This is a genomic window from Metabacillus schmidteae (assembly GCF_903166545.1).
Lineage (GTDB): Bacteria > Bacillota > Bacilli > Bacillales > Bacillaceae > Metabacillus > Metabacillus schmidteae.
Genome location: NZ_CAESCH010000001.1, coordinates 1,868,164 through 2,098,849, shown reverse-complemented (window position 1 = coordinate 2,098,849; position 230,686 = coordinate 1,868,164). Strand labels below are relative to the sequence as shown.

The window sequence follows — 230,686 nt, the reverse complement described above, 5'->3', positions numbered from 1 at the left end:
AACATATGACACAAGAGAATGGATGGAAAAGATTCCGGAAGTAGACTTCATTATAATTGGTGAAGGTGAACAATCATTTAAGCAATTATTAGATGAATTACATGATGAACACAACTTTGCAAATGTTAGTGGTATTGCTTATCGTGAAGACTCGACAATTCACATTAAGCCGCAGCGTAATAAAATTGATTTAAAAACATTGCCTTCTCCATACCGCTTTAAAGAAGATTTAACACAGCTTCCAAAACGTGTTACGTACATCGAAACGAGTCGTGGTTGTCCTTTTAGCTGTCAATTTTGTCTTTCTTCCATTGAAGTAGGAGTACGATACTTTGATCGTGAAAAAGTGAAGGATGATATTCGGTTTTTAATGGAACATGGTGCAAAGACAATTAAATTTGTTGACCGTACATTTAATATTAGCCGTAGTTATGCGATGGAAATGTTTCAATTTCTTATAGATGAGCACAAGCCCGGTACTGTATTTCAATTTGAAATTACTGCAGACATTATGAGACCAGAGGTTATTCAATTTTTGAATGATAATGCTCCTAAAGGCTTGTTCAGATTTGAAATTGGAGTTCAATCCACGAATGATACAACCAATGAACTTGTGATGAGAAAACAAAACTTTAGCAAATTAACAAGGACTGTCACGATGGTAAAGGAAGGACAGAAAATTGATCAACACCTTGATTTGATTGCTGGATTACCTGAAGAAGATTATCATTCATTTAAAAAGACCTTTAATGATGTTTTTGAACTACGTCCCGAAGAACTTCAGCTTGGATTCTTAAAGATGCTAAGAGGTACCGGTCTTAGACTAAGAGCAGAAGATCATGGTTACGTGTATATGGATCATTCCCCTTATGAAATTCTAAAAAATAATATACTTTCATTCGAAGACATTACGAAAATTAAGCATGTTGAAGATGTTTTAGAAAAATATTGGAATGATCATCGAATGGATGAAACAGTTGAATATTTAGTTTCAAAGGTTTTTCCAACACCGTTTGACTTCTTTCAAGACTTTGGAACATTTTGGGATGAAAAAGGTTGGAGTCGAATTGGCCACCAGTTAGAAGATCTTTATAAACATTTATATGAATTTCTAGAAAGTTCACAACGCAAAGAGGTTCAAATTGTTAGTGGTTTTATGAAATATGATTATTTACGAAATCAAAAATACAAACCTCGTAAACCATGGTGGGATGAAACACTTTCAAAGCAGGGTCGAAGTGAAATTTATCACTCCATTCTAGAAAACCCTCTTCTTTTAGGAGAAGAATTTGCAAGAAAGCAACTAACAGAGAAGGACTTATTCAAACATACAGTCCTTGAAACAATACCATTTAATTTAAATCATTACCTCAAAACGGGAAAAATGGCAAAAGAAGACTCCTATATTCTTGTTCACTATGATGCCATTAATTCAAATACAACTGTTTATACAGTGTTATCACGTGAATTTGAATCTAAAGTAGGGTGATAAAGGAAAAAAGTGAGAAAAAATTTCTCACTTTTTCTTTTTATCTTTTTTATTGCCTGCAAGAGCATTATATAGTTGAGAGGCATTCACATCTCCCATTTCGTGACCAAATTCTTCTTGCAGTAGATCTTTTTTAGTTGGAATTTTATGATTTTGCATATCTTTACTTTTCATGTTTTTATGGGTCATCATTTATTTCCCTTGCTTTCCATGTTTAGAATTTCTATTTGCACCCTTCATCGGGTTTTCATCATCATTGATTTCAGCAAATTCTACATCTGGTAAACTTTCTGTAGGTGTATTATTATGTTTTACAGCTTGATTTCTAAATGCTTTTCTCTTCATTCTTCTCACCTCAATGATAAGATTCGACTTATTCAAGATGCTACTCTTTTACTATCCCCCTATTTTTTGTTTTCTATCATAGGTAGAATAAGGAAAAAAGGATGACTAATTATTGGACATTCTAAGATTAAGAAGTGAGGTGAAATGTGTGAAGAAGGAAAACGAAGATAAATTTTCTCTCGATGAAACATTGCCACATCAAATACATGCGCCATCTTGGAAAGGCACTGGAATAAAAATGAAAGAACCATTCAAAAATGACTACGGCGTGGTGATTGGAGATAGTCACTATAATTCGGAACATTCCCCATTAAATCAATGGAGTGATGATATTGATCCTGCGATTATGGCTGGAGATCAGTGGGTACATCCTACAAATGATATCGGCTGGAACACTCCTGAAAATAAAGAATTACTTGAAGAAAAACAAAAACCGAACGGAGTTCCCTTTACACATCCGGATAAAGATGTTAGCTATAGCAGTGATTAAGAACAAAAGCGCAAGCGCCTCGATCAGCCCCGACAAGCATAAGACGCAAATGAATAGAAGACGTTCTTTGTCTTCAATTCATTTGTGGCTTATGACCTCGAGGGGCTAGGCGCTGGAGCTGGATGTCAAAGCGCCTAGCCATAGTTCAAGAATTTTATAATTTTCTAAACGATAAAAAAAGATGACTCAAAATGAAAACTCCTTTCATTTTGAGTCATCTTTATGTTTTATTCATTCGAGAGATATTGCTTAAATACGTCTTTTACTTTAGGAACAACGAAATGGCTTCCTTGTCTATCTTTTACATCTTCGACCATCATTGCTATGAGAAGTTTAGGATTGTCTGTATTAACTGCTACAAACCATCCATTTTCTTTCCCTGTTTGATCATCTTTTGATTGTTTCAATTCCGCTGTCCCGGTTTTTCCCGCTAATTGTAATCCCTCAACAATTGGCTTATAGGCAGTACCATTTGAATTGTTTACAACCTCTTTTAAGCTTAACAGTAGTAGATCATTATTCTCTTGTGTGGAGAGATTTTCTTTCCAAAGAGTTGTTTTTGTTGCTTCAGTTACCTCTAGATACGGCTTTATCATACTGCCATTATTGACATAGGTGGTATATGCAGTTGCCAAATGAAACGGGCTCATTAATATTTCTCCCTGTCCGTAACCAGAATCTGCAAGTAGTTGTTCATTAGAAAGATTTCCATTTGAAATAGAAGATGTAGAAATAGGGAATGGAAAGTCAATTTCTTCTTCAAACCCAAACTTCTTTAATCCATTAACCATGTCCTCTGCCCCTATATCCAATGCTAATTGGGCAAAATAAATATTATCTGAATAGATTAGGGCATCTTTTAGATTAACATTTGAATCTGCATTTGACACTCTTGTAATACTATAATTTCCCCAACTGCTATCCTTTTTCCACGATAACCCGGTAATTTGTTTTTCAGCTTCAGGATCTAATTTACCAGCTTCTAATCCAATTGATGCAATAATTGGTTTCAAAGAAGATCCCGGAGAAAATGTTTTATTAAAACGGGCCATTAAAGGCTTTTGTGGATTTTCCGATAATGCCGCATATTGAGATGAAGACAGACCATATATAAATTCATTAGGATTATAAGATGGACTGCTCACTAAGGCTAATGTTTCTCCTGTTAAGGGATCCATTGCGACAGCTGTACCAGCTTCTCCCTTGAGTTGATCATATATCTGCTTTTGTAGCTCTCCATCAATTGTTACTTGAATATTCTCGCCATTTACAGGCGGCTTTTCTGCAATAACCTTATCTGTCCCTTCCACGTATATCGTATAGCCTGTTTCTCCTTTTAGTCTCGATTCATATATTTGTTCTAAACCAGCTTTTCCAACTAGAGATTGACTTGAATATCCTTCATCTTTTAAATCCTCAAGTTGCTCAGCTGTAATGCTTCCTATATATCCCGTTAAATGAGCTGCTGCTTCTCCATACGGGTAAAATCTTGCTGGTACATCTTTCTTTAAAACAGATGGAATTGCAATTAAACTCTCAAGTAACTCCTGTTGTTGAGGATCAATCTTTTTAATTGGGACGAAGTCTATAGGTCGAACCCAGCTTTGAGAGAGTTTATCTTCTATTTCTTCAACATCCATTGAGAGTAATTTAGCAATATTTTGGATCGTTTCATCTCGATTTTCCGGAAGATTGCCAGGAACAACACCAATTTCATAGGCTAATCCATTTACAGCAAGACCATTATTTTTTTCATCAAAAATTTGTCCTCGTTCAGGCGGTGTACTTTTTACTCGAACTTCTTCATTACCTTCTAATTGCGGAAAAATCATAGACGGTGACCAGGAAATAAACCAATCTTCCCCATCTTCTGTTTCCTCTTGAACGATTTGTACATCTTGTTCAAAAGAGATCTGACCTGCCAAGGTCTCCATTGATAGCGAGAAAGGATAGTTAACTTCTGTTGCCTGATCATCAACATCTTCTTCTTTTGGTTTATTAAACTCAACCTTTAATTCTTTAGCAGACACACCATCATATATACCCTCATAGCGACTTACGAAGTCTTCTTTTGTAATGGATTCTTTAGAACTTGAGGATAATTTATCGTACATCTCCGAAAACTTTTGATCATTCCATAACTTTATGTATTCAGAAAAACGCTCTGCAGCAGTAGGTGCCTCTGAACACCCACTTAAAATCAGCATTACTACAAAAAAAGCAAATGCCAGTATACCTTTTTTCATCTGTGTCCCTCCTCCTTACATATTGTACCAAAGATTAAGAGGGCATCAATTATTTAAAATTGAATTTTTTAAAAAGGCTTTTAGCAGGTTACTATGCAATAAAAAGTTGTCCAAGGGAAAATAAGGTCAAAATCCTTGTAAGACAAGAGGAAAAGTCCGTTCATATGGGGTTTGAAGAACAATTTAAGTGTGCATCAAAAGTAAAAAGTCCCTCATATGGTATGAAGGACTTTTTCAGTGTTAGACAAAGGCATTGTTAACCAATAATAACTCTTTCCTTTGGATAATGAAAATTATCTTTTTTCTCTTTCGTTCCTAATAGATACAGGAATGTTAATATCCCAATACGACCAATAAACATTAAGACCATGATGATTATTTTTCCTATTGTACTAAGTTCCGGGGTAATTCCAATTGATAATCCCGTTGTTCCGAAGGCAGAGCATACTTCAAATAAAATAGAAACAAATGGGAAAGGTTCTGTTATCGATAAAATGACAACTGAAGTAAAGCATATTAAGAATGCCATCATTGTAACGACAACTGACTTATTAAGGTCTTCCGGATGTAACTCCCGTTTGAATATTTTAATTGCTTTGTGTCCTCTTGCAAAATGGAAAAGGAATAATAAATTTAACGCAAAAGTCGTTGTACGAATTCCTCCTCCAACCGAACTAGGAGATGCTCCGATAAACATTAATGCACATAATATTAAAATAGTTGTTTCAGTAAATAAACTTACATTCATTGTTGCTAACCCGCCACTTCTAGTAGCAGTTGATTGAAATAGTGAATAAAAGAATATTTCATGCCACTCTTTATCCTTAAAGAAGTATGAGTATTCTAATATGGCAATAGCAATTGTCCCAAACAAAATCAATGCAAAAAATGTTATTGTTGTTAGTTTGGTGAATAATGTAAATCGATGTCTTTTATTCTTATTAAATAAAAAATCCTTAACCTCAATTAGAACTGGAAAACCAATTGCCCCTAACACAATTAAAATCATGACAATAAACTGTATAAAATAATCGTGAGCAAACGGAATCATTGATTGCCCTGTTATATCAAAACCTCCATTAGTCGTTGCACTTATTGATGTGAAAAACCCTTGTAAATAAGCTTCTTGCCAAGTTGGGTAATATTTCAGAAAATATGTCCCTAATATTATCCCCCCTAGAAATTCAATTAAAAGGATAAGTACAATAATTTGTCGAATAAGATTCACAATTCCTGATAAGTTAACCTGATTTTGATCAGCCATGATAAGTTGACGTTCTTTAAGGCCAATCTTTTTACCCATAATAAGCCACACAAATGTTCCAAGTGTCATGATTCCAATTCCACCAAATTGCAAAACAAAGGCCAATATAAATATACCCGGCACACTAAATGTATCTGAAGTAGACACAACCGTTAGACCAGTTACACTGACAGCACTAACTGCAGTAAAAAGTCTGTCAATAAAAGAAAAATCAACTCCAGGCTTATGAGCAATTGGTAAGCTAAGCAACAAAACTGAAACTGTCACTGCTAAAAAGTAATACGAAACAATCAATTGTACAGGAGTAAGTGACTGTATTCTTTGCTTTAGTTTGTTCATTTCTTATTCATTCCTATCTTACTTATGAAAATGCAATTTAAAAAAGGCCATGATGGACTCATGTACCCTATCATAACGATTATTTAATGAAAAGAAAAGACTAAATCGCTCGTGAATTGTATAATAACATATGTTTTGTATGTATCAAAGTATTAAAAAGGATGACAATATGCCATCCTTTTTATTTCGCTTCTAATCTGTTTATTCGATCATCTAAATCAGGATGTGTAGAAAATAAAGACAAACCTTTTTTACTGTTAATCTTTAATGTAGATAAAGAGGCTTGATCGTCCCTTACACGTTGTGAATAAAGCTTTAGTGAACGGAGAGCATGAATCATTTTATCCTTTCCGGCTAAATCTGCTCCACCTCTATCAGCATGGAATTCACGATATCTTGAGAATGCAAAAACCACTAAACTGCCAAGAATTGAAAAAACCAATTGGAAGATGATGACAGCTACAAAGTGAACAATTGGTGCTAAATCCTCTCTAACAAATCTTGAAACTAGCCATGCAGCAATTCGAGCTAAAAATACAACAAATGTATTAACAATTCCTTGTAATAGGGTCATCGTTACCATATCACCGTTTGCAATATGAGCTACCTCATGTGCTAAAACACCTTCAATCGCATCATTGTCCATTTCATGTAAAAGTCCTGTCGATACAGCTACCAATGAGCGACGCTTTGACGGACCTGTTGCGAATGCATTAACCTCTGGAGATTGATAAATTCCAACTTGAGGCATTTTTGTAAGGCCAGCTGCTCTTGAAAGTCGATGAACTCTCTCCACTAACTCTCTTTCTGCCGGGGAGAGCGAGCTATCAGGATTTAACACCTTAACACCCATCATCATTTTGGCCATCCAGCGTGACATCGCCAATGACACAAATGAACCTGTAAAACCAACAACAGCGCTAAAGATAAGGAGATTAACTAAATCCAGGCCGCCACCAACTGTTTGATAGGGCGAAATATTCAATAGAGATAGAACAATACCGATCGTAGTGATAACTAAAATATTCGATAAAAGAAAAAGAAAAATTCTTTTCACCATATAGCCCTCCATATTTCAAGTTCAGATGAACTTATATTATAATAAAAATTATAGAAATATTTTTAATAAAAAGCAAGCCAAATTACTTATTATAAATAGATTCATCATATATTGTTAAATAATCAATTACCTAAAGTTCAATACAAGCTTTAGATTCTAAAAATTGAGGTGTCAAAATGTCATTCCAATTAACACGCGTGCAAATGACAAAGCTATTATATGCTTTAAAAGGAGAGTCAACGCAAACTCCATTACATATAGTCGAAGAAGCTTTAAAAAATTCCATTTCTGTTGAACAGAACATTCCGAGTTTCATACTTAAGGCCAGTAAAAAGAAAAGCCAATTAAAATATGGTTTATCTACAAATGAAATTGTATCTTTAGCTAATCTGTGTGAATTAACTTCTCTAAAGTCTACCTCTATTCAAAATTGGATTAAACGTGATGTAAAAGAATTAATTGGCCAACCGGAGCTTGGTAAAAAATATTCAATTGATCAAGCAGCTATGCTATTAATTGTCAAAGATCTAAAAGTAATTTTTGATTTTGAACGAATCCGTAATATTCTAACAGAACTATTTAACACTCTTTCAGATCGTAGTGATGATTTAATAAGCCCTATCTCTTTTTATGAATTATATGGATCAGTTCTGGAGAGCCTAGACTCTTTTTCAGAAAGAGATATAGAACTGGAAGAACGTATAAATCGTCAAATAAAGCTTCCGCGAAAGATTTCCTCAAACCTAACGGAAGAGCAATGTAATTCGATTCGCAGGATTATTGTGACTACAGTATTATCGGTAATAGCTTCACATATCCAGACAAGGGCACAGATTTATTTAAATGAAATCTAAATATAGACAAATGCATCTCTAAACATTTCCAGTATAGAAATTCATCCTCAAAGAAACCTTATGAGTAAGGCTATAGTAGATATTCTTATAGCCTTAAGAAAATACAAAAAAAGAGGTGCATACAAATGGCTAGAAGTAGTAATAAATTACTTGTCCCAGGGATTGAACAGGCTCTGGATCAAATTAAATATGAAATTGCACAAGAATTTGGCGTGCATTTAGGATCAGACACTGTTTCTCGTGCAAATGGATCAGTAGGCGGAGAAATTACAAAACGTCTTGTAGCACAGGCGCAGTCACAGTTAAACGGAAAATAAATTGAATAATATATGGCAAAAAGGCTGATCACGTTTGATCAGCCTTTTTTTATAAAAAAAACTTTTGATAGCACAAATGCCTTTAATCGTCTTCACGATCATTTTTTGCTTGTTTTCTATCTTCTTTGTTATGCCCACCGTTATTATTTTTTCCTCGATTGTATTCCTTACGACCATTTTTATCATTATCCCGATCTTCATTCCAATGATCCTGATCGTTCTCATTATCACGGTCTTTTTTACTATTCCATTCCCTATTTCTTTCGTTGCGATTTTCCTTACGTTCCTCCTGCTTGACCCTTACAGTTTGCTTGTTGTTATTTTGTATATTCTCATTTCTTTTATGTTGATTTTTTTGAGCATTCTCTTTAATCTTTTGCTTTGCTTTATCCAGCTTTTCTTTTGTTTCTGATTTCAATTCCCTTTGCACAGAGTTGTTATTAACAGGTTTAGTGTTCGTCTGTTCCTTTACTTGACTTGATGTGTTTGTGTTTGTTTCTTTCTTTTCTGGAACAATTGGTACAGGTGTAGCATCACTCTGTGTTGAATCATCTTTTTCTTTAGATTCTACTTGCTGCTCAACAAGCTCTAAATATTTACCGGTCGAAACCCCTTGTTTTTGTGCTTTTTCTCTAGTTTCTTTATCTGATTCCATTGTTTTTACGATCATTTCTTCTTCTTCTACCGTTGAACTAATTTTTGTCAGATTTTCTTCCAATTGTTGTTCAATTTTCTTATCAGTCTCATTCATTACCGTAGTGATAACAATTTCTTTTCCGGGATAAACGTATCCATCTGACTTACATTCATTTATAATAACTTGCACAATTTCATTAAGAGGTTTTTCCTGCCAATTAGCAAGGCTATCCATAATATTATTTGCCTCGTCATTAAGCGGTACTAATGAAATAACCTTTAAATGATTATCTAGACTAACTTCAAAGCTGGGATTTATATCAATTGACATGTATGCGTAGACTTTATCATTATTTAAAAAAGGTAGAAAACTAATCATAAAAAATATGATGGCAACTGCTGATAAAGCCCCAATCCTAGCTGTACGAGTACGTAAATGATTAAATAAGATTCTATTGCCTGCCCTTTTTGTTCTTGTTGCAGCTTCTTCACGTTTATCCGCTAAAGGAAAAAAAGAAATTTCTTCACCTAATTCATAATTTCCCTCTTTATTTAACGTTCTTAAAAATTTCCCATCTGGGGTAAGCAATGTAACAAAGTCATCATCGAGCTCTACGACGACCCCTCTTTTCATGAATCCAGCACCCCTTTTATATATTCTTTTAAATAGACGAAATTTCCTGAAAGAATGATAGCCATAGCTATGATGTATTTTCTATTTCTCTCGATTGTTTTACGACTTACTGAAACTTTAGCTTCAAGTTGTTTAACCGGCAGCTGTCTTTTGGTAAAAAGGATATTTCTTAGTTTTTCATCATTTACCAATTCAGTCGCGACTAACATCGCATTTTGTCTGGCATCAAAATGCTTGGGTGATTGTTCAACGATTTCAGCAAAAGTTAATTGAAAGTCATTTAAGCAGTGCTGAAAATAAATAATTTCTTCTTTACGATGTTCCTGTTCAAGTGCTTTTGTATATTCCTCAACTGATAAGTCCGATTCAATTTTACTCTGGGAATATTCACCCTCTTCATGCTCTTGCAGCTCAAGATGGACCGTATATGGATGACGAGCTTCCTTTCGGATATAGTCAATTACTTTCCTTTTAATCACAAGCTCTGCAAAAGCTAATAATGAACTCCCTTTATCAGTCGAATATTTCTCAATAGCATCATTAAACGCAATAAGACCTATACTAAATTCATCATCGTTTTCACTAATATATCGTTTACAAACAGATGAGACTGTTTTAGCAACAAATGGTTTATATTGTTCAATTAGTTCATTTTGTAAGTGTATATCTCCCTTTTGTATTTGGAGAACTGTTTCTTCTAATGTTCGCTTCTTTTTACCTAATTTAAACAAAAGGCTAAGCATTGGGATGTTCACCTCTGTTTCCCCTATATTACTTTGTTAATAATAGCTAATTTAATAGGGGATCGCAAAGGAAGATATATGAAATTATCTTTCTGATTTTCTACAAAACAAAGTCAATTATTACAAAACAAACAACTTTTGACCTATTGATTTAAACCTATACCAAACCTTCAAAAAGAATAGACTTTACTGGTTGGAACAACGTATTAAATTATACAACACGATAACTCAACACGAAAAGAACTGAAAAAATATTAATAAAATTGCGTTTTGTCACATTACCTCCCTCACCTTTTCTTTGAGTCCCTAAATAGTTACGTCATGATAATTTATCTTAAGGGTGTTAAAAAAATATTTTGCAAAAAAAATCTCAGAACATGAGTTTAGACCTAGAAAATGTTACACATTTGACATATTCAGGTGTATATTTCTGCTCTATTACAATTTAAAAAGGAATCCCGAATAGGATTCCTTCGTCAGACAACTTCTATATTAATAATCATTACTTGCTTTGGCTTTATCTAAAGTTTTTTCTTCATTGTCTTCTTCTTTTACTTCTTTGGATAGGAACCACCCACCAATTGCAATTGTTGCAAGTACGATCCAGAAAATTATTTTCCACGTGGCAGATTCAATAAAGTGTTTCGATACCACATCAATTTGAGGATGTGCAAGTGTATATAAAGCTAACTTCACACCTACCCAACCAACAATTAAAAATGCAGCAGTTTCTAGATTCGGTTTTTTCTTTAAAAGTTTAACAAAATACGTTGCAGCAAATCTCATTATCACAATTCCGATAATACCACCAGCTAATATAACGAGGAATTGACCTCCATCAAGACCACCAATTTCAGGTAAATTTGTGGCGGGTAGTGTTACGGCAAGTGCTACTGCAGCCAAGATTGAGTCTACCGCAAAAGCTAAGTCTGCAAGTTCTACCTTTAAGACTGTACCCCAAAATCCTGATTCTTTTTTTGCAACCTTGTGCTCCTCACTTTTCTTAATAACAAATTTCTTGACAATATGATTGATTGAAATGTAAAGAAGATAGATGGCTCCTATTGCCTGGACTTGCCACACATTAACAAGAAATGAGATGAGGAATAGTGCACCAAATCGTAAGACAAATGCACCCGCCAATCCGTAAAATAAAGCTTTCCTTCTTTGATCCTCCGGTAAATGCTTAACCATAACGGCCATAACCAACGCATTATCAGCTGCTAAAATTCCTTCTAAGGCAACCAATACTAATAGCACCCAACCATACTCTAACAGTAAAGTTACATCCATGCTTTTCTCCTCCTAATGCTTAAAGTATTAATCTTCTTAGACCCTTTATTAGCAATAGGACAACAAAAAAAGACCCTTGCCGCTAAAGGCAAAGGTCTTGCTAAGCATGTTAAACCGTACCGATCATGCCAACAAAGCCGATGGAAAAAGATCCATGAAATGACGACTTTGTTTTCAGGTTCCCCTGAACGCTACTCCCCTTTGAAAGAAGAATATTAAGTTACTATTATCATAAGTGCTTTGCTGTTTTGTTGTCAAATGTTTTTTCTAAAATTTATTATATTCCTTTAATAAATTGTTCTATAAAAGCATCTATTTGACATATTCATGAATACAGACAAGCTTTGTTTTTGAGGGGGATGAATATGGATTGGATACAGGCAGTCATACTGGGAATAATTCAAGGACTAACAGAATTTATCCCAATAAGTAGCACAGGACATCTTTATTTAGGCCGAAATTTTTTCGGGTTAGAAGAAGCTGGCTTATTTCTAGATACAATGCTTCACCTAGGAACTCTTATCGCACTTGTTGTTTTTTATAGGGAAATACTTATTAAATTAATAAAAAACCCCTTTAGTCGGATAACAGCACTTTTAGTTGTTGGAACTATTCCGGCTGTTATAACTGGTATATTATTTAGTGATTATTTTGATAGCCTGTCAAAATCAGGAATCTCAATCGGTTGGGAATTTTTAATTACAGGGCTCTTTTTGTGGTTTGCTGATTCAATTAAAAATGGAGCAAAAAAGGTTGAAAACATTTCTTTATTTGATTCCTTTTTTATTGGAAGCTTTCAAGCACTAGCTATTTTTCCTGCCATCTCCCGATCGGGGATGACGATTGTAGGTGCTCTCTTAAGGAAAATGGATAAAGAAGCTGCTGCGTATTTCTCGTTTCTCTTATCTATTCCAGCTATTTGTGGTGGTGTTATTTATCAACTAAAGGATCTGATATCAGGAGCTGTCCCGCAAATTAGCCTTTCATCAATGTTTATCGCCACATTATCTTCTGCTTTTTTCGGCTATATTGCAGTCAGATTCATGATTACGTTTATCAAGTACAGATCTCTAAAAATCTTTGCTGTTTATGTATGGGTTCTAGGAATAATCATTATTCTTCTCCAGCAATTATCTATATTTTAAGTTAATTGGCAGCTATTTCTACTCATGAAATTCTTGCCTGAAGCAGAAATTAAAAACAGGAAACTTACAACATAAGACAGGGGATTTTTATGCATACAATGTGGAAAGGCTCCATTAGTTTCGGTTTAGTGAACATACCCATTAAACTTTATGCAGCAACAGAGGACAAGGATATTAAACTTAGAACTCTTCATAAGAAATGTCATAGCCCTATTCAATATGAAAAAAAATGTCCGAATTGTGATGAAGAAGTTAAAGCAGATGAAATTGTGAAGGGCTATGAGTATGTAAAAGGAAAATATGTTGTCCTAACAGAAGAGGAACTAAAGGAAATAAAAGATGAGCACGAAGATAAAACTGTTGAAATTATTGATTTTGTTAAAATGGAGGATATTGATCCTATCTATTTCAGCCGTTCTTATTTTATTGGTCCTGGAGAAAATGGTGGAAAAGCATATGGACTGCTCAGAGAGGCACTAACAAAATCAGGAAAAATAGGCATTGCTGAAATTACGATCCGTTCAAAGCAGCAGCTTGCAATGGTACGAGTTTATCAAAATTGCATTGTAATGGAGACAGTTCATTATCCGGACGAAGTAAGAAACGTTAAAGAAGTCCCGAGTGTTCCTGAAAATGTAGAGGTCGGAGAAAAAGAACTTGATACAGCTATTATGCTTATTGATCAGTTAACCACAACCTTTGAGCCTGAAAAATATAAAGATGATTATCGATTGGCTTTACAAGAACTTATCGAGAGAAAAGTGAATCAAGATGAAGGTAAAACACCAACTGAAGCAGCACCGCGTCAAAATGTTGTAGATTTAATGAGCGCTCTTCAAGCAAGTATTGAAAAAACAAAAAAACCACAAACAAAAGCAAAACCAAAGGCGAAGCCAGTGAAAGCTGTTGGAGATGACAGTTCATCACCAACACCAACTAGCACTGTCGGAACGACCGGAAAGAAAACAAAAACAGTCCGTAAAAAAGCTTAATTATTGTGGTTCAACAAGACGGGAAACTATCTTACAGAAAGTTTCTCGTTTTTATATTATTTCTGAGTTAGTTATGTTTATATTAATCCTTCTAATTCAATGAACTACTACATTATAGACGTGTTTAATTATATATTGTACTCATTGCTCAGTCGTAATCCAGCTTGCTGCATCGTATAAGGTCGGAAATCGGATATCAGCTAAACCTTCTTCATTACCAATTAGAATGGTTTTCGTTCCTGCCTGTTTCCCCGCTAGAATATCAACATCCCGATCACCCACCATAAAGCTTTCATGTAAAGAAACTTGGTGTTTTTGCGCCAACGTAAGAAGCATTTCTGGTTCTGGCTTTCGACAAGCACACCCTGCATTAGGTTTATGTGGACAATAGATAATGTCATCTATCTTTCCTCCACTCTTTGCTATCTCTTTTTTCATTTTTTCATGCACCTTTTTTAGATTATTTTCCTTCATATAACCTAAACCAACTCCACCTTGATTTGTTACAACAAATACGAGATAGCCTGCATCATTTAGCAGCTTAATCCCTTCTCCAACTCTATCTAATAAATACATTTGTTCCGGTTTGTTAACAAATTTCACCCTACTACTTAATACCTCATTTATGACACCGTCTCGATCTAGAAAAACAGCTTTATTCATCACTTAACATCCCTTTCATGAATTTCTGTGAATTTGATCATAATAATACATATCACTATTGAAGGATGATGCTTTTTGAAACCAATGCTTCCGACTTTACATACCGAAATACCTACAGGGTCAGACTGGGTTTACGAAACAAAATATGATGGATTTCGATCTCTCTTAGTTGTGACGGATTCTTCAATTGATATAATGAGCCGGAATGAAAAATCATTAAATAAACAATTCCCTGAAATCATTTACCAAGTAGAGAGAATCCGAGATGAGTTAAGACCACATCTTCCCTTAATTTTAGATGGTGAAATTGTCTACCTGACATCAACACATTTCTCTGATTTTGAGCAACTTCAAATAAGAGGCAGATTAAAAAATTTAGATAAAATTGAAATTGAATTTAAAAAGCATCCTTGTTGTTTTCTTGCTTTTGACCTTGTCAAATTAAATGGAAAAAGTCTTTCCACTGATTCACTTAAAGAGCGGAAATTAATGCTTCAAAAGTTATTTAAAACACTAAAGTTAGACAATGAGGTGAGCCCTCTCTCCCCCAATCATCTACAGTATGTTCCTTATACAACGAACTATTCTAAGTTATGGGAAGAAATGCGGCTTGAAGATGGAGAAGGTATACTCGCCAAACATTTAAAAAGTAAATGGGAAGAAGGACTGCGTACACAAAAATGGTTAAAAATTAAAAACTACAAATATGCTAACTTTTTTATTACCGGCTACGACAAAGAAAATGGCTATTTTCATGTCGGTGTTTTTCAGAATAGTCATATTGTCCAAGCAGGAGTGTTTTCACATGGTATTTCCGCAAGCGAACGTGAAGCACTTCTTACAATTGTGCGGGAAAATAAAAAAAACGAAACAGCATCTTTTATTGAAATAGGACCGGCTATTGTTGTAGAAATTCAATTTTTATCTCTTTATAAAAACCAATTACGTGAACCATCGTTTTCGACGTTTCGATTTGATGTTGATATCGACGATTGCACTTGGGATATGTTATTAATTAAAACTGCTCCTATTCATGAAGAAATATCAATCACACATCCTGATAAACCCTTATGGGAAAAAGTTGATGTGAAAAAAGAGAAATTTTTAAGTTATCTTTTTCAAATATCACCTTTTATGCTTCCATTTTTAAAAAATCGCTTGTTAACTGTTATTCGATTTCCACATGGTATGTATGGTGAAGCATTTTATCAAAAAAACAGTCCTGATTACGCACCTTCTTTTATCAAAACTAAGCAACATGAAAATATCGATTATATTATTTGTCAAGATCTTTCCACCTTGATGTGGCTTGGAAATCAGCTTGCATTTGAGTACCATATCCCTTTTCAGACAATTGATACACCACATCCAACTGAAATCGTATTTGACCTTGATCCACCTTCCAGAGATTCTTTTTCGTTAGCGATAAAAGCAGCATTTGAAATGAAGAAAATATTTGATCAATTTCAATTAAAAACATTTCCGAAATTATCGGGCAACAAGGGATTACAAATTCATATTCCCATTTCTAAAAATTCACTAACATATGAAGAAACTCGTGTTTTCACTGAGTTTATTGCTAATTATCTAGTGACAAGTTTTCCTGAAGATTTTACAATTGAGCGAATGAAGAAAAATCGTGGCAGTCGACTTTATATTGACTATATTCAACATGCAGAGGGCAAAACTATTATCGCTCCCTATTCTCTCCGTGGAAAAAAAGAAGGAGCATTCATTGCTTCACCACTTTTTTGGGATGAAATCAATGAAGAGTTATCAGTCGAACAATTCACCATGGACAAAGTTCTCAACCGATCAAAAACAATTGGATGCCCTTTTCATAACTATTTTGAATCACCTCAGGATAAAACACTACGGACATTAATTGAACAAATAAATAATGCAAAATAGAGAATTAAATTCAGTTATTTCCTATGAAGGACACTTAAATCGTTTTAACCTTAATGGTGTCCTTTATTCCCTCTATGAAAGACATTCTTGCTCATTTTCATCTTCATTTTGTCTTTCATCTGCTCTATGAAAGACATTCTTTTCCGTTTCTCCATCAATTTTAAACTTCTTTAATATTTCAGTGAGACAATCACTTCGAACTTAAAAAAGAGTGACCAAAATGGCCACCCTTTTTACGGGTAAACGTTTCCAATCTAGATACTTAGCAATCTATCTGAATAGTAAATGCTGGCTATGTACTCCCGCCTTCTTTAAGAGCGCTTTCAACTCTACCTGCTCTTCAGCATTTAAGCCAGAGAATGCACGTGCCATTCGAATTGCATGAATTGGATAGATTTCATCTAAATATGTTTGACCTTTCTCTGTTAACTTTGCATAAATTGAACGTTTATCCTTTGGATCCTGTTCTCGATAGATATAGCCATTTTTTTCAAGCTTATCAATCACATACGTAACATTTCCACTAACTAGCAGAAGCCTTGAACCAATTTGCTGAAGCTTTTGCGGACCTTTCGTGAACAACAATTCCAATACTGCAAATTCTGTTGGATTGAATCCATGCTCCTTACTATCACGGATAGAATGCTCGGATACGCTTTTGAAAGCCCTTGCAAAAACTCGAAACAAATCCAATGCATTCTGTAATTCTTCTTCAGTAAATGATCTCATCCCATCGCCCTCTTGTTAAAAATTAGCAAAGATAAAAGTGTTAGAAAAAACTTTACTTGTCACAGAGTTCTACTGATAAAGCCACATCTATACTATCCTTTATTAACTATAATAGGATAAAATAGCACTCCCTATATATTTTACTATTATTTAACGTAAATTTGAAGGTTTTTCATAAGAAAAGTATATAATTATAATAATAGCACACATAAATGGGGTATCTTTATGAACAATGTAATCAAAAATATTTTAAATGACTTAGAAAAACAAGAGCAAATACAAATTTTATTTGCTTGTGAATCCGGAAGCCGTGCTTGGACCTTACATGAAAAAGATAGTGACTTTGATATAAGATTTATTTATAAGCATGAACAAGATTGGTATTTGCAATTATATGAAGAACGTGATGTTTTAGAAAGAAATAGCTTAGAAACCTATGAAGTTGTTGGGTGGGATATTAAGAAGGCTTTACGTTTACTGAATAAGTCAAATCCTACTCTTCTTGAATGGTTATCTTCCCCTATCACTTACCGAAATGATGTTATGTTTACCGAAGAATTAAAGCAATTTGCCCAACATACTTTCTCACCGTATTCAGTTCTTCACCATTATCTCAGCATGGCTAAAAAAAATTATAAACGTCTTAAACAAGTTAACAATAGTACTGCTAAAATGTATCTTGCTGTCTTAAAGCCTTTGCAAATTTGCAAATGGATTATTGAAAAAGATTCATTTCCAGCCATTGGCTTACATGTTTTCCATAATGGTAACAAAGGATCCATTATGGAAAAGGAATTTCAAGAAGTAATTCTACATAAACAAGCTGGACTATATTTTAGTTCTCACATTCTCCTCGAATATATAGAAACCAGCTTACGAACTTTAGAAGGCCTTGTGAAAGAAAGTCGAAAAAACAATTTTGATCACACTAAGAATTTAACTGATTTCTTTAGAAAGGTCATCAGTTAAGAAAGGACTCCAAAATATGGATGGAGTCTTTTTCTTTTTCATCCTGTTGAAGAGCTCTTTTTCTTTACCTTTGGTATGTTGTGATAAAAATAGTTATATTCATTTTTCAATTCTGTTAGTGTCATTTTATTCATTACCTGGCTATTGTAAACACCAATTGCCAGTAGCTTTTGTGAGTAGTAATTTCTTTGCTCTTCAAGTGCAGTTTGTAACATTTTGCTCATAGCACTCATCTCCATTTATTTTTTTACACTATTAAATTTACCTCAAAATTGTTATGTGGCGATTAAGACAATGTTAAGATTTTTTATTGAGATATTAAGATTGTATAAATTTGGTTAAATTTTCAAAAATTTGTCGACAATAGTTTCAATAACCTATGGAGTTGAAACGAATGAAGATAAAGGTAATTGCTATAAAACAAGATCTTTCTTACACAAAAGTTTTTTATCTCAATTTAGCTGAACCAAAAAACCAGCAATTATATATGGCTATATTCGAAAAAGGTTTTTTAGCTTCATTAACTATTTACAACACACTTACAAATCACTTTGAAGAAGTTACTTCCTTATTCCCGGAATCCTTTTTACAAAAACTTTCAGAGAATATTTACATTCAAATAAATACAAAGTCTTATAGACCTGAAGAAGGTTCTCATCTAAAATCCTTCCTTTAATGAGATCATTAATTCTCGAAGATTTTCTTAATTGTACCCACTCTTTGCTTCTGTTACATTTCAGCTGTAAAAAAACCTCACAACTACTTACACGGAATATATTTTTATGTTAGAATTTCTTACATAACAGAAGCCATCTTTGCCATAACAGGATATACTCTAAGTAAGAATTGTTTAAGGGGTGGAGATATTGAATCATCCAGACCGCTCTTATAAGGATAAAAAGGTGATTTCAATAGGTACAGTCAGCGAACTAACCGGATTAACATTAAGGCAAATTCGTTATTATGAAGAAAGAAAACTAATTGCACCGTATCGAAATGATCGTGGTACGCGAAAATATTCGTTTTCCGATATTGAAACATTGATGGACATTGCTGACAAACGAGAGGACGGTGTACAAACAACAGAGATTTTAAAAGAAATGCGTTTAAAGGAACGTAAGCGGGAAAGTGAAGCAGATGTAAGAAAAAAAATGCTGCAAGGTCAGATAAACGCACAATTCAGATATGGACGTGGAGGACATTGATGAAATTTGGAAAGTTCCCTTTACCACCTAGTTCTCATGGAGAAATCCCTATTTTTTCTTGTTCTATCATCCGTAGATTTCTTTTTATTTCAGAGAGTTGATAAAAGCTACAGCAAAAGAGCCTAAAATGCTGTAGCTTTTTAATGTGCTTCCCCCCTTTAACCAGGACATTTATCACTTTTCTTCAATTAAAAAATCCACAAAGCCTCCCTGCTATTGATTCACTTTATATAATATTTCGACTTTTTTTTTTGAAAATAGGAAAAAAAACACAGTATTCTATTTACTTTCTTTTAAAATATCAGATAATAAAAATACTAGGATCAATTTACCTAGATGTATACTGTGAGGTGTTCATTGTGAAAACATTAGATACCGTAATAGAGGAATATCGTAACAAGATGTTTTTAATTGCCAAAGAAGATGGCCTAAATTCACATCGAACATTAATAGCAAGTCAACACTTAGATGAATTACTGAATATAAAAATGGCTGAGAGCAAAGCTATAAGTAAACCGAAAGAAAATCATTAGAATATTATAAGTAAAATGTATAAATACATCAATGGGAAACCTTGATGTATTTTTCATCGAATCATCTATATAAAAAGGCAGAAACTTTTTCTCCAATTCGTCTTAAGGGAAGTGAATTCTTTGAATCATGAAATTGTTTGGTTAAGTAAAGGAACACCCTCTACTCTTACCTATAAGGGAAAGGAATATAAATCAGGTATAGCTAAAAATCAAGTATCTGAGCTAAATGTCACGTTGAATGGAATTATTGGTGATGATGTTGAAAATCATGAATTCCATGGAGGATCGGAACGTGTAATTTGTGTATATGCTTATGAACATTATGGATTTTGGGGACAACTCTATCAACACATTCTCCCTAAAGCTGCTTTCGGTGAAAATTTAACTCTAAAAGGTATGACCGAATCTGATGTAAATATTGGAGATATTTATCAAATTGGTGAGGCAATTGTTCAGGTTTCACAAGGTAGGTTTCCATGCTCAACAATTAATAAATACACAAACATACCTACCCTTTTAAATAAAATTATTGAACACGGCTACACTGGATATTTTTTTCGAGTGTTAGAAGAAGGTACGATTTATTCTAATTCCTCTATTAAATTACTTGAAAAACATCCAAAAGGATTATCCATAAGCACCATCCATCATACCTTCTTTCATGATAAAGAAAATATTAGACAGATTGAAGCCATTTTATCATTAGATACTCTTTCTAAAGAATGGAAAAATAGATTGAATAAACTACATAATTCTATTACAAAAAATTCCGATAAAAGTTTAAGGTGAAATTTCACCCTAGCAATTTCTTCCTATTTTATTATTACTATCTAACTAGTTCCTATTAAGAAAACGAGGACTTCTACTCATTCAAGAGTGGAGGTCCTCGTTTTTCACGAATATTCAGATAGTAAAAAAGATTCTGTTGACTTACATCTTCAGTGTGATATGATTATTCTTGGAATTTAATTAAATTTCCATTATCTACTAGGGGAGTCCATTAGCTTGGACTGAGAGAAGAACGCGCTCGAAGTTCTTTGACCCTTCGAACCTGATCTGGATGATACCAGCGTAGGGAAGTAGGAATAGTTTATAAAAGGGTCTTCGCACACGCCCCTTTATTTTATTTTTCCTACATCTACCTAACGGGTTCTGTATATCAGAGCCCGTTTTTTATTTCCTTCCGTTGTGATCACATAACTAATATTCTAGGAGGAGATTAGATGAAGATTAATGTTAAACAACCATTCTCTGGCAGCAAAAAAATTTATGTACAAGGTAGTAAACCTGACATTCAAGTACCAATGAGGGAAATCTCACAGGATAAAACGAAAAGTACTTTTGATGAAAAAGAAAATCAACCTATACGTGTTTATGATACAAGCGGGCCTTATACAGATCAAAATGCTGATATTAATATTTCTAAGGGCCTTCGCAAAATAAGAGATAACTGGATTAAGAGCCGACAAGATGTTGAACATTATGCAGGTCGAAAAAGCAAACCTGAAGATAATGGCTATAAAACTCTATTTCCATCTTCGACTGATATATTCCCGTCAGAGTCTACTACACCACTTGTAGCTAAAAAAGGAAAAAGAGTTACTCAGCTACACTATGCAAGACAAGGAATAATTACACCAGAAATGGAATTTATCGCGATTCGTGAGAAAATGGATCCTGAATTTGTTCGGGATGAAGTTGCTTGTGGGCGCGCAATAATTCCGGCAAATATTAATCATCCTGAAAGTGAACCAATGATTATAGGTAAAAATTTTCATGTGAAAATCAATGCAAATATTGGAAATTCTGCCGTTACCTCTTCTATCGAGAATGAAGTTGAAAAAATGACATGGGCAATCCGCTGGGGTGCCGATACGATCATGGATTTATCAACTGGAAAAAACATTCACACAACAAGAGAATGGATCATTCGTAATTCACCTGTTCCAGTTGGGACTGTACCAATTTATCAGGCATTAGAAAAGGTGAATGGAATTGCTGAAGATTTAACATGGGAAGTATATCGTGACACGCTTATTGAACAAGCTGAACAAGGTGTCGATTATTTCACTATTCATGCGGGCGTTCTTCTCAGGTATATTCCGTTAACCGTTAATCGGACAACCGGAATCGTGTCACGAGGGGGTTCCATTCTTGCCCAATGGTGTTTAGCTCATCATAAAGAAAATTTCTTATATACTCACTTTCATGAAATATGTGAGATTTTAGCAGCATACGATATTGCCGTTTCATTAGGCGACGGTTTACGCCCCGGCTCTATTGCTGATGCGAATGATGAAGCACAGTTTGCAGAACTTGAAACATTAGGAGAACTAACGAAAATAGCCTGGGAATATGATGTTCAAGTTATGATTGAAGGACCAGGACACGTTCCAATGCATCTAATTAAAGAAAATGTTGAAAAACAGCAGGATATCTGCCATGAAGCCCCCTTTTATACTTTAGGACCTTTGACAACCGATATCGCTCCTGGCTATGACCATATAACCTCTGCAATTGGAGCAGCCATGATCGGTTGGTTCGGCACAGCCATGTTATGCTATGTGACACCAAAGGAACATCTTGGGCTACCAAATAAAGATGATGTTCGTGAAGGAGTCATCGCTTATAAAATTGCTGCACATGCTGCTGATTTAGCAAAGGGACATCCAAATGCCCAATACCGAGATGATGCCCTATCCAAGGCACGATTTGAGTTTAGGTGGAAAGACCAATTCAATCTCTCTCTAGATCCAGAAAGAGCAATGGAATATCATGATGAAACATTGCCGGCTGAAGGGGCAAAAACAGCCCACTTTTGTTCAATGTGTGGACCAAAGTTTTGCTCAATGAGAATTTCTCATGATATTAAGGAAAATGTCAATAATCAAGGAATTTTTGAAGAATTACGTCAAAAAGGGATGAATGAGAAAGCAAAAGAATTTACTGCACTGGGTTCTCGGATTTACAAATAATACTTCAGGGATTTATCTACCATGATAAATCCCTCTTTTTTTCTTCATTTACAGAATATCAAGGAATGATTAAGAAACGGATCCTCTCCAACTATACCATGTGTTCTTCCAGAAAACGTGTGATCATGCTTTGGACGCTCACCATCCCCATACATCACACCCCCAAACTGTGACAAAACAGCCTCATCATAGTTATAATAAGTACGGGTTTCAAACAAATGATAGTGACCACCATTTTCTAATGGAATAGCAGGACCAGTTTCTCCATAGAAGCGGTGATAATGTTTGTTAGCAGTCATTGTCACACCTCTAATAAAATGCTGATGACGATCAAGGCTATTTCCATTTACTGTTAAAGTGAAGCCCTTAATTAGATGGTAATGATCTTTTGATTCAGATGTTTTTGCGGCAAAAAAATGTGCATGATGGGGCTTTACCATGCCTACATGAATCAACTTTTTCATCTCCTCCTTGCCTCTTATTTCTTCATATGAAAAAGTGAAGAGATAAGAAAGTTGTCCATTCCTATCTTATATTATATATCTATTCTGGATATCCATCCTGATCCTTAATAATGCCAACATTTTTCATTTCCACTTGAGTTGTCACCTTAAAATTAACTGATTTATAGATGGAATTCCATTCATTTATTTTTGTTGATTCATTACCTGTATGTAATCCACGGTATCTAAGTCCAAATCCAACTGGATCAACGTTTTCCTTTTGAAATAATTTCAACAAATTTTTTATGTGATCCGAAACTTCAAGTTCGATGTCCTTTTCATATTCCCTTTTCTTCTCATCCTGCAATACATCAAAAGCCTCTTCAACTACTCCACTGATTTTTATATTCATTAAGATGTTGACTTTAGTGTTCTTTTCCTCAATTCGATAGGTTGTTCGAACTTTATCTGTCGAAAAAACAAAATATGGTGCATTATTTTCTCCTTCAACTTTAACCTCCGTTTTTGAGGAGTTATTTTTGATAATATTAAAATATTTTGTTTGCTCATCATCTAGTGTGAGAGCATGCTTTAAGCTAGAAAATACTGCTAACTGATTTGTTGAATAATCCTGGTCGTCTGCTTCAATAATTGGTAATATAGGATCAATTCCTCTTTCAGACTTGAGAGACATTAATTTATATAAATAAACAGAACTGATATACGGTGTTTCTGTTCCCGCGTTGCCAAAAGTTAAAAATAACGAATTGGAAGGCAGTCTTTCACCCATAGGCTTTGCTTCAAGTATCTTTAATGCGCTTGGACGACCAATTGCTGTCCATGCAATTGCCTGTATATCTCTTCTCCTGCTAAACCAATCTACTATATTTGTTATATCTTCTTTTACTAGCTCATCTCCAAAAATAATCATTTTGGCATGTCCAAAGTCCAGCTCCTTATCTACCTTTGCTTTTATTATCCGAACAGCTTCAGATATCGTTTGCGCTGATTCAGTGAGAATCTCTGATTCATTGCTTCCTGTCTTTATATCGCTACTTGGAACTGCTAATTTTAAGGAAATATCATACATATCATTCCGACCCTTGTCTACACCTATTGAAACAACAAAATATCTCTTGTCAATGTCTTTGTAGCCACAACTTGATAAAAAGAACATAGAACATAACAGGAACAAAAATATACATCTTTTCATTTTTCCAGCTTGTCCCTTCTTTTTAAAATTACTTTTAGCACAACAATACCTATTAATTGGGCGGGTAATAAAATAATCATCCACACCTTCGCTACACTACCAATAATCTCAACATCAAGCAGGTTTAAACTCACCATTCCTAATAAAGAAAAAATGCCTAAAATTATTATTGGCGTTATTTCTTTGTCCTTTCTCTTTATGATAGGAAGAATAGCTTCTAATTGTTTCATCCCTACATGCCAATGCATCGTTACGCTTGCAATCGATACATTGATGTATAATGCTAAGAACAGAAAACTAACACGTTCAATAAAACCAAGTTCAATCCTTAAACCTTCAGTTGTTGCAATCCACGGAAATGTGTAAGACCCTACACCATCAAACCCGTGTACACCGATTGGGATAAAAAAGGTTGTTATTAAGGTGAAAAAACCAAGAAGACCTATAATGATGATCGAAAAAAAGCCAACTTTCACCTCTTTGAAATATCGATTAAAAATAACAAGATTCGCATAGCCAGTATAAACAAAAGTTGCTGTGGAGATTGTCTCAAAACTAGGCATTTCATGATAATATGTTAAGGCTACACGCATAGAGTCCCATATAATTTCTTGGTTTGTATATGATTTAAAAATGACAAAAGCAATAAAGGGGAGGTTTATTAATAAGATTATTTCTATTGAATATAACACCTTTTTTGAATCCCTTGATGCTCCAAAAAAAATAACAACCAAGAATAAAAGAATAGTGACAAGCTCATCCATTTCAGGATTAATATATTGTTTTGATATGTGTGTAAATGCAATGAGCGTAACAAAACCTGCCATAAACCATAAAATCCCCTGAAAAAGCAAATAAAATGTCCTAAACCATTTCGGTGTGAATTTTTCAAGAATTTCTGGTATTCCCTGCCCAGGAAATTCGCTCATATATTTTGTGAAGAAGTAAATAATGAACATTCCAATCAGAAAAGCCAACAAAATCCCTAGCAAAGAACCTTCACTTCGATTTTCGATTAACACCGTCGGCACATATGCCACAATGTTTGTTAACATATTCAAAATTAGCATTGCGTACAATAATCTTTTTGACATTATCAACTTCCTAATCTGTGTCAAATCTTACCCAAATTGAAAGGTTTATTTTTTAGACTGTTCCCCATTAAAAAATGCTAGATAAGGTCTTCCAAAGCTATTTAAACTTACCAAATAATAAATAATCCCTATTAAACCAATTATTACACCTATTAAGCCACTTAAGGTTGCAACAGCCAGAAGCAGATACTTTGTAACTCTCATCGCAAAGCCCATTTCATTAATAGGAATGACGAAGTTAGAAATAGCAACTGCAGACACAATGATAATCATAATATTACTTACCAATCCCGCCTCTGTTGCCGCCTGTCCTAAAATAAGTCCACCAACAGTTGTAGCTGTTGGACCGATTGCTTTAGGTAAACGAATACTAGCTTCTGTTAGTAGTTCCATCATAATGAGCATAAATAACACTTCCATATAGGCTGGATATGGAACAGACATTCTACTCCCTGCAATTGATAAAGCCAGTTGCACTCGGAAAAGTTCTGGATTAAAAGCTGTTATTCCAACATAAATTGCCGGTAAAAGAAGTGCTGTTCCTAACCCCAAATATCGTAGAATAACTAAAAATTTTGCAACCCAGGAAGGTAGGTAAAGATCATCCATTGAACTCATAAAATCATAGAAAACAGACGGTAAAACTAGTGCAAATCGCGTACCTTCCATGATGACAATAACCTTACCTTTCGATAGGTTATCAGATATACGGTCCGGGCGTTCAGTGATAACAATAGTCGGAAACAAAAAAGACTTATGACTTGTTATTAATCTTGATAATTGTGAAACAGATTGAATAACATCTTTATCAATTTCAGACAGTCTTTCATATAGTTCTTTCAAAACTTCACCATCTACTACTTTTGCGTCGTAAAGAAGCTTTAGTCCCGACTGGGATTTATTACCAACTACTCTATCTTCAATAGTGAGAGATGATTGATGATATCTATGCCTAATAATATTTAGATTGGTTTCCAAGTCTTCACTTAAACCTGTTTGCGGCCCTTGTATAGTAGTTTCAATAGATGTGTCCGGTATCGATTTGTTTACAAATCCCTTAACATCAAGCCTTAAAATAAGATTGTTAAAAAAAATTAGGACTGACCCTCTTAATAAAAGTTCCTCAGGCTGGTCCTTTTCCTCCACTTGTCGTATTCCAGCAAGAGATAATAAGTGGTTTTCATACCCCTCTTTATGTCTTAATTCAAAGAAAGGTATATAAAGATCCCTTTGAATTTTTTCACTATCACTAACACTGCTTATATAACATAATTCACATACATTTCCATATGCTTCAAGTTTTTGGTCCACCAAATCAGGAGAACCATGAAATTCATTTTTTATTTGTGCTTTGATTTTTTCTTTAGATCTATTCATAGTTGAAACTCCCCACTTGATCTATCTTAGAATTATCCTTTGTCAAAAATGGAAAAACATACTCATGATTGTAATTCCTTTACAATTATTCCTATTTTATGAATAGATCCGTTCAAGGCTAACACATACTACCATTATCTATAGTTGGAGGGAAATTATATGAAAAAATTTTTGATGGTTTTTATCATCTTTCTTAGTTTTGGATATCAATCAGTAAAAGCCGCACCACCACAACAAGAAGTAAACCAAATTCTCACTGAAATTAATTGGACAGAGCAACAACTGATTGAGTACCTTGACTATTACGAGTTAACCCTTGATGATTTTGAAACTGGTGAAGATTTACGCATGGTCCTTGGGACACCAATTACTCCAGAAAATTTGGCAGGACTTTTACAACAATACGAGATCACTAGACAAGAAATGGATCTTGTATTGGCAGAATTCGGTGAAACACTTGAGGATTATTACTTTATAGAAGATCTGGATGTTGCCTTAAATTTTTACTTAGATCATGAAGGTGAAATGGCTGAAATCGAGGAATTTTTATCTTTAATAGGCCTAACTGAGGAAGAAGTAGATGCTCTGTTTACCCATTTTATGGAGCTAGATGAGAAAAAGATGGAACAACAGATGGAAAATATTATGTCACGCTTAGATCCTTACTTAATGATGGACGATATGGCAGAATTATCAGAAGCACAGCAAGATGAATTGATTAGCATCTTTCAAGAAATCATGGAAGCTTTGAATCTTAAAGCACAATTTACGCTAATAGATAACAACAACGTGGAAACTATAGTAACTTTTAAGCAATTAATAAATATGGACGAATTGTACAATAATAACCTGCTCATCGCTCTCTATAGTCTTCAAGGTGATCTTATTTTAGATATGCGATTATCTGAAGATATGCTTAGTTCAGAATTTTTTATTGAATCAGGGATTGAATTTGCTGAGTTAGGAGATTTAGCAGGGGAATTAACCAATATGCTGCATAATCGACTACCAGATACTGCGTCTTCTACTTGGATAAACTTGTTAATCGGTTTCATTATGCTGGGAATCGGTGTTGTTGGTTTCTTGTATTCAAAAAAAGTCAGACAGGTGAAGTAAATGATCACCCGTTTTATTTCAATCCTATCCTATTTACTTATAACTGTTGGCAGTTTTTTCATTATCTATCAATCCTATTGGTTAGCAAATGTTTCTCTTACTACTGATTTAGAGGTAGAGGTTAATGCACCCTATTCAACACCCAAGACAGGTGAAGCATTACATACCATGACCTCTGTCCCTATTCAAGAAGGAGAAAGAATTGGTATTCTTTCTATTCCTAAACTTGAGAAAACTCTACCAATTTTCGAAGGAGTAGAAGAAGAAACATTAAAAAAAGGAATTGGTCATATTCCTTCCACACCTTTACCCGGTCAACAAAGTAATGCAGTATTAGCTGGTCACCGTGATACTTTTTTTCAAGGACTTGATCGCTTAAATATTGGAGATTCCTTAATCGTAACCCTTAATAATAAAACATTTATTTATAAAATCAAGAAAATCCGAATCGTTGACAAGGATGACAAAACTGTTATTGTCCCAAAACCAACGAGGACATTAACTCTTACAACTTGTTATCCTTTTACCTTTATCGGTCCTGCGCCGCAACGATATATTATAGAGGCACAACTACTAATAAAGCCAAAGATTGAACCACCAGAGAATGAAATTTCAAATGACCTATAAAAATTATTCTAAAGGAGTTCATATGATGACCACTAAGGATCAACTTTCTATATTCGCCTTAGGCGGAGTTAACGAAATCGGAAAAAATATGTATATTGTCCAATATTCAAACGAAATTTTTGTCATAGATTGTGGAGGGAAATTTCCTGATGAGAGTTTATTAGGAATTGATTTGATTATCCCTGATCTCACTTATTTAGAAGAAAATAAGGATAAAATTAAAGCTCTTATTGTAACACATGGTCATGAAGATCATATCGGTGGTATCCCTTACTTTCTAAAAAAACTAAATGTTCCTATATATGGAACACGTTTCACATTAGGGTTAATTGAATTAAAACTGATGGAGCATAACCTTATAAGAGACACAGAACTAATTCAGATTGATTCTGAGTCACTAATTACTTTCGAGAAAATAAATCTAAGTTTTTTCAAAACAAATCACAGTATTCCAGATTGCTTGGGAATAGTGTTTCACACACCTGAAGGAAATGTAGTTCACACTGGTGATTTCAAGTTTGACTTAACGCCTGTGAATAACCAACATTCAGACATTCACAAAATGGCTGAAATTGGTAAACAAGGTGTTCTCGTCCTCTTATCTGAAAGTACAAATGCAGAGCGATCAGGATTAACTCCTTCTGAACAAATGGTTGGTGAACATATGGATGAGGCCTTTATGAAAGCGAGACGTAAGGTTATTGTTTCTACTTTTGCATCAAATGTAAACCGGATTCAGCAAGTTGTTGATACTGCGATCAAAACAAACCGAAAGCTGGCATTATTAGGTAGAAGTATGGTCAATGTCATAGATGTTGCTATGGAGCGCGGATATCTAAATATACCGGAGGGAATGTTAATCCAACCTCAGCAAATTCATGAACTTGAACCTGAGAAAGTGGCGATACTTTGTACAGGAAGTCAAGGTGAGCCCATGGCCGCTCTTGCACGTCTTTCAAGCGCAAATTACCGTGATGCAGAAATACTCGCTGGTGATACTGTCATTTTAGCGGCATCTCCAATTCCAGGAAACGAACGAAATGTATCACGTATAATTGACAATTTATTTTCTTTGGGAGCAATAGTCATATACGGCTCAGGCAGCTCCACAGGTATGCATGTGTCAGGTCATGGATATCAAGAGGACCTAAAACTCATGCTGACATTGATGATGCCGAAATATTTTATTCCTATCCATGGCGAATACCGAATGCTGCATCAACACCAACTATTAGCTGAATCTGTAGGAGTAGAAAAAGGTCACACCTTCATTATTAACTTGGGGGATGTTGTCGACATTGCTGATCAGCAAGCACAACAAACAAGAAAGGTGACAGCAGGTAATACTTATGTTGACGGTATAGGTGTTGGGGATGTGGGTGACATTATTTTACGTGACCGCAAACAACTTTCAGAGGATGGAATGTTGGTGATCGTTGTTACACTTAACAAAACAGATCGAAGTATCATTTCCGGCCCGGACACGATTTCAAGAGGATTTGTTTATGCCAGAGATTCTGAATCATTATTACGGGATGTCAATCGTCAAGTCGAAAAAATTATGAAGGATTTTCAAAAGGAACGTGTGCATCAGTGGAATGTGATGAAACAGAACATAAGAAAAACTCTTGGCCAATACCTCTATAAACACACGAAAAGAAAGCCAATGATTCTCCCAATAATAATTGAAGTATAAAAGAGGCAGTCATTTAGACTTGCTTCTTTTTCATTTTCTCCTTTTATATACCTTGATTTTTTCCAAATTACCCTTTATAATATTTCACTGTTTGTTATTAGCACTTATAGGATTTTTGAATAAAGATAGGATATCTACGGGTATGTGAGAGGAGTGGAGGAAATGTATAAACTGCTTGAAGCCGATCATCGTTCTAACAATCCAGAGGAATTAAAGGAAGAATTAGAGGATCTGGAGTTTCAGGTGTTTCGCTTACAAGATAATTTAAAAGAGATAGCGAAAAAAAGTAGAGTATTAGGTGTTGACCAAGCAAAGGATGAAAAGCTTGTGATTGTATATACACCAGAAGACGATCAATCATGTAAAATTATGTTATGTGATTGTGAAACATCCTACAAAGGAATATGGGATTTTTCGATTCAGGCAACATATGCAGATGAAAGCACCATTCACATTGGTGATATAAAAGGCCCCGCAAATAAAGGCTACGGTTCTATCTGTATGGATTATTTAAAAGATCTGGCAATTGAACAAAACATACCAAAAATCACTGGTGATATCGCTGAAAGAGATTGGGATCATGTCGACAGACTCGCTCATTTTTACAAGAAAAATGATTTCCATGTAAAAGTAAATGTCGAAGACAAATCAGGCGAAATCATATGGGTATCAAATCGTTAAAAAAGAAATGGATCATTTTGAATCAGTTTATGTCTTCTACTGAATCAAAATGATCTATTTTTTTAAGTGGAAGGTCTATTAAAAAAACTTTTCAAAAATGAAACCTTCGTATATCATATTCGTATTACTACTATCACAAAAAAATGATGCTATTACTACTTAGGAGGAAACCATACACATGTTAAAGAAATTATTTTCAAGTTTGTTAGCACTAACTTTACTTCTCACACCTGTTGGCGGCTTTATGTTAGGAGACCATGTTTCAACTGTACAGGCAAAAGGCTATAAATCAGGAAAAAAATCGTTTAATTCAAATACAAATTCGAATAGTCCTTCTTTGTTTAAAAAAGAGGATTCACAACAAAAATCTTCTACAACAAAAAGCACAACAACAAAGTCTAAAACTGGCGGTATCATGAAAGGATTATTTTTAGGTGGTCTAGCTGGTTTATTACTAGGAGGATTATTATCGAATCTTGGAGTTTTAGGTTCCATTATCGGTTTATTCATCAACGTTATTGCTATTTTCGTTGTGATTATGATTATTCGTAAGGCTTTCACTTACTTTATGAAAAAGCGTAAAGATAAGGAAGAAGAAGCATGGGGCAAATAAAAGTTTCTGAACAAGACATTGTTAATGCACTCTGCTTACACATTGCGTACAAGCGGCAAATTAAACCACAAGAGGTTGAAATCGAGTTAATGTATGATGATGAATATGGTTTTTCTGCTGAAGCCTATATTAATGATCGCAAGCAGATTTTAATTACCGCTAATATGATCGAAGCATTAAGATTTTGGCTCGAAAACGAAATGAACATCGACCCATTTTCAGCCGCAATTGAACTTGTTTTAGATGATAATGAGGGAATTATTGCTTATATAAAATAAACAGAGTCTATAAGACTCTGTTCAGACTGTTGACAAACGCTCGCTTTCTTCGTTACTCACCTTGCTGCGGTGCTCATTACCAACCCCGGTAACTCCGCTCCTCACAAGGCTTCGTGCCTCGAAAGCAAGCGTTAGCAATCAGTCTGAAGGGCTAGCGATTTTTACTTTGTCTACAAACTGAACAGAGTCTATAAGACTCTGTTTTATTTTACCTCATTAAGTCGTTTATAATGGTACTACACAAACTTATATTTAAAGGAGCTAATTATGTATGAAATCTCCCAAAGTACTTCTTATCGGTTCAGTTATCACGGATATTATATTAATTCTCTATCTTTTAACATTAATAGATGAGATTGGAATTGGTATTGTTATATTATTATCAGCTCTGCTTTTAGGAGGAACATTCCTTACTTACAAGTTAATGTCCAGAATTTAATCTTATTGTGTAAAATAGGTGTTTCCCCTTACTTATACAGTCATCTCTGATTGTACATAGTAATAAAGAAGTTTTGCCGTATTCTCTAATGAAGAAGTGTGTGTTCTTTCAAAAGCATGAGAGGCATCAATCCCCGGGCCAATCAACCCGTGTACAAGATCATGGCCGGCGCGGATAGCTGCTGAAGCATCTGATCCATAATATGGATATAAATCCACTTTATAGTTAATATCATGTTGTTTTGCAAGCTCTACTAGTTTTTTTCTTAACCCATAGTGATATGGTCCACTTGAGTCTTTTGCACAGATTGATACAGTATATTCGTCTGTAGATTGCCCGTCACCTATCGCCCCCATGTCTACTGCTAAATACTCAACCGTTTCATTAGGAATATTCGAGTTACCTCCATACCCTATTTCCTCATTGTTCGAAATGAGAAAATGTGTCGTATATGGGAGATCTAAAGATTCGGATGAGATTTTTTTGATCAAGTTTAACAATAAAGCAACACTTGCCTTATCATCTAAGTGACGAGATTTAATAAATCCACTTGTGGTAATCTCTGCGCGAGAATTAAAAGAAATAAAATCTCCAACCTCTATCCCCAATTTGCGCACATCTTCCGCATTATGTACAATTTCATCTATTCTAACTTCCATATTTTTTTGATTTCTCTCAAGCTTCCCAGCATCCTTATATACATGGACGGATGTTTGGTGCATTAAAATTGTCCCAGTGAAAACTTGACCATTTGATGTTTCAATCTGACAATATTCACCTTCAATTGAGTTATAATTAAATCCTCCGATAAGGTCGATCATTAACCTTCCGTTTGATTTTATATCCTTCACAATTGCCCCTAAGGTATCAACATGAGCAGTAAGCATCCTGTGATAGTTATTGTTTTTTCCTGGGATCGTGACAATCAATCCACCTTTGTGATTTCTTTTCATTTTCACCTGAAAGTCCTTAAGATACGATTCTACAAAAGAAATAACTTTTTCCGTATTTCCAGAAGGGCTTGGAATTTCCACTAATTGCTTTATTAACTGCAGTGTTTCTTTCATGAACTTATCTCCTTTTTATAATCATCATATTGAATTATATTGTAACTTAGTTCGGGAAAGAAACAAATTATTCTAATACCCTATTTATTTCACAATTAAATCATTAGGATAATTTTCCTAGTTAAGGGAAACATTATGAATAGTTTTTATTACATGTAAAAAGGAGCTATAAATATGGACTTACATCATAATATGGAGTTTAAATTAAGCGGAAATTTCCTACCTAATATTAGTAATTCGGATAGGTTAAAGATTCTTGAAATCTCTGATGAAAGTGTTGTTATCCAAATGAATAACTCAAAAAGAAGAGGTGTTTTTCCAAAGGATAGTTTCCAATACTGGATTAAACGGAAATCATTAATTGCTGTTCACGAGGACGAGAAAAAGACTTCATAATAGAAAAAGGACCTGAGAAATCAGGCCCTTATCTCTCGGTTATCTTATAACCAAGCAGCACCAACGATAATCAATAGAATGAACAATACAACGATTAACGCGAATCCTTTACCATAGCCATATCCACCATATCCATATCCACAATGACCATAACCACCATATCCGTACATAAAAATTCCTCCTTTATGATAATTTACATTAACAGCAAACTAGTATACAACGTAAGCAGAGCCTACAATTATTAGTAGGATGAATAACACAACAATCAAAGCAAAGCCACCACCGTAGCCATAACCTGGAGTTGCACCACTCATTTATAACACCTCCCTTTCGTTGTACTAATACATTATGTATATAGGTACTTGTCTGTAAGGGCGAATGCACAGTTACTAAAAAAAATTCATTTTTTTATCCCGAATCGCAGAATCAACACATTTTGTTTGCTAATTTGTTAGAAATCATTATGAATAAAGAAGTACATTAATGTTAAAATGTAAAGTGTAAAAGTGCTCATCCCTTATTGACCATACTCAAACACTTTTCTTACATACTTATTTTTTATGTGAAGGATGATATGATGAAGAAGTTTTTATTACTTATTTGCATTCTTTGGATGTTTCCACTAATGGTTTCTGCCCACACTACCTTATCAAACTCCAATCCTAAAGAAGGTCAAGTGGTTACAGAAGAATTAACTGAACTAAAAGTTGAATTTGCTGGTGAAATCGAAAAACAAAGTACACTTGTTTTAACTCAAGACGATCAAGAAATCACTATCGATTCCATTACAGTTAATGAAGATGAGATTATCGGTACTGTTTCCACTCCGCTTTCTAATGGAAAATATGTTTTGACTTGGAAGATTGCCGCAAAAGATGGACATGCCATGACAGGAGATATTCCATTTACTGTAGAAATCCAAAAAACTGAAGAAGCACATACTGATACCGATAACAAAGAAGTAACAGAAAGTGAAACACTCGAAAAAGCACCTGAAAATGCAACAGAGCAAGAAGTGAACCAAACTGAAGAACCTCAGGATAGCGAAGAAAGTTTAAACGAAAATTCAAATACATCAACATTCGCTACAGTTTCAGTCATTGTTCTTATCGTCTTTTTAGCTGGCGGAATTTGGGTTATATTTCGTAAAAAGAGGTAACATATGAGTCAATTAATTCCAATAACAGAGTATGCAACATATATGCTTTTTTCTTATTTAGTCGGGCATATTTTCTTACAATTTATACCTCTTTCATACAAACCTGATACCCGAGTCTCAAAACAAAGCTTATTATTAAGTGTTTTAGGTATAATTGTGTTAACTTTTCTTCCGGTTGTTCAGGTAATCTCTTTCTTTTCAGAAGATGGATTATTTAGTTTAACAGCCTATTCAATTTTAACTGAGTTTCAAGTAGGAATCGCCTGGCTTTATGGAAGTTTTTTCGCAGTTTTATTATGGATGACGATTTATGTAGAAGGTCCAAAATATCTCCAGGCATTTCTAATCATAATCATGATCTTGTCAGTTGGTTATGCAAGTCATGCAGCAACACTCGATGCTCTACCTGGCTTACTTTCACATTCCATCCATTTTTTAACAATCACCCTATGGTTTGGTGTACTACTTCATGTTAGCTGGTTAGCGAAAAGAATTGATAATTGGCACTCATTTCTACGATGGTTCACCCCATTATCTATCGGGTTAGTTATCATATTAACAATATCAGGAATTAGTTTAATGTTATTTATAATTGAACCTCGCGATTATGCAAATTCATGGGTTCTATCGTATGGACAAATGCTCTTACTTAAGCATATTAGCATTTTACCTATTCTTGCCTTTGGATTAATCAATGGATTTCTTTCTCGCAAAACCAAGCAAGATGAACAATTTAATCCAGTTAAATGGGTTCAAGCTGAGACATTTATCTTAATGATTGTGTTTTTTATTACCGGAGTTTTAGGGACACTCCCTCCTCCACATCAAGTTAATGCAACACTTCTACAAGAAGGACCGGCATTGTGGATAGAACCTTTAGTAGGACAAAATATTGAGGCACCATTTAGCGTCCAATTTAATTTCGCGTTACAATCAACTTTGTTGTTTATTGTTGCTTTATTGTTCATTTCGATGATGATAGTTAGCTTCTATAAAAAAATCTCACCTATAATTGCATTAAGCTTCGGTATTGCTTTTATCATTTCGACATATCTTGGGTTAATGTTTTCAGTTGTTATTAAGTAACATTATATAAAAAGAAAGCGAACCATTTCTGGTTCGCTTTCTTTTTATGATCCGACAACATTTTTTTGCTCAGCTCTTGCAACTGTAATACCTGTTGTTTCTTCAAAATTGTATAGGCTGGTTGGTAAATCTGTAAAGCGTTCCAACTCATTATACGCAGGAATACCGTGGTAGGACATATCCAGGCCTTCCTCCTCTTCCTCTTCTGTTGCACGTAAACCAACTGTTACTTGTGCAATTTTAGCAATTGCAGCTCCACCAACTAATCCCCAAGCAGCAGCCACAAGTGCTCCTAAGAGTTGGACACTGAATAAGGACGCCTCCCCAGTTGTAAATAGCCCTGCCGATGTATCAAACAATCCAACAGCTATTGTCCCAAATAACCCATTAAATCCATGAACTGCAACCGCACCAACCGGATCATCAATTTTCATATGATCAATTAAAAGGGTTGCATAAATAACAATGACACCGGAAATTCCTCCAATGATTATAGCACTCCACTGGTCAACAAATGCACATCCTGCCGTAATTGCTACTAAGCCTGACAAGACTCCATTAATCGTCATACTCGGATCTGCCTTACCAAACTTTTTCATTGTTAGCAATAATGTGACTGTTCCTCCACTCGCTCCTGCAAGCATTGTGTTTACAGCAATAGATGCCAAGGAAGCATTTGAGGCATCTAAAGTACTACCACTATTAAAGGCAAACCAACCGAACCATAATATAAATGCTCCACTTGATGCTAATGGAATATTACTAGGCGCAAAAACATTCACACTTCCGTCAGAATTAAATCTTCCTTTACGAGCACCAAGCATCTTAGCCATCGCTAAAGCAGCAAAGCCGCCAACAGCATGGATGGCTGCTGATCCGGCAAAGTCCTTCATTCCAAGCTGAGCTAACCAGCCATCTCCATTCCAAATCCAGTGACCTGAAAGAGGGTAAATAATTAATGTAATGAGCGCTGCAGTAAGTATATAGGCTTTAAAGTTCATTCTCTCTGCAACCGCACCAGAAATAATGGAAATACACGCTACAGCAAAGCCCATTTGAAAGAGAACAAAAGCCTCACTTGGCAGTTCAAGACCTAAGTCTATATTTTGCGGACTACCAAAAAGGCTTGTTCCAAAAAAGCCAAAAGCACTATCACCGAACATAATCGCAAAGCCGATTACCCAAAATGCTAAAGCTCCAATCGTTAGATCAACAAAAATTTTCATCGTTACATTTACTGCGTTTTTTGTTCGAACTAATCCTGCTTCTAATAAGCTGAAGCCACCCTCCATAAACAGGACCATAGCTGCAGCAATGACAACCCAAACAGTATTTAAATGGATAAGTTCCATTGTTACATCCCCTCCCTTGACAAACCATCCGGCACAGTTAAATCATCGATAGACATATCAGGTTCACCATTACGAATGTTATAAGCTTCCAGGATAGGATGCACATATATCTTTCCGTCACCATCTTCTCCTGTTTGTGCAGTCTCAATGATCGTTTTTATAGTGGTTTCCACCATATGGTCTGATAAAACGATTTCAAGTTTTATTTTAGGATGAAGTGTTACATTATAGTTTTTTCCTCGATATACCCCCTTCGTATCTCTCTGTTTTCCTCTTCCTACAACCTGTGACACAGTAAAACCTGTAATCCCTATATTTTTCAACCCTTTAATGGTTTTTGCGGGCGAATAATGGCTTCAATCTTTTTCATTTTATACCACCTTGTTTGTTAGGTTTTCTAACATCAATATGATATATAATATTACATATAATTAATCGAGTCAATACTTTAAATAATAAAAGTTTTCAGAAAAATAGAATCTCAAATACAAAACACCTCTTATCAGTGAATAGGAAACCGTAAATTTGCTTATCCTAATAATGAGGGAGGTGTTTTAAAATGGCACAAGATGTATTATGTGAAGTTAGCAGTTGCGTTCATAATATTAACAACGAAAACAAATGTGGAGCTACTCAAATTTATGTCGTGAACCATAAAGAAAAGAACGCTTCTACAAGTAGTGACACAGATTGCAAAACATTTGAACCATCTGATATGTAATGAATTAGTAGAGGCGACCAATCGGGTTGTCTCTTTTTATGAATAGTATTGAAAATAATTATCATTATTATTCATGGTAGAAACAAAAATATAAAAAGCGACTGATTTTTTCTTCAGGCGCTTTTAGTGAATAGATTATTTTCCTTTAATAATCTGGTCTCGGTCATCTGTTTGTGGCGGTTCTTCAAGCCAACTATGACTAATCATAATATTTGCACCATCTTCTGCATATAGTCCAATTTCCGGTACTAAGGATGCATATCTTAGTGCAAGGTCTCTCCTTGGACTACCCGACATAGACGCACCATAATTGCCAATTCCCGCAGCAATCATTGCGGAAACATGAAACATCATAAGTTTGTCTGAAAATATAGAAACCGTTGTATCAGTCAGTGCGGTATCCCATGTCATCGGTGCAGGCAAATCCTCTTTCTTTAAAATATCACTGAAAATATCTATATGTTTTTGAGCAATTCGTTTTCCTCTTAAAAAGTAATTTTTCACTTCTTTTGTTTTAGCTGTTTGTGCAAACCCCATAATTAACGTTTTCCCGATTGCATTTGTTTGGATATTATTAAATAACATGGTAATTTCATGTGCTGTTAATGGCCTTTTATCTCCCATAAACCCAGCTAAAAAATGTTGTTTCCCGACAAAGTCTACTTTATCCGGTACTGAGATATATGGAGGTCTTACGTATGTTCCTTGCTTTAACATTAAGTCTCTCGTTAAATCTTGTAACCCAACTGCTGTTTTAAGCACAGTCTTAAAAAATGCTATGACATCAGTTCTAGTTGAAAAACCAATTGCTCCACTCGTTGCACCCATACCTAAAATGGACATATTTCTCAAATATATAAGAGAAAAGGTATCAGAAAATAAACGTGGAGCATCCTTATTCACATCTTCTTTTGTAAATCCAACCGGTATCGGAAAACGCTCTTTTTGAAAAAAATCTTTTAGAAAAGTAAGATTATTCTTTGATTTAGTAAGTGCAAATTCAAGTATAGGACGAACTTCTTCATCTTCTACTTTTTGAAGGAAATGACTTACGACACACACTGAAGCAGAATCATTTATATATTGCGTCCATAACACTGACATTTCAGCAGCCGTCAATCGAATATTTGTTTTATTCTCCATTATGTACACCTGCTTTTTAAATATGTGTTATAAGTTTTTACCACAATAATAAAAATATGTATTCTAGAGTAAATCCCACAAAAAACAGGACTCTCTCATTAGGTGAGAGTCCTGCTTTTTTTATTATCTAGTTTGGCCATTTCCTGTCATAAGGAATTTAACTGTCGTTAACGCAGGTAATCCCATTGGCCCTCGTGCATGTAATTTTTGTGTAGAGATTCCAATTTCTGCTCCAAATCCAAGCGCACCTCCGTCGGTAAAACGGGTGGAAGCATTATGATACAGTGCAGATGCATCAACTACATTCATAAATGTTTTAGCTGTGTCTCTATTTTCAGTTACAATCGCTTCTGAATGTTTTGTTCCATATGTTTCGATATGCTCTATTGCTTCTTCAACATTATCTACTGTTTTGATAGCGAGATCCAAGCTTAAATATTCATTAGCCCAATCCTCTTCATTTGCTATTAAAGCGGATGGAATGTGAGATAAAACAATTTCATCTCCATGAACTGTAATGTTATGTTCATTCAATGTTTTAATTAACCGGTCTTTGTTTTTTTCAAGCCAATCCTTATGAATAATAGCTGTTTCTAAGGCATTGCATACAGCTGGACGGTCTGTTTTTGCATTAACAAGAATATTTAATGCTTTTTCAACATCTGCTTCAACATCAATATATAAATGGCAGTTCCCAACACCTGTTTCAAGAACAGGAACAGTTGCATTGTTAACAACAGCATTAATGAGAGAACCCCCACCACGCGGAATTAACACATCGATATGCTCCTTCATTGTAAACAGCTGTTGTGTCGCTTCACGATCAGTACTTGCGATAAATTGAACAGCCTCTTTAGGGATATTTGTCTCATCTAACGCCTCATGCATAACCTCTACAATCGCTTTGTTTGATGATAAAGCAGATGATCCGCCTTTTAGAACAATAGAATTTCCTGATTTAAGTGCAAGTCCTGTTGCGTCAACTGTAACATTTGGACGTGCTTCATATATCATACCAATGACACCTAAAGGCACTGTCACCTTTTCAACTAATAAACCATTTTCTAATGTCCAGCTCGATAAAATTTTTCCAGTCGGATCTTCCAATTTTGCTACTTGGCGTAATCCTTCTGCAAAGTCAAAAACTCTCTCCTTTGTCAAAGCAAGACGATCCATATACGCTGTGTCATAACCCTTTTCACGTCCCATCTGTAGGTCCCGCTCATTCGCGTCAAGGATTCGTTGTGTATTTTTCTCCAACGTGTCAGCTAAAATATGCAGTGCTTCATTTTTTTCTTCTGTTGATAATAAACTTAATTTTTTTGCCGCTTTTTTTGCTGCAATTGCTTGTGCTTCAACTGTCGTATGTTCTTCTATGACTGACATCCAATTCCTCCTTTTATACTCCAACAGGCAATGATAATTCAAGCTCACATACCAAATCATCGAAATGAACAACTTCCTGTCTTTGAATATCTCTACCTGTCATGTTCTTCATTTTTTCTAATTCCTCTGTTGAATAATTAACAACTCCGAGGCCAACTCTTTCGCCTTCATGATCTAGAATGCGAATAACTGCCCCTTTTTCAAATTGACCATTCACTTGCTCAATATCAGATGAATAAATGCTATGTTTATGATCAGCGATGGACATTTTTACATTTTGATTAATGACAACCTCTCCCTCAGGACCTGAGTGGAAGGCAATCCATTGTTTCTTCCTATTTAAATTAACTGTCTCATTTGTTACTTCAAAGTATGTTCCCTTCGCTTTACCACTAACTGCTTCAGTTAGAATATTAGCAATACTTGCTTTTCCAAGAAATGTTGAAATACCTGATGCCATTGCGATTTTGACAGCATCAATTTTTGATCTCATTCCACCTGTACCAACATTACTTCCTGAATCACCTGCACCCTCTTCAATTTCAGGGGTAATTTCATATACTTTTTCGAGTAATTTTGCTTGATCATTTTTCCGGGGATCTGAATCATATAACCCCTCGATGTCAGAAAGAATAATAAGTTGATCCGCTTCGATTAATCCCGCTACTTTAGCTGATAAAGTATCATTGTCACCAAATTTCAAACGATCAACTGTAACCGTATCGTTTTCGTTGACAATTGGAATAATCCCTCTTTCCAATAGTACATTTAGTGTATTTCTAACATTGTTATAGCGGGTTTCATCTGAAAAATCACTGCGCGTTATTAAAATTTGGGATGCTACATATCCGTGAGATAAGAAAATTTCCGAGTACGCTTCGATTAATAAACCTTGCCCAATAGAAGCTGCTGCCTGTTTTTCAGGTAAAGAAGTTGGACGATTAATACATCCTAGTTTTCGATATCCTGCTGCTACAGCTCCAGATGATACAAAAACCACTTCATGCCCGTCATCTTTTAATACAGCAATTTCATCTGCTAATTTCTCTAGTTTTCGTCGACTAATTTCACCGTGTCGACTTGTTAAAGAACTGCTTCCTACCTTTATTACAACCCGTTTCTTTTTGTTGTCAAGGGTCGCCATTCTATCACTCCTGAATCATATTTATCTCTATTTACTATTTAGAATTCACTAAAAGACTTTCCTGGATTTGCTCACTAATTTCTTTTGAACGTTTTGCCGCATGTTCAACAGCTTTAGCAATTGCCTTGCCTCCACCATTCTCATCAAGTGCATTGAGTCCCGCAGCAGTTGTTCCGTTTGGTGATGTTACCTTTTCTCTTAAGATTGTCGGTGTTTCATCTTGTTCTTGAACCATTTTTGCAGCACCTTTGATTGTTTGAGCAATGATTTTTCTCGTTGTTCCTACATCAAAGCCAGCCTGCACACCTTGCTGTTCCATATGCTCCATTAAATAATAAAAGTATGCCGGTCCGCTTCCTGCAAGACCAGTAAAAATATCCATATCCTTTTCATCGATTATATAAACTTCACCGATGCAATTTAAAAATGTTTTAGTTAACACGACATTGTTTTCTGATGTTTCATGACCTGGGGATATGGCAGTAGCTGATTCACCGATAGCACTTGATGTGTTCGGCATTACTCGAACTACTTGCTGGCCAATATGAAGGTTTTGTTCAAGATATGTTGTTGTAATTCCAGCTAGTACTGATAATATGAGATGGTTTGGTTTGATATGTTGCTTGATTCCTCTTAAAGCCTGATCTACATCTTTTGGCTTCATAGCCAGAATAATGATATCTATTTGATCAAACTGTAAATCTTCAATTCTACAGCTCTTTATTCCATAATTTGCTTCTAAGGCAGATAATCGTTCTGCATTCGAGCGATTAGTGGCAATGATCTGTTGAATCGGAAATTTATTTGACTTCACTAAACCGGATATCATTGCCTCTGCCATTGAACCTGCACCTAAAAATGCAACTGTTTTATCGTGTAGCATCTCATCTCTCCAATTTCGTTCGTATTTTGTTCGCGTTTTTTCTTACGTTTCAATACTATCACGTTGATTTTCATAATCAAGGTGTTTCAGTGATGTTGTGAGTATATCTTCCAATTAGTTAGTGTAAGCGTTGCCATTTATCAGTATTTTCTTTTAAGCGCGTCTCAGACGTCTCAAACGCTTCTCATCCCCTTATATCAAGATTTGGTTTTTGAAATTTTCATACAATTGTCTAGATGATATATGTGTTTAGAATCATTGTTGAGATAATCGACTCCTGCTGGAAGTGAGGAAAGGGCGAGACCCCGCAGGCGAAGCTGAGGAGGCTCGGCTTCCTCCCCGGCGCATGGAGTGACTGTAGCGAAATGAAACGGACTAATTTTCATTTAACTCCATCAAAAACAACAAATTATGCGAAAACAGCCTATGAAATAATCTGAAAGCCTTTCATTTTTTCGTTAACTATTATACAATTCCAAGTATGTACCTATGTCTCGAAAGTTTCGTAGGATTGAAAGGAGTTTTCCATGTTGAAAAAGTTTTTACTAGCACTTTTTGTCGGAATACTTTCTTTATCACTTGTTGCTTGTAACAATGATGAAGAGAAGACAAAGGAATCGGCAACAGAAAAAGAAACAACTAATGAAGAAACTACCGATAAAGAGGAAGCAGCTGTTGATCCAGAGGAGATGCAGAAAAAGCTAGAGGCACAACAGGTAGAAGAAGATAAGGTTGTTGCAGTTGTTAACGGCAAAGAAATTAAAGGAAATGAATATAATGAGGCTTTAAGCTATTCGCAAATGCAATACACACAAATGGGACAAGACCCTACGACTAAAGAACTAGCATCACAATTAAAAGACGATACACTTGAAAGCCTTGTAGGACAAACTCTCATTATGCAGGAAATTGAGAAAAAGGGCTATAAAGCAAAAGAAGAGGAAATTAATAAACAGCTCGATACTATTAAAGCAGATTTTGAAGATGAAAATGCGTTTGAAGAAGCATTAAAAGGAAATAGCATGACTCTGGATGAACTTAAACTCCAAATTGCTGACAGGGTAAAATACGATCAATATATTAAAAATGACTTAAAAGTTGAAGAAGTAACTGACAAAGAAGTAAAAGAATATTATGACACAATGACAAGTTCTGCTGAAAAAACCGCAGAAACTCCAAAATACGAAGATGTTAAAGACATGCTAAAAACAAACCTTGAGACACAAAAAACACAGGAAAAACTTGCAGCAAAAGTTGAAGAGCTTCGGGAATCTGCAGAGATTGAGCTGAAATTGTAATTAATAGAAACTAAAAACGCTTGTTCAAATGAACAAGCGTTTTTAGTATGAATTTCATTTTATCGTACATACTAATACCAGGACTTGTAGCTCAATGTGCAGAGCGGTCAATAGTTACATCGAGGACTGTTGAACATCTTGTGGGTTCAAATCCCACCAAGTCCTTTTAATCCTCATTTCCAATATTCACATAAATATCATCTACTTTAGGTTCTTTTTCAATTAATCCTGCTTCCTTTAACCATTTAATCGTTTCTTTCCATTGTTGTGGATCCTGACTACCAAATCCTTCATCAGATTTCATGAGCGGTAATAAGATATCCAAACTTTGTACTTCAACATCTTCTACAAGCGGAAAGTTTGATTCATCCTGGTTGTTTAATAAAATCTGTAAAGCTTCATCAGGATTCTCTGCAGTAAATTCATATCCTTTCGTTGCAGCTCTCCAAAAGGCCTTTATTGAATCCTGTTCTTTTTCCCATGTTTGATCACTTGTTACGGCAACTAGCTCATAGTAATTAGGTACTCCATATTCAGTAGGGTTGATATTACGGGTATTATGGCCTTCATGGGCAAGTACAGGTACTTCGTGGTTTATATATGCACCAATAACAGCATCTACCTTTTTACTGACAATTGAAGATCCAAGTTCAAAGCCAACATCAACCATTTCAACATTTTCAGGGTTTCCCCCATCTGCTTTTACCATAGACTTTATGAGTGATTCATTTAGTGGAATTCCAGGGAATCCGACTGTTTTTCCTTCTAAATCTTTAGGAGATTGAATTTTGCTATCTTCCATAAAAATAACCCGGTTTAAAGGTGATCGTACAATCGCACCTACTGATTTTATGTTAACATCTTGATTCGCCCGAGCAATAATTACATCTGGTTGATAGGAAATACCTAAAGTGATTTTTCCTGCAGCAGCCAGATTAATTGGATCTGTAGGATTTGCAGGGAATTGAATATCAACATTAAGTCCTTCTTCTTCAAAATATCCTTTTTCTTTCGCGATGTATAAAAAACTGTGAACAGCATTAGGATACCAATCTAGCATAATGCTAACTTCTTTTAATTCTTTACTCTTTTCCCCACCTGTATTAGTTGTTGTACTGGAACATGCTGATAGAATGACTGAACATAATACTATAAACAATACGAACGCTCTTCTTTTCAATCTGTTTTCCTCCATTTAAGTCTATTTTCTTCAACTATTCTTACGATAAAAAATAATCCAATTCCAACTATTGATAGAATCACGATAGGCGCGAAAACACCTGCTCCATCAAATTGGGTCATCATTCTTCTACTGAAATATCCCAAACCGGACTGTGCACCAATCCATTCTCCTATAGCAGCCCCAATGACACTTAATGTAACAGCGACCTTCAGCCCAGATAAGAAATATGGTGCACTTCCGGGAATTTGAAGCTTAAAGAAAATATCTTTTTTACTAGCCCCCATCGTTTTAAGCAAATCCTTATACTCCTTGCTCGTTGCTTTTAGTCCATCATATGTATTCACCGTTATAGGAAAAAACGTAATGAGAACAGTCACAACAACTTTACTCCATATTGTGTAACCAAACCAAAGAACAAATATAGGGGCAAGTGCGATAATAGGTATGGTCTGAGACGCAATGATCAAGGGATAAAATGTTTTTTCAACCGTTTTACTAATACTCATCCATATCGCGAGGCCTACTCCAAAGAAAATTGATAAGCTCAGCCCGATGACGATAATAAGAAATGTAGCTGGTAAGTGTTCTAAAAATAGCGGTTCCCTCAACAGCCATATCTTAACGATCACATTTGTTGGAGTGGGAAGGATAAAGCCCATATCAAGTATTCTTGCACCTACTTCCCAAACAAGTAGGAGAAATAAAATAAAACTGCATGAAGGTCCATATTTATGTACTAATTTCATAGATTCTGCCTCGATCGCAACACATCTAATAGTTCATCTTTTAGTTGGAGAATATCAGGGTGATTTAAGTCTTTTACATTTCTAGGTCGTTGCAATGGAACCTTCATTTCTTTCAGCTCTGTTGTAGGTGCTTCAGTAAACACATAAATGCGATCTGATAAAAATAATGCCTCATTCACATCATGAGTAATAAATAGAATGGTTTCCTTTCTCTTTTGCCACTGAGCTAATAACCATTCTTGTAATGATAATTTTGTTATCGCATCCAATGCACTAAACGGCTCGTCAAGTAAAAGAATGTTGGATCCACTTAAAATTGTTCTTAAAAAAGAAACACGTTGCCTCATGCCACCTGATAAATCACTTGGAAAACAGTTTTCCACTCCTTTAAGGCCAAACTCTTCTAAAAGCATGATGACTTTTTTATATGCTTCACTTTTTTTCATCCCTTTGATTTCAAGTGGTAGAGATGCGTTTTCAACAATTGTGCGCCAAGGCAATAGTAAGTCTTGTTGAGGCATATAACCCACATGACCTAACCTATTGATGACAAGCTGATCTCGCAAAAATATTTCACCTTCACTAGGTTGTTCCAGTCCTGTAATTAATTTAAATAATGTGCTTTTTCCAGATCCGCTTGGCCCAAGAAAACTGATAAATTCTCCCTCATATACATTCAAATTGAGTTTTTTTAGAATCGGTTTTTGACTGACATTCTTTTCATATTGAAAGCTAATATTATTGAATTTTAAAATTGTATTAGTCATGTACCGGCCACATCATTTCATGGTAAGCCATATCCCAGAACATATATTCAAATCGAGTTGTATTAAGAAAGATCTCTTCTAATTGACTTAACTCTGCTTCTGATTTCCCTTTAGCAAGGTCATTCATTAAATCAATACACCAAGAAGCAAGCTGACCGAATTCATTTGAAGCATACATTGTAATCCATTCACCGTAAAATTCATGCTGACACGCTCCTTCCTTTTTTGATAACTCTTTACCTATCTCCCAGTAGCTCCACATGCAGGGTAAGAGAGCGGCAACTAACTCAGCCAGCGTTCCATTTTGACTAACATGTAACATATAGTGTGTATAGGCAAGTGTTGTCGGAGAAGGCTTCGCATCCTCTAATTCTTGAGTGGTAATGTCAAATCTTTTGGCATATTGCCGGTGAAGCTCCATCTCTTCATTTAATGTCGAATTAAGCAATGCTGCAAATCGCCCCATTGTATTCAGATCCGTTGCTTTTACAGCACCTAAAGCAAATACCTTTGCATATTCAATTAAGTACAGATAATCTTGAACCATATAAAATCGAAACTTTTCTTTTGCAAGTGTTCCATCTCCCATCCCCTGTACAAACGGATGTGCGTGATTTTGTTCCCAAATAGGCTTAACTTTTTCATAAAGTCTTTGACTAAATTTCATTTAGTATCTCCCCCTTTACTTCATTTCCTGTATGACTCCATTCATAGATAAACATTAAGATCGATTTGGTGAACTCAACTAATTCATCGATTGACAATTGTTCATTTACAGAATGAGCATGTTGCAGTTTTCCTGGTCCATAGATAACTGTTGGAATTCCAGCATCAGCCAACCATCCTCCATCTGTTACAGAGGGAGATACATCTAAAATTGGCGGCTTTTGTAGTATTGATTTATGGGTAGCAGCTAATATCTGTACAGCAGGATGGGCAGGATCTACTTCTAATGAAGGAAAAATTTCTCCTCTATCAACAATCATTGATTTACCACCCCATTCAAAGATAGGCGGATGTTCACGGAGCCAAGGATCAGACTTTGCTACATGAATAATGTGCTCTTCAATCTCCTTAACAATCTCTTCATATGATTCGTTCGGATAGTAGTGAACCGTAATCCATAATCGGCACTCATCCGCGATAAATGCAGCATGTCGGCCACCTTCAATAACTGCCGGGTTTATCGTATTTGTTCCAGGTAAAAATCCCGGGTAGCTTTTTGTTACAGCCCAATGACGTTCAAGTTCCTGCAGTCCTTGAATAATTTTGGTCATTTTTTCGATTGCACTTGCTGCAAAAAGGTTCCCTCCAGCATGGATCATTTGTCGCCTTGTTGCATCATGATAAGTTTGTGCGCTTTTCACTGTAATCCAGCCAGTAATGACACCACCTTGACCTTGAATATGTAAATCACTTGTATCTACTACAACAGCAAAATCAGCTTTATATCCTCTATTGCAGCATTCTAAAGTCCCTGCTTCTCCTACTTCTTCTCCAATCACTGATTGAAATATAAGATCACCTGGTAGCTCAATTCCTTCCTCTTGCAATAACTGAATAGCAAACAATGCACCAGCCAAGCCACCTTTCATGTCTGCAGCTCCACGGCCAATAATTACTCCATCTTTTACAAAAGGGGTAAAAGGATCTGTTGCCCATTGTTCATCTTCATGCACCTCAGCTACATCAATATGTCCGTTAATAATCAAGCTTTTATAAGAGGTTCCGTTAGTTCCCTTCTTAACACCAACAACGTTTGGATCATTTGGATATACATCCCACACATCAATAGAAAACCCCTTATCCTTTAAAAAATCCGCAATAAACAACTGTGCTTCCTCTGTGTTTCTAGCCGGTGGTGCAGGTGTTCTAAATTCAATTAGCTTTTGAACTAAAGAAACCAACTCTTCTTTCCTATCAAGAACACTTTCAACTAATTGAGTGATCGTTTTTGCCAAGCGTACTCTCCTCCTTTTTCCAAATAAAAAAACCACTTCTACAAGAGAAGTGGTTTGAATGGCATAAATAATGGCATTAAAATTATAGCAACTAATGCTACAAACTGACCAAATATGTACTCAAACACCTCTTCCCTCCGCTAGTATTATCTAGATCAGGTAATAAGGGTCAAGGCAAACGCCTCTCTCAGCTTTAACAGCTCCCCTAGTGGTGATAATTGAATATTAAATTAATTGAATTCTCATTATTTCTATTTTTACCATAAACTTTTTTCTTTGGCAATGTTTTATTGTTATTGTGTTGCTGAAATTTGATCTTTTACTGAGTGTTTATGATCGAATATGTTGAATAAAAAACCAAATAATGATGCTAATATTTGTTGAAATAACATTCCTAATACAACTGGCACTGCAACAGCAGGTGGAAAATATTGAACAGCAATAACAGCACCTGCACTAATATTACGCATACCACCTGTAAATAACATCACAACTTGAGTTTCTCTGTCTCTTTTTAGCACCATCCCTAATCCCCATGCAATACAGTAACCTATGCAGGCAAGAAAAAAGACAGTTAACCCGATCATCAATAGTTTTACATCAAATTCTTTGATGTATGGGGAGATAACTGCTCCGTTAATCATAATGACTGAGGCAAGAGCAAGCTTTGAAAACGGTGCTAACGTTTTTCCTACCTTTATACTTTTATCGTTCGTCAGATGATTTGTCATCATACCTATAAGTGAAGGAATAACAACCATAAATAATAATCCGGACATAATATCCATTACATTAATTTGTACATTCTGACCCACAAAAAAAGATAACGTAAATGGCACTAAAAATGGTGACAGCATCGTGTCAAATAAGATGATGGATAACGCAAGTGCAATATTCCCTTTATAAATCGTTACCCACATAAAGCTTGTAATACCTGTTGGTATGACAGATGCCAAGACAAATCCGGTAATCGTTAAGTGATCGTTTGGATAAAAGGTATGTCCAACTGTCCATGCAAATAAAGGCATGACCAGATGAAGCAGCAAAATGATCACAAATAAAGGCAGTGGTTTTTTTATAACACCTTTAAGAGATGAAAAACTTGACCCTAGACTACCTGTTAATGTCATAAATGCAAATAACCATGGAATGAGAAATGTTAAGGGTAACAGCTTATCTGCAAGCAACACACCTGTTAACACACTAATTGGTGTAATGACAGGCATCCACTTTTCAAGCTGACGATTCAATTTATATAACATAAAAGCATTCTCCTAATCTGGAAAAATATCTTGATAAATGAAAAACTAAAATCTATGTATATGCAATTGTACCAGAAAGTAGAAGGTTTTTGTGTTTTCAGATTATTATGTCCTATTAATTTAAAAATTCCCCATTCAATTAATACCTTATATTTCCTTATCCTCTATGCTATGATTTACGGAATTTTACGCAAAATAATCGTACCGAACGAAGAGCAATGGAGTTGAAGAAATTGAAGAAAACCATAATCATTTGTTTATTTCTCTTATCTCTAACCTATAAACATACATATGGAACAACAGTGAATAATCCCTCTGTTCATCCGATTAGTTTTGAACCAGAACTCCCCTCATGGGAAGAGGTACAAAACGTGATTCCACGTAAATCTAATTTCACTGTTATTGACGTTGAAACTGGAAAGAAATTTGATGTTCAAAGAAGAGCCGGAAGCGGTCACGCTGATGTACAACCTTTAACCAAAAAAGATACACTAATGATGAAAGCCATCTATAACGGCGATTGGAGCTGGCGTAGACGCGCTGTTCTAATTCAGGTCAAAGACCGACTTATCCCTGCATCAATGCATGGAATGCCACATGGAGCAGGAGCCATCCAAAATGGATTTCCCGGCCATTTTTGTATCCATTTTTCGGAGAGCAGAACACATCGTTCAGGTAAAAAGGATTTATCACATCACATTATGATCTTAAAAGCAGCAGGAAAGTTTGATGAATATGTATCAACCCTATCGGCAAAACAATCCTTGGAGGTTTTTCTCTTAACTGTTAAAAACAGTGATAAATATTTGAGTAAAAAAGTGATTGTATCCAGCAACAATAATTTAAATCGGTCATTTTCATTTTTTGATCAGATCGAAGGTATGCAATGGTCAATAAAAGAACCAATTCAAGATGATTCGATTATCCTTACGAAGAAGATACCTGTTGAAACGAAACTTTATCTAAAAACTATTGGACCAGTAAAAGTGAAACATACCTTTACCTTAGTGAGAACATCTCCGTTTTCATCATGGAAGGTTATGGTGGATCCTTTTTTAAAAAAATTACCGAATCCATAAATCGTTGAAGAAATAGGAGGTGCTTTTCATTTGTTCGTGTTTCTAGCACTTTTCATGCTGATCACACAGCCTGTTGAAACGTCAGATAATCTATCGATCACATATGAAGGGAAGGAATTAAAATCACTACATCGCTCTGAAGTTGCTCTTTCACCATTTCAGTATGATTTTATTGATGAAACCAAATTTAATGAATTAACGAATGTTTTAGAATCAAAAGTATATAAAGGACCAGTCAACGCTTCATTAGATCAACACGGTAGATTAATTAGTGAAGAAACGGGATTAAAATTAGATCGTGATTTGTGGAAGGAGATATTTTATTCCCGTTACTTTTCACAAGGTCCTGCAACAATTGAAATACCGACAGAAACACTTTATCCAAAAGTAGATAGTGAACTTCTTTCCTCGATTAAGGACAAAATGGTAGGTCAATATGTCACTTTTTTTAATAGCCGTAATACAGAAAGGACCCAAAATATTAAATTAGCTTCAGAGGCAATAAATAATCATGTAATCTTTCCTGGAGAAATTTTCTCATTTAATTCTGTTGTTGGAAAAAGAACAATAGAGAAAGGTTATTTACCTGCTCCAGTTATCGTAAGAGGAGAATTGTCTGAAGGAATTGGCGGAGGGATTTGTCAAGTATCATCGACTCTTTTCAATGCCGTTGATAAAGCAGGTGTCAAAATTTTAGAGCGTTACTCACATAGTCGAAAAGTTCCTTATGTACCTCCAAAACGAGACGCAACCGTAAGTTGGTATGGACCTGATTTCACATTTAAAAATGTACATAACCAACCTTTGCTTATTCGTTCAAAAGTAATTGGAGGACAGCTTGTCGTCAATATTTTTTCATCAGATACTTTACAAATTAATGAAAGTTAAACTAATGGATCAGACCCCTTTTGAAAAAAGGATCTGATCCTAATATGTTATTTTCTAAAGTCTCTTAAACCCTCATTTAATGATTTTGTTTGGTTGTAAACGTCCTTATAAAGATTAAATAACTGCTTATATTTTTCAACATTTTCCGGAATCGGATCAAATGTTTTTTCAGGCTGAATAAAGGTATCCGCAATACCTTTTAATGAATCAGCCCAGCCTGCGCCATATGCAGCTAGAATGGCTGCCCCAATACCTGGTCCTTGCTCACTTTTTAACTTAATGATTTTTGCGTTAAAAACATCAGCTTGAATTTGTAACCAAGTATCATTTTTAGCTCCGCCACCTATTGAAATGACACGAGCAATTTCTTTTCCGCTTTCACGAAAGATCTCAATTGACTCGTTAAGAGAAAATGTGATGCCTTCAATAACAGCTCGAGCAAAATCCTTTTTCGTATGAGAACCTTCCATGCCAATAAAGCTTGCACGAATTGCAGGATCTGCATGTGGTGTTCTTTCACCTACTAGGTATGGTGTAAACAGCAGACCATTGGATCCAGGTGGTATAGCTTCAATTCCATCTAACAAAACCTCAAATGGTTCATTTTCAGCGAATACATCCTTAAACCAACTTAAACTATAACCAGCTGCAAGCGTTACTCCCATCGTATAGAAGGCATCTTCTTTTCCGTGATTGAAATAATGTACCTTCCCTGAAAAATCACGATCATTACGTTCTTCATAGGAAAGAACAACACCTGAAGTACCTACACTACAAAGGGTATTACCTTCGGATAAGATACCGGAACCAATTGCACCACATGCATTATCGGCTCCACCGGCGAACACTTTTGTGTCAATTGATAAGCCAGTTTCATGAGCTAATTCTTCTGTAACCTGACCAACGAATTCATGAGATTCAACTAATGGAGGACAGAAATTGATATTTAATTCGAATAAATCACAGATCTCTTTACTCCATGTTTTTTCTCCAACATTTAACAATAACGTTCCTGCGGCATCTGAATATTCGCTATGTATGTTTCCTGTCATTCGATATCGAAGATAATCCTTTGGAAGCATAAATACAACTGCTTTTTCAAATATTTGAGGTTCATGCTCTTTAACCCATAATATTTTTGGTAGTGTAAAGCCTTCTAACGCCGGATTTTTTGTAATGTCTAGTAAGCGCTCTGTACCAACTACATCATAAATTTGTTTACACTGGTTAGTTGTTCTTACATCATTCCAAAGAATTGCATTTCTTAATACTTGTTTATCCTTATCTAATAGAACAAGTCCATGCATTTGCCCTGAAAAACTTATTCCTTCAATATCCTTTATGTTTCCTTGGAATTTTTGAACAAGCTCTGTAAGACCTTCCTTCGTTTTTTCAACCCAAGTTTCAGGATCCTGTTCACTGTATCCTGACTTTTCATGAATCAATGGATAAGATTTTGATACTTCTTGGGCAATTGTTCCTTGTTGATCCATTAATATCACTTTAACTGCGCTTGTTCCTAAATCGATCCCAATTACATATTTCATCTTTTCTCCCCCATTCAAATATATCTTTTTTTAAATGGTATACTCCTCATAAGTAAACCCTTACAATTCAAGTTTTATAAATACTCAGTAGTTACCACCTCAAAGTCTACCTGAATTTTACCATTACAGAACAAGTTTGTCTATCCATTAAACTAAGTTTGTACTATAATAGAAATCAAATTATTATTGAAAATAGGTGAAGCATTTGAAGTCGATTACGTGGAATCAGCAAGTTGTAAAGAAAAATAATACAGCCCTTGTCTTTCAAACCATCACACACCAAGAACCCATTTCAAGAGCAGATATTGCTCAGCAATCCGGTTTAAATAAGGCGACCGTCTCCTCCCTGGTAAATGAGCTGTTAGAAAAAGAGTTAGTGTATGAATCCGGTCCAGGAGAATCAAGTGGTGGACGCAGACCTGTTCTTCTTCACTATCATGCAACGTGTGGATATTCAATTGGTATTGATCTAGGTGTAAATTATATTCTTGGTGTCGCAACAGACCTAAAGGGAAACATTGTACTTGAAGATCATGTAAAAGTGAACAACACTGATTTTCATCGAGTAAATGACCAGATTAAAAAAATGATTTCTTCTTTAATTAATAATCTTCCAAAATCACCATATGGAATTGTTGGGATTGGAATTGGCATACCGGGTATTGTGGATAAACAAGGAAGCATACTCCTTGCACCAAACTTAGGATGGAAACATTGTGAAATGAAATCATTAGTAGAAGAAGAGTTCCAAGTACCAGTTGTTATAGTGAATGAAGCAAATGCAGGAGCTTATGGTGAAAAACAATTCGGTGTTGGATATGACTATCACAATATTATATACGTAAGTGCCGGGATCGGAATTGGTGTCGGTTTAATTCTTAATGATGAACTTTATCAGGGTCTTAATGGCTTTTCGGGTGAGATGGGTCATATGGTCATTGAAATAAATGGCACACCTTGTAGATGCGGCAGTAGAGGGTGCTGGGAAACGTACGCATCTGAACATGCACTTTTAAAGAGAGCAGACTCTGATACTACTTTAGAAGAATTAATCTCTTTAGCACAAAAAAAAGATGAAAAAGCAATCTCACTTTTCAAAGAAATTGGATCTTATATCGGATATGGAATCAATAATATAATCAACACCTTCAATCCTGAGCAAATCATTATTGGAAATCGATTAGCTATGGCAGAGGAATGGATTAAACAACCAATTTTAGATATCGTGTACTCTCGATCACTCTTTTTCCAACAGCTGGATTTACAAATTAATTTTTCGAAACACACTACTCACTCCGCTGCACTGGGTGTTGCAGCCCTTACAACTGAGAATTTTATTCAAAAAGAGTTACAGGAAATTTAAAAAATGCTTGTAGCACAGCTTTTAACGTCAGAGCATTTTTGGTATTTTGACACAAAAAATCCGGTTCCCAATTTGGAGACCGGATTGTTTTTTGTGAAAAGTTTGCCGCGATTGCCGCATCGTAAAATTATAGAGTTTTAAACCACCACTCCTACAAGTGGGTGTTCGCAGAAGATTTCGTATCGTCCTCTACCTATTGGAGGCATGATATTCCGACTTCAATGTAAAACTCCCTATTTCAGCTTAAAGGTTAAAACTTTATAAAGGATGCGTACAGCGCAGCTTGTATTGTTATAATACTAGAAATGATAGATGAATGCAATAGGAATTTTTTGCATTATTCTTTTGTTGAAAGAAATGTATCAACAAGTAAATTCATAAGTTTTTCAGGAGATACCACCATCGCTCCGCCTCCCTGAACGAATGAAGGTCTACCTCCTCCTTTGCCATGAATCGAAGGTAATACTTTTTTTAATAAGATATTCAAATTAAATTCCAGTTCATCTGTTCGGGCACAAACAATTTGAAGTTTATCTTGGAACTCACTAATCATCATTACTACAAGGTTGGATTGGCTTGTTACTAGCTCCTTTGCTAGATTTTGCAAGTCATGAATTGGTCTGTTCTGATAGACCGCTTTGATGAACTGATGTTCTCTTAAAGTCTCTGCTTTTAATATAAGCTCCTTTGCCTCATATTGAATAAGCTTTGTTGTTAGCTCATCAATTTTCCCTTCTAGTTTCTTTGTTGTTTGCAAAAGTCGATCAGCTGCCACATTCAATTGTTCTTGTGGTGCACTTAATTGTGAGCTAAGCTTATGAATAATTTCATGCTTCTCTTTTAGTTGCTTCAGCACTCTATAACCACTAACAAAATGAACACGGACCAGCTTTTTTTGTTTTTCAATATGTAGAATTTTTAAAGCAGTGATTTCTCCTGTAGATTTCGGATGAGTACCACCGCAACCGTTATAATCAACCTCAGGAATGATAACAAGACGGATATTTTCAGAAACCGCCAGTTCTTTCCTAAGTGTATATGTAGCTAATTCTTCCTGATTTTTGATCCATTTCGTTTGAATAGGTAGATTTTCCAGGATAAGTTGATTTGTTAGCTTTTCTGCATTTTGTATCTCTTCATTTGAAAGAGTCTCGGTATCAAGATCAATCGTGGATACTTCCTTCCCCAGATGAAAACTAAGCGTTTTATACCCAAGTTGATCCTCAAACACTGCTGTTAAAAGATGTTGCCCTGCATGCTGCTGCATATGATCGAACCGTCGTTTCCAATCAATTTCCCCATTAATAGTCTCAATTTCTTTAATAGGCTCTTCAAGATAGTGTCGTAATTCTCCTTCTACTATTTCTACATCGATCACTCTTTTATCATTCATTGTTCCGGTATCATGAGGTTGCCCCCCTCCAGTCGGATAAAAGGCTGTTTGTTCTAACACAACATAATTCCGACCAGTATAATCAACATCCTTTTTTACTACATTAGATGTAAAAGAGGTTTGATAAGCATCTTCATAAAATAGTTTTTTTGTCATGTACTTTCACTCGCTTTAATAAAGATTTAATTTAACTATAGCATAGATTAAACCTGTTCTAGAAAAACTATAAACAAAGGGGGTTTTGAGATGGCAAAAAGAAACAGATTACTTGTTCCTGCGGCAAGAGAACAGGTAAATCAATTAAAGGCCAAGGTAGCAAACACTAATACAGCAGATGAAGCAAGATTTGAGACAGCAAAAGAATTAGGTATACCATTACATAAAGGAAATAATGGAGATTTAACATCTAATCAAGCAGGAAAAATTGGCGGAAAGCTTGGGGGTAATATGGTTCGAGAGATGATTAAATTAGCTGAACAGCAGTTGAAACAGAAGTAAAAAGAGAAAGGGATGAAATTTTTAAAAAATTCATCCCTTCCTTTGCAGAAGCTTGTTTCATTACTTATAAACCATGGAGCTATGTCACTCCCAAAATGTTTATTGAATAACCTTTGTTTTTGCTTTGGTCACACTTGCTTGTTTAATTTTCTTTAAATTTTTCATCACATTGTTCTCCCCACGACCGAAATAGTCATATAAACGAGTGTATTCAGCAAATAATTGATCATACACAGCCGAATTTTCTTCTATAGGTTGATAGATATAATCTTTTAGCCTTGCCATTTCATTCGCAGCATCTTTAATGTTATCATAACCTCCACGCTCTTTTCCGGCTGCCACTGCACCAAACATTGCAGAACCTAATGCAGGAGTTTGAGATGATGCAGAAATGCGAATATCCATATTTAATACATCTGAGTAAATTTGCATCATTAATCCATTCTTTTCAGCAATTCCCCCACATGCGTACACTTCATGAATGGATACACCACTATCTCTAAAAGCATCAACAATTTTACGTGTACCATAAGCTGTAGCTTCAATTAATGCCCGATAAATTTCCTCCGGTTTTGTCTGAAGTGTTGCCCCTATTAAAACACCAGTCAGGTCGGTATCAACAAGTGTTGAACGATTTCCATTCCACCAGTCCAATGCGATTAAACCGCTTTCACCAACCTCAAGTTTTTCGACTTTCTGTGTTAATAGTTGATGGATATTCATTCCCTTAGCTTCTGCTTCTTTATAATAGCTTTCAGGAACACAGTTTTTCGTAAACCATTCAAAGTGATCTCCCACGCAGGACTGACCAGCTTCGTAGCCCATTAATCCTGGCATAACACCATCTTCTACAACTCCACATATACCTGGAACAACCTTTTCTTCATCACCTAATAAAATATGACATGTTGATGTCCCCATAATCATTAATAGTTTTCCAGGCTCTGTAATTCCAACAGCAGGTACTGCAACATGAGCATCCACATTTGCAATTGCAATGGCCATACCAGGTTGTAATCCAATTTTCCCTGATGCCTGTTTAGTTAGCTCACCCGCTTTTGTGCCAATTGGAGAGATATAGGCAGATAACTTTTCTTTTACAATATTTTCTAACCTGGGATCTAAAGCTTTAAAAAATTCAGAAGATGGAAATCCTTTTTGTTTATGCCAAAATGCTTTGTAGCCAGCAGCACAACTATTGCGCTTCAACTCACCTGTTAGCTGGTAAATCACCCAGTCTGCTGCTTCAACAAATTGATCTGTTGCATTATAAATTTCAGGTGCCTCATTTAAAACTTGCCAGATTTTTGGTACCAGCCATTCAGAGGAAATTTTTCCACCATAGCGTTTAAGGAATACCTCACCTCTGGCTTCTGCAATTTCGTTCATGCGACTTGCTTCGTCTTGTGCTGCATGATGCTTCCAAAGCTTAACAAAACTATGTGGATGTTGCTTATATTCATCAGTTAAACACAATGGTACTCCATGCTTATTTATAGGTAGAACCGTACAAGCTGTAAAATCAATTCCTAAGCCTATTACGTCTTCTGGTGAAACATTTGCTAGTTTAAGAACTTCAGGGATCGTCGTTTCAAGTACTTCAATATAATCGGTTGGATGTTGCAATGCCCAATCATTTTCTAATTTTGTTACTCCGTCAGGTAAAAACTCATCCATTACACCATGAGTATATGGCTTCACAGCTGTTGCAACTTCTTTTCCTGATCCAATCTCTACAAGGACAGCTCTTCCGGATTTTGTTCCATAATCAAAACCTATTGAATATTTAGCCATTTGTATCACCTCTGTTAACAATTCATGTTCATCATCCGTACAAGTTGAGTATACTTTCAAAAAACAGATACCGCTTACATTATCTGTTTTTGATTCTCTATCAATCTTATACATATAACCTGCTTTTATTTTAGCATTTAATAGGTTTTCACAATACTTTTTTTGTAAAAAACATACAAATTTTCGTTTTTATTACAACAACTTATGCAGACAAGTTTTAAGAATACATCAAAAAACAGATTCCTATACTTGAAATCTGTTTTTCTTTCTCTAGTTTATTTTACTTGTACTAGCTCATTACTATTTGTAACTGTTTCATTAGGAAGATGATGTGTTTGTGGTTCTCTTCTTCGATGATTGAACCAAATACATTTCCAACCTGCCTCTATAGGTGGGACAATATCATTTTCCCATGTATCACCAATATAAAGACACTTACTTGGATGAAGATTTACTCTTAATTGTACATATTCAAACACTCGTTTGTCTGGCTTAGCTATCCCTATACCGTCAGAAATAAAAATTCGTTCCTTAGGTATGAGCTGATCAATCTCTAAGGCTTTTAATTTATTCATCTGATGTTCAACAGGTCCATTTGTAATCACTCCGACTATCTTTCCTTTGTCCTGTAAAGACGTAAGAAGTGAGTGTATTTCAGGGAAAGGTACAATTACTCTTTGTTCATATTCATAGCGATCTTGAATTGCAATTGCTTGTTCTTTTGATATGATGATACCGAAGTCTTTACATGCAATCGTTAGTCGTTCTATACGGAGCTGTTCTAAACTAAGCGCCCCTTTAACATGAACCTTCCATAACACATCACTATAGTGACGCACCCGTTTATAAAACAGCTCTATTTGTGAATCTTCTAGCTCTACTTGCTGATTCTTTAGTGCTTTTCGAAAAGGTAATAGTGAATCATATAAGGTATCATCTAAATCGAAAAAGACAGCATCTGCACTCGTAAAATTATGCATGTTGGCTGGCTCCTATATGTTCATTCCAAAACTTTAACATCGTGTAGCGACTTCTTATATGATGGGCTTTCTTTCGGCTCTCTTGAACAAGTTCATCTTCAATTCCTAAATCCATAGGTTTAACTGCTCCACCTAGCTTTTCTAATTGGTCGGCGATATAAGACGATTCTGGTAAAGAAGCTATAACAGTTAAAATTTCATCTTGATGCTCAATCACTTTCATCATCTTGTCCTTTTGACTAATCGGTAGTGCTTCCAGCTGTTGCTTGTTAGCGACTAGCTCTTTGAAACTCATTTTATATAAGTCTAGAATAACCTGTGAAGATACGCCGACCTTAGCTCCATGCAAAACTTGCGGCTTTTGTTGTTGCAAAAAATTCATTTCCCAAAAATGGGACAAATGATGCTCACCACCTGATGCCGGTGATGAATGTCCGACAATTAGCATTGCATAGCCTGATTGAATCAATGCTTCTATGAGAATCTGGATTCCTTTGCTATCTCCTCGGGCAATTTCATTTACGTGGTTTTCACATTCATTCATTGCCTCTCTCGTTAATCTTGCAGAAAGTGGACAATATGGTTCATCATTTACTAAATGAGAAAACGTCCAATCGGCTAATGATGTATGTTTTCCAATCATATCACCAAATCCAGCTGCAATCATTTCCTTTGGAGCGCCTTGTAAAATGGAAATATCAGCAAACAATGCAATAGGAGTTTGCATTTGGTAGGTGGTCTTCATTCCTTTAATAACAACAGGTGCCCCCATTGAATTAAAGCCGTCCACGGAAGGTGCGGTCGGAACTGAGATAAACGGTTTTCCCATTTTATAGCTTGAAAATCTTGTGATATCATGTATTGTTCCCGCTCCAACGGCAATGACAACTTCTGTTTCTTGAGGGATACCAAGCATAGCCTCAATTAACGAAACCTCATCAGCAACTACATCACCTTGCTCATTCGGTTGAATAACCACAACTTTATGATTAATATTAGCCTCTTTTAATAGGGAGGTAAGCCTCTCACCTGCCACATTAAAAGTCGTTGAATCAGCAACAACTGCTACATGTTGAAAGTTCTTTTCTGATATATATGTGACTGTTTCTGTTAGTGCATGATGACTTATGACCACCTTTTCGATTACCACATCATAATGTTGATTCCCACATTGACAGGCCTTCGATTGTTTCTTTAGCTCGTTTAAAGTAATCACTACATATTCCCCCTTAGTTTTTAGACCAGAAGCTATTTGTAAATCAAACTTGTTGAATTGTTGAGAAAGATTTAGTGGAGTTTCTAATAACTAACTCAGGCTCATACATTTTTTGATTATTTTCAATGCTTTGACTTTCACGATTTTCAACAGCTGCCACAATCCACTTTGCCGCTTCCAACCCCATTTCTATTTTAGGATGTGTAACAGAAGTAATTTTCGTTTCAGAAGCTTCTGCCAGGTACGAATCATCGTAGCCTACAATTGAGATGTGTTCCGGTACCTTTATGTCAAGTTCCCGTAATAAATTCAATACACTTATCGCTATTTCATCATTGTAACAAACAATTCCAGTCGGCCGGTTTTCAGCTGAAATGAGGACATCTCTTAGTTTATTTATTAAAATATTGTCTTTTTCCTCTGTTGTATACGTAATGATCATCTCTGGAAAAAACGAGATATCATTTTCACGAAAGGCCCTTATAAACCCTTGCATTCGATTTAACCCTTGAATGTCATCACTTTTAAATAACCCAATTATTTTTTGATGACCCAGCTTGATCAAATGCTCCGTTGCGATAAATCCACCTTTTTCATCGTTTAGAATAAGATGAGGCGGATTTAATTGTGGATAATACTGATTGATCATTAAATATGGAATTTCATTTTGCTCCATTTGTAAATAATAATGTAGATTAGGATTATAGCTGCTGCTTCTTGTTGGTTCGACGATTAAACCATCAATGTTTCGACTTAACATGGATTCCAGACATTGTCTTTCCTTTTCAGGGTTATTGTCTGTACAAGCAAAAGTTAAGGAATAGCCGTGATCTGATAAGTAAGATTCAATTCCTTTTATAATCGAAGGAAAAATATAGTCTGTAATATAGGTTGTGATTACACCAATGTTTTTACCTGCCGGGGTTGGAGTTTTTTTCATACGTTGCGAAACAAAAGTCCCCGCTCCCTGCTCACGGTATAACCAGCCTTCGTGAACTAGATCACCTACAGCTTGCCTTACAGTGTGTCGACTCACTTCAAACATTTTCACAAGTTCATTTTCTGAATAAATCTTTTCCCCTTGAGAAACCTTTCCCTCTGTAATCCATTCTTTAATTTTTTGTTTCACCATGCTGACTTTCGTTTGTTGCGCCATTCTGCCACCGCTTTCATCTTGTATGTTTCCGCACTAACTTATTCGTACAACTGGTTTCATTATATACTATGAGGATGTCTTTTTAAAATAACTTATTGTATATTTTAGTGAAAAGATGATCAAACAAATTGAAAAGGGATCCGAACCAAATGATCGAATCCCCTCCCTTATTAAGAAGCTTTATTTTTATTATAAATATCAAATGCAACGGCTAATAGTAATACCAACCCTTTAATTCCTTGCTGCCAGTCGATACCAAGACCTAGTAAAGACATTCCGTTGTTCATGATCCCCATGACAAGACCACCAATAATTGCACCAGGAACTGTTCCAATTCCTCCATATGCAGATGCCCCACCAATAAAGCAAGCTGCGATAGCATCTAGTTCAAATAAGTTACCAGCTTTAGGAGTAGCAGCATTTAGACGAGCTGCAAATAATAGTCCTGAAAGAGCAGATAGTACACCCATATTAACGAAAACCCAGAATGTCATGCGTTTTGTTTTTATACCCGATAACTGGGCAGCTTTTTCGTTACCTCCAATTGCATAAACATGACGACCTGCTTTTGTTTTATTCGTAACAAATGTATATAGAATAATTAATATCCCGAGGATAATTAAGATGTTCGGAATTCCCTCGTAGGTTGCTAAAACATAAGTAAAAATGTTTAAAATTGCAACAAGTCCAATAAGTTTTAACACAAACATTCCTGTAGAGGAAACTTCAACATTATACTTCATTTCTGTTCGTCTATTTTTTATTTGGGTAAAGACATAAATGATTGATAAAACAAATCCGATAATGAGAGTTAATACATGGATTGAGCCGCTTCCGATATCAGGGATAAATCCAGAGCTGATTTTTTGGAAAGACTCTGGGAATGGTGCAATGGATTTTCCTTCAAGGACAATCATCGTTGCTCCTCTAAACAATAGCATCCCTGCTAGAGTTACGATAAATGCCGGAATTTTCACATAAGCAATCCAAAAACCTTGCCAAGCCCCGATAATGGCACCTACTAGTAAAGAGATAATAACCGCCAGGAAGGTAGGCATTTCATAGTTGACCATCAAAATAGCTGATATTGCTCCAACAAAGGCAGCAACAGAACCAACCGATAAGTCAATATGACCTGTAATAATAACTAAAACCATTCCAATTGCAAGAACTAATATATAACTATTTTGCAAGATTAGATTTGTGATATTAAGTGGTTTTAATAATAATCCATCTGTTAAAACTTGAAACAAAATCATAATAAAAACTAACGCAATGATCATGCTGTATTGACGCATATTGTTCTGAATCATTGATTTCCAAATTGAGTCATTGTTTAATCCAGGTGTTTTTTGTAGTTGATTTTGCGGTTGCATCATAACTACCTCCTTACCTTACTTTTTGTCATATAAGTCATAAGCTTTTCTTGATTTGCTTCTTCTTTCGTTACTTCACCAGTGATACTTCCCTCATTCATTACATAGATTCGGTCACACATGCCTAATAATTCCGGTAGTTCTGAAGAGATCATAAGGATTCCTTTTCCGGCCATCGCAAGGTCATTGATAATAGAGTAAATCTCATATTTGGCTCCTACATCAATTCCGCGTGTCGGCTCATCTAAAATTAGAATATCCGGTTCAGAAAAGATCCATTTACTTAATACAATCTTTTGTTGATTTCCTCCACTTAAATTTCCTGCCTTTTGGTAAATACTTGGTGTTTTTATACGTAATTTCTTCTTATATTCTTCAGCGACTATAATCTCTTTATTTTTATCTAAGATCGATTGTTTTGAGATTTTATCTAAGCTAGCCAGTGTGATATTTTGTCGAATATCATCCATCAGAATGAGACCATTTCCTTTACGATCCTCTGAAACATATGCCATCCCGTGATTAATCGCTGTTGTAACATCGTTAAATTGGACTTCTTCTCCATCCTTAATTATCTGCCCAGTAATTTTCTTGCCATATGATTTACCAAAGATACTCATTGCAAGCTCTGTACGACCTGCTCCCATAAGTCCGGCAATTCCTACAATTTCTCCTTTTCGAATAGAGATATTAACATCGTCTATAACTTTTCTGTCGGAATGTAAAGGATGTGACACATTCCAGTTTTTCACTTCAAAAAAGACTTCTTTGATCTTCGGAATTCGATCTGGATATCGATTTGTTAAATCCCTACCTACCATTCCTTTGATAATGCGATCTTCTGTTACATTGTCTTTTTTCACATCAAGTGTTTCAATTGTTTGACCATCACGAATGATCGTGATTGAATCTGCCACTCTCTCAATCTCATTTAATTTATGAGAGATAATAATTGCTGACATTCCTTGCTTTTTAAACTCTAATAATAAATTCAAAAGATTTTCACTATCATCTTCATTTAAAGAAGCTGTTGGCTCATCAAGGATAAGGAGCTTCACTTCTTTCGACAACGCTTTCGCAATTTCGACTAATTGCTGCTTTCCGACTCCAATGTCATCTACTTTTGTATTAGGTGATTCTGTTAGCCCTACTTTTTGAAGTAATTCACTTGTTTTCATCGTAGTGATATTCCAATTGATAATACCTTTAGAGGCAATTTCGTTTCCTAGAAAGATATTTTCGGCAATAGAAAGCTCCGGAATTAATGCAAGCTCTTGATGGATGATCACGATACCAAGCTCTTCACTTTGTTTTATATTTTTAAACTCACACACGGAATCTTTAAACAAAATATCTCCCGTATAAGTGCCATGGGGATAAACTCCACTTAATACTTTCATTAAGGTGGACTTACCTGCCCCATTTTCTCCGCATAGGGCATGAATTTCACCCTCTTTTACTTTTAAGTTAACGTTTTCAAGTGCTTTCACACCTGGGAATTCTTTTGTAATATTTCGCATTTCTAGAATGATCTTTGACATTTTATCCACCTACATTCAATGTTTTTCTTTCGAATGATTGATCATTGTCCAAGCTGCTCTTCTGTATAATATCCACTTTCTACTAGTACAGAGTCGTAATTTGTTTTATCAACAGAGACTGGCTTTAAAAGGTAGGCTGGAACAATTTTTTCACCATTGTCATAGGTGTCAGTATCATTAACTTCTGCTTGCTCACCATTTAATAGGGCACTTGCCATTTCTACCGCTTTTTTCGCTAGTTCTCTCGTATCCTTAAACACGGTTTGTGTTTGCCTTTCATTAATAATCGATTTAATTGATGCAAGCTCTGCATCTTGTCCCGTAATAATCGGCATTGGTTGATCTTCACTTCCATACCCAACACCTCTTAGGGATGAAATAACCCCGATGCTAATCCCGTCATATGGGGATAACACAGCATCCACTCGTTCTGATGAATAATAAGCGCTTAATAAATTATCCATTCTTGATTGAGCAAGTGCTCCATCCCATCGCAGTGTTGCTCCCTGTTGGAACTTTGTCTGCCCACTTTGCACTACTAATTTACCTGAATCAATATAAGGTTGGAGAATGGACATCGCTCCGTCAAAGAAGAAGTATGCATTATTATCATCCGGTGAACCGGCAAATATCTCAACATTGAACGGACCTTCTTCTTCTTTTAAATTAAGTTGTTCTTCAATATATGTTCCTTGTAAGACTCCAACCTTAAAGTTGTCGAATGTAGCATAATAATCTACATATTTGCTATGCTGGATGAGGCGATCGTAGGAAATGACTTTAATTCCCCTTTTATGTGCTCTCTCTAATACACTTGATAAACCTGAACGATCATCTATTGGTGCTATAACTAGTACATCCACACCCTTTGTAATCATATTTTCGATTTGTGCAGTTTGATTTTCTATAATATCCTCTGCATACTGTAAATCTGTTTGATAACCAAGCTCTTCAAACATTTGCTTCATATTTTCGCCATCCTTCACCCATCTTTCGGATGATTTAGTTGGCATTGAAATTCCGATAAATCCCTTTGAATCTGCTGTTGTTTGTTCAACTCCACATCCTGCCAGAGAAAAAATCATAACGAATAAAATAATTATTGATAACGTTTTCTTTCCCATGTAGGATTCCCCCCTTCTAACGAAAAGTGCTAGTTCCCTTTTTAAAGGAGAAACACTTCATTGAATTCATTAATTTGATGAATTACTAAAAATATACCACCGCTTACATTTTTGGTCTTTTTAATAAATTAACTATTTTTATAATTATTTAACTTATTTTAAAACGCTTTCATAGTTGTTTTTTCGATAATTGAGAATCGTGGTCATACTGAGCGATGTATAAAACAGTTTCTAATCTTTAGAATTTATTTATTTGTGGGTATGGTGGACTTTTTCGAGTGGATTTTATTTTGGTTTGTCTTTCATTCACATTATGAAGGACTTTTCCAACTGGATTTTAATCTTGGTTTGTCCTTCATTCACTCTCTGAAGGACATTTCCAACTGATTTTGATCATTCTTTGTTCTTTATTGGCACTCTGAAGGACATTTCCAACTAATTCATAGATTAATTTGTCCATTTTAGAATTTAGATGTCAGTTAATTGATTCCCCCTTAAGATCAAAATACAAAAGCAGGTAAACTGGTTACCTGCTTTTACATGCTTTCTAGCCCGATTTGTTTCCTATATTTATTAGGAGAGACACCAATCACTTTCTTAAATGCCGTACTGAAATAATGCTGTGTATCATAGCCAACCTCTTCAGCAATTTCAACAATTGGAAGATTCGTTGAATTTAATAAATGGATTGCCTTTTTAATTCTCATATTTGTAACTAAGCTGACAAAAGAAATGCCTAGCTCTTGTTTTATTGTTCTACTAAGATATACAGGTGAGACTTGCAGTGTATTTGCGACAAAGTCTAATGTAATTGTACGTTCTGTATAGTGTTCTTCAATATAATCTCTTGCCCTTCGGACGATAGGCGAAATGATCGACTCATTTTCTAAAGATTCCATACAGTGCTTATAAGCCTCTGCTACTGAAAATTGATTAAAGCCTACTTCTTCTATTGTAAAATGAATGGTCGTCTTTAGTCTCTCTTTTAGAACTTGTTCAACTGATTCAAATAGTGTTACTGCATTTTCATTCCAAATAAATAATATATACATCCCCATCTCATCACGAATAAATACGTGATCAGAGGGTCCAATTAATTCTTTAACAATATCTTTAAGCGCAATTTCAAATTTCTGTTTCTCTTTTTCACTCATTATTGGTTTGTTTGCAAGATACTCAGAAGCTTGAATAACTGCTAAGTGTGATGGAAATATTGGCGGCAGCTGAAAAAAAGCAAGCTGACTTTTTACTTCTTCATCCGATACATTTCCATGTAGCCACTCCAGGCAAAATTGCTCTCTTAATAGTGATTTATTTCGTTCGATTTGTTGATTGGCTATATCTAAATACTTCTTCTGATGTAAGGTCTCTTCTAGCTCTTGACGGATCTGCTCAAGCACATTTCTTAATTGATTTGGGTCAACAGGCTTTAGAATATAATCAACAACATTTAATCTCACTGCTTCTTGGGCATAGGAAAATTCATCATGTCCCGTAATGATAATGATTTTACAATGAGGCAGCTTTTCACGAACCTGCTTAATTAAAGAGATTCCATTCATGATTGGCATATTTAAGTCTGCTAATAGGATATCAACAGAGTGCTTTACGGCCAATTCCAACGCTTCTTCCCCGTCCTCGGCCTCTGCTTTTACTTCCATTTGGAGCGATGCCCAATCAATTGAGTCGCGTATTCCTTCTCGAATAACTGGTTCGTCATCCGCAATTAGTACGTGTAATAAATGATGATTCACTTTTGTTCCCCCATTTGAAACATTATTTCCTATGAATTGGCAAACGAATAGACACGATTGTTCCTACATCTAACTGACTATTAATTTGTAATCCATACATTTCACCATATGTTAATTTAATTCTTGCTTGAACATTCATCATTCCATAGCCAAAATTCACCTTTTGATCTTGTTGTTTGTAAAGTGTATCGAGCCTATCATTAAGCATCGCCAATTTATCCTCAGGTATTCCCTTTCCATCATCCGAAACCGACAACAATAGAGACCCATTATCTTCTAATGCTTTTATTTCAATATGACCAGGTCCTTTTCGCTCTTTAATTCCATGGTAAATAGCATTTTCAACAATTGGTTGAAGCACTAGCTTGAGAATTTGCACATCTTGAATTTTCTGATCAACATTGATAGAAAAATTTAGTTTATCTCGGTATCTCGCTTTTTGGATACTTAAATAGCTTTCTATATGAGTCATTTCCTCTCTCAAAAATATAATGTCATGTCCTTTATTAAGACCAATTCGAAATAATTTTGATAACGCCGTCACAACATCAGAAACATCATCAGCACCACGCTTACGAGCCATCCAACTAATCGTATCCAATGTGTTATATAAAAAATGAGGCTTAATATGTGCTTGAAGGCTTCGAAGCTCTGCCTCCCGTTTTTGACGTTCCTGTTTTTCGGTTAAAGAAAGTAATTCATTTATTTTCTTTATCATATGATTGAAGCTTTTACCCAACATGCCTATTTCATCTTGCCTCTCGCTCTTATATTGAATAGATAAATTCCCTGACTCCACTTCTTTCATTGACGACATTAGTTGAAAAATAGGCTTTGACATAGAGTTTGATAGATAATATGATGCTGTAATCCCAAATAAACAAACAAAAAACACAAAGCAGATAACATAAAAATGGATCGTTCTGACCTCATATACAGATTCTTCTGAAGAAAAAATTCCAACAGTTGTCCAATTTGTAAACGGAAGTTTTTGATAAATAAATTGAAAACCTTCCCCATTTATTTTTTCAGAAAAGTAACCGGAATCTTCTTCATCTAATAAACGATTTGGAGGATTCACAACAATTGGGTTAGAAGGAGAGTAAATGTTCTCCCCATTATCATCTATCACCATTAAATAACCTGATTTACCTAAGCGAACATTTTTGGTAGCCTCAGCAATAACACGTAGCTTTAAATCAATTAACACTACCCCCATCACTCTTTGGGTTTCAGGCTCTAATATAGCTCTTACTACCGTCACAACTTCATCATTTCCATAATGAATATGACTTGTAATATCCCTGTCCTTTGGGTGACCAATGATTGTAAAAATCCCGTCATTTTCAACTGCCTCTTTATACCATGACTCGTTTGTCAATTTCATTTCACTTTTAGGATAAAGTTCATTACTAATATATTGACCGTTGCTATTTACGACGAGTATCCCGGCGATTTCAGGATACAGTGTTGAAAGCCCTTGCATAAATTGTTTTATCCGATACCGCTCATCCTCTGTTTTAAGTTCTGTCGAAGAAGAAAGGAATTTTTCAATCTCTGGATCCATTGACAGAAGATAACTCACATTTTGCATATTATTCATGTATGATTCTAGTGTTTTATTCACTTGACCAATTAATTGTAAGGTGTGATCAGCTGCCTGTTTTTCTAAAATTCGTTCAACGGTATAACCTGTCAATAATCCTAGTCCTATCGAAGGAACAATACTGATCACTAGTAATAACGCTATAACTTTGTGCTTGATTGATATATTATTTAGCTTATAGAAACGCTGTTTCATCCCTACATCCACTCTTCTTTACTAAAATCAGTTTGCATAATATTCATGGATATTCTCTTTCGTTACGATCGACACACCTGTATCTACGTAATTTGGTAATTGTTGATCCTGCTGTATGTCTGATAAGTCATTGCTTTGCTGAAACATAAATTGAAGTGACCAATACCCCATATTCCAAGTCCCTTGGGCTATTGTTGCTGAAATAGAACCTTCATGTATTTTGTCTAAAGTTGGTTTATCTGTATCAAAGCTAATAACCTTAATATTACGGTTTTCCTTATTAGCTTGAATTGCCTCTGCTATCCCCACTCCACCATTAGCCTCAGTTGCAAAAATTCCTTTTATATCGGGGTCATTCTTTATCAACTCATCTGTCACTTCTTCTGAATATTTCTCATCTCCTTTTCCATCCTTTATTGCTACTACTTCCATATTAGGGTAATCAGATTTAATCGTCTCCACAAACCCTTCTGTTCGTTCCTGGTGATTCAGTTGATTCGGCAAGGTAATAACAGCTACTTTTCCCTTTCCTTCCACAAGCTCTGCCATTTTGTGAGCACTAATTTCTCCAGCAGCATTATTATTCGTACCTATAAACGAAAGCGCTTTACTAGAAGGAGCATCTGAATCAAATAAAACAACAGGAATCCCGGCATCTATTGCTTTGTTTATTGTTGTGTTTAATTTGTAGGGATCAATTGCAGATATGGCAATACCAGCCGGTTTTCTTGCAATCACCTGCTCTAAAACTGTTATTTGTTCATGAACATCATACTGAGTAGCACCACGATACTCAACGGAAACATTGAGCTCTTCTGCAGCATCCTCAAATCCTTTTAAAGCACTCTTCCAATAATCTATCCCCGCTAAAAATGTAACCATTACAAATTTCTCACTTCGATCCCCTTGGAATCGATTCCCATCACCTGTAATTGGACTTGATAAAGAGTCCTTAAAATGGAAATTATATAAGTAGAGAAAAAATAGCAAAAATAGAAAACCATAAACATATAAGAGCTTTTTCACAGTTTTCACCTCTAGATGTATTGAATTTAAATATTCTTTGTGAGTTTATTATACACTTGTACGTACGTACTTGCACCTAAAACCTGGTTAGGTGCTAGTAATTAAGTAACACGATTGTATCCCTAAAACCTATAAAATAGAAAACGAAATTTGCTGAAACTTTTTAATTTGTCATACGTAATAATAATAGGAAACAATAGTACAAAAAGTCGAGGTGGATTCATGAGTTTTTTCAGTAGACTATTTGGCAATAAAAATAAAAGCCAAACCCATGTAGAAGAACGCAATATGTTCAACCTTCAAACAGATGATATTGTCACATATGATTTAGAGGATTATAAAATAGTAGGAAAAATCAGTTATGATGATCATGGCTTTAAGTGGCATGCTTATCAGCTTGAGGGAATTTCTAAAACCATTTGGTTAAGTGTTGAAATGGATGATGAGCTTTATTTGGGAATGTATGAGAAAATAAAATTAAAACTTCAGGACCCTATCCCCAAAAAAATTGAATATGAAGGTACAACTTATTACTTAGATGAATCCGGAACTGCAAGAGTAACAGGAATCGGTCGAAATCAAAACATAAATGGAATGGTGTGCCAATATTATGACTATTGTGATGATGAAGAAGAAAACTTTCTTTCTGTGGAAAAATGGGGCAGTGAAATTGAAGTAAGTCATGGATATGAAATTGAACAATATGAATTAAAAATAATTGCAAGTAACTAGGAGGATGTCAATGTTTAAATTATTTAAAAGGGTAAAAACAGTTGTAGACTCAGAATTAAATGCTTTATTAGATAAAGCAGAAGATCCGGTAAAAATGCTGGATCAATTTATGAGAGATATGGAAACAGATATCCGAGAAGCAGAGTCAGCTATTGCAAAACAAATTGCAAATGAAAAAATGTTACAAAAGAAATTTGAGGATGCAGGAAAAATGGTTCAAAAGCGTGATGAACAAGCGATTAAGGCGATTGAAGCTGGTAACGATGATCTTGCAAGACGTGCTTTAGAAGACAAGAAGATTCATCAGCAAACACTAGATACATTAAAGGAATCGTATGAACGTGCTAAGCTTGATTCAGATACACTAAGAAAGAAATTAGACGAAATGAAAGCTGAATATAATGAAATGAAGCTCAAAAAAGATTCCCTAAAGGCTCGTGCAGAAACTGCAAAAACAAAAACTAAGATCAATCGCACTCTTTCCGGCATTGGCAGTGATGAGTCCAAACGTGGCTTTGAGCGTATGGAAGAGAAAGTCCTTCAATATGAAGCTGAAGCTGAAACAAGTGAAGATATGAGATCTTCTAACAGAAGCTTAGATGATGAGTTCGAAGCATTAGAAAATAATGATATTGATGATGAACTTGCTGCTTTAAAGAAAAAACTTGGCAAAGAATAAGAAATTGAATGTGAAGTTTAAACAAATTGACCTCCAATGCTTTCCGCATTAGAGGTCAACGTGATGCTAATCAATAGATTGACTGGAAAGAAGGTGAGTCAATGAAGAAATCACTTCTTTTTATTTTTCTATCTTGCATTCTCCTCTTATCTGCATGTGGAAATGAAACACAAGGATCAACAGGAGGCTCATTCTTTAAAGATGGAATTGCAGATTTCATTAGTACTACATATATTCTACAAGACGTAGTCTCAAGCCAAGAACGCTCTCAAGAGATTTCTGAAATTTATATTGCTGAGAATAAGTCCATCGATGAAGTGGCTAACGAATTGCAAGATTATGAAAAACCTAGAGAAGTTAGTGAGAAAAAGGATGACAAACAAGTTCTGATTTATCAAGATACTTTTGTAATCTTAACACCTGCCGAGGATAACCCTGCAAATACAATGGTTGAAATCTCTACTTATGACTTCGTACGTAATAATTATAGCCCTGATTTTTTTAATGGATTATTTGTCCTATGGCTATTAGACGATATTCTTGACGTAGATGATTGGGGTAAAAAACAGCGAAACAAGTGTAATTCAAACCAAGATGATTGCTATCAGGGATATGGTTCTTCCGGCGGATCCTTTAAAACAGGAGGAACATCAACTGTTCGAGGTGGATCCTCATCTGTCCGCGGCGGTGGTCCGGGAACTGGAAAATAAAATATGAAGGGAATGAAATAATATGGAGCCTTTTATTTTAACAGCTGTATATTTTATTATAGCGATTGCAATTGTACTTATTGGATTAATTTTATTTGAATTCATGACGAAGAAATATAAAGATTGGGATGAAATTTTAAATGGTAATCATGCCGTATCCCTTTCAATCGGTGGAAAAATTGTTGGAATTTGTATTGTTCTGGCGTTCTCGATTTATCATAGTGCTAGTGTTATAGATACGCTTATTTGGGGTGCTTATGGTGTGTTCCTTCAATTAATTGCGTATTTATTGTTCGAACTTTTTACTCGAAACTTTTCAGTGGAAGAACAGCTTAAAAAAGGAAATATTTCTGTAGGGATTATTAGTATGTGTGTATCAATTGGATTGGCCTTTGTTATCGGGGCATCGATTACGTAAAAGCTTATGAACAAGGAGACAGTTGCGTGTGATTGAACAGAATATCAAACAAAGCAAAGCGATCTATTGGGCTTCAGGGATCGTATCTGTATGTGGAATCATTTTTGAAGTATTATTTGGTGCAGCTGGCTCTTACTTACTTGGTGATGGTGTAAAACAATACACCCTCACCATTTCTCTTTTTTTGACCGGTATGGGCATTGGCGCTTCAATAAGTGAGAAGGTAACAAAGAATTTAATATTGTCATTTGTATGGATTGAATATTTAATCGGTATTATTGGTGGACTTTCAACGTTTTTATTGTTCGGCGTTTCTGCCTTTTTAGAGTCTGGAATGGATGCTTTCTTTCTTTACTCAATTACGTTAATAGTAGGTGCACTAACTGGAGTAGAACTGCCGATCTTAATTAGAAAAGCAAATGAGATTGGTGTCACGTTGCAAAAAAGTACTGCAAAAGTGTTGTTTTCTGATTATGCTGGAGGTCTAATTGGTGGATTACTGTTTGTTTACTTGCTAAGACCGGAATTTGGACTTGTAAAAACAGCTTTTCTTGTAGCCATTATTAATGTTGCCATTGCCTTATGGATTTTACTTTATTTTAAACATGAGATCAAAACGTTTAAACGCCATTTCTCAGCGGGAGTAGTCATTTTCCTTATCCTTATTGCAGGCATTTTTTTTGGTGAAGAAACAGCTTTTACGTTTGAACAAAAACTTTATAGAGATCCGATTATCTATACCGAACAATCCGATTACCAGCAAATCATTTTAACAAAGGAACAAGGAGATTTACGATTATTTCTCGATGGACAGCTTCAATTTAGTTCGAGTGACGAATATCGCTATCACGAAACTCTCGTACACCCTGCAATGGCTACAGCTAACAGGAGAGAAAACGTTCTGGTACTTGGTGGCGGGGATGGTTTAGCTCTAAGAGAGTTACAAAAATATAAAGAAGTAAAATCAATGACTTTGGTTGACCTGGATCCTAAAGTTGTGGAGCTAGGGAAAACAAATCGAGATGTTGTTTCTTTAAACCAAGAGGCATTTGAGGACAAACGTGTTCAAGTTATTAACGAAGATGCTTTCCAGTTTTTAAAACATAAAAAAGGTACCCTATATGATGTCATATTGATTGACTTGCCTGATCCAAATAATGAGTCATTAAACAAGTTATACACTCTTGAGTTCTACCAATTGGTACGAAATCGTTTAGCACCAGGAGGATCAATCATGATACAAGCAACAAGTCCTACCTTCGCAACAGAGGTATACTGGTCCATTAACAAAACGATACAAGCCGCAAATCTTTATACCGATAATTTGCACGTCGATGTTCCAAGCTTCGGTGATTGGGGCTTTGTGTTAGCAAAAAGAGAAGAAGTTGACTTGAAACAAGCTGACATAAAAGCCCAAACGAAATTTTTAACAAATGAAGTATTAGAAGGTTTAACTTCTTTCGGTAAGGACATTGATCAAGAAATACTAGATGAAAAGGGAAATCAAATTCCACTCGATACAAATACCTTGACAAGGCCTACTATTATAGAGAAATACGAAAAAGCTTGGAGAAGTTATTAAGTGTATGTCAATCGTTTCTTATTTCTATCTAAAATATCCAATAAATGAAAAACACAGCCCAGGTACTCCGAACTGTGTTTTTCGCTTTTAGAATTCCGGTAGAGAATCTAAATTATTGTCCCTGTTGCCATCTGGTTCACTTCTTAAAATATCGCGACCGTACTTATGAAATACATCAATATGAGCGAGTTTGCCGCCCTTTGCTTCTGAGAGTGCTTGTACATAATCAAGCTGTCTACCTGACTCTGTCTGAAATGCAATTAAGTCTCCATCTTCATTCTTTCTAACAGCCACGATTTTCTCTTGATTAGGTTTCATATCCTCTGCAATTTCTGCCTGTACTTCATCTTGATTAGACTGATTTTTGTATTGATGAAAAACTTGTTCAAAACGATCCATTTTTATCACCTCATGAATTGTATGTCCAATTGAAGTGATTTTATTCGTAAGATTTAACTGCTTCAACGTCTACTCGACCAGAAAAGAAGGTAGCTCCACCACCCATATCAGCCACACGATCTGGAGTTAGCGTATTTACGAGGTGTTTTTCTCCTGCAACATCTGACCATAATCCTTGGCTAACAACAACTCCAGGTAGCACCAGCTCTCCAACAGATGCTGCCAGTTCACATTCGCCGCGATCATTCCAAATTCGAACGTTATCTCCATCTTTAATTCCCCGTTCAATCGCATCTTTCACATTCATAAATAATTTTGGGGATTTTTCTAACTTAATGTGCTTTTCATTATTCGAGAATGTTGAATTTAAAAAGTTATGGTTCGGTCCTGGAATAAATAAAAATGGATAACGACTTTCTGGTTGAATAGGAATGTAGGTAGGCAAACCTGGATGTCCGTCCTCTTCCATTTGTCTTGAATATAATTCGATCTTCCCGCTGGGTGTTTTTAAGTTTTCAAGTAAATAATTTGTTTGCTTAGCCTTTATAAAATGTGTTTTCTTTAATTCATCATAAGTAACATGTTCTAAGTATTGATTTGAAGTACTGCTTAATGCTTGATTAATTAATACTTCATCAGAATCTTTAAATTCCGGCTCATCAAATTCCATTGCTTCAGCTAATAAACGAAACACTTCTGTATTTGATTTACTCTCTCCATAAGCATTAATTACAGGCTCATGAAGATGAATATATTGATGCCAATAGGACGTGTAAAAATCAACATTTTCAAAAGCAGATGTAGCAGGTAAAACAATGTCTGCATACATAGCTGTTTCCGTTAAAAACAAATCGTGAACAACGGTAAATAAATCATCTCTTGCCAACCCTTCGCGAACTTTGGTTGCCTCTGGTGCCACCACCGCAGGGTTACTTCCATATACAAACAATGACCGAACCGGTCTTTTGATTTCAAGAAGTGCTTGTCCAAGTTGATTCATATTAATAGTACGAGTTTGTTTTTTCAATAAGTCCGGACGTTGAAGTGCGGTTGTATTGTGCGCAAGAAAAGCTGAATTAGACTTTAATGCTCCTCCACCCTTTACTAACCATTGGCCTGTTAATGCAGGTAAACAAGCTATAGTACGGACAATCATTCCACCATTATCATGGTGTTGTATACCATTTCCAATTCTGATCATCGAAGGAGTAATATCTCCATACATACGGGCTAATTCATAAATATGTTCTACAGGTACACCTGTGATTGACGACACCATATCTGGATTATATTGCTTTACATGTTCTTCTAATTCTTTAAATCCAACTGTATATTGTTCTAAAAAATTCTTATTCACTAATTCTTCTTTAAATAGAATATGCATGATTCCTAATGCAAGCAAGCCATCTGTTCCAGGTAAAATAGGAATAAACCAATCTGCCATTCTACCTGTTTGGTTTTTATGTACATCAATCACGACGATCTTTGCTCCATTTTTTCTCGCTTTTTGGGCAATCATCATTTGATGCATATTTGTACTAACAGCATTAATTCCCCATAGAATGAATAACTTTGTTTCTGTCATATCCTCAGGGTCAGTTCCATAGCTTCCTCCCATTGTATATTTATACCCTTTCGAACCAGCTACAGAACAAATTGTTCGATCCAGTTGGCTTGAACCAAGACGATGAAAAAAGCGACGATCCATGCCCTCAGCATTAATATTTCCCATATTCCCATAAAAGCTATAAGGAAGGATCGATTCTGCCCCTTCTTCTGCAATTAGTTTTTTCCATTTCATGGAAATTGTCTCTATTGCTTCCTTCCAGGTGACTGGGACAAATTCTCCTTTACCTTTAGTTCCAATTCTTTTTAAAGGTGTCTTAAGCCTTTTATCGTCATAAATTCGCTCTCCCATATTTCGCACTTTGTTACAAATATTCCCTTTTGTAACAGGGTGATTAGGATCACCTTCAACTTTTACTATTTTCCCATCTTTTTTATGAATAAGTAATCCACACTGATCCGGACAGTCCAAAGAACAAACGGACGGAACAACACCACTTTCAATCTCTTTATATCTTTGCATTGTGATTCCCTTTCATGAAAAAAATTGATTTTTAAATTATATCAAAAAATCTATTACTTCGAAAGTTCTGAAAATATATTGACTTCTGAATATTAACTCTTATATATTAGTTACATTGCGTTTTTAAGAAATGTTTAAAATTTAATATAGATTCTATCAAGAGAGGTGGAGGGACTGGCCCATTGAAACCTCGGCAACAGCATTGTGCCAATTCCAGCAAGCATGGCTTGAAAGATAGAAAGAGTTCACTTATGTCATTGTATAAACGATATAAAGTAATCATCTCTTTCCATCTCTGGAGAGAGATTTTTTTATAGATTACAGTACATTTTTTACATTGTTAGTGTGAAGGAGATGATTAGATGAATGTTTTAGTTACAGCCCCATATAACGAAGTTGGTCTAAATGAGCTGAAGTCACTTTTTGGCAATTATACCTATCGTTGTTGGAAAGATCAGGGAAGGGCCTATCATGAAGATGAATTAATTTCTCTTCTAAAAGAGACAAAGGCTGAAGGATTAATTGCTGAACTTGATAAGGTGACAGAAAAAGTATTTGAAAGTGTACCAGAATTAAAGTTTGTTGGTGTATGCCGTGGAATGCCTTCCAATGTAGATGTTGAAGCTGCTTCCAAACGAGGAATACCTGTGTTTTACACCCCCGCCCGTAATGCACAAGCAGTTGCAGAGCAATTTATTGGCAACCTTATTACTTTTTATAGACATACGATTCCATCAAGTGAGTGGCTGAAACAGGAGAAATGGGACGGTGACTACTTGCAAGCCTATGTAAAATTCAAAGGAAATGAAATTTCCGGAAAAACAATCGGCTTAGTCGGCTTCGGTGCAGTTGGGCGAAAATTAGCTAATATCCTTAAAGCCTTTGACTGTTCCATACAATATTATGATCCTTATGTAGAAAGCGAGGATCCTGCTTATTCCCGCGTTTCTTTGGAAGATGTGTTCTCAACAAGTGATGTTGTTTCTATTCACCTTCCCCGGACAGATGAAACGATCGGGATGGTTAACGAGAATTATCTAGGTCTAATGAAAGAGGATGCAGTGCTCGTGAATACCTCAAGAGCTGTTGTAGTGGAGAGAGACGCACTTGTTGCTGTACTAAAAGAGGGAAAAATTAGAGGAGCTATTTTAGACGTATTTTATCATGAGCCTCCAGATAAAAGTGATTATGAAATCATTCAATTACCAAATGTGTTAGCAACACCTCACCTAGCTGGAGCCAGCTTTGAAGTAGAAGATCACCATGTTTCTATCATGAACCAAGCTCTTGTGAAGTGGTTTAACAAGCAAGCTGTTGAAATCCCAACTTTGTTCAATAGAAAAGACCTGCATGTAAAGTCATAAGAAAGAGGTAATAAATGTGAATAAAGAATCAGGTTATTTAGTATTTGATATTGGAACAGGAAATGTTAGAGTTGCCATTGTTACCACTTCAGGTGAAGTTGTTAGTATTGAACGGGAAGATATTCACTATCTAACAGAAACCTTGTATCCTGACAGCCGTTACTTCTTACCGGATACACTTTGGGAGCAAGTCATTCGTTTAGCAAAGAAAGTGATAAAAAACTCACCAACTGTAACAATCAAAGGTATTACATCCACTAGTCAACGCCAAGGAATTGTTTTACTAGACAAAAGCGGAAATTCGTTTATTGGGTTACCGAACATTGATAATCGCGGGCGAGAATGGGAACAAGATTACTTAGAACGCGATCTTATCTACAAAACAACAGGCAGATTACCGTCTGCTCTCTTCTCGGCACTAAAGCTTGTAGGATTAAAGAAAAGACAACCCGCTCTATGGGATAGAATTGCATCATTTACTAGCATTAGTGATTGGATTACCTATAAGTTAAGTGATGTTCTAGTTTATGAACCCTCACAGGCGACTGAAACCTTACTTTATAATGTACGGGAACAAACTTGGTCTAAGGAAATGTGTGAGCAATTTGACATTCCATTTCATTTTTTACCTGAATTAAAATGGTCAGGTTCAATTCTTGGTCATATTATTCCTTCCTTGGCAGAGGAATTGGAAGTAAATAAAGATGTTTCTATTATTGTAGGTGGCGGAGATTCCCAATTGGCCATTGAAAGTACTTTTGCAAAAACCAATGACATGATTATCATTTCGGGCACAACCACTCCAATTTGCAAGATGATTGACGAATATAAAGGTGATGAAGAAAAAAGAGCTTGGACAAATGCTCATACTCACAAAAACCGCTGGTTGGTTGAGACAAACCCAGGGATAACTGGCTTGAATTATCAGAAATTGAAAAACTTATTTTATCCAAACGAAAGCTATCAGCAAATGGAATATGAAATATCTCAGCTGGACTTAGTAGAATGCGTGGCAGCGTTAGGAATATATCTCTCAGATGAGAAAAATGCCTCCAAAAAAGGTGGGTTTATATTCAACGCTCCCCTTGCTCAAGATTTATCAAGAGCCCACTTTGTTGCAGCTGCGTTATGGGAAATTGCTTGTACAATCCGCCTCCATTTTGACCAAATTTTAGAGGTCACTCCTTTTGACTTGCCGTATGTATGGGGTTGTGGCGGAGGATTTCAAAGTGAACAATTAGCTCAGTTTATTGCTAATTTACTACAAAAAGAGCTGAGAATTCCTAACGGCTTTAGTCAAGCTTCTGTCGTAGGTGCTGCTGTCATCTGTAACCAAGCACTTGGACAAGAAAATTTGATTTCTAAAGATTATAAAACGATTAAACCTGATAAAAATCATCAAGATAACAGGTATTCAGAATGGTTAAGAACACAACATTTCTTTTCTGAAATGAATAGTACGTTAAACTAAAAAATTTATTATAGATATGGAGAGAAAAATATGCTCGACAAGATTGGAATACCTAAACACTTAAGCTGGGGCTTTTTAGGCGTAATGCTCTTTATGATGGGAGATGGACTTGAAGCTGGTTGGCTAAGTCCGTTTTTAATTGACCAAGGGATGACTGTTCAACATACTGCATCCATTTTCACCGTTTACGGAATTTCGCTTGCCCTTTCTTCTTGGTTTTCAGGTGTATGTTTAGAAGCATTTGGCGCAAAACGTACAATGTTTATGGGACTCTTATTTTATATTATTGGAACAGCTGGGTTTATAGCTTTTGGTTTTGAAACTATGAATTATCCAATCATGCTGATCACGTACTTTATTAAAGGACTAGGTTATCCATTATTTGCGTATTCTTTTTTAACATGGGTTATTTACCGTACCCCTAAGAATAGATTGAGTACAGCAGTAGGCTGGTTCTGGATCGCTTACTGTGCAGGGATGATGGTGCTTGGAGCATGGTATTCAAGCTACGCCATAAAATATTTTGGCTATATCAATACATTGTGGACATCCATATTCTGGGCATGTCTTGGTGCATTCTTTGCTTTAATTGTCAATAAAGATAAATTTAAGAAGAAAGAAACTACTAGTGCGAAAGAAACGCTCAATGAGTTATTAAAAGGGATTACTATTGTCAAAAAGAACCCAAGAGTTGCAGCTGGTGGAGTTGTACGTATCATAAATAGTCTTGGAACTTATGGGTTTCCGGTTTTCTTACCTATCCATATGGCTGAGCATGGTATTGAAACAACAGTCTGGTTACAGCTATGGGGTACGATATTCCTTGGAAACATTGTATTTAACCTAGTATTTGGTTTTGTGGGAGATAAATTCGGTTGGAAAAACACCATCATTTGGTTTGGCGGAGTCGGCTGTGCAGTCTTTACTGTCCTTCTTTACTATACTCCGGTTCTAGCAAATGGAAACATCGTCGTCACAAGTATTGTTGGATTTATTTGGGGAGGTTTATTAGCAGGTTACGTTCCTTTAGGAGCCTTAGTACCGACAGTTGCAGGCGAAGACAAAGGTGCTGCCATGTCTATCTTAAATCTTTCAGCAGGTTTATCTTCATTTGTGGCTCCAGCCATCGCTTGGGCGTTTATCGGTTTGGTAGGAGCTCAAGGTGTTGTATGGATTTTCGGACTACTTTATTTAGCAAGTGCGATTATTGTTCACTTTATTCAAGTTCCTGAGGAAGATGAAATGAGAAAAAATACAGCTTCTATTGCGTCTTGATCTATCAGATTGAAGAAAAGATCTCAGCATGATTATGTTGAGATCTTTTCTTTTTATTAAATTTCAGGTTAATTCTTAAAAGTATTTATACAATGGGAAATTGAATTTTTTGAAAGATACTTCTTTTCTTCTGGTAATCCTTTAAAATTTAAAATTGGCTTTTTTATTTCAATGATACCTTCAATATTATTAATAGCAATTTCCTTTACAAAAACAAATTGCTCTTTTATTTGGAATCCATAATCCTTACTGAATATCGTAATTTTATCATTTTCAATTAATAACTCTTCTACTGTAAAAGGCTATATTCTTTTCCTTGATAAATGATTTTATATTGAATTTCATAAATTACATCGATATCCTTAATCTTTACTTCTTTTACAAATTTATCTTTATACCTTTTTCCTTTGTAATCAGCATATATTGACATCATTTCACCTGCTTTAACTGTTTATAACGAAGGTATTAACATTTTCAGGAAAAACTTTGAACGAAAAAGACTATCATCTACACTCTTCATGTAAATGATAGCCGAATAACAAGTTAATTGCTTATATAAATTTTCTTCATTTTTTCTAATTCCTCTAATTCTAAGCTTTCTGTAAAAGGCTTAAAAAGTTCATCAAATTTTTCAAGCTTAATACTAAAATTATATAATACGACTAACGCACTTGATAAAGGTCTTGCTTCTGTAAACACTATTTTTTCTTTTTGATGAGTCAGATAAAAAACATCATATGCTTGATTTCCTTCAATTAAATTAATTGCCCCTTCTTTTTCATGTTTTAGAGAAAAATAAAGTTCATTTATATTTTTATGAAGAATTTCTTTTCCATCAACAATATTTTTTTCTATTGTCCTTAATTCACTTTTAACATGATTATTACCTTTGATTTTCTCAAATTTCCCTTTTACAGTAATATATAATGCTAAAAATGCAATTTCTTTTATAGAAAAATCTTCTAGTTTATAATCTTTATTTCTTTGTATTTCGTATAAGTCCCATATTTGAGAGCCATTAGAGTTTTTTAATTTAATGCCAACATCAAGATTAGTACTACCGTCATTATTTTTTGGATATACATAAATTATTGTATCCCCACCTATTTTTTCAGTTTTAATATTATAATTATCTAATTTGTTTAATAGATCATTATAGTTCATAATTTTATCCACCTTTTTTAACTGATACGAACTCAATTAATTCAAGCTCTTCTAACTCTTCCATTGAATAAGCCTTACCGTTACTATGGTATTTAATATATTGTGTACCACCACCAGGCCTATCAAACCAAGGAGCTATTTTACCACCGGTAACTTCAAAGTCTTCAAGTACTCTATAGATATAGTAATCTGCCTCATCACTATGTAGTGCAAGGGCTCTTTGTTCGTAAGGTATTCCTTCTGGTGAAAAGAAACCACCACCTGGCGCGCCAAATCTGTCAATAAGCATTCCCTTTTTGAGTTCTGTAGGGATTGGTTCCCCATCAAATCCATCATTAGGTGGCCAATTTATATTACCTGTTTCCTGATCATAATATTTAGGATTATCATAAACTTCCTTATACTTTATATATTTCTCTTCTTTTGGCGGATAAGCCCATTTAGATAATTTTTCTCTATCGGCCTGCGTTATTTCAATTATTTTTTCTGTATTCTCTACAGGTACCTCATTAAGTACTCTACTTCCATCCTGCAACCTATTCACATAATAAGCACCACCACCAACAGCCAATAATCCAAGTGCTTGGGCAAGACTATTCTGCTGCTGTTCAACCGTTAACTCATTCCCAAACATATCCTTGCCAGTAAGATACTCACTAAACCCATTCGCAGAAACAAGTCCGTATATCCCCATCTCGGCCATTTCCAGGTTTGAGAAGGTTTTGGATGTGCGGTAGACATCAAGAGCACGATCTGCAGCGTTCATGCCTTTGGCGGTTTTGTAGATGGCACTCCCGCCTTTGAAGATTCTTCCTGCCCAACCGACGACTGGGATGAAGCCGGCTGTGGCCATGGCACCGGCAGCTACTCGTTGCCCTGTTGTTAATTTTTCGCCAGTGACAGGGTCAACTCCTTCTGAGGCACGTAAATAATCATAATACCCTGTGATTTCTCCTGTAAAGGTTTTAACTCCGTCCCATGCTTTTTCATACCATGGTCTGTTTTCCAGTTCTTCTGCTTTTTTCAGCTCTTCTCTGAATTTTTCCTGTTCTTCTTTGAAGGTGAGGTATTCGTCTGCGTACTGTTCGACTTCGTCTGTTAGTTGATAGGCTTCACTTGCTTTGTAGGCTTGTGAGTCGAAATTGATTGGATGGATTGTGTTTCCTTGGGCCGTTGCCTCCAACAGTTGTTGAAAGAGGGCTGCTATATGGTACTCGGCACTTTCTGATACCATATATTCTTCTTTCAATTGCTGATCTAGTGTATCTACGGCTTTAACAGTATCTTCCCGCTTCTTTTTTGCATCAGACATAGCCGTATCAAATTGATCTGTTGAAAAAGCGTCTAGGGAGACAATATCATCAATATCTCTAAAGATTTTCTTGAGGTCCTCCTGCTGACTTTCTACCATTGCGATATGGTTTGATGCCTGGATAGAAAGATCTGTTTCAAGAAAGTTTACGTCCACAATGGTGTCACCTGATAAATTAGATTCATCAATTGAACCTGATACACCATTAAAAAAAGCGATTTGCATGTCGATAAAACGAAGCAAGGCTTCTACCACATCAACTTGTGCTTGGTAAAAGCCTTTAATGGCATCTGCTCCCTTTCCTGTTAGGTTATCATCGAGCTGGACGATATCTGTAAATTCCATTTTAAGCTTATCAAGCTTTTCTCTTAAATCTTTATAGACTGTTGCGCGATCCTCCATTGTCTCAATTAACGTTTTTGATTCAAGTACTTTCACGTTTGCCATCTGCCCTTTCCATTAGTTTCTCGTAATGGCTTCATCCTGTTCCTTCAATGAACGTACATTTGCTTTTGTATCTTCAATGTTTTTCCCGACAATTTGAACATAATCATTGATGAACTGATGAATTCTTTCTTCTCTTTCCAGAAAATAAGTCGTGAAATCCAAGCGATTTCGACCAATGTCACCAGAGGCAGGGACTGTAAGTTTAACGGATGATAGGGCTGAATTTGCCTCATTAAGCTCCTTTGTTACGGCTTCGTAATTTAATTTGATTGTAACCATTAGAATAACCGCCTTTTCAAATCACTTATACGGTCGGAAAGCTCATCAATGGCGTCCTCCCCCATGTGCACTAAATCTCCTGCCTCATGTGCTAATGCACTAGCAGTATTTAAGGCCATTCTTTCCAATTCCAGAACATTGATTTTGCTTTCAATTGTATATTGATAGCTATTGTAGCTGTACTGCCCAATGTTTTTCATAATGTTGTAGGCTTGCTCTCTCTCATCTTCAAATTCCTCAGATCGCTTACCCGTCCAGTCTTTACCTAGGTCAGGCTGTTTAATTTTTTCAATTTCCTGCAATAAAATGGATTGTTCACTACTAATCTCACTTTTGGCTTTTTGGAGTCTTTCAATTTTTTCATTTACATCATTTGATCGAGACGAAATTGTGTTTTGAATTGAGTATAACGTGCTTGATAAACTCATAACGTTCACCTCACTAGTTATTTGTCGTCATTTTTTGCTTTGTTGATTTGTTCCAAAACAAAATGACTGTGATAAGTGATATGATACAGATCACGACGAGCACCCATATTAACAGGGATAAAGGGCTTGTAGAGGAAGTTGGTTCTTCCTCTACTGTTTGCCCCTGGGATACCTTGTCTGTGGAAGAAAATAAATGTAAATTTTCTGCCTTAGTTTTAATTGTATTCAGATTTTTTGAGTTTTCTTTAAACAAAGAAGAAACTACTTCTGTATCATTAGACGTTTTTTCACCTTCAAATGTTAATCCTTTTTGTTCTTCAGGTATATTTGTCCGCTGTTGATTTTGCTGTTTGTCTAATAATAAATCTCTATTTATTTTTACATTTTCCTTTTGATAGTCGTTTGGGACGAGCTCATCAATATTCGTTTCTGCTACTGCAACTTGATGTTGCAATAGCAGATAACTGATGACAAAGAATAAAAACCAAATAAATTTTTTGTTGGATTTAAGCATCATAGGTTTCAGACCCTTTGTCAACTGAAACTATTTCAGATCTTCCAATAAAGTATTGAAGTGCCCCCAGTCCTAAAATAATACAGCACAGTGCAATCATTGCTTGGGTAAACAGTGACTCGGTTCCATATTGGATACTCATGTACACTTTTGACATTGGATCCTGGAAGCTGAAGTTCGGTGTTGTCAGAGCGAGTAATGGTGTGACATAGAAAATAACCATTCCTACTGTAATAAATGTACCGACAAGCTGATGAACTGCAAATCCAACCCTTACTAATGCCGAACCAGCCATTAACAAGAAAATTGTAAACACAGTCCATTCCACTGCACTTTCTTCTCGTAATGGATAAATTTCAAGTCCAAACAAACTGATGACAAATCCGACAATTAAATTTAATAGGACAAATAATATCGTCTGAATCCATAGAGGTGGTTGTTTGAAATAGTAGCTGGTGTACCCAATTAATAAGCTGCTTACTAAGACTATAAACAAGACAACAACCGGTGGGATATTTTTAACTGTTGTACTTCCTGTTTGCTCTGGAACATCTCCACTTATTTTTAGTGGATTTGTTAAAAAGTCATATACATATCCGTTTGATTGGCCGTCGACAAACGCATTTCCTAATACACTAAATACGTCATCACGAATAAGCTCAGTTGATGCTACGTTTGTAGCCCATTTTTGGTTTAGCTTATCAGCATCTACTTGAACATCATTGATTCTTCCTTGTAATTCATTCGTGTAATCAACGATTCCACCCTGACTTTCCTGGACTGAATCAAGCCATGTGTGAATTGAATCCATTTGATTACTAATTTGTTCTGAACCTAAAATCATTTGTTGTCCTTCAACGGTTGAAGTAGGTGTTGATGCAGAGAGCATTTTTTCCGGTTGTTGAATTTGCTCAAGAACCGTTTGTGCTTCCTGTTGAATTGCCTCAAGGCTTTCCTTAAGCTTTGCTTGGTTGTCATTAACCGCTTTACGGTATTCGACCATAAAGACAGTAAAGTTGTCTTCCATTGTCGTCAAAGCATCCTGTGTTGTTGGTATTTCTTCTCTCATTACATTCCAGTTTTCCTGCTCTTCTGCTGTAATGGCAACAATTTTATTTGCTTCCTGCTGAAGGTACTCATCAGTTAAGGTTGCTGTTTTAGCTTGATCCTCAGAAATCATGCTTGTTAATGTTGCATGATAACGATCTAAATATGAATAGTAGAACATCATATCAAGAAGATCTTTGCTATTTATTTCCTTGGAAAGAATTTCAGAGATATTCTTTTTCCTTGTTTCAGATAAAGCTTGTGATGCTAATATAGCTTCTTCTTTTTTATTAATTTCATCTTTTATGCTAGCTTCATAGTCTTTGTAAAGCTTTAATTCTTCATCCACTGCAGTAAAATCTTTAAAAAGTTGATCATAAAGCTCTTGAAGCTCTTCTTTTTCTTCTTCTAATTGAGCTTTATCTTTTTCGAGATCGTCTCTTTCTTTTGTTAGCGTAGCAACTTTCTCTTCTAAACCTTTAATAGTTTCTGAGGTTGAAGCAATTGTGTCAGAAAGGGTTTTTCGTATTTCATCCAATTTTGATTGAAGCGGGTTTTCTCCATCTGATTCTTTTTTCGTTAAATCAGATTTTAAGGTTTCTAATTCTTTTTGTAATCCTTCTAACCCCGAGAGAGTTCCAGTTATATTTTCAATCGTTATTACTTCTAGATCTTTAAGGGCTTCAAGCTCTCCCTTTAGCCTAGTTACTTCTCCTGCAATACTTGAAATCTTTTCTTTTTCATCCTCTAAATCTACATATTTACCACCCGGTTCTTCGGGATCAGGAGGATTTGTTGGCTCCTCTGGATTTTCAGCAGGTGGCTGATTCCCGGTATCTTCTTTCCCTTCTTCTTTATTATCAGGCTCAGGTTCTGTTTCGTTTTCATCGTTAGAATTTGCTGATAAAACATTTGTTTTTGTTTCATTTTTTTTATCTAGTTGTTCAGATTGTTTCGGATCAGTTGGTTCCTCTGGTGCCTCCGGTTGTTCTGCTAAAGCGTTACTATAATCTTCAAGCTTCTCCTGAGTATTATCTAAAATTAATGTATCTTTATATTGCTGATAAAAATCTAAAATCTTTTTCTGTAATTCATAGTAATCACTTATCTGCCTTGCTACCTGGCTGGTTCTTTGTTCCTCAAGCTGTGTATATAGCTGCTGTGATTGAGTCATGCGTGTATTTAACTGCTGCATGCTTTCTACAATCGAACTTCCTTCGTCCTCAAAAAGTTGAACGGATTGGACAAATAAAGGCTGCTGATTATTTGTTGCTTCACTGACTGTTTGAATCGCTTGTGATTGGATATCTGCTAAGATTTTTTGCTGGTTATCCTGATATTCTTTATATGTTTCAACATATTCTACAAAGCTGGCTAAGCTTTTTTCATATGTCTCAAGCATTGATTTCTGGTCAGGTGTTTCGCTTCCAGCTTGCTCGATCGATGACTGCAGACTTGCAAGCATTGCCTTTTGTTGTTCGATTTGTCCTGCTAAATCTTTTGAACTGGGCTTATAGAAAGCTGTCATCGCTTGCTGAAAAGCAATTTCTTTTTCAAGAATTTCATCAAACTCAGCACGAACATTTTCTAAATCTGCTGAAACATAATTCCAGTAAAGTGTCGAGATTTTTTGATTTACTTTTTTCGTTGCTTTCTCAAGCTCCAGTAATACTTTTTCCTTATTTACTGCATTAAGTTGACTTTGAACTTTGTATTCAAAATTAGTTTTCACCGGATTACTTTCATCATAGGACATCACGTTTTCCGAAAAGTTTGATGGTAAATAAACAACCGCATCGTATTTCTGACTTAGTAGTCCATTTTCACCAGCACTTCTGCCGACAACTGTCCAGTCAAAATTTGAGTTTTCACTCAAGAGGCTTGCAATATTTTCCCCAAGCTGAATTTTTTCGCCTTCTTCTTCAAAGCCGGTGTCTTCATTGATAATCGCAATCGATTGAGCTGCACTAGCTTTTTCAACTTTAAACGGGTTATCTCCGATTGCGCGAAAGAAAAGAAGGGGTGTAACGACAATTAATGTAATGGCTATAAGTAATTTAATAATAGTTGATGTTTGCTTCATATTTGCACCTTCCGTTCTACATGAACAAGCGGGATTTGAATGCTTTGTTCTTTTCCATTTTCAACATAATAGCCATAGCCAGGCTGAATTTCCTGTTCCTTGCGGTCATATGTTAGTGTGAACATGGTTTGTTCTGATTTTTTCATTAATACAACAGCTTGACGGATTTGTTTTATTTCTAGTGTTAATGGATCATATCCTTTTGTTAATTCATTGTTACTGCCGGATACAATGATGTTAAAGCCTAAATGGCTGTAATTTTTCATCATTCGAACAAGTTTATCTTGTAATGGATTATCCAGCTTTTGCAGGAAGTTTGCATATCCATCCACAATTAATAAAACAGGCTGATTGGCTTTCAAAGGTTTTCCTTGCTGAATAAATTGCTGGTACATGCCTTCTCTTTCTACCAATACTTTTTCAATCACATCAAGCCATGATGCCACATGGTCCTTTCCTTCTAAGTAAACAAGTCTGTCATCTCCTATATAAGAAGATAATCCACGATCAATGGAATCAAAGATCGCAACATGCTCTAGCTGCTGATCCAGTGCGGTATGAATAAAGGCCTTTAATGTATTCGTTTTTCCTTTTTGTGCCTGACCTAGTACAAGACAATGCTTAGATCTTGTAAGGTTCACATAAACCGGCTGAACCGTTACCTCATGTAAGCCGATAGGCAGTAAGCCAACTTTTCGTTCTGTGTAAGCAGCGAAATTGAGCATCGTAAGCTCAGTTGGTAGCATAGGGACAGGAGATGGCTTTTCAACATGGATGTATTCATCTTTAAGATGCTGCACAAGTTTTTTCATGTTTTCCATCTGCTCAAAATCATCTTTTCCTTCAACCGGAAGATACACTTGAGAAAAGAATGCTTCATCTTTCTTCACAATTGCTCTACCAGGAATTGATTCTGGCGCAAATGGTAGGCGCCCTAACATTGTATAGGCTTCTGTTTGATCCATTAGATAGTGAACAATTTTTGTTTGTAGGTTATTCATCAATGACTGACGAACTGAGTTAATTCGAGTAACCGTCAGCATGATATATATTCCGATGGATTGACCATCGCGGGCAAATGTATTCAGCTGCTGCTCCAGATCGAGCATTTCTTCTTTTACGAGGTCAAAATTATCAACAACTAAGTAAAGTAATGGGAGCTGTTCTTCACTTAGTGCATTGTACATTTTAATCGAGCTAACCTCTTTCTTTTGGAAAAGCTTTTTCCTATTCGCCACTTCGTCTTTTAAAATATTCATGAACTTCTCAATTTTTCGTTCCTGGTCTAACAGAAAGTAATCAGCTGTATGCGGGAGCTGCCTTAAAGGTAATAACCCGCCATTTCCAAAGTCCATTAGATAAAAATGAACTTCCAGTGGAGTAAAAGCCTTCGCCATACCAAGCAGCAATGTTTGCATCGTACTTGTTTTACCATAGCCTGCTGAACCAAATATCCCAATGTTTCCATCCTCTATTACGTTATATGCATAATCAGATTGACTTTGTTTTTCCGGCTCATCAATCCGAGTAAACATGATGCTCGCTTTATCTTTTGGTTCATTTTGCTGTACTGGATAAAGTCGGCCAGGTAATGGCGGCAACCATGGACTTTGTAATTTTTTCAACTCTAATTTTTCTTGTAAATCATTTATTTTTGAAACAATTACACCAATTTCACTTAGCACTTCTTTTTGCTTATGATCTTGAACAGAAACCTCTGATAGTGGAATTAATCCAAGGTCTGTGACAATTGCGATTTCATCCTCAATATCAAGAGATTCTTCCTCATGATAAGGAGCTCCACTCCATGCAGATTGAAAGAGCTCATACACTTCATTGTTACCGACCTGCAAGTAGCCACGACCTGTTTGCGTAATAGAAGCAGCATCACCATTTTTCAAAATTTCCCTGCTATCCTCTGTGTTCTGTACCTTCAATGAAACTCTAAAGCGTGCATTACTCCAGATTTGATTATCAATTACTCCACCCGGCTTTTGAGTGGCCAGAATCAGGTGAACACCCAAACTTCTACCGATACGCGCAGCACTGACTAATTCTTTAATAAAATCAGGTTCTTCGGCTTTCAGCTCGGCAAATTCATCAGAGATTAAGAAAAGATGTGGTAATGGCCGTTCTGCTTTTCCACTTTTATATAGCCTTGTGTAATCATTAATGTGTGTAACACTATGTTGATCAAACAAACGTTGACGTCTTTTTAGCTCACTTTTAATCGAAGCAAGTGCACGCATACTGAAGTTTTTACTTCCTTCAATATTCGTAATGGTCCCCAGAAGATGTGGCATGTTCTTAAACGGCTGAGCCATTCCGCCTCCCTTGTAATCAATAAGGAGAAATGCTACCTCATGTGGATGGAAATGAACTGCAAGTGATAAGATATACGTTTGTAGAAATTCACTTTTCCCTGAACCTGTTGTACCTGCTAAAAGCCCATGTGGACCATGTGCTTTTTCATGAAGGTTTAAATCAACCGTTTCTGCCTTCCCTTTTAAGCCAACTGGTACTGCTAATGATTTTGCAGACTCACGTGTGAACCAGTTCTGTTCAATAGGAAGCTGGTCAACACTTTTTACGTTCATCATTTCTAAAAAGGATACCGAGTCCGGAATCGAGTTTGTCATCCCTGTTTGATGATCAAGTGTTAATAGCATCCTTGCGTACATTTCGTTATCTGATCGTTTATGATCATCCAAGACAAAGGGAATTTTGACTGCTTTTTTCTGTTGAATTAATATATCACCTTGTTCATCATTGATATAACGAATGAGTGTATGAATATTGTCTGATAAACTTTCCTTTGCCTCTGCTGCAAAAATAACAGAAATTCCGAGATGCTGATGATCTCCTTCCAGGTATTCTAATATGACATGATCAGAGATCAGCTGTTGATTCGTAACAATAAACACATAATGTGGTGAAAATCTGATTTTTTCTTTTTCCTCTTCAAGATCCCGTTCTCTTACCATCTCGTAAAGGGAAGATAATAATTGATCTCTAGTTCTATCATTATAGATAAATCCTTTGGCATGGGAGCCTGCCAGTTGAAAGTGAGGCAGCCATTTCATCCATTCCCATTCCTTGTATTCTTGTTCATCAAAAATAAACACAAATCGGAGGTCATGGTAGCTATGGAAAAAGGCCAGCTGACCGACTAGTTGATGAAGCTCCTTTTTCAATACACGGTCTTTCCCAATTAAACCAATTGCACCTTCAGAAAGATTGGCGGTAATCGGAAGGTTTGATAGGTTTTTATATGCCCTTTCAAGAGTTTGTGATTCTTCCAGCAATTCATCCATTTCACGATTGGACATATCTGAAGCAGAAGAAGAAATCGTGTAGCTCGCTTTGACTGTTCCAGTCCCAAGACGGAACTGCAGAAAGTCAGGGCTCTCCATCGTTCTTTCCCAAAGTCTATCTGAAAGTTGGTTTGTTAAATATTTCATTCGTTCGAAAGAAGGAAAATGGAATTCAAGCACTTCTTTTTGTTTATCAGCTAGCTGTTGAAGCTCTTGTCTTTTCGAATCTAAATAGTTCGTATAAATCCGTTTTCGACGTTCCTTTGCTTTTTTTTGATTTCCTCTATCTTTAAAGTATTGAACTGTTGAGGTCACAAGAGTTGTCATAAACATCACCAATGAAACAATGATGAAAATGCCTCGCGGAATTAAGAATGCGACAAGACCCATGACAATCAGCATCACGAGTGGCGGCAAGATAATTAACCACAAACTTCGATTGGAGCCTTGGGAGTCTTGTGTTGGAAATGACAACTGCACCTTCTCATCCGGCAATTCATACACCATGCGAGGTGTTCTCCGGTAAACCGGATATTTTTTTTGCATTTCAGAAAGAGGAAGAATCGCCTCAGGTAAACTAGTTTGATATGATTCTGAACTTTCAATTTGTATAAAATCTTCTTCAAGTATGGTAATTTTCAGTGATGCCCACATAATGATGTCACCAACATGTAATCGACCAGATTGTTCCAGGTGATGACCGTTTATATATACATCTCCATCTACGTTTGTTAATTGAAAGCCTGTAGATTGTAAGATAATTGAAAAAGATGTCTTATGTTCATTTTTGTTAAAAAAAGTTGCATTTTGATCAACGGTTGAAAAAGTTATTTCACTTAAATGTCCGACATAATGAGTCTTTTCTTTCAAAGAAGATGAAAGGTAAAATTCCACCTCTTCTTGATCTAAATCGATTTTGGTGTACCTATTTTGATCAATCCTGGTAATCTGTTGGTCCATATCACTCTGCACCCAAAGTTCCCCGTCACGAGTTATTACAGTCAAAGTGTTTGATATGGTCGGGATTGTAATCGTATGTTCCTTGCTAGAACCAATTGTTATTTGCTGTTTTGAGGTTTTATTTAATTGAATTTCCTGGTATGAATACTTTGTAAAAACCCAAAGCGTAGCCATATTATCACCACCTGTTTCTTCTTTCATTTAACATCTTCACTACTCAGCTTTTGTTTCTCCTTGAGTACTTTCTTGTTTTGTTTGTGTTTGTTGCTGTTCAGTCTGCTCATTCGTTTCGACTTCCGTTTCAGCAGGCTGGGTTTCTTCCTCGACTGGAGTCGATACAGGCTGATCTTGTTCTTCTTCAACAAGTTCTGACTCTGCTTCTCGTTGATATTCCTCAATTTCATTTTCTATATCAGCTAACGCTTGCTCTCTTTCTTCACGATCTAAACTATCATCAGATTTTAATTGTTCTTTATATTTTAATAATCCAAATAAGATAAGGTCTCTATCTTCCAGGAATCTCGCAATATCGAGTGCATCCTCAGCCTCACCACGTCCAATTCGAATCCAGTACTCATAATATTGAGGATCTGTTTGTAAAGTAATTGTATTTCGAACCGTTTCTTGTTGGTCTTCCGATAATGATTCATTCACAATATAAGATAAGGACAATTGATATTGAGTCACCTTTGGCATATCTTCAATGCTATATGGCTGAAGCTCAGTTACAACTTCACTATAGTTATTTTGCAGAAACTCCTCCTGTGCTTGAATAAAGCTATCTTTCTTTGGCTGTAATGAAAATATTGAATATAAGCTATAAATAAATGCCGGAATAAACAATAAAGAAACTCCAATTAACACATACCGATTAAGTTTCCATGTATTCTTATTTACAGTCATCTGAAGGGTTTTTTCATGGTTAACTCTCCCGATTTCACCATCAATTATGTCAAGTAATTCATTATACTCCTTTGCTTCCATTATCTTTTTCACTACTGTTGATAGCTTTATTGTTTGAGAAAACTGGACATATTGCTCAAATGAATAGGTTGTATCTACAACAGAAGCAACAGTTGCCTTTACCTCTTGAAATAATTTCTCGAGATTATGTTCATAAGGAGGTAGACTTTCTTTTACTCCGTAATGAAGAAAATATGTATGTAGTCCTTGGTCAAGAACGATGTTGTCCGGACACACAACGAGATGAATTCGTGAAAGTTTATGATTTGTCACTGACTGCACGATTTTATATCCAAGAACGAATCGCTCTTTCTCATCTAATCGTTTCAATTGAGGAAGAAGAAAAGAATAGGTATTAGGGAGTTTATATTGAATGGTGAGCTCATCGTCCTTCATAACTATGTCCTTTTCAATCGACGGGTTTAATTCAGTTAGAAAGGAGATTTCCGTAGGATTATCTAATTTAACTTTTTCCTTTTGAAAAGCAAATGTCATGATTTGCTCTTTACGCGTGATAATGGCTTCCAGTTGATCTGTTAGGTATGAGGTAGAGTTATTTTCTGTTGACATGCCTATTTCTCCTTTATAGAATTTCAATTCTGTCTCCTGTTCGTATACCTGCATCCAGGAGTCGCTCTGTTCCTTGTATAACCTTCTGTTTATTAACAACTCTTATCCAAGCACCTTGTCTTGGCGGCTCTGCCATACTTTTTGCTTGCCAAACGATATCAATTAATTTTTTAACAGAATGGTAATTAGATAGTCTGATATCAAAGCTGTCTTGTTGGTAGTTTTTTAGATCAATTGTAATTTCTATGTACATTCAAATCACCTCATAAGGAAGGAGCGCGTCTTTAGAAAGAGCGCCCCTGCTTTCTTATTGCTTACCCTCTAATTTGACTTGCAATTTGCTGATCAGCATCTTCAAGTGCTTTAGATGTGCTGTTAAGTTGAGTTGAGATATCCTCAAGAAGCTGTTGCATTTGAATAAATGAAGGTCTTAAAGATTGGTATTGTTCACTGAACGCTCTGCTTGATTCACCTTCCCACATACCTTCAAGCTCGCGGATCATTGTATCAAGACGAGAAACTTGCTCTCCAACTTGGCTGCTTTCACTAGAGTAACGGTTGGCCATGCTTACTAACTCTGCAGGGGTAACACGAATAATTCCAGACATTTACTTCCTCTCCTTAAACTTAATATTTCGGTATTCATCTATATAATTGTGAGTACCCGGAAATCAATTGGATAGAAAAACATATCCTGTAAAATTTCTACTATATACCAATATCATATCTACCCACATAAATACAGGTTTAAACTAAAATGTAAATAAAAAGGAAACTTTTTTCCTAATATTTTTAAAGTCTACGGTAATATTTTCATAAATTCCCTAAAGAAAATTCAGGAATTAAGGTATAGAAACATTAGAGGGTAATAGGCATTAATACACAGCTGTTTTTTAGCAATAAAAAAAAAGACTAGATCCTCTTTCATCTAGTCTCACGGTGAAATACACAACTTTATACCTCTGTTGCAAAATCAGCTAAACTTTTATAAGCTTTACGCTGCTTATAGAAGTTAATACATTCTAAAAACTCATTTACTACAAGTTCCATTCTTTCCAGATCTCTACGTGTGACAACTGGGTCTTCCCTATTCCACCGAACAGTTCTTATAAAATAGTAGTTTTTTATGGGGGAAAACACTACATTAGAATGGGGAAACTCTTCAAATAGAAACTCAATCTGACCTCTTCTTTTATAGGAATGGTGAATAATTTTCATTTAATAATGTGATCCCTCTCATTAAAAAGATTAATTGCAGTATGATACTTCAATTAGAATGTGTCAATTTATTTTATCGTCATAGATAGTAAGAAAAATAGGGACATTCCTAAATTTGGCATTTGCAGACTATCCCCTGGAAATTGTGATGATTTAATTATGCCAATACCTGTTTAATTCTTTCAATCGCCCAATCAAGCTCCGCTTTTGTAATGACTAGTGGAGGTGCAAAGCGGATGACCATATCATGTGTTTCTTTACATAGTAATCCCTGTTCTTTTAACTTTTCACAATAGCCGCGAGCAGGTTCAGTTAGTTCAACTCCGATAAAAAGTCCTCTTCCTCTAATCTCCTTAATAACCGGGTTGTTTATTTCCTTCAATTGTTCCATAAAATAAGTACCTAATTCCAAAGAGCGCTCTATTAATTTTTCTTCTTCAATAACCTCGAGTGAAGCAAGTGAGACCGCACAGGCTAATGGGTTACCTCCAAATGTTGATCCATGAGAGCCAGGGTTAAAAACGCCAAGAACATCACGGTTAGCTACCACACATGATATTGGAAACACACCGCCACCCAGTGCTTTGCCTAAAATATACATATCAGGTATTACACCTTCCCAATCACAGGCAAATAATTTTCCTGATCGACCTAAACCTGCTTGAATTTCATCAGCAACAAATAATATATTATTTGCCTTGCATAAATCAAAGGCTTCCTTGATAAAGCCTGTTGGAGGTATATTAATTCCCGCCTCTCCTTGAATTGGTTCAAAAAGAAAACCAGCTGTATTCTGTGTAATCGCTGCCTTTAAAGCCTCAATGTCTCCATAAGGTATGAGCTTAATACCAGGTAACATAGGGCCGAAGCCTTTTCGATATTCTTCATCAGAAGAAAGGGAGACAGCTGTCATTGTTCGACCATGGAAATTCCCTTCACATGCAATAATCTCCGCTTGGTTTTTTAAGATCCCTTTCACTTGATAACCCCATCGTCTTATTGCTTTGACAGCAGTTTCTACAGCTTCCGCTCCAGTATTCATCGGAAGTGCCATTTCCTTTTTTGTAAGGCTGGTAATTCGTTCATACCACGGACCTAATTGATCATTATGAAAAGCTCGCGATGTTAAGGTCACTTTATCAGCCTGATCTTTTAAGGCTTGAATAATCTTTGGATGTCGATGTCCCTGGTTTACTGCAGAATAAGCACTTAACATATCCATATAACGATTTCCTTCAGGGTCCTCAACCCAAATTCCCTCTGCCTTGGAAATAACAATTGGTAAGGGGTGATAATTTTTTGCCCCGTATTGCTCTGTTTGATCAATGACTTGTTCTGATGTTGTTTTCAATTTCATTCCTCCTATCTTATAGAAGCTTTTCCCCAAATAACGACCCCATTAACGCAACTGCTACTTCTGCTGTTTTATTCTTTTCATCCAATATCGGATTTACCTCAACAAATTCAGCTGACGTAATCATTTTTGATTCTTCTAAAATTTCCATTGCTAAATGGCTTTCTCTGTAACTAATTCCTCCTAAAACCGGAGTCCCTACACCAGGTGCATCACTCGGATCAAGTCCGTCTAAATCAAGAGATAAATGAACACCATCAGTTTTATTTTTTAAGTAAGCGATCGCATCTTCCATTACCTTTGTCATCCCGAGTCGATCGATTTCATGCATTGTGTACACTTTAATTCCTTTTTCATGGATAAGTAGTTTTTCTCCTTCATCTAATGAACGTGCACCAATAATGACAATATTCTCCGGCTTTATTTTTCCCGTGTACCCTGCAATTGTTGTTAAATCCTGATGTCCAATTCCAAGACTTACCGCCAACGGCATACCATGTATATTTCCTGAAGGTGAAGTTTCACCAGTATTTAAATCTCCATGGGCGTCATACCAAATGACACCTAAATTCTGATAATGCTTAGAAATACCAGCAAGTGTCCCTATGGCAATACTGTGGTCACCACCAAATACGAGTGGAAATGACCCCTTATTTACAACTTCATCTACTGCTTCTGCTAATTTTTGACTAGCCTTTGAAACAGCATTTAAATATTTCAAATTATTCCCGGCAGAAGTTTCCTCTTCCCTTCCTGGTCTGCCAATTTGAATATCCCCTTTATCGTGAATCTTATAATCTAGCATTTCTAAACGCTCTACAACACCCGCATAGCGAATTGCACTCGGCCCCATGTCAACTCCTCTTCTGGATTGCCCTAAATCCATAGGAGCCCCAATGATTGTTATATGCTTTTTCATAACCCACTCCCCCTTTTTCTCATTGTAAATGAGAGGTGAATGATGACTCAACTCGACACAGTTGCGTATATTTATTCATATTCATACAGAAATTAATATATTAATATTTAAAATTTATTAAATACTTGTTTATTTTCAAGGAATTCAATTAAACATTAGTTTTTTTAATATAACTAACCAAGCACAAAAAAATAATACGTTTCCCATTTTGTTTTCAAATATTTTTTTCTTAAAGCAAAATTTTAAATCGTAATTTTTCATTTATGTCTGATATCGCAAAGTTTGTTGCTTTTAAAATAATTTAACTCTATATTGGAATGAAGCGGAAGTCACTCGACTCCTGCGGGAAGTGAGGAAAGGCTGAGACCCCGCAGGCCAGCCGGGAGGCTCAGCTTCCTCCCCGGCGCATGGAGTGACTGCAGCGAAATGGAACGGTCTAATTTTTAACTTTTCACTGTATCATAAACAACAAAGTATGCGAAAACACCATTAAAAAAGAGACTAACTACGCGTTAGCCTCTTCTTCTTACTTCTTAAAAACACCAAATGGCTTACCAATTGGTAAAACAACCTGTCCAAAATGTGTATTTAAAACAACTGCTGCAGATCCATAGAAAGAAAGCAATGCAATGATTAACTCAGATACAGCTGCCAGCATATGAGTCGCTTCGTGCATAATGCCAAATGTGCTTAATGATAACCCAATGAATAAGAAATCGATAAAAACAAAAATAAAGAATAATACTTTATGAGTTTCCATTGCACCAATCGTCATATATACACTAAAAATCAAATAACCGATAAACGCAACACCAAGTTGCTTCGGATCAACATTTGCCGCTAAGTTCTCTCCAAAAGCACCTAGTTGGATCAACCAGGACATACCAACACCGAACCAGAATAACCCAAATGCACCAAATGCTGTGGTACCAAAAATATTATTGTGCTTAGCATCTTGAACACAGGCAAACAGTTGGGCTAGTCCACCTAAAAAGAACGCCCAAGGTAAAATAAACGATAAGCCGTCTGTAATCCCTAATTTTTGTGATGACGCCACAAGAGTCACCATTGCTAATCCAAATAACCCAAGCGCTGATGGATCTGCCGTTGTAATTTTTACTTGATGATTATTCATAAATTCCTCCTAAAAAGACATACTTATATAAAATACAGAACTGAGGAATCCGTGTCAATCTGTTTTATAGAAGTCGGATTATTTAAAAAATACAATGGCAATGGCGGCTCCTTGGTACATATATGATGTAATCGCAACCACTAAAAAACTTATTTGAGTGGTTGACAGTTTTTTGCAAGCCTAATATTTTTTTGTGATTGGAAGTTTTTCTAGCCATATTAATAATAATCTTGTAGTATCTAAACAATCATTCTTACCCAACTACTAAAAAAGATGGAACATCTCTGTCCCACCTTCTTTATTACCTCTGATATTGGACACGATGAAGGTTGGCAAAGATTCCACCTTGTTCAATTAATTCATCATGCTTTCCTTGTTCAGCAATTCCATCCTCTGTCACAACGACGATACGGTCTGCGTTTCGAATAGTTGCAAGACGATGTGCAATAACAAGTGTTGTCCGGTTTTGTGATAACTCTGTTAAGGCTTGCTGGATAATAAGTTCTGTTTCTGTATCCAACGCTGATGTGGCCTCATCTAATATTAAAATCGGTGGATTTTTCAAAAACATTCTTGCTATTGCAATACGTTGCTTTTGTCCTCCTGATAACTTTAAGCCACGTTCACCAATTTGGGTGTCATAGCCAAATGGAAGTGATTCAATAAAACTTTCTAAATGAGCTCTTTTAGCAGCTTCCTCTATTTCCTCCTGTGTTGCACCCAGTTTTCCGTACGCAATATTTTCTCTTAATGTGCCTGTAAAAAGGAAAACATCCTGCTGCACAATTCCAATTTGAGAACGAAGTGATTGTTTTGTCATATTACGTACATCAATTCCATCAATTTTAATTGAACCATTGTCAACATCGTAAAAACGAGGAATCAGGGTACAGATTGTTGTTTTTCCAGCACCAGATGGTCCAACAAAAGCAATTGTTTCACCTGCTGAAATAGACAAGTCAATTCCATTCAATACCTGTTTATGTTCATCATAACCAAATGTTACATCATTAAATGTAATATCTCCACGGAGTGTTTGAACTTCAACAGCATCTTTTACATCTTGAACATCCGGATCCATATCAAGCAGCTCAGTAAATCGTTTAAATCCGGCCATTCCTTTTGGATAAAGTTCCATTAAAGCACTAATTTTATCAATGGGCTTAAAGAGTACATTAATATACAAGACAAATCCAACTAACTCACCGTAAGTAAGCTGTCCTGTATAGCTTAGCCATGCCCCTACAACGAGAACTGCAAGTGTGACAAATCGTGTCATCATATAAATTCCTGATAAGCTAAAGGACATTACTTTATATCCACCTAGCTTAGCTTTACGGAATTTCATATTATTCACAGAAAAACGTTTGTTTTCAAAGCTTTCATTTGTAAAAGATTGAACTACTCGCACACCCGAAACACTGTCTTCTACACGAGCATTTACATCTGCGATTTCACCGTACATTTTTTTCCAAGCTTTATTCATCTTCAAGTTACTTACGACAATTAACCAAGCTAAAAACGGTAAAATAATAAGTGCTACTAATGCCAACTTGACATTAACTGTGAACATAATCCAAAACGCACCAACAAACGTCATAATAGATATAAATAAATCCTCAGGACCATGGTGGGCAAGCTCACCGATATCCATTAAATCATTTGTAATACGACTCATAATATTTCCTGTCTTCGTATTGTCAAAAAACTTAAATGACTGCTTTTGTACATGCTGAAACAGCTGTTTTCTCATATCTGTTTCAATATTTATTCCTAGCATATGTCCCCAGTAATTGACGATATACTGCAAAAATGTACTTAAAATATATAAAACTAATAGCGTAATACTTACAGATACGATTGCTGACCAGTTTTCAGTTGGTAATAAAGAATCTATAAACCATTGAACTGCAAGCGGAAAGGCTAACTCTAATAGAGCTACGATGATCGCACTGCTAAAGTCCATAATAAAAAGCTTTTTATGAGGGGTATAATATGAAAAAAACCGCTTTAGCATTCTTCTTCTCCTTTTCTATTCCATATAAATACTATTATAGTAGCATATTTAAACAAATAGCCATATCAAAATGTTGTTGTTTCCAATAATCTAACGATATAATGTAAGGTATTACAAATTGAAAGGAGAAATTCTCTTGTCAAAACTAATCGGTTTTATCGGTACATACACAAAAGGTGATAGTAAAGGAGTCTACAGCTTCACACTTGACACAGAGGCTGCAAAGCTTGGAGATGTTAAACCTGTAGCAGAGTTGGACAACCCTACATACATTTGCGTAAACAATGATAATAAAAATCTTTATGCTGTTGTAAAAGAAGGAAATCAAGGTGGAGTTGCTTCCTACTCTATCAATCAGGAAACCGGTGACCTTTCTGAGATCAACCGTACATTACTTGATGGTGCTTCTCCATGTCATGTGAGTGTAGATCATCAAAACAAGCAAGTTGTGACAGCAAACTATCATAAAGGAACAGTGGAATCATTTTTAGTAGATGAAGGTGGTTCTGTCTCTTCAGCTGTTGCGGTTGTTGAGCATACCGGTCAAGGTCCACACGAACGACAAGAAAAGCCTCATACTCACTTTTCAGGCTTTACACCTGATGAAAAATTTGTTGTGGCTGTTGACTTAGGAATTGATAAAGTCATTACATATAAAATTGAAAATGGCCGATTAGAAGAAGCACACACATTGCTAGTAAAAGCTGGCAGCGGGCCAAGACATATTACCTTCCATCCAAATGGTAAGTTTGCTTATGTTATGACAGAGCTTAGCAATGAAGTGATTGCATTAAGCTATAATTCAGAAACAGGAGTATTTACAGAGCTTCAATACATCCCAACAATTCCAGAGGATTTTACCGAAAACAGTCAGGGAAGTGCGATTCATATTTCTTCTGACGGCCGCTTTGTTTATGCAGGCAATCGTGGACATGACAGCATTGCGCTTTACAGTGTAAATTCAGAAAGCGGTGAACTGACATTCATCGAATACACATCAACAGAAGGAAACTGGCCACGCGATTTTGTACTTGATCCAACAGAAAAATTCGTTGTAGCGTCAAATCAAGAAAGCAGTAATCTTGTTCTTTATGCACGTGATGCAGAAACAGGAAAATTAACTTTACTAGATTCAAAAATATCTGTTCCTGATCCTGTTTGTGTGAAGTTCTTGAATGTATAAAATTAAAAGGATGAGCGACAACGCTCATCCTTTTGTTTATATGATCATTACCACTCAGCGATACTTCCGTCTCTATGTCGCCAAACAGGGTTTTTCCAGTTATGTCCTATATTGCTAAGCTTTCTAACATGATCTTCATCAATCTCAATTCCTAATCCATGTCCACTTGGTATTTTCACATAGCCATCTTTATATTCAAATACATTTTTCTCAACAATATAATCTAACAGATCACTTCCTTGATTATAATGGATACCTAGACTTTGCTCTTGGATAAATGCATTATGACAGGTTGCATCTACTTGTAGACAAGCAGCTAATGCGATTGGACCTAAAGGACAGTGTGGAGCTGCCGCGACATCATAAGCCTCTGCCATTGAAATAATTTTTTTACATTCGGTAATTCCGCCAGCATGTGACAAATCCGGTTGAATGATATCAACATACCCATCGTGAAATAACTGTTTATAATCCCATCTTGAAAACATTCTCTCACCTGTTGCAATCGGAATATTTGTGGCATGAGCAATTTCTCTTAATGCTTCGTTGTTCTCAGATAAAACAGGTTCTTCAATGAACATTGGTCTAAATGCTTCTAATTCTTTAGCTAGTATTTTGGCCATTGGTTTGTGAACACGTCCATGAAAATCAATTCCTATTCCGATATAAGGACCTACAGCTTCACGGACTGCAGCAATTCGTTCGATAGCTTGATCAATTTTTTCATAAGAATCAATGATTTGAAGCTCTTCTGTTCCATTCATTTTAACAGCTGTAAATCCTGACTCAACAGCTTCTCGTGCAGCAATCCCAACATCTGCCGGCCGATCTCCACCAATCCATGAGTATACTCGAATCGAATCTCTGCAAGCACCACCTAATAGCTCATAAACCGGTGCTTCGAAATATTTCCCTTTTATGTCCCATAAAGCTTGATCTATTCCAGCAATCGCACTCATTAATATTGGGCCGCCACGGTAAAAGCCTGAACGGTACATCATATTCCAATGATCTTCAATACGCTGTGGATCTTTGCCAATTAACCCCTCCATTAGTTCTTTCACAGCCGTTTCAACTGTCGCTGCCTTCCCCTCAATAACAGGCTCTCCCCACCCAATAATTCCCTCATCTGTCATAACCTTCAGAAATAACCAACGAGGGGGAACTTTAAACAACTCATATCCCGTAATTTTCATTCTAATCCCTCCTTAATTTTTGAAACAAACTGTTTAGCTTTTAAAGTAAGCTGTTTTATGTACTCATCAGTTACTTCGTGGTTTGAATTAACAAGGGCACTTCCAATTCCACAGCCTACCGCTCCAGCTTTAAAAAATGTGTTTATATTTTCAAGGTTAACCCCTCCAGTAGGTAATAGAGGAATTTGCGGGAGTGGACCAGAAATATCCTTTATGTAACTAGGACCAAGTATACCTGGGAAGACTTTTATGATGTCTCCGCCATTTTCATAGGCTGATAGAATTTCCGTCGGAGTAAATGCCCCCGGAATACTTACAGCGCCATACCGCTTGGTTAATTTAATCGTATCAATGTTTACTGTAGGAGAAAGGATAAATCTAGCTCCCGCAACTATTGCATGTCTAGCTGATTCAGCATCCAATACAGTTCCGGCTCCAACTAATACTTGTTCACCAAATTCATTGGTTATGTTTTCAATAACTGACAAAGCTTTCGGAGAGTTCATCGTTACTTCAATCGTTGTCACTCCGCCTTCCAAAAGAGCCTGTGTCAATTTCATCACATCATTTGGATTAGCCCCACGGATAATAGCAATTAATTTATTTTCTAGTATTCTATTTAACGTTGACATGCTGTGGTTCACCCCATTTTTTAATTAAGTTAAACAAACTATCTTTCTATGCTAAATACTCATTTAATATAATCGGTATCCCCTTTTCAGAAGAATGCCCTGCTGCAACTGTTACATGATGTGTTTTATATGCATCCTGATAGTCTGAAAGAATCATTGAACAATCCCCTGTTTTAACTGCGTGGATAAATGCCAAGTTTTCCTTTTCATATGGGTTACTCGTATCTCTAAAGGTTGATGTTGTTCCTTTTTTTGAAATATCTAAACCTTCAAAACCTACATGCAACATTCCTTTATTTGTATAAAAGTCTATTCCAACCTTAGAATCTCCCTCTGGTAAGATACAGGTATTAGAAAGGTTGGCAATGACTCCATTATTAAATTTTAGTGTAACAGTACCTACATCATGTACAGACACATTTTCATGTTGTTTTGACAGAGACCTATTTCCGAATGAAGAGTAAACTTCTTGAACTTCTCCTACTGTGTAGCGTAATAAATCAACTAGGTGAGTTGTTTGTTCTATAAATTGACCTCCTGAAGTATTTTGGTTACGCCACCAAGGAACTAAAGGCATAGATCCCATCCATCCACCTGTCACAATTCCAAGTGTACTGCTTTCCAGTTCTTTTTTTAATAAAGCAATTGAGTCACGGTAACGAAAGTGATAGCCAACAGATGTAATGAGTGAATGATCCTGGAGCTTTGAAAGAATATCAGTAGGGATTTCCAGATTAACCCCTAATGGTTTTTCAACTAAAAAAGGAATCTCTCGATTTAGTAATTCTATTTCTATATCACCATGGGCAAATGGCGGAACGCAAATATAAACTGCATCAAGTTTTTCACTATCAAGCATGTCAACAACAGAACTATAGCCCTTTACATCATTAAACTCCAAAGCAAACTTTTCAGCTTTCTCCTTGCTTGTCCCACAAATGGCCTTTATTTGTACACCATCCATTTTCGTCAATATTTTTGCATGAATTCCACTGAACCAACCTGTACCAATAATCCCTACATTTAGCATCATAGCCATCCTCCCTAATATAAAATATTATTTCTCCTAGTTTACCTTATTTCGAAAGCCCTTACATTATTAATACTATTTAAATTGTAATGGACCTTTTAAGAAATTCATTTTATTTTTAAATGCTACTTTTTCCACACAAATAAAGCTGACCATATAAAAGTCAGCTTTAATCATTTATCTATTCAATTAAGCTTCACTACATACCTCTTCTTTTTCCGCCTTTGAAAGATTTTCCGCCTGTTCCTCTAGCCATAATATACTCGTAACTCCTCTTGGATAATACTTACTTCCAGATATTTCACCTGAAATAATTTGATCACTCCAGCTCCAAATAGACAGGGTAGGATGTGTTAGCCATTCAACATGGGCAGCATCTGCTTTCGCCCCTTCTTCATTCCATTTCCAACCTAATAGTTTACGAGTTATAAATTGACTTAGATAGATTTTACTTAGCCAGGAGTTATTACTTGTTGATGAGATTTTCCAGCCACCATCTGCAAATAAACATACACCCTCAACTAAGACGGTTTTTAAATGTTTTTCAAGCGCTTGAATATAGGCACCAAAGCGTCCATTTGAATCAAGAGCTTCTTCACAGTTTGTGAAATATGGGAAGATTAATCCTTCAATAGCAGGAATAATTTTTGAATCATTGTTTTCACCAACAACAGCCGGAATATAGCCCTCTTCTGTTACATACCCAACAAGAGTTGCGGCACATTTCTCTGCCTGTTCTCCTGATTGCTTTGCAAGGTCATCTTTTCCATTTTCGGAAAAGATTTTTTCTAACGCAACATATGATGCCCAGCATTTCCCTGCCATATAAATGTTATTTCTAGCTTGACCTAGTGATACGTCTAAACTGTCATATGTTGTAATTTCAGCACCACCCATCACACGTGTTGAATCAAGACCCATTATTCCGTTACGTTCTTCAGGATTTGGATGGTCACGATTTAGCAAACTTTCAAAACAATTGGTCAGGATCTCCATATTTTTTTGCAACCATTCTGTATCCTTTGTTTGTTCCACATATACAGCAGCACATAAGATCCAATTCACAAGTTGTTCATGTGTCATATGTGAGAAGCATCCATCTAATCCATATAGTTCGTAGGAAGAAAAATGTGGACGCGAGATGGTGTTAGCTACCCCCATATCATGTGTAAAGCTAATGCCTCCCGGATACTCTTTTTCATCATTTGGAAATCGCACATTGTCTTTATAACTAAAACGTTTCACAAACATGTCCAGCTCATTTTTCACTGTCCATGGATTCATTTTCATTTCAAAAAACAGCTGATCCACCGTTAAATCAAAGGTATTCATCATGCGATATTCACCTTCGTTTACAATCCAAAACGGCTGACCATCTGTTTCAAGAAACTGTGTACACCCATAGTAGCTGCGGATGGAATGAGCCATCATAAACCGTTGATCTTCTGATAAATGTGAGGCATTTTCAATTAATTTGTTTGCTTTTTTCGCACGATCAATAATAGCTGCTGCATTTTCTAGAGCATATGCTGCTACCGACTCAATGTTTGAGAAATATTTTGTATAATAATAAGAAGCATCAAGCCCTGCTGTTACGAATCCGGCACGATGGAAGCAAATGGCGAATTGATATGTTCGGCTCACCCCTGCTGGTACATCCATTATCATCGCCCCTATCGGCCCTAATCCAAATGTCCAATTTTCCTCAAATGGTGTTGTTAAAATATTCTCCATACTAAAATGCATCGCTGATCTTACGTCAGGATTTGCAGACACAATGCCAGTTATTCGACCCTGACCAACTCCTGACAAACCTTCACATGTATCATCTAAGCGTCGCATCGAGCTATATGGATCATTTCCTTCGTATCCAAAAAACGCACGCCTTGTTTTTGTTCCCTTTGTATTATCAATTGTTAGTTCTGCAATAATAGCTGGTACAATGGTTAACTTCATCTCTTCATCTGTGGCTGTTTGTGGATCCGGTACAGATTGAGCCTGAGAATACAACGCAAATGTAATATCTCCCGCTTTCCAAGTGTCCGTTCCGAGCTTAAATTCACGGGTTACATCACTTTTAGGGAAAGGGAAAATGATTTTCGGCTTATTTTGATCCGGATCAGGATTTTCGATATCATAGCGCTTGCTTTCATCATCACCAACATCAAAGAACGGTAGAGCTTCGTACAATCCCTCTTTATTACTCGATTCAACACCAATAAATACACTTTTTCGTGGAGATCGTCCTAATTCGAGGTCAAGTCCACCTCCACTTCCCGGAAAACCTAAAGTAAAACTGGAAAAAGAACCAATTGGTGAATGATGTGCGTTGAAAAATTTATTTTTTGGCATACGACCCCTACTTTCTTAGATAGTAAAGGATGTAAGATTAGATCGTCTCTTACATCCTTCCATTATTCGAATTATCCCTTTACAGATCCGGCAGCTATTCCTTCTACAATACGATTACTAAAGAAGAAGAAAGCAATTAGAATTGGAATAATACTGATCATAAGCGTTGCACCGATTGCGCCCCACTCTGTCATATATTGACCGATAAAGTTCTGTATTCCTACGGTTAATGTTTTATATTTATCAGAACTAATGAATGTGTTGATAAATATAAATTCATTCCAGTTGTATATCATATTAATAATGACAGTAGTTGATAAAACGGGAACAGTCATTGGTAATGTAATTTGAAAGAATATACGATGAATCGAACAACCGTCTATAACCGCTGCCTCTTCTACCTCACGTGGTAATGTATAATAAAAGCCTAACAAAATCATAATCGTAATTGGCAGGTTAAAAGCTATATAGGATAATACAACAGACAATGGATGATCGATTAAATTAAGCTTCAAGAAAAAGTCAAAAAGTGGAATTAGTGTTGAGTGAACAGGAATCATTAACCCTACCATAAATAAACCCAAAACCAATTTATTTAACTTCCATTTCATTCTCGTAATAGCAAATGTAACGAAGCTTGCTAAAAGAACCGTTAGAACAACCGCTACAACTGTAATCCAAACACTATTAAAGAAATATAAACTAATATTCCCCTCTGTCCAAACAGTTGTGTAATTCTCCCATTTTGGATTTGTCGGGAGAGCAAATGGAGAATTGCTAAATACTTCTTGGTTATCTTTTAATGAAAAGAAGAATAACCAAATGAGGGGATATACTTGAAAGACAGCAATCACTGCAAGAACGAGATATAGTAATCCATATCCAATTCGCTTCCCTATTAATCTTTCTGATTTTTTGGTAGAGGCAGTGACACTTGCGTTTGTTTGTTGTTTAACTTCTATACTCATGGGAATTCTGCTCCTTTCTTAATACTGAATCTCTTCGCCAGTAGCAGTTAATTTTCGGATAATCCAAGTTACAACAAGACATATAAGCAGCAAGAAGAATCCAACAGCACTACCATAACCAAAGTCATATGTTCCAAATGCCTTTTGGTACATATAGGATGCCATAACCTCACTTGACCCGTTTGGTCCTCCGCCAGTCATAACGTAGATAAGATCAAAATATTTTAACGAACCAACAATCGCTAACACAATTGTTACCTTTATTACCCCAGCAATAAGTGGAACTTTAATTTTATAGGCAATTTGAAAAGCATTCGCCCCATCAATTCTGGCAGCCTCAATAAGAGACTCCGGGATATTTTTTAATGCTGCATAATAGATTAAGATATAAAATCCTGCATATTGCCAAATAATCGGAACAAAAATTGCACCAAGCACGTATTTAGGTTCTGCAAGCCATGCAGGCGGGTTGTCTACACCCATTGACATAAGTAAACTGTTCACTAATCCATTAGAAGGATGATAGATTTTTAGCCAAAGCTGAGCAATTGCAACTGAGGAAAGTAACATTGGAATGAGATAAATTTTTCTTAAAAAATTTGCTCCTTTAATCTTCCCTGCTAGGACTACAGAAATCACTAGATACCCAACTAAACTTAATGCTGAAAAAACAGCTAGTAAAAAGGAATGATAAGCACTAGCCCAAAACTCTTTATCTGTTAGTAGATTGGTATAATTTTCGAGACCGATAAAGGTCATTTCACCTATCCCATCCCATTTCATTAATCCATAATAACCAGTTAAAGCAATTGGCACATAGATTAATACCAATATGAGTAGCAGAGCAGGTAAAACATATAGTGCAATTACTAATTTATTAGACATCACTTTATCCATGGTTCCTCACCTTTCTTTTTTAGAAGGTTGTGTTGACAGAAGTAATCAGAGGATTAAAATCCCTTTATTTATATTTTGATAAAATGAAATTTGAAGTTTAAATTTGGAAGATATCACTAATTTTGAGGTGATTTGGGTATAAAAAAGGACATATCGATCAATGTTGATATGTCCTTTTCACTTCACATGCTCCAAAAATCAGTTAGCTTACTCCTCACTAGCAAGGGCTTCTTCGTGTGTTTTCGCAAATTCTTCTGGTTTCACTTCTCCACCAAATAATGCTTGAATCATATTTAAATGCTCTTCGGCAACAGATGCACTCATTTGAACATCAGCATATAATGTAATATTGCTTGCATTGCTTAGCTCATCTAATACATCAATGTACATTTGCGGTAAATCAACAGAAGCTGTATCAACTTTTGTTGCCGGGATAACACCAGCGTCTGTTACTGAACGCTCACCCCATTTTTGTACAAAGAATTCTACGAATTTTTTCGCCTCTTCTTTCACCTTTGAATCTTCAGATACGAATAACCCTACTCCTGGACCACCTACAAAGCTATTTATGTCACCTTTTCCACCTTCAACAGTCGGGAACTTAAAGAATCCGATTGAATCTCTGAATTCCTGTGGAACATCTTCATTTGTTGTATAGTTTGGTAACTCCCATGAACCCATTAAGTACATTGCTGCTTGTTCATTCATAAATGGACCTTTTGCTTCATCATTAGATAGACCATTGAAACCCTTTACAAAAGCGTCCATACCAACTAGATTTTGAATTTCTTCAGCAGCCTTTACTAATGCTGGATCTTCAAAAGAACCTGAGCGATTGATAGCATTTGTTAATGTTTCCGGACCACCTAGACGATCTGCCAAATACATATACCATAATGATCCTGTCCAACGATCTTTGTTTCCTAATGTAATTGGTGTCACTCCATTGTCTGCAAGAGTTTTCACAACGCTTTTAAAGTCTTCATATGTTTCTGGCACTTCTAGATTATATTTTTCAAAAATTTTCTTGTTGTAATAAACTGGTGCTATGTTTAGTTCAAGTGGTAAACCGTATGTTTTTCCATCAACTGCATACGCTTCGGTTGTACCTGAGATAAATGAATCTTTTAAGCCACCATCTAAGATATCATCAAGCGGTGCAAATTTATTTCCTTTTACGTATGGGTCTAAGAAGCCTGCTGCCCATGTCATACCGACATCAGGTAACTCATTTGATGCTGATAACACTTTCAACTTTTCCTTGTACTGCTCATTACTTAAAATTTCTTGTTCAATTTTCACTCCTGGATTTGCTTCCTCATATTCTGCTGCAATCTCATTCACGATCATATTATGTTGCTTAGAGCTCCCTGAAGGCCAAAGATGCATTAGCTTTACTGTGATATCGTCTCCACCAGAACTTCCTTCACTTGACTCTCCTGAGCTTGAATTTGAGCAGCCTGTTAATGCGAGCCCTACAATCATTGTTAGGACAAAAAATAGTGATATCGCTTTCTTTTTCAACATAAAATTTCCCCCTTTTTCTTTTGTTGTCTTTTTCGTTAAACGCTTACAATGTTATTATATCAACGTTTCATCTGATGAATAAGGTAACGCTGGTTGGGGAAAATTCCACATTTTTTAGATATCCTTTATCATCGAAGTTTTGCGATATTTACTCGGGGTTTGTCCTTCATATTCTTTAAAAATCTTAATAAAATATTTGGCTGTAGTATATCCGACGGCTTCTGCAATGTCTGATACAGCCATATTTGTCCCGATTAGAAGGTTTTTTGCCCTTTGCAGGCGACTTCTCGTTACATATTCGCTAAAAGTCATTTTTGTTTGATCCTTAAAAAGTACACTAAAGTAACTAGAATTCAAGTGAACAAAGGCAGCGACCTCTTTCAATGAAAGTTGCTCATTAAGATGTTGGTCAACATAATTCATGGCTTTCTGGATATAGGAGTCATCCTGCTTTTCCTCTACCTTTACATCTACTAATCTTTCATCAATAATCTTCGTTAGTTTTCCTTCTCTTTCACGTTTCTTTTGAACTTCAACAGCTTTTTCAATTGTTTCAACCAATTTCTTTTTACTTAATGGTTTTAATAGATAATTTAACACACCTAATTGAATGGCTTCCTGGGCATAATCAAATTCGGAGTATGCCGAGATAATAATCACAACAGGGAATTGCTTTTGTTCCTGGAGTCGTTTAAGCATGTCGATTCCATTCATTTCAGGCATTGAAATATCTGTGATTAAAATATGAATCTCTCTTTGCATTAATATATCTATTGCTGCTGACGCTCCATCTGTGCTGATAACATCAAACCGACCATTTGCCCAATCCTCAAGTGTTTTTTTTAGTCCCTGACGTGTTTTAGGTTCATCATCCACGATTAAAATCGTTTTTTTCAGCATATAACACACTCCTATTTATCGGAATTTCAAATGACACACAAGTTCCTTCGTTCACCTTGCTTGAAATGTTAATTCCATTTAATTCATGCTGTCTATAGTAAAGATTTAACCGTTTATTCACATTTCCAAGTGCCATACCATTCCCTTTTAATGATGATACTTTTCCTGTGTCTAGCAAGCTTTTAATTTTATTTATTTTTTCAGTTTCCATACCAGGACCTGTATCAACGATAGAAATCATGACAAAGCCTTGATTTGATGATAACTCCACAATTACATTTACAAAACCCTGTCCAACCTTATTACCAACTCCATGTAAAATGGCATTCTCGACAATCGGCTGAATCAGCAATTTAGGAATGGGCACAGATTCCAGCTCTGCCGGGATACTTACGGTCCATGTAAATCGTTCTCCAAAGCGCATTTTCATGAGCTGCATATACAACTCAACATGCTCAACTTCCTGTCTAATGGTTACCCACTCATCTTGATTATAATTACTAATGGTATACCGAAATAATTCTGACATGGCTAATACTGTTTCTGCCAGCTCATCTTCCCCCTTTTCATCTAACGACCAATACATAGCATCTAATGTGTTGAATAAAAAATGGGGATTTATTTGTGATTGCAAAGCTTTTAATTCTGCATGACTTTTTAGTATTTCTTTTTCATATACAACTCGGATTAATTGATTCGTATTTTCAACTAGCTGATTATATGATTCATTTAATCTATTAATTTCAATGGTTGAAGAAATGTCCGGATTCAGTGTAAGTTCACCCTCACTAGCCTTTTTCATTGTTTTAGTTAATCGAAAAATCGGCTTTGTAATCATCGTAGATAAAAGTACGGCAAAAAAAGCAAAAATGAGAAAGCCAAAAACACCTGATAAAAGAATCGCCGCTCTCAAAACAGTAATACCACTCATGACCTCATCAACTGGAGTTAAGATATACAATGTCCATCCTGTAATAGAGGATGTTTGTTTAATTAACATGTAATCGTTTCCATTTAATGATATTGTTTTTTCTTTTTCTCCTATTATAGGAGATATATCACCGTTATAATTACTCGTAATCTGCTTGTTATTTTGATCTACTAAAATCATATATTCGTTGTTAAGTCTTGTCTCAGTGAATTCGAAATAATTAGGGTTAATTTGTAATACGATATATCCTCCGTTTGAAAACCAGCGGTCAATTAAACTAACTCTTCTGATAGCAAGGTAATAATAAGGTTCTTTAGGATCTTGTCCAATCCAGACCAATTTCCCTTCAGCCCTGTCTGCTCTTGAAATCCAACTCTGATTAATCCGTTTATGTAAAGCTTCCCCATCCAGAGGTATTAATTTCCGATTATCAGCAGAATAGATCTCTAAGTTATTTATCCCATTTGTATACGTTAGGTATTCATTACTAAGCCGAACTAATGCTTGTCTTTGTTGAAAGGTAGCCAACTTATCCTGGGATTCATCTTGCAGGAGCTGTTGTATCATTGAATTTGTTGCCACTTGCCTTGTTAATAAGTCAATTTGCTGATGAAGTGATTCCATCCTTCCGTTTGCTTCGACTGCAGTCTGCTGTATTTGTTTTTCAGCATTATCTTGTAATATTTTTGAAACAATAAAATAAGTCATAATTCCAACAAAACATAAAACAATCGTCATCACTGTTATAAAAACTAGTAATATTTGATTACGTAAAGTATTGTATCTACCTAATCTAATCCACATTCAACCCCATCCCAACTTTAGAGAATAAGATAAAAATAGTAAAATCCTACTTACTTACTTTATCATACCTCGATTCACTTTATCTACTGAATAAACTAAGTGCAAATATTTCCTAGAAAAAAAGCACACCTCATATATAATGACATGCACTTACATTTACTGTAATAAATAATGTAACTTTGGACAAACTGTCTTTTGGGAAGTTCCAATTTGTTTACTATATTAATTATTTAAAGGAGAATGTTGATGTTTACTGATAATGAACAAAACCTGCAAATAAAAATGGAAAATCTCTTCAAAAGCACATGTGGGAGCTGGCAAAATTGTACAGAATCAACCATTAGAGACTTTCTAGAGCAATGCCAACAGAATAATATAGATTCCCAATACTGTATGAGTTGGGTTGAACAAAATAAAACACAAATTCCTGATTGGCAAGCTGTTTCAGCAACATCCCTTGAATGGATTAACCAGCATAGTTCAACTGGTTCACCATTTAATGAATAATAATCCATTTAAATAACCTTGTGCTTAGTTGCACAAGGTTATTTGGCTATATATATCTGTCATCTTGTCAATATTTCTTAAATATTCACTTTAATCCCAAAGCAAAATCAATTTTATCGGCAATTTCAGGAAAGTCTATTAATGGATTCCTATTCTTCTGCTTTTCAAATATAGCTTTGTTACGATGCTTTTCATGAGTTGTTACATGAAACTCATGATGCCATTTTAGCAGCAATTTAATATCTTTTTGTTCATAGCGATTGATTTCATTCGGGTATCTCAATAAGAAATATAATGTTGCTCGTGCTACTTCCCCTTTTCCACTTTCAGGTTCAAACTTTTGTTCCTCATGTTTTCCACATTCAGATTTTATTCCTTTTAACTCAAATTCTGGAGAATAGTCGGTAAAATCATAATATGGATAATTAGATCTTATCGAGTTGCATGTTTTCTCACATGTAAATAAATGGTGTAAATCCCCTCGCATAGGGTTATCTTTTTCAAACCAGGATTGTGGTACAACATGCTCACAATTATACATATTTTCCTTATCAATGGCCTTGATTGTATCCTGTATGTCAGCTTCATTTCCTGAAGACATTTTTAATAGCTTACTATATGCTTCCTCTCTATTCCATTCAGCCTTATAGTCCTCTTTTATAAGCTGCTCTGGATCCTTATCTTTTCCAGAATAGATGCTCTTTAACGTTCCATCCATTTGTAAGTCTGCCCATGAGTATAAATAGTTTCTAGTAGTTGAATTGTATGGAAGGTGAATTTCGTGAGTGTTTGTAATCAATTCACTTATTTGCATAAACATTTCTTTTTTATTTGTGTTTTGAAAAGAGATATCTCGATAATAGAGGTCGATGATTTTTTGATCCTCTTCTTTATTGTAATACTCTTCTTCTTTTTTAATTCTTATTTTATTATGTTTTACTTCAACTAACACAGAGTCTAAATCTGCTTCTTGGTGTGATAATTTTTGGTTTACATAATCCATGATTTCTCCCTCCCTTTTTAAAAAGGGCTGTCTCATAATTGTGGCCTTTTACAAAGGTTAAAGGCCACAATTATGAGAAAACAGCCTAAGTAAAGAACCCGCACTTTTAGAGATTGGTAAGTTCCTCTATTATGCGGGCTTAGTGATAGTACATTATTTACTTCCGTTGTAAAGGTGTATTCAATCGTGCTGCATTGATAATTTCATAAATTTTATCTACTAAGTTAAGAACAAGGAAACCATTTCCTTCAGAGCTTTTTCTGTAGCCTAATGGCAATGTTCTTCTAACGAGCTGGGCATAGATTTCTGATTCTATTAAAGCACGATTAAACTCTTTTTCACTTAGATTAATAAGTAAAGCGATGGCACCTGCTACATGAGGGGTAGCCATTGAAGTACCTGATAAAGAGGCATATTTATTATCCGGGAATGTTGAAACGACATCAACACCAGGTGCCACTAAATCTACTTCTGAATTTGTATTTGTAAACGGTGCAAGCTCTAAATTATGATCTACTGCACCTACCTGAATGACCTCGTTATAACTGCCGGGATAAGAATGCTCAAACGTATCTTCTCTATCGTCTCCTTCATTTCCTGCCGCAACAACGACAGATATACCGTGATCTACTGCATTTTTTATCGCTTTGTGAAGCTCAGGGACATCTTCCGGTCCACCCAGTGACATAGAAATAACCCGAACTCGTTGATTTTGAGGCCCTCGCCAATCAACAGCATAGTTAATCGCATTTATTATCCACTCATAATTACCCGATCCTTCACCAGATAACACTTTTAGACTTAGAATTTTAGCCATTGGCGCTACTCCTACAACACCATCATCATTTAAAGAAGCAGCAATTGTACCAGAAACATGTGTACCATGACCATTATTGTCTTCAAACATGTCTGGATCGCCATTAAAATCAGTTGTAAAATTTCGCCCACCAATAATTTGGTTCTTAAGATCGGGATGGTCTATATCAACACCAGTATCAATGACAGCAACTACAATACCTTCTCCTTGGCTGCTTTCTTCCCAAATCTCAGGAGCCTGAATTAAGCTAACGCCCTTCGGAGTTTCATTTGTTTGATCCACAATTGAATTGATAGTAAAAGGAACTAATTTAACCTGTGGTGTTTGAGCCATTTTATTCCTCCTCATTTAGTGAAATTAAAAACTGACCTACTTTATATATACTAAATTTCGGAAACTATTAAAATGGAAATATTGGAAATTTTCAATTTTGATAGAAATGGCTCAGACTTATTTTAATAGTATGAGTAGATTGGCACACATAAGAATAGAGGAGAAATATCTAGAAATTATCCATCACTTATTGGGATGATTTTATTTTTGAAGTTAATCTTCTCCTCTTTCATAATGAAAGGTACTCTTTAAGAACACTCTACTGACATTTTCGAACGATTGCTTATGTATATGTATAGCTAACTTTTTCTTAATTGCAAAACGGAGGAATTACCTTGAAATCATAAAATTAACTTTCTTTCAGTGTTTCTTGATCCACATTAAATTCAATTAAATTACAATCAGGATCCATGCAAAAAATTTGTGCAAATCCGCTTGTACTATTCGGTTTCTCTTGAATGTCTAACCCTATTTCTTTTAAATAACGTAAAGTTTCCATATAATCCTTGACCCTTACGGCAAAATGTCCTTCTCTTGAATTAATTTTATGACTATTTCGAAGTGTTTTGGCGTTATGATGAACAATTAAATGCAACTGCTGATCCCCGATTTGATACCAAGCCCCTGGAAAGTCAAAAGGTGGTCTTTTTAATTCCTTAAATCCTAAAAGTGTACCGTAAAAGTGTTTAGCTTTTTGTAAATCTGTTACAGAAAGACTTACATGATGAATGCTTTCTACATTAATCATAAAATCAACTCCTCTTATTACATTCTACGAAATGTTTTAAAGCGACTAATCTACTCAATTTAGATTAGTCGCTATCTTTATTATCTCAAAACTTGCTTTTGATGTGCAAACTGTGGCAACCATTCACCATGAGCTTCAATTAAATCATCACACATAGAGATTATATCATCCATAGATAACTCGGCTGCAGTATGCGGATCAAGGAGGGCTGCCTGATATACCGCTTCCCTTTTCCCTGTCATCGCTGCTTCTATCGTTAAGAGTTGTGTATTAATATTGGTTCTGTTAAGAGCTGCTAATTGTTCTGGAAGGTCACCAATATAGGTTGGCGCAATACCACTACGATCAACGACACAGGGGACTTCAACACATGCATTTTCAGGTAAATTGCTGATAAGACGGCCTGTATTTAGGACGTTCCCTCCAAATTTAAATGGAACGTTCGTCTCCATCGCCTCAATAATACGTGACCCGTATTCATGTGAACGAGTATGAGAAAGCTGGCTATTGTTCACCATATCTTCTCTCATTGTTTCCCATCTTTCGATTTGCTCTACACAACGGCGTGGATACTCATCTAACGGAATATTGAAACGATCAATTAATTCCGGGTACTTACTTTTAATAAAGTATGGGTGATATTCGGCATTATGCTCGGAAGATTCTGTCACATAGTAACCAAACTTATCCATCAATTCATAACGCACCATATCATGATGTTTTGTATTTTGTCTCTCTTTTGCACGACGTTTAATTTCCGGATAGAGATCCTTTCCATCACGCTTAACCTCAAGCAACCATGCCATATGATTAATACCGGCTATTTTTTCTTCGATTCCTTCATGATCCATCCCTAAATCCTTAAATAGATGCTCGGTACATATTTGTACACTGTGACAGAGTCCAACTGTTTTAATGTTTGTATAGCGAAGCATTGCTCCAGTTAACGCAGCCATTGGATTTGTATAGTTTAAAAATAAAGCATCTGGACAAACTTCTTCCATATCTTTTGCAAAATCCAGCATGACAGGTATTGTCCGTAATGATCTAAAAATGCCTCCAATGCCAATCGTATCTGCGATTGTTTGACGTAAACCATATTTCTTCGGAATTTCAAAATCAATTACCGTACTTGGCTTGTACCCTCCTACTTGAATAGCATTAATGACATACCTTGCACCGCTTAACGCTTCCTTTCGATCAGTATATGATTTGATTGTGATGTTACTATTGTAATTTTGTTTTAGATTATTCAGCATATTCTCGGAATCTTTTAATCGTTGTTCATCAATATCAAATAAGGCAAATTCAAACCCCGCTAAAGCAGGAACAAACATGCAATCTCCTAATACATTTTTTGCGAAGACTGTACTGCCAGCACCCATAAAAGTTATTTTAGACATTCTCCTCATCCCTTCTTTATTGTATATATTTGTAATCTTGTTATTCACTGTGAAATAGCAAGATTTTACAACTAATGAACTCCATCATCTTGATTATCATTTTAATTAAATTTTTAGTAAATAATATAATATTAACTAAATTAATTACTAAAAAATCATATCTTTAGTTAAAGCTTATCAGAAATAAAAAACGCTTACAATTATTTTTTATCGCTATTTCATTTTGTTTTGTTCTTCCCATCGAATATTATGTTTAAAGTAAATTTTAACTTTTAGTAAATATAGGTAAAGATACACTTTATGTTTTCATCTTTCAATATTCCCCTGTATGATCATGTGTTAATTGATGAAAACTAATTTTAAGGAGGGAATAAAACATGAAGCAAATAACTCTACTTATTATAAAGTTCATATCCTGTCTCATCGCATTTGGTATAGGCCTTGATCTTTTTTTCGATGCAAACATTGTCGATATTTTATCGTTTAGTTTATTCGTTACTTCTGTATCATATGTGGTAGGGGAATTGGTTATTTTACCACAATTAGGGAGACGCGCAGCTGCTATTGCTGATTTTTTACTTAGTTACTTAAGTGTTTGGATTTTTGGAAGTATTTTATTCGAGAGCTATCTCCAAATAGCATGGGGAAGTATTATCTCTGCTAGTATCATCACAGCTGCAGAAATGATCCTTCACCTTTTTGTCGAAGATCGAGAAGAAAAAACATCTTATATAAACACAAGAAAACCTGTTTTTAATACAAACCTGGCGTACGGAACGGAAATAGCTGAAGAAGAAAATATTAACGATGTTAAAAAATTAAAAGATTAGGTTTTATACCTAAGGGCAGTTTTTAATAACTGCCCTGCCTTTAAATTCCCACCTTCTTGTAAGTCTCAAGCCTTAGATAAAATAAAGCTTGAGTTCATTGTTCCAATCCTTCTTTTTCTTTAAGATAAAGGTAAGATCAATTGAACGCTATTGGCGACAAAGAAGGAAGGGTTCATAATGAAAAAACTTTTATTACTGTTATTTTTTATTGGTGGTATCTTTTTAATTATCAAAACGAATACTTCATGGTTTGAATTTGGCCAAAACAAGTCCTCTGCTGAAGTCACGAGCAACACAGAGAAAATTGAACTACATGTTTCAGGTGCAAGTACAACTATTATTACTGAGAATACTGATGAAGTTCGTGCCGAATTAAAAGGGAAAGGGAAAGTTCATGTAGAGAATAACGGGGATACGATTCTTGTTGAATCTGAAACGAAACGCTGGTTTAACGTATTCTCTTTTTTCAATAAAAGGGAAGTCACCATCTACATTCCAAACGATTTCCAACAAGAAATGATGATCGATAGTGGATCAGGTAATATCGTATTTGATGGTAAGTCAATGGACCTTGAAGAGCTGAAAGTTGACATGAGCTCTGGAAATGTAAAACTTAGTCAATTAACGGCTAAAAACTTTATGCTTGATGGCTCATCAGGCAATGTCACGATTTCGTCCTTAGCAACTGAAGAAAGTACATTTGATATGAGTTCTGGAAATCTAACAATTAAGGATCATACCGGTAAGGTTAATGCTGATTTATCTTCAGGAAAAATCGATTTACAAATGGAAAAGGTAACTGATTCTATTGACATTGAGTTAAATTCCGGATTTGGGACTATAGATTTACCGGAAGATGCGGACTATACTCTCCGTGGAGAAGCTGGCAGCGGAATCATTTCATCAAATCTTGCGTTAAAAGATCTTCAAAAAGATAAAAATAATATTTATGGTGTATCCGGCTCCGGAAAGCATAATGTCAATCTTGATGTTTCAAGTGGAAAAATTGACATTAAATAAATGATAAAAAAGTTAAGCACATTGATCAATTGACTGGTGAGCTTAACTTTTTTGATATTATTAATACTTTAACTTCTTTTTTTCTTTCTTTTTCTGTCTCTCAAAATGGCACTCATTACAAACATCAAATTTAAATTTATTTGCTAATGTTTTTCCACATACTTTGCAGGCTTTTCTTGTTATCTGCACACCCGATTTTAGCTGTTCATGAATTTTGTCACTTATTTCTTCTCGTATTCTTTCCCAATAATGTGCTTCTGTATTTCGTCCTAATTTATATAAAAATAATAGGTGGAGACCAACCGACTTATATGATAATTCAAGTTCCTCAAGTCCAGCTTCCTTAATTAGCGGGTCAGGTAATTCATATCCTTCAACAATTGACTCAAGCTTTTGCTTCCATTGATTTCGTAAGGTTGGTTCATTTGTTGAAAATGGCAGATGCAAAAATCCGTATAAATCAGCCATTGAGAGCTTGGCTTCAATCATCGTATCTTCAATCATTTCATACAAAAGCTTTTCTTCAGCTAACGATGCCTTTTTCGTACCTTTGGGACTTTTAAACTGTTCCCATAAATAGAAAAATAGTCCAAGTTTACGAGAATATTTCTGAAATCTCTCAAGGACTCCAGTTGTAGGCGCAATTGCAAACCCTTGAAGCGGCTCATCTTCTTGATCAAGAATTCTTGCCATTGATTTAGGATTATGCACAAATGCAACTTTACCGATATTATATAGTCCTCTTCGACCAGCCCTGCCCGCGATTTGTTTCACTTCTTGTGAAGTTAACCATCTTCTTCTTGTTCCATCAAATTTATCATTTTCCAAGAAAACTATTCTTCTAATTGGTAAATTTAACCCCATTCCAATAGCATCTGTTGCAACAATGACAGTTGCTTCCCCTTCAATAAACCGTTCCATCTGTTTTTTTCGTGTTTCAGGCGGCATACTTCCATAAATCATACTCACTTTACGACCAGTTCTTTGTAGCTCTGCTGCTGTTTCAAGAACCCGTTTTCTCGAGAAACAAACGAGTGCATCTCCCTTTCGAGTTTGATTTAAACGAAACAACTGAGGTTCCACTTCTAATGGAACATCTCTAAAATATTCATAAATTGTAATATTTGAATCACCAAGCAGCTGCAATATCATCTGTCTAGCATTAAAGCTGCAAATGATATGCACTTCTTTTGTATTTGCTTTTGTTATTGCTTTATACCAAGAGAAGCCTCTATCTTTATCTGCAATCATTTGAGATTCATCAATGACCACAACCTCATAAAAGTCTTTTTCATAAAACATTTCAACAGTACACGCAATATGCTGAGCACCTGCTACAAGTTTTTCTTCTTCTCCTGTTTTTAAGGAGCAAGGCACACCTTCATGATTCAGCTTTTCGTAAATCTCCAGTGCAAGCAGTCGAAGTGGGGCTAAGTAAATACCACTACTTGCATCTTTCATACGTTGAATTGCCTGAAAGGTTTTACCTGTATTCGTTTCGCCAACATGTAATACATATTGAATATTTCTGCCACCTGGAGGATTATATTCTCTCCCGAATATATCCTCGACCATTCGGGCCTCCTCTTCTTTGCGACGCTTGATCTCCTCAAGCTCTGCAACGACTTTCCGTTCTCTTTCAGCAAGATCTGTTTCATAAATCTTTTGATGTGTTTCAAGATCAAACGGGTTATCAATTAGTTTCATTAAATCTGTGACAAATTCCTCAAGTAATTCTGCAAAAAATTCATTAGCAAGATCCAAGAATAAATCATATGCGATTTCTTTTATAAAGCTATCTGGCAATTCTTCGTGAAACGTTTCTCGATATTCATCGAAAAGATGAGGTGAAAGCCGTTCCTTTATCCAATTAGGACCAAAATCAAATAAATATCCAGAGATTAATCTTTCATACATCTCGGTCATATCTTCTTCATATTGATATCTGTTATAAGCAAAATGAGATTCATCATATAGATAAGCCGAAAATGTCATATCTTCAGCAGGTAGGACAACACCTTGTTGTTCAATCTCAATTGCAAGATGTGAACCGATTAAGTAGCGTATATATAAATAGAGATCCTCATATTGCTCCCCAAGCAATTCTTCCATATAAAACTCAAATTTCTGCATAAGTTTTCGCGTTTTCTCACGATGTTGCTGCATCTTAACCCGTGCATCATATAATTCCTTTGCCTTATTATATTTTTCATTCCATACATCTTCTTTTTGCAAAAAAAGCTCATCAAGCCAGTCCAGAACTTTAAAAGGAGTTACGTTTCGTATTTCATTTCGAAACATTTGGTTGACCAGCTTTTTACTAACTCCTTCAAGATCATAATCCTTTTCAAGTAAAAATTCTCTTTTTACGGTGTTGGAGACATGACTTGTCGCTGCATTTAACCAGGAATTGAGAAAAATTTGATCAATATATTCTCCTCGTTCTCTTACATATTGTTCATACGTTGGCAGATTATCTTTTCCTTCAAAAAATCGATCTATATCCTCCAAAACCTTTGACTTCGTTCGGTCAATGGCTAGTCTATAATATTCTTCTAGTAAATCACTCATGAACGTACTCCTTTTCACATTGTTATCTTTAGTTTCTATTTATTTATATGTAAACATGTATCTTTCATTGTAGTTCATGTGAAGTGAGAAGTGTTAACATTATGAATTGAAAAAAGAGATGTAATCAGCCCTTAAAGGTGTTATTTTTTTGAATACGTCTTTCCTTCCAGTATATTCTTCCTTTACATCCTTAAATCCATACAAAAGCAAAGCCTTAACCATAAAAATAAACAATACTTTCACTCTTGATAGACGGACAAATGAACCTATCCCAATTTCTGAAAACAGTTAATTAATGGATATGGAAGTTATAATGTCAATATATGTACCAACTTTACATTATCCTTAAGTATTTTTGCATAATTAGGAAAACAAAAACCTCGCATTTTTTTAGAAGCGAGGTTTTTGACTGACTAATCGTTATGTTATTTAAATGTTTAAAAGTGATAGTTGATCTTTCCCTTCAATTTCAGCAATCATTTCTAACCACATTTTAGGTTTGTTAGGTAAAACTGAATAATAGCGTTTTAAAAATTGGACCACTAATTCTGCCAATATTGTTGATTTATTTTCGCTCATAGGCAGGAAGCATAAATCTAGGCCTGTCACTGCCTCACCATCATTATTCCATGAAGGGTGAACATAGTCGAAGTTAATTTTTTTGTAACCCAGATGTGCCAAAACTTCACGACGAACATATGGATCCATTGGTTTTACACCACCGAATTCATGATGTTCAACACGGTAAGGGTCATAAATTTCAGCAAACATTCCTGATAGATCTTTGCCATTTGCAGCAGCCAACTCTTGTAAATCTTGTGCCCTATTATTTGCAAGAAATGGTCCGATTCCTAAACCAGGCTTACCAATGATCGTAAAATCGGTCATTGCCACATTGAAATCTTCGTAATAACGATATTCTGTTGCACCTACAACTTTCCCTTCATGCACAGCAACAAAAACACGGATTCCCGGATCTTCTAGAGGCTCTTTCCAAAGATTAAATTCCAACACTTCCTCAGGAGGAAAAATCTCTTGCATAAGCTGATGCATTTGTGTAAATAGGGGATCTGCAATATTCGTAATACGATGATAATCCATCTTCATTCACCTCATTTATTATTTTTCATTTCGAAACGGATTTTTCCATTCCATTAATGCTGCAAAATGGCACGATTCTTCATCTTCCAAGTAATTAGGAATAATCCCAATTGGTGTTCGGCTGCAGCGAAGCAGAAACGTAAGAACAGGGTCTTTGACAGTCCCATTTACAACTGCTTCTACATATTGCTCTGCTGTCATATTATCTGCTTTTTTATGATATCCCGGCATACGACCTCCTCCTAAAAGTCGGTCTATATTTAAGTGGATAACAACATCATACATTGAAAGCATTAACCATTTTCCAAGACCAAATTTTCGAAATGAAGGTCTTACACAAATATCAACAACATAAAGGGTATTTCCATTCGGGTCATGATGACGAATATACCCGCCATCTGTTATCTCTTCCCACGTATGATTCGGATGCTCAGGATTAAAGTCTACAATTAATCCAGTCATTGAGCCTGCCATCTCCCCATTGATTTCAATACATAACGCACCTTCCGGAAAGAGTGTAACATGATTTTCGAGTTGCTTTTCATTCCACCATAATTCAGCCGGGAAAGGAGGTGGGAAGCTTTCACTTTGAATTTGAATTAACTTATTAAAATCTTCTTTTTTATAATTACGAATAACGGCTTTTACTGGTTTGTCTTGATCGAATACATAAAATTCTTTTCGATACATAAAAACCTCCTGTTAATACGTTTGTTTTTCAGGCTCCCAATCTGGATAAAGATCTGTTCTTCTGTCTCTCCATGTTGTCACTGAACCATTAAGACGCACTTTATATAAAAGCTCCAAATTTAAGTCAGCAGTTACGATCATGTCTTGATTAATTTCCCCTTGTACCATAATTCCCTTCGGCGGGAATGGTACATCATTTGGTGTAATAACCGCTGCTTGCCCAAAGTTTCCTCTCATAAAATCAACTGTTTGAAGTGAACCAACTGTTCCCGTTGTGACAACATACACCTGATTTTCGATTGCTCTAGCATGACTTGTATAACGGACTCTGTGAAAACCATGGCGATCATCTGTACATGATGGACAAAAGATTACATCAGCACCTTTTGCCTTAGCCATTCTCACTATCTCAGGAAATTCAATATCATAGCAAGTTAGCATCGCAACTGTTCCCTTATCTGTTACAAAAACCTGCAGGCTGTCACCAGCACTCATATTCCACTCGTCTACCTCTGTTGGTGTAATATGAAGTTTTGCTTGCTCTGCAATTCTGCCATCAGGATAAAACATATGAGCTACATTATATAACTTACCTTCTTTTTCTATTACATGTGTTCCTGCAATAATATGCATCCCTGTTCTCATTGCATGTTCAACAAATAGATCACGATATTGATCTGTAAAATCAGGAAGGCGATGTATCGGCAATGCTTTCCCATTTTCGTCTCCGATTGATAACAACTGGGTTGTAAAAAATTCCGGAAACACAATAAAATCTGATCCGAACTCTTCGGCTGTTTTTATATAGTGCTCAACTTGACTAGCAAACTCATCAAAGGATTTAATTGTATGAAGATGATACTGGACGGCGGAAACTCTAAGATTCATGTACATTCCTCTTTCTATTATATTTTATATAAAACGAGATCTGACTCGTGATAAATTTAATACACTACACACATTATTCGATATTTATCTAAACTACACAAGTACACACTTTCTTTTCACTAAGTGTACAAAAGTATACTATGGGATTTTACAAGCTTAAGAGGGATATTTCAATAGAAAAACCACAATAAATTACTGTGGTTTTGGAGTTAATTTCTTAACTATGTTCATTATTCATAAGTGTGTTTTTCAATGATAAAGCTCTTTAACCTTTTTTAAATCATTTAGTAATTGATAAATTTCACCCTGACCTAAGTGTACTGGCAACTGATCATATAATGTGACAAACTGTCCGCCTTCATCCTGTTTGTGTTTCTCTAAATAATCATATAGAAGCTTCAATTGATTTTGCCTTAATGTGGATTCTGTAGGAAATTGTTTTACCTTTGTCAATGAAAATTCATTCATTATATCATCAAACTCCCCTGAAATAATGACTCCTTCTACTTTCAAGATGATCACCTCATATTTTTTAGGTATAGGTTTTCCTTATATAAGCTTTATTACTATGATATATTAAAAAAGAGGCTACACATAACGTAGCCTCCCTTTCTAAATGACGACCTATTTTGTTTGCGCTAGTTCAAATATGTCTTCTGCAGCTATTGAGCCTCGATATATTCGTAGTTCATCTATAGGGCCTTTGTATGGCTTATCCCACCAATTGACACCTAAACTAAATGTTCCATTTGCTGTTGTAAAAACATTCGGGAAATATGTTCCTTTAAAAGTTTCTTTCCCGTTTACATAAATCGTGACCTTTTTACCCAGGACAAATAAGAAGATTTGGATACAGAAAAAGTTGTTTGCCTTCAATTCCAAATTGACTTGACCCTAGAGAGTTTGTGCACTGGAGCTATTACTATAATTAAAACTTTTTTCTCCTTTAATATTCCTTCAGCAGGATACTCTACTGTTGTTTACCATTTTGGCCCATTTGGATGTGGACATTGTTTGTATGATAGTTTTGTACGAAACTCTACATAGCACCCACAATGTAAGCATGTTGTTTCAGTTGAGAGAGAAGGACAACTTAAGCAGATGTCCATTCTCTTTTGAAAAAGCGATTCATTCACTAGATCAATTTCTAGCTGTAATTGCTCTTGAACAATCTTAGAAATTTGTAATTTTGATCTTCGTTCCACTTGAAAACAGCCTTTACAGTTTCTTTTTGTTTCATTTTCTATCATGAAACTGCACTTAATAGAACTGACATAGATGGCATTTCGAATGACAGTTCATTCCCGTTTATATTAAATCTTTCACATGCAAATGTAATTGAATTACTCATTTCATCCACTCCTACACTATTAGTCAATTTATTTTTCGAGACAGGATTTTCGAATTATTAGGTTCTCTTATTTGAAATAGATGATAAGCGCTTACAAAAATATTAATTTGAATATATGCATACTTAAATAATAACCTTCATCTTATCTAATTATTGTAAAAGTCCATTCTGCTCAATAATAACGTTAATAATTTTATATACTAATTAATATTTTCATTATTAATGATTAGTATATTTATTACCTATATAGCTGTCAATCTTTTTCTGAAAATTTAATTACATAATAATCATAGATTTATAAATGAACCTATTCTATTTCTTTATACCAACATTTTTTTATATAAGTTCTTACGATCTATATACATAGTTCATCCAAATAATTAACACACTTGTATATTAATTAACAAACATATATATTATATATAGACTTGAGGTTATAAATTGGGGGACAAGGCCTTGAAAATTCAAACAACAGAAGAATATTTATCTATATATGAAGCTTTAGCAAGCACGGTGCGTTTAAAAATTATCCAATTATTATCACAACGACCAATGAATATTAAAGAATTAGCGGAAGCTGCCGAATTAAGCAGTGCAATTATGACCATGCATGTTAAAAAGCTGGAAAAAGCAGGTATTATCAGAACTGATATGGTTCCAGGGAAAGCTGGATTACAAAAATTATGTGTACTTGATGTTGATCAAATCGAAATAAATTTTCCGGCAGCACTTAGTCAAATTAGAGAATTCCATCAAACAGATGTATCAGTGGGTCATTATACTGACTTTCAAATCGAACCCACTTGCGGTTTAGCAACGAGAGAAAAAATAATTGGAGAATTTGATGAGCCCCGTTATTTCCTTGATCAGGATCGTTTCAACGCGAAAATTCTCTGGTTTGGTCAGGGCTATATTGAATATAAAATCCCTAACTTTCTGTTAGCTAGCAACCGTCCAGAAGAGTTGGAAATTACAATGGAATTATCATCAGAAGCACCTGACACAAATAACAATTGGCCATCTGACATTTCATTTTACTTGAATAATGTATTTTTAGGTATCTGGACCAGTCCTGGGGACTTTGGAGATAATAAAGGAAAATATACTCCTTCCTGGTGGCCAAGTATTATTAACCAATACGGGCTATTAAAATACCTCCGTATTACTCCTAACGGAACTTATATCGATGGTAATAAAATATCAGATGTGACGATTGAGGATGTAGGAATTCGCAATAAACAATGGACATTCAAAATTGCAGTTGAAAAAGATGCAGAACATGTCGGTGGAGTTACACTTTTCGGTTCTGGTTTTGGAAACTATAACCAGGACATCATCTTCCGACTCTTTTATTCTAAAGAACAAAAGGTATAAAATTGTTACCACCTTTCCACACTTCGGAAGGGTGGAGTTTTTATTTAAAATGAATTTTTCTTCAAGGATTTTAACTCTACTTTCCTCAAAAATCTCCTCCTGTTAAAATAAAATGACTTTTTTTATCACAAGATGGGAAAAATTACATTTAGCAAATTCTCCGACTTCAACAAGTAAAATGATAGCTATTACATACATTTGGCTCTTCTATTTTTAATGTGATTACAAAAACTTGGCTTATCGCCAATATTAATGGCGAGACTTAGTTACAATTTTTTACTTTCCAGCAGAATAAAATAAAGGAGGTTTACTATGGAACGCTTCTTTGCCCAAGCTGAAATTTGGCGACAAAGCAATACACTTCTTCGTGTAATTTTCACAAAAAGAAAAGTTGGAAGGAAAGATTTCTCTGGTCGAATTGTCCACTTATCAGAAGATCGCTCTCAACTTATATTTTACAACGTGGATACTAAATCAGTCATTTCTCTTGAAGTAAATGAAATCGATGATATTATTGATTACGAATAATCAGATTATCCGTACCCACTAATTATTTCTTCAGAAGAACCTAGTTTGTTTTACTATTCCACTTTATCGGCTAATAAAAAGCTCCAAACAAATTCCTAAACAATATTTTTTTGCAAACTTCACCAATTAATTTCCCTTATTTTTTTACCTCATTTCACTTATTCTTTACTTTTTTTGTCTAATTGTAGGATTGATCGTCGAAAGCCTTATCATTTAAAACCATTTTGGTTAATATATTCATTAAGGTTTATTATTTTACAAGGAGTTAATTAAACTATGCGAAAATCTACCACTCTCAAACTTATCTCAAACTTAACACTTTATAAGGCCTACATAGATGCACTTAAATTAAATGTATCAGAGGACTTTATGCAAATATTGCTGGAAGAAATGAAATCTCGCTCCATGCCCCTACCTGTTATGTTACAAGATAAATCGGTTTAGTGATTCAGTTAATATGTGGACTAATAGAAGTAAAAAAGCACATATCTATACTTGATTAGATATTGTGCTTTTATCGTTTTTATTAAACACATTTATAAATAGGAAAATCACCAATTATTCTTCTGAAGAATCATAAAGTTCATACGCTCTTAGTGTTTTCTTCATTTTCACTTGTTCTTGCTTAGGATTTTCTCTTCTTTTTTTATTCATTTCCTTATGTTCATTTACATGATCTTCTCTTGAAATCCATGCTTTAAAGTCTTCTTGAGATTCCCATTTTGAGACATAAACAAATTCTATGGTCTCAGAGTTTTCTCTTTTCCAGCATTCAAATGAAATTAGCCCTTTCGCTTCAGCCAATTTTTCTTTGTCTTGTTCTCTTTTCTTTACTAATCTTTCTTCATATGCTTTTTCGATTTCAAATGTTGCTGTGTTTACAAACATTTTCTTCATCCTTTCTATTAGTTAAATAGTCATTTGCTTGGAATACAACTCAAAGTAAAAACCACGCTGATTAAGCAATTCATTATGATTTCCGCTTTCTATGACCTCACCATCTTGGATAACAATGATTTGATCAGCTTGCTCAATCGTTTTTAACCGATGAGCAATAACAAAGCTGGTTTTTCCTTTAATTAAGTTTCGAATTCCTCTTTGAATATCAATTTCAGTTTTTGTATCTATATTTGACGTTGCCTCATCTAAAATTAACATATCAGGATTTGCTAATATGGCTCTCGCAATGGAAAGAAGCTGTTTTTGACCTTGGCTTATATTTTGACCACCGGACGTTATCAACGTTTGATACTGTTTAGGCAAGTGCTTAATAAATCCATGTGCAGACGCCGTTTTTGCCGCTTTGATTACTTCTTCTTCAGTTGCATCAAGACGGCCGTACCGTATATTTTCCATAATCGTTCCAGAAAATAAATAAGGATCTTGAAGAACAATACCGATTCTTTTCCGTAAATCTCGAAGTTTATAATCCTTTAAATTTCTACCGTCTAGCAAAATCTCACCAGATTGTATATCATAAAACCTCATAAGCAAATTAATTATTGTTGTTTTACCAGAGCCAGTTGGCCCAATAAAAGCAATCATTTCTCCAGGTTTTGCAGAAAAATGAATATCTTTTAAAATAGGTTTGTTTTCGTCATATTGGAAGTCAACATTTTTAAATAGTACTTCTCCCTTTAACGAATTAACCTGAACTGCATCTCTTTTGTCATTTAAATCAGGGACCTCATCCATCGTTTCAAAAACACGCTCCGCCCCGGCTAATGCAGCTTGAATTGAGTTGAGCAAAGTTGATAACTGATTAATGGGTCTTGTAAACTGTCTGGAATACGTAACAAAGGACGCAATAATCCCAATAGTTGTGTGTCCGTTAAGTGCCATTAAAGCTCCAACTGCAATGACGATAGCCAACCCTATATTACTTAAAAAGTTATTAAATGGACCAAGTGTTCCTGAAAACATGTCTGCTTTAATCGCAGAACTACGCAGCCTTTCATTTACCTCATTGAAACGGCTGAAAGTATCCTCTTCTTTATTAAATAATGAGATAACCTCTCCACCACTTATCGTTTCTTCGACAAAGCCATTCAATTCACCAACATCTTTTTGCCTTTGCGAAAAGTTTTTACGGCTAACACTTACGATTTTTTTCGTAACATAGAGCATTACTGGAATGATCAAAAATGACACAATGGCCAATACCCAATTCAGGGAAAACATAGCGATTGTAACACCAATAATTGTAAGCAATGAGGATACAAACTGGATCACACTCTGACTAAGTGCTTGATTTAACTGCTCAAGATCGTTTGTAAATCGACTCATTAACTCACCGTGTTTATGCTGATCAAAAAAACGTAAGGAGAGCGTTTGTAATTTTGCGAATAAATCTTCGCGTAATACTTTAATTGTTTTTAACGATATATCCACCATTACATAGCTTTGAAGCCAGGTGATAATGGATGTAGCAAAATAAATGCCGACAAGCAACCATACCATTCGAATTGTACCGGATACATCTTTCGGGAGAATGTAATGGTCAATAATGACTCCAATAAAATATGGACCAAGAAGACTTAATATGGATGATAAAATAACAAGAATGACCGAAATGATCAAACTCACTTTTTGTTTTTTCATGTACAACCAAATTCTCCGCCATGTACCTTTAGGATCTTTTGTTTTCGCAACCGGTCCCGGTATCCTTCCTTTTGGTCCTGGTCCTCCAGTTGATTGCTGCATTCTCGTAATACTATTACTCAACCATTACACCTCCATTCTGTGTTTGAGTATGATAGATTTCCTGATAAACAGAGCATGATTCCAATAATTCAGCATGTGTTCCTACTCCCGCTAAACTCCCTTCATCCATAACAAGAATTTTATCTGCATCAAGAATGGAAGAAATTTTTGATGCAACCATAAGAATCGTAGTCTCTGAATAAGAGGACTTTAAAGCTTCAAGAATTGTTGCTTCTGAACGAGCGTCAACTGCCGATGTTGCATCGTCTAAAATAAGGATAGATGGCATTCGGACAAATGCTCTTGCAAGAGATAATCGTTGTTTTTGCCCACCGGATAAATTTGTAGCTTCTTGTGTTAAGGAATAATCATACCGAGCTTCAAGCTTCTCAATAAACTCTTCTGCACAAGCATTCTTACTAGCCAATTGAATCTCTGATTCTGATGCATCTTCTTTACCATAAATCAGGTTGGACCTTATACTTCCTGAAAATAAAAATGGTTTTTGTGTAACATATCCAATAGAAGCACGGAGACGTTTCAAGCTTATATTCTTACTATTCTTTCCATCTATTAAAATCTCACCATCATCCACATCATATAATCTTGGAAACAATTTAACTAATGTTGTTTTACCACTTCCAGTTGCACCAATAATCCCAATTTTCTCACCATGTCTAGCAGAAAATGAGATTGAATTTAATACATGCTCACCATTTTTACTATATGAAAAAGATACATTTCGGAATTCAATATCTCCAATAATCGGCATCACATCAATCGTACTTTCAGCTCGGTTCATATGCGTATTTATTTCCAAAACTTCTTGAATACGATCCGCTGAAGGCAGTGCTCTCATCAGTTGCATAAGAACCATACTACTAGATGTGAGCGCCATTAAAATAATATTTAGATAATTAATAAAAGCTAAAATAACACCAACTTGAATTGTGCTTCCTCCAATCGGAAAAACGCCAAAAATGAGTGCAACAGCCATTCCAATATTTATGACAAAAAGCAGGACTGGCATAAGTATCGTAATAATTTGTTCAGCGGTTTTTGTTTTATTTGTTAGTGAAACATTCACTTTTTGAAATAAATTTATTTCATAATCCTTTCTTACAAAAGCTTTCACAACTCTAATCCCAGCAATACTTTCCTGAAGTTTTGTATTTAGCTGATCTAATGCTTCTTGAACACGTTTAAACCAAATGCCCGCTTTTTTTGAAAGCAGGATGATGAAAAAGAGCAGAATTGGAATTAAGACAACTAAAATCGGAAATAGCTCTTTTGCTTGAAAAAATACAATCGTGACACTACCAATAAAGAGAAGAGGCCCCCTTACAAATACACGCAATGTCATCATAACCGCCGTTTGAACTGAATTGATATCACTTGTGACATTAGTGATCAGTTTACCAATACCAACTTTGTCGCGATTCTCACTTGACAAATGTTCGACCTTTTTAAATAAATCCCGCCGAATATCTGTGGCAATATTAATTGCTGATTTTGTGCTAAAAATCGTGCAACCAATACCACCAGCTAAACCAATAATCGCAGCAACAAGCATAAACGTTCCCATTTGAATAACGTACGATGTATCATTCGCAGCAATTCCATAATCAATGATCTTTTGCAAAAGAAGTGGCTGTAATAAATCCATCGTCACCTCTAAAGCCATTAATAGTGGAGCAAGGATCACAAAGAGCTTGTATGGCTTTGCATATGGTATAAGTTTTTTTATAGATTTCATCACATCTCGCCTTTACTTTTTTGCTGTTTTTCGGACCAATTGATTAACTCGTTTCTGCAAGTCTGAAGAATAGAAAGAATATCGTTTGCAAACTCTGGTTCAGATAGTACCTTTTTCATCGCATAATGAAATTCTAATTGAAGCTTACCCATTTCTTCTCGTACGAGTGAAGCTTCCTCAGACTGCTTCCATCGCAATCGCATTGTCCATTCCTGCCAGAAAGTCTCGTCTTCTTCATGAATTAACTCATTTATAAAAGCTAACCCTGCCTCATTTAATGAGTATATTTTTTTCTCGCCATCCATTTTAAGTTCAATCAGTTCCTTTTCAACCAGGTCCTGTAAAGCAGGATAAACGGTACCTGCACTCGGAGAATAGTAACCACCGCTTCTCTCCTTTAACTGTTTCATCACTTGGTAGCCATGCCTGGGTTCTTCTTTTAATAGCTGTATAATCGCAAGCTGAATAATACCTCTGCGTTTTGTGAATTTTGACTTCATTTTTTCTCTTAAATGGGGCTGCTTATCAAAAAACTTTAGTGCGGTTTTTAAGCCTCTATGTGTTAAGGAAAGGACTTCCCCGTCATCTTTATGAATAAATTCTTTTTCAATTGCTTCATTAAGACAACTACTAAGATTCTCTATTTCATCATTAAGGGTTGCAAATAGTTCTTCCTGCTTAATTTTTTTGCGGCTTATATAGGTAAGCAACGTTAACATTTCTTGACTTATATTTCCTAACATATGAAACCTCCACTCAATTAAACTATTACGATAAATTTTAATCGATATATTTTTAAAATACAACAATTTTTTGATAATTCAGCAATGAATGAAGATTGTAACCGTGGACAATTAGTTCATTGTGTTATTTTTAAGGAAAATAAATTGGGATTCCAAAAATAAAACAGGTTTAGTTTGGAATCCCCTTACTTTTCATATGAAACTTTCCCCAAAGCAAACAACCACATCGCTCCAAGAATCCAATGCTCCATCAGCATATATTCAAGAACTCCCCTCGAGAAATCATTGCAATTATAAGTATTTTCTGTTCATTCATTTCATATGCATAATGATCTCTTCTTAAAGAGTATGTAAGTTTCTTTAGCAAAATAGTGCGAGGTACCTGGTTATCATGTGTATAATTGAACTATATAATATGGAAATAATTACTTTATTAAATAAAAGGGGAAATTTTCTTGGGTAAAGCTATATTTTTTAATATTCCCGCTCATGGTCATACAAATCCAACTCTCGCTTTAGTGGAAGAATTGATTAATCAAGGAGAAGAAGTATTATACTACTCTTTTCCACATTTAAAGGAAAAAATTGAAGAAACAGGGGCTATTTATATGCCTTATAGCATCGATCGTTTAGAAGATACCAATTATACAGAAGAACAGCTGAAGTACTTCCCCATTGTTTTTAGGGTTTGTATAGAAAGCACTGAAAAAATGTTGGAATTTTTATTAAACGAAATAGACAGAGAAGAACCTGACTATATTATTCATGATTCCTTAGCAACTTGGGGGAAATATGTAGGCCAAATCAAAAATATTCCTACTATTTGTTCCACAACAACATTTCCATTTCACGAATCATTTTTAAATATTCCAAAAGAGCTTTTAAATTTAGTGTTTCAATTTGCAAGAGGAGATTTAAAACATTTAGTTAAAGCATTATCTATCCAAAATAATTTATGCAAAAAGTACAATATGAAGAAACCCCCTCTTTTAGATGCATTGAGTAGTAAAGAAAAATTAAATATTGTCTATACTGCTGCGGAATTTACACCAAACTGTCATGTGTTTGATCATACTTATCGTTTTGTTGGCCCTTCTATATCGGAACGCATCGAAGAAGAAAAAGTAACATTACCTATAAGTAAAAAACCAATCGTTTATATTTCTTTAGGAAGTATATTTGGGGATAATAAGGATTTTTATGAAGATTGTTTTCAAGCATTTAAAGATATCGAAGCAACATTTATCATGTCTTTAGGCAAAAAAAAGAAAGAAACTGATTTTTCTTATATACCCGAAAACTTTATTCTTTATGATTATGTGAACCAAATAGACCTGCTGCAAAAGGTGGACATCTTTGTAACACATGGAGGTATGAACAGTGTCCAAGAAGGTTTGTATTTTAAAGTTCCCTTAATCCTATATCCTCAACAACAAGAACAAGAAATGATCTCACAACAAGTTGAACGTTTAGGTTGTGGCATCCATTTAAAAGAATGCAATACAGAGAAACTGAAACAATCTTTATTGAAAATATTAAACAATAAAGAATATAAACAAAAATGCTCTGAATTTGGAACTCTCTTACAAGAAAAAGGCGGTTACAAAAGAGCCGTATCTGAAATAATGAGATTTTATAAAGAAAACTCGTCGATTGGCGAGCCTGTAAAGGTGAAGCGTGATGCGTAGTTGCACTTATACTTTGTACTTAAAAATGATCACTACGTCGATTAAACTTCTTCGCTGCTAATTTATACTTTCATAACGTGTAAACTAACACGGAATCCTCCTGTCTCTACACTTACATAGACAGTAATAAAATAAAGGAAACTCGTCTTGTTCGCGGCGGGTTTCCTTTTTATATGCATTATATTTTGTCAAACTGAGAGCTACCCACAAGCAACGATTAAAACAATTGTAGTTACATAAAAAGGTCAGATTTGATTATGAAACATACACATTTCGTAATCAAATCTGACCTTTGAAAGACGCGCCTTAGAGGATTCGAACCTCTGACCGACGGCTTAGAAGGCCGTTGCTCTATCCTGCTGAGCTAAAGGCGCATATTCGTTTATTGTTTGTTTTCTCCATAAAAATGGCTCCGCAGGCAGGATTCGAACCTGCGACCGATCGGTTAACAGCCGATAGCTCTACCACTGAGCTACTGCGGAACAAAATCATGGTGGGCCTAAATGGACTCGAACCATCGACCTCACGCTTATCAGGCGTGCGCTCTAACCAGCTGAGCTATAGGCCCATTTATGAAATTTAATATGTAATGGAGCGGGTGAAGGGAATCGAACCCTCATCATCAGCTTGGAAGGCTGAGGTTTTACCACTAAACTACACCCGCATTAAAGATAGATTGGAGGCACCACCCGGATTTGAACCGGGGATAGAGGTTTTGCAGACCTCGGCCTTACCACTTGGCTATGATGCCTTAAAATGGCTGGGCTAGCTGGATTCGAACCAACGCATGTCGCAGTCAAAGTGCGATGCCTTACCGCTTGGCTATAGCCCATTGAATATGCTGCATGAAAGTACTTCCTGAATATTCTACATGAGACTGCACCGCAAGAGGATATTTTGTGATATTTCTGAAAGGAAATATCGCGAAATATCGTCGACTACTAAGTATTCTCAGTGTCTCTATAAAAATTACTCTCTTTATATTACTGTTTCCAACTAAAATTATCTTTAGCGAGAAACCAGCAAGAGGATATTTTGAAATATTTCTGACAAAAATAAAGTTTAATTAAAATCCTTTATTTTCAACTAATTGCTTAATTGGGGCGGCTGATGGGAATCGAACCCACGAATGTCGGAACCACAATCCGATGCGTTAACCACTTCGCCACAACCGCCATTATTTCGTTGGCAGGGGCAGTAGGAATCGAACCCACACCAAAGGTTTTGGAGACCTCTATTCTACCGTTAAACTATGCCCCTATTATATTAAATGGTGGAGGGGGGCAGATTCGAACTGCCGAACCCTAAGGAGCGGATTTACAGTCCGCCGCGTTTAGCCACTTCGCTACCCCTCCACATGAAAGGTGGCTCGGGACGGAATCGAACCGCCGACACATGGATTTTCAGTCCATTGCTCTACCAACTGAGCTACCGAGCCATAATTAATGTGTATTTGAAAAAAGATGAAAATTACCTTTTCAAGTAACTAATTTTAATCTAAGACTTTTAAAGTATTATAGCTTTGACAATTTGTAAATCGTCCTCATCTCAGGATGATTATTCAAGAAGCAGCTCGATGAGTACGCTGAAGTATATTCAGGGAAGCTTTTTCGGGCGTGCTCTACCAACTGAGCTACCGAGCTAAATCAAGTTTACGGCTTCCGCTAAGCTTCGAATCTCTTCGTCAGCTCCCTCACTCACATCCTCACGTATTCTCATACGCTCCGGTGTTCGCTTAGTCGCTTCCTCGACCTTCTCGCTTATCGAAACCCTCTTACACGATACTTAAATTACAATAATAATTTGTTTCTTTTAAAAATATCAATCAATGGCGGTCCGGACGGGACTCGAACCCGCGACCTCCTGCGTGACAGGCAGGCATTCTAACCAACTGAACTACCGGACCAATATTGGTTGCACTTTACAGCACTACTGTGTTTCCTCGCTATGAAGAATAATCGACGTAGCATCGTCAACTTTAATTGGTTGCGGGGACAGGATTTGAACCTGCGACCTTCGGGTTATGAGCCCGACGAGCTACCAGACTGCTCCACCCCGCGATAATAAGTAATTGAAGTAAAAAAACATATGGAGGAGGAAAGGGGATTCGAACCCCTGCGGGCTTTGACACCCCTGTCGGTTTTCAAGACCGATCCCTTCAGCCGGACTTGGGTATTCCTCCAATATACATATGTGTTAATGGTAGCGGCGGAGGGAATCGAACCCACGACCTCACGGGTATGAACCGTACGCTCTAGCCAGCTGAGCTACACCGCCATAAAAAAGTAAAATATTTCATTTGGTGGAGCCTAGCGGGATCGAACCGCTGACCTCCTGCGTGCAAAGCAGGCGCTCTCCCAGCTGAGCTAAGGCCCCAAATCTAATTATTAAATGGTCGGGAAGACAGGATTCGAACCTGCGACCCCTTGGTCCCAAACCAAGTGCTCTACCAAGCTGAGCTACTTCCCGTACTATGGCGCGCCCGAGAGGAGTCGAACCCCTAACCTTTTGATCCGTAGTCAAACGCTCTATCCAATTGAGCTACGGGCGCATATAAGTGGTGCCGAGGACCGGAATCGAACCGGTACGGTAGTCACCTACCGCAGGATTTTAAGTCCTGTGCGTCTGCCAGTTCCGCCACCCCGGCACTTACTGGAGCGGAAGACGGGATTCGAACCCGCGACCCCCACCTTGGCAAGGTGGTGTTCTACCACTGAACTACTTCCGCTTACTATTATTAATGGTGCGGGTGAAGGGACTTGAACCCCCACGTCACAAGGACACTAGATCCTAAGTCTAGCGCGTCTGCCAATTCCGCCACACCCGCATGGTGTGTGAAACTCTATATGGTGGAGGATGACGGGATCGAACCGCCGACCCCCTGCTTGTAAGGCAGGTGCTCTCCCAGCTGAGCTAATCCTCCGAAGCACTTAGTGTGCAAATATGGTGACCCGTACGGGATTCGAACCCGTGTTACCGCCGTGAAAGGGCGGTGTCTTAACCGCTTGACCAACGGGCCAAATTTTATAGTAGTGACCTATGTGGTCAGCCTGGCAACGTCCTACTCTCACAGGGGGAATCCCCCAACTACCATCGGCGCTGAAGAGCTTAACTTCCGTGTTCGGCATGGGAACGGGTGTGACCTCTTCGCCATCATTACCAGACATTTTTTAGAGACATTTCTTATTATAGTAAGTTTTTCAAAAAAAGCAAGAACTTTTTTTATTTCATTTTCCGTGTCCATTTCCTACAATGACACAGGATTTATAATGTAACACAGCTACGATGAAAGTGTCAATAACTTTTCTAATAAATCTTTTGCGACTTCTTTTGAAGACAAGAAATATAATAACATCCTTATTCGAAAAATAAAAGACCCTAAATTAATTTTTTCAAAAAAATTTCCCCTCTACTATTTTTATGATCTAATGCTTTTACTCTGACATAATGATTTCCTTAGAGGTAAACACTATAACTACACCTAAACATCACTTATACCTTCATTATGTATATAAGGTCAAAAATGAGCGTTAATATCTAATTTGTATTAATACCCTAAGATAATAAGTATTGTACTAGATGCCTATGTTATGCAAACCTGATGATTACCTTCTGGAGGTGGAACATTGTCCAATGAAAGGATTGTTGATGTAATAGACGAGAAACTTAAGCAGAAAATTGAACAAGAAATTAAAGGAATGACTTTCACTAAAAATTTCCGCTCTCCTACCGCTGAAGAATGGTACATTTTTTTACCATCCTTTAAGGATCCATTAACAGGTGGAGCACCCGGAAAGGCTATTATCCATTACAACTTGTATGACACAAAACACATTTTTATCAATACAACGATTATTTTTGATGATCCTGATTTACATAATAATAAACATCATCAGCTTGTTTATTTACTCGCTGATGAAATTGTAAACAGACTTGTTGGTTATGCTGACACCTTATTATCAGTACATTCAGGTGAAAACTCCTACAATGCAGAATACAAACAATAATAGAGGGATGAAAATGAACGTAAAACTAATCCAAACCATAAAAGAAGAATCAAGTCCTTTCCACGAACAAGAAGGAGTTGATTCTTTAATAAGTAAGGTAAATGACGAAACACTTGTTCTACTTGGTGAATCTTCACACGGAACTTCAGAATTTTATAAGATTCGATCTGAACTTTCAAAGAAACTAATTTTAGAAAAAGGGTTTAATTATATAGCCGTTGAAGGTGATTGGCCTGCTTGTCAACAAATAAATAAGTATATTAAAGGGTTGGATCACACCTATTCCAATGCCAGTGAAGTCCTGTCTTCTTTTCACCGTTGGCCAACATGGATGTGGGCAAATGAGGAAATCATTGAGTTAATTGAGTGGTTAAAGGATTACAACCTCGACAAATCAATTAATCACAAGATTGGTTTTTATGGGATTGACGTCTATTCATTATGGGAATCTATTGATGAGCTTATAGCATATTTAGAAGAAATTAAATCTCCACAAATTGAATTCGCAAAAAAGGCATTTTCATGCTTTGAACCTTTCAATCGTCGTCCTGAAAAATACGGACTATCAGCATCTTTCTATGGTGAAGACTGTTTGAACGAAGTCACAAAGCTTTTAACTGAAATTACGTTAAATAAACTAACTAAATCTGACTCTGAAGAAAATTTAAATCTTGAAGTAAATGCGATTATTACGGCTAATGCTGAGAATTATTACAGAACGATGGTCGTAAATGACAATGAGTCATGGAATATCCGCGACAGACATATGGTAGAGGCATTAAATAAAATACACGAATTTTATGGTACACAAGCAAAAGGAATTGTCTGGGAGCATAACACACATGTTGGAGATGCACGGGCAACTGATATGGCTGATGAAGGTGTTGTAAATGTTGGACAATTACTTAGAGAAGAAAAAGGTACTGAATCTATCTTTATTATTGGGTTTGGTACCCATAGAGGAACCGTTATCGCTGCAGATGAATGGGGCGTTCCACCAAAACAGATGATTATTCCTCCAGCTCAAAAAGGAAGTTGGGAAGATGCCATGCACCAAGCTGGGACCACACGATAAATTCATCTATTTTACAGGATACAATCGTCATTTGTTTCAAAGACCAATAGGACATCGAGCGATCGGAGTCGTCTATAACCCTGCTTACGAACAATATGGGAATTACGTACCTTCCTCCATGTCAGATCGATATGATGCCTTTATCTATATAAATGTGACAAATGCTCTCCACCCTCTAAGCATTGAAAAAGTGTTCCTATAAAAGATAAAAACAATATTTTACTCTCAAATTTGTTTGAAGTAAAGGCTAGATATTAAATTCCTACTTGTTATAATGCAATCAAGATCAATTTTTTCAAAAGGGTGGGCATTTATGGGGAACACGTGTAGATTTGTTGTCAATGCAGTTGGTAAGCAAGGTGAAACATACTATACACAACTCAATACAAAAAAAGAATTAGAAAATTGGATTTCAGACCACCAAGAAAAACTTTTAATGGATGAATTAAAAATAGTAGATAAAAAACTACCACCTTTTTTTAAATGGTTTTTAAACAAATAGGATATAAAAAAGGATGACCTTCAAAAGGACTTTACCCTTGGAGTTCATCCTTTTATTTTTCCTTTCTCACCTTCTATTTCGGACAATTCCCCTCAACACTTCTTTACTAAACATTTTTTCTATCTCCGGTATTGATAATTTTAAATGCTTATCAATAAGTTTAGCTGTTTGCTCTCTTTGTAAAATCAATTGTATATTTGCAGGATCACGTAATTTTGCACTCATCTTCCATTCATGAAAGGCATTTGCGAAAGCAACATAGCTTCTAGACAAAATGGCTAATACATGACGCAAACGCCTCTTCGCAACTACCTCCTGTTGTACAATCATAATAGTTGATCTTGTTAAAGAAACAACTTCCCTCAGTAGTGACGAAATATACAAGTCATGAGGATGTTGACTAAAAGAGAAATGTCTTAATAAATTTTTCATATATTTGTAGCTCTTAAATAAATCATCATTCAATGTGCCTATCAATTCCATCTACTCCTTTCATCATATATTTATGTTTAGATGAAGGAAGGCATGTTGACAAAAATCTACTTATTGCATTTCTCAATCACAATTCCTTAGCGTTCAGATATATTAACAAAAATTGTATCTACCAATTCTTCCCCCCTCCTCATATAATTACCTGTTGAGAGGGTGAAAATGAATGGCAGACATCAAACAATTTGTTTTTTTCGATTTTGAAATGTTGTGTTCGGATACCGGGATGGCTTTTGATGAGATGGAGGCTATTCGTTTAGGCGCTGTTAAATATGATCTTGAAACTGAAAAGGTTTCATACTTTGATCAATTTATTCGTCCCCAAAACACTGAGCCTTTAACAAAATTTTGTAAGGATCTGACTGGGATAAATGACGAGGACTTAGTTAATGCGGAATCCTTTAAAGAGGTTTTCACTGGTTTTTTAGAGTGGGTCGGCGGAATTAAGAAGACAAAGTATTTTTCATGGTCACCAAGTGATCTCTTCCGCTTAAAAATCGATACCATGAGACATGAAATTCCTGAACGAACGCTTAAAAAGATAGAGCAACGATATACTGATTTTCAGAAGGTTTTTACAATTCAGGTTTCAAAAAAACCAATTTCTGTTGAAGATGCTCTAAAGCTTTATAATTTAGAATTTATAGGTGAAAAGCATAATCCAATGTATGATGCTTACAATACTTTCCGTATTTACCAAACTTTTATGAATAAACCGATTCAGTCTGATCTTATTATGGTTCAAAAATTTATTCTTAATGATATACAACCTATTGATCTTAAGGATATGAATATAAAATTACGAACTCAACTATACAATGATGCTAGACAAGTATCTAATCAACTTCGCCATATCTATCGTTTACGTGATATGAAAAAGCTACTAAAACCTATCGGACGAACTGCACTAAAATATGAAAATGTGGTATTAAATCGTTCAGGCATTTTTTCAGAGGATACTATTCATTATGCCCAATGTTTTTTATCCTTTTATGAAGATTTTGTCCATACTTATAACGAACATTTTTCTTATTCTTCTAAAACAGTTATCTTACATGAACATCAACTTCGTCCAATAGAACAGATAAAGCAAACGAATGCTTGTTAGTATAATTATGGGACTTACCATATATGGCAGTCCCTTTCATTTTATCTTGAATGTTCAATTTTTTTTACTAGCATTTGATAAAATTTCTCGGGTTCGTCTGGTGAAAGATGAATTTTTGTTATTTTTCTCTTAAAACCGTACATTAATTCTGCTTTAATAGGGTGATTCAGTTCAATTTCAAAAATCGGCTTTTCTTTCATAAAATCTGTTAATACCGCATCAAATACCATTTTACTTTCTTCTTTTGTTAATTCTTCAGGACCTACGTAATAGGTAATCTCTTTTATTTCTTCAAAAGGCACGACCAACTTCTTTCTAATTCCAACCTGCATATAAAGAAGCTTATTTGTCAGTATAAAGGGACTAAGTCGAATTGCTTGAATATCTGCAAGTATATAAATGAGAGTATAAAGATTGAATACTAGTAACACATAACTTATAATCTCATTCCATGAATGGAGCAAAAAGTGAAATCCTACCGATTCAAGTATTAAAGCATGAATAAGCATGATTGAGAAAGCAATAGCACTTGTTTTTTTATGGTAGGTAAACATCGTGGCTTCATTACCATCCGAAGATCCCTTTTTATTCCAAGTAAAGAAACTATAATAAAACATAGTTATCTCAGAGGTGATTACATCTAAAAAACGTGAGGGCTTTATTTTCCTCTTCAACTCAGTATCGAATCTATATGAAAATGCAGGGATTTCTGATTGATGTAGTTTTACTCCTTTTATGATAACAGGAAATTTTGTCACGATTTTAAACACAATATATAACTCAAACAGAAGGAACGCTGCTTCTCCTGCAAATAGAATATATTTGATAAAAGAATACGAGGACAATAAACCATTAGGAACAATGAGAAGTGCAACACCATAGCCAGCTAATGCAACCGGAAGAATGTATTTGACGGAATACCGCTTTCTAAGAATGAATAGATAGGTTAATAGAGGGAGAACAATCATGCAATCAAATAATGTCGCCAAAGCGATCCCTTCAGGAAGCGGTTGCACAATTGAGGTACGGTATAGAATTGTATTAGTAGTGATAATTAAAAACAATAAACAACTAAATAAGATCCAATTTCTTTTGGTTATCATCATCATTATTTATACCTCCTATAGTTATCATTATACCGCTCACTAAAGTGAAAAGGAGGTGAATTATTAGGATAAATTTGACAAATTCATGTAGTTCATAAACGATGCGCTTATAAAAATTAAGAGACCGACCTAATACAAGTCCGCCTCTACCAGTTGATAAGTATCTCTTCTTATCCTTCTACCCCACACCACTCTACAACTGTCAAAGCAATGATCGCTGCTGCTTCAACTACTTTATCAATTTCAATGTATTCATTAGGGTAATGGGCTTTTTCTGTTACCCCGGGACCAAAGACAATTGTTGGGGTCGAACCTACATGTGTTAGCAAACCTCCGTCTGTCCCCCATGGTGATGCTTCAATGACCGGCTCTTCCCCTATGACTTCAGAATAACTAGCTGATAACGTTTTTATCATCTCATGATTAAGGTTTATCGAGCCGGGTACCCATCTTGCACCAAACCATTCAAGTGATACTGGGTAATCGTTAAACCATGGATCAACTTGTTTAAGATTATGAATCCAGTTCTCTAGTTCGTTTTTAGCTTGACTTATTGTTTCATCTGGAGAAATACCCATTCTTCCTTCTAATTTCACAAGGTCAGCTACAGAGGACGGCCAATCACCACCTTCTATTTTTCCGATATTTATTGGAATTGGGATCGGAATTTTTTTGTATAGGGGATCATGAATTTTTTCATTTCTTCGCTTCTCTAACTCTCTTACATGCTCTATCACAAGCATAGCTTTCTCTATTGCACTAACCCCTTCATAGCGAGTTCCTCCATGTGCCGACCTTCCCTTTACAGATAAACGGAACCACATAGATCCTTGTTGTTTAGGAAAAATTTTCATGTTTGTAGGTTCTGGAATAATCGCTGCGTCAGCCTTGTATCCTTTTAAAATAGCAGATAGTGTGCCGGCACCTCCACTTTCTTCTTCTATGACACTTTGAAAAATAACATCTCCTTTTAAAGGAATACCAAGAGCACGGATGGCTGATAAAGCTAAAAGAAGGGAAACATTACCGCCCTTCATATCTGTTGCTCCACGTCCATATAACTTTCCATCAATCACTTTCCCGCTATATGGTTGATGCTCCCACTGAGCAATATCTCCTTCAGGCACAACATCAATATGTCCATTTAATATAATTGAGCGACCCTCACCTGTACCTTTTAAAATTCCGACAACATTAGGACTGCCTTTAAAATCATACCGAGATGAAGCAAAATACGGATGTGCAGAAAGAAACTTCCCATCAGGCTCCCAAACCTCGACTTTTAACCCAATCTTCCTAAGTTTTTCAATGACAATTGTTTGTGCATACTGTTCATTTCCTTGTGTACTATTTGCTTGAACGAGCTTTTGCAGCAATTCTATTCCATGGTCTCGGTTATGTTGAAGCCAGTGATTAATTTGAGCTCGAAGCATACTCTTTTCATCTGTCACCCTTCATCCCCCATCTCTTTTTATCCGTCAATTACTTTTATGCTGTCTGAGATTTGTAGAGGTGCATTTGTTTTGGAAATCACATCTTGAATTTGATATGGTGCCATAACTTCTGTTAAAAGCAACCCTCGTTCATTTACTTTCAATACACCCATTTCTGTGATAATTAAATCAACACATTGTTTAGCCGTTAACGGAAGAGTGCATTCTTTTACAATTTTTGATTCTCCTTTTTTATTACAATGATTCATTAATACAATGACTCGCTTTGCCTTTTTAGCAAGCTCCATTGCTCCACCAATTCCGGGTACCCGTTTTCCCGGGACAATCCAGTTGGCTAAGTCTCCTTTTTGACTAACTTCAAGACCGCCTAAAATTGTAATATCTAAATATCCTGATCGAATCATGCCAAAAGCTGTTGCACTATCAAAATAAGATGCTCCTGAAACAATTGTAACTGGAAAGCCGCCTGCATTACATAATGTGGGATCTTCCATTCCCTTTTCAGGAGATTCACCTATGCCAAGGATGCCATTTTCAGCATGAAACATAACTTGCAATTGTTTTGGGAGATGATTCGGTACAAGTGATGGAATTCCAATCCCTAAATTGACGATCATTCCCTCTCTAATTTCCTCAGCTGCACGCATTGCCATGCGATTACGTTCATCATATGAATTCACAACCCGATCACTCTCCCCGTTTATTCCCAAGCCCATTTCCAATCGATTCCCCGGCTTTTCACTACTATATCTACATAAATCCCCGGTGTGATAATATGCTCTGGATCTAGTTCACCAAGTTCCACAATTTCTTCTGCTTCAACAATTGTGTACTGACCTGCCATGGCTACTAATGGATTTGTGTTTCTTGCACTTGTTTCATAAACCAGGTTCCCAAAAGTATCAGCTTTCTTTGCATAGACTATGGAAATATCAGAAGTTAATGCAGCTTCTACTAAAAAATCCTTTCCATTGATTGAAATTTTTTGCTTCCCTTTTTCGACCATACTATCAAGCCCTATATCTGTTAATATCCCACCAAGCCCGACTCCTCCGGCACGAATCCGCTCTGCAAGGGTTCCTTGTGGTGAAAACTCAACTTCCATTTTCCCTTCCATCAAAAGCTTTCCGGCAATAGGGTTTGAGCCAATATGAGACACAATAAGCTTTTTAGCTTTTCCCTGACTAACCACTTTCCCAATCCCTATTGTAGGAAAGCCTGCATCATTTCCGATTAATGTTAGGTCTGTAACACCTTTCTCAAGAATGCCATTAATTAGGGTCGGAGGATTTCCAACCCCCCCAAAGCCTCCGAACATAAGGGAACAGCCACTGTGAATATAGGATAAAGCCTCATCTAACGTACCAACTTTATTCATTTTTTTCTCTTGATGTGTTTGTTCCATCGGGTTCAACACCTCCTACCTCTTTTTCAATCTCTAAAACTACATCTCTAAAAATGGAAACAAGTTCATCTATTTGATTTATTGTAATAATAAACGGAGGTGAGATAATAATTGCATCCCCATGGGCTCCTTCTTGGCCGGCTGAGGATGGATAAATGAGCAAGCCCTTTTTCCTCGCTTTTTCTACGATCTTATTTGTGATTAAAAGATTTTTTTCAAAGGGACGCTTAGTTGACTTATCGAAAACAAATTCAACACCAATCATTAGTCCTTTCCCTCGAATATGACCAACTATCTTCGAAGACACTAATTCACCGCGGAGCTTTTGAAGCAAATACTCCCCCTTGACTTTCACTTTTTGAACTAATTGATTTTTTTCAATATATTGAAGAACTGCCATGGCTGTGGCAGCGGATTGAGGATTTGCACTATACGTATGACCACTCATAATAGAGTTTGAGCCTAACATAATTGGCTTCATTACTTTTTCACTAGCTAGGGTTGCCGCAATTGCTGTATAACCAGCACTCATTCCTTTTCCTAACGCAATAATATCTGCCTGCACTCCCCAATGATGTAAACCAAACATCTCTCCGGTTCTCCCTATTCCTGTCATGACTTCATCTGCAATAAAAAGGATGTCATACTTGTTGCAAATCTCTCTAACTTGCTGATAATATCCATCAGGAGGAATAATTACACCCCCTGCTGCCCCAATTATCGGCTCCGCAATAAAGGCTGCGATCTCTCCTGGACCAATTCTTTTTATTGCTGTTTCAATTTCGTTTGCACAGGCTAACTGACAAGATGGATAGGTTAGGTTAAATGAGCAATGGTAGCAGTATGGTGCTGAGACTGAAGGATAATCTTCCAGTATTGATACAAATCGTTCACGACGACTCACGTGCCCTGACATCGATAGGGCACCAAGTGTAATTCCGTGGTAACTGATCCATCTGGATAAGATTTTATTTTTCTTAAAATTCCCTTTCTCCTGCCAGTGTTGAATCGCGATTTTCATAGCTGTTTCGGTAGCTTCTGATCCGCTATTCACAAAAAAAGACCAATAATCCTCATCAGCATCCAGAAGTTCATTTAATTTTTGTGCAAGCTGTTCTGCCGGTTCTGAGGTGAATTGTGAGCGATAAACAAATGAAACTTTTTTTGCCTGATCATGAATGGCTTCTATGATCTCGGGGACTCCGTGACCTATACTTGTCGTCACAGCTCCTGATGATCCATCAATATATCTTTTGCCTTCTTTGTCATACAAATAGATCCCTTCGCCGTGTGTCACAGTAGGATACTCTTCCTTCATACTTGGCTTAATTAATAAAGATCGTTTCATACGATCGCCTCACTCTCTCACAGACATTGCTCAAAATTTAAAGTAATTCTTTTTTAGTAATCTAGGCTGTGACATTAAGACATCATATTCAATCGTTTTTGTTAATTTCTTCGTATCAATTAACATAAGCTGATCTTCAAGCTCTTCAATCGTTTCCTCTGTTTGATATTCCATCCCGCATATTGAACAATGAACACCGGGTGTGTCTGTTATTTCAATTGCGCTTGTTCCATCCGGCAGCTCCCAATAAACTGTACATGTTATCTCCTTGACTCCATCAGCTTCACACCATTCACATCTCATCTGTAATGGTTGCACCTCACTGTCCATCTTGAGCTTCCTTTTTTTGCTGAGCCAAGAATTTCTTTTCTTTTAATTCATCACGTTTTTCACGTTTATCTTTTAATGTTGAATAGGTTGGGTTTTGTTGAAAGCTTTGTCTGCGGTTATAACGCTCAAGTGAATTTGGGACAAGATTAAATTGTTCATCATTTAATAAAGATGAAATTCCTGTTTTTGAAGGGTTAAGATCATGTTTTGGATAAATTTCTTTAAAATAATCATCAGCTCGACCAGCAATATAATTTTCCGGTTCCGGATATGTTGTAATAACTCCTTCAAAATTTCGTAATACAGTCTTTGTTGGACTTTGAGATAGTAAATAGTTTGGCTGCAAGGTTATTTTCCCGCCGCCACCTGGAGCATCGACAACAAAGGTAGGTACAGCATACCCGCTCGTATGTCCACGCAGGCCTTCAAGTATTTCCAATCCTTTTGAAATAGGTGCGCGGAAGTGACCGATTCCCTCCGAAAGATCGCATTGGTAAATATAATAAGGCCGAACTCTAATTTTCACTAAGTCATGCATGAGCTTTTTCATAATTGGGACACTGTCATTTATACCAGCCAAAATAACAGCCTGATTTCCAACCGGTACACCGGCATTAACCAACATCTCACAAGCACGCTTTGATTCTTCGGTAATTTCAATAGATGTATTGAAATGAGTGTTCAGCCAAACAGGGTGATACTTTTTTAAGATATTACAGAGATTTTCTGTAATTCGTTGCGGAAAGACAACAGGTGCTCTAGTTCCAATCCTAATAATTTCAACATGAGGTATTTCACGTAAATTTTTTAGTATATATTCTAAAATATTGTCATTAATCAGCAGTCCGTCGCCACCTGAAAGAAGAACATCACGTACCTCTGGAGTTTGACGAATGTACTCAATCGCCGCATCTAATTGTTTTTTCGGTACCCCCATACCGATTTGTCCTGAAAATCTTCGACGGGTACAATAACGACAATACATTGAGCATTGATTTGTCACGAGAAAAAGAACGCGATCCGGATATCGATGTGTTAAACCCGCTACAGGTGAATCTTCATCTTCTTCTAATGGGTCTTCTAAATCATATTTTGTTTTATGAATTTCTTCTCCTATAGGAACTGACTGCATTCGAATTGGACATCTTGTATCTGTAGGATTCATAAGTGCCGCATAGTATGGAGTAATATTTAGCGGGATTGTTTTCGTGGAAATTTTAACTCCTTCTTCTTCCTCAGGAGTAAGTTCAATCACTTTTTTCAAATCATCAAGTGTACGTATTGTATTCGTTAACTGCCAAATCCAATCATTCCATTTTTCCTCTGGTACATCCTTCCATAACTCAATGTCCTTCCAATGACGGTTCGGTTTATATAAATCATGTAACATGATGGTTTCCCCCTTACTTTTGCTATCAAGAATAGATATGCAAATTCTATGCCAAAAGCAAAAAGTAAAGGTCAACTGCTATTAAAATTGAGATCTTATAGCTTTTTGTAAATAAAAAGAGGCTAAGTATTTAATTCTACTATTGATATGCGGAGCGTTTAGAAGAAGTTCAACCCGAGCTTCTGCCCAAATTTCAGCAGTTTTTCATTGTTTGAGGGTGCTGAATTTTCGGCAGCATGAAGAAAATTTGGCATCATAGTTTGTTATGATGATAAATCTTTTCGCCATATATTCATATCTTCAAGTTTATCATATATATAACAATTATTTGTCAGTCTGCCTTGATATTGATATCCAAGTTGATGAAAAGCAGAGTTCATCCCAAATGACAATGCACGTGCTAAAGAGTAAGCACAGAAAATTCCATTTTTTCTCAAATCTTTTTCTAAATCCATTAGCAACTTTTTCATTAACCCGTGCTTACGATATGCCGGTAATGTTGCACAATCTGTTAGCTCAGCATTATGATTGATCATATTCACATCTGCAGATGCTGCACTAACAATTTCATTTTGATACTCAACTAAATAAAATAAATTCCCATCATGAATCATGTGTTCAACATATTTAGGGTCATCCATCGGTGTCGGATAAACCTGAAACACCTTTCCATATAAATCAGCAAGCTGCTTCGTATCACCCACTTCTGCTTTTCGAATAATGTATTCATTCGGGATCGGCTTCTCATTCATGTTGTTAAGCCCTTTACCTTTAATATCCTCAAGAATTTTATTCTCTTTCACCCAGTGCTGACTTGTTCTTCTTTCATTTTTTGTATATAAGGTCATAATAAAATTATCAGTTCCGCTAAAATAACCGGAAATCACTCCCTCTAATTCATATCCATGACTCAGCAGTTGCTGCCAATGCTCTTGTCGGGTATAAAATATCACTTTTTCACAGAAATCTTCTTCTGAAATGTGACTAATCTCCTGTAAAATTCGTGTCATATTTCCCCGGTAATGATCAATCCGCAAGCGTTGATTAAAATAGTCCAAAAAGAGTTCAAGATAATAGTCGGAAGTTGATAATTGTAGTTTTTTGTAGGATTTTGTCATTTTAAAATCCTCTCCCTCCTTTCACTTTATACTTGTATTTTTATAAAATCCATATTTCTTCATTTTATATTGTAATGTTTGTCTGGGAACTTCCAGGAGAATTGATGCTTTTAAAACATTTCCTTTTGCTATGTCTAACGCCTGTTCAATCATATTTTTTTCTGTTTGCTCAACGATTTCACGCAATGGGCGTATGGTTATTTTCTCCTTCTGGTGTTCTCTTTTAATAAATGAAGGCAAATGTCCAACTGTTAATACATCTTCTACGTCAACCATATTCATCGCAAACTCGATTGTATGCTCAAGTTCTCTTACATTCCCTGGCCAATCATGCTGATTTAGTGTTGTTAATACCTGGGCTTCAACTCCTATCACAAGTTTGTTAAAGTGATAGTTATATTTTTGAATGAAGTGGTTTGTTAATAAATCAATATCACCTTTCCGTTCTCGTAGTGGCGGAAGCTCTAGAAAAAATACGTTTAGTCGATAATATAAGTCCTTACGTAGCACATTTTTTTCTAAGAGAACTGTCGGATGTTCATTCATTGCCACAATAATTCGGACATCGACTGTATAAGAGTCTGTTCCACCTACTCGGCGAATAATGCCATCCTCTAATACACGTAAAAGCTTTGTTTGAAAATCCAAAGGCATTGTATGAATTTCATCTAAAAATAATGTCCCGCCATGAGCTAGTTCAAATAACCCTGCTCGATCAACCGAACCTGTAAAACTCCCTTTTTTTGTTCCAAATAAGATGCTTTCTAATAAAGATTCCGGTAAGGAAGAACAGTTTTGGGCTATAAATGGACCATTTTTTCTTGAGGATGCATGATGTATAGATTGTACAAGAAGTTCTTTTCCGGTACCTGTTTCTCCGAATATCATCACAGGTGATGAACTATTTCCTGCTTTTTTAGCAAGTGTGATTACTTTCTTCATTCCATCTGATGTGGTTATGATATCATCCCACTTGTATTTTGCACCTGTACTTTCTACAGGCTTTGATTGTTTTCCATTCACCTTTTCCTGAAGCTCCAGAAGCTTTTGTGATAGCTGCTTCACCTTTGTGAAATCCTTTGCGATTTCAATGGCTCCAACTATTTTATTTCCAACTTTAATTGGCAATGTTGTATTAACAGTATCAATTAGGTTTCCCTTACTATTTTTATATGTTTGAGATTGCTGATAAATGGGCTTACCTGTTTCAATAACCTTCAATAACGTACTTGTTTGTTTACTTAATGAAGGAAACACATCTAACACATGTTTACCAAGAACCTCGTCAATCTCAACCCCATCATGTTTTGCAGCAACTTGATTATAAAAAATCGTTATTCCTTTATCATCTACCGCATGAATTGCTTCATCAATACTACTTAAAATAGCTTCAAGCATTTGCTTCGTTTCAAATGATTTTAAGATAATATGAAACCACCTCTTTTCCAGCCCCTGCTGTGGAAAGTTACCCCCCTAACCCATTTTATTAAATTACGAAAAGAACTATGCTGCATCCAGAGTAGTGAATTTCAACTGTACATGCTTTATTGCAATGAATATATCTGTTTTTTTCACAAAAACGAGATGCCTTCTAATTATCTTAATAGAAGGCATCTCGTTTTAAAATTAATTTTTTCTTAAAGTTGCACGATTGTTTTCCCATGTAATCGCTACATTACATTCGAAAAGTTCAGAAAGCTTTTCATTCGAAAGCATATCCAATGTATGCCCCGAATCAAAAACCTGTCCTTTTTTTAATAATAGTGTATGAGTAAAGACCGGTAAAATTTCTTCCACATGGTGTGTAACATAAAGAAGTGTTGGTGAAGTGCTTCTTTTCGTAATTTGTGATAATGCATCTAAAAGTTGCTCACGTGCTAAAAAGTCTAATCCTGTTGTCGGCTCATCAAGAATGAGTAATTCCGGGTCCGCCATTAATGCACGAGCAATAAGTACTCTTTGTCTCTCTCCTTGGGAAAGAGTTTCATATGCCCGATCTGCATATGGGAGACAATGTAATTCCTCTAACAAACCAATTGCCTTTTCTCTCATTTTTTCAGTCGGTTTTTCATATAAGCCGATTGATGCAAATGCTCCACTTAAAACAATTTCAAAAGCACTGTCGGAAGGATAAAATTTTTGCTGAAGCTTCGAAGAAACGAGACCGATCTTTTGGCGAAGTTTTTCTGCTAAATAATCACGACCGAAGACTTTATCTAATACCTTTACAGAACCTTCTGTTGGAAAATAATATGCACAGAGCATGTTTAAAAGCGCTGTTTTCCCGGCACCATTTAATCCGTATAACACCCAATTTTCATGTTTGTTAATATGCCAATTAATATTCTGTAAAATCCACTGTCCATTTCTTTTTAAAGAAACTTGGTTTAGCTCAATAATTGTTGTCATAGTCTTCTCCCAAATTTTTCTTTTTAATGTGATGGTACCACAGTTTTTTTGTATAGAAAAAGAAAAAAGACGATTCATTATCGTCTTTTTTAAAAACCAAGTAACGCTTTCAAGCCTTGGTATCCGAAATACCCTCCAAACCCCAACAGAGATATGCCTGAAATAACGGATATTATTTTTAAGCTTGTATCATTTAAAAGTTTACGAAAACCCGTTGTTAGACCGGCTACAAATACATCCCATAATGTAAGTCCAACAAAGATCATACAGCTATATATAAGCAATTGGCTTGTACCGTTCGCTTGGGCTGTTTTTGCCAGGATTGAACCATATATCCCCAGCCAGAATAATATTGATAACGGACTTGTAATCGACATTATAAAGCCTGTTAAAAAGCATTTACTTAAAGATTCCTTTTTTCTGCTGTATGTTAGATTAACACGATTTACTCCTAATATACTTTCAGCCCCTGAATAAATTAAGATAAATCCCCCGAACAACCATAAAAATATTTGTACAACCGGAATATCTAAAAAGTTAACCATCCCTAAATAAACCAACAGCATAAAGATAGCGTCCGCTATCATAGAGCCAGCTCCTACGATCCAAGCGTGCCAAAATCCATTTTTTATTCCTTTATCAAGTCTTGCTGAATTTACAGGACCTATTGGCGCAGCTAGTGATAATCCTAAAAAAATATAACTGACCAAAATGCTAATACTCAAATAGTCTTCTCTCCTTTAAATTGTCTAGTACATTATATGAGAGAAGTTGTCCACTATGATTGAATATTCAATCTTTCAATTTAAACGAGAATTTTTTGTTTAACTTATTAATAAAGGGCATGATAACAGTACAATTGTTTTTTAGGTGAGGTGTATGGTAATGGCAAAAGAACAAACTCAAATGAGCACAAATGATGCGATTATGCTCATGTTTTTAGATTTAGTTGAACAAGACGGAATTGAAGTTGGTGTAACACTCTCAGTAAAAGGAGCAATAATCTCCGGTATATTAATTGGTGCTACAGCCTACTACGAAGGAATTACAGAGGCATCAAAAAACTTTGATGATAGTACAATGTCCAAGATTATTTCAAAAAAATTCCATGATTTAAAGGAAGAGTATGCACAACAGAAACAACAGGAAGCAGAAAAAGAATCTAAAGATAAAGCAAATCCTTTTACCTTTATCCACCTTAAGGATGCAAAATATCTAAATAGTCATGGGGAATTATCACATTCAAAGGGTACTTGGTGGCGGGGTAAAATCGAGTCTATCGATGGATTTTCGTTCAATTCTTTCGTTTAAGTAAAAACTTTTCGCCTCCCCCTATATGGGGGTTTTTGTAATTTAAAGCTTTTTTGATAGCTAACCCGTTGTCTCCATCATTAAAACCTACTTTTTTCTCTCTCCTTACATAATCACACTCATCCTATCCAACAATAATAAATAGGGAAGTATGAGGAGGGCGAATGGATGAGTAACACCGGACAAAAGAAAAAATCAACACAAGGTGAATTAAAGTGGTGGCAGCTTTCTTTAATCGGGATCGGCTGTACGATTGGAACCGGCTATTTCCTCGGGTCTGCAATTGGAGTAAGTATTGCCGGACCTGCAATTGTATTCTCCTTTTTAATAGCTGCTTTAGGCACTTATATTGTATATAATGTTTTAGCCAAAATGACAGCACAGGATCCTCAAGAGGGATCATTCTGCTATTATGCCGGAAAAGCTTTTGGAAAATGGGCTGCATTCGGATGTGGATGGAATTATTGGTGTTCCAATATTCTTGTAATGGGTAGTCAGTTGACAGCGTTGGCCATTTTATCACAGTTTTGGTTTCCTAAAGTTCCATTGTGGATCTTTGCTGCTTTATACGCGATTCTCTCCATAATAGTCGTAATAACGGGAACAAAAGGCTTTGATAAGATGGAAAATATCTTCGCAATCGTTAAATTTGCTGCGATTATTATGTTTATCGTTCTCGCTTTAGCTGCACTATTTGGCTGGATCAACGGAGATGGAGCAAAGCCAACAGGTGTACCACTTAAATTAGGCGAGATTTTTCCTGAAGGATTTCGCGGTTTTTACGCTTCTCTTATTTATGCGTTTTATGCATATGGCGGAATCGAAGTTATTGGCATTATGGCCATGCAATTAAAAAATAAAGAAGATGCACCAAAGGCAGGTACGTTAATGCTTATTAGCTTAACAACCGTCTATGTATTATCACTTGGGCTTGCTGTCTCCATTGTGTCTATTGATGCGTTTCACGATAAGGAGAGTCCGTTTGTGACAGCACTCGCTAATTTTAATCTTCCGTTTTTCCCTCATGTGTTTAATGGAGCGATTATTATTGCCGGGTTTTCTACGATGACTGCTGCATTATACGGAGTAACCAATTTACTGGTCACCCTTGCAAATGATGGTGATGCACCTGCATTGTTTGCGAAAAAATTAAATTATAAAAACTTGCCCCTGCCTTCATTAGGACTTGCAACAATTGGACTTATTGCTTCAATTGTTACTGCCTTGTTGCTTCCGGGTAAAATATATGAGTACATTTCAACCGCTGCAGGAATTTTGCTTTTGTATAATTGGTTATTTATCCTATGTTCTTCCTTTAAGCTATTGGAATTAAAGCTTTTGAACAAGTTACTAGCCATTCTTGGGCTGATACTAATTCTTGCCGCAATCAGTGGAACTTTACTAGAAAAAACGATCAGACCCGGTTTCTTTGTTAGTATTTTGGTTGTCGCCTTAATTGGCTTTGTATGTTTACTTATGAGAAAAACGTGGAAGAAAACAACAGGAGATGGAAATATTAAATATTATTAAAAGCCGAAATCGTTCGGCTTTTTTCATTATGTATTCATTCATCCCTTACCCATTTCCTTCACTTTTTCTTTTTAAGAACACACCTCGACTGATACCTGCGTACTTCACCACTAATTTTCAGTGAATTTTTGTTTCAGATTCCAGATCTTAATAATTCTGTTTATTTACTTTTCCTTCTGCCTGAATATATCCTGCCAAAACGAAGACTTTCTATTGGTATTTAGAGACTTAATATGGGACATTCACCTCCTATGCTATTTTTCCCTTTAATCTCCTATTGCTACTTCTAGTCTCTCTTTTGTATGATTCTCACTGGAAAGCTATTATTCTGTCATATAAAGGAGAATGAATGTATTTGAAGAGGAATTTTTTATTCTTTTTAGCTATTATCCTATTTATCTCTATTTTTCCACTTTCAATAACTAAAGCGAGTAATATAGAGCCACAAGTTCAAGTAAAGCTTGTAAATTATATTGGCAATCAATCACAGCTTTCTCTAAAAATTCATGGTGAATTTTTAATAGCCAATCAAAAACTTCGCTTACTTGATGAGAGAACGTATGTCGCAAAGGTTGAAAATGGAGAAATCTCATTGTTTGATGGATCAACGAAACTAGCTACCGTTGACCAATTAGAGCTATCTCCTGTGTCTTACAAAAATTATCTTGAAGTCAATAACCGACCATATCTTGGATCTTTCCGATTTGTCGTTGAAAATACGAAATATATTCGTCCAATTAATACTGTCTATCTTGAGGATTATTTAAAAGGGGTTGTTCCATTTGAAATGATGGCAAGTTGGAATAAAGAAGCCCTTAAGTCACAAGCAGTAGCTGCTCGTTCGTATGCTATTGGTTATCTGTCAAGAGTGATAGACGATACAATCAATTATCAAGTATATGGCGGCTATGCTTGGCATCCAAATACTGATGCTGCCGTAAATGAAACCTATGGTGAAGTATTAAGACAAAACGGCCGCCTTGTGAGCACTGTTTTTTCAGCAAGTAATGGTGGAAAAACCGAGTCTAATGCGAATGCATGGGGGAGTTCTGCTTTATCGTACCTACCTATAAAAACAGATTCCTTTGATTCAAAAACACCTTGGCAATTTACGATTAGAAAACAACAAATTAATACTTCATCGCTAAACCTAAAGAATCCTTCGTTATGGTGGAATATAACAACAGAAGCAGACCGCTCACTTACCTCCACTATAAAAACATGGCTTACGCAAAACGGATATGCAGGAAAAGACATCAAAATCGTCTCAGTTCCTAAGTTATCTCTTCACACCCCGACATCTGGCGGCAGGGTTTCTAAAGGAGATATCACAATTGAATTTTATGTGAAAGATATCGCGACCCCAGATGGAGAGCTTATTTTACAAAAGATTGAATATGTAAACATACCAGCAACTCGCATTCGTGCTATGATTGGAAACCGGGTAATCTTAAGCTATCTCGTCACAAAAAAAGCAGAAACAAACGATAGCATTACAATCTCAGGACTTGGTGATGGACATGGTGTCGGTTTGAGTCAATGGGGAGCAAAAAACCGTGCAGATGCAGGACACTCCTATCGTGACATTTTAGACTTTTACTATGATGGTACAAGTCTTATCAAAGATTACACGGAAAGACAGCAGACACTTACACAACAACCTGATTTGAAAGAAGAAACATCTGTTAGTATAAAGGAGCCTGTTGTTACAGAAGAAAAACCATCTAGTACAAAACAGCCTGTTGTTTCAGAAGCGAAACCTTCTAGCACAAAGCTGCCTGTTGTTTCAGCTCCTGCCAATAACCCAGTAAAACCTGCAACACCTGCTAAAAAGCCCGTTATCGATAAAAAAGCTCCAACTATCAGCCAGGTGAAAGTAACAAGTGATCAAACAAAAAAGAAAGCAACCATATCCTTTCATATAAATGAACCTGGTAAAGTCACGGTTTATATAAAAAACGCTCAAGGTAAAATTTTGCATTATATCTTAAAGGATTCCACAACAAAAGCAGGATCAATCAAAAAAGAATACAATTTCTCTTCATTAGCAAATGGAACATACTCTGTAGGAATTGTTGCTTTAGATAACAGCAATAATCGAGCTTCTACAATACCATCCTTTACGGTAAAAAAACCTGCACCTGTTGTGAAAACAAAAACAGGAAAAGTTACTGCTACCAAACTAAACGTTCGTTCCACTGCTTCAACAAAAGCAAAAGTTATTGGTTCTTTAAAGAAAAACCAAACCGTAACCATTGTTTCAACAAGTGGTACATGGCTTAAAATTAAGTACGGTAAGTCATATGGGTATGTATATAAATCCTACATTAAATAGCGGCTATCCCCTGCTTAATGCTAAATCCTAACAGATAAGGCTTATTTAACTTTAAATTCCATTTTTTTCATAAAACAAAAGGGACTTTTGCTCAAAATACAATTGAGCAAGAGTCCCTTTTTATTATGGTTTAGTTGGTTTTATATTTTTTGAACGTTAGCTGCTTGTGGTCCTCTGCTACCTTCTTCAATGTCGAAAGTAACCTCTTGACCTTCATCTAGGGATTTATACCCTTCGCCTTGAATTGAAGAAAAGTGTACGAATACATCATCTCCGCCTTCAACTTCAATAAATCCAAAACCTTTTTCTGAGTTAAACCATTTTACTTTTCCTTGTGCCATTTCAATATTTCCTCCTAGATCAATCAAAACAAGTTTGATGATAATTTCGCTTACTAGTATTACCTTAGGATTAAAAAATAAACATGATCATACAAAATTTCTCAAATAAATTTTTATTGAATAAATGAAATGTAATGGCAGATTCTTCTATGATAAAATGTAAAAAGAGATAAAAAGACATAATAAAGGACTGTGAAGCGACGATGACAGATTACAAAGTTTTATTTTTAGACATTGATGGAACCATTCTAAAACCAGATAATACGATTGAAGATTCAACAAAAAAAGCTGTAGCAGAGGTAAAGAAAAAAGGAATTGAAGTTTTTTTAGCAACCGGACGACCACTTCATGAAATTTCACACATTGCAGAAGAATTAAATATCACTTCATTTATCGGCTACAATGGAGCATATGCCATTCATCAGGATCAGGATATTTTCAGATCTCCTATGAGCAGTCAAACAGTCGAAAGCTATGTTGATATTGCTAAGAAGCACGGACATGAGCTTGTATTATATACAAATCAAGAAAATATTTTCTCAGACTTGGATAGTTCTGTAGTAAAGGAATTTATTTCAGCTTTTCACTTACAAAAAAATAACGGTTACACTAAAGATGTGATTGATAAAATCCTCGGCATCACTCTTATTAACTTAAGTGAAAATGAACCTGCTCTATATGAAAAAGCAGATCCATCTATTCACTTATCACAGGTAAATGTTGATGGACTCCGTCATTGCTATGACGTGATTCGTGATAATGTAAACAAAGGGATTGCTGTCCAGCATATTTTAGAGTTATTACATATTCCAAAGGAAGCCTCAATTGCTTTTGGTGATGGTATGAATGATAAGGAAATGCTAAGTGTTGTCGGAGAGGGATTTGCAATGGGAAATGGACATCCTGATCTTTTTCAATATGCAAAATATAAAACAACAAAAGTGACAAACTCAGGAATTTATAATGGATTAAAATCATTAGGACTTGTCGATTAGTAAGGAGGAGAACACTTGTACGAGCTAAAAACCAAGGAAAATGACAGTAGTGTCATTGAATTTATTGAAGCAGTGGAGAATCCAAAAAAACGTGAGGATGCGTACAAACTATTAGATATTTTCACAGAAACAACTGGTTTTCCGGCTAAAATGTGGGGACCCAGTATTATTGGATTTGGAAAATATCATTATAAATATGCAACAGGCCATGAAGGAGACGCCCCACTCGTTGGGTTTTCACCACGAAAAGCAAAAATAAGTCTTTATTTCGCTACAGGTGATACAAAACGTGAGGAACTGTTACAGAATTTCGGAAAACATACAACAGGAAAAGCCTGTGTTTATATTAACAAAATTGCAGATATAAATGAGGATGTACTAAAAGCACTCATAGTGCAATCCATTGCCTTTTTGAAAGAAACCTATCCAGATCAACCAGAGTAAATGAAAACAACCAATTGATTGTGAAACAAATCAATTGGTTGTTTTTTCTTTACCACCCTACCGATCTCCCTTTTTACTCACCATTAAATCAAGATAAAGCTGACACTTCTGATTAAAGTCCGAAAAATCAATTGTTGTTAAATCAGTAATTTGTTTTAATCGATAATTCAGTGTATTAGGATGAATAAACATCTGATCTGCTGTTGGTTTGGTTTTACAGTTGTTTACTAAGTAGTATTCCAACGTTTTAACAAGCTCTGTTTGACTTTCTCTATCCTTCGCTCGAAGAATTTGGATATCACTATTCGAATATTTTGTTCTATTATTTTTTTCATAAATAATATCCAAATACCTTAAAGCTCCAATTTTGTTATATTCATAAGGTATGTTTTCTTGTGTTCCTAATACCTCTGCAATAGATAAAACCTCAAGGGCTTCCTTGTAACTTTTGTGCAATGATAAAATAGGCTGATACTCATTTCCAATTCCAATAAAAATATTAGAATATCGTTTTACATCAAAGTTAGTTAGTAGATTTTCAACAATTTGAAGTGCAGCTGTTACAGGTGAATATTTTAAAGAATAACAACCGACGATAATGACAATATTTGTCCGGTACACTAGCACATGACTTGTATTATCCTTTAAATTTAAATAAGAGCGAATAGTTTCCTTCAATTCTACAATTAGCTCTTCGTCTGCATGAATTGCATTCACGACCATCACACAAAAAATAGAAGGCAGCACAATATCCAGGTCCGCGGCTTCCCACTTTAGCTCCTTTTCAATTGTGATCTCGTTATTCATAACCTTCCTGAAATAAGACTCAACTTCTTCTACTTTTTGTTGCTTAAGCTTATTTTTCTTGTATATTAGTTTTCCAACATGAAAGGAAACTTCAAAAAGAAAGTCAAGTTCTTCTTCCGTTAATGGATTGTTAATTTCCTGTACCCAAATATATCCCATAATACTTTCTTTATACTTTGCATTGACTACAACACGACGATTCAACCCAATATCCTTCATTTCATCAACACGGAAAGGCTTGTCATTTGTTTTCAATTGATCTATAATTCCTTTTTCTACAAAACGTTCAAATATCATTAAAGGGCATTTTTTCGCAAAAATCGTTTGCTGGTTCGCATAATCAAAATGATCCACATAATAAGAATTATAAGCAAGAAGAAAAAAATGATCGCTCTCTACAATGATAGGCTTTTTCAACCCATTGCTGATCACATCGACTGCATCATTCAAGTCAGATAATGATAAAACACGCTCTAATAGCTCATTCATAAGAAAACTCCTACTCCATATTTCTTTAATCTTATGATACTTTGCTCGTGTTTACTTGTATAGGTTCATTTCAGGAAATCTTTCATAGAATTATAATATTAGGGAAAACGTGAAAACTTTGTTTAGCACTGAACAATAAACTCCCAAATGAAATTCATCATTTATCTAAAAAAGGCGGACAATAATTTGCCCGCCTTCCTATTATTTTTCACGTTGATCATCAACAACTGTGACTGTATCTGAATCATTGTTACTCTTCACGTCTTGAAACGTAATATGATTGTCTGTACGGTTCGTGCGGGTTGCATAGGACTTTAATAGCTCTCCCATATCAATACCTGTCATTTCTTTTAGTGGTTCCTGGATATCAACCATTGTTTTTGTAATGCTTTTTCCGAATGATGACACGCCCTGACCGTTGCCAGAATCAATAATTTTTACAGAGTCAATATTAGTAAGCGGCTGTGCAATCTTCTCGGCAAAGACCGGAAGCATTTCAATAAGTTTTTCGGTAATGATGACATCACCATGTTTTTCCATTGCTTCTGCTAATAGTTTACGAGCTTCTGCTTCTGCTTTTCCTCGCTCACGGATAACATCTGCTTCTGCAGAACCTTCTTCACGGCGGATTTTCGCCTTTGCTTCCCCATCAATCTCTGCTTTACGAGCTTCCGCCTCTGCTTTACGAGTTGTTTCATAATACTCAGCATCTGCTTTTGCTTTACGAACTTTACTTTCTTCCTCTTCCAGCTTAACCGCACGTTCACGTTCTAAAAACTGAAGTGTTAATTCCTCTTCTTTTATTTCTTTTGCGAGCTTTGCTTTTTCTAATTCGTATGATTGTTCTGATTTAGCACGAGCACGTTCTGTTTCCTCTTTGAAGGCAGCATCTTTAATATCTTTTTCTTTCTTTGACTCCGCTATCGCAATTTGACGCTTATATTCCTCTTCTTTAGCCGCTTGATCTGTTTGTGCTATATGAATACGGGTTTCACGCTGACTATTAGCTTCAGCGATTTCTGCCAATTTACGAACTTCTGCAATACGTGGTCTTCCAAGGTTCTCCAAATAACCGTTTTCCTCATCAGCATCACGTAAATCCGTTAATCCTAATGATGTAATTTTAAAACCCATAAGATCTAATTGCTTTTGTGCAACCTCTGAAACATCATGATTAAATTTTTCACGATCGCTATTTATATCTTCAACTGTCATCTTTGATAAAATGGCACGAAGATTACTACCAAGAACCTCAATAATTTCCGCTTCAATCTCTTCCTGCTCTTTTCCTAAAAATTGCTCAGCATAATTTGCAATACCATTTAATGTGTCGGCCACCTTTACCATTGCGACTGCATCTGCAACAATCGGTACACCACCGTTTGTGTAAACTCTTGGTGTTGAAAGCTTTAATTGAAAGGATGTTAAATTTACAGGTGTCGCAGTTTGGAATCGTCTCAGTCTATAACCGCCACCTCGAATAATTTTCATCGAACGACCCTCTTGGTCTGTAAAAATATTCGTTTCTTTTTCAGGATCACCTAATTTAGGACCAGTAATAATTAACGCTTGGTTGGACTTGGCTGTACGGTAACGAATTTTCACCCAAAAGAAATAACCAATCCCACCAAGTGCCGCAATAACTAATAAGGGAATAAAAATAACTATAACTCCAAAAATACCATCCATCTTCCTGCCTCCTAATAGTGTATTAAGCCTTTTTTCCACGTGGTAGACTTTTATCGGTAAACTAGTTACCTTTGTTAAGTAATACGATTAAGATAGACGAAAGTTTCAGGAAATTAGGAATTGTTTATTTTCTTTTCATGGTCCAAATTGAGTAACTTAAAAGGGATGAGGCTAAACAGGCATAAAAAAGAAAGCAGACTCTATATCTGCTTTCTCACAATTTGATTACAACATCTCACTAATTGTTTTTGCCTGCATGTGAAGGGCTAAGTAGTCTGGACCACCTGCTTTAGAGTCTGTTCCCGACATTTTAAAGCCTCCAAATGGATGATAGCCTACGATGGCTCCTGTACAGTTCCGATTGAAATAAAGGTTCCCAACATGAAACTCTTGTTTTGCACGTTCGATATAATGCCTGTTTCTTGTAATTAAGGCACCAGTTAAGCCGTATTCTGTGTTATTTGCAATTTCAAGCATTTCATCGAAGTCTTTTGCTTTAGCAAATGCAACGACAGGTCCGAAGATCTCTTCCTGCATGAGGCGGGCATTCGGATCAAGATCTGCAAAGATCGTTGGTTCAATAAAGTATCCCTTCGAATCATCTCCTTTACCACCACTCATTAGACGACCTTCTTCATTTCCAACTTCAATGTAATCCATGATTTTATCATATGAAGCCTGATCAATAACAGGTCCCATATATGTCTCATATTTTTCCGGATTGCCAGTAATTTTTTGCTCTGTAATTTCTACTACGCGCTGAAGCACTTGATCATAGACATCTTCATGAATGACTGCTCTTGATCCTGCTGAGCATTTTTGACCAGCAAAACCGAATGCAGATGCGAAAATTGATTGAGCAGCTAATTCAAGATCTGCATCCTTATCAACAACTACCGTATCTTTTCCACCCATTTCCGCAATCACACGCTTCAAGTGCTGCTGTCCCTGCTGAACTTTTGCTGCACGTTCAAAAATGCGCGTTCCTACTTCTCGAGAACCTGTAAAGGTAATAATACTCGTTTTTGGATGATCCACTAAATGATCACCAACTTCAGCACCACTTCCAGGGACAAAGTTAACAACACCTTTTGGTAAGCCTGCTTCTTCAAGTACCTCTACAAATTGTGCGGCAATGACTGGTGTCGCACTTGCAGGCTTTAGCACTACCGTATTACCAGTTACAATTGGCGCAACAGTTGTACCTGCCATGATGGCAAATAAGAAGTTCCAAGGTGGAATGACCACTGTAACTCCTGTTGGAGTATACACATATTTATTAATTTCCCCTTCACGACTATTAACAGGTTTTCCTTTTGCCAGTTCTATCATTTGACGTCCATAATATTCTAAAAAATCAATTGCTTCTGCTGTATCTGCATCAGCTTCTTTCCAAGGCTTTCCTGCTTCTTTTACTAATAGAGCGGAAAAATCGTGCTTTTTTCGACGAATAATAGCTGCAGCACGGAATAAAATATTTGCTCTTTCTTCCGGATTCCAATATCTCCAAGTTTGAAAAGCTTTATCTGCCGCTTGAATCGCCATTTCAGCGTGTTCTTGAGTGGCTTTCGCTACTTTTCCGACAACTTCTTCTTTGTTTGCCGGGTTATAGGAGACAATTTGGTCATGTGTGGATATTCTTTCACCGTTAATCACGAGTGGATATTCTTTCCCCATCAGTTTATTTACATTTTCCAGCGCCTGTTCAAAGGCTTTACGGTTTTCCTCAATTGAAAAATCAGTAAATGGCTCGTGTTTGTAAACTGTTGTCATGTTTCATCGACTCCTTTTTTTACTTTTTAGTCATACTCTTAAGAACAAAGGCAAGATTAGCTGGACGTTCTGCAAGACGTCTCATAAAGTATCCATACCAATCATTTCCATATGGTACATACACTCGCATTTTATATCCCTGCTTTACTAGTTCCTTTTGCGTTTGTGTTCTCATACCATACAGCATTTGAAATTCAAATGAATTTTTTGGAATTTGATATTCCTCTACTAATCTCTTAGTATATTCAATAATGGCATCATCATGAGTCGCTACTCCTGTATAATGACCATTTAATAAACGAGATTTTATTAATTTTTTGTAATTATTATCAACATCTGCTTTTTGAGGAAAAGCAACTTTAGGTGACTCCTTATATGCTCCTTTAACAAGTCGTAAAAACGGTTCATACGTGTTTAGACTTCGAACATCTTGTTCGGCTCGATACAAGTATGCTTGGATGACAGTACTAATATAATGGTAATCAGCTTTTAGTCCCTTAAAGATTGAAAGTGTATCTTCACACCGCTTTTCGTCTTCCATATCAATTGTGACCATGATTTTATATTTTTCAGCTGTATCCATAATTTTTCTCATATTTTCAAAGACTAGTTCTTTTGAAATATCTAATCCTAACGATGTTAATTTCAAGGAAACATGAGCATCTAATCGTTGAGCAACAATGGTTTCTATAGTTTGGATACACTCTTTTGTCCGCTCTCTTGCAACTTCTTCACTAGTAACGAACTCACCTAAATGATCCACTGTTACTGAAAATCCCTGTTCATTTAGCTCTTTTATAAATTTAATCGAGCTTGGAAAGTCTATCCCTCCGACAATCTTCCCTGAGGCAATATTGCTCCCCCAATTCTGGGCTGCTTTATTTAACGTTTTATTATTTGATAGATATAAAAACAAATCTCTTGATATGACTGACACTGCAAACACCCCCATTTAAGGTTTATTAAGAGTTTTACCTTACAATTATTGTACGATTCCTTTAGCTTGAGCGACAATGTATCCAATCCACAAAGATTTAAGGGATTCATTGTGTCATAAGTACAATGACATAAGAAGCGCTTCTGTCATTTTTTTAGTTAATGATTGCTCTTATATATGTACCCTTCCACACTTTTTCTTCGCTGAAACATTTTCTTAGAAAAACGAAATGTGACCGTCTCTTTGAAGGTCCCAATTTGTTTATTACTTTGGCTGTTTTCGCATACTTTGTTGTTTTAATGAAATTGGAAGAAAAAAATGGTTCGTTTCATTGCGCTCCAGACACTCGCTTTCCACTATAGATTAAAAAAATAGTGTTAATCTATGAGGAAATAGCCATTACTTTTAATACATTTCTGTACAGTCGATAAACTGGTTTATGTTTAACTCATTTGTATCAATTGTTCTGAAATGCAAGTTCTCTATTCTCTATTCATACTGGAGGCTTTGATTTTGTCCCTACACCATCTTTCAATTTATATCCTGTTACAAATAATCACTGGTTAAATATATTTGGTACATATTAAATGTAATAAAATAAATATCTCCTCATCCCTTAATAAATGAGGTTACGTTTTTATTTATCAATTAATATTTCATCCTAATCCATTATTTTGTAGTATCATAAAAATAACTCATGATGTTAAGGAGGAATTTATGATGAAAATTGCCATTATTCTCGTCATCTTAATTGGTGTTCTCGCTTTGCTGGGAACTATTTTAATTGGAGGCAAAGGAGATAAACATTATGATACAAAAACAAAAGCAAATCTCTCTCGCTTATCATGGATTTATATAATTTTAGGGATAGGGATCATTATTGGCTTTGCATTTTATTTAAGATAAGTGTTGACTTAGAAATTCTTCTTCGTTCAATTGTGAACAAACTTAGAAGAATTTTTTTATATTAAAAAATAAATGGTGCAATTCCTTGACATAGGTCTTTTGATACAATAAAATGAAAACGTATACAAATTTATTTAAAATTTTACTGAAACCGTTTTCTAAATTCGAACATAAATTCAAGATAAACTACAAAGGAGAATTCACTATTATGAAACAATTTGTCTTTTTAATCGATACTGGAGAGGAAAAAACTGAATACAAAATTACTGCATCTGGAATGACTGAAGCGGTAGAGAAAATTAAAGAAGTGAAAACTCAACTTAAGAAAGATAATCCCCCGGCATTTAAGATTCAGTTTAAAGGCGTTATTTATGAAAACGCTTCCTGATTAAAAAAAGACCTTTTCACTTTGAAAGGTCTTTTTTTGTTAATTTGTTTCACATCTTGAACATCGGTTGTGTCATCTCTCTTTTTTGCTGTTTAAATTCTTCTTGCTTGTGTCCTTTTCTTCTCTGTTTGCTTCAAACAGGCTATCTGTTACGTCATTCAAGCCACCTAGGTTATTTTTCACAATATTTCATCTATCAAAAAAGTCTGTTCTCATGACAAGAACAGACTTTTTCACACATTATTTTGTTTCTACAACTGATTTTCCATTTATCTTCTCTATTTTATGAAAATAAGCGGCAAACCCTACGTACGTTATAAGGGTGCCCATAAAAAATGGAATAAGAAATGTGAATACTCCTAAACTTACGTACAAAATCACCCCACTGACTACCAATACAATCAAATTAATTAACGGATAGACCATTGTGAGGAAAAATGCGTTTTTTAAACTCGTAATAAGCTTTAATTCAGCATGTACCGTGTTAGAGAAAAAGAAAATTGTCATTAGAAAAAGAAATAAAAATCCTATTAAAAAGAAAGCACTGACGAAGGCATTTATATTTGAGAAAAAGAAAAAGTCAACAGTCCAAATCAACCATACAAAGGTTAGCAACAAGCCACCTGTTAAACTTCTCTTATAGTTCTCTTTGTAATAGCGCCAGTATGATTTAACAAGCGGGACGTCATCTTCGCCCATTACCCATTTTCTCACAACTCCAAACATCGCTGTTGTCGCAGGAAAAAACAGAAATGGTGCTAAAACAGCAATTGTTCCCAGTAATAAAAAAACTGAAGCTTCATCTTCTGCAAACAAAAGCGACATAGCTAGATAACAAATAGGCAGGTTAAAGATAATCCACATAACATTGATAACAGATAAACGCATAATCCATTCAAATAAACGGTTTAAACCGCCCATTACATTTGTCATAATTACATCCTACTTTCTATTTTGTAAGCACTTTCTTTCTATTATATCATTTATTTTTATTTTTTCCTTATAAAAAAAGCAATCTCTCAAATTAGAAAGATAGCTTTCCGTTGATCTTATAGTCACATTAATGTTTAAACAAAAAGGTTAGTTTTCCTCAAGAGAACATTCTGCTAATTCTTCTTCAGAAACAACACGAATTCCATTTCTTCTAAGTAGAGCAGTTGTTACTCCATTTCCAGCAATTTTCTCACCTGAAAAATGACCATTGTAGATCATTTTGCTCCCACAAGATGGGCTAAATTCCTTTAGAATTATTACTTTTGCATTTATCTCCTGAGCTTTTATTAATGTTGCATTTGCTCCTTTTATATACATTTCAGTAACATCATTTCCAGATTTCTCGATCACTCTCGCCTTGCCATCGAGAACATCTTCCCCTGTTCCACCAATGATTTCAGCTGGTTCTCTTGGAGTTGCAAACCCTCCCAATAATTCCGGGCATACAGTTGTTATCCGATTCTGTTCTATCAGCCTGAGAATGTTTTTATCTAAACAATGCGACCCATTATACCTAACTTCTATACCTGCTAAGCAAGAACTTACCAAAATCAAATTTCCATCACCTCACTTTTATTTTTTCTCCATTTTAAAATATCTCGATAAAAATGAAAAGGCAAGCACTATTGCTTACCTTTTTATGTTTAGTTATGAATTAAAATCGTATATACGGCCTTTAATTAAATATGCCGCACTTTCAGCTATATTCGTAATGTGATCTGCTGTTCGTTCGAGGTAACGATTGATAAATAATAATTGCATCAATTGTTCTGCTTCTTCCGGATGTTCTTTTAAATAGTTTGTGATCGCTTTATATGTATCACCACTATAATTATCAACTTTATCATCTAAATCGCCCACTTCTTTAGCAAGGACAATATTTTCTTCTATAAATGATGTTAAAGCCTTTTCAAGCATCGTAATCGATAGATCTTTCATTTGTTCTAGTTTTGTAATCTTCACTAGAGAATGGGTGCTACCAATTTTTATTGTTGACTTTGCAATGTTTACTGCAAAATCAGCAATTCGTTCAATTTCTGAAGAAATTTTAAGTGCTCCAATGATTCTCCGCAAATCTCTTGCAACTGGTTGCTCCTTTGCTATTAGCCAAATGACAAATTGATTGATTTCCGTTTCAAGATTATCTATTACAGTATCATCTTCTATTACTTTTAAGGCAATTTCCACATCTTGTGTTTTCAAGGCTTCAAATGCTTTTTCTATTAATGATATGGCAAGATTAGTCATTAATGATATTTTCCCTTGTAATTCCTGTAAATTATTATCAAAGCTTTCACGTACTACCATTTTAACTCCCCCAAAATCTTACCCGAATCTGCCTGTTATATAATCTTCCGTTCTTTTATCTGTTGGCATAGAAAAAATAGTGTTTGTAGAATCATATTCAATGATTTCCCCGTTAAGGAAAAAGGCAGTTTTATCTGATACACGTGCTGCCTGCTGCATATTATGGGTTACGATAACAATCGTGTAATCTTTTTTCAAACGTTCAATTAATTCCTCTACTTTTAATGTTGATATTGGATCTAATGCAGACGTTGGCTCATCCATTAGGATGATTTCCGGCTTCATTGCTATTGCACGAGCTATACAAATCCTCTGCTGCTGACCACCAGATAGACCAAGTGCCGATGTTTTCAAGCGATCTTTTACCTCATCCCAAATCGCTGCACCCTTTAAGCTTTCTTCAACAATGTTGTTAAGTACTTTTTTATTTTTTATCCCTTGCATTCTTGGACCATATGCAACATTATCATAAATGCTCATAGGGAAAAGATTTGCTTTTTGGAAAACCATACCTACTTTTGTTCTTAATTTGATTACATCATTTGATTGATATATATCTTCGTTATCTATAACAATATCTCCATTTATCTTTACAATATCAATGAGATCGTTCATTCGATTCAATGTTCTTAAAAAAGTTGATTTTCCACATCCAGAGGGTCCAATTAAAGCTGTAACTTCTTTTTCTTGTATATCCAATGTAACTGAATAAAGTGCTTGCTTATCGCCATAAAACAAATTTAAGTCTCTTACACTAATTTTGACTTTGCTGTCTGTTTGTTGGTTGTTTATGTTATTAGTCTCTGTTGTACTCATGTCTTACACCTCATTTAATAATCAGCTTTATTTAATTTCTTGGATATAAATGTTGCCGAAAGGTTCAATACCAATATAATTACGATTAAGACAATCCCAACCGCAGCAGCAAGCTCAATGTCACCTGATTCTTGTGTAACCAAATAAGAATGAACGGTTAATGTTCTTGCTGATGAAAAAATACTGTCCGGCATTGCCGCTACTGTTCCAGCAGTTAAAAAGATCGCTGCAGATTCACCAACTATTCTCCCGATCGACAGAATAATACCAGATAAGATTCCAGGCATCGCACTCGGTAAAATGACCTTATATAATGTTTGTAACTTTGTTGTTCCTAAAGCAAGAGAGCCTTCACGATACGTTTTTGGTACAGTCTTCAATGATTCTTCCGTTGTCCGGATGATAACCGGTAATACAATAATCGTCAGGGTTAAAGAGGCAGCTATGATCGACATTCCTAATTTTAACGTCGTGACAAAAAACACTGCTCCAAATAATCCGTAAATAATCGATGGAATCCCTGTTAAACTCTCCGTTGCAAAGCGGATTGTTTTTACTAAACGACCTTGTTTTGCATACTCCTGCAAATACACAGCAGCTAAAATTCCTATTGGAGTAGCAATTAATAATGAGATCAAGATTGTATAGATTGTCGTAATAATCATTGGCCAAATTCCGCCATGACCTGTGGGAGAGTAATCTCCAAAAATAAAATCGATGCTAATTAATCGAAAACCTTTAAAAAATATATATCCAACGATCGTAACAAGAATAGCAATAGTTAAGAAAGCTGAAAACCATAGTAGTCCACGTAAGATGTTATCTTTTACCTTTCTCAACTTAATGACCACCCTTCGCACTGATTTTCGCTAGGACAAAATTCAGTATTAAAATAAACGAGAATAACACAATACCAGTTGCAAATAACATTTCCTGGTGTGTACCAAAAGCATAGCCCATTTCTAATGCTATATTAGTTGTTAGGGGACGCACACTGTCTGTTAAGCTTGTCGGGATAATTAAGCTGTTTCCTGCAACTAAGATAACTGCCATTGTTTCTCCAATCGCCCTCCCTAGACCTAATACGATCGCAGTCATAATTCCTGATTTAGCTGCAGGGACAACAACCTTAAAAATTGTTCCTATTTGAGATGCCCCTAAAGCCAATGAGCCTTCACGATACGTTTTAGGTACTGAACGAATGGCTGTCTCCGCAACTGTAACAATCGTAGGTAACATCATTATCGCTAATACGAGAATAACAGCAATTAAGCTTTGCCCCTTTGGCAAATTTAAATTATTTTGCAAGAAAGGGACGATTATAGCAAGTCCGAATACTCCATATAAAACTGATGGAATACCTGCTAATAGCTGTACAGCTGGTGAAATCAGCTTTGCAATACTTTTAGGTGCTATTTCTGATAAGAAAATAGCTGTAAATAAGCCAACTGGAACTCCAATGATTAAAGCACCAATTGTAGCAAAAATAGATGCTACAATCATTGGCAAGATCCCAAATTGATCTTCACTAGGAACCCAATCTACTCCGAAGATAAAATCAATAAAACTATATCCTTTAGCAACAAATGGTAAAGATCCTTTATAAAATACAAACCCTATAATGACCAATAAGCTGACAACTGAGAGTAGTGCGCAAAGAAGAAATAACTTTGCTGAAAGCTTCTCAAGCATATACTTTCGTTTATTTGATTTTCCAATATCTATCGTTTGATCCTCCACAGGTAGTCGTGGCATTCTTCATTCCTCCAAGTTTGCTATAACGCATGATGTTTATGTCTGGCATGTTGATATGACATCAGTGATGGTCAATTATTTTATTGGTATAGCACCAGATTCTGCTGCAATCGCCTGTCCTTCTGGTCCTAGAATGTAGTCAATAAATTCTTGTCCTACATTAGAAAGCTGCCCTTCCTTATGTACAAACAAAAACGGACGTGACAAACTATATTTTTGCTTTAGAACATTTTCTGCTGTTGCTTCTACACCATTAATTTTTACCGTTGAGATCGTATGATCAATATATTCAAATGAAATAAAACCGATAGCATGTCTATTCGTTGCAACTGTTGTCTTTATATTACCGTTTCCGCTGGCAATGATAGAACTTCTTACTAATTCACCAGATGTGTAACCTACGATTTCTTGAAAAGCATCACGAGATCCTGATCCATCTTCTCTGGAAACAACGACAATTTCCATGTCTTCTCCACCAAGTTCATTCCAGTTAGTAATCTTTCCAGTAAATATATCCTTTACCTGCTCTATCGTAAGATCTTTCACTTTATTGGTTGGGTGTGTGACAACAACAATCCCATCATAAGCAATAATTGTCTCAGTTAGTCCTTCTGCTTTTTCTTCTTCTTTTAAATCACGTGAAGACATTCCAATCTCAGATACACCACTTATTGCATTTGTTATTCCTGCGGATGAACCTATTTGATTAATCTCTATATTTACAGACTTTTTCTCTTTGTATTTTTCTGCAATTTTTTCAGCTAATGGCCCTACTGATGTCGAACCTGAAATCGCAATTGTATCTGAACTATCATTTGAAATCTCTGTTTCATTATTGTTACCACATGCTACTAGAGCGAAAGTTATTAAAAGCATCATTAAGCCAAGTGTTGTCTTTCTCATAAATGTCATTTCTGAACCTCCAAGGTGATCTACTGACAACTTTTCATCTTAAATTATGTCCATTGTTAAGATTAAACCCGAAATGTAAATTACACATTAAGCAATTGTAAAGGTTTTGTAAATTTTATTAATTTAATGTTAATTTTATGTAAATATGTAAATTAAACCCACTGAAATCGCAAATCAAGTCCCGATCTTTTGATTTTATATGCTAAAATCATATTTGTTAACTGGAATTTAATTAAAGTTAACATAATTCTTCAACTATTAGAGGAGGAAATAATGTATAAACTTCGAGGCCATCACCTTTTTTGCCTCTTGGGTTACCGAGGCATGGGTTATTCAAAAGAATATGTGGAGAATATGACACGTTTACATCAAACATTGAGAAAAAATCCTAAGACATGGATTAAACTAACTTTAGGCCCGGACAATTTGTGCGAAAAATATCCAAATTCCGGGAAATATCATTGTCAGGATGTTCATATTTATGAAAGAGATGCAGCTATATTAGAAAAACTTGGCCTTAGAATAGGACAAATCCTAAGTTGGAAGGATATTGAATCACTCATTACCCTACATGTTGACCCTTCAGATATTCAAACTCTTTGTAAGTCATGTTTTTGGAAATCATATGGTGTTTGTGAAGAAGGTATTCGAGATATTCATCATGGTAAGGGCTTAAGAGAAGTGAAATAATTCATCAAAAATTTCAATAATAATTTAAACTCTCCTGTATAATTTCGGAATTTAAAAGCAATCTAATATGTGTTTAGGAGGTGAAACTTTTGTCAAATCCAATTAGAGATAATAAAAAGCAAACTAATAAAACTCAACAAAATGAATCAGGTTCAGCATACAATAGAGAACATGCCGGTCATGTTGAAGGTTATGGAGAACCTTATCCTATTACGGATAACGCAAAAAAAAATGAAAGCACTGATTAAATATCGTTATGTTTAAAGAGTGAATGAGATTATCGTTTGCTCTTTAATTTTCTTTATATATTCCTACTTAGAATTTCACCGGGTAATCCCTCAATTTCGCAAAGCTTCACAGAATTAAATCCATTTTTCAATAAGATTTTTCTGGATGGGATATTTTCAGGATCAATAATTGCTGTTAGGGTATGAACTTTCGTTTGTTTTGCTATTGCTATTAAATGCTTTGCGATTAAATGACCATACCCTTTTCCCCAATAATTAGGTAAGATCATATAGCCAAGTTCAGCTTCTTCGGTTAGGCTTTCATTTATTGTTAAATGTCCGAGTCCAATATATTCTTCTGTTAATCGATCATACACTTTATATGATCCAAACAACTCATCTTTTTGATTTCGAGCTAAAAGTTTTTGATAATTTATTCGAGCTTCTTCTAATGGGATTGCTCTTTCTGTTATTTGTGCCATAACTTGTTCATTTGAAACTAATAGGAAGTAATCATTAAAGTCCTTAGCTTTAAATTTTTCAAAATTTAGTTGGTCCATGATATTCCTCCGACTTATTTCATATATAAATTTACCTTTCCTTCTTCTCTTATTGATAACATATAGTTTAAAGTTTGTAAAAATTATTATTAAACATAAATAACAGTTTGGTTGGACAATCTATATGTGCTTATACCAGAAGGAGGTACATACAATGTACTTTTATAAAGAAGACTTAATTAATATGATTGTTCCAGACAAACCGGATCCACACGCTGCTAAAGTTCTTCAAGAAGCTCTCGGAGGGCAATTTGGTGAAATGCGTACAATGATGCAATTCTCTTTCCAAAGTGCCAATTTTCGAGGAAAAGCAAAAAAGTATAGAGATCTAATTAGAGGAATCTTTTTAGAAGAGCTTAGCCATGTTGAGCTTGTTCAGTCTACTATTAATCAACTTTTGAATGACTCTGGCGGAGAAATGCCAGGTAATCAAGCAGCAGATGCAGCCCCATTAGACGATGTAATTCAGGGGGGAGCAAACCCTCATCATTATATAATGGGTGCTAAATCTTCCCTTCCTGTTGATGCAGGTGGTAACCCGTGGAATGGATCTTGGGTTTATGATCACGGTAACCTAATTGCCAACCTTCTTAATAACGTCGTGTTGGAATCAACTGGTGTTCTTCAAAAATCCAGAATTTACGAAATGAGTAACAACAAAACCCTAAGAGAAACCATTGCATTTTTAATAGTGAGGGACAATGCTCATCAAAATGCATTTGCGAAAGCACTGGAGACTTTAGGAGTTGATTGGGGAAAAATATTCCCAATTCCAAACTATGACTTAAATAAATATCCAGAATGTCGTAAATATGTTGATATGGGCTTCCATAATGCCCAATTCAATTTTAGACTCGACGAAACTTTGATAGGTCAAGTTTTCAGTGGTACCACTCCGAGTAGAAATGGTGGAGAACTAATGGTCACTGAACCTCCAAAAGGATATCCAGTACCGGAAATGCCGGACATGCCAAATGAGCATGCACCTGGTCTATATGATTTAAATAATTAAGAGCCTTCATGGCTCTTTTTTATTTTAAAAATTGTGATGAAAGAGTGAGTACTTGAACAACAAAGGAACTTTATTTCCTTTTCACATAATTGTAAAGGTTTAGTAAGCCAATTATTATCAAAAATAAGGTATAATCCTAATTTGAAACACTACTAAAAAGATATTAATTAGGAGGCTGTAATGGGTGAATTAGACATTATATACATATTGAAAATGATCATAATCGGACTTGTGCAGGGTTTTACAGAGCCTATTCCTGTGTCATCAAGTGGTCATGTCATGATTGCAAGCGAAATATTAGGATTAGGTGAGCAAGGATTTACTTTTGCTATACTGACCAATACTGCTTCATTACTTGCAATCCTTTTTATTTACAGACAAGATATCTTTCGACTTATGAATAATTCCATTGCTTACGTAAAAACGAAAAATCCCCAATATAAAAGTGATTTTCTCTTTGTTTGCTTTATTGTCATTGGGACTATTCCAGCAGGTGTGTTAGGTATTTTATTAAACGACTTTATTGCTGAAAATGTCAGCATGACGATAATTGCCATTATGTTATTTGTAACAGGTATTGCCCTCTGGCTAATCCGTAATTTGAAAGGAACTAAAGACGAGAACGATCTTTCAATAAAGGATGCATTCATTGTTGGTTTAGGTCAGGCAGTGGCCTTAACCCCGGGAATAAGCCGTTCAGGTGCCACGATTATTTCATCCATAGCTGTTGGTATGAAACAAGATACCGCACTTCGCTTTTCATTTATGTTGTATATTCCAGTTAGTCTCGGCGGTGTCATTTTAGGTTTTTCTGATTTTTTAAATGAACCGAATAAAGCTGACTTAGCCGTTCCATATTTAGCTGCCTTTATTGCAACACTATTTATGTCTTATTTTGCGATGAAGTGGTTTATGGGCATTATGAAGAGAGGGAAACTGGTATATTTTACTTATTACTGTTTTATCGTTGGGGTTTTACTATTAATTTTCTTTTGATTGAAGTGCCATCTCCTATCTTTCATAAAAAAACTTTGTTAATTAGCCCTTCTTGTCGTCAAGCACTGTTAAAATTTTTGTAAAGTCTCAAGCCAAAGCCTATGTTTGAAAGATAGTTCTCTAATAATAAGGGGGTATTTAAATGAACAAACTAGATATACAGCAAAAGATTGAAGACCTAAAGATGGAATATAGTAGAATTCAAGGGGATATGGAAAAATTAGAATCCACAGGACATTCAATTGAAAAACTCGAAGAAAAGCTTAGTTTCATTGAAGAGGAACTATCTACCTATCGGAGTGCACTGAAAAAGCATTAAAAATGCTAGGCAGCGAGAGCAATGATTATTAAATTAATTCGTACATAAAAAAAGGGTAGATCTTCTCTACCCTTTTTTTAGTTTGGTATAATATTCGGTGGTGTTTCTCCCTCAAGAGCAATCGCCATATTTTCAGCAGCCAGTTTTGCCATCTTTTCTCTTGTTTCAGCTGTAGCTGATCCAATATGCGGCAATGTGACAACCTGAGAAAGTGTTAATAATGGATTATCCTTTTCAACTGGCTCTTTTTCAAATACATCTAACCCCGCACTGAGAATTCTCTTCTCATTAAGTGCTTTAATTAAGGCAGCTTCATCAACATTTTTTCCTCTTGAACCGTTTATGAAGATTGCTGATTTTTTCATTAAGTTAAATTCTCTTTCTCCAATCATTTTTTCTGTCTGTGGTGTATGAGGAACCATTAAACAAACAAAATCTGACTTCATCAGCAACTCATCTAATGAGCAGTATGTTGCATCAAATTTATTTTCCGCTTCCTCATTCCTCGAACGATTATGGTATAAGATCTCCATATCAAACCCAAATCTTGCTCTTTTAGCAACAGCCCTGCCGATACTTCCCATTCCAATAATACCTAATGTTTTATGATGAACATCTACACCGAAAAGGTCTTCCCCCTTTGTGCCTTCCCATTTCTTAGCCTTTACATAATGATCCAGCTCAGGCATTCTTCTTGCGGTTGCCAGTAAAAGCCCAAAAACAGTATCTGCTGTTGTATCATCCAGCACACCTGGTGTGTTTGTAGCTATAATTTCTCTTTTCTTTAGTTCTTCAATATTAAGATTATCATAGCCAACTGAAATATTTGAAACAACCTTTAAATTTGGAGCTTCTTTCAATAGCTCTTGATCTATTTTCATACCAGCACCTAACAAACCTTGTGCTGTTTTAAGTTCAGAAAGAAAATTATTGTAATTTTCGTCATGTAAATTTGGAAAATAACTTACCTCAAATCTATTTTTCAAGAAACTTAATACTTGGTTTGGCAATTCACGATAAACCACGACTTTATGTTGCATGATGCTCCTCCTTGTGTAAAAAACATTCTATTAATAACTTCAAGGTAAGTTGGAAAAGTCCTGCATACGATTAATAATATACAAGGGTTTTATATCATTAACAATCTAATTCAATAAATGTAAAACCCCCAACGTTCGCAAACATTGGGGATATATATATCATTCTCATTTTAAATATTTAGAGGAATTCTTCTCCAGCTCCCTGCCCCAGAGATATCTTCCGCTTCTTCTGCTGCATAGCCTTCACATATAAATCCTGAAACTTCAGTGCCATCTTGCAGCTCCACTTTTCCGATTCCAAGGGGAGCTGGAATCAACGCAGCAAATTCTCCCAAGGATGAAAGCGGCATATCCCATATTTCCAATTCAATAGTATTTCCACCTGTTTTTTTCTTAATTAAACCAGGTTTTTCCGGTTCTGTTGGCAGTTTAATAAATTGATATTTTTCCGCTGTGACCTCTTCACGAACAAAGGATGCACCAAATTGCAGCATTTGTTTTTCAAGTGGGAAACCTCGCATATGCAGACCACATACTGCGATTTCAATCGTTCTTTGTTTTGGTTTACTCTTAGTAACAAATGCCTCTGCTGCACCTGCAATTAAGCCTTCCTCATGAGTTAATGCAAAGAAAGTAATACCAAACGGAAGATTTTCATCAGCTTCACCTGCCTGAACAGCTACTGCACTTAAATCAAGTAAATTGCAGTGATTTGTATACAATCCCATATCACTGTTCGTTTTTACCGGATCTTCCCGGACTTGATCGCGTGTCCAAGTACCTCCTGCTGTTGGTGTAACAAGTACAGCATCTTTTAATAGAATCTGAGTTTTCCTTTTGAATTCTTGTAATTTGTGCAAGGAGTGAAACACAGATGCTGCATCATATTTTGGCAGAGCTCCGGAACGAAGAACTTTCTCAGTTACCGGGAAAGCTACATCGGGATGATTCGTAATAAATCCCCCTAATTCAGCCCACCTTTCCGCTACAAATGGTCCGTCATAAAGAATGGCTGCTGCCTCACGGAAAAATTCATAATCAATATATTCGATTGAAACTGGAAGCTTCTTCAATTGCTCAACAGTCTGATTCCAAGCGTTTTGATACTCATTTGCATAAGGTCCATAAAAAGAGATGGAATCCTTTGGTAAGCAGATTTTTTTTGGAAGCTTCGCTAGAGGTACCGGCAGATCCCGGGACCAAGGATCATTTTGATCCAAGCCCCTAGCCACAGCATCTACTTGGTAGGCATCTTCTAATTGATGTGAAAATACTGTTACACAATCAAGACTTGCACATGCTGGTACAACTCCTTTTGTAGGCCACGCACCTAAACTTGGCTTTAAGCCAACCAGATCGTTAAGCGCAGCAGGTACGCGTCCTGAACCAGCTGTATCTGTTCCTAAAGCAAAAGCTGCCTGACCTCTTGCAACAGAAACGGCAGACCCAGAGCTTGACCCTCCACTTATAAGCTCTGGACGCAAAGAGTTATGTGTTTCACCATAAGGACTTCGGGTTCCAACTAACCCTGTTGCAAATTGATCTAAATTGGTTTTACCTACTGGAATTGCACCTGCCTCTATTAATCTCTCAACAACAGTTGAATGTTCAGTAGGAATATAGCTAAATTCTGCACATCCAGCTGTTGTTGGGACATTTGCTAAATCGATATTATCCTTTATCGCAAAGGGGATTCCCCATAATGGAAAAGAGTCAAAATCTATCTCAGATAAACGCTCTAAATACGGCTTAATATGTTCCATGTTTGGAGGTGTAATCCAAATGTTCATATCTTCGTCTTGTTTTGAACGTTTGATAATTTCTTCAATCACTTCTTCTGGTGTTAATTGATGTTTTTCATATGTTTCACGTAGCCAGCTGAACGTTAACTTCGTTGAAATTTTCACTTTGCTCATTGTGCCACACCTACCTTTTTTTCGTCATATAGACTTACGATTAATTGTCCAGCATGCACTGAATCCCCAGGCTTTACATAAATCTCAGCAATTTCACCATCACAAGGAGCTGTTTGAGGAAACTCCATTTTCATGCTTTCTTCAATGATGAGAACTTCGCCTTTTTTCACTCGTTGACCTGGAGATACTAGAACTTTCCACACACTTCCAGGCATTGAACAATTCACAGGTATTGCACCCGGAGGAAGTATGTCTTCTTCACCTGAAGATAATGAGTCGGCTTCAGAAACATGCTCTTCAATTCCTTGTTCCTTCCATCTTTCCCTTTCCTCATTGAAAGCAGTCTGTTGACGTTGTTTGAATTGGATGGCACTTTCTTTAATTTCCTCTTGGAAGGTCAAGTACTCTCCAAGATCAAAGGTAGTTTCTGTAATATCAACTTCAAAACGACCTCGAAGGACATCCTCACGCATTTGAAGTAATTCATCTGCTTCCACTGGATAAAATTGAATTTGATCAAAAAAGCGTAATAACCACGGCATACCTGGTTCAAAGCTTTTAGTTGATCTGAGCTTATTCCACACTTGGATTGTGCGCCCAACAAATTGATATCCTCCCGGCCCCTCCATTCCATACACACACATGTATGCTCCACCAATTCCAACTGCATTTTCCGGAGTCCATGTACGTGCAGGGTTATACTTTGTAGTAACGAGTCGATGACGAGGATCTATCGGTGTTGCAACTGGTGCTCCCAAATAAACATCACCTAAGCCCAGAACTAAATAACTGGCATCAAACACAACATTCTTTACATCTTCTATACTGCCCAAACCATTTATTCGTCTAATGAATTCAAGATTATCCGGACACCATGGGGCATCCTGACGAACATTTTGCTGATAGCGTTCTGTTGCTAATTGTACTGAAGGATCATTCCATGAAAGTGGAAGACGGACAATTCTAGATGGTACTTGTATCGTATCAAGCGGCGGCAAACTATGATCAATCTCTAAAACCTTTTTAGCTGCATCTTTTACTGTCATTTTTGATGCGTCGATATGAATTTGTAACGAACGAATTCCTGGAGTTAAATCTAAAACTGGAATTTCATTGCTTTTTTGTATGCGATCCATAAGAACATGTGCCTGAAATCGAAGTAATAAATCAAGTTCCATGTCCCCATATTCCACGAGTATATTTTCATCTCCGCTACAGCGAATTGTAATCGGAATTTGTCGATCAATTGTCTCCCTAGCTAAAACCGGGTATGCTGATGTTATCTCTATTTCAGGCTCTGCTAACTGGACTTCTTGTAACTGTGATAAATTGTTTTCCCCGATTGCATGCAGATTCATTTCTTGGAGCTTGCGTAAGCGATCTGCTTCTTCAAGTGTGATTAGTTTGAATTGAACTGTATCTCCGGGATGAAGCTGACCAATTTTCCAAAACTCGGCTGAAGCTGTTGTTACTGGGCAAACAAATCCACCAAGACTAGGACCATCAGGACCAAGTAATATTGGCATATCACCTGTTAAATCAAGGGTACCAATTGCGTATGCATTATCATGAATATTGGAAGGATGTAAGCCTGCTTCTCCCCCATCCTCACGTGTCCAGAGTGGCTTCGGACCAACAAGTCGCACACCTGTACGGGAGCTATTAAAATGAATTTCCCACTTTGTATCAGTTAATTGTTTTAAATAATCCGGCTGTAAAAATTCTTCTGTACAATGCGGACCAGGAATAACACCAATCGTCCATGTTCTATTGATATTTGGTTGATGAACTATTGGAACTACTTCTTTTCCAACTGGTGTACCAGAGTTATGAACACCAAGAACATCTCCTGTACGAAGCCCTCTCCCTCCGTGACCCCCAAAGTTTCCCAGCGTAAAAGTTGAGGAACTTCCTAAAATCTTGGGCATATCAAATCCGCCGGAAACAAGCATATAGGTTCTCATCCCTACTTTTGTTTCACCAAATGATAAGATTTGTCCTTTCTTAGCCAAAACCGGCTTATATAATGAAATCTCTTCTCCATCAAGCTTTGCTTCCATATCAGCCCCAGTTAAGCAGAACCACATATCATTTCTAAACTGATAAGACCCGCCTCGAAGAGTAAATTCGAGCCCAGGTGCGCTGTCATCATTTCCTAATAATTTATTTCCAATTCGGAAGGACCATGGATCCATTGGACCACAAGGTGGAACCCCTACGTCCCAGTGACCTTTTCTTCCCGGCCAATCCTGAATCGTGGTTTGAATGCCGCCATCGATGACTTCAATCGCATTTTCGACTGCTTTAAAGCTGTTTAGCATTCTTGTGTATACATCACCTGCTATACACTCCTCTTCATGCAATAATGCTTGTAAATATTGGAGATTTGTTGTAATTCCATACATGCGTGTTTCACTTAAAGCTTTGATCAGTTTTTGAATAGCGTCTTTGCGATCTTTTCCATGGACGATGATTTTTGCAAGCATTGGATCGTATAAAGAGGTAACGGTAATTCCATCTCTCACCCATGTTTCATTACGAGCAAGATCTGATAAAATCACTTGATCCAACTGACCCGCACTTGGACGGAAATCATGATGACAATCCTCTGCATAAATACGGGCTTGAATACTATGTCCTGTTGGTTTTGGCACAAGACTCTGTAAATTCTTCAGTTCACCCGCAGCCTCTTTAATCATCCACTCTACTAGATCTACACCTAAAACTTCCTCTGTTACGCCATGCTCTACCTGCAAACGAGTGTTCACTTCCAGAAAATAAAATTCACATGACTCAGGATCATATAAAAATTCAACTGTCCCAGCACTTTTATAGCCAACTTCTTCAGCTAACCTTTTTGCTGCAGCAAACATGTTCTGACGAACGTCTTCAGATAACTTTGGAGCAGGACTTTCTTCGATTACCTTTTGATTTCGACGTTGAATTGAGCAATCACGTTCACCTAAAGTGACAACTTCTCCAAACCCATTACCGAAAATTTGCACCTCCACATGTCTTGCCTTTGCAATGTATTTCTCTAAAAATAAACCACCATTGTTAAAGTTTGTTTCTGCTAAATGGCGGACTCCGTCATATGCAGTACGTAAAGCTGTTTCGTTGTCACAAACACGCATCCCAATTCCGCCGCCACCTGCTGTACTTTTTAAAATAACAGGATATCCGATATTATTCGCCTGCTCTATCGCCATTTCTAAGCTGTCAATTAAATTGGTACCTGAAAGCATTGGTACTCCAGCTTTTTCCGCAATTTCCCTCGCAGAGTGTTTCAACCCAAACAGTTCCATTTGCTCTGGTGATGGACCGATAAAGGTAATTCCATTTTCTTGACATGCGCGGGCAAAATCAGCATTTTCACTTAAAAATCCATAGCCCGGATGAATGGCCTCTGCCCCTGTTTCAATGGCTGTTTTTAGAATTAACTCTGCATTTAAATAGCTATCCTTTGCTGCTCCTTCACCGATCAAAACGGCTTCATTTGCTCCATCAACATGTAAACTGTCTTGGTCAGCTTTTGTATATACCGCTACAGACTTAACTCCAAGTTTTTTCAATGTTCGCTCTATTCTTACCGCAATGGCTCCACGGTTTGCGATTAGTACTTTATTAAACATGTGACACACTCCTTCTAGCGATGTTTTTATATGAACAACCATTCTCGTATGCGTTTAATCTATGATTAACATTATGAAGGACTTTTCTCTACCTTCTTTACCAAGTTTTGTCCTTCATCCCTGTTATGAAAGACTTTTCTCCACCTACTCCACCGAGTTTTGTCCTTCATCCCTGCTATGAAGGACTTTTCTACACCTTCTCCAACCAGTTTTGCCCTTCATCCCTGCTATGTAGGACTTTTCTCTACCTTCTCTACCGAGTTTTGTCCTTCATCCCTGCTATGAAGGACTTTTCTACACCTTCTCCAACCAGTTTTGTCCTTCATCCCTGCTATGAAGGACTTTTCTCTACCTACTCCACCGAGTTTTGTCCTTCATCCCTGCTATAAAGGACTTTTCTCCACCCTCTCTACAGAGTTTTGTCCTTCATCACCTCACCATAAAAATCCTAATCTACTTATCCCAAATCAATACTCGTACTGGTGTCGGATTATAAGCGTTACATGGATTATTCAGCTGTGGACAGTTACTAATTAACGCAATTGTTTTTACAATCGATTGGACTTCGACGTATCTTCCAGGAGCTGAAACTCCGTCAGCAAATGTAAGACCACCCTCTGGTGTAACAGGTACATTCATAAAGAAATTAATATTTGGTGCTAAGTCACGCTTTGTAAATTGTTCATCATATTGTGACAGTTGTAGCATGAATGTGTCGCGACAGTTATGCATTGGTAATGTATCATGTGAATAACGCACTGTATTACTTTGAGCCGAACAGGCACCACCTAACGTATCATGTCTACCACATGTATCTGCCACAATTTTTAATAGCTCTTTATTTGATTCAGATCGTAAAACAGTACCGGTAGATAGGTAAATATTTTGCTGTCCTGCAATCGTTGCCACTGCACTATAGTGATCTTCAGGATCTTCTGCATGATAAAAAAGTGTATCCGCAGCTTGGTTTCCTTCTAAGTCTATGATTCTTAAAACCTGACCAGGTTGTAATGCATGCATCCACCCATCTCCTGCCGGAATCACATGATCATAGATTGCTTCTTCTACTTTTCTCGGGCTTTCTGTATAGTTTAAAATTGCCATAATCTCTTCCTCCTTTTGATATCTTTGAGTTAACAAATATAAAATTCTGTTCCCATTTATATCCTTCTAGAATTCTTTTATTTCAACATAACTGTTTTTATTGATTCACCTAGCAATGCGTGGTATTCCCATGTATTTTCAAAAGCTCTTCGATTTTCCGGACGGAAGGTTACACAAACATCATCATCTTCTACTGGATTAGCCTCAAGGACTTCGATTTTGATCGGTACAGAAGAATATTGATGACTTTGGTCCAAAGGGTTTGGTGTATTTGAAAAAACAAATAATGTGTCCATTTCAGTTCTAAGTGTTACAGTTGCTCCTTCTTTGCAGTGGTCTTCCACAAAGTGCATATTTCCATTTTCATCACAATACACTTTTGAAAATAAATTCAAAACAGGTACAATATCACGTACTCCAAGCCCATTTCTAACGAGCTCTACAGAGAAATTTTCTTCACCACTTCTTAACCAGTCATTTCGTAATTCCTGATAAGTCGTCAGACCATACTTTTCGTCCGTTTGCTTTCGTGTTGTATAACCGGATATGCTATCATGCCAGCCTAAATTATCCTCAACAATGCTTGCTAAAACTCTTCCGTTATCACTTATAAGGACATGGCCTTTAGTTAAATGTGAGGTATGCTGTGCTTTCAATGTATCTGGCATATTATATCGTTCAGTTAAGTTTTGGCCGGTGTACATGAGGGTTGATAAATTTGCTCTATCACCTAATGCAGTGAAACGTACTAATTTTCCTTTGCCAATTATTCCTGACCATTTTCCACCAGCAGGGATTGTTTTATTAAAAATGCTATTCATATGAAGTTTCCTCCTTTAATTTTAAATAAAAAAAGATAAAAGCCCGGGAGATCAATGTCTCCCAGGCTTTTATCCTTCCGTGTATATAGCTATTTTACTAATATAGCCATACGCTCTCTCTCGGTCCAGACCACTTGTTTGAATGAGGGGAGATTCATAACAAGAACGGAACCCTAGACAGCTTTTTCCTTCTCAGTTGAGAAGCTTTATTTAACTATTCTGTATATTCAGTATAGTTTGCATTGTTAGATTTTCAAACTGTTGTGTTAGATTTCCTTACATACTTTTTTCAGTTAGCTGATTTGAGATTGCTACTTTTTCTTCCACTACATCAGTTATAGGCTTTTTAAGGAAACTTGTTCGAATTCCTAAATAAATAAATCCTACCACAATCCATCCAATCCCTATGAAGAGTGTTTGTCTTTCAAGAAGTGTTAACAACCATCCAATAAAACAAGCACCAACTAGTGGAAATAATAAATATAAAAAGGTGTCTTTTATTGTTCGCTGTTTTTGACGAACATAGTAATGTGCAATCACAGAAATATTTACAAACGTAAATGCTGTTAAAGCACCAAAGCTTACAAATGTGACAGCCGTATCTAAATCAATTGCAATTGAGAAAAACGAAATAATCGTAACAAACACGATATTTAAGACAGGAGTTTTAAATTTTGGATGAATATATCCAAATACTTTGTTAGGCAATATTGATTCTCGTCCTAGAGCAAATAAAAATCTTGTTACACTCGTTACAGATGAAACACCTTGAGTAAAAGTTGCAACAATTAATACTGTTGTAAAGATTGCACTTAGTAAATTGCCTCCCACCATTTGAATCAATTCAGCTGAAGCGGTGTCCACATTAACAAACGTGAAGTCCGGATAAGCGATCTCAGTTAAATATGCAATCGCAATATATAATACAGCGGCAATACAAACAATTAAAAAGATAGCTCTTGGGATCGTTTTTCGGGGATTAACTGTTTCTTCTGCCATTGTTGTCACGGCATCAAACCCTAGAAAACAAAAGCATATTAGAGCTGCCCCAGAGAAAATTGTTCCGATTGAAAAGTCACTGGAAATGAAAGGTTGCATTGAGAATAACGCCATGCCATCTCCACCAGTGAGAATATCCTTAGTAACAAACACACAAAAGAACACAATAAAGATCACTTGGAAAATAACAGAAAATCCACTTACTCTAGCAACAGATTTAATTCCTATAATATTAACAAATGCTAAAATCAAGTTTAATACTATAATCCATACATACACCGGGATACTTGGAAACTGTGCATTTAAAAAAAGGCCAAAAGTCAAACACGCAATGATAGGGGAAACAATATAATCTAAAAGCAAGGCCCATCCTACTAAAAATCCCATCTTTTGATTAACTGCTTTTTTAGTATATGTGTAAGCAGAGCCTGAAATTGGGTAAGCCTTCACCATTCTACTGTAGCTATAAGCAGTAAAGAAAATAGCTATAAATGCTACAACATAAGCAGCAGCAAGCATCCCTCCAGCTGCCTCAAATGCAACCCCATAAACTGTAAAAAAGATCATAGGTGTCATCCATGCGAGCCCTAAAAAAACAACACCAAACGTATTGAGTGATTTTATTAATTCCGGAGTTTCTGTCTTCATGAAAACCTCTCCTTTATAACTGAATATTCTGAATTAATAACTTAAACAAATGCACAATGTCATGTGTGCGGAAACTATCTTGCTTACTACCTGGTAAAATATTTTGAGTGAAAAGGGATAATCGCTTTTAGAGGAAAAAAATAAAAGCCTGGGAGAGGTCATCTCCCAGGCTTTTGTCCTTCCGTGTATATAAAAAACAGTTTGTTTTTTATACGCTCCCTCTTGGACCAGCCTTAGTCATATGACCAACGGAACCCTAGGCAGCTTTTTCGCTCACAAAATAGATAGTGAACCTTTATGCAGTTAATTGATTGGCTGTTAAGTTGTAGTATAGAGAGGAAAAAGATGTCTCGCAATTAGTATGTAACAATTTCTGACATAGTTTCTTCCACAAAGTGCATAGAAGAATTGTCACAATAAAATACAAAAAGAGCGCTATTATTAGCACCCTTCTGATATATTAAGTTGATAACTTTAAAAATTTAAAAAGTCTTTGCTAAATCTTTTGCACGTGCAATTCCGTTTGTTTTAATTTCTTCGGCTTTATCAGGCATTGCGTTGTGACCTTCAATAAATAATCCTTCAAACGAAGGTACTCCGAAGAAATTCATGATTACACTTAAATAGCGATGACCCATTTCAACTTCTGCAGCTGGTCCTTCGGAATAAATACCCCCTCTTGCTTGAATATGAAGTGCTTTTTTATCTGTTAATAAACCAATTGGACCTTCAGCTGTGTATTTAAACGTTTTTCCTGCTACAGCAACAGAATCAATATATGCTTTCATAACTGGTGGAAAGGAAAAGTTCCACAATGGAGTAACAAATACATATTTGTCCCCGGAGATAAACTGTTCACTTAATTCATTAAGTCTGCCAACTTTTGTTTTTTCCTCTTCTGATAACTCTTCAAAACCTTTGCCTGTTTGTAATTTTCCCCAGCCGCTAAATACGTCAACATCAATATGAGGAATATGTTCTTTGTATAAATCAATATGAACAATTTCGTCGTTAGGGTTGGCTTCTCTGTACGAATCAATAAATGCTTTCCCTGCTGCCATACTAAATGAAACCTTATCGTCATGTGGGTGTGCTGTTATATATAATATTTTTGCCATTTTCATCTTACCTTTCTATTTTTAAGTCATTATAGTTTGATACAAAATAGTGAAAATAAACAGAAAGATAAGGAATAACTAAAAAGATTTTCTCCGACTATACCAGTGACCAAGTAAATTCAGGATCGTTAAAATAGAAAATTGAGAATACAAGTTGCCAATCAATTTTTTATAAAGACTATTTTTGAGTTGCTTGATCAATTTGATCCAGCTTTTCCTGGTATGTCCCCTTCTCCACATTAGAAAAGGACTTGCTGTTGTAAGCAAATCCTTTTAAGAAACTATTCATTTATGTTTATAACGTATGGGTTTCCTGCAATATTCTTTCTCATTTCATCTGTGATCTCACCTGAATGGGTGTCAGTTGTTTCATTAGATGAAGTAAAATCTAATAAACTGCTTCCATCATAATGAAGTGGTTTCTGATTCATAATTATCCCCCTATTAATTCTTTTTTCCAATGATAGTGTTTACATTTATCTTACAGATTATTAAAGAAAAATACTAGCTCAAAATTTCATTTCTTTTCGTAACGATAGTAAAGTTGTTGTTTGTGATAATTTCTTTGTATGGAAGGTTTTATAACAACATCATGTTTTATTTTGGATGAAGAATTTATACTTATTAATAAATAAACTCCACCACTATTTTGCTTGATTTGCTTTTCAAAGAATGTTTTCATCTTTTTCCATACAAAAAGACCGCCGATTACTCGACAGTCTTTACTAATTATTTTATATCAGCCTGTGTTACGTAGACCTGCTGCAATACCGCTAATGGTCAATAATACTTCTGTTAATAATTCTTCATTAGGCTCTTCTTGCTGACGAAGTTGCTTAATGAGTTCTACTTGTAAGAAGTTTAACGGATCAACATATGGGTTTCTACGGTGTACAGATTCTTTAATATTTGGTGTATGATCTAATAATTCTTCATCATCAGTAATTTGGAGAAGAATTGCCTTTGTTTTTTCATATTCTTCCATGATATTTCCAAAGATACGATCTGCTATTTCTTTATTATTCACTAGAGATGTATATTCCTTGGCAGTTGTAATATCTGCCTTCATTAATGCCATTTGCAGATTGTCAATTGTGGAGCGGAAGAATGTCCATTCATTGTACATACGTTTTAAAAGCTGTAAGTTTTCTTCACTCTTAGATGCAAAATCCTCCAACCCTGTACCAGCTGCATACCAAGCAGGTAATAGCTGACGACTTTGTGTCCATGCAAATACCCAAGGAATCGCACGTAAATCCTCAAAACGATTACGGTTTTTACGTTTCATTGGTCGTGAACCAATGTTTAATTCTCCTAATTCATTTAAAGGTGTTGCCTCTGTAAAATATGTTAAGAAATCAGGGTCTTGGAAAACGAGTGATTGGTACTTTTTCAAGGAAACATTTGAGATTTCTTCCATAGCATTTTCCCATGCTTGTTCACGTAAATGCTGCTGCTCTGATTCTTTTGATAAGTTAACAGAAGCTTCAATTAAGGTAGAAGTTGCTTGCTCTAAACTACGATAAGCAATATCCTCAATTAAATAACGTGAAGATAAAACCTCACCCTGCTCAGTAATTTTAACACCATCACCCAATGTTTCTGCAGGTTGTGATAAAATACTACGGTTCAGCGGACCGCCGCCACGACCTAAAGAACCTCCGCGTCCATGGAAGAATTTCAACCCGATATTATAGCTTTTCGCCATATCATGGATTTCAAGCTGTGCATTATATAGCTTCCAGTTTGCTGTAAGTGTTCCACCATCTTTACTTCCATCTGAATATCCAAGCATGATTTCCTGAGAATCACCATGAATTTTTAAATGATTGCGATATACATCCATCGTAAATAATGTCTCCATAATTTTAGGACCCGCAATTAAATCATCCACCGTTTCAAGAAGTGGAGCAACATTTAAATGACTTTCCACTGAGCCGTCTGCATGTAATCGATAAATACCAGCTTCTTTAGCCAAAACTAACACTTCAAGAAGATCGCTTGCAGCTTGTGTCATACTTACTAAATACACAAGAATTGATTTTTTCCCGAATGTTTCATGTGCTTTCTTGATCATTGTAAAGACTTTTAACATTTCCTGTGTTTCTTTTGAATAATCTTCGTTTAAAAGTAATACAGGGCGTGGATCCTTTAGAACATTTTCCAATACTTTTATTTTTTCTTCTTCACTAAGTGCTGCATAATCATCTGCTACTTTTACTTTACGTAAAATTTCAGTAATCGCTGCTTCATGCTCACCGCTGTGATTTCGAATATCAAGTGTTGCTAAATGGAACCCAAATAACTGTACTTGGCGAATAAATTTCTTTAGCATTTTCAATTCGCGTCTTGCCGGTTGATGTGCATCAACACTTCTCTGAATTAAATAAAGGTCATCCAGTAGCTCGTCTGCAGCTTTATACCCGATATCAGATTTTCCAACTTCTTCCAGTCGAGCTAATATGATAGCGATTTTACGGCGATAAACTTCTGTTTCAACTGTCCACCGTTTTTCAGCAGGTAAGTATAGTTCCTCTTCTTTCTCAACATTTGAGATCAGCTCTTGACTGATTTCTACACGTGTAGAAGAATGGCTGAAGCGCTTCATAGCTTCAATTAATGACTCTCTATACTTTTTGAGAACAAGCTCACGGTGGCTTTCTAATGTTTCCCACGAAACTTCCGGTGTTACATTCGGGTTTCCATCTCTATCTCCACCAATCCAGGATCCAAAGCGTAAGAAATTCGGCACATTCCATATATGATCAGGGAATTGTTCAGAAAGTCCTTCCTCAAGGTCTTGGTGAATATCCGGTAATACATCAAAGAATGTTTGGTCAAAGTAATACAGACCATTACGAACTTCATCCATAACAGTTGGCTTTCGATGACGCAGCTCATCTGTTTGCCATAAAATTGTTACCTCATTTAACAAACTATCCTCTAATTTTTTGCGTTCTTTCTTCGTTAACATTGTATTGTCAAGATTTTTCAATATATTGCTAATTCGTTTTTGAATCTCAATAACTGAACGCTTAGTTGCTTCCGTAGGATGCGCAGTAATCACAAGTTCAAGAGATAATGTGTTCAAGACATTTTGGATCGTTTCCTCATCAATGTTATTTTCCTTTAAAGAAAGAATGGCACTTTCAATTGATGCGGATTGGACTACATGATCATCTTGGAGCTGATATTCACGACGACGACGTATTCGGTGATTAGATTCTGCGGCATTAATAAGATGGAAATAAATCGAAAAAGCTCGAATGATTTGCTTTCGCATCGGCGGATCTAAATTCACAATTTCATTTTTCATTTCGTCATAGACCTGTTTATCGAAATTACTTCGAAGAGACTTCGCCATCATTCTTAATTTTTCAACTTTATCAAGTAGTTCCGTTCCTCCATGATGAACAATAATTTCACCTAGAATATGCCCTAGAGATTTTACATCACGGCGTAACGGAAGACTGCTGTCATTCGCTTCTATTCTTGTTGTCATTTTGTCACCTTCCCAAAGATTTTATTATTCTATTAAATATTAAGATAATTCTATCATATCATTATTCGAAGAAATTTTCATCTAAATTTCACGAAATTGATATCTATATACGATGAATTTGACCTTTTCTATCTAATTTACGTATCATTATCTCAAATTTTATATAAAAACACTCTATTTTATATATGTAATCCTTAATTTATAAATGAAAATATTATTTGTCGAGAATACACATTTCAATAAATTCGTTACTAAGAACCTATTAAAGAGGGTAAAAAAATTACTTTAAAAATGCTAGCCTATCATTTCATATAGGTTTTCTCTTCCAAAAGATCTGTTACCTAAATTTTAGTAAGCTATTGTAAAGTTACTGTAAGGTGTTGGTTAAAGTTATGTAAGAAACTGATCAAATGTGCTAGCCCCCTTAATCAACCTAAATCAAATTGAATAAATTTTCTCTTCCAAAAGATAAAAAGACAGCTCTATAGAAACTGTCTTTTTTATAAATTATGAATCTAAAGCATCTAAAATGATTGTCACTTTAAATAAATCTCCATCAACATCAATTTCCAGTTGTCCTTCGTGCAGATCAATAATTGATTTTGCTATGGCTAAACCTAAACCGGATCCTTCCGTATGACGTGATTCATCTCCACGTTTAAACCTTTCAAATAATTCATTAATATCATCACTAAGTTCATACTTTGAAATATTTTTAAACGTGATCAAAATTTGTTGATTTTCAAGCTTAATAGCTATATATGCCCTTGTATTCTCTAAAGAATATTTCAGTATATTTCCTATTAAATTTTCAAAAACTCTCCACAACTTTTGTCCATCTATATATGCAAAAACAGGTGTATCAGGATTTGTTACACGAAATTGAACAGTTGAAGACTGAATTGTTTCATTGTATTCAGCAAGAGCCTGTTGAAGAAGTTGGACAACATCAACCTTTGCCTTCGATAATTCAATGTTTCCACTGGCCATTTTCGATGCTTCAAATAAATCATCAATTAGCACTTTTAATCTTTTTGACTTACGATCAATTATTTCAATATATGTTGAACGTTCATCATCTGAAAGCTCCCCATTTTTTAATAACTCAGAATACGTAATGATGGATGTTAAGGGTGTCCGCAGATCATGGCTTACATTTGTAATTAATTCAGTTTTCAATCGCTCGCTCTTCACCTGTTCTTTCCGCGAGGTTTTCACACCATGTTTTAATTGATTAATATCCCTGGCGAGAGTAGCAAGAGAAGTTTTTCCAACAACCTTCAAATCTGCTTCAAATTGTCCCTTTGTTAGGGAAGATGTATGTCGGATAATCTTATTATAGTATCCAATTCTTTTTATCAAGAAAATGAACATCGGCAAGGCCACTACAAGCAGTGCTGGAAAGTAGATAAGTAAAAACCTCGGTTCAACAACCACTACAGCAGCTCCTAAGCCAAACATAAACACGATTGTCAGAACAAGGAACACTTGAGTTCCCACTCTGCGATTTGAAAATGCATCCCGAATCATTTTCATTAGGTGATACGTAATTGAATGTTTTAGCAACCCTTTATTTGAATGTATTTCTTTTAATATTGGTAATAAATATATCCATTGGACAATTGTTATTCCTAGAAAAAAGACCATCATAAAAAATCTATATAGCAGGTCCCTAAAAGAAAAATAGTCATAATAATGAGGGAACTCATCAATTAATAGTAAGGAAATGATTGCTGTGATTCCAAACAACCCAAAGGTCACATCAATTGGTAAACGATCATAATATTTCTTTAAGCTATGGGATTTTATTCTTTGAAAAATTGCCATTTTTCTTGCCATAATGATGCTAATTATAAGTGACAAGAGGGCACCAATCGAATAAATCCAGAATACAATTCTGTGATCATTAAAATTATGGTAAGAAGCCATGATGGGATTTGCATTTGATACACCTTTACGAAGTCCAATTTTCCCTTCATATAAAGCATTTGTATTTATATTTGTCATAACATCTTCGTAGCCATAAATAAGTGATTCTTCTCGAACACCTAAATAATTGACATTGTTAGCAGGGTAGGAGTTTACATAAAGCATATTTTCAGCCTTAAAAGCTGCATCGGCTTCCCTAGTATTCTTAGACGGTAGATTTGTATAGATCTCACCTGTGGCTGTATTTTTTAAATAATAGGCAAATGCCTCATCATATACTTTGTAATCATTTCGATATCCTTCTAATTCTTTATAATATTCATCCACTCTTTTTTCTTTTTCTTTTATAATTTTTTCTTCAACATATTCATCACTTTCAAAGTTTTTGGTTATGTCTTCAAGTTTTGTGTCACGTTCTTTTATATAAACATTGGCAACATCTTCATTTCCACTTGCTTTAGCCTCTTCAATTTTATATTGATACTGATCCTTTATGCTCTGGATTTGATCAGTTAACTCACCATAACGATAACGATATTCATCGATTTCTTCCTGAGCAACTGTAAGGTTTCTTTTAACCTCTTCCTTCTGTTGATAAGAAAACTCAAATGCCTGAAGATAACTCATGAATGTTCCGACGGTACTTTCATATTGTGAAGTTTTAAAATAGTTTGTCTTTAAATAATCATTATCATTTACAAGTGCGGTTAACACCCCACTAATTCCATATGTAAACAAAATCAACCATAAAAGCATGACCACTCTATTTTTCCATTTTGTATCCAATGCCCCATACCACCTTTAAATATCTTGGATTTTTAGGGTCGATTTCAATTTTTTCGCGAATTTTTCGAATGTGGACAGCCACCGTATTTTCCGCGTTATAACATGGTTCCTGCCACACACGTTCGTAAATTTCCGAAATAGAGAACACACGACCAGCATTCATCATTAATAATTCAACAATTTTATATTCAATCGGAGTTAATTTTACAGCCTCTCCGTTCACAGCCACTTCCTTTGCCTCCTGATCGATCGTTAAACCGTTTAAATCTATCGTTCGATTTCTTCCTTCAAAGTGACCTAATTTTACATATCTTCGAAGTTGAGACTTCACTCGTGCTATAAGTTCTAAAGGATTAAAGGGTTTGGTCACATAATCATCCGCTCCAACTTGTAAACCTAGAATCTTATCTGTATCTTCACTTTTTGCACTCAAAATAATTATCGGAATGTTTTTTTGCTCACGAATTTTAAACGTTGCAGAAATTCCATCCATTCTTGGCATCATGACATCAAGAATGATTAAGTGAACTTCACTTTCTCTTAAACGTTCAATTGCCTCTACGCCATCACCAGCTAATAACACAGTCAAACCTTCATTTTTTAAATATATTTCAATCGCCTCACGGATTTCTTTATCATCATCTACAACTAGCACAGTATAATTGTTCATCTCTCTAACCTCCCTTCGAAAGTATACCATGTTTAATTTACTTCGGATGTTCTCAGTATAAACAGAAGTTCTTAATATAAAGGTATGGGAAAAATGAAGAATTTCTTAAGAATGGGCAATATTAAATTTTTCTGTTGAATAATGCTTCAATCCACTAATTGCAACATTAAGCAAACATATCCAAAGATAATTTTTAAAATAAAGAACAAAAAGAAAAAGTGAGCCTTTATAAGACTCACTTTTAGTAATGTTTATGCAACTGGAATTTTATTTACCTTCACCACTTTTCTCGTTTCATTCGATTCAAGTGCTGCTAATATAACATCAAGGGATTTTCTCCCTTCTTCACCAGTAATAAGTGGAGCTTTGTTATTGCTGATCGCGTCTATGAAGTGATCTATAACATGAGTATTTGTTTGACCACCCTCTTCATTTGATTGGATTTTATCAAGTTGGTACTTTACAACTTCTCCATTTTTATATTGGACAATTAGTGAATGATCCGGGTCATCCTCTAACTTTAATACAGCATTTTCAGCGTAAATAACAGTAGAGTTATCACCACCCGTTACATAAGACCAACTTGCTGTTAATGTTCCAATAACACCTGATTCCATTTTTAAAACTGCAACTGCGTTATCATCTATGTCTGTATCTTCTTTCGCAGATGTTTCAACAAATGCACTAACCTCCGCCACTTCTCCTAGTAAGTAACGAATTAAATCTGATTTATGGACTCCTAAATCTCCTAGTGCACCGATGAATGCCTGTTTTTTATCAAAGAACCAGCTATTTCTTCCATCGATGCTCCATTTCTCAGGTCCAGGGTGACCAAACGTTGTTCTGAAACTATAAATCTTTCCAATTTCGCCGCTTTCTATTAGCTGTTTTACTTTTTGATGAGATGATACAAAGCGTTGATTATGTGCAATCATTAACGTTTTATTATTCCGTTTTGCAGTTTCTATCATTTCTTCTGCTTCTTTTCTAGACGTAGCCATAGGTTTCTCACAAAGAACATGTTTACCTGCATTTAATGCTGCAATTGAAACAGGAGCGTGAAGATCATTTGGTAAACAAACACTTATTACATCTACTTCTTCAAGTTGAAGCACTTCTTCGTAGTGTGTATAAGCCATTGCTCCATATTTTTCAGCCATTTCCACTGCACGCGTTTCCACAATATCACACACCGCTACAATTTCAACACTTTCATTATTCGCAAACTCGATTAGGTGACGTCTTCTCGCAATACTACCACAACCAATAACCCCAACTTTAATCTTTGACATTTTTTCATCCTCCAGTTATTTGTTTTATCCTTTTACTGCTCCTCCTGCTAAACCTTTTACAACTTTTTCTTGAGAGAAAAGATACACAACAAGGATAGGCAAGCTTGCTAATGTTAAGGCGGCCATAAGACCAGGGATATTAACTGAGAACTCTCCTCTAAAGTCTTGTAGACCTAAAGGTAATGTCATGTTCTCTGGGCTTGAAATTAAAACAAGAGCAAAAATAAATTCGTTCCATAGGTGGATAAAGTTATAGATCAATACGGTCATCAACGCTGGTGTTAACATTGGCAAAATCACTCTCCAGAAGATACCAAAATGGTTACAACCATCCATTTTTGCTGCTTCCTCTAATGATTTTGGAATTTCCTGCATAAACTGAGTCAAAATAAAGATTGAGATTGGTAGACTAAAAGCAATATATGGTCCTAATAAAGCCCATACTGTATCAAAAACTCCCATGCTTTGTGTGAGTTTAAAAATCGGGATAAGAGTAGCATGGATAGGCAACATCATTCCTGATATAAATAGTAAAAATAAAACTTTGTTTAATTTAAATTTCATTCTGCTTAAAGGGTAGCTTGCTAATGCCGCTACAAGCATTACAACAAAAACAGCTACAACGGATACCAGCATGCTATTTAAAAAGTAGCGGGTTAAACCCATTTCAAAAACAGATTGAAAATTTTCAAAATTAAACGATGAAAATAATGCAAATGGTTCCTCAAAAAACTGACTTCGTGACTTGAGTGAAGTTGAAATCATATAAATGAAAGGAAAACCAGTGAAGACTAACAACATAACGGCAATCATATAGAGAGGTAGTTTCTTAAATCCCATCGTCATATTCCGTAGGCTCCCTTCTTTTTACGTAAATGATCCATCACCTGAATAATAATCGTAACGAATAAGGCTAAAAAGAACATAACAAAGGCAATCGCACTTGCATAACCCATATTGAAGTTAATAAACGCCTGTTTAAACATATAAGTCCCTAATAATTCCGTTCCGTGGTTAGGACCTCCACCTGTCATAATATAGAAAATATCAAACGCTTTTAACGATCCTACAATTGCTAGAATAGAAGAGCTTACAATCGTTGGCATGAGAAGCGGTAATGTAATGTGAAAAAACTTTTGGAAAGGATTTGCACCATCAATTTCAGCTGCTTCATATAATTCATCAGATATTCCAACAATGGCAGCCTTAAATAGAATCATATAAAATGGAGCGAATTGCCAAACGATAACTAATAATACAGCAAATAATGCGGTATTTGTTTCACTTAGCCACGAAACATTTTCAAAGCCAAATAGATTAATGATACTATTAATAATCCCATTTATTGGATCAAACATTAAGACCCATAACAAACCGATCGCAACAGTTGACATGAGAAATGGAAAGAAATAAACACTACCAAAGAATTTAATTCCTTTAATTGGAGCAAACAACATAAGTGCCATGATTAAACCTAGAGGGATTTGAGCAAAAACCGAAGTTAATACAACCCATGTATTATTTGTGAGAGCTCTCCAGAAAATTGCGTCTTTAAAAAGATCCACATAATTTTGTAATCCTACAAATACTCCTACACCCATGCCGTCCCATTCATAAAAGCTATACATGAGGGTGGAAAAAATCGGGAACAATACATAGACAGCATAAATAATAATCGCTGGGGCAACGAATGCGCCAATGGTTAAAGCGCTTCTTAATTTTTTCTGTGTACGTGATATCTGTTTGACAATCGTCCTATTTTCAGCCACTTTTACAGATGTATCCATTTCAGTCACTCCTTTTTTTACAACAAGAGGGGGAGATCCCCCTCCCACTGTATTACTCTAAAACCTCTTTAGCTTTTGCTTCCATTTTCTTTGCTGCTTCCTCAGGTGTCATGTCCAGCCCAAAGATCGCTTGAGTTGTATCTTTGTGTAATTCTGCTAACTCTGGTGGAAGTGTTTGGTCATAAGGCATTTGTAAGTGAGTTGCTTGTTGTAACACATCGTAAAAACGTTTAGTGAATTCATCCGCTGGAACTACATCTTTAACTGCAGCTAAGGAACCAGTTCTATCCGTATAGTTTTGTGCTGTTTCTGTGCTAGTTAGTTCTTTTACCAATTCAGTTGCTAAATCTGGATTCTCACTGTTTTGTGCTACAGACCAAACTGGACCTGTATTTGCTCCCACATGAGTTTGGTCTCCTTTACCGCCAGGAACTGTTGGGAATAAGAAGAAATCCATTTTCTCCTCAAATTCAGGCGCTTCTTCCCTAACATTATTTAAGAAAGAAAGGGACATATCCATCATCGCTGCCTTGCCAGAGTATAATAATTGACGCCCTTGACCTTCATCATACGGGACACCATTAAAGCCTGGATTGAATGCATCTCTTTCTACTAGTTCTTGAATATATTTTCCAGCCTGAACATAATCTGGATCATCAAAGCCTCTCCCTTGTCGCTTGAAGGCACTATCAAATAATTCCGGTCCAGCAATTCTACTAGCAAAATTCATAAAGATGTAAGCACCCGGCCATTTTGTTTGATTAGCTAGCGCAATTGGGACAACTTCATTTTCTTTTAATGTATCAATAACATTTAATAACTCATCATATGTTTTTGGTGCCTCAAGTCCAAACTTTTCAAATAGCTCTTTATTATAGAAAATAACATCAATCGTCAAGCTTAAAGGCATGCCATACACTTTCCCATCATAGGTCGCGTTATTAAGAGCAAGCTCATTGAAATGAGATTTATCAGTTGCATCTGTAATATCATAAACTTTTCCTTGATCCACGAAATTCTTTAGCCAGCCGCCACCCCAGCTGTGAAACACATCTGGTGCATCATTACCTGACATGGCAACTGATAACTTTTGTTTATACGCATCGTTCGGAATTCGTAGTACTTTCACGTCGACATCTGGATGTTTTTCCTCGAATCTTGCAACAGCTTCTTCATAAACCGCCTCTTTTTCACCTGGATCAATATGCCAGAATTCAAGTGTCTTTTTCCCGCCATTTGATTCACTTTTACCAGAGTCTGATGTTGCTTGCTCTGTAGAGCCGCCACCCCCGTTGAGCCCACATGCACTTAGTAGTAAAACAGCCATAATTGTGAAAACAGATATTAATTTCTTCATTCTTCCATCCCCTTTGTTTTCGTTATGAGCTTTAAATCGTGATCAATTGGTTATTTTTCAAATAATTCATGCTAATTTCGATGCTCTCTAGAGGTGATCTTCTAGACCTATCCTGTTCTACAACAAACCACTCTACATTTGATTGTTTTCCTTGATTTAGTACCCCATCTAGATTAACCCCACCAGTTCCTAGTTCCGCAAAAAACTTTTCCCCATCTAACGTCATATCCTTAAGATGAACAAGTGGCGTTCTTCCTTGATATCGTTTTAACCATTGAACAGGATCTTCACCTGCTTTTGTTAACCAATACACATCAAATTCTGCCTTCACCCATTCAGGATTTGTTTCGTCTAATAGAAGTTCTAAAGGCTTTTTGCCATTATCTAGTTCAATTAATTCAAAATCATGATTATGGTAAGAAAGCGTAATACCTGCTTCATGACATTTATGACCAATTTCATTTAAGATTGGGATAAGTTCATAATAAGCTTCTTTTGTTCTTCTTTCTGTTGGAAGAACAGGACATGCAATATGTTGACTACCTATTATTTGCTGATATTCAATGACCTGGTCTAATTCATTTTCAAGCATAGAAATTTGTACATGGCTGGAGCTTGCTTTTAAACCTAGGCGATCAAGTTCCGTTTTTAATTGACTTGCCGTTAATCCTCCATATCCTGCAAACTCTACCCCTTGATATCCAAGTCTTGCAACTTTTTCCAATGTTCCAATAAAATCTTTTTCAGTCTCTTCTCTTAATGTGAATAACTGTAAGCTAAATTGAACATTAACCATAAATAAATCCTCCTTTTCCCACATCTGTATGTAACCGGTTACAGTAATATTTATATTTCTCTAAGACTTCGATGTATTCACCCCCTCTAATTTGTAACCGATTACATTTTATGTGGTGATTTTTTCTGTTATAACCTTTTCCTTACGTTTTCCACCACATGACTCTCTAACAATAAAATCACACTCTAATATATATTGTTCTTTTAATAAAGGTACTCCTTGAATTTGCTGTAGTAATAATTTCATGGATTTTTGCCCCATCTCAAAAAGTGGTTGTGCAACTGTAGTTAAGGCAGGATCAAATTTAGAAGAAAATCCAATATTATCAAATCCAACAACAGCTATATTTCTAGGAACATCGATTCCAAGCTCTTTCACTGCCTTTATTGCTCCCATAGCCATTTCATCATTTGCTGCAAATATCGCAGTAGGTGTCTTCTCTAATGCCATTATTTTCAGCATTTGATTATATCCCGATTCAAAGGTAAAGTCCCCCTCTTGTACTAGCATATTACGAATCTCTATATTGTTTTGCAACAAGGCTTGTTTATAACCTTTATATCGATCTCTAGACATTGCAAATTGTAACGGACCAGAAATATGGGCAATCTTTTTATGCCCCAGTCCAATCAGATGTTCAACAGCTTCTCGACTACTACTAATATTGTCTATCGAGACGGATGGTACTTTTAACCCTTCAATATAAGCTGTGGCTAGAACTAGAGGATATTCTTCACTTAATGTTTTTATGTAATTTGAATCCATCCTTTCTGATAGCAGAATCATTCCATCTGTTTGCTTTTGTTTTAATAATTCAACGAGACCATACTCGTTTTCTACTTTTCTATTCGTATTCCCTAGTAAAACCCTATATCCATGCCTTGATGCTTCATACTCAATTCCTTCAATAATACCAGAGAAAACAGTATTCATAATACTTGGTACAACTACGAGAATGATATTCGTTTCATTTCTACGAAACTGGCGGGCTAGCATATTAGGTTGATAATTTAACTCTTCTATAACACTTAGAACTTTCTTTCTTGTTGCTTCCTTTACAGTTTCTGGATTATGCAGGACCCTTGAAACAGTAGCAACTGAAACGTTTGCTAATTTAGCTACATCACGCATTTTTACCATTTAACCATTCTCCCTGCGTATAACTATTATGTTATGTTCGTAAAGTTTTTATGTAACCGTTTACATTTCATAGTATAATGCCTCCAATTCTATAACACAACACCCATTTTCCAATTTAGGTAATTAAACCCATGTTTTTCGACAACAAAAAAACCTCCGTACAAGGTACAGAGGCTCCTCAAGTTTTTCATATATAGAAAGTATCAGGGGGGATACTGTCATTTCTTTTATACCCTAATAAATAAAAGGTAAACCTAAAAATTTAATTTTTTCTATAAAAGTAATAATCTCCTAGTTTTTTAGAATACTACTTGACATTTGGTTAAAAGCAAGAGAAAATGAACGCGTGTACATAATGTGTTTTGGAGGTGAATACATTAGCTAATAGAAAAGATGTTGCCAGATTAGCAGGCGTTTCTGAAGCGACTGTTTCTCGGGTATTCAACAATGTCGCGCCCTTGCGTGAAGAAACAAAACAAAAAGTATTACAAGCGGCTAAAGAACTTAATTACCACCCGAATGTCATTGCGCAAAATTTTGCAAAAGGAAAAAGTCATAATATTGGTGTCATCGTTCCTTATTTACCAAAGGTGAACGTCATGTCCACTCATTATTTCTCAGAGCTGGTCAGTGGAATTGGTGCAAAGCTGGGAGAGTTAGGCTATGGCTTGCTTCTGCTTTTTCAAACTCCAGATGAACGAAAAAATTATGTACAGCTTTTTCACTCACAACGAGTTGATGGGTGCATTATTTTAGGTTCCAGTGAAAATACAGGAGAGATTGAAGCAATTAAAGAACTTCATAGATTACATTTACCATATTGTTTAATAAATCAAACCTATTCAGGCTATTCCTTTCATTCTATTGATGCAGATCATGTAAATGGTAGTTTCCAAGCGACATCCTTTTTACTTGATAAAGGATTTCCACATGTTATTTTCATAAATGGACCTAAAGAATATTCTAATAGCCTTGACCGTCTAATAGGCTATAAACAGGCTCTAACGAAAAGGAATATACCTTTTTCAAAGGAGCTGGTTTTCGAGGGTAACTATAGTCGAAAAAGTGGTTATCAAGCTGCAAAAGCAATTGCAACATTACTACCATCATCTAAAGCGATCTTTTCTGCAAATGATCGAATGGCAATTGGACTTATGCAGGGTCTGAGTGAATTAGGTTTTCAAGCTGGCAAAGATTACGTAATCATCGGTTATGATGATTCTGAAATAGCAAGAATGACATCACCCCCACTCACAACTGTAAGAGTTCCACTTTACGAAATGGGTCAATTGGCAGCTGAAAAAATATTGAACTTTATTACTGATAACGAGTGCGAACAACAAATGGTTCGGCTTCCTGTTACATTAATTGAACGTGAATCAACCTCATTTGACATGTACTAGTTACCTAAACTTACTAGGCACTAGTACTGATCATATATTTTGAACCAATTCTATAAAACTTTTAAAGGAGAAATGTTATGAACAGTATTAAAGTTGGTATGATTGGCTACAAATTTATGGGTAAAGCACATAGTCACGCCTATCGTGATCTTCCACTCTTTTTTCCTCATACGGTTCATCCTGAAATGAAAGTGATATGCGGACGTAATGCAGAAGGAGTTGCTGAAGCTGCTAAACAATTTGGATGGGAAGAATATACAACAGACTGGAAAAAACTCATTCAACGTGATGATATAGATTTAATAGATATTAATGCACCGAGCGATGTACATAAGGAAATTACAATTGCCGCTGCTAAAGCAGGCAAGCATGTTTTTTGCGAAAAACCGTTAGCGCTTAAACTAGAAGATTCCCGTGAAATGCTGGAGGTTGTTGAAGCAGCTGGTGTAAAGCATATGGTTGGTTTTAACTATCGCTTTGCCCCTGCCGTTATGCTGGCAAAGAAATTAATTGATGAAGGCAAGCTGGGAGACATTTATCATTATCGTGCTTGGTTTTTACAAGATTGGTTAGTTGATCCGAACTTCCCGCTAGCTTGGAGGCTCCAGAAAGAAATTGCAGGATCCGGTTCTCATGGAGACCTAGGAGCCCATTTAATCGATTTAGCACATTATTTAATTGGTGATATGACCGAAGTCATTGGTATGAGTGAAACGTTTATTAAGCAAAGACCTATCACAACAGGTACTTCCGGTTTAACTGCAGGTGGCAGTGACGGTAATGCGGAAAAAGGTGAAGTAACAGTTGATGATGCTACATTATTCTTAACACGTTTCGCAAACGGAGCTCTCGGAAGTTTTGAAGCTACACGGTATGCATCCGGACATCGTTGTACAAATTCATTTGAAATCAATGGCAGCAAAGGAAGTGTAATCTTTGACTTTGAGCGAATGAATGAGCTTCAAGTATACTTCACAGATGATCATAATGATGTTCAAGGGTTTCGTCGGGTTCTAGCAACAGATCCAGCTCATGCTTTTGCTGAAAACTGGTGGCCGCCAGGACACACAATTGGATATGAACACACGTTTATCCATGAAGTAGTCGAATTAATGGAAGCGTTTAAAGAGGACCGTCAGCCGGTACCAAACTTCCATGATGGTGTAAAGTGTCAACAAGTATTAGAAGCTGTTGATCGTTCAATTGAAAATCGTCAGTGGATTAAAGTATCTGAAGTCTAAATTTTTCAAGTAAACCTATAAGGAGTGTTTTATCTATGAAAAAGAACGCATTAATTGTTTGGGGTGGCTGGGACGGACATGAACCAGAACAAATCGCTCAGATTTTCAAAGGAATTCTTGAAGAAGAGAATTTCAATGTAGAAGTTTCTGATTCGTTAGATTCATATGCGGATCCGGAAAAATTAAAATCCTTAGACCTTATTGTTCCCCACTGGACAATGGGAGAAATTCAAAAGAAATATGTACTAAACATTTCAGAAGCTGTCATGAGTGGTGTTGGTATAGCAGGATGTCATGGCGGGATGTGTGATTCATTCCGTAACAATGTTGATTGGCAATTCATGACTGGCGGAAACTGGGTTGCACACCCTGGAAATGATGGTGTGCAATACATGGTGAACATCAAACATTCAACAAGTCCCCTTTTAGAAGGACTTTCAGATTTTAAAGTAGTAAGTGAACAATATTATCTTCATTTCGATCCAGCTGTCGAAGTATTAGCCACAACTCGTTTCCCTGTTGTTGACGGGCCACATGCAGCAAATAAAGCGGTTGATATGCCTGTTGTCTGGACAAAACGTTGGGGACAAGGAAATGTATTTTATAGTTCTTTAGGGCATAAAGCAAATATCGTCTCAATGTCAGAAGTTTCACTCATTATGCGACGCGGATTCTTATGGGCGGCAGAAGGGAAACAACGCGCTGAATCCTTAGCGGTTGCAGCTAATGCGCGTTCTTATACAGGTATGGGAGATAGTCAATAATCAGACTCGCAAATTTTTACATGGTAAGCATTTGTAATTAGTCTGAGCGTTAGCAGTTCATTCATTAAATCTGGAGGGGTAAATATGAAAAAGCTAAAGATTGGCATTATTGGCTGTGGAAATATCAGCTCTATTTACATGGAAAATTGTCAAAACTTTGACCACTTGGAACTAGTAGCTTGTGCTGATCTTGATGTTGAACGAGCACATTCTCAAGCAGCAAAGTATGGAATTCCGAAAGCATATACTGTTCAAGAACTTCTTAACGATTCCGACATTCAACTCGTTATCAACTTAACGATTCCAAAAGCTCATGCAGCCGTATGTATTCAAGCTCTAGAAGCAGGGAAACATGTTTATACTGAAAAGCCGCTTGCTGTTACACGGGAGGAAGGAAAACAAATTTTAGAGACGGCTAAGAAGCATAATCTTTTGGTCGGAAGTGCTCCAGATACGTTTTTAGGTGCTGGTATTCAAACATCAATCAAACTTATTGAACAAGGTGAGATCGGCAGTCCAATTGGGGCATCTGCATTCATGATAGGCCGGGGTCATGAACATTGGCATCCAGACCCTGCTTTCTACTATGACATAGGCGGCGGTCCAATGTTTGATATGGGGCCATATTATTTAACTGCTTTAGTTTCCTTATTAGGACCGATCCAACGAATCTCAGGATCTACTAGAATTAGTTATTCGGAACGCACAGTTTCAAGTGAGCCAAAGGCTGGAGAAAAAATTAAAGTTCAAACACCAACACATATATCCGGCGTGATTGATTTTGCATCAGGAGCAGTTGGCACCATCACGACAAGCTTTGATGCAATGGGCGGCTCTTCCCTTCCTCCTATTGAAATCTATGGAAGTGAAGGAACTTTGCTTGTACCAGATCCAAATACATTCGGTGGACCTGTCCGCATTCGTAAGAAAGGTGAAAAAGAATTTGTTGAGGTACCTTTATCTTTCGGCAATTCTCAAAACAGCAGAGGTCTTGGTGTAGCTGACATGGCAAAAGCTATTTTAAACGGTGGAACTTATCGTGCAAGTGGTGAATTAGCTTATCATGTGTTAGAGGCGATGCATGGCTTCCATGATTCCTCTGATCAAGGAACACATTATTTAATGGAAAGCACGTGTAAAAGACCTGATTCTCTAGATGTGGAGCAGGAAGTTTCACAGTAAGGAAGACTTTGAAAGAAATACTATTAATAAATTTATTTATTAAGTCTTTCATATATTTATGAAAGACTTTTTTCTTTGAGTTCTTAGTCATTTTTTTCTTTCATTTTGCTTATGAAGGACTTTTCTGTCTTTTCACCTTATAGTTTTGTCCTTCATTCCCTTTATGAAGGACTTTTCTTCCTTCTCACCTATCGATTTTGTTCTTCATCTCTCTTATGAAGGACATTTCTCCATTCTCACCTACCAATTTTGTCCTTCATCCCCTCCCATAATAGAAAAAAACAGTCCAATGATCCATTCTCATTAGACTGTTTTCCATAAACTAATCTATTTCCTCTCTTCTAACCCTTCCAAATACTCTATTGCTTCTGAAAGAGTAGCTACCGGGACAATTTTAACGTTATAGCCGTGATCTTTAGCCTGTGCAATTGCATCTTTTTCATTTTGGTCAATTTCTGTTAAATCTTTTGGAGCGAAAAAGATATCAGCTCCTTCTTCTTCGGCAGCAATGACTTTATGAGTGATGCCACCAATTTGTCCGACATTACCGTTATGATCAATGGTGCCTGTGCCTGCAACTTTAAATCCCTTGGTTAGATCATCTGGTGTTAGCTGGTTTAGAATTTCCAATGAAAACATAAGACCTGCAGATGGACCTCCTATGTCTTCGCTTGTGATGTTTACTTCTTTTGGGATGGTTGCAGTGAATTCCTCCTCAGGTGCAATTCCTATCCCTACCTTACCAGTTGCATCGTCTAACTTTATGATATCCACTGTTTTCTTAAGTTCTTCGTCCCCTCGTAAAACCGTTAATGTCGACTGATCACCTTCGTTTTTATTTTGCTGAATATATTCAATAAATTTCGGTGCTTCTACTATTTTATTTCCATCCACACTTGTAATAATGTCACCCACTTCTAAAACATCCTTAGCAGGTGAATCGGATAGAATCCCTCTAACAAAAATACCTTTATAATCGATTGCAACATCTTCACCAGCTGCTTTAAAAGCTGCAACCAGCGCATTCTGTTGAGAATCTTTCATCATAAAATCTAACAATCGATTATACTCGCTATCTGATAAATCTCCTTTTACACTCTCTTCCTCCATAATATCTGTATTTGGTGCTATTAAACCATAAACTAGTAAATATGGATTAGCTTTTACTTGTAGTACAGTTGTTAAATGAAAGCTTCCTTCTTCATTTTCGTAGCCATCCTCTACCTTAATAATCGGTGCCAGCTCTTCCATTGGCCCTGGTTGATATAAATAATAGGGTGTCGGGATAAAGGCAATGATGACAAGTACTAGCATGATAAGTAGGAATCTTTTTATTCTTGGTTTAAATGACTTCTTTGACATATGTAATCTTTGCTCCTAAAATTTATTGTTTTTTTCATTATAGTCCTTTCTATCTCTAGTTTGGCGAAAAAAAGAGACGATTTTAAAAAATCGCCTCTTTTCCATTTAAATGGAACGACTATATGCCTTCTTCGCCTGCAGAGTAAAATCCTGTTGCAGGAGATTTACTTCGAATAGTTTTAATGGGTCATAGAAAACTTCAGGATTATCTCTCATGTTCGCTAACTCTTCATTACCGTTTTGAATGGTTTCTTTTGTTTCTGTTATCGTGTTTTCAACTTCTTTAATGGAGCCTTGGAAAAACAATGAAACATCTTGACTTAATCCTTTTTCAAATAATTCAAATGGAAGGAATAATTTATTAGCGATTGAGTTTGTTACTTCCTCATAAGATTCATTTTCAACATACTTTTTGTATTGGTTAAATAACATATGATTGCTTTGATTCATTGTACCGAATAGCTTACCAGCACCTTTTAGTAAAAGCTGTGTAGGTCTATTTTTCAAAAGAATGTTTTCTTTTTCATATCGGACACGACCTGTCATTCTTGTAATATCACGATTCCAGTCGTCTAAGATTGAAAATTCACACTGCAGGGAAAGCTTCTGTTCTTCATATATATCATTGAATGTGTCACTCATTTCGTTCAAGTACGATTGGCTTTCAAGCAGTTCGTCATGTGAAGCTGAAATCCATGTTTCAAGCTGATGAAATACGGTTGGAAGTAGTTGGTCCTCAATATAGTCCTGTATTTTAGCATTCATTTTTTCATTTAAAGTAATATGGATTTGTTTGAAATCACTATCTTCTTTAATAAAAGCAGAGCTTTCTTTTAGTAGCTTAGGGACTGTCTCTTTTAATTCTGTTTTTGAAACTTTTAATAACGTATTATAGGCAGAAATAATCGAATCAACTTTTTCATACTGTAAGTCAGATAATTTGTTTGTAAGTCCCTTTAATCTAACTAAGATATCTTCATTCCATTCAATTGAGTAGATGAGCCCTTTCTCCATATCCACGCGCTTTTGAAGAAGATCTGCAAGTACTTTTCTTATTAACGTTAAAATATTTGCTGTCCGCTTTTCTCTTTTTTCCTTTATTTCGTAAGGGAAGTGAGTAGACATAAATGTGTTCAACTGGCTTAATTGCTGCCCAAATGGATGTAATGAAGAATAAGGAAGCACTTCTGCCTCCGGGTAAATATCGGCAATCTTCAATTTAATATCATTTATTACAGCTTGAGTGTGTGCGTCACTCGCAATTAAATCGACTTTGTTTAATATAAAATGAACCTTTACATCAGGTGCAAATTTTTTCAATTGATATAAAACATCACTTTCGATTTCTGATAGTGGTGATGAGCCATCAAGTACATAAAGTACACCGTCTGCCAATAAAGAAATGTTAAAGAGTTCATCTCGTGTTTCCTGATCTTTATGAACAGATGGTGAATCGATTAGGGCACATTGGTGTTCATTTAAAAAGATACAAGGTCTCTTTACTTGGAATAAGGCGGAAGAATTCACTTCCATTTCATTTACCAATTCGCGCTGATCTTCAAGATAACGGTGACCAGTGCTTGTGATTTGACTCATTGTCAGTTCATCCTCATCATGCAGCACAACAAAGGAGGAACTTGCGCCTTTAAAGAATTTATCACCTAGTAGTGAATTAACAAAGGTTGTTTTGCCGCTTCCTTCCTCACCCATGAGAAGAAAATGCTGTTTAATGTTTGAGTTGATTAATTCTTCTAACCACCAGCTCACACGTTTATCCACATCAAGTGCATGAGTTTCTGCCCAATTTTTAATCGTTTTGAACAACTCAAGAGCTTGCTCTGATCCATTTTGATTATGTTCAATTTCAAAAATAACTTCCTCTGCCGTATACACAGCATCTTGGATAATCTGACCTGGGAAGATTTCATTCCATGCAAGCACAGTAGCTGCAGGTGTTAGTGATGCTGATCTTGTTGAAAGCTTTAACCAACAAGCTAACAAATACGGAATAACTTTTTGAAGCTCTTGTAAATAATAACGACCATCTGTTAGCTCCTTAAATGTTTGTTCGTATAGCTCGACAATTTGATACCAATCAGCATCATCTTTATATTCAACAGTTGAAAGAACCATTTCATTAATGGTTTGAATCCAATAAAGATAAGAATCTTCATTTTTATAACTTTCCCATAACGCTCCTATAAATGAAACAAGGGAAGGTCTGCTTGCCTCATACATAGCGAGTAGTGCTTCAGCAAAATAATCTGGACTAAACGTTTTTGTTTTGCCTTCTTTCACATAAGAAGTCACCACTGAAAACCATTCTTCTTCTTGAGTTCGTATCGCTTCACTGACAGCTAATTTCACAGCATGCTCATGATCGTTTTGTTCCTCATAAAAATCCCGTGCCGTCCTGGTTATTTCAGGATAATCTGGGTCAATGAGAACAGCCTTTTGAATCGTTTCATACGCAAGGTCAAGCTTTTCTCTTTCTGTATATAAGACAAATAACTTAAGAGCTACTTCACTTTTTAATGTCAGTTCTTCTGTTTCTATTGATGTATACATATCTTCTGCAGCCGAGAGTAACCCTAGCTGATAATAGGCATCCCCGATATTCATTTTTGCCCAAGGCTCTAATTCATTTTTTATATTTTCCCATTTAAAAATAGCTGTTTCATAATCCTGCGCATGAAAATAAAATTCTCCCTGTGCATACCGTATGTATGACAAATCAAAGCTTTCTTCTCTACTTTGCTCCTCGAAATACACCTGTCCTAACGTATGGACAGGGTTATCATCATTCCCATGTAAAAAGGTTTGATAAAATACCTTATCAATTAATTGTTCTTCTCTCGTCATCGTCTTCCTCCTACAACCCCTATAAAGTCCCTATATATTTTTATATTATCCTATTAATATTTCCCCTGCACATATTAAAAATAAACATTTGAAAAACCTTGGCAGTTCGCCAAGTCCTAATGGGGGTTACCTTAGTTTACGAACGATCCACCATGCTTTCTAATCGTAAAAAGAAAACTCGCCGACTGACGAGCCTATAGGCAAAGCGGTATACGTAGTTGCATCAATATAATGCTAAGAAATTAGCCAAGTCTTCGAATTATTTTCAGAGCTGCTAATTTCTTCTATCTTAACAAAAAAAGAAATGCGCTGAGTGCCGTTTACTATCACAAGGCTAGCTGCGCATAAAAAATAGTCAATTCGTGAATAAAGAGAAATCAATCTCTTCACATAATAATACGCGTAGAGGCTTGGTTTTATTAGGGGTTAAAATGAATTTTTTCACTTATTTTTTCTGCTATCAAGCTTCCTTAGAAAGTACATAATAAGTGCTCCAATCCCTAAGCCAGGAATTAAAGCAAGCATTGGAAAAAAAATAGGGCCAATCGATACACCAAAGAACTTTACAATAGGTGCATACATAGTGCCGACTGTTACAGTATAAGCACTACATACATACGGTAAAAAAGCGTAACTAGGTGTTTGCCCTTTTTGTGAATCCTTTACAGCATCCCACATGGCAAACATATATACACAGGGATAAAACATAAGCCATTGATAGTTAAGTACCTCAAAGGCTCTATCCATTTCTCCTAAATAGCTAGCCATTATTGCTGAATTAAAATGGCTATTTACATTTATGAGAAATTCCAGAAAAATAAAGACAAAACCTTTTAATAATTTTTTATTAAGTATTTGAGCAAACCCCGGTAAGGCAATACTCCAAAGAATCGCTTCTGTTTTTGACGTCATATGTATGCTTCCCATCATCATTTTTAAAGTAATCCATTACTTCCCTCGTTTTATTACTATTTACAATCACTTCCAAATCTATTCTGAAAAGAAGTTGTTTTGATGAGAGGAATTTTGACATTTTTCGCAACTTTATTAAAAAAAGGCAGTATCCGCAAAGATACTGCTCAATCACTTAATAGGTCAAAGACGCTGCAATGATTAATCCAATTGAGACGGATAAAAAGAGTAGAAATAATCCGACCGCTTGATTGTCATCGTCTATTGCTTTTGTAATATTGAATTTAGGTGTTAACAATTCAGCAAGATAAAATATAACAATTTGCATAATAATAGCAACACTGCCCCAAATAACCATATCAAAAACATTGACAGAGTTTGCAATAGATGAATATAGAACAATGGCTAAACCTAAAATACGTCCGCCAAACGCGTATACGGCAGCTTTATTGCCGCTCTTTATTAGTTGCATTTCTTTATTTTTAGTCGTTACTTCAAATAAAACAATTCCGATAAACAGAAGTACAATTGCCATACCAATATATGATAATGTCGATAAAAACAAATCTAAAAATGTCATCTCTTTAATCCCTTCCTTCATGTTTTTATTCCAACTGGTAAAAAATAAGCATTATTATCTGTAATTTGATTTCCTGCTCTTAACCCAATGCCGCTTGCTTCTCCATTAATTAAAAAACTCCCAATTAATATTTTAGCTTCCTTGTAACCATGTACTGTTTTTATGTTTTTAGTTGGGAGTTCAACATATTTTTGATATACAGGTAAAGAATGCCCATATGTTTTATGTTGATCTTCATACAGCTTTGTTTTTCCGTGAAAAACAGAAACAGTGTCTCCTTCTCTTCCGAAACTGGGTTTTTTCACATACTTCCAATCTTTTTTCCTAAACATATCTTCTTCAAGATAAGTTGGTAAAAAATACTGTTGAATCCACATCTTTTCGTGGTCTGTAAAAAATGGATGATCAAGCTCCATCATTCCCCAAATAACGGACTGAACCGCTTTTGATTGAAGAAGAAAGGCAGAGATTGGATTTAACATAAGCAATTTATTTGAACAAACTAACTCAAGCAGCTGAATGCCAATTGGATCTCCTGATTCTTCATCAACATCCTCAATCAGGTGCTCAATTGGATATGTTTGGCGATATAAAACATCTATTTTATGTCCTTCATCATCAAACAGTCCTATTCCTTTTTGAATGGTTAATTTATGTAGCGGAACATATTTTGCTGCAACATTTGCTACTTCCTTTAAATAAAGAGTAGTATATTTATCTTCCTCATGGGATTCATGAGACGTAAACACAATTGCAGGTTTTTCTGTAAACTTCCCACGATGTAAAACTTCAGCTAATGCTTTTCGCAATTCCATTCCCAACTTTTCAGCAAAACCTTCATTTGGGTTACGTACGCCAAATTCCTCACATATAAAGCCGTTAACCATGAAAACTTCTTTTTCAAATGTGGGGGTATCACTATTCAGTTCAAGAACTTTCAATCCTTCATTCGTTTGGACAAGATCAACTCTGGAAATTACGGATTCAATCGGTAGCGCACGATGTCGAATAAAAGGCAATATTTTTTGAGGAATATCTAATTGTCGTAATGTTTCATCAGGTAAGCTTCTTAATAATTGACCTGTTTTAAAGAAGATCGCTCCAATTCGATTGGTTGCTTGTCGAATGTCATCCACCTCTTTTTGAGACAAAAAAGCAATATCATACAATGCGTACTCACTGTCATAGAGGTCATGCCAAAAGGAATCGATTGCTCCATAGGCTTTGCTGCGCTTTAGTTGATGATTTATTAGGTTGTATTTATTTGACATTACCCGCCAAAACCTCCGCTGGATCCTTTTCCAAATCCAGAGCTGGTGCTTGTTCCTCCTCCCTTAAATGAGCTGCTAGATTTATAGCTTTTATAGGCAGAACTGGACTTCAAGCCACTTTTTGTTGAGTAATAACTTCCCCCATAATAATAATGTCCATAATGTGATGAATCATCATCATCACACTCCCATACTCCCTCATCAGCCTCCCATTCCCAATCCCCGCAATCAGTGTCCTCCGGGACAGGTGGTAATGATTCGTTATTACCGCAACCAGCAACTGTGATCATTGTTGCTGAAATGATACCTGTTAATAGCTTATTGGTTTTGCTCAAGTGATAACCTCCTTAAAACTTTCTAATTTATTTAACAATATTTTAGATAAAAATGGAAAAAATCAGTTAAAACCCACCTTTTATAGTATAGTAAAAATAATCACAACATTGGAGGATTATTATGAAAAAAAGTTATAAATTGGAATATCGATTAAATGATGAACGTAATCAATATCCAGCACTCTATCACTATAAGTTTTCAGATCCATATGAAATCTTCTGCCGTCGACTTTGTGATTATTTTATTAAAGAAAAAAAAGTTTACAAGCAGACCTCTTCAAGTCTTGAAGATGAATATTACGTAATTTATGTAGAAGAAGAAACAGATGAATATGTTTTTGAGCATGCTGACAGTTATCAACATGTTACACTTGAAGTAAGAGATTATAAAGAATATAGTGTATCTCCATTAATCTTTACATATGATTTATATTCACATGAAGAAGCTTTATCATTAATCGGTAATGATTATTTATGGATTCAGGATGAAGAATATGAAAAGATATCTGCAGAAATTGATGAAGACCGCTCTACATTTGTTCTTTATATGGTGAAGGCATAAAAAACAAATTTAAAAGGCAGCCGTCTAGCTGCCTTATTTATCCATATATCACATGAGAAATGTACATAACAATTGGAAGTGTGATGACACTCAATACAGTACTAAACAATGTAGCCGATGACACAAATTGTGGCTCAGTGTCGTATTTTAATGCATACAAGGTTGTATTTGCAGCTGTTGGCATTGCAGATAAGACTATCATAATTTGCTTTAATAAATCATCGATAGGCAAAACGAGTGTAAGACCAAATGCAATGACGGGCGATAAAAATAATCGAATCCCTAATGTTAATGATAACGGGGCAATGTCCAATTCTTTTATTGATATTTTCGCTAACTGCATACCGAGAATGATCATTATCATTGGTACAGCTGCATTCCCAACCATGGAAATGGCCTCCATAAATGACTCACTTATAGGAATCTGAAGGAGATGGAAAGTTACCCCTAGCAGAGTTCCGTATACAATTGGCATTTTCACAACCTCTTTAAGCGCCATTTTTACCCCACCACCATTCGGTGACCCTTTTGCCGCATAATAGATCCCGACAGTACACATTACTAGCTGCTGAATAACCATTAGAATTACGGCGTATCGTAATCCCGTTTCACCAAATGCGAAAAAAATGAGCGGTGTTCCATAATTCCCATTGTTCATAAAAGCACTGGCAAGTATCATTCCACAGGTCTTTTTCAATGAATATTTTTTAAGAAAAGCAATGCCATAGATGACTAAAATTAAACAAAAGACGAGTCCAATTGTATAAATAGCCATCATTAAATAATCAATTGAAAAATCAGTTGTATAAAATATCTCAAATGCAAGAAACGGTACCATTAAGTAAATAGCCATGTTAGATAATGGCTTTGTATCAAATTTAAGTATCTTTTCTCCAATAAATCCTATACCAAAAATAAAAAAAATCGGGATAAGGATTGTAACAAATTCCATAAACTCACCTTTTCTACTAAACTAGATATCAAGAAGTATAGCATATTCTAAACTAATCGGTTTCATTTAAGGAAATTGCTTTTTTACACACCCTTTATTTTGATACCGTTATCCTTCAGCGTATTGTATATTCTCCTAGCAAAGGAAGCAGCATATATACCATCTCCGTGAATACAAATCGTTTCAGCCTTTATTGATACCTTTTTTCCATTTGTTGCAACTACCTTTTGCTCCAATACCATAGATAAAACCTGCCTTATTGCCAGTTCATCTTCTTTGATTAATGCATTTTTTTGTATACGCGGTGTTAACATTCCATTTTCCTGATATGTTCGATCTGCAAATACCTCACTCGCCGTTCGTAAACCTAGTTTTTCTCCTGCATCGATTAATTCACTGCCAGATAGTCCATATAATATAAGTTGGGGATCCACTTTATATACTGCCTCTGCTATTGCTTCAGCAAGATCTTTATTTTGTGCTGCCATATTATAAAGAGCGCCATGCGGCTTCACATGATGTAAAGTCTCACCCTCTGAAGTCACAAATCCAGATAGAGCGCCGATTTGATACACGACTATGTCAAATGCCTCTTGGGGAGAAATCATGATATTGCGTCTCCCAAATCCTTTCACATCCTCAAAGCCAGGATGTGCACCAATTTTCACAGAAAATTTTTGTGCCAATTGAACGGTCTTTCTCATTGTCGTTGGATCACCCGCATGAAAGCCGCAAGCGATATTTGCTGAACTTATAAATGGAATAATTTCTTCGTCTGCCCCAATTATATATGGCCCAAAGCTTTCACCCATATCACAATTAATATCAATTTGCATGAAACTGAGACCTCCTTATTGCTAATGAAATTCCTATTTTAATTTCTTTTATTGCCCGTTCCCTTTTTAATAATAAATGTTGTGCCTCAGAAACTGATACTTCCATAAATTTAATGTATTCTCCAGGCATGATTTGAGACAATCCTGGTAAATCAACACTTATGACATACCCAATTTTTGGATATCCTCCGATTGTCTGGTGATCAGACATTAAGACGATTGGCTGTCCATCATTCGGTACTTGAATTGTTCCCATTGGCACAGCTTCTGAGAGCAGGTTATGTTGAGAAGTAACTTCAAGCTTTGCTCCAGATAATCGATATCCCATTCGATCAGATTGAGGTGTAACCTTATATTCCTCTGCTAAAAACCTATCTTGAGAAGCTGAAGAAAACATAGTAAATTGTGGGCCTTTTATGATTCTGATGTCTGAATTTTTTTTATTGATAGATCTCATATGAGGTGGAATCATCCAATTTACACAGTGAAATGGCGCTGATTCTTCTTTTCTTTTAAGGAACTCTGTCAAGACTTGAGCTTCTAAACTTCTATGCTCTTTCGGTTGTAGCTGATCCCCTTTTTTCAATGCCCTTCCATTTATCCCGCCTATTTTGCCTCTTATATATGTACTTCTGCTATTCATAATGATTGGTATATCCAATCCTCCAGCGACAGCAACATAACTTCGACAACCATTTTTGGGACGCCCAAATGTCAAACGGCTTCCTTTTTTCACAAGCACAGGTCTCCATAAAGGTACTGGTATATTGTCTACTTTTGCTGATAAATCTGCCCCACAAATCGAAATGAGATATTCCTGTTCAAACAAAAGACTTGGCCCAATGACCGTTAGCTCTATTACAGCCTCATCTTCAGAATTTCCAACCAATAGATTGGAAATTCTTGCGGCTACTTCGTCCATTACTCCACCAACGGCCACACCATATTGCTGAAATCCTTTTCTGCCCATATCCTGAATTGTTGTCAGTATCCCTGGTTGAGTTACCTTTATCGTCATTTATCATCACCTGCCTGCAAGTTCTCAAATTTCTCGGATGTTATTTGTACAAACCGAACCATATCTCCTGCTTTTAATAAACTTGGCTGTGCCTGATGTTGATCAAATAATTTTATAGGCGTTTGACCAATTAACTGCCATCCTCCCGGACTATCAATAGGATAAACTCCTGTTTGCTCTCCACCTATTCCTACACTACCTGCCGGAATCTTCACTCTCGGTGTGTCTTTACGTGGTGTAGAAATTTTTTTCGGCATTCCGCCTAGATAAGGAAATCCGGGAGCAAAACCTATCATATATACTAAATATTCTGTACGAGTATGTATTTCAATCACTTCTTGCTCAGAAAGCTGATGAAAATCAGCAACGTACGATAAATCCGGACCATACTTTCCTCCGTAACAAACAGGAATCGTTACTATATTCGATGTATCTTTATTTACTATATTTTTGTTTAAAAGTTGGTTCTTTAGTAAAGTTACAACCTTTTCATATGGTGACATCGATTTCATTTTGATTGGATCATAATAAACCGTAACGGTTGTATACCCCGGGACTACTTCTACTAGTCCATCAAAGGGATTTGCCATTAAATATGAAGAGAAATGGCGAACTTGAATATGAGTTTCTTTACTTATTACATGATTAAATGTTACTGTCACAGCTTTATCACCTTGTGGAAAAAAAGTCACTTTCTCCATTTTCATGCTCTCACTCCACATCTTTTCTTTCTTACTATTAGTTTATCATTCTTTCTCTTAAAATTATTTAAAAGATTCTGAATTCCAAATCATGCTTTAAAAGGAACATTTAAGGGAAATCTATTCAAGTAACAGTAAAACCCTTTCAAAAAATTTCGCAAAAAGCTTTGACATCTTGTTAAAAATAATGTAAATTACCTAAGGGACGAACATTTCAAAATAACAATTCTTTAAATATTCGTGTTTAGGAGTGTATAACATGGAAAATGTATTTGATTACGAGGATATTCAATTAATTCCGGCTAAATGTATTGTGAACAGCCGTTCTGAATGTGATACAACAGTTACTTTAGGTGGACATAAATTTAAGCTGCCAGTCGTACCAGCTAATATGCAGACAATTATTGATGAAAAGATCGCCATATATTTAGCAGAAAATGGGTATTTTTACATTATGCATCGTTTTCAACCGGAAACGCGTATCTCTTTTATTAAGGATATGAATTCACGAGGATTAATTACATCGATTAGTGTTGGTGTAAAAGACGAAGAATACGATTTTATTAAACAACTAGCAGAAGAACAGCTTTCACCTGACTTTATTACGATCGATATTGCTCACGGTCATTCAAATGCTGTCATTAACATGATTAAACATATAAAAGCTCATTTACCAAAAAGCTTCGTCATTGCAGGAAATGTCGGGACTCCTGAAGCGGTTCGTGAACTTGAGAACGCTGGCGCGGATGCTACCAAGGTTGGAATTGGACCTGGTAAAGTGTGTATTACAAAAATTAAAACTGGTTTTGGAACTGGCGGCTGGCAGCTGGCAGCGCTTCGCTGGTGTGCAAAAGCGGCAACAAAACCTATTATCGCAGATGGCGGTATTCGTACTCATGGTGATATTGCAAAATCAGTTCGTTTTGGAGCATCCATGGTAATGATTGGATCATTATTTGCAGGTCATGAAGAGTCTCCTGGCCAAACAATTGAAAAAGATGGTAAGCTAGTGAAAGAATACTTTGGGTCTGCTTCTGAATTTCAAAAAGGTGAAAAGAAAAATGTAGAAGGTAAGAAAATGTATGTAGACCATAAAGGACCTCTACAAGATACATTAACAGAAATGGAACAAGATCTACAATCTTCAATTTCATATGCCGGTGGAACGAGTTTAGATGCAATCCGTCATGTTGATTATGTTATTGTGAAAAACTCAATTTTTAATGGTGATAAGACATTTTAAAAAAGTAAAGAGGAACTGTTTATGCAGTTCCTCTTTACTTTTTAGAAGTTCATTTTTCATTTACGTATAATCCTATTAAATTTATAGCAGTTCTTTTACCCTTCCTACAATTCCTGACTCTAACATTACCTTTATACCATGTGGATGTGTAGATGAATTTGTTAAGATTTTTGCGACAATACCTTCTGTTAGTTTCCCTGATCGTTGATCTTGCTTTTGGACGATTTTAACTTTTGTTCCTAAGTTTATATCAGCACGTTTTGTTCCCTGCATAATTCCTTCACCTCTCTTTTTCTACCAATTTTAATTAGTATAACAAATAGATCTTATTTTAGTTCCTTATGTAAAGATTTTGTAAAGAATAACATAGTTCCTTGATATTTAGGGGATTCTTCTGTAGACTTTCAATATCGGAATTCGATATTGATATTCACTATTATGTATGGAAGGTGATTAATTGGAAGACAAAGTATTACGAAAGCTTTTTCTAGGGTTTATACACATTCACATATTACATCATGCAAAGGAACACCCTATTTATGGTGTCTGGATGGTCGAAGAGCTTAAGGAACATGGTTACAGTATTGGCTCCGGTACTCTATATCCCATTCTCCATTCAATGGAATCAGATGGCCTGCTCATTAGAGAAGATCGAAATGTTGAGGGGAAAATCCGAAAATACTATACCACAACCGAAAAGGGAAGCGAAATTCTAAATGAGGCCAGAAAAAAGGCCTATGAGCTGTTTAAGGAAATCAAAGACTAAAGATAGAAGGTGATACGATGAAAGAGAAAAGTAGTAATATGAGTTTGAGGTCTTTATTAGAGATACTCCTGATCTCTACCAGGTTAGGGTTAACATCATTTGGTGGCCCTGTAGCCCATTTAGGCTACTTTCACAATGAATATATTCAAAGAAGAAAATGGTTGGACGAGAAAACCTATGCAGATTTAGTAGCACTATGTCAATTTTTACCTGGTCCAGCAAGTAGTCAAGTTGGGATAGGAATCGGGGTGATGCGGGCTGGTTTACTTGGTGGCATCGTTTCATTTATCGGATTTACTTTACCATCTGTAATTGCACTTATCATCTTTGCATTAATTCTTCAGGGCTTGGATATTGCTGAGTCAGGTTGGATTCACGGTTTAAAAATTGTTGCTGTTGCTGTTGTTGCTCATGCTATTTTAGGAATGGCGAAAAACCTCACACCTGATTTAAAACGAAAATCAATAGCTTTATTTGCTCTTGTCGCTACACTATTATGGCAAACAACTTTTATTCAAATAGGTGTTATTTTGATTGCTGGACTTCTAGGTTATCTTTTTTATAAACAACATAATCAAACAGAAGATGCAATCTTGCGTGTTCCAATTTCTAAGAGGTTTGCCATGTTTTGTTTAATACTATTTTTTGGGCTTCTTATTTTTTTACCAATCTTAAGAGAAGCTACACAACTTAACTGGATTGCCATGTTTGATAGTTTTTACCGCTCTGGTTCATTAGTGTTTGGCGGAGGTCATGTTGTTTTACCATTACTTGAGCGTGAATTTGTACCGGCAGGATGGGTAAGTGAAGAATCCTTTCTTGCGGGTTATGGGGTTGCACAGGCTGTACCAGGACCACTTTTTACATTTTCTGCCTATTTAGGAGCTGTAATGAACGGTTGGCAAGGGGGACTATTGGCAACTGTAGCGATTTTCTTGCCAGCTTTCCTGCTCATTTATGGGACTCTTCCATTTTGGGACTCACTACGTCGTAACCCAAAGATTAAAGGTGCCCTAATGGGGGTAAATGCTGCTGTAGTCGGAATATTAATTTCAGCATTTTACCATCCTATTTGGACCAGCTCCATTTTGTCCTCTAAAGATTTCGCATTTGCGGGGATTCTGTTTAGTATGCTTGTCTATTGGAAGTTCCCACCATGGGTAATTGTTCTAACTGGGGCTATAGGAGGCTATCTATTAACGTTCCTGTAATTAGAAAAAATTGGCTTGTCGCCAAGACCTAATGGCGAAAGCCTTAGTTTTTCTTATACTATCATCCATAAAATTTATATACTTTTTGATAGTATAAACTAAAGGAGAGACTTTTAAATATAAAGTCTCTCCTTTTTCATGACGGATTCAATTCACTAAACTCATATTGTGGTAATATCACCCGAAATGTTGTTCCATCCTGACTGCTTTTAAGAACAAAAATTTCCCCTCTATGTTCAAAAATTATTTTTCTCACAAATGGGAGACCCATGCCCATTCCTAATTCTTTCGTAGAATTAAATGGATCAAAAATACTTTCCCATTGATCTTTACATATCCCTTTCCCACTATCTGAAATATCAATGATAATTTTATCAGCTACAATATCTGTTTTTATAGCAATATTACGATTCGTTTTAAATTCATCAATTGATTCACAGCTATTTTTGATAAGATTAATAAACACCTGCTTCAAATAGGTAGGACTAGCAAATGCCTTTAGAGGTTTATATTTTTGCTCAAAACAAATGTCAATTTTCTGCTCTTTCCTTAATTCACTCGTAAATTCAATCGCTTCCTGAATTATCCGGTTTAAGTCTGCATCTTTAAACTCAACAGTTTTCTTTTTTATATATTCCGAGTAATGATGTGTTAATTGTTCAAGCTGGCTTGTTCCTAGGTGAATCATGCTCACGTAATTTTCACTTTGTGTTGGTAAATCAGTCGTTTCAGCAACCAGCTTGGAATAACCTTTAATAATTTGAATATTATTTTTCACTTCATGTATTAAACTTGAGGAAAGATTTCCTATATAATCAAGCTTTTTCTGACGTTCTTTCAATAAATTATAGTTTATTGAGACGATATTATTCATTTTAACGAAAGAAAAAATAATGCTTGATGAAAAAATAATAACCCCAATACTGCTGAGAACTGAACCTGTCCCAGGGATAAAATTCAAAAATCCAGTTAGCAATAAAAATATGGAACAATAGGCAAAAGTTCGCAAAAACGACTTTAATGAAGCATTCTGAATCCCTCTACAAGTAATCACAACGATGATCAGGAAAAAGAGGACCGTACCTGTGTGTATTAGGTACAGAAAATGATAATCTCCATATACAGGAAAATAAATACTTGTGTTAGGATCTGCTGTTTGGACAACTCTTAATCCTTCAATTCCCCATTTAGTCCAGCTAATCGCATAAACCCATACACTCCACAAAACCAATCCCCCAAATACTTTCAGGTTAAAAAATGATTGAAAAAAACTATATTCTGTTTTGTTTTTTATATTTGGTGTGTGCTTATTAAGCAAAAGGTAAATTAAATAAAAAATAACCGGTACAACACCAGTTGTTCCAATTCGAAAAAAGCGGAATAAATTCAAAATCCATTCTTCCGGGACAATTCCTTTTAAATAAAGAACTCCAATATCCAGTTGCCATAATGTAATGGAACACATAAATAGCAACAAAACAATTCCTAATTGCGATCCTTTATAAACCCTTGTTACATTTATTGCCAGAACTAAAGGTAACAAGCCAATTGTAAATATTAATAATGACGTTATCACGAATTCTCTTCCTTTTGTACCTATAAATATGTCGTTGCATCAGGTACTCTATATTAACAGCTTCCCTTAAGACTTTCCCATTTTATCATTTGATGGATCTTAAGAATAGTCATGTCTTACTTATACTCTTGCATCACACTATTTTCCATTAATATTTAATAATAAACCGGTATCATATTATATGTGGAAAACTAAGCTTTTTAGAGGATGTTTGAATAATAATTATCAGGCATCTGCAACTTGATACCTGGGTAAGATTGGTATATGATAGAGGAAAGAACAAATACTAATAGACGATTGGTGCACGAACACCAACCGCCTTTATAAGCTTTAGTTACTCCGCAGTGTAAAGTTGCGGTGGCTGAGGCAACTAGAACCACAGACTAGCTCCACTACCCTCATCGCCAAATGTCAGGGTGGGCTAGTCGTTTTTATTATTCCCGCTATTTCTAGTTGCGACAATAATCGAAACGACCAAAGCAGCAAAAGCGATCATTGTATCCAATTCATCTCTTGTGATATACACGGCACCACCCCCGCTCTGCCTCGGGAGTACCACCGCTGCCCATACCCAGCATTGTAACTTTCTAAATTATACCATATTAAGAATAAAAACCTTTTATTAACCCACTTATTACATAAAATCACATCTTTTGTCACAGTAACTGGATGAAAAAAATGCAAAAGGCATATACAAACAAAAACTTCTAAGGAATTTCCTTAGAAGTTTTAAAGAAAGATTAATTTCGAACCTGACCTGTTCCATAAACAAAGTACTTACTGGATGTTAATGCTTGTAACCCCATCGGACCTCTTGCATGCAGTTTTTGGGTGCTGATCCCTATTTCTGCACCATATCCAAATTCGGATCCATCTGTAAAACGAGTGGATGCATTATGGTACACCGCTGCTGCGTCAACTTTATTTAAAAACGTTGCAGCATGTTGCTCATTTTTCGTCACAATTGCTTCTGAATGTTTTGTACCATATGTGTTAATGTGTTGAATGGCTTCATCAACATCTTTTATTATTTTCACACTAACTGATAAAGCTAGATACTCTGTATGCCAGTCCTCTTCAGTAGCTGACTTGGCTTTTTCGAACACACTTGTAACTTTGTTATCTCCAAAAATCTCAACTTGATGTGCATCTAGTGATTCAAGTAAGCTTCTCCCATTTTGTGAAAACCATTTTTCTTCTATTAAAATAGTCTCAATTGCATTACAAACAGAAGGGCGCTGCGTTTTACCGTTGATGACAATGTTTTCTGCCATTTGATAGTCCGCTGTTTCATCAATAAATACATGACAGTTTCCTGCTCCTGTTTCAAGAACCGGTACAGAAGCTTCCCTTACAACTGTATCAATTAAATTTTTCCCGCCACGTGGAATTAAAACATCTAAATACTCCTTCAGATGAAAGAGCTCTTTCGCTGTTTCCCTGCTTGTATCTTCAATCAATTGAATAGCATTGACTGGAACGGTACTTTTCTCAAGTGCCTTATGAATGGATCTAATAAGCACTTGATTTGAGAAGCTTGCAGAAGAGCTACCTCTTAAAATAACTGCATTCCCTGTTTTTAAGGTAAGTGTTGCTGCATCTACGGTTACATTTGGACGAGCTTCGTAAATCATACCGATTACACCGATCGGTACTCTGTTTTTCTTTATACGTAGTCCATTTTCTTTTTCAATTGTTTCGATTGTTTCTCCAATTGGATCTTTTAGATCAATTAATAAGCGAATAGCTTCTGCCATATCGTGTATTCGCTTTTCATTAAGCATAATTCGATCTAACACACTGTCAGATAAACCATTCTTCTTTCCTGCTTCTAGATCTTTTTTATTTTCCTCAATGATCGTACTCTGATCTACTAAAAGCTGATCAGCAATTTTAGCTAATGCCTCATTTTTTTCTTCTGTTGAAATATCAACCAATGCAAAACTTGCTTCTTTAGCCGCTTTTCCTTTTACAAGAACTTCACTCATCTCATTTCCCCCTCTATGCTTTTACCCATTTATTTCGATGAATCACAACAATGGAAGATAAAACCTCGTCTTTGTGTAATTCCTCACTTCTTTTTCCCATTGCTTCTTTAAGCTCCTCTGATGAAAAAAGCACTTCACCCTTCCCAAGTATACCTTGTGGACCGACAACTTCTACAACATCATGTTTCTCAAATGATCCTTCAATATCGTAAACTCCAGCTGGCAGAAGGCTTTTCCCTTTATACACAAGTGCATCTTCTGCACCTTGATCAACAAAAATTGTACCAGATATTTCTGAATGAAGCGCAATCCATTGGCGACTATTGTTAACAGCTTGAAGACCTTCTTTCCCTATATATGTGCCATCTCCGTTGCCAAGCATAATATCAACAAGCTTATTTCTACCTTTTCCAAGCCCTATAAAAACCTGTACACCTAATGAAAGTGCTGTTTTAGCTGCCATTAGCTTAGACTTCATCCCACCTGTTCCAACCTTTGAACCAGATCCCCCGGCCACCTCCAGCATATCATCTGTCACGTCAGCTAAATAATCGATTCTCTTGGCAAGTGGATTTTTGTTTGGGTTTGAGTCATAAAGTCCATTTATATCTGTTAGAATAATAAGCTGATCTGCATGAACAAGCCCACTTACAAGAGCTGAAAGCATATCATTATCACCAAATGTCAGTTCTTCAACAGAAACTGTGTCGTTTTCATTAATTACAGGTAATATTCCCCGCTCTAATAATTCTGTTACCGTTGCATAGGCATTTTTATAACGCTCTTGTTTTGAAAAATCATTTCGAGTAAGAAGTATTTGGGCCGGTACAATATGATGCTGACTGAATTGTTCGATATAAGATTGAACAAGCAAGCTTTGACCTACTGCAGCAGCTGCTTGTTTTCCCTTTAGGGTAATCGGACGAGTAGGATATCCTAAGCGGGCAAATCCAGCTGCAACTGCCCCGGATGATACGAGCAATACTTCATGTCCGGCCTCTCTAAGAGCCGCAACAGCTTCAACATGATCTGTGAATTTTTCCTGATCAATTTGTCCTTTTGCATTTGTTAAGGAGCTGCTTCCAATTTTGACAACAATTCGCTTCTTATCCATCTCTATTTCCTCCAGTAAATTAGCGCAAGCGCCTGTTCAGCCTTAAAAACATACTTAATAAAAAAAAGCACCTCTCATCCTATAAAATAAGGACGAAAGGAGCTTAGCTTCCGTGGTACCACCTTGATTGGATATGAAGTACTTTCACATCCCTCTTTGCCCTTTTTAACGCCAGGGTTGCGCCTATGTTTACATAGGACTCAAGAGGTAGGTTCAACGGCTTTTTAATATGAAGTCTTTCAGCTTATAAACTTCACTCTCTGTGAAAAAAAGTTCCCGCATACTAGTCCTCTATTAGAACGTTCACTGTGATTTTTATTTATTATGCCGAGTATTTCACTGACTGTCAAGACTATTTTGTATTATTTTTCTCTAGCTGATAACTCAATTTTATCCCATTTACCTACCTTATAATAAGAGAAGGCAATCACACTGCTGATAACAAAGCTAAGCCCCATTCCTATAGCAATCCCATTGTCCCCAAACCAAATTGAGCACAAATAGGACAAAGGATATCTAAGAATCCAGAAAGAAACTATATTTAAGATTAACACTTGAAACATAGCCCCAGACGCACGGACGATTCCATTTAAAATAAAATTAATTCCGAGAAATGGATAGAAAAAAGCGATTATTTTTAAATAATCTGTGCCAAATTGCACTGCTTCTTCTTCCCCTATAAATAGTTTTATCCCCCATTCAGCAAAAAGCACCACAATTGTACTTATGAAGACCATTATAACTAAATTAAATATAACACCATATTTTGCAATGTCATGAACACGTCTCCACTTCTTAGCCCCTATATTTTGTCCTGCCATACTATTAACTGCAGTCCCAAGAGCCATTGCTGGAAGCATAATCAAGCTATCAAGTCTTTGAGCCGCTCCAAATCCAGCTACTACATCACTACCAAAAGAGTTGACAACACTCATAATCGCCATGACACCTGCTGAAATAACCGTCATTTGTAACCCGGAAGGCAATCCCAGCTTCATGATTGTCGACACTTCATCACTAGAAGGCAGCTTCGGCATGATAAAAGGTACTAACTTTCTTTTTAATGTATCCCATATCCCATAAACAAAGGATATTCCTTGAGAAAGGATAGTTGCATAAGCTGCACCTGCAATTCCGAGGTTAAACACGTAAATAAATAATGGATCTAATACAGCATTTAAAACTACAGCGATCATGACATATCGGATCGGTGTTTTGCTATCGCCAAGTGCTCTTAGCACAGTACTAACAAAGTTATAGCCAAATAAAAATAAAATTCCGATAAAATTAATTTCTAAGTAGGCAGTAGCATCAGGAATCATAGATTCAGGAGTACTCATCCATCTGAGAATACTCTCTGATAAAATATAACCCGCGATACCTAATAGTATTGATAGGGCTGTTAAGACAACAACAAATGCATTAAGGTAATTTTTTAATCCCGTTTCATTATCCTTTCCTTTTTGTTGTGAAAGAATTGTGAGCGTTGCATTATTAATCCCAATAATGAATGATAAAATGGTAAAGATGACAGTACTCGATACAGCGATTGCTCCTAATGCATCAGCTCCCAACAGGTTTCCTACCCATAAGCTGTCAACAAACTGATACGATATTTGCAGCAAATTTGTTAGCATAATCGGCAGGGAAAATGTCCAAACCTGCTTCATAATGCTTCCACTGGTAAAATCATGTTGTTTCATCTTGTAACTTCCTCTCATGTTGAATCAACTATTCAACATTTTTGTTGCTTTTATGTTATCACAGCTGTTTAGGATCATGCACAGGATAAGAATTGTTGACTTATTAGGTTGCTAGATATAAAAATGGCAATCTCCTGACTCGAGACCTGCCATTTTCTCTGAATCTCTACGTTTTTTTTGCGATTTTTCCCTTTTATTTGCTATTCCAGAAATTTATTTGCTATTATCTGATTTTATTTTCGATTCTCGGCATTTATTTTCGATTAGACAAAACTCAACAAATATCGACAAACTCCTGCTATCCCTTCATTTTATGAATACCCGTTAAATAGCTATCCAGTAATAAATGCAAACTTTTATCAAGCTCTAGTGGAAATCCAAAGCCTCCCTTTTGTTCCAGAGATGAAAAGCCATGAAGTATACTTCGGAGTCCACGTACAGCGTGGATAACTTCATCATTTTCTAAGCCATACCCTTTTAAGATTTGAACAGTTAAATCCACGATTCTACCGCCGGCTCGTTGAAGTTCATGTTCTTCGGAATCTGCTGCTTGTAATGTCAGTTCATAAATTCCCGGATTTTCACGAGCAAAAGTAACATAGGCGTCTGCTACTGAATGAACCGCTTCATCCTTTGCTTTACCAATTGAAGCTTGAGCGAGCCTTTCATATAGAGCTTCCATACCATATACTGCTAATTTTTTCCGTAGTCCTCCTAAACCTTCAATATGATTGTATAATGATGGTGGACGTACATTTAACTTTTTAGCTAATGATGCTAGTGTGACAGATTCTAACCCTTCCTTATCAGCTATCTCTGTTGCTGTTTGTAAAATTGTTTGTAAATCCAACCCCATTCTTGGCATTTTACCTTTCCTTCCTATTTTTTAATTTTTGTTCAGCTTCTTCGATTGCTCGTTGAATTGCTGCTTTCGGACTAACGATCATATCGCCATGGCCTACCGCTAACAAATCCGGGTCCAAGGAATAAATTTTCTTTCCACTTTCAAGAGCAACTACTTTACTCCATGTTGCCATTGCAGGAAACGGAAAGAAAGGCCTAAGCTGTCCGCTTATCGCTATTCCCCCTCTAGTTTGAAAAGCATCTCCCACTATGATTGATCGATCCTGTTCATCGAATAAAGATATTGAACCCGGCGTATGACCAGGTGTTGCAACAACAACAAGGGATCCAATTTTATCACCTTCATGCAAAAGCTGATCTGGGTTCAAGTCAATATTTTTCGGGATTCCACCTTTAATAGGTGTTTGTTCCTCGTGTGGCTCAAGCTCCTTATCTCCTTTTAACAACCTGCTATCTCTTGCTGAAATGGAAATCGGTACAGTTGGGAAAACCGTTTTTAACTTTACGAGCGATCCGACATGATCACCATGGGCATGAGTCAACACTATATTTTTTAATGGTTTACCGATTTCATTTATAACCTTAATAATTCCTTTAAAACTACTTGGGATTCCAGTATCAATAAGTGTTACACTAGTTGGTTCTTCGACAAGATAGCAATTTACCGGGAAAAATCCCGGGAAAAAGGTAATTTGGTATAACTTTCCTTTCTTTACGACTTTCATCTCCCCATCCTCCTATATAATACAGTTAGTTTTAAAACTAATACCATTAGTTTTAATATAAACTATCACTGTTAGTTTTCACAAGCCCTTTTATTAAAAAAGGCATATCACAATAAAGTGATACACCCTCTTCATAGTTACCTAACTACATACACTCTTGCTTCAAATGGTTTGAATGCAAGGTTTGACATAGCTTCATGATCCTCTACTTCATAGTTTGCCAACCATAAGTTATTACTCGCTAAGGAAAAACCCAACTCACCATCCCATGTTGCATTTTCTGCTGTTAGATTTGTCATGATAACTACTTTTTCCTGGGCCAGTGTTCGTGTATACACATAAAGTTGAGGATGATCATGTAAGAGTAATTCATATGAACCATAAGTAAAGACTTCATGTTCTTTTTTTAGTTGTACCATTTTTTTATAAAAATGAAGGATAGAGCCTTCATCTTCTAATTGTTTTTCAACATTTATCGTTTCATAATTATTGTTAACACCAAGCCAAGGGGTCCCTGTTGTAAATCCTGCATTTGGTTCTGCAGACCATTGCATTGGTGTTCTGGAATTATCACGACTAGATGCCCAGATAATTTGCATGATTTCTTCATGTGACACACCTTCTGCTCTTCTAAGACGATACATATTTTTATCAGCAACATCATTATACTCGTCAATTGTATTGAATTTAACGTTTGTCATTCCTATTTCTTGACCTTGGTAAATGAAAGGAGTACCCTGCATTAAAAAATACATGGCTGCCAATGCAGTAGCACTTTCATACCAATATTCCTTATCATCTCCCCAAGTCGACACTCGGCGTGGCTGGTCATGATTTTCAATAAATAGAGCATTCCATCCCTTATTTTCTAAGGTTTTTTGCCATTTTGTTAACACTCTTTTTAATCCCGGAATATCTAATTTATTTTCCATAGACGCATTCCATAATGATAAATGTTCAAATTGAAACACCATATTAAATTTTCCATTCTCAGTTCCAACCCACTGGTCAAGGTCTTCTTCATCTTCTACTCTTACACCGTTTGCTTCACCAACTGTTACAATGTCATATTTTGAAAAAGTCTCTTTTTTAAGTTCTGAGAGGTAATCGTGGATTCCTTTTACATTCATATGTTTGTCAAAAGAAGGAACATATTTCAATCCATATGGATTTGGTATATCATGTAAGCCTTCTTCTTTATTAATATGACTAATCGCATCAACTCTGAAACCATCAATTCCTTTATCAAGCCACCAATTGATCATATCGTATAGGGCATGACGAACATCTGGATTCTTCCAATTAAGGTCAGGCTGTTTAGTTGAAAAGATATGCATATAATATTGAACTGACTCCTCATCAAATTCCCAGGCAGACCCACTAAAAATACTTTCCCAATTGTTTGGTTCTTTTCCATCTACACCGTCGCGCCATATATACCAGTCGCGTTTCTCGTTATCTCTTGAAGAACGTGACTCGATAAACCATGGATGTTCATCACTTGTATGATTGATAACAAGGTCGATAATTAACTTCATGCCACGATTATGGACCTCATCAAGCAATTGGTCAAAATCAGCCATTGTTCCGAATTCGTCCATAATATCCTGGTAATCACTGATGTCATAACCATTATCATCATTTGGCGACTTATACATTGGACATATCCATATCACATCAATACCTAAGTCTTTAATATAATCTAATTTTGAAATCATTCCTTGAAGGTCTCCAATTCCATCTCCATTTGAATCCATAAAACTTCTTGGATATACCTGATATGCAACTGCTTCTTTCCACCAAATTTTCTTCATAGTTCTTCCTCTCTTATTTCACGTAATAAGTTACTCCCTTTTAAAGCATTATACCCACTTATATTTGTCCGTTAATCCTTGAACTAAATAAAGAAGAACACAAAATAAAAGGACAAGAGCTAAAAATGCAAATGATCGAACATACATTTTTATCCATTGTCCTTTTTCAACTCTTTATATGTTTATTTCTTCTGCTCGCATGATTTTCGTTCAATAAATTTTGTAGGAATTGTAATTCTCTTAGGTAATGAATCAGGGATTTTGATTTTCTCAATTAAGCAATTCGCTGCTTCATACCCAAGCTGATAGATACATATATCCACAGATGTAATCGGAGGTTTGGAATGTTCAGATAACATCAAATTATTGAAGCTAACAATTGAAATATCCACTGGTACCCGGATGTTGATTTCCTCCAGGTGGCTAATCATTTCATATGCTATTAAGTCATCCTGTGTTACAAGTGCAGTTGGT

211 protein-coding genes, 23 tRNA genes, 1 rRNA gene, 2 pseudogenes and 6 riboswitches (2 of these 243 running past the window's edge) are annotated in these 230,686 nt (G+C 35.9%); of the genes and pseudogenes, 70 read left to right on the top strand and 167 right to left on the bottom strand.

Annotated features, from left to right (window positions below; translation table 11 throughout):
- On the top strand, positions 1-1,489 hold the 3' portion of the coding sequence (locus HWV59_RS10005) for a B12-binding domain-containing radical SAM protein (protein ID WP_175638771.1). 278 nt of this gene lie to the left of the window's left edge; the window shows 1,489 of its 1,767 coding nt (coding positions 279-1,767); its start codon lies off the left edge, out of view; the stop codon is at positions 1,487-1,489.
- Between the two features lie 27 nt (positions 1,490-1,516).
- Here HWV59_RS10005 and HWV59_RS10000 read toward each other — a convergent pair whose 3' ends face one another.
- Entirely contained in the window at positions 1,517-1,678 is a 162-nt protein-coding gene (locus tag HWV59_RS10000) for a hypothetical protein (protein WP_175638770.1), read from the bottom strand.
- Between the two features lie 3 nt (positions 1,679-1,681).
- Positions 1,682-1,834: a hypothetical protein gene (locus HWV59_RS09995; RefSeq protein ID WP_175638769.1), complete on the bottom strand. Its 153-nt coding sequence runs from the start codon at positions 1,832-1,834 to the stop codon at positions 1,682-1,684.
- 148 nt (positions 1,835-1,982) lie between these two features.
- On the opposite strand from HWV59_RS09995, the gene HWV59_RS09990 reads away from it, so the two are divergent.
- Entirely contained in the window at positions 1,983-2,324 is a 342-nt protein-coding gene (locus HWV59_RS09990; protein ID WP_102231938.1) for a DUF3905 domain-containing protein, read from the top strand.
- A gap of 227 nt (positions 2,325-2,551) precedes the next feature.
- On the opposite strand, the gene HWV59_RS09985 is transcribed toward HWV59_RS09990, so the two are convergent.
- From HWV59_RS09985 to htpX, 3 genes are all read right to left on the bottom strand, one after another.
- Positions 2,552-4,570: a penicillin-binding transpeptidase domain-containing protein gene (locus HWV59_RS09985; RefSeq protein ID WP_175638768.1), complete on the bottom strand. Its 2,019-nt coding sequence runs from the start codon at positions 4,568-4,570 to the stop codon at positions 2,552-2,554.
- Between the two features lie 256 nt (positions 4,571-4,826).
- Entirely contained in the window at positions 4,827-6,173 is a 1,347-nt protein-coding gene (locus HWV59_RS09980; RefSeq protein ID WP_102231856.1) for a TrkH family potassium uptake protein, read from the bottom strand.
- 181 nt (positions 6,174-6,354) lie between these two features.
- A complete protein-coding gene (htpX, locus tag HWV59_RS09975; protein WP_175638767.1) occupies positions 6,355-7,233 on the bottom strand; it encodes a protease HtpX in 879 nt (292 codons plus the stop codon).
- A 176-nt stretch (positions 7,234-7,409) separates the two neighbouring features.
- Here htpX and HWV59_RS09970 point away from each other — a divergent pair, with 176 nt between their 5' ends.
- Both HWV59_RS09970 and HWV59_RS09965 read left to right on the top strand, forming a co-directional pair.
- Positions 7,410-8,087, top strand: a complete 678-nt coding sequence (locus tag HWV59_RS09970) for a DUF1836 domain-containing protein (RefSeq protein ID WP_102231858.1) — start codon at positions 7,410-7,412, stop codon at positions 8,085-8,087.
- Between the two features lie 125 nt (positions 8,088-8,212).
- Positions 8,213-8,404, top strand: a complete 192-nt coding sequence (locus tag HWV59_RS09965) for an alpha/beta-type small acid-soluble spore protein (protein WP_102231859.1) — start codon at positions 8,213-8,215, stop codon at positions 8,402-8,404.
- An 82-nt stretch (positions 8,405-8,486) separates the two neighbouring features.
- Here the strand turns inward: HWV59_RS09965 and HWV59_RS09960 are convergent, their stop codons facing one another.
- The 3 genes from HWV59_RS09960 to HWV59_RS09950 form a co-directional block, all read right to left on the bottom strand.
- The gene (locus HWV59_RS09960) at positions 8,487-9,674 is read right to left on the bottom strand and encodes an anti-sigma-I factor RsgI family protein (protein WP_175638766.1); all 1,188 of its coding nucleotides are present in this window, start codon (positions 9,672-9,674) and stop codon (positions 8,487-8,489) included.
- On the bottom strand, positions 9,671-10,417 hold the full coding sequence (gene sigI, locus HWV59_RS09955; RefSeq protein WP_102231939.1) for an RNA polymerase sigma factor SigI: 747 nt from the start codon (positions 10,415-10,417) through the stop codon (positions 9,671-9,673). The genes HWV59_RS09960 and sigI overlap by 4 nt, the downstream gene beginning before the upstream one ends.
- A 492-nt stretch (positions 10,418-10,909) precedes the next feature.
- Positions 10,910-11,710: a TerC family protein gene (locus HWV59_RS09950; protein ID WP_175638765.1), complete on the bottom strand. Its 801-nt coding sequence runs from the start codon at positions 11,708-11,710 to the stop codon at positions 10,910-10,912.
- A gap of 50 nt (positions 11,711-11,760) precedes the next feature.
- Positions 11,761-11,922, bottom strand: a riboswitch (yybP-ykoY riboswitch).
- Positions 11,923-12,075: 153 nt separating this feature from the next.
- Between HWV59_RS09950 and HWV59_RS09945 the strand changes: the two genes are divergently transcribed.
- On the top strand, positions 12,076-12,855 hold the full coding sequence (locus HWV59_RS09945; protein ID WP_102231862.1) for an undecaprenyl-diphosphate phosphatase: 780 nt from the start codon (positions 12,076-12,078) through the stop codon (positions 12,853-12,855).
- A gap of 89 nt (positions 12,856-12,944) precedes the next feature.
- Positions 12,945-13,847 (top strand): non-homologous end joining protein Ku, encoded by a 903-nt coding sequence (gene ku / locus HWV59_RS09940; protein WP_102231863.1) that lies wholly within the window; start codon positions 12,945-12,947, stop codon positions 13,845-13,847.
- 141 nt (positions 13,848-13,988) lie between these two features.
- Here ku and HWV59_RS09935 read toward each other — a convergent pair whose 3' ends face one another.
- Complete coding sequence (locus tag HWV59_RS09935) at positions 13,989-14,510, bottom strand: D-glycero-alpha-D-manno-heptose-1,7-bisphosphate 7-phosphatase (protein ID WP_102231864.1); 522 nt, start codon at positions 14,508-14,510, stop codon at positions 13,989-13,991.
- An 84-nt stretch (positions 14,511-14,594) separates the two neighbouring features.
- Between HWV59_RS09935 and HWV59_RS09930 the strand changes: the two genes are divergently transcribed.
- Positions 14,595-16,421, top strand: a complete 1,827-nt coding sequence (locus HWV59_RS09930) for a DNA ligase D (RefSeq protein WP_235991818.1) — start codon at positions 14,595-14,597, stop codon at positions 16,419-16,421.
- A 270-nt stretch (positions 16,422-16,691) separates the two neighbouring features.
- Here HWV59_RS09930 and HWV59_RS09925 read toward each other — a convergent pair whose 3' ends face one another.
- Positions 16,692-17,150: a MarR family winged helix-turn-helix transcriptional regulator gene (locus HWV59_RS09925; protein ID WP_102231866.1), complete on the bottom strand. Its 459-nt coding sequence runs from the start codon at positions 17,148-17,150 to the stop codon at positions 16,692-16,694.
- 225 nt (positions 17,151-17,375) lie between these two features.
- Between HWV59_RS09925 and HWV59_RS09920 the strand changes: the two genes are divergently transcribed.
- Positions 17,376-18,119, top strand: coding sequence for a nucleotidyltransferase domain-containing protein (locus tag HWV59_RS09920; protein WP_175638763.1), 744 nt, complete (start codon positions 17,376-17,378; stop codon positions 18,117-18,119).
- 38 nt (positions 18,120-18,157) lie between these two features.
- Here HWV59_RS09920 and fbpA read toward each other — a convergent pair whose 3' ends face one another.
- A complete protein-coding gene (gene fbpA / locus HWV59_RS09915; protein ID WP_102231868.1) occupies positions 18,158-18,343 on the bottom strand; it encodes a Fur-regulated basic protein FbpA in 186 nt (61 codons plus the stop codon).
- Positions 18,344-18,513: 170 nt separating this feature from the next.
- Here fbpA and HWV59_RS09910 point away from each other — a divergent pair, with 170 nt between their 5' ends.
- The 5 genes from HWV59_RS09910 to thiC all read left to right on the top strand — a co-directional run bounded on the left by HWV59_RS09910 (position 18,514) and on the right by thiC (position 22,832).
- A complete protein-coding gene (locus HWV59_RS09910) occupies positions 18,514-18,795 on the top strand; it encodes a hypothetical protein (protein WP_102231869.1) in 282 nt (93 codons plus the stop codon).
- A gap of 190 nt (positions 18,796-18,985) precedes the next feature.
- On the top strand, positions 18,986-19,324 hold the full coding sequence (locus HWV59_RS09905; RefSeq protein ID WP_102231870.1) for a MerR family transcriptional regulator: 339 nt from the start codon (positions 18,986-18,988) through the stop codon (positions 19,322-19,324).
- Between the two features lie 359 nt (positions 19,325-19,683).
- A complete protein-coding gene (locus HWV59_RS09900; RefSeq protein WP_175638762.1) occupies positions 19,684-19,857 on the top strand; it encodes an aspartyl-phosphate phosphatase Spo0E family protein in 174 nt (57 codons plus the stop codon).
- Between the two features lie 111 nt (positions 19,858-19,968).
- On the top strand, positions 19,969-20,646 hold the full coding sequence (locus tag HWV59_RS09895; RefSeq protein WP_235991703.1) for an MOSC domain-containing protein: 678 nt from the start codon (positions 19,969-19,971) through the stop codon (positions 20,644-20,646).
- A 190-nt stretch (positions 20,647-20,836) separates the two neighbouring features.
- Positions 20,837-20,952: riboswitch (TPP riboswitch) on the top strand.
- Between the two features lie 128 nt (positions 20,953-21,080).
- Positions 21,081-22,832: a phosphomethylpyrimidine synthase ThiC gene (gene thiC / locus HWV59_RS09890; protein ID WP_102231873.1), complete on the top strand. Its 1,752-nt coding sequence runs from the start codon at positions 21,081-21,083 to the stop codon at positions 22,830-22,832.
- A 44-nt stretch (positions 22,833-22,876) separates the two neighbouring features.
- Here thiC and HWV59_RS09885 read toward each other — a convergent pair whose 3' ends face one another.
- The 4 genes from HWV59_RS09885 to HWV59_RS09870 form a co-directional block, all read right to left on the bottom strand.
- Positions 22,877-23,296: a YmaF family protein gene (locus tag HWV59_RS09885; RefSeq protein WP_102231874.1), complete on the bottom strand. Its 420-nt coding sequence runs from the start codon at positions 23,294-23,296 to the stop codon at positions 22,877-22,879.
- Between the two features lie 79 nt (positions 23,297-23,375).
- Positions 23,376-24,488, bottom strand: a complete 1,113-nt coding sequence (locus HWV59_RS09880; protein WP_268921761.1) for a Ger(x)C family spore germination protein — start codon at positions 24,486-24,488, stop codon at positions 23,376-23,378.
- Positions 24,485-25,582, bottom strand: a complete 1,098-nt coding sequence (locus HWV59_RS09875) for a GerAB/ArcD/ProY family transporter (RefSeq protein ID WP_175638760.1) — start codon at positions 25,580-25,582, stop codon at positions 24,485-24,487. The genes HWV59_RS09880 and HWV59_RS09875 overlap by 4 nt, the downstream gene beginning before the upstream one ends.
- 45 nt (positions 25,583-25,627) lie before the next feature.
- Entirely contained in the window at positions 25,628-26,959 is a 1,332-nt protein-coding gene (locus HWV59_RS09870) for a spore germination protein (protein WP_102231877.1), read from the bottom strand.
- Between the two features lie 159 nt (positions 26,960-27,118).
- Here HWV59_RS09870 and HWV59_RS09865 point away from each other — a divergent pair, with 159 nt between their 5' ends.
- The 7 genes from HWV59_RS09865 (at position 27,119) to HWV59_RS09835 (ending at position 32,409) form a co-directional block, all read left to right on the top strand.
- Positions 27,119-28,075 carry a processed acidic surface protein gene (locus HWV59_RS09865; protein ID WP_175638759.1) on the top strand — a complete coding sequence of 319 codons (957 nt, stop codon included), beginning with the start codon at positions 27,119-27,121 and terminating at the stop codon, positions 28,073-28,075.
- On the top strand, positions 28,076-28,702 hold the full coding sequence (locus HWV59_RS09860) for a class D sortase (RefSeq protein WP_102231879.1): 627 nt from the start codon (positions 28,076-28,078) through the stop codon (positions 28,700-28,702).
- Positions 28,703-28,724: 22 nt separating this feature from the next.
- Positions 28,725-30,398 (top strand): ribonuclease J, encoded by a 1,674-nt coding sequence (locus HWV59_RS09855; RefSeq protein WP_175638758.1) that lies wholly within the window; start codon positions 28,725-28,727, stop codon positions 30,396-30,398.
- 162 nt (positions 30,399-30,560) lie between these two features.
- Positions 30,561-31,079 (top strand): hypothetical protein, encoded by a 519-nt coding sequence (locus tag HWV59_RS09850; protein WP_175638757.1) that lies wholly within the window; start codon positions 30,561-30,563, stop codon positions 31,077-31,079.
- 178 nt (positions 31,080-31,257) lie between these two features.
- Positions 31,258-31,692 carry a hypothetical protein gene (locus HWV59_RS09845; RefSeq protein WP_175638756.1) on the top strand — a complete coding sequence of 145 codons (435 nt, stop codon included), beginning with the start codon at positions 31,258-31,260 and terminating at the stop codon, positions 31,690-31,692.
- Positions 31,680-31,970: a YxcD family protein gene (locus tag HWV59_RS09840; protein WP_175638755.1), complete on the top strand. Its 291-nt coding sequence runs from the start codon at positions 31,680-31,682 to the stop codon at positions 31,968-31,970. The genes HWV59_RS09845 and HWV59_RS09840 overlap by 13 nt, the downstream gene beginning before the upstream one ends.
- Before the next feature lie 271 nt (positions 31,971-32,241).
- Entirely contained in the window at positions 32,242-32,409 is a 168-nt protein-coding gene (locus HWV59_RS09835) for a hypothetical protein (RefSeq protein ID WP_175638754.1), read from the top strand.
- 32 nt (positions 32,410-32,441) lie between these two features.
- On the opposite strand, the gene HWV59_RS09830 is transcribed toward HWV59_RS09835, so the two are convergent.
- Positions 32,442-33,476, bottom strand: coding sequence for a M42 family metallopeptidase (locus HWV59_RS09830; protein ID WP_175638753.1), 1,035 nt, complete (start codon positions 33,474-33,476; stop codon positions 32,442-32,444).
- Positions 33,477-33,650: 174 nt separating this feature from the next.
- Between HWV59_RS09830 and HWV59_RS09825 the strand changes: the two genes are divergently transcribed.
- Positions 33,651-33,872, top strand: coding sequence for a hypothetical protein (locus tag HWV59_RS09825; protein ID WP_175638752.1), 222 nt, complete (start codon positions 33,651-33,653; stop codon positions 33,870-33,872).
- 44 nt (positions 33,873-33,916) lie between these two features.
- Here HWV59_RS09825 and HWV59_RS09820 read toward each other — a convergent pair whose 3' ends face one another.
- Both HWV59_RS09820 and HWV59_RS09815 read right to left on the bottom strand, forming a co-directional pair.
- Positions 33,917-34,042, bottom strand: coding sequence for a YjcZ family sporulation protein (locus HWV59_RS09820; RefSeq protein ID WP_102231886.1), 126 nt, complete (start codon positions 34,040-34,042; stop codon positions 33,917-33,919).
- A gap of 39 nt (positions 34,043-34,081) precedes the next feature.
- Complete coding sequence (locus HWV59_RS09815; RefSeq protein ID WP_078434634.1) at positions 34,082-34,186, bottom strand: YjcZ family sporulation protein; 105 nt, start codon at positions 34,184-34,186, stop codon at positions 34,082-34,084.
- Positions 34,187-34,449: 263 nt separating this feature from the next.
- Between HWV59_RS09815 and HWV59_RS09810 the strand changes: the two genes are divergently transcribed.
- Together HWV59_RS09810 and HWV59_RS09805 are read left to right on the top strand one after the other, a co-directional pair.
- Positions 34,450-35,031 (top strand): copper resistance CopC family protein, encoded by a 582-nt coding sequence (locus HWV59_RS09810; protein ID WP_175638751.1) that lies wholly within the window; start codon positions 34,450-34,452, stop codon positions 35,029-35,031.
- 3 nt (positions 35,032-35,034) lie between these two features.
- A complete protein-coding gene (locus HWV59_RS09805) occupies positions 35,035-36,117 on the top strand; it encodes a copper resistance D family protein (protein WP_175638750.1) in 1,083 nt (360 codons plus the stop codon).
- Positions 36,118-36,161: 44 nt separating this feature from the next.
- Here HWV59_RS09805 and HWV59_RS09800 read toward each other — a convergent pair whose 3' ends face one another.
- Entirely contained in the window at positions 36,162-37,469 is a 1,308-nt protein-coding gene (locus HWV59_RS09800; protein WP_175638749.1) for an ammonium transporter, read from the bottom strand.
- A gap of 2 nt (positions 37,470-37,471) precedes the next feature.
- Positions 37,472-37,839: pseudogene (locus HWV59_RS09795) on the bottom strand (P-II family nitrogen regulator).
- A 189-nt stretch (positions 37,840-38,028) separates the two neighbouring features.
- On the opposite strand from HWV59_RS09795, the gene HWV59_RS09790 reads away from it, so the two are divergent.
- Complete coding sequence (locus HWV59_RS09790; protein ID WP_078434637.1) at positions 38,029-38,190, top strand: DUF1540 domain-containing protein; 162 nt, start codon at positions 38,029-38,031, stop codon at positions 38,188-38,190.
- 135 nt (positions 38,191-38,325) lie between these two features.
- On the opposite strand, the gene HWV59_RS09785 is transcribed toward HWV59_RS09790, so the two are convergent.
- From HWV59_RS09785 to proC, 4 genes are all read right to left on the bottom strand, one after another.
- Positions 38,326-39,333: a DUF3231 family protein gene (locus tag HWV59_RS09785; RefSeq protein ID WP_175638748.1), complete on the bottom strand. Its 1,008-nt coding sequence runs from the start codon at positions 39,331-39,333 to the stop codon at positions 38,326-38,328.
- A 123-nt stretch (positions 39,334-39,456) separates the two neighbouring features.
- On the bottom strand, positions 39,457-40,719 hold the full coding sequence (locus tag HWV59_RS09780) for a glutamate-5-semialdehyde dehydrogenase (RefSeq protein ID WP_175638747.1): 1,263 nt from the start codon (positions 40,717-40,719) through the stop codon (positions 39,457-39,459).
- Positions 40,720-40,732: 13 nt separating this feature from the next.
- On the bottom strand, positions 40,733-41,863 hold the full coding sequence (gene proB, locus HWV59_RS09775) for a glutamate 5-kinase (protein ID WP_175638746.1): 1,131 nt from the start codon (positions 41,861-41,863) through the stop codon (positions 40,733-40,735).
- Between the two features lie 34 nt (positions 41,864-41,897).
- The gene (gene proC / locus HWV59_RS09770; RefSeq protein ID WP_175638745.1) at positions 41,898-42,746 is read right to left on the bottom strand and encodes a pyrroline-5-carboxylate reductase; all 849 of its coding nucleotides are present in this window, start codon (positions 42,744-42,746) and stop codon (positions 41,898-41,900) included.
- Positions 42,747-43,273: 527 nt separating this feature from the next.
- Here proC and HWV59_RS09765 point away from each other — a divergent pair.
- Together HWV59_RS09765 and HWV59_RS09760 are read left to right on the top strand one after the other, a co-directional pair.
- A complete protein-coding gene (locus tag HWV59_RS09765; RefSeq protein WP_175638744.1) occupies positions 43,274-44,044 on the top strand; it encodes a SurA N-terminal domain-containing protein in 771 nt (256 codons plus the stop codon).
- A gap of 80 nt (positions 44,045-44,124) precedes the next feature.
- Positions 44,125-44,209, top strand: a tRNA-OTHER gene (locus HWV59_RS09760).
- 1 nt (position 44,210) lies between these two features.
- On the opposite strand, the gene HWV59_RS09755 is transcribed toward HWV59_RS09760, so the two are convergent.
- The 6 genes from HWV59_RS09755 to HWV59_RS09730 form a co-directional block, all read right to left on the bottom strand.
- Positions 44,211-45,239 (bottom strand): ABC transporter substrate-binding protein, encoded by a 1,029-nt coding sequence (locus HWV59_RS09755; protein WP_175638743.1) that lies wholly within the window; start codon positions 45,237-45,239, stop codon positions 44,211-44,213.
- Complete coding sequence (locus tag HWV59_RS09750) at positions 45,221-45,973, bottom strand: ABC transporter permease (RefSeq protein WP_175638742.1); 753 nt, start codon at positions 45,971-45,973, stop codon at positions 45,221-45,223. The genes HWV59_RS09755 and HWV59_RS09750 overlap by 19 nt, the downstream gene beginning before the upstream one ends.
- Positions 45,970-46,740 carry an ABC transporter ATP-binding protein gene (locus tag HWV59_RS09745; RefSeq protein ID WP_175638741.1) on the bottom strand — a complete coding sequence of 257 codons (771 nt, stop codon included), beginning with the start codon at positions 46,738-46,740 and terminating at the stop codon, positions 45,970-45,972. The genes HWV59_RS09750 and HWV59_RS09745 overlap by 4 nt, the downstream gene beginning before the upstream one ends.
- On the bottom strand, positions 46,733-47,407 hold the full coding sequence (gene tenA, locus HWV59_RS09740; protein ID WP_175638740.1) for a thiaminase II: 675 nt from the start codon (positions 47,405-47,407) through the stop codon (positions 46,733-46,735). Before tenA ends, HWV59_RS09745 begins: the two co-directional genes overlap by 8 nt.
- Complete coding sequence (locus HWV59_RS09735; RefSeq protein WP_175638739.1) at positions 47,397-48,701, bottom strand: acetylornithine deacetylase; 1,305 nt, start codon at positions 48,699-48,701, stop codon at positions 47,397-47,399. Before HWV59_RS09735 ends, tenA begins: the two co-directional genes overlap by 11 nt.
- Before the next feature lie 115 nt (positions 48,702-48,816).
- Positions 48,817-48,918: riboswitch (TPP riboswitch) on the bottom strand.
- A gap of 76 nt (positions 48,919-48,994) precedes the next feature.
- The gene (locus tag HWV59_RS09730) at positions 48,995-49,963 is read right to left on the bottom strand and encodes a bile acid:sodium symporter family protein (protein ID WP_175638738.1); all 969 of its coding nucleotides are present in this window, start codon (positions 49,961-49,963) and stop codon (positions 48,995-48,997) included.
- A gap of 233 nt (positions 49,964-50,196) precedes the next feature.
- On the opposite strand from HWV59_RS09730, the gene HWV59_RS09725 reads away from it, so the two are divergent.
- Together HWV59_RS09725 and HWV59_RS09720 are read left to right on the top strand one after the other, a co-directional pair.
- On the top strand, positions 50,197-51,042 hold the full coding sequence (locus HWV59_RS09725; RefSeq protein ID WP_175638737.1) for a hypothetical protein: 846 nt from the start codon (positions 50,197-50,199) through the stop codon (positions 51,040-51,042).
- A gap of 36 nt (positions 51,043-51,078) precedes the next feature.
- Positions 51,079-51,930, top strand: coding sequence for a VanW family protein (locus HWV59_RS09720; RefSeq protein WP_235991816.1), 852 nt, complete (start codon positions 51,079-51,081; stop codon positions 51,928-51,930).
- A 47-nt stretch (positions 51,931-51,977) separates the two neighbouring features.
- Here the strand turns inward: HWV59_RS09720 and xylB are convergent, their stop codons facing one another.
- Positions 51,978-53,477, bottom strand: coding sequence for a xylulokinase (xylB, locus tag HWV59_RS09715; protein WP_175638736.1), 1,500 nt, complete (start codon positions 53,475-53,477; stop codon positions 51,978-51,980).
- Positions 53,478-53,682: 205 nt separating this feature from the next.
- Between xylB and HWV59_RS09710 the strand changes: the two genes are divergently transcribed.
- A complete protein-coding gene (locus tag HWV59_RS09710) occupies positions 53,683-54,840 on the top strand; it encodes an ROK family transcriptional regulator (RefSeq protein ID WP_175638735.1) in 1,158 nt (385 codons plus the stop codon).
- Between the two features lie 337 nt (positions 54,841-55,177).
- Here the strand turns inward: HWV59_RS09710 and HWV59_RS09700 are convergent, their stop codons facing one another.
- Positions 55,178-56,389 carry an alanyl-tRNA editing protein gene (locus tag HWV59_RS09700; RefSeq protein WP_175638734.1) on the bottom strand — a complete coding sequence of 404 codons (1,212 nt, stop codon included), beginning with the start codon at positions 56,387-56,389 and terminating at the stop codon, positions 55,178-55,180.
- A 90-nt stretch (positions 56,390-56,479) separates the two neighbouring features.
- On the opposite strand from HWV59_RS09700, the gene HWV59_RS09695 reads away from it, so the two are divergent.
- A complete protein-coding gene (locus tag HWV59_RS09695; RefSeq protein WP_175638733.1) occupies positions 56,480-56,731 on the top strand; it encodes an alpha/beta-type small acid-soluble spore protein in 252 nt (83 codons plus the stop codon).
- Between the two features lie 99 nt (positions 56,732-56,830).
- Here HWV59_RS09695 and araB read toward each other — a convergent pair whose 3' ends face one another.
- The 10 genes from araB to HWV59_RS09645 form a co-directional block, all read right to left on the bottom strand.
- On the bottom strand, positions 56,831-58,525 hold the full coding sequence (gene araB, locus HWV59_RS09690; RefSeq protein WP_175640031.1) for a ribulokinase: 1,695 nt from the start codon (positions 58,523-58,525) through the stop codon (positions 56,831-56,833).
- A 275-nt stretch (positions 58,526-58,800) separates the two neighbouring features.
- Positions 58,801-59,505, bottom strand: a complete 705-nt coding sequence (locus tag HWV59_RS09685; RefSeq protein ID WP_175638732.1) for an HAD family hydrolase — start codon at positions 59,503-59,505, stop codon at positions 58,801-58,803.
- A complete protein-coding gene (locus HWV59_RS09680) occupies positions 59,498-60,721 on the bottom strand; it encodes a sn-glycerol-1-phosphate dehydrogenase (RefSeq protein ID WP_235991702.1) in 1,224 nt (407 codons plus the stop codon). The genes HWV59_RS09685 and HWV59_RS09680 overlap by 8 nt, the downstream gene beginning before the upstream one ends.
- A 43-nt stretch (positions 60,722-60,764) precedes the next feature.
- A complete protein-coding gene (locus HWV59_RS09675; RefSeq protein WP_175638731.1) occupies positions 60,765-61,877 on the bottom strand; it encodes a GntR family transcriptional regulator in 1,113 nt (370 codons plus the stop codon).
- Positions 61,878-62,047: 170 nt separating this feature from the next.
- Positions 62,048-63,190 (bottom strand): multiple monosaccharide ABC transporter permease, encoded by a 1,143-nt coding sequence (mmsB, locus tag HWV59_RS09670; RefSeq protein WP_235991815.1) that lies wholly within the window; start codon positions 63,188-63,190, stop codon positions 62,048-62,050.
- 68 nt (positions 63,191-63,258) lie between these two features.
- Positions 63,259-64,794, bottom strand: a complete 1,536-nt coding sequence (gene mmsA, locus HWV59_RS09665; RefSeq protein WP_175638729.1) for a multiple monosaccharide ABC transporter ATP-binding protein — start codon at positions 64,792-64,794, stop codon at positions 63,259-63,261.
- A 41-nt stretch (positions 64,795-64,835) separates the two neighbouring features.
- The gene (gene chvE, locus HWV59_RS09660; RefSeq protein WP_175638728.1) at positions 64,836-65,918 is read right to left on the bottom strand and encodes a multiple monosaccharide ABC transporter substrate-binding protein; all 1,083 of its coding nucleotides are present in this window, start codon (positions 65,916-65,918) and stop codon (positions 64,836-64,838) included.
- A gap of 536 nt (positions 65,919-66,454) precedes the next feature.
- Entirely contained in the window at positions 66,455-67,672 is a 1,218-nt protein-coding gene (locus HWV59_RS09655) for a response regulator transcription factor (protein ID WP_235991701.1), read from the bottom strand.
- A 22-nt stretch (positions 67,673-67,694) separates the two neighbouring features.
- Entirely contained in the window at positions 67,695-69,473 is a 1,779-nt protein-coding gene (locus tag HWV59_RS09650) for a cache domain-containing sensor histidine kinase (protein WP_175638727.1), read from the bottom strand.
- Positions 69,474-69,500: 27 nt separating this feature from the next.
- A complete protein-coding gene (locus HWV59_RS09645) occupies positions 69,501-70,499 on the bottom strand; it encodes a substrate-binding domain-containing protein (protein WP_175638726.1) in 999 nt (332 codons plus the stop codon).
- A gap of 222 nt (positions 70,500-70,721) precedes the next feature.
- Between HWV59_RS09645 and HWV59_RS09640 the strand changes: the two genes are divergently transcribed.
- From HWV59_RS09640 to HWV59_RS09620, 5 genes are all read left to right on the top strand, one after another.
- Complete coding sequence (locus HWV59_RS09640) at positions 70,722-71,231, top strand: DUF4178 domain-containing protein (protein ID WP_175638725.1); 510 nt, start codon at positions 70,722-70,724, stop codon at positions 71,229-71,231.
- 10 nt (positions 71,232-71,241) lie between these two features.
- Positions 71,242-71,910, top strand: a complete 669-nt coding sequence (locus HWV59_RS09635) for a PspA/IM30 family protein (protein WP_175638724.1) — start codon at positions 71,242-71,244, stop codon at positions 71,908-71,910.
- A gap of 101 nt (positions 71,911-72,011) precedes the next feature.
- Positions 72,012-72,620: a DUF4247 domain-containing protein gene (locus tag HWV59_RS09630; RefSeq protein ID WP_175638723.1), complete on the top strand. Its 609-nt coding sequence runs from the start codon at positions 72,012-72,014 to the stop codon at positions 72,618-72,620.
- 22 nt (positions 72,621-72,642) lie between these two features.
- Positions 72,643-73,038, top strand: a complete 396-nt coding sequence (locus tag HWV59_RS09625; protein ID WP_102231920.1) for a DUF350 domain-containing protein — start codon at positions 72,643-72,645, stop codon at positions 73,036-73,038.
- 28 nt (positions 73,039-73,066) lie between these two features.
- Entirely contained in the window at positions 73,067-74,620 is a 1,554-nt protein-coding gene (locus HWV59_RS09620; protein WP_175638722.1) for a polyamine aminopropyltransferase, read from the top strand.
- Between the two features lie 87 nt (positions 74,621-74,707).
- Here HWV59_RS09620 and HWV59_RS09615 read toward each other — a convergent pair whose 3' ends face one another.
- Positions 74,708-75,019 carry a DUF3892 domain-containing protein gene (locus HWV59_RS09615; protein ID WP_175638721.1) on the bottom strand — a complete coding sequence of 104 codons (312 nt, stop codon included), beginning with the start codon at positions 75,017-75,019 and terminating at the stop codon, positions 74,708-74,710.
- 40 nt (positions 75,020-75,059) lie between these two features.
- A complete protein-coding gene (locus HWV59_RS09610) occupies positions 75,060-77,108 on the bottom strand; it encodes a molybdopterin-containing oxidoreductase family protein (protein ID WP_175638720.1) in 2,049 nt (682 codons plus the stop codon).
- A 150-nt stretch (positions 77,109-77,258) separates the two neighbouring features.
- A riboswitch (SAM riboswitch) is annotated at positions 77,259-77,349 on the top strand.
- Positions 77,350-77,470: 121 nt separating this feature from the next.
- On the opposite strand from HWV59_RS09610, the gene HWV59_RS09605 reads away from it, so the two are divergent.
- The 3 genes from HWV59_RS09605 to HWV59_RS09595 are packed head-to-tail and all read left to right on the top strand — an operon-like array spanning position 77,471 to position 81,218.
- A complete protein-coding gene (locus HWV59_RS09605) occupies positions 77,471-78,472 on the top strand; it encodes a 2-hydroxyacid dehydrogenase (RefSeq protein WP_175638719.1) in 1,002 nt (333 codons plus the stop codon).
- Between the two features lie 16 nt (positions 78,473-78,488).
- Positions 78,489-79,943, top strand: a complete 1,455-nt coding sequence (locus HWV59_RS09600) for an FGGY-family carbohydrate kinase (RefSeq protein WP_175638718.1) — start codon at positions 78,489-78,491, stop codon at positions 79,941-79,943.
- 30 nt (positions 79,944-79,973) lie between these two features.
- A complete protein-coding gene (locus HWV59_RS09595) occupies positions 79,974-81,218 on the top strand; it encodes an MFS transporter (protein WP_175638717.1) in 1,245 nt (414 codons plus the stop codon).
- Between the two features lie 289 nt (positions 81,219-81,507).
- On the opposite strand, the gene HWV59_RS09590 is transcribed toward HWV59_RS09595, so the two are convergent.
- From HWV59_RS09590 to HWV59_RS09515, 15 genes are all read right to left on the bottom strand, one after another.
- Positions 81,508-81,648, bottom strand: coding sequence for a hypothetical protein (locus HWV59_RS09590; RefSeq protein WP_175638716.1), 141 nt, complete (start codon positions 81,646-81,648; stop codon positions 81,508-81,510).
- Between the two features lie 113 nt (positions 81,649-81,761).
- Positions 81,762-82,382 (bottom strand): hypothetical protein, encoded by a 621-nt coding sequence (locus HWV59_RS09585; protein ID WP_102231926.1) that lies wholly within the window; start codon positions 82,380-82,382, stop codon positions 81,762-81,764.
- 4 nt (positions 82,383-82,386) lie between these two features.
- The gene (locus HWV59_RS09580) at positions 82,387-84,141 is read right to left on the bottom strand and encodes a T7SS effector LXG polymorphic toxin (protein ID WP_102231927.1); all 1,755 of its coding nucleotides are present in this window, start codon (positions 84,139-84,141) and stop codon (positions 82,387-82,389) included.
- A 12-nt stretch (positions 84,142-84,153) separates the two neighbouring features.
- A complete protein-coding gene (locus tag HWV59_RS09575; protein WP_102231928.1) occupies positions 84,154-84,420 on the bottom strand; it encodes a YwqI/YxiC family protein in 267 nt (88 codons plus the stop codon).
- A complete protein-coding gene (locus tag HWV59_RS09570; RefSeq protein WP_102231929.1) occupies positions 84,420-84,848 on the bottom strand; it encodes a YwqH-like family protein in 429 nt (142 codons plus the stop codon). The genes HWV59_RS09575 and HWV59_RS09570 overlap by 1 nt, the downstream gene beginning before the upstream one ends.
- Positions 84,849-84,861: 13 nt before the next feature.
- The gene (gene essA / locus HWV59_RS09565; RefSeq protein ID WP_175638715.1) at positions 84,862-85,365 is read right to left on the bottom strand and encodes a type VII secretion protein EssA; all 504 of its coding nucleotides are present in this window, start codon (positions 85,363-85,365) and stop codon (positions 84,862-84,864) included.
- Positions 85,355-88,492 carry a type VII secretion protein EsaA gene (esaA, locus tag HWV59_RS09560; protein WP_175638714.1) on the bottom strand — a complete coding sequence of 1,046 codons (3,138 nt, stop codon included), beginning with the start codon at positions 88,490-88,492 and terminating at the stop codon, positions 85,355-85,357. The genes essA and esaA overlap by 11 nt, the downstream gene beginning before the upstream one ends.
- Positions 88,489-92,940, bottom strand: coding sequence for a type VII secretion protein EssC (gene essC, locus HWV59_RS09555; protein ID WP_175640029.1), 4,452 nt, complete (start codon positions 92,938-92,940; stop codon positions 88,489-88,491). Before essC ends, esaA begins: the two co-directional genes overlap by 4 nt.
- Positions 92,941-92,979: 39 nt before the next feature.
- Positions 92,980-94,299 (bottom strand): type VII secretion protein EssB, encoded by a 1,320-nt coding sequence (gene essB, locus HWV59_RS09550; RefSeq protein WP_175638713.1) that lies wholly within the window; start codon positions 94,297-94,299, stop codon positions 92,980-92,982.
- A gap of 13 nt (positions 94,300-94,312) precedes the next feature.
- On the bottom strand, positions 94,313-94,552 hold the full coding sequence (locus HWV59_RS09545; protein ID WP_175638712.1) for an EsaB/YukD family protein: 240 nt from the start codon (positions 94,550-94,552) through the stop codon (positions 94,313-94,315).
- Between the two features lie 61 nt (positions 94,553-94,613).
- A complete protein-coding gene (locus HWV59_RS09540) occupies positions 94,614-94,907 on the bottom strand; it encodes a WXG100 family type VII secretion target (RefSeq protein ID WP_026562742.1) in 294 nt (97 codons plus the stop codon).
- A gap of 767 nt (positions 94,908-95,674) precedes the next feature.
- Positions 95,675-96,874 (bottom strand): ornithine--oxo-acid transaminase, encoded by a 1,200-nt coding sequence (locus HWV59_RS09530; RefSeq protein ID WP_175638711.1) that lies wholly within the window; start codon positions 96,872-96,874, stop codon positions 95,675-95,677.
- Positions 96,875-96,884: 10 nt separating this feature from the next.
- Complete coding sequence (gene rocF, locus HWV59_RS09525; protein ID WP_102231935.1) at positions 96,885-97,790, bottom strand: arginase; 906 nt, start codon at positions 97,788-97,790, stop codon at positions 96,885-96,887.
- A 526-nt stretch (positions 97,791-98,316) separates the two neighbouring features.
- The gene (locus HWV59_RS09520) at positions 98,317-98,925 is read right to left on the bottom strand and encodes an acetate uptake transporter (RefSeq protein WP_102233077.1); all 609 of its coding nucleotides are present in this window, start codon (positions 98,923-98,925) and stop codon (positions 98,317-98,319) included.
- Between the two features lie 301 nt (positions 98,926-99,226).
- Entirely contained in the window at positions 99,227-100,942 is a 1,716-nt protein-coding gene (locus HWV59_RS09515; RefSeq protein WP_175638710.1) for an ABC transporter ATP-binding protein, read from the bottom strand.
- Between the two features lie 136 nt (positions 100,943-101,078).
- On the opposite strand from HWV59_RS09515, the gene HWV59_RS09510 reads away from it, so the two are divergent.
- Complete coding sequence (locus tag HWV59_RS09510) at positions 101,079-102,125, top strand: lactonase family protein (protein ID WP_175638709.1); 1,047 nt, start codon at positions 101,079-101,081, stop codon at positions 102,123-102,125.
- A gap of 47 nt (positions 102,126-102,172) precedes the next feature.
- Here the strand turns inward: HWV59_RS09510 and dgoD are convergent, their stop codons facing one another.
- From dgoD to HWV59_RS09465, 9 genes are all read right to left on the bottom strand, one after another.
- On the bottom strand, positions 102,173-103,321 hold the full coding sequence (gene dgoD, locus HWV59_RS09505; protein ID WP_102233079.1) for a galactonate dehydratase: 1,149 nt from the start codon (positions 103,319-103,321) through the stop codon (positions 102,173-102,175).
- Positions 103,318-103,953 carry a bifunctional 4-hydroxy-2-oxoglutarate aldolase/2-dehydro-3-deoxy-phosphogluconate aldolase gene (locus HWV59_RS09500; RefSeq protein WP_102233080.1) on the bottom strand — a complete coding sequence of 212 codons (636 nt, stop codon included), beginning with the start codon at positions 103,951-103,953 and terminating at the stop codon, positions 103,318-103,320. Before HWV59_RS09500 ends, dgoD begins: the two co-directional genes overlap by 4 nt.
- A gap of 46 nt (positions 103,954-103,999) precedes the next feature.
- A complete protein-coding gene (locus tag HWV59_RS09495; RefSeq protein ID WP_175638708.1) occupies positions 104,000-104,986 on the bottom strand; it encodes a Gfo/Idh/MocA family protein in 987 nt (328 codons plus the stop codon).
- 186 nt (positions 104,987-105,172) lie between these two features.
- On the bottom strand, positions 105,173-107,335 hold the full coding sequence (locus HWV59_RS09490; protein WP_175638707.1) for a glycoside hydrolase family 52 protein: 2,163 nt from the start codon (positions 107,333-107,335) through the stop codon (positions 105,173-105,175).
- Between the two features lie 71 nt (positions 107,336-107,406).
- Positions 107,407-108,303 carry a carbohydrate ABC transporter permease gene (locus tag HWV59_RS09485; protein WP_102233083.1) on the bottom strand — a complete coding sequence of 299 codons (897 nt, stop codon included), beginning with the start codon at positions 108,301-108,303 and terminating at the stop codon, positions 107,407-107,409.
- 18 nt (positions 108,304-108,321) lie between these two features.
- Complete coding sequence (locus HWV59_RS09480) at positions 108,322-109,200, bottom strand: carbohydrate ABC transporter permease (protein ID WP_102233084.1); 879 nt, start codon at positions 109,198-109,200, stop codon at positions 108,322-108,324.
- A gap of 207 nt (positions 109,201-109,407) precedes the next feature.
- Positions 109,408-110,727, bottom strand: a complete 1,320-nt coding sequence (locus HWV59_RS09475; protein ID WP_175638706.1) for an extracellular solute-binding protein — start codon at positions 110,725-110,727, stop codon at positions 109,408-109,410.
- A 114-nt stretch (positions 110,728-110,841) separates the two neighbouring features.
- Positions 110,842-111,627 carry a response regulator transcription factor gene (locus HWV59_RS09470; protein WP_175638705.1) on the bottom strand — a complete coding sequence of 262 codons (786 nt, stop codon included), beginning with the start codon at positions 111,625-111,627 and terminating at the stop codon, positions 110,842-110,844.
- Positions 111,596-113,362 carry a sensor histidine kinase gene (locus HWV59_RS09465; RefSeq protein ID WP_175638704.1) on the bottom strand — a complete coding sequence of 589 codons (1,767 nt, stop codon included), beginning with the start codon at positions 113,360-113,362 and terminating at the stop codon, positions 111,596-111,598. The genes HWV59_RS09470 and HWV59_RS09465 overlap by 32 nt, the downstream gene beginning before the upstream one ends.
- 246 nt (positions 113,363-113,608) lie before the next feature.
- Here HWV59_RS09465 and HWV59_RS09460 point away from each other — a divergent pair, with 246 nt between their 5' ends.
- On the top strand, positions 113,609-113,869 hold the full coding sequence (locus HWV59_RS09460) for a hypothetical protein (RefSeq protein WP_102233087.1): 261 nt from the start codon (positions 113,609-113,611) through the stop codon (positions 113,867-113,869).
- Between the two features lie 85 nt (positions 113,870-113,954).
- Here HWV59_RS09460 and HWV59_RS09455 read toward each other — a convergent pair whose 3' ends face one another.
- The 4 genes from HWV59_RS09455 to melA all read right to left on the bottom strand — a co-directional run bounded on the left by HWV59_RS09455 (position 113,955) and on the right by melA (position 118,173).
- A complete protein-coding gene (locus HWV59_RS09455) occupies positions 113,955-114,872 on the bottom strand; it encodes an endonuclease I family protein (protein ID WP_102233088.1) in 918 nt (305 codons plus the stop codon).
- Positions 114,873-115,029: 157 nt separating this feature from the next.
- Positions 115,030-116,022: a S8 family peptidase gene (locus HWV59_RS09450; protein ID WP_102233089.1), complete on the bottom strand. Its 993-nt coding sequence runs from the start codon at positions 116,020-116,022 to the stop codon at positions 115,030-115,032.
- Positions 116,023-116,371: 349 nt separating this feature from the next.
- Positions 116,372-116,770, bottom strand: a complete 399-nt coding sequence (locus tag HWV59_RS09445) for a VOC family protein (protein ID WP_102233090.1) — start codon at positions 116,768-116,770, stop codon at positions 116,372-116,374.
- A gap of 80 nt (positions 116,771-116,850) precedes the next feature.
- Positions 116,851-118,173 carry an alpha-glucosidase/alpha-galactosidase gene (gene melA / locus HWV59_RS09440; protein WP_102233091.1) on the bottom strand — a complete coding sequence of 441 codons (1,323 nt, stop codon included), beginning with the start codon at positions 118,171-118,173 and terminating at the stop codon, positions 116,851-116,853.
- Between the two features lie 377 nt (positions 118,174-118,550).
- Between melA and HWV59_RS09435 the strand changes: the two genes are divergently transcribed.
- Together HWV59_RS09435 and HWV59_RS09430 are read left to right on the top strand one after the other, a co-directional pair.
- Positions 118,551-119,003, top strand: a complete 453-nt coding sequence (locus HWV59_RS09435; protein ID WP_102233092.1) for a YndM family protein — start codon at positions 118,551-118,553, stop codon at positions 119,001-119,003.
- 177 nt (positions 119,004-119,180) lie between these two features.
- Complete coding sequence (locus tag HWV59_RS09430; protein WP_175638703.1) at positions 119,181-120,023, top strand: DUF4097 family beta strand repeat-containing protein; 843 nt, start codon at positions 119,181-119,183, stop codon at positions 120,021-120,023.
- Positions 120,024-120,083: 60 nt separating this feature from the next.
- Here the strand turns inward: HWV59_RS09430 and HWV59_RS09425 are convergent, their stop codons facing one another.
- From HWV59_RS09425 to HWV59_RS09395, 7 genes are all read right to left on the bottom strand, one after another.
- Entirely contained in the window at positions 120,084-122,594 is a 2,511-nt protein-coding gene (locus tag HWV59_RS09425) for a DEAD/DEAH box helicase (protein WP_102233094.1), read from the bottom strand.
- Positions 122,595-123,023: 429 nt separating this feature from the next.
- A complete protein-coding gene (locus tag HWV59_RS09420) occupies positions 123,024-123,695 on the bottom strand; it encodes a GNAT family acetyltransferase (protein ID WP_102233095.1) in 672 nt (223 codons plus the stop codon).
- An 18-nt stretch (positions 123,696-123,713) separates the two neighbouring features.
- Positions 123,714-124,385, bottom strand: a complete 672-nt coding sequence (locus tag HWV59_RS09415) for a GNAT family N-acetyltransferase (protein WP_102233096.1) — start codon at positions 124,383-124,385, stop codon at positions 123,714-123,716.
- 12 nt (positions 124,386-124,397) lie between these two features.
- Complete coding sequence (locus HWV59_RS09410) at positions 124,398-125,273, bottom strand: carbon-nitrogen hydrolase family protein (RefSeq protein ID WP_102233097.1); 876 nt, start codon at positions 125,271-125,273, stop codon at positions 124,398-124,400.
- A gap of 249 nt (positions 125,274-125,522) precedes the next feature.
- Positions 125,523-125,786 carry a hypothetical protein gene (locus HWV59_RS09405; protein WP_407941570.1) on the bottom strand — a complete coding sequence of 88 codons (264 nt, stop codon included), beginning with the start codon at positions 125,784-125,786 and terminating at the stop codon, positions 125,523-125,525.
- Positions 125,787-125,897: 111 nt separating this feature from the next.
- Positions 125,898-126,155, bottom strand: a complete 258-nt coding sequence (locus tag HWV59_RS09400) for a LamG-like jellyroll fold domain-containing protein (protein ID WP_102233099.1) — start codon at positions 126,153-126,155, stop codon at positions 125,898-125,900.
- A gap of 98 nt (positions 126,156-126,253) precedes the next feature.
- Positions 126,254-126,523 carry a DUF6171 family protein gene (locus tag HWV59_RS09395; RefSeq protein WP_102233100.1) on the bottom strand — a complete coding sequence of 90 codons (270 nt, stop codon included), beginning with the start codon at positions 126,521-126,523 and terminating at the stop codon, positions 126,254-126,256.
- Positions 126,524-127,080: 557 nt separating this feature from the next.
- On the opposite strand from HWV59_RS09395, the gene HWV59_RS09390 reads away from it, so the two are divergent.
- The 3 genes from HWV59_RS09390 to sda all read left to right on the top strand — a co-directional run bounded on the left by HWV59_RS09390 (position 127,081) and on the right by sda (position 128,970).
- On the top strand, positions 127,081-127,998 hold the full coding sequence (locus HWV59_RS09390) for an ArsR/SmtB family transcription factor (protein ID WP_102233101.1): 918 nt from the start codon (positions 127,081-127,083) through the stop codon (positions 127,996-127,998).
- A gap of 312 nt (positions 127,999-128,310) precedes the next feature.
- On the top strand, positions 128,311-128,526 hold the full coding sequence (locus HWV59_RS09385) for a hypothetical protein (protein ID WP_102233102.1): 216 nt from the start codon (positions 128,311-128,313) through the stop codon (positions 128,524-128,526).
- Positions 128,527-128,802: 276 nt separating this feature from the next.
- Positions 128,803-128,970 (top strand): sporulation histidine kinase inhibitor Sda, encoded by a 168-nt coding sequence (gene sda, locus HWV59_RS27515; protein WP_175638702.1) that lies wholly within the window; start codon positions 128,803-128,805, stop codon positions 128,968-128,970.
- 114 nt (positions 128,971-129,084) lie between these two features.
- Here sda and HWV59_RS09375 read toward each other — a convergent pair whose 3' ends face one another.
- Genes HWV59_RS09375 through HWV59_RS09360 form a run of 4 tightly spaced genes read right to left on the bottom strand, consistent with a single transcriptional unit; the run spans position 129,085 to position 133,728 of the window.
- Entirely contained in the window at positions 129,085-129,414 is a 330-nt protein-coding gene (locus tag HWV59_RS09375; RefSeq protein ID WP_102233104.1) for an antibiotic biosynthesis monooxygenase family protein, read from the bottom strand.
- 21 nt (positions 129,415-129,435) lie between these two features.
- Positions 129,436-131,229 (bottom strand): ABC transporter ATP-binding protein, encoded by a 1,794-nt coding sequence (locus HWV59_RS09370; protein WP_175640027.1) that lies wholly within the window; start codon positions 131,227-131,229, stop codon positions 129,436-129,438.
- Between the two features lie 13 nt (positions 131,230-131,242).
- Positions 131,243-132,985 carry an ABC transporter ATP-binding protein gene (locus tag HWV59_RS09365; protein WP_102233105.1) on the bottom strand — a complete coding sequence of 581 codons (1,743 nt, stop codon included), beginning with the start codon at positions 132,983-132,985 and terminating at the stop codon, positions 131,243-131,245.
- The gene (locus HWV59_RS09360) at positions 132,985-133,728 is read right to left on the bottom strand and encodes a PadR family transcriptional regulator (protein ID WP_102233106.1); all 744 of its coding nucleotides are present in this window, start codon (positions 133,726-133,728) and stop codon (positions 132,985-132,987) included. Before HWV59_RS09360 ends, HWV59_RS09365 begins: the two co-directional genes overlap by 1 nt.
- A gap of 455 nt (positions 133,729-134,183) precedes the next feature.
- Between HWV59_RS09360 and HWV59_RS09355 the strand changes: the two genes are divergently transcribed.
- Positions 134,184-135,416, top strand: a complete 1,233-nt coding sequence (locus tag HWV59_RS09355; RefSeq protein ID WP_175638701.1) for a macrolide family glycosyltransferase — start codon at positions 134,184-134,186, stop codon at positions 135,414-135,416.
- 300 nt (positions 135,417-135,716) lie between these two features.
- On the opposite strand, the gene HWV59_RS09350 is transcribed toward HWV59_RS09355, so the two are convergent.
- The 23 genes from HWV59_RS09350 to rrf all read right to left on the bottom strand — a co-directional run bounded on the left by HWV59_RS09350 (position 135,717) and on the right by rrf (position 138,580).
- A tRNA-Arg gene (locus tag HWV59_RS09350) sits at positions 135,717-135,790 on the bottom strand.
- 33 nt (positions 135,791-135,823) lie between these two features.
- Positions 135,824-135,898, bottom strand: a tRNA-Asn gene (locus HWV59_RS09345).
- 9 nt (positions 135,899-135,907) lie between these two features.
- Positions 135,908-135,984, bottom strand: a tRNA-Ile gene (locus HWV59_RS09340).
- 22 nt (positions 135,985-136,006) lie between these two features.
- Positions 136,007-136,080: transfer RNA gene (locus HWV59_RS09335), tRNA-Gly, on the bottom strand.
- 13 nt (positions 136,081-136,093) lie between these two features.
- Positions 136,094-136,167 (bottom strand) — tRNA-Cys (locus HWV59_RS09330).
- Between the two features lie 6 nt (positions 136,168-136,173).
- Positions 136,174-136,248 (bottom strand) — tRNA-Gln (locus HWV59_RS09325).
- A gap of 267 nt (positions 136,249-136,515) precedes the next feature.
- Positions 136,516-136,591: transfer RNA gene (locus HWV59_RS09320), tRNA-His, on the bottom strand.
- Between the two features lie 11 nt (positions 136,592-136,602).
- Positions 136,603-136,676: transfer RNA gene (locus HWV59_RS09315), tRNA-Trp, on the bottom strand.
- A gap of 11 nt (positions 136,677-136,687) precedes the next feature.
- Positions 136,688-136,771 (bottom strand) — tRNA-Tyr (locus HWV59_RS09310).
- A gap of 10 nt (positions 136,772-136,781) precedes the next feature.
- Positions 136,782-136,854: transfer RNA gene (locus HWV59_RS09305), tRNA-Phe, on the bottom strand.
- 391 nt (positions 136,855-137,245) lie between these two features.
- Positions 137,246-137,322: transfer RNA gene (locus HWV59_RS09300), tRNA-Asp, on the bottom strand.
- 77 nt (positions 137,323-137,399) lie between these two features.
- A tRNA-Met gene (locus tag HWV59_RS09295) sits at positions 137,400-137,476 on the bottom strand.
- 29 nt (positions 137,477-137,505) lie between these two features.
- Positions 137,506-137,598 (bottom strand) — tRNA-Ser (locus HWV59_RS09290).
- A gap of 18 nt (positions 137,599-137,616) precedes the next feature.
- Positions 137,617-137,693 (bottom strand) — tRNA-Met (locus tag HWV59_RS09285).
- 23 nt (positions 137,694-137,716) lie between these two features.
- Positions 137,717-137,792: transfer RNA gene (locus HWV59_RS09280), tRNA-Ala, on the bottom strand.
- A gap of 16 nt (positions 137,793-137,808) precedes the next feature.
- Positions 137,809-137,885 (bottom strand) — tRNA-Pro (locus HWV59_RS09275).
- Between the two features lie 5 nt (positions 137,886-137,890).
- Positions 137,891-137,967 (bottom strand) — tRNA-Arg (locus HWV59_RS09270).
- A gap of 7 nt (positions 137,968-137,974) precedes the next feature.
- Positions 137,975-138,063, bottom strand: a tRNA-Leu gene (locus tag HWV59_RS09265).
- Between the two features lie 6 nt (positions 138,064-138,069).
- A tRNA-Gly gene (locus HWV59_RS09260) sits at positions 138,070-138,144 on the bottom strand.
- Between the two features lie 13 nt (positions 138,145-138,157).
- Positions 138,158-138,243 (bottom strand) — tRNA-Leu (locus HWV59_RS09255).
- Between the two features lie 20 nt (positions 138,244-138,263).
- Positions 138,264-138,339 (bottom strand) — tRNA-Val (locus tag HWV59_RS09250).
- Between the two features lie 21 nt (positions 138,340-138,360).
- Positions 138,361-138,435 (bottom strand) — tRNA-Glu (locus tag HWV59_RS09245).
- Positions 138,436-138,464: 29 nt separating this feature from the next.
- A 5S ribosomal RNA gene (gene rrf, locus HWV59_RS09240) occupies positions 138,465-138,580 on the bottom strand.
- A 534-nt stretch (positions 138,581-139,114) separates the two neighbouring features.
- Here rrf and HWV59_RS09235 point away from each other — a divergent pair.
- The 3 genes and pseudogenes from HWV59_RS09235 (at position 139,115) to HWV59_RS09225 (ending at position 141,000) form a co-directional block, all read left to right on the top strand.
- On the top strand, positions 139,115-139,423 hold the full coding sequence (locus HWV59_RS09235) for a hypothetical protein (protein WP_407941627.1): 309 nt from the start codon (positions 139,115-139,117) through the stop codon (positions 139,421-139,423).
- 7 nt (positions 139,424-139,430) lie between these two features.
- Positions 139,431-140,700, top strand: a pseudogene (locus HWV59_RS09230) (erythromycin esterase family protein).
- Between the two features lie 111 nt (positions 140,701-140,811).
- On the top strand, positions 140,812-141,000 hold the full coding sequence (locus HWV59_RS09225) for a hypothetical protein (RefSeq protein ID WP_102232267.1): 189 nt from the start codon (positions 140,812-140,814) through the stop codon (positions 140,998-141,000).
- A gap of 66 nt (positions 141,001-141,066) precedes the next feature.
- Here the strand turns inward: HWV59_RS09225 and HWV59_RS09220 are convergent, their stop codons facing one another.
- Positions 141,067-141,477 (bottom strand): hypothetical protein, encoded by a 411-nt coding sequence (locus HWV59_RS09220; protein ID WP_102232266.1) that lies wholly within the window; start codon positions 141,475-141,477, stop codon positions 141,067-141,069.
- 178 nt (positions 141,478-141,655) lie between these two features.
- Here HWV59_RS09220 and HWV59_RS09215 point away from each other — a divergent pair, with 178 nt between their 5' ends.
- Positions 141,656-142,597 (top strand): 3'-5' exonuclease, encoded by a 942-nt coding sequence (locus HWV59_RS09215; RefSeq protein WP_175638700.1) that lies wholly within the window; start codon positions 141,656-141,658, stop codon positions 142,595-142,597.
- Between the two features lie 41 nt (positions 142,598-142,638).
- On the opposite strand, the gene HWV59_RS09210 is transcribed toward HWV59_RS09215, so the two are convergent.
- The 11 genes from HWV59_RS09210 to HWV59_RS09160 form a co-directional block, all read right to left on the bottom strand.
- Positions 142,639-143,706, bottom strand: a complete 1,068-nt coding sequence (locus HWV59_RS09210) for a hypothetical protein (RefSeq protein WP_175638699.1) — start codon at positions 143,704-143,706, stop codon at positions 142,639-142,641.
- A gap of 167 nt (positions 143,707-143,873) precedes the next feature.
- Positions 143,874-145,136, bottom strand: a complete 1,263-nt coding sequence (locus tag HWV59_RS09205; RefSeq protein WP_175640025.1) for a peptidase — start codon at positions 145,134-145,136, stop codon at positions 143,874-143,876.
- Positions 145,137-145,174: 38 nt separating this feature from the next.
- Entirely contained in the window at positions 145,175-145,873 is a 699-nt protein-coding gene (locus HWV59_RS09200) for a 3-oxoacid CoA-transferase subunit B (protein ID WP_175640024.1), read from the bottom strand.
- On the bottom strand, positions 145,858-146,562 hold the full coding sequence (locus HWV59_RS09195; RefSeq protein ID WP_102232262.1) for a CoA transferase subunit A: 705 nt from the start codon (positions 146,560-146,562) through the stop codon (positions 145,858-145,860). Before HWV59_RS09195 ends, HWV59_RS09200 begins: the two co-directional genes overlap by 16 nt.
- Complete coding sequence (locus HWV59_RS09190; RefSeq protein ID WP_175638698.1) at positions 146,528-147,910, bottom strand: aspartate aminotransferase family protein; 1,383 nt, start codon at positions 147,908-147,910, stop codon at positions 146,528-146,530. The genes HWV59_RS09195 and HWV59_RS09190 overlap by 35 nt, the downstream gene beginning before the upstream one ends.
- 30 nt (positions 147,911-147,940) lie before the next feature.
- Positions 147,941-148,213, bottom strand: coding sequence for a YokU family protein (locus HWV59_RS09185; RefSeq protein WP_175640023.1), 273 nt, complete (start codon positions 148,211-148,213; stop codon positions 147,941-147,943).
- 16 nt (positions 148,214-148,229) lie between these two features.
- Positions 148,230-149,630, bottom strand: a complete 1,401-nt coding sequence (gene kamA / locus HWV59_RS09180; RefSeq protein ID WP_175638697.1) for a lysine 2,3-aminomutase — start codon at positions 149,628-149,630, stop codon at positions 148,230-148,232.
- 263 nt (positions 149,631-149,893) lie between these two features.
- Positions 149,894-150,748, bottom strand: a complete 855-nt coding sequence (ablB, locus tag HWV59_RS09175) for a putative beta-lysine N-acetyltransferase (RefSeq protein WP_175638696.1) — start codon at positions 150,746-150,748, stop codon at positions 149,894-149,896.
- Between the two features lie 21 nt (positions 150,749-150,769).
- Positions 150,770-152,146 carry a sigma-54 interaction domain-containing protein gene (locus tag HWV59_RS09170; protein WP_102232258.1) on the bottom strand — a complete coding sequence of 459 codons (1,377 nt, stop codon included), beginning with the start codon at positions 152,144-152,146 and terminating at the stop codon, positions 150,770-150,772.
- Positions 152,147-152,374: 228 nt separating this feature from the next.
- The gene (locus tag HWV59_RS09165) at positions 152,375-153,157 is read right to left on the bottom strand and encodes an ABC transporter ATP-binding protein (RefSeq protein ID WP_102232257.1); all 783 of its coding nucleotides are present in this window, start codon (positions 153,155-153,157) and stop codon (positions 152,375-152,377) included.
- Positions 153,158-153,246: 89 nt separating this feature from the next.
- Positions 153,247-153,882, bottom strand: coding sequence for a LysE family transporter (locus HWV59_RS09160; protein ID WP_102232256.1), 636 nt, complete (start codon positions 153,880-153,882; stop codon positions 153,247-153,249).
- A gap of 160 nt (positions 153,883-154,042) precedes the next feature.
- Here HWV59_RS09160 and gvpU point away from each other — a divergent pair, with 160 nt between their 5' ends.
- The 3 genes from gvpU to HWV59_RS09145 all read left to right on the top strand — a co-directional run bounded on the left by gvpU (position 154,043) and on the right by HWV59_RS09145 (position 158,333).
- On the top strand, positions 154,043-154,468 hold the full coding sequence (gene gvpU / locus HWV59_RS09155) for a gas vesicle accessory protein GvpU (protein WP_102232255.1): 426 nt from the start codon (positions 154,043-154,045) through the stop codon (positions 154,466-154,468).
- Positions 154,469-154,636: 168 nt separating this feature from the next.
- Positions 154,637-155,998: an amino acid permease gene (locus HWV59_RS09150; protein ID WP_175638695.1), complete on the top strand. Its 1,362-nt coding sequence runs from the start codon at positions 154,637-154,639 to the stop codon at positions 155,996-155,998.
- Positions 155,999-156,353: 355 nt separating this feature from the next.
- Positions 156,354-158,333: a SpoIID/LytB domain-containing protein gene (locus tag HWV59_RS09145; RefSeq protein ID WP_175638694.1), complete on the top strand. Its 1,980-nt coding sequence runs from the start codon at positions 156,354-156,356 to the stop codon at positions 158,331-158,333.
- Positions 158,334-158,473: 140 nt separating this feature from the next.
- Here the strand turns inward: HWV59_RS09145 and HWV59_RS09140 are convergent, their stop codons facing one another.
- Entirely contained in the window at positions 158,474-158,674 is a 201-nt protein-coding gene (locus HWV59_RS09140; RefSeq protein ID WP_102232252.1) for a cold-shock protein, read from the bottom strand.
- A 203-nt stretch (positions 158,675-158,877) separates the two neighbouring features.
- On the opposite strand from HWV59_RS09140, the gene HWV59_RS09135 reads away from it, so the two are divergent.
- On the top strand, positions 158,878-159,669 hold the full coding sequence (locus HWV59_RS09135) for a Cof-type HAD-IIB family hydrolase (RefSeq protein WP_102232251.1): 792 nt from the start codon (positions 158,878-158,880) through the stop codon (positions 159,667-159,669).
- 15 nt (positions 159,670-159,684) lie between these two features.
- Complete coding sequence (locus HWV59_RS09130) at positions 159,685-160,113, top strand: DUF1801 domain-containing protein (protein ID WP_102232250.1); 429 nt, start codon at positions 159,685-159,687, stop codon at positions 160,111-160,113.
- A 57-nt stretch (positions 160,114-160,170) separates the two neighbouring features.
- Here the strand turns inward: HWV59_RS09130 and HWV59_RS09125 are convergent, their stop codons facing one another.
- The 4 genes from HWV59_RS09125 to HWV59_RS09110 form a co-directional block, all read right to left on the bottom strand.
- Positions 160,171-161,409, bottom strand: a complete 1,239-nt coding sequence (locus HWV59_RS09125; protein ID WP_175638693.1) for a PucR family transcriptional regulator — start codon at positions 161,407-161,409, stop codon at positions 160,171-160,173.
- A 201-nt stretch (positions 161,410-161,610) separates the two neighbouring features.
- Positions 161,611-163,098: a flotillin family protein gene (locus HWV59_RS09120; RefSeq protein WP_235991700.1), complete on the bottom strand. Its 1,488-nt coding sequence runs from the start codon at positions 163,096-163,098 to the stop codon at positions 161,611-161,613.
- A gap of 225 nt (positions 163,099-163,323) precedes the next feature.
- Positions 163,324-164,871 carry an L-glutamate gamma-semialdehyde dehydrogenase gene (pruA, locus tag HWV59_RS09115; protein ID WP_102232248.1) on the bottom strand — a complete coding sequence of 516 codons (1,548 nt, stop codon included), beginning with the start codon at positions 164,869-164,871 and terminating at the stop codon, positions 163,324-163,326.
- 19 nt (positions 164,872-164,890) lie between these two features.
- Positions 164,891-165,808 (bottom strand): proline dehydrogenase family protein, encoded by a 918-nt coding sequence (locus tag HWV59_RS09110; protein WP_102232247.1) that lies wholly within the window; start codon positions 165,806-165,808, stop codon positions 164,891-164,893.
- A 720-nt stretch (positions 165,809-166,528) separates the two neighbouring features.
- Between HWV59_RS09110 and HWV59_RS09105 the strand changes: the two genes are divergently transcribed.
- Entirely contained in the window at positions 166,529-166,714 is a 186-nt protein-coding gene (locus tag HWV59_RS09105; protein WP_102232246.1) for a hypothetical protein, read from the top strand.
- A gap of 208 nt (positions 166,715-166,922) precedes the next feature.
- Positions 166,923-167,102, top strand: coding sequence for a hypothetical protein (locus HWV59_RS09100; protein ID WP_102232245.1), 180 nt, complete (start codon positions 166,923-166,925; stop codon positions 167,100-167,102).
- Between the two features lie 240 nt (positions 167,103-167,342).
- On the opposite strand, the gene HWV59_RS09095 is transcribed toward HWV59_RS09100, so the two are convergent.
- The 7 genes from HWV59_RS09095 to HWV59_RS09065 form a co-directional block, all read right to left on the bottom strand.
- Complete coding sequence (locus tag HWV59_RS09095) at positions 167,343-168,035, bottom strand: YesL family protein (protein ID WP_102232244.1); 693 nt, start codon at positions 168,033-168,035, stop codon at positions 167,343-167,345.
- 147 nt (positions 168,036-168,182) lie between these two features.
- A complete protein-coding gene (locus tag HWV59_RS09090) occupies positions 168,183-168,650 on the bottom strand; it encodes a DUF523 domain-containing protein (protein ID WP_102232243.1) in 468 nt (155 codons plus the stop codon).
- Positions 168,651-168,743: 93 nt separating this feature from the next.
- Positions 168,744-169,403, bottom strand: coding sequence for a phosphate signaling complex protein PhoU (gene phoU / locus HWV59_RS09085; protein ID WP_175638692.1), 660 nt, complete (start codon positions 169,401-169,403; stop codon positions 168,744-168,746).
- Between the two features lie 18 nt (positions 169,404-169,421).
- Positions 169,422-170,219 (bottom strand): phosphate ABC transporter ATP-binding protein PstB, encoded by a 798-nt coding sequence (pstB, locus tag HWV59_RS09080; protein WP_102232241.1) that lies wholly within the window; start codon positions 170,217-170,219, stop codon positions 169,422-169,424.
- Positions 170,220-170,233: 14 nt separating this feature from the next.
- Positions 170,234-171,058 (bottom strand): phosphate ABC transporter permease PstA, encoded by an 825-nt coding sequence (gene pstA, locus HWV59_RS09075; protein ID WP_102232240.1) that lies wholly within the window; start codon positions 171,056-171,058, stop codon positions 170,234-170,236.
- A gap of 1 nt (position 171,059) precedes the next feature.
- Positions 171,060-171,974: a phosphate ABC transporter permease subunit PstC gene (gene pstC / locus HWV59_RS09070; RefSeq protein WP_175638691.1), complete on the bottom strand. Its 915-nt coding sequence runs from the start codon at positions 171,972-171,974 to the stop codon at positions 171,060-171,062.
- A 75-nt stretch (positions 171,975-172,049) separates the two neighbouring features.
- Positions 172,050-172,886, bottom strand: coding sequence for a phosphate ABC transporter substrate-binding protein (locus HWV59_RS09065; protein WP_102232238.1), 837 nt, complete (start codon positions 172,884-172,886; stop codon positions 172,050-172,052).
- A gap of 273 nt (positions 172,887-173,159) precedes the next feature.
- Here HWV59_RS09065 and HWV59_RS09060 point away from each other — a divergent pair, with 273 nt between their 5' ends.
- Positions 173,160-173,576, top strand: coding sequence for a DUF1284 domain-containing protein (locus HWV59_RS09060; RefSeq protein ID WP_102232237.1), 417 nt, complete (start codon positions 173,160-173,162; stop codon positions 173,574-173,576).
- Between the two features lie 89 nt (positions 173,577-173,665).
- Complete coding sequence (locus HWV59_RS09055; RefSeq protein WP_175638690.1) at positions 173,666-173,824, top strand: hypothetical protein; 159 nt, start codon at positions 173,666-173,668, stop codon at positions 173,822-173,824.
- A 53-nt stretch (positions 173,825-173,877) separates the two neighbouring features.
- Here the strand turns inward: HWV59_RS09055 and HWV59_RS09050 are convergent, their stop codons facing one another.
- Positions 173,878-174,363: a GNAT family N-acetyltransferase gene (locus HWV59_RS09050; protein ID WP_102232236.1), complete on the bottom strand. Its 486-nt coding sequence runs from the start codon at positions 174,361-174,363 to the stop codon at positions 173,878-173,880.
- Positions 174,364-174,517: 154 nt separating this feature from the next.
- Between HWV59_RS09050 and HWV59_RS09045 the strand changes: the two genes are divergently transcribed.
- The 3 genes from HWV59_RS09045 to HWV59_RS09035 all read left to right on the top strand — a co-directional run bounded on the left by HWV59_RS09045 (position 174,518) and on the right by HWV59_RS09035 (position 176,690).
- Positions 174,518-175,375 (top strand): manganese catalase family protein, encoded by an 858-nt coding sequence (locus tag HWV59_RS09045; protein WP_102232235.1) that lies wholly within the window; start codon positions 174,518-174,520, stop codon positions 175,373-175,375.
- Between the two features lie 180 nt (positions 175,376-175,555).
- Positions 175,556-176,371: an undecaprenyl-diphosphate phosphatase gene (locus HWV59_RS09040; RefSeq protein ID WP_102232234.1), complete on the top strand. Its 816-nt coding sequence runs from the start codon at positions 175,556-175,558 to the stop codon at positions 176,369-176,371.
- Between the two features lie 142 nt (positions 176,372-176,513).
- Positions 176,514-176,690, top strand: coding sequence for an SE1832 family protein (locus HWV59_RS09035; RefSeq protein WP_175638689.1), 177 nt, complete (start codon positions 176,514-176,516; stop codon positions 176,688-176,690).
- A gap of 77 nt (positions 176,691-176,767) precedes the next feature.
- Here HWV59_RS09035 and HWV59_RS09030 read toward each other — a convergent pair whose 3' ends face one another.
- The 17 genes from HWV59_RS09030 to HWV59_RS08950 all read right to left on the bottom strand — a co-directional run bounded on the left by HWV59_RS09030 (position 176,768) and on the right by HWV59_RS08950 (position 201,227).
- Positions 176,768-177,730: a 2-hydroxyacid dehydrogenase gene (locus tag HWV59_RS09030; protein ID WP_102232233.1), complete on the bottom strand. Its 963-nt coding sequence runs from the start codon at positions 177,728-177,730 to the stop codon at positions 176,768-176,770.
- Positions 177,731-177,900: 170 nt separating this feature from the next.
- On the bottom strand, positions 177,901-179,646 hold the full coding sequence (atzF, locus tag HWV59_RS09025) for an allophanate hydrolase (RefSeq protein WP_175638688.1): 1,746 nt from the start codon (positions 179,644-179,646) through the stop codon (positions 177,901-177,903).
- Positions 179,643-183,278, bottom strand: a complete 3,636-nt coding sequence (gene uca / locus HWV59_RS09020) for an urea carboxylase (protein WP_175638687.1) — start codon at positions 183,276-183,278, stop codon at positions 179,643-179,645. Before uca ends, atzF begins: the two co-directional genes overlap by 4 nt.
- Positions 183,279-183,731: 453 nt before the next feature.
- Positions 183,732-184,382 (bottom strand): urea amidolyase associated protein UAAP2, encoded by a 651-nt coding sequence (locus HWV59_RS09015; RefSeq protein ID WP_175638686.1) that lies wholly within the window; start codon positions 184,380-184,382, stop codon positions 183,732-183,734.
- A 77-nt stretch (positions 184,383-184,459) separates the two neighbouring features.
- A complete protein-coding gene (locus HWV59_RS09010; RefSeq protein ID WP_102232229.1) occupies positions 184,460-185,203 on the bottom strand; it encodes an urea amidolyase associated protein UAAP1 in 744 nt (247 codons plus the stop codon).
- A 56-nt stretch (positions 185,204-185,259) separates the two neighbouring features.
- Positions 185,260-185,391, bottom strand: a riboswitch (guanidine-I (ykkC/yxkD leader).
- 88 nt (positions 185,392-185,479) lie between these two features.
- The gene (locus tag HWV59_RS09005) at positions 185,480-186,850 is read right to left on the bottom strand and encodes an APC family permease (RefSeq protein ID WP_102232228.1); all 1,371 of its coding nucleotides are present in this window, start codon (positions 186,848-186,850) and stop codon (positions 185,480-185,482) included.
- Positions 186,851-187,010: 160 nt separating this feature from the next.
- Positions 187,011-187,121: riboswitch (guanidine-I (ykkC/yxkD leader) on the bottom strand.
- A gap of 211 nt (positions 187,122-187,332) precedes the next feature.
- Complete coding sequence (locus HWV59_RS09000; RefSeq protein WP_175638685.1) at positions 187,333-187,968, bottom strand: FMN-dependent NADH-azoreductase; 636 nt, start codon at positions 187,966-187,968, stop codon at positions 187,333-187,335.
- Positions 187,969-188,249: 281 nt separating this feature from the next.
- On the bottom strand, positions 188,250-188,399 hold the full coding sequence (locus HWV59_RS08995) for a hypothetical protein (protein WP_175638684.1): 150 nt from the start codon (positions 188,397-188,399) through the stop codon (positions 188,250-188,252).
- A gap of 308 nt (positions 188,400-188,707) precedes the next feature.
- Positions 188,708-191,470: a phosphoenolpyruvate carboxylase gene (gene ppc / locus HWV59_RS08990; RefSeq protein ID WP_102232226.1), complete on the bottom strand. Its 2,763-nt coding sequence runs from the start codon at positions 191,468-191,470 to the stop codon at positions 188,708-188,710.
- A 507-nt stretch (positions 191,471-191,977) separates the two neighbouring features.
- On the bottom strand, positions 191,978-194,185 hold the full coding sequence (locus HWV59_RS08985) for a sensor histidine kinase (RefSeq protein ID WP_175638683.1): 2,208 nt from the start codon (positions 194,183-194,185) through the stop codon (positions 191,978-191,980).
- On the bottom strand, positions 194,163-194,855 hold the full coding sequence (locus HWV59_RS08980; RefSeq protein ID WP_102232224.1) for a response regulator transcription factor: 693 nt from the start codon (positions 194,853-194,855) through the stop codon (positions 194,163-194,165). The genes HWV59_RS08985 and HWV59_RS08980 overlap by 23 nt, the downstream gene beginning before the upstream one ends.
- Positions 194,856-195,106: 251 nt before the next feature.
- Complete coding sequence (locus HWV59_RS08975) at positions 195,107-196,147, bottom strand: Gfo/Idh/MocA family protein (RefSeq protein ID WP_175638682.1); 1,041 nt, start codon at positions 196,145-196,147, stop codon at positions 195,107-195,109.
- 24 nt (positions 196,148-196,171) lie between these two features.
- The gene (locus tag HWV59_RS08970; RefSeq protein WP_102232222.1) at positions 196,172-196,993 is read right to left on the bottom strand and encodes a carbohydrate ABC transporter permease; all 822 of its coding nucleotides are present in this window, start codon (positions 196,991-196,993) and stop codon (positions 196,172-196,174) included.
- Positions 196,990-197,934 carry a carbohydrate ABC transporter permease gene (locus HWV59_RS08965; RefSeq protein WP_175638681.1) on the bottom strand — a complete coding sequence of 315 codons (945 nt, stop codon included), beginning with the start codon at positions 197,932-197,934 and terminating at the stop codon, positions 196,990-196,992. Before HWV59_RS08965 ends, HWV59_RS08970 begins: the two co-directional genes overlap by 4 nt.
- A gap of 52 nt (positions 197,935-197,986) precedes the next feature.
- Positions 197,987-199,291 carry an ABC transporter substrate-binding protein gene (locus HWV59_RS08960; protein WP_175638680.1) on the bottom strand — a complete coding sequence of 435 codons (1,305 nt, stop codon included), beginning with the start codon at positions 199,289-199,291 and terminating at the stop codon, positions 197,987-197,989.
- A 31-nt stretch (positions 199,292-199,322) separates the two neighbouring features.
- Complete coding sequence (locus HWV59_RS08955; RefSeq protein WP_102232219.1) at positions 199,323-200,087, bottom strand: sugar phosphate isomerase/epimerase family protein; 765 nt, start codon at positions 200,085-200,087, stop codon at positions 199,323-199,325.
- 108 nt (positions 200,088-200,195) lie between these two features.
- Positions 200,196-201,227, bottom strand: coding sequence for a LacI family DNA-binding transcriptional regulator (locus HWV59_RS08950; RefSeq protein WP_175638679.1), 1,032 nt, complete (start codon positions 201,225-201,227; stop codon positions 200,196-200,198).
- A gap of 368 nt (positions 201,228-201,595) precedes the next feature.
- On the opposite strand from HWV59_RS08950, the gene HWV59_RS08945 reads away from it, so the two are divergent.
- The 4 genes from HWV59_RS08945 to HWV59_RS08930 all read left to right on the top strand — a co-directional run bounded on the left by HWV59_RS08945 (position 201,596) and on the right by HWV59_RS08930 (position 205,817).
- Positions 201,596-202,630, top strand: a complete 1,035-nt coding sequence (locus HWV59_RS08945) for a LacI family DNA-binding transcriptional regulator (protein WP_175638678.1) — start codon at positions 201,596-201,598, stop codon at positions 202,628-202,630.
- 77 nt (positions 202,631-202,707) lie between these two features.
- Entirely contained in the window at positions 202,708-203,871 is a 1,164-nt protein-coding gene (locus HWV59_RS08940) for a Gfo/Idh/MocA family protein (protein ID WP_175638677.1), read from the top strand.
- Positions 203,872-203,906: 35 nt separating this feature from the next.
- Positions 203,907-204,635, top strand: a complete 729-nt coding sequence (locus HWV59_RS08935; RefSeq protein WP_175638676.1) for a ThuA domain-containing protein — start codon at positions 203,907-203,909, stop codon at positions 204,633-204,635.
- 84 nt (positions 204,636-204,719) lie between these two features.
- Complete coding sequence (locus tag HWV59_RS08930; RefSeq protein ID WP_102232215.1) at positions 204,720-205,817, top strand: Gfo/Idh/MocA family protein; 1,098 nt, start codon at positions 204,720-204,722, stop codon at positions 205,815-205,817.
- 327 nt (positions 205,818-206,144) lie between these two features.
- Here the strand turns inward: HWV59_RS08930 and HWV59_RS08925 are convergent, their stop codons facing one another.
- The 6 genes from HWV59_RS08925 to HWV59_RS08900 all read right to left on the bottom strand — a co-directional run bounded on the left by HWV59_RS08925 (position 206,145) and on the right by HWV59_RS08900 (position 213,139).
- The gene (locus HWV59_RS08925; RefSeq protein WP_175638675.1) at positions 206,145-207,179 is read right to left on the bottom strand and encodes a SepM family pheromone-processing serine protease; all 1,035 of its coding nucleotides are present in this window, start codon (positions 207,177-207,179) and stop codon (positions 206,145-206,147) included.
- 105 nt (positions 207,180-207,284) lie between these two features.
- Positions 207,285-210,041: a GTPase domain-containing protein gene (locus tag HWV59_RS08920; RefSeq protein ID WP_175638674.1), complete on the bottom strand. Its 2,757-nt coding sequence runs from the start codon at positions 210,039-210,041 to the stop codon at positions 207,285-207,287.
- Between the two features lie 441 nt (positions 210,042-210,482).
- A complete protein-coding gene (locus HWV59_RS08915; RefSeq protein ID WP_235991699.1) occupies positions 210,483-210,953 on the bottom strand; it encodes a hypothetical protein in 471 nt (156 codons plus the stop codon).
- 175 nt (positions 210,954-211,128) lie between these two features.
- On the bottom strand, positions 211,129-211,533 hold the full coding sequence (locus HWV59_RS08910; protein ID WP_102232272.1) for a DUF350 domain-containing protein: 405 nt from the start codon (positions 211,531-211,533) through the stop codon (positions 211,129-211,131).
- Between the two features lie 17 nt (positions 211,534-211,550).
- A complete protein-coding gene (locus tag HWV59_RS08905; protein ID WP_175638672.1) occupies positions 211,551-212,804 on the bottom strand; it encodes a glutathionylspermidine synthase family protein in 1,254 nt (417 codons plus the stop codon).
- Positions 212,804-213,139 carry a hypothetical protein gene (locus tag HWV59_RS08900; RefSeq protein ID WP_175638671.1) on the bottom strand — a complete coding sequence of 112 codons (336 nt, stop codon included), beginning with the start codon at positions 213,137-213,139 and terminating at the stop codon, positions 212,804-212,806. Before HWV59_RS08900 ends, HWV59_RS08905 begins: the two co-directional genes overlap by 1 nt.
- Before the next feature lie 121 nt (positions 213,140-213,260).
- Here HWV59_RS08900 and HWV59_RS08895 point away from each other — a divergent pair, with 121 nt between their 5' ends.
- On the top strand, positions 213,261-213,701 hold the full coding sequence (locus HWV59_RS08895) for a hypothetical protein (RefSeq protein ID WP_175638670.1): 441 nt from the start codon (positions 213,261-213,263) through the stop codon (positions 213,699-213,701).
- Between the two features lie 37 nt (positions 213,702-213,738).
- Here HWV59_RS08895 and HWV59_RS08890 read toward each other — a convergent pair whose 3' ends face one another.
- The 4 genes from HWV59_RS08890 to pxpB form a co-directional block, all read right to left on the bottom strand.
- Positions 213,739-214,653, bottom strand: coding sequence for an AEC family transporter (locus HWV59_RS08890; protein ID WP_175638669.1), 915 nt, complete (start codon positions 214,651-214,653; stop codon positions 213,739-213,741).
- A gap of 83 nt (positions 214,654-214,736) precedes the next feature.
- On the bottom strand, positions 214,737-215,489 hold the full coding sequence (locus HWV59_RS08885; RefSeq protein ID WP_175638668.1) for a LamB/YcsF family protein: 753 nt from the start codon (positions 215,487-215,489) through the stop codon (positions 214,737-214,739).
- The gene (locus tag HWV59_RS08880) at positions 215,479-216,507 is read right to left on the bottom strand and encodes a 5-oxoprolinase subunit C family protein (protein ID WP_175638667.1); all 1,029 of its coding nucleotides are present in this window, start codon (positions 216,505-216,507) and stop codon (positions 215,479-215,481) included. The genes HWV59_RS08885 and HWV59_RS08880 overlap by 11 nt, the downstream gene beginning before the upstream one ends.
- Positions 216,504-217,214, bottom strand: a complete 711-nt coding sequence (pxpB, locus tag HWV59_RS08875; protein ID WP_235991698.1) for a 5-oxoprolinase subunit PxpB — start codon at positions 217,212-217,214, stop codon at positions 216,504-216,506. The genes HWV59_RS08880 and pxpB overlap by 4 nt, the downstream gene beginning before the upstream one ends.
- A gap of 253 nt (positions 217,215-217,467) precedes the next feature.
- Between pxpB and guaC the strand changes: the two genes are divergently transcribed.
- Entirely contained in the window at positions 217,468-218,451 is a 984-nt protein-coding gene (gene guaC / locus HWV59_RS08870) for a GMP reductase (protein WP_102232206.1), read from the top strand.
- Positions 218,452-218,532: 81 nt separating this feature from the next.
- Here the strand turns inward: guaC and HWV59_RS08865 are convergent, their stop codons facing one another.
- Positions 218,533-218,724 carry a YwbE family protein gene (locus HWV59_RS08865; RefSeq protein WP_102232205.1) on the bottom strand — a complete coding sequence of 64 codons (192 nt, stop codon included), beginning with the start codon at positions 218,722-218,724 and terminating at the stop codon, positions 218,533-218,535.
- Between the two features lie 184 nt (positions 218,725-218,908).
- Here HWV59_RS08865 and HWV59_RS08860 point away from each other — a divergent pair, with 184 nt between their 5' ends.
- Entirely contained in the window at positions 218,909-219,217 is a 309-nt protein-coding gene (locus tag HWV59_RS08860) for a PadR family transcriptional regulator (RefSeq protein WP_102232204.1), read from the top strand.
- A gap of 17 nt (positions 219,218-219,234) precedes the next feature.
- Complete coding sequence (locus HWV59_RS08855) at positions 219,235-220,428, top strand: chromate transporter (RefSeq protein WP_175638666.1); 1,194 nt, start codon at positions 219,235-219,237, stop codon at positions 220,426-220,428.
- A 136-nt stretch (positions 220,429-220,564) separates the two neighbouring features.
- On the opposite strand, the gene HWV59_RS08850 is transcribed toward HWV59_RS08855, so the two are convergent.
- The 8 genes from HWV59_RS08850 to HWV59_RS08815 all read right to left on the bottom strand — a co-directional run.
- Positions 220,565-222,004: a sensor histidine kinase gene (locus HWV59_RS08850; RefSeq protein ID WP_175638665.1), complete on the bottom strand. Its 1,440-nt coding sequence runs from the start codon at positions 222,002-222,004 to the stop codon at positions 220,565-220,567.
- A gap of 740 nt (positions 222,005-222,744) precedes the next feature.
- Positions 222,745-223,992 carry a glutamate-5-semialdehyde dehydrogenase gene (locus tag HWV59_RS08845; RefSeq protein ID WP_175638664.1) on the bottom strand — a complete coding sequence of 416 codons (1,248 nt, stop codon included), beginning with the start codon at positions 223,990-223,992 and terminating at the stop codon, positions 222,745-222,747.
- Positions 223,993-224,005: 13 nt separating this feature from the next.
- On the bottom strand, positions 224,006-225,106 hold the full coding sequence (gene proB, locus HWV59_RS08840) for a glutamate 5-kinase (protein ID WP_175638663.1): 1,101 nt from the start codon (positions 225,104-225,106) through the stop codon (positions 224,006-224,008).
- Positions 225,107-225,468: 362 nt separating this feature from the next.
- Complete coding sequence (locus tag HWV59_RS08835; RefSeq protein WP_175638662.1) at positions 225,469-226,809, bottom strand: MATE family efflux transporter; 1,341 nt, start codon at positions 226,807-226,809, stop codon at positions 225,469-225,471.
- A 298-nt stretch (positions 226,810-227,107) separates the two neighbouring features.
- The gene (locus HWV59_RS08830) at positions 227,108-227,674 is read right to left on the bottom strand and encodes a TetR/AcrR family transcriptional regulator (RefSeq protein ID WP_175638661.1); all 567 of its coding nucleotides are present in this window, start codon (positions 227,672-227,674) and stop codon (positions 227,108-227,110) included.
- A gap of 1 nt (position 227,675) precedes the next feature.
- Positions 227,676-228,398, bottom strand: a complete 723-nt coding sequence (locus HWV59_RS08825) for an MBL fold metallo-hydrolase (RefSeq protein ID WP_175638660.1) — start codon at positions 228,396-228,398, stop codon at positions 227,676-227,678.
- Between the two features lie 137 nt (positions 228,399-228,535).
- On the bottom strand, positions 228,536-230,212 hold the full coding sequence (locus HWV59_RS08820; RefSeq protein WP_175638659.1) for a glycoside hydrolase family 13 protein: 1,677 nt from the start codon (positions 230,210-230,212) through the stop codon (positions 228,536-228,538).
- 182 nt (positions 230,213-230,394) lie between these two features.
- Positions 230,395-230,686 carry the 3' end of a LacI family DNA-binding transcriptional regulator gene (locus HWV59_RS08815; protein WP_175638658.1) on the bottom strand. The gene runs 731 nt beyond the window's last position, so 292 of the gene's 1,023 nt are visible here — the last part of the coding sequence; the start codon falls outside the window, past its right edge — the gene reads right to left on this strand; its stop codon occupies positions 230,395-230,397.

What these genes read in the sequence shown, in the direction of transcription:
- HWV59_RS09050 (WP_102232236.1), bottom strand. Translation starts at nt 174,363, where the DNA reads ATGGACCAACTAAATTTTGAAAAATTTAAAGCTAAGGACTTTAATGAT.
- HWV59_RS09610 (WP_175638720.1), bottom strand. Translation starts at nt 77,108, where the DNA reads ATGCAAAGATATAAAGAGATTGAAAGTGGTGTTGTTCCGTCCGTTTGT.
- HWV59_RS09385 (WP_102233102.1), top strand. Translation starts at nt 128,311, where the DNA reads ATGGAACGCTTCTTTGCCCAAGCTGAAATTTGGCGACAAAGCAATACA.
- HWV59_RS09490 (WP_175638707.1), bottom strand. Translation starts at nt 107,335, where the DNA reads ATGCCAAAAAATAAATTTTTCAACGCACATCATTCACCAATTGGTTCT.
- HWV59_RS09480 (WP_102233084.1), bottom strand. Translation starts at nt 109,200, where the DNA reads ATGGATAAAGTGATGTCTAATAAATTAGTAATTGCACTATATGTTTTA.
- HWV59_RS09235 (WP_407941627.1), top strand. Translation starts at nt 139,115, where the DNA reads ATGACTTTCACTAAAAATTTCCGCTCTCCTACCGCTGAAGAATGGTAC.
- HWV59_RS08865 (WP_102232205.1), bottom strand. Translation starts at nt 218,724, where the DNA reads ATGCAGGGAACAAAACGTGCTGATATAAACTTAGGAACAAAAGTTAAA.
- HWV59_RS09625 (WP_102231920.1), top strand. Translation starts at nt 72,643, where the DNA reads ATGGAGCCTTTTATTTTAACAGCTGTATATTTTATTATAGCGATTGCA.
- HWV59_RS08880 (WP_175638667.1), bottom strand. Translation starts at nt 216,507, where the DNA reads ATGACGATAAAGGTAACTCAACCAGGGATACTGACAACAATTCAGGAT.
- HWV59_RS09425 (WP_102233094.1), bottom strand. Translation starts at nt 122,594, where the DNA reads ATGAGTGATTTACTAGAAGAATATTATAGACTAGCCATTGACCGAACG.
- HWV59_RS09780 (WP_175638747.1), bottom strand. Translation starts at nt 40,719, where the DNA reads ATGTCAGTCATAGAAGAACATACGACAGTTGAAGCACAAGCAATTGCA.
- HWV59_RS08930 (WP_102232215.1), top strand. Translation starts at nt 204,720, where the DNA reads ATGAAAAAGCTAAAGATTGGCATTATTGGCTGTGGAAATATCAGCTCT.
- phoU (WP_175638692.1), bottom strand. Translation starts at nt 169,403, where the DNA reads ATGGTAGTACGTGAAAGCTTTGATAATAATTTACAGGAATTACAAGGG.
- HWV59_RS09640 (WP_175638725.1), top strand. Translation starts at nt 70,722, where the DNA reads ATGAGTTTTTTCAGTAGACTATTTGGCAATAAAAATAAAAGCCAAACC.
- HWV59_RS09965 (WP_102231859.1), top strand. Translation starts at nt 8,213, where the DNA reads ATGGCTAGAAGTAGTAATAAATTACTTGTCCCAGGGATTGAACAGGCT.
- HWV59_RS09615 (WP_175638721.1), bottom strand. Translation starts at nt 75,019, where the DNA reads ATGGATCGTTTTGAACAAGTTTTTCATCAATACAAAAATCAGTCTAAT.
- HWV59_RS08950 (WP_175638679.1), bottom strand. Translation starts at nt 201,227, where the DNA reads ATGGTAAAAATGCGTGATGTAGCTAAATTAGCAAACGTTTCAGTTGCT.
- guaC (WP_102232206.1), top strand. Translation starts at nt 217,468, where the DNA reads ATGGAAAATGTATTTGATTACGAGGATATTCAATTAATTCCGGCTAAA.
- HWV59_RS08970 (WP_102232222.1), bottom strand. Translation starts at nt 196,993, where the DNA reads ATGACGATGGGATTTAAGAAACTACCTCTCTATATGATTGCCGTTATG.
- HWV59_RS09750 (WP_175638742.1), bottom strand. Translation starts at nt 45,973, where the DNA reads ATGAAATTAGTACATAAATATGGACCTTCATGCAGTTTTATTTTATTT.
- HWV59_RS09225 (WP_102232267.1), top strand. Translation starts at nt 140,812, where the DNA reads ATGGGGAACACGTGTAGATTTGTTGTCAATGCAGTTGGTAAGCAAGGT.
- rocF (WP_102231935.1), bottom strand. Translation starts at nt 97,790, where the DNA reads ATGAAAAAGCATATAACAATCATTGGGGCTCCTATGGATTTAGGGCAA.
- HWV59_RS09420 (WP_102233095.1), bottom strand. Translation starts at nt 123,695, where the DNA reads ATGGATTATCATCGTATTACGAATATTGCAGATCCCCTATTTACACAA.
- HWV59_RS09765 (WP_175638744.1), top strand. Translation starts at nt 43,274, where the DNA reads ATGTTGAAAAAGTTTTTACTAGCACTTTTTGTCGGAATACTTTCTTTA.
- HWV59_RS09800 (WP_175638749.1), bottom strand. Translation starts at nt 37,469, where the DNA reads ATGGAACTTATCCATTTAAATACTGTTTGGGTTGTCATTGCTGCAGCT.
- HWV59_RS09700 (WP_175638734.1), bottom strand. Translation starts at nt 56,389, where the DNA reads ATGACAAAAAAACTATTTTATGAAGATGCTTATCAAACCTCTTTTACA.
- HWV59_RS09675 (WP_175638731.1), bottom strand. Translation starts at nt 61,877, where the DNA reads ATGGCGCAACAAACGAAAGTCAGCATGGTGAAACAAAAAATTAAAGAA.
- HWV59_RS09470 (WP_175638705.1), bottom strand. Translation starts at nt 111,627, where the DNA reads ATGCTGAAAAAAACGATTTTAATCGTGGATGATGAACCTAAAACACGT.
- HWV59_RS09465 (WP_175638704.1), bottom strand. Translation starts at nt 113,362, where the DNA reads ATGTGGATTAGATTAGGTAGATACAATACTTTACGTAATCAAATATTA.
- HWV59_RS09520 (WP_102233077.1), bottom strand. Translation starts at nt 98,925, where the DNA reads ATGAATAATCATCAAGTAAAAATTACAACGGCAGATCCATCAGCGCTT.
- kamA (WP_175638697.1), bottom strand. Translation starts at nt 149,630, where the DNA reads ATGTTACATGATTTATATAAACCGAACCGTCATTGGAAGGACATTGAG.
- HWV59_RS09165 (WP_102232257.1), bottom strand. Translation starts at nt 153,157, where the DNA reads ATGACAACAATTATTGAGCTAAACCAAGTTTCTTTAAAAAGAAATGGA.
- HWV59_RS09375 (WP_102233104.1), bottom strand. Translation starts at nt 129,414, where the DNA reads ATGTTTGTAAACACAGCAACATTTGAAATCGAAAAAGCATATGAAGAA.
- HWV59_RS09500 (WP_102233080.1), bottom strand. Translation starts at nt 103,953, where the DNA reads ATGTCAACGTTAAATAGAATACTAGAAAATAAATTAATTGCTATTATC.
- HWV59_RS08965 (WP_175638681.1), bottom strand. Translation starts at nt 197,934, where the DNA reads ATGGATACATCTGTAAAAGTGGCTGAAAATAGGACGATTGTCAAACAG.
- HWV59_RS08825 (WP_175638660.1), bottom strand. Translation starts at nt 228,398, where the DNA reads ATGAAAGTCGTAAAGAAAGGAAAGTTATACCAAATTACCTTTTTCCCG.
- proB (WP_175638746.1), bottom strand. Translation starts at nt 41,863, where the DNA reads ATGGCGACCCTTGACAACAAAAAGAAACGGGTTGTAATAAAGGTAGGA.
- fbpA (WP_102231868.1), bottom strand. Translation starts at nt 18,343, where the DNA reads ATGAGCAAAATGTTACAAACTGCACTTGAAGAGCAAAGAAATTACTAC.
- HWV59_RS09785 (WP_175638748.1), bottom strand. Translation starts at nt 39,333, where the DNA reads ATGGAGAATAAAACAAATATTCGATTGACGGCTGCTGAAATGTCAGTG.
- HWV59_RS09100 (WP_102232245.1), top strand. Translation starts at nt 166,923, where the DNA reads ATGAAACAATTTGTCTTTTTAATCGATACTGGAGAGGAAAAAACTGAA.
- HWV59_RS09920 (WP_175638763.1), top strand. Translation starts at nt 17,376, where the DNA reads ATGAACAATGTAATCAAAAATATTTTAAATGACTTAGAAAAACAAGAG.
- HWV59_RS10000 (WP_175638770.1), bottom strand. Translation starts at nt 1,678, where the DNA reads ATGACCCATAAAAACATGAAAAGTAAAGATATGCAAAATCATAAAATT.
- HWV59_RS09035 (WP_175638689.1), top strand. Translation starts at nt 176,514, where the DNA reads ATGAACAAACTAGATATACAGCAAAAGATTGAAGACCTAAAGATGGAA.
- HWV59_RS09570 (WP_102231929.1), bottom strand. Translation starts at nt 84,848, where the DNA reads ATGAGTTTATCAAGCACGTTATACTCAATTCAAAACACAATTTCGTCT.
- essC (WP_175640029.1), bottom strand. Translation starts at nt 92,940, where the DNA reads ATGGCTACGCTTTGGGTTTTTACAAAGTATTCATACCAGGAAATTCAA.
- HWV59_RS08885 (WP_175638668.1), bottom strand. Translation starts at nt 215,489, where the DNA reads ATGCAAATTGATATTAATTGTGATATGGGTGAAAGCTTTGGGCCATAT.
- HWV59_RS09540 (WP_026562742.1), bottom strand. Translation starts at nt 94,907, where the DNA reads ATGTCTGGAATTATTCGTGTTACCCCTGCAGAGTTAGTAAGCATGGCC.
- htpX (WP_175638767.1), bottom strand. Translation starts at nt 7,233, where the DNA reads ATGGTGAAAAGAATTTTTCTTTTTCTTTTATCGAATATTTTAGTTATC.
- HWV59_RS09015 (WP_175638686.1), bottom strand. Translation starts at nt 184,382, where the DNA reads ATGGCAATTTTAAACTATACAGAAAGCCCGAGAAAAGTAGAAGAAGCA.
- HWV59_RS09935 (WP_102231864.1), bottom strand. Translation starts at nt 14,510, where the DNA reads ATGAATAAAGCTGTTTTTCTAGATCGAGACGGTGTCATAAATGAGGTA.
- HWV59_RS09605 (WP_175638719.1), top strand. Translation starts at nt 77,471, where the DNA reads ATGAATGTTTTAGTTACAGCCCCATATAACGAAGTTGGTCTAAATGAG.
- proB (WP_175638663.1), bottom strand. Translation starts at nt 225,106, where the DNA reads ATGGATAAGAAGCGAATTGTTGTCAAAATTGGAAGCAGCTCCTTAACA.
- HWV59_RS09360 (WP_102233106.1), bottom strand. Translation starts at nt 133,728, where the DNA reads ATGTTAGGAAATATAAGTCAAGAAATGTTAACGTTGCTTACCTATATA.
- HWV59_RS09815 (WP_078434634.1), bottom strand. Translation starts at nt 34,186, where the DNA reads ATGAGTGGTGCAACTCCAGGTTATGGCTACGGTGGTGGCTTTGCTTTG.
- HWV59_RS08975 (WP_175638682.1), bottom strand. Translation starts at nt 196,147, where the DNA reads ATGTCAAAGATTAAAGTTGGGGTTATTGGTTGTGGTAGTATTGCGAGA.
- HWV59_RS09150 (WP_175638695.1), top strand. Translation starts at nt 154,637, where the DNA reads ATGAGTAACACCGGACAAAAGAAAAAATCAACACAAGGTGAATTAAAG.
- pxpB (WP_235991698.1), bottom strand. Translation starts at nt 217,214, where the DNA reads ATGAAAATGGAGAAAGTGACTTTTTTTCCACAAGGTGATAAAGCTGTG.
- HWV59_RS09415 (WP_102233096.1), bottom strand. Translation starts at nt 124,385, where the DNA reads ATGTATCGAAAAGAATTTTATGTATTCGATCAAGACAAACCAGTAAAA.
- dgoD (WP_102233079.1), bottom strand. Translation starts at nt 103,321, where the DNA reads ATGAAAATTACGGGATATGAGTTGTTTAAAGTTCCCCCTCGTTGGTTA.
- HWV59_RS08980 (WP_102232224.1), bottom strand. Translation starts at nt 194,855, where the DNA reads ATGAACAATTATACTGTGCTAGTTGTAGATGATGATAAAGAAATCCGT.
- HWV59_RS09000 (WP_175638685.1), bottom strand. Translation starts at nt 187,968, where the DNA reads ATGGCAAAAATATTATATATAACAGCACACCCACATGACGATAAGGTT.
- HWV59_RS09825 (WP_175638752.1), top strand. Translation starts at nt 33,651, where the DNA reads ATGGACTTACATCATAATATGGAGTTTAAATTAAGCGGAAATTTCCTA.
- HWV59_RS09575 (WP_102231928.1), bottom strand. Translation starts at nt 84,420, where the DNA reads ATGGTTACAATCAAATTAAATTACGAAGCCGTAACAAAGGAGCTTAAT.
- HWV59_RS09985 (WP_175638768.1), bottom strand. Translation starts at nt 4,570, where the DNA reads ATGAAAAAAGGTATACTGGCATTTGCTTTTTTTGTAGTAATGCTGATT.
- essA (WP_175638715.1), bottom strand. Translation starts at nt 85,365, where the DNA reads ATGATGCTTAAATCCAACAAAAAATTTATTTGGTTTTTATTCTTTGTC.
- HWV59_RS09930 (WP_235991818.1), top strand. Translation starts at nt 14,595, where the DNA reads ATGCTTCCGACTTTACATACCGAAATACCTACAGGGTCAGACTGGGTT.
- HWV59_RS09485 (WP_102233083.1), bottom strand. Translation starts at nt 108,303, where the DNA reads ATGAGTATAGAAGTTAAACAACAAACAAACGCAAGTGTCACTGCCTCT.
- HWV59_RS09190 (WP_175638698.1), bottom strand. Translation starts at nt 147,910, where the DNA reads ATGAAACGATCTTTATTAATTAAGCCAAGTATGAAGGAAGAGTATCCT.
- HWV59_RS09850 (WP_175638757.1), top strand. Translation starts at nt 30,561, where the DNA reads ATGTATAAACTGCTTGAAGCCGATCATCGTTCTAACAATCCAGAGGAA.
- HWV59_RS08895 (WP_175638670.1), top strand. Translation starts at nt 213,261, where the DNA reads ATGAAAAAAAGTTATAAATTGGAATATCGATTAAATGATGAACGTAAT.
- HWV59_RS09585 (WP_102231926.1), bottom strand. Translation starts at nt 82,382, where the DNA reads ATGAACTATAATGATCTATTAAACAAATTAGATAATTATAATATTAAA.
- HWV59_RS09960 (WP_175638766.1), bottom strand. Translation starts at nt 9,674, where the DNA reads ATGAAAAGAGGGGTCGTCGTAGAGCTCGATGATGACTTTGTTACATTG.
- HWV59_RS09195 (WP_102232262.1), bottom strand. Translation starts at nt 146,562, where the DNA reads ATGGAACAAACACATCAAGAGAAAAAAATGAATAAAGTTGGTACGTTA.
- HWV59_RS09805 (WP_175638750.1), top strand. Translation starts at nt 35,035, where the DNA reads ATGAGTCAATTAATTCCAATAACAGAGTATGCAACATATATGCTTTTT.
- HWV59_RS09845 (WP_175638756.1), top strand. Translation starts at nt 31,258, where the DNA reads ATGTTAAAGAAATTATTTTCAAGTTTGTTAGCACTAACTTTACTTCTC.
- HWV59_RS09135 (WP_102232251.1), top strand. Translation starts at nt 158,878, where the DNA reads ATGACAGATTACAAAGTTTTATTTTTAGACATTGATGGAACCATTCTA.
- HWV59_RS09635 (WP_175638724.1), top strand. Translation starts at nt 71,242, where the DNA reads ATGTTTAAATTATTTAAAAGGGTAAAAACAGTTGTAGACTCAGAATTA.
- ablB (WP_175638696.1), bottom strand. Translation starts at nt 150,748, where the DNA reads ATGACAAAATCCTACAAAAAACTACAATTATCAACTTCCGACTATTAT.
- chvE (WP_175638728.1), bottom strand. Translation starts at nt 65,918, where the DNA reads ATGGGAAAGAAAACGTTATCAATAATTATTTTATTCGTTATGATTTTT.
- sda (WP_175638702.1), top strand. Translation starts at nt 128,803, where the DNA reads ATGCGAAAATCTACCACTCTCAAACTTATCTCAAACTTAACACTTTAT.
- HWV59_RS09120 (WP_235991700.1), bottom strand. Translation starts at nt 163,098, where the DNA reads ATGGATGGTATTTTTGGAGTTATAGTTATTTTTATTCCCTTATTAGTT.
- HWV59_RS09950 (WP_175638765.1), bottom strand. Translation starts at nt 11,710, where the DNA reads ATGGATGTAACTTTACTGTTAGAGTATGGTTGGGTGCTATTAGTATTG.
- pstC (WP_175638691.1), bottom strand. Translation starts at nt 171,974, where the DNA reads ATGCCACGACTACCTGTGGAGGATCAAACGATAGATATTGGAAAATCA.
- HWV59_RS09995 (WP_175638769.1), bottom strand. Translation starts at nt 1,834, where the DNA reads ATGAAGAGAAAAGCATTTAGAAATCAAGCTGTAAAACATAATAATACA.
- xylB (WP_175638736.1), bottom strand. Translation starts at nt 53,477, where the DNA reads ATGAAATATGTAATTGGGATCGATTTAGGAACAAGCGCAGTTAAAGTG.
- pstB (WP_102232241.1), bottom strand. Translation starts at nt 170,219, where the DNA reads ATGAGTACAACAGAGACTAATAACATAAACAACCAACAAACAGACAGC.
- HWV59_RS09395 (WP_102233100.1), bottom strand. Translation starts at nt 126,523, where the DNA reads ATGATAGAAAATGAAACAAAAAGAAACTGTAAAGGCTGTTTTCAAGTG.
- HWV59_RS09925 (WP_102231866.1), bottom strand. Translation starts at nt 17,150, where the DNA reads ATGAGATCATTTACTGAAGAAGAATTACAGAATGCATTGGATTTGTTT.
- HWV59_RS09885 (WP_102231874.1), bottom strand. Translation starts at nt 23,296, where the DNA reads ATGAAAAAGTTGATTCATGTAGGCATGGTAAAGCCCCATCATGCACAT.
- HWV59_RS09040 (WP_102232234.1), top strand. Translation starts at nt 175,556, where the DNA reads ATGGGTGAATTAGACATTATATACATATTGAAAATGATCATAATCGGA.
- HWV59_RS09860 (WP_102231879.1), top strand. Translation starts at nt 28,076, where the DNA reads ATGATCACCCGTTTTATTTCAATCCTATCCTATTTACTTATAACTGTT.
- HWV59_RS09755 (WP_175638743.1), bottom strand. Translation starts at nt 45,239, where the DNA reads ATGGAGGAAAACAGATTGAAAAGAAGAGCGTTCGTATTGTTTATAGTA.
- HWV59_RS09970 (WP_102231858.1), top strand. Translation starts at nt 7,410, where the DNA reads ATGTCATTCCAATTAACACGCGTGCAAATGACAAAGCTATTATATGCT.
- HWV59_RS09095 (WP_102232244.1), bottom strand. Translation starts at nt 168,035, where the DNA reads ATGACAAATGTAATGGGCGGTTTAAACCGTTTATTTGAATGGATTATG.
- HWV59_RS09365 (WP_102233105.1), bottom strand. Translation starts at nt 132,985, where the DNA reads ATGAAATCTATAAAAAAACTTATACCATATGCAAAGCCATACAAGCTC.
- HWV59_RS09530 (WP_175638711.1), bottom strand. Translation starts at nt 96,874, where the DNA reads ATGAAATTGAAAACAACATCAGAACAAGTCATTGATCAAACAGAGCAA.
- HWV59_RS09980 (WP_102231856.1), bottom strand. Translation starts at nt 6,173, where the DNA reads ATGAACAAACTAAAGCAAAGAATACAGTCACTTACTCCTGTACAATTG.
- HWV59_RS08820 (WP_175638659.1), bottom strand. Translation starts at nt 230,212, where the DNA reads ATGAAGAAAATTTGGTGGAAAGAAGCAGTTGCATATCAGGTATATCCA.
- HWV59_RS09030 (WP_102232233.1), bottom strand. Translation starts at nt 177,730, where the DNA reads ATGCAACATAAAGTCGTGGTTTATCGTGAATTGCCAAACCAAGTATTA.
- HWV59_RS09790 (WP_078434637.1), top strand. Translation starts at nt 38,029, where the DNA reads ATGGCACAAGATGTATTATGTGAAGTTAGCAGTTGCGTTCATAATATT.
- HWV59_RS09580 (WP_102231927.1), bottom strand. Translation starts at nt 84,141, where the DNA reads ATGGCAAACGTGAAAGTACTTGAATCAAAAACGTTAATTGAGACAATG.
- HWV59_RS09880 (WP_268921761.1), bottom strand. Translation starts at nt 24,488, where the DNA reads ATGAAAAGATGTATATTTTTGTTCCTGTTATGTTCTATGTTCTTTTTA.
- HWV59_RS08905 (WP_175638672.1), bottom strand. Translation starts at nt 212,804, where the DNA reads ATGTCAAATAAATACAACCTAATAAATCATCAACTAAAGCGCAGCAAA.
- HWV59_RS09215 (WP_175638700.1), top strand. Translation starts at nt 141,656, where the DNA reads ATGGCAGACATCAAACAATTTGTTTTTTTCGATTTTGAAATGTTGTGT.
- ppc (WP_102232226.1), bottom strand. Translation starts at nt 191,470, where the DNA reads ATGACAACAAGAATAGAAGCGAATGACAGCAGTCTTCCGTTACGCCGT.
- HWV59_RS09430 (WP_175638703.1), top strand. Translation starts at nt 119,181, where the DNA reads ATGAAAAAACTTTTATTACTGTTATTTTTTATTGGTGGTATCTTTTTA.
- pruA (WP_102232248.1), bottom strand. Translation starts at nt 164,871, where the DNA reads ATGACAACAGTTTACAAACACGAGCCATTTACTGATTTTTCAATTGAG.
- tenA (WP_175638740.1), bottom strand. Translation starts at nt 47,407, where the DNA reads ATGAAATTTAGTCAAAGACTTTATGAAAAAGTTAAGCCTATTTGGGAA.
- gvpU (WP_102232255.1), top strand. Translation starts at nt 154,043, where the DNA reads ATGGCAAAAGAACAAACTCAAATGAGCACAAATGATGCGATTATGCTC.
- HWV59_RS08920 (WP_175638674.1), bottom strand. Translation starts at nt 210,041, where the DNA reads ATGACGAGAGAAGAACAATTAATTGATAAGGTATTTTATCAAACCTTT.
- HWV59_RS08855 (WP_175638666.1), top strand. Translation starts at nt 219,235, where the DNA reads ATGAAAGAGAAAAGTAGTAATATGAGTTTGAGGTCTTTATTAGAGATA.
- mmsA (WP_175638729.1), bottom strand. Translation starts at nt 64,794, where the DNA reads ATGTCAAAGATCATTCTAGAAATGCGAAATATTACAAAAGAATTCCCA.
- HWV59_RS08935 (WP_175638676.1), top strand. Translation starts at nt 203,907, where the DNA reads ATGAAAAAGAACGCATTAATTGTTTGGGGTGGCTGGGACGGACATGAA.
- HWV59_RS08915 (WP_235991699.1), bottom strand. Translation starts at nt 210,953, where the DNA reads ATGACGTCAAAAACAGAAGCGATTCTTTGGAGTATTGCCTTACCGGGG.
- HWV59_RS09495 (WP_175638708.1), bottom strand. Translation starts at nt 104,986, where the DNA reads ATGATGCTAAATGTAGGGATTATTGGTACAGGTTGGTTCAGTGGAATT.
- HWV59_RS09820 (WP_102231886.1), bottom strand. Translation starts at nt 34,042, where the DNA reads ATGTACGGATATGGTGGTTATGGTCATTGTGGATATGGATATGGTGGA.
- uca (WP_175638687.1), bottom strand. Translation starts at nt 183,278, where the DNA reads ATGTTTAATAAAGTACTAATCGCAAACCGTGGAGCCATTGCGGTAAGA.
- HWV59_RS09170 (WP_102232258.1), bottom strand. Translation starts at nt 152,146, where the DNA reads ATGCTTGAAGCTATTTTAAGTAGTATTGATGAAGCAATTCATGCGGTA.
- HWV59_RS09450 (WP_102233089.1), bottom strand. Translation starts at nt 116,022, where the DNA reads ATGGCTCAAACACCACAGGTTAAATTAGTTCCTTTTACTATCAATTCA.
- HWV59_RS08845 (WP_175638664.1), bottom strand. Translation starts at nt 223,992, where the DNA reads ATGAGTGAAGTTCTTGTAAAAGGAAAAGCGGCTAAAGAAGCAAGTTTT.
- essB (WP_175638713.1), bottom strand. Translation starts at nt 94,299, where the DNA reads ATGTCAACAGAAAATAACTCTACCTCATACCTAACAGATCAACTGGAA.
- HWV59_RS09185 (WP_175640023.1), bottom strand. Translation starts at nt 148,213, where the DNA reads ATGAGATGTGAATGGTGTGAAGCTGATGGAGTCAAGGAGATAACATGT.
- HWV59_RS09105 (WP_102232246.1), top strand. Translation starts at nt 166,529, where the DNA reads ATGAAAATTGCCATTATTCTCGTCATCTTAATTGGTGTTCTCGCTTTG.
- HWV59_RS09205 (WP_175640025.1), bottom strand. Translation starts at nt 145,136, where the DNA reads ATGCTTCGAGCTCAAATTAATCACTGGCTTCAACATAACCGAGACCAT.
- HWV59_RS09370 (WP_175640027.1), bottom strand. Translation starts at nt 131,229, where the DNA reads ATGCAGCAATCAACTGGAGGACCAGGACCAAAAGGAAGGATACCGGGA.
- HWV59_RS09595 (WP_175638717.1), top strand. Translation starts at nt 79,974, where the DNA reads ATGCTCGACAAGATTGGAATACCTAAACACTTAAGCTGGGGCTTTTTA.
- HWV59_RS09650 (WP_175638727.1), bottom strand. Translation starts at nt 69,473, where the DNA reads ATGAAACAGCGTTTCTATAAGCTAAATAATATATCAATCAAGCACAAA.
- HWV59_RS08835 (WP_175638662.1), bottom strand. Translation starts at nt 226,809, where the DNA reads ATGAAACAACATGATTTTACCAGTGGAAGCATTATGAAGCAGGTTTGG.
- HWV59_RS09010 (WP_102232229.1), bottom strand. Translation starts at nt 185,203, where the DNA reads ATGAATAGCATTTTTAATAAAACAATCCCTGCTGGTGGAAAATGGTCA.
- thiC (WP_102231873.1), top strand. Translation starts at nt 21,081, where the DNA reads ATGAAGATTAATGTTAAACAACCATTCTCTGGCAGCAAAAAAATTTAT.
- HWV59_RS09630 (WP_175638723.1), top strand. Translation starts at nt 72,012, where the DNA reads ATGAAGAAATCACTTCTTTTTATTTTTCTATCTTGCATTCTCCTCTTA.
- ku (WP_102231863.1), top strand. Translation starts at nt 12,945, where the DNA reads ATGCATACAATGTGGAAAGGCTCCATTAGTTTCGGTTTAGTGAACATA.
- HWV59_RS09460 (WP_102233087.1), top strand. Translation starts at nt 113,609, where the DNA reads ATGTTTACTGATAATGAACAAAACCTGCAAATAAAAATGGAAAATCTC.
- HWV59_RS09475 (WP_175638706.1), bottom strand. Translation starts at nt 110,727, where the DNA reads ATGTTGAAAAAGAAAGCGATATCACTATTTTTTGTCCTAACAATGATT.
- atzF (WP_175638688.1), bottom strand. Translation starts at nt 179,646, where the DNA reads ATGAGCAAAGTGAAAATTTCAACGAAGTTAACGTTCAGCTGGCTACGT.
- HWV59_RS09835 (WP_175638754.1), top strand. Translation starts at nt 32,242, where the DNA reads ATGAAATCTCCCAAAGTACTTCTTATCGGTTCAGTTATCACGGATATT.
- HWV59_RS09410 (WP_102233097.1), bottom strand. Translation starts at nt 125,273, where the DNA reads ATGAATCTTAGAGTTTCCGCCGTCCAGTATCATCTTCATACAATTAAA.
- HWV59_RS08910 (WP_102232272.1), bottom strand. Translation starts at nt 211,533, where the DNA reads ATGACATTTTTAGATTTGTTTTTATCGACATTATCATATATTGGTATG.
- HWV59_RS09745 (WP_175638741.1), bottom strand. Translation starts at nt 46,740, where the DNA reads ATGACTAATACAATTTTAAAATTCAATAATATTAGCTTTCAATATGAA.
- HWV59_RS09545 (WP_175638712.1), bottom strand. Translation starts at nt 94,552, where the DNA reads ATGTACATAGAAATTACAATTGATCTAAAAAACTACCAACAAGACAGC.
- araB (WP_175640031.1), bottom strand. Translation starts at nt 58,525, where the DNA reads ATGGCTAAATATTCAATAGGTTTTGATTATGGAACAAAATCCGGAAGA.
- HWV59_RS09945 (WP_102231862.1), top strand. Translation starts at nt 12,076, where the DNA reads ATGGATTGGATACAGGCAGTCATACTGGGAATAATTCAAGGACTAACA.
- HWV59_RS09435 (WP_102233092.1), top strand. Translation starts at nt 118,551, where the DNA reads ATGAAGCAAATAACTCTACTTATTATAAAGTTCATATCCTGTCTCATC.
- HWV59_RS09455 (WP_102233088.1), bottom strand. Translation starts at nt 114,872, where the DNA reads ATGGATTATGTAAACCAAAAATTATCACACCAAGAAGCAGATTTAGAC.
- HWV59_RS09125 (WP_175638693.1), bottom strand. Translation starts at nt 161,409, where the DNA reads ATGAATGAGCTATTAGAGCGTGTTTTATCATTATCTGACTTGAATGAT.
- sigI (WP_102231939.1), bottom strand. Translation starts at nt 10,417, where the DNA reads ATGCTTAGCCTTTTGTTTAAATTAGGTAAAAAGAAGCGAACATTAGAA.
- HWV59_RS09810 (WP_175638751.1), top strand. Translation starts at nt 34,450, where the DNA reads ATGAAGAAGTTTTTATTACTTATTTGCATTCTTTGGATGTTTCCACTA.
- HWV59_RS08960 (WP_175638680.1), bottom strand. Translation starts at nt 199,291, where the DNA reads ATGAAGAAATTAATATCTGTTTTCACAATTATGGCTGTTTTACTACTA.
- HWV59_RS09045 (WP_102232235.1), top strand. Translation starts at nt 174,518, where the DNA reads ATGTACTTTTATAAAGAAGACTTAATTAATATGATTGTTCCAGACAAA.
- HWV59_RS09830 (WP_175638753.1), bottom strand. Translation starts at nt 33,476, where the DNA reads ATGAAAGAAACACTGCAGTTAATAAAGCAATTAGTGGAAATTCCAAGC.
- HWV59_RS09005 (WP_102232228.1), bottom strand. Translation starts at nt 186,850, where the DNA reads ATGAAGACAGAAACTCCGGAATTAATAAAATCACTCAATACGTTTGGT.
- HWV59_RS09855 (WP_175638758.1), top strand. Translation starts at nt 28,725, where the DNA reads ATGATGACCACTAAGGATCAACTTTCTATATTCGCCTTAGGCGGAGTT.
- HWV59_RS09590 (WP_175638716.1), bottom strand. Translation starts at nt 81,648, where the DNA reads ATGTCAATATATGCTGATTACAAAGGAAAAAGGTATAAAGATAAATTT.
- HWV59_RS08955 (WP_102232219.1), bottom strand. Translation starts at nt 200,087, where the DNA reads ATGGTTAATGTTCAATTTAGCTTACAGTTATTCACATTAAGAGAAGAG.
- HWV59_RS08830 (WP_175638661.1), bottom strand. Translation starts at nt 227,674, where the DNA reads ATGCCAAGAATGGGGTTGGATTTACAAACAATTTTACAAACAGCAACA.
- HWV59_RS08925 (WP_175638675.1), bottom strand. Translation starts at nt 207,179, where the DNA reads ATGTCAAAGAAGTCATTTAAACCAAGAATAAAAAGATTCCTACTTATC.
- HWV59_RS09695 (WP_175638733.1), top strand. Translation starts at nt 56,480, where the DNA reads ATGGCAAAAAGAAACAGATTACTTGTTCCTGCGGCAAGAGAACAGGTA.
- HWV59_RS09060 (WP_102232237.1), top strand. Translation starts at nt 173,160, where the DNA reads ATGTATAAACTTCGAGGCCATCACCTTTTTTGCCTCTTGGGTTACCGA.
- HWV59_RS09515 (WP_175638710.1), bottom strand. Translation starts at nt 100,942, where the DNA reads ATGCTAAAGCGGTTTTTTTCATATTATACCCCTCATAAAAAGCTTTTT.
- mmsB (WP_235991815.1), bottom strand. Translation starts at nt 63,190, where the DNA reads ATGATTCAGAACAATATGCGTCAATACAGCATGATCATTGCGTTAGTT.
- HWV59_RS09910 (WP_102231869.1), top strand. Translation starts at nt 18,514, where the DNA reads ATGAAGATAAAGGTAATTGCTATAAAACAAGATCTTTCTTACACAAAA.
- HWV59_RS09140 (WP_102232252.1), bottom strand. Translation starts at nt 158,674, where the DNA reads ATGGCACAAGGAAAAGTAAAATGGTTTAACTCAGAAAAAGGTTTTGGA.
- HWV59_RS09210 (WP_175638699.1), bottom strand. Translation starts at nt 143,706, where the DNA reads ATGATGATGATAACCAAAAGAAATTGGATCTTATTTAGTTGTTTATTG.
- HWV59_RS08890 (WP_175638669.1), bottom strand. Translation starts at nt 214,653, where the DNA reads ATGGAATTTGTTACAATCCTTATCCCGATTTTTTTTATTTTTGGTATA.
- HWV59_RS09200 (WP_175640024.1), bottom strand. Translation starts at nt 145,873, where the DNA reads ATGGGCTTGGGAATAAACGGGGAGAGTGATCGGGTTGTGAATTCATAT.
- HWV59_RS09445 (WP_102233090.1), bottom strand. Translation starts at nt 116,770, where the DNA reads ATGATTAATGTAGAAAGCATTCATCATGTAAGTCTTTCTGTAACAGAT.
- HWV59_RS09685 (WP_175638732.1), bottom strand. Translation starts at nt 59,505, where the DNA reads ATGCATAATTTTACGAGTGCAGATGCTGTCTTTTTCGATTTAGATGAT.
- HWV59_RS09870 (WP_102231877.1), bottom strand. Translation starts at nt 26,959, where the DNA reads ATGAATAGATCTAAAGAAAAAATCAAAGCACAAATAAAAAATGAATTT.
- proC (WP_175638745.1), bottom strand. Translation starts at nt 42,746, where the DNA reads ATGCTACACGATAAAACAGTTGCATTTTTAGGTGCAGGTTCAATGGCA.
- melA (WP_102233091.1), bottom strand. Translation starts at nt 118,173, where the DNA reads ATGTCTAAAATAACTTTTATGGGTGCTGGCAGTACAGTCTTCGCAAAA.
- HWV59_RS09865 (WP_175638759.1), top strand. Translation starts at nt 27,119, where the DNA reads ATGAAAAAATTTTTGATGGTTTTTATCATCTTTCTTAGTTTTGGATAT.
- esaA (WP_175638714.1), bottom strand. Translation starts at nt 88,492, where the DNA reads ATGAAGCAAACATCAACTATTATTAAATTACTTATAGCCATTACATTA.
- HWV59_RS09875 (WP_175638760.1), bottom strand. Translation starts at nt 25,582, where the DNA reads ATGTCAAAAAGATTATTGTACGCAATGCTAATTTTGAATATGTTAACA.
- HWV59_RS09840 (WP_175638755.1), top strand. Translation starts at nt 31,680, where the DNA reads ATGGGGCAAATAAAAGTTTCTGAACAAGACATTGTTAATGCACTCTGC.
- HWV59_RS09730 (WP_175638738.1), bottom strand. Translation starts at nt 49,963, where the DNA reads ATGTTATATAAATTGAATCGTCAGCTTGAAAAGTGGATGCCTGTCATT.
- HWV59_RS08940 (WP_175638677.1), top strand. Translation starts at nt 202,708, where the DNA reads ATGAACAGTATTAAAGTTGGTATGATTGGCTACAAATTTATGGGTAAA.
- HWV59_RS08995 (WP_175638684.1), bottom strand. Translation starts at nt 188,399, where the DNA reads ATGAATCAGAAACCACTTCATTATGATGGAAGCAGTTTATTAGATTTT.
- HWV59_RS09065 (WP_102232238.1), bottom strand. Translation starts at nt 172,886, where the DNA reads ATGACATTTATGAGAAAGACAACACTTGGCTTAATGATGCTTTTAATA.